The following is a 227,174-nucleotide window of genomic DNA, read 5'->3' as shown; positions in this document are numbered from 1 at the left end:
ATCGGTCTACCTCCGGTTCATCTGCTTCGGATCGAGCGCATCGCGCAGCCCGTCGCCGAGAAGGTTGAAAGCGAGACTGACCGAAAGAATGGCGACACCCGGGAAAGTGACGAGCCACCAGCTGTCCAGCATGTACTTGCGACCTGTCGCGATCATCGCGCCCCATTCCGGCAGCGGCGGCTGGGCGCCGAGCCCCAGGAAACCGAGACCGGCAGCCGTCAGGATAACCGTCGCCATGTTCAGTGTGAGGCGAATGAGCACCGAGGGCAGGCACATGGGCATGATCGACTTGACGATGATGCGTGTGGCCGATGCACCCTGGAGCCTGGCTGCGGAGATGTAGTCCGCCTTGCGAAAGGTCATTGCCTCTGCGCGCGCGAGGCGTGCGATCGGCGGCCACGACGTCAGCGCAATCGCAATGATGGCGTTGTTCAGGCTCGGGCCGAGCGCCGCAACGAAAGCGAGCGAGAGAATGAGGCTCGGGAAAGACAGGAAGATGTCCGTGATGCGCATCATCACGGTATCGACCTTGCCGCCGAGATAGCCGGCAGTCGTGCCGATGACGAGCCCGATTGGGCCAACGACTATCGAGACGAGGAAGATGATCGTAAGCGTGATACGCGAGCCCCAGACCAGGCGGCTGAAGATGTCGCGACCAAGCTCATCCGTGCCGAACAGATGTCCATTTCCGGGCGCCTGCAGCGTGTTTGCGAGGTTCTGGGCATAGGGATCATGGGTGGCAATCAGCGGCGCGAAGGTCGCGACAAGGACGAGCAGGACCAGGACCGCAAGACCGAAGGTCGAGGTCGGACTTTTCAAAAGGAAGCGCACGATGTTCTTGAGTGCGGCAAGCGGAGCCGGCAAGCGGAACGCAGTTTCAGCTTGGGTGGTCATCAGCGTGTCCTCGGGTCGAAGATGCGGTAAAGAACGTCGGACAGAAGATTGAGGGCGATAAAGATGATCCCGACGATCAGGACGCAGGTCATGACGGCGTTCATGTCGCCGGTGATGAGGTTATTGGTGAGATATTGGCCAAAGCCCGGCCACGCGAAGACCGTCTCAATCAGCACGGCGCCTTCGAGCAGCGAGCCATAGGCAAGTGCAATGATGGTGACCAGTTGCACCCGAATATTGATGAAGGCGTGCTGCCAGATCGTCTGGCTGCGAGAAAGGCCTTTGACACGCGCCGTTGTGACATATTCCTGACCGAGCTGATCCAGCATGAAGCTGCGGGTCATGCGCGTAATATAGGCGGACGAGGAGTAGCCAAGCAGCGACGCCGGCAGGATGATGTGGTTGACGGCTGACCAAAACACATCCATTTCGCCGGCGATCAGGCTATCGATCAGCAGGAATCCGGTGCGCTCCTCGACAAGGCCAATGTAGAACTGGTCCATGCGTCCGCTGCCGCCGACGAGGCCGAGATAAGCATAAAACACGATCAGCGCGATCATGCCGGTCCAGAAGATCGGCATGGAGTGCCCGAACAGGCTGAAGACGCGCACGACATGGTCGGGCCAGCGATCCTTGTTGACGGCAGCAAGCACCCCAAGCGGTACGCCGAGGCCGGCTCCGATGAGGATTGCGAAGGTCGCAAGCTCGATCGTTGCCGGCATCACATGCAGGATGTCCTGGATGACCGGCTGGCCGGTGCGGATGGAGGTTCCGAAGTTGCCGGTGAAAACGTCGCCGAGGTAGTAGGCGAATTGTTCCCAAAGTGGTCGATCAAGCCCGAGCGAACGATAGACCTGCTCGTAGGTCTCACGCGTCGCGTCCTCCCCAACGATGGCGCGGACTGGATCGGCAGGCATGAGGCGGCCGATGAAGAACGTCAGGAGCAGAAGGCCGAGCAACGTGACCGCAATGGTCCCGACCTGCCCGGCCACGCCGTGGAATCGTAGGCGACGAATTGACATGGTTCCTCCGTTTGTCAGTCGCCTTCGGTGAGGCGTTACAGGCTCCAATCCTGTATGACAACTTTCATTGAACCTGTCACAGGTTATATCGAGTGTCAAGCAGAGCCGACGGAGAGGAAGTCATCTCTGCGGGGCGTGAAGCAGTCGATAAGCTCTCCTGCCTCCAGGCATTCGCAGCCATGTTCCGTGTTTCCGGGGATTACGAGGCTGTCGCCAGCTTTCAGTTCGTAAGCCTGGCCGTTGCGAAAGAAGCGAAATTTACCGCGCGCCACATAGGTGGATTGCACGTGCGGGTGGCGGTGGAGCTTGCCTTTCGCACCGTTTTCGAACCGGAAGGAGACAACCATCAGCTCGGGCGATTGCGAAAGGACCTGGCGGGTAACGCCGGCGTCGGTCGAAACAGTGGGAAAAGTGGGAAGAGACATGCGGACCTCATTGGCGATGTATGACAACATCACCATACATGTCTTATCCTGTATGACAACTATTCGCGTTTGTTAAATTGCGTCGGGGGTCATGGTGCGGGAACGCAAAAGCGCGTTGTACCGATCAAGGCTTCCTCGCAAGTGGGCGCGCATGCGTTCGCGCGCCGCTTCAGCATTGCCTTCGATGATTGCCTCAACGATCTGGCCGTGCTCCTCCTGAAGGTGGAGGTTATAGTCCTTCGGGCGCGACCCCGGCGCGGATCCCTGCAACTCTCCGCGTGGAATGATTCCAGTCCGGATCAGTTGGAGAAATTCCGGAAAGCGCCGGTTTTGCGTGGCTTCCGCAATCGCCAGGTGAAGCTCAAAATCCGCATCGCGCGTCGGGTTGCCAGTTGCAAGGCACTCGCCTACCCGATGATGGGCCTCCAGGATGGTCTCGATCTGGGCGGGTGAACGGCGCGCGGCCGCCAGGCCTGCCGATTCCACCTCGAAAACCGTGCGAAGTTCGAGAAGCTCGATGACCGAGGAAATCCGCTCGGTCTTCAAATCCTTGAAGGGCTGGTTTTTTTCCGGCTGTGTCTCAAGGGCAAATATGCCGGCGCCCTTGCGCGCTTCGACCAGCCCGTCGGCGCGAAGGATGGCAATCGCTTCACGCACGACTGTACGGCTGACGGAATATTCGCGCGTCAGAGCGCTTTCGCTCGGAAGCCGGTCGCCAGGGCGAAACACGCCTTCCGCCAGATCGCGACGCAGCGCGGCGCTGATTTTTGCCGCAAGCGACGTGCCACGCTCGATAGTGTTTACGGCTTCCATTTTCGTCCCAACATGCCTAAACCTGTCTGGCATGTTAGTCGTTATCTGTTCGAATGCAAGTGCGACCCTCTCAACCAGTGCTAGCGCAAGGTGCGCAGCATGGAGCGATATCGCGTCTGGCTGTTCTTTAGGTGATCGCGCATGGCCGCGCGAGCCTGTTCCTCATCTCCGCTTTGGATCGCGTCGAGTATCGCCTCGTGTTCATCGAAGAGCCGCCGCATCTCGACGGAGGGAAGGGCGGCTTCTCGCTTCATCTCTGGATACGCCAAAGTTGGCGGACGAGGCAATTGCTCCTCAATCCGGTCGCAAATCGGCAGGCAAAAGCCCGTCTGGTACATTCTGATAGGATACCGGCCTAAGAAACCTGCGGATCGACATTGTCCCGACGGAGGTGGCGCCGAAATTCGTGGAGGCCGGATAAGGCCCGCCATGAACCATGGCGTCGCAGACCTCGACGCCTGTCGGAAAGCCGTTGACAAGAAGACGGCCGGCCTTGCGTTCCAGGATCGGCATAAGTTGGCGCGCAAGATCCGTGTCCCCGTCGTTGAGATGAAGGGTTGCGGTCAACTGGCCATCGAAACGCCTGGCGACGGCGATCAGTTCTTCAATGCTTTCGACCGTGACGATGAGGCCGAGCGGGCCGAACACTTCTTCTGAAAGCGTGTGATTGGCGAGCCAGTCCCGTGCCGAAACGAGGAAGAGATTGGGCGTGGCGTTGCGCCGATCGCAGCTGGACGTGAAGACGTCGCGAACACCATTGCCTGAGGCGATACGATCGCGCCCATTGCGATACGCGTTGGCAATTCCATCCGACAGCATTACTTGCGCGCCGATCTGTGAAAGCGCCGCACGCGCGCTTTCCGCAAACGCTGGCGCTTCCCTTGCTGCGATCACGGCAATGCCCGGATTGGTGCAGAATTGTCCGGCGCCCATTGCCAGCGAGCTTGCCCAGCCCCTGGCGATTTCCTCACAGCGGGCCGTGCCGGCCTCGGGCAGGATGAACATCGGGTTGACCGAACCCAGTTCGCCAAAGAAGGGGACCGGTTCCGGGCGCTGGGCACACAGGTCGAAAAGCGCGCGGCCACCCGCAAGGGAGCCGGTGAAGCCGACGGCCTTGATCAGGGGATGTGTAACGAGGCCGGTGCCGACGTCCCGGCGGCCGCCCTGGATGAGGGAGAATATGCCGGGGTGAAGCCCTTGCGTCCTGATCGCTGCATCGGCAGCCTCTGCAACCACCTCGCTCGTCCCTGGATGGGCGGAATGGCCCTTCACGACGACCGGGCATCCGGCCGCAAGGGCCGACGCGGTATCGCCGCCCATCGTCGAGAAGGCCAAGGGAAAATTGGAGGCGCCGAACACCGCAACGGGACCGACTGGTCGCTGAACCAGTTGGATGTCGGGGCGCGGCAGGGGCCTTCTTTCTGGAAGCGCCTCATCGTGGCGCCTATCGAGATAGTCGCCCTGTCGGACATGGGCTGCAAATAGCCGGAGCTGGCCGGTGGTGCGTGCACGTTCTCCTTCCAGCCGGGCGGCCGGCAGACCGGTTTCTGCGCTGCCGATCTCGGTAATCGCCGCCCCGCGGCTTTCGATCTCATCGGCAATGGCTTCGAGAAAGGCTGCGCGCTCTTTCCGGCTGGAATAGCCATAGGACCAGAAGGCCTCCTCGGCCGCTTTCGCAGCCCTGTCGACCAGATCCGGCGTGCCGACGGAAAACTCGAACGCGGCGCCATGGGCCGGTTCGCTTCTGAAGGTCTGCTCGGTCGCGATCCACTCGCCCGCAACCAGGTGTTTGCCGTGAGGGGTGAAGGTCATTGTCACTCCTTGAAGATGGGATTGTCGGTAAAGGCACCGCCTTGAAAGCGCGCCATTGATTTATCGGGGGTTGGTTTCGCCACGTTCGTTTCGATTTTCTTGCGCCAGGTCTCGGCGTTGTCTTTCGCCCTCCAGCCGAGCCAAGCCAGATGCGAATTGTCCCACCAGCAGGCATCGTTTGCCGACACGCCCCAAATGACCGGGCAGCCAAGCACTGGTGCGCGGAAGGCGGCTTCGATCAGCGATGCGAAGTCGCCATGGGAAAACCAGGTCGACAGCATCCGGTGGTCCATCGGTTCAGCTGTACAGGAACCAATGCGCACGAGTGCGGTCTCCTGTCCGAACTTGTCGAAGTACAGGCGGGCGAGCGATTCACCGAAGCATTTGGAGACACCATAGAGCCCGTCGGGCCGATAAGGGGCATCGGGCCCAAGTCGATCCGTCTGCGGATAGTAGCCGACCGTGTGGTTTGAGCTTGCAAAGACGATGCGGGGCAAGCCATGGGCGCGAGCGGCCTCGTAGAGATTGTAGAGGCCGACAATATTGCCGGTGACTATCTCGTCGAACGGGCGTTCGACGGAGATCCCGCCGAGGTGCACGATACCGTCGCAGCCCGCGACCATCGCATCGACCGCCCCCGGTTCTGCGAGATCGCAGTGCATCCATTCCTCATTGGGGCCGGTGGCCTGCGCTGGCGCGATGTCGGCAAGGCGGATCGTTTCGGCAAGCGACGCCAGTCGCGTTCGCAAGGCGCGACCAAGCGCGCCAGCCGCACCCGTGATCAGGAGGCGTTTCATTCGGGTCTTGACCTTGAACAAGTTATCATACAATACGGACTAACATGTATTATCTCTTGTCTGCAATACCCCAAAGGAGGGCCGAATGCTGACCGTCGAAACCAGGCAGGCCGTTAATCCGGACTACGCGCGAGCACTCGACACGGAGGGCCTGCGTAAGCATTTCCTGGCGCAGGATATGTTCCGTCCCGGTGAGATCCGGCTGATCTACACGCATTACGATCGCTTCGTTATGGGAGGTGCCGTTCCAGACGGCGCCACGTTGACGCTCGATCGGGTTGAGGAAACGAAGACGACGTCCTTCCTCGACCGGCGCGAAATGGGCATCGTGAACATCGGTGAGGCCGGTACGGTGACGGCCGGTGATGAGATATACGCACTCAACCGCGGCGACGTGCTCTATCTCGGAGCCGGTTCCGGTGCGGTGACGTTTGCCGGGCGCGGGCGTTTCTACATCGTCTCCTGCCCGGCGCACCGCACCCTGCCGGCGCGGCTTGTGACGCTCGGTGAAAGCAAGGAGGTCAAGCTTGGCGCGACGGAAACCTCCAACAAGCGGACCATCAATCAGTTCATCCACCCGCTCGTGATGGAAAGCTGCCAGCTCGTGCTCGGCTACACAACGCTCGAAGACGGCTCCGTTTGGAACACGATCCCTTCCCACGTGCATGACCGCCGCATGGAGGCCTATCTCTATTTCGGCATGGACGAAAAATCCCGCGTGCTCCATTTGATGGGTGAGCCGCAGCAGACGAGGCATCTGTTTATCGCCAACGAGGAAGGTGCGATCTCGCCGCCATGGTCGATCCACTCGGGCGCGGGCATCGGCTCTTATACCTTCATCTGGGCGATGGCCGGCGATAATGTCGATTACACGGACATGGATTTCATTCAACCGGCGGATCTGCGATGAAAAATCTCTTTTCTCTTGAAGGACATAAGGCTCTCGTCACGGGGGCGAACACCGGTCTTGGTCAAGCGATTGCTGTTGGCCTGGCTCAGGCGGGCGCTGAGGTCGTCTGTGCCGCGCGCAGGGCGCCCGACGAGACCCTGGCACTCATCGACAGGGCCGGGGGAAAGGCGACTGCCCTTGCGCTTGATTTCGCCAATCCGATGGCAGCAGCCGGAATCTTTGCCGGTGCGGGATTCGACATTCTCGTCAACAACGCCGGCATCATCCGTCGCGCGGACGCGGTCGACTTTACCGAAGCCGATTGGGATGCAGTTATGGATGTGAACCTCAAGGCACTGTTCTTCACGACGCAGGCTTTTGCCAGGGAGCTGCTCGCGAAGGGCATGCCCGGCAAGGTGGTCAACATCGCTTCGCTGCTTTCCTTCCAGGGCGGAATTCGCGTGCCGTCCTACACCGCCGCCAAGCATGGTGTCGTGGGCGTCACGAAGCTCCTCGCCAACGAATGGGCGTCAAAAGGCATCAACGTCAATGCGGTTGCGCCCGGCTACATCGAGACGAACAACACCGAGGCCTTGAGGGCAGACCCCGACCGCAACAAGGCAATACTCGAACGGATTCCGGCAGGCCGCTGGGGCCGCGCCGAAGACATTGCCGGCGCGACGGTGTTCCTGTCGTCGGCGGCTGCAAACTACGTCCATGGTGCGGTTTTGAATGTTGATGGCGGCTGGCTGGCACGTTAGCCGTCAACTTGTATGATGACTTGTATGATGACTGTTGACATTAGTGTGATGAGCCGGCTATTTGGAGTCATCAACCAAAGAGGAAACCAACGTTATGACCCCTGAGCAAATCAAGGCCGCACTTGGATCGGGCCTGCTTTCGTTCCCGGTGACGCATTTCGATGCGGAGGGTCGTTTTGCGCCCGACAGCTACCGGGCGCATGTCGAGTGGCTGGCCGGCTACAAGGCGCCGGTGCTGTTTGCCGCCGGCGGCACCGGCGAGTTCTTCTCGCTGAAGCCGGAGGAAATCCCCGGCATCGTCCGGGCGGCCAAGGATGTTGCCGGCGACACGGCGATCGTATCGGGCTGCGGCTATGGCACCGAGATGGCGATCGACATCGCCCGCTCGGTCGAGCGCGTGGGCGCCGACGGCATCCTGCTTCTGCCGCACTATCTGATCGATGCGCCGCAGGAAGGGCTTTATGCCCATGTGAAGACGATCTGCCAGTCGGTCGGCATCGGCGTCATGGTCTATAACCGCGACAACGCGGTGTTGCAGGCCGACACGCTGGCGCGGCTCTGCGACGAATGCCCGAACCTGATCGGCTTCAAGGATGGCACCGGCGATATCGGGTTGGTGCGCCAGGTCACCGCCAAGATGGGCGACCGGCTGATGTATCTCGGCGGCATGCCGACGGCGGAACTGTTTGCCGAGGCCTATCTCGGGGCCGGCTTCACCACCTATTCCTCGGCCGTCTTCAACTTCGTGCCGGGCCTTGCCAATGAATTCTATGCCGCCCTTCGCGCCGGCGAGCGCGCCACCTGCGAGCGCATCCTCAACGCGTTCTTTTATCCGTTCATGGCGATCCGCAACCGCGCCAAGGGCTATGCCGTCTCGGCGATCAAGGCCGGCGTGCGGCTGCAGGGTTTTGATGCCGGTCCGGTGCGTGCGCCGCTGAAAGACTTGACCGAGGAGGAGGTCGCCATGCTCGACGCACTGATCGGTGCGAACAAGCGTCGGAAATGAGCGTATTGCGAGGATAGCCCATGAAGATCGTCGCCGTCCGCACCCATCTTCTCGAACATCGGCTGGCCGTGCCGTTCGAAAGCGCCTCCATGCGTTTTGACCGTCGCGCCCATGTGCTGGTCGAGATCGAATGCGACGACGGCACGATCGGCTGGGGCGAGTGCCTCGGCCCGGCGCGGCCCAATGCGGCGGTGGTTGCCGCCTATACGCCCTGGCTGATCGGCCAGGATCCGCGCCAGACCGAAAAGCTCTGGGCGATCCTCTACAATGCGCTGCGCGATCAAGGCCAGCGCGGACTTGCGATCACCGCGCTTTCCGGCATCGACATCGCGCTCTGGGACATCAAGGGCAAACACTACGGCGCCTCCGTCTCCATGCTGCTCGGCGGCCGCTGGCGCGACAGCGTCCGTGCCTATGCCACCGGCAGCTTCAAGCGCGATGGCGTCGACCGCGTTTCCGACAATGCGCTGGAGATGGCGGAACGCCGGGCGCAAGGCTTCCACGCCTGCAAGATCAAGATCGGCTTCGGCATCGAGGAAGACCTGCGGGTCATCCGGGCGGTGCGCGAGGCGATCGGCGACGACATGCGGCTGATGATCGACGCCAACCACGGCTATACCGTCACCGAGGCGATCCGGCTTGGCAAGGGGGCGGCCGACTACGACATCGACTGGTTCGAGGAACCGGTCGTGCCGGAGCAGCTTTCCGCCTATCGCGAAGTGCGTGCCGGGCAGCCGATCCCGGTTGCCGGTGGTGAGACCTGGCATAGCCGCTACGGCATGTGGCCGGCAATCGAGAGCCGCGCGGTCGATATCCTGCAGCCGGATCTTTGCGGCTGCGGCGGGTTCTCGGAGATCGCGAAGATCATGAGCCTTGCGACGATTCATGGCGTTCGCATCGTGCCGCATGTCTGGGGCACCGGCGTGCACATCGCCGCCGCACTGCAGTTCATGGCGGCGATGACGCCCGATCCGGTCCGCGTCAATCCGATCGAGCCGATCCTGGAGTTCGACCGGACGGAAAACCCGTTCCGCCAGGCGGTGCTGAAGACGCCGATCGAGGCGGAGGGCGGTGTCGTTGCCATCCCCGATGCGCCCGGCCTTGGCATCGAGATCGACCGCGACGCACTCGCCCAGTTCAAGATGCCCGGAACGTGAGAGCCAGGTGGACGTGCGTGCCGCATGGGGCCCTGTCCGAACTTACCGGGTCCGAACTTGCCGGGCATGTTCTCCGGCTCGTGGCGAGACACATGGGTGCGTGTCGGTCCGGCTTAGCGCCAAACAAACTCCCAGCTAGTCGCTGGCAAGCCCGTCGGCAAGCATAAGGGCCTGTTCGTGTTCGTCGAGGTGCATGAGGCCACCGTCTCGGCTTTGTCGAACCCTTCTCATGTGATCGCGTGGACTGAGGCCCAGAGTTCGCTTGAACATTCGTGAGAAGTAGTAGGGGTCGGGGTAGCCGACTTCCGCGGCTGCAGAGGAAACCGAAAGCCCTGCTTCGAGAAAGTGCATTGCCCGCTCCATGCGTTTCAGCTCCTGGTATTTGCGCGGTGTACGCGCTACGCGTTTCTGGAACTCCCGCAGGAAGTAATCGCGATTGTAGGGAGATGCTTCGACCGCCTTTGTCGCAATATCCGGGTCGAGCGGATTGGCGGAGATCATCGTTGCCGCCTTCATGACAGCGAGATCGATCGCATCTGCTCCCTCGGGCTGGTAGGTGGCATGGTCTCGCCAGCCGATGAACGCATCTTCGATGAAGGCGATCAGCAGAACCATGAACAGGTGGTGCTGACCAAGCGTCACGGAAGAGGGCGGCGCGCTTTGACGATAGTGGCGCGCCAGCGGCTCAAGCAACCCCCACCGCGCCAGCCTCAGCTTCGGCACCAAATCCATCTGCTCGATCAGGTTGTGACGGCCGTAAATATCAAGTGTGAAATGCTGGGCGAGGCCGAGATATGTTTCCGGTCCCTCGCTCCATCCGATGAAGCGCTGCCCGCGGGAAATCAGCATGGCATCGCCCGGCTCCATCACATGTGGCTCTCCATCGACCAGATAGTGACCGCGCCCTTCAAGGCAGATGACGAGGTCGTCGACCGGGTTCGACTTGTCGATGCGCCAAGTCTGCGAATGCTCCATGCGGATAGCCGCTCGGGTCAGATTAAGCGTCAGCGCCGCCGGCGGAATAGCAGAGAGAATTCCACCTTCAATTTCGTCCATCTTTTTCCTCGCCTTTGTGAATTCATTCTGTGACAAAAATGCGTGAGTGTCATCGCAGAAATGCATGCACGCGCCGCATCGAACTGGGAGGAGATCGGTCAGCGGACAGGGAGGAGGCTACAGCCTTCGCCTGTCTGCACCGTTCCGGGAGCGTAATTTGTACGAAACCGTATCTAAAATGGCCGCTCTTCAGCGCCGTCCGGGAGGGCCGGCATGAAAGGGCAGCGTCTTTTGGGGCTTGGCTATCTGGCGCCCTACATTATCGGCCTGTTGATCTTCACGGCCATTCCGTTCATCGGCTCATTCTATCTGAGCTTCACGAGCTATGACCTGATGAGCGAACCGCGCTGGACAGGTGTCGCCAACTATGAGCGGCTCTTTACCCGCGACCGCACCTTCATCAAGTCGCTCAACGTAACGCTTCTTTACGTCTTCATCACCGTGCCTCTGAAGCTCGCCTTTGCGCTCTTCATCGCGGCCATTCTAAATCATAGGTTGAAGTTCATCGGCTTGTTCCGAACGGCATTCTACGTGCCTTCGATCCTTGGAGGCTCGATCGCGATCGCCGTTCTGTGGCGCTATGTCTTCGCCTCGGAGGGTCTTGCGAACATGGCGCTCGCGACCCTCGGCCTCGCGCCGGTCGATTGGTTCGGCGATCCCGTGAACGCGCTCTTCACGATCACGCTGCTGCGCTGCTGGCAGTTCGGCTCCGCCATGGTGATCTTTCTTGCCGCCCTACAGTCGATCGACAAATCGCTCTATGAAGCGGCCGCGATCGATGGCGCCGGCAAGGTGCGCACCTTCTTCTGGATCACCCTGCCTCTGCTGACGCCCGTCATTTTCTTCAACCTGATCATGCAGATGGTTCAGGCGTTTCAGGAGTTTAACGGTCCTTACATCATCACCCAGGGCGGTCCACTGAAGGCGACCTATCTGCTTCCGCTTTATATCTATGACGAGGCCTTCAAGAAGTTCAACATGGGCTACGCCTCGTCCATCGCCTGGGTGCTCTTCACCATCATTACCGTGCTGACCCTCGTCGCCTTCTGGTCTTCGAAGAAGTGGGTCTATTACGCCGGCGACAAGAGGAGTTGACGAGATGACCGATCTTCAAGTTCTCAACGATCGCCTGGTCGCCCGCAGGGCAAGGCTCCGCCTGATCTCCACGACGGTTCGCTATGTGCTGCTGTTTTCCGTTGGCTTCGTCATGCTCTACCCGCTGATCTGGCTGGTTGGCGCGAGTTTCAAGACGAATTCGGAGATCTTTTCCGGCGCCGGCTTCATGCCGACAAGTCCGACCGCTGACGGCTATGTAAAGGGCTGGCAGACGTCGACGCCCTATACCTTCGGTCGGTTCTTCTGGAATTCCTTCCTGATTATCCTGCCGAAGGTGGTCGGCACGGCGATCTCCTGCACGATGGCGGCCTATGCTTTCGCACGGTTCGACTTTCCGCTGAAGAAGATCCTCTTCGGTTCCGTCATCGCCATCCTGCTCCTGCCAAATGTCGTAACACGCATTCCGCAGTACATTCTTTTCCGCGATCTCGGCTGGCTTGACACGTTTCTACCGCTCTGGGTGCCCTCGGCCTTCGCAGGCGATGCCTTCTTCGTCTTCATGCTGGTGCAGTTCCTGCGCTCGCTTCCGACGGATATGGAAGAGGCGGCTCGTGTCGATGGTGCCAACAGTCTCCAGACTTTGATCTACATCGTCGTTCCCATGCTCGCGCCGGCGCTGATTTCAGTCTGTCTGTTTCAGTTCATGTGGACCATGAACGATTTCCTCGGGCCGCTGATCTACCTGTCTTCGGTCGACAAATATCCCGTGAGCCTCGCGCTCAAACTTTCCATCGACACCACCGAAGCCTTCGAATGGAACCGCATTCTCGCAATGTCGGTGCTGACGATCACACCCGCCTTGGTCGTCTTCTTCGCTGCGCAAAGGTACTTCATTGAAGGGATCTCCTCCGGGGGAGTCAAAGGCTGAACATGGCTAAGGTCCAACTGAAGAATCTCGAGAAGGTCTATGGCAACGCCTTCAAGGCCGTGCACGGCATCAACCTCGATATCGAGGATGGTGAGTTCATGGTCTTCGTCGGCCCCTCCGGCTGCGCCAAATCCACCACGCTGCGCATGGTCGCCGGGCTCGAGGAGATATCGGGAGGCGAGGTCGTGATCGGCGACCAGCGGGTCAACGACTTGCCGCCCGGCAAACGCTCCATCGCTATGGTGTTCCAGAACTACGCGCTCTACCCGCACATGAAGGTGCGCGGTAATCTGGCTTTCGGTCTGAAGATTGCCGGCAAGCCAAGGGCGGAAATCGACGCAGCCATCGATCACGTGGCCAAAATCCTTGAAATCGAGCCGTTGCTCGATCGATTGCCGAAGCAGCTTTCCGGCGGCCAGGCTCAGCGCGTGGCGCTTGGGCGTGCATTGATCAAGAAGCCCGGGGTCTTCCTGTTCGATGAGCCGCTTTCCAATCTCGACGCCAAGCTGCGCGCTTCGATGCGTGTCCGCATCACCGACCTGCACCGCCAGCTCAAGGCCGAAGGCTTATCCTCGACCGTAATTTACGTGACACACGACCAGACCGAGGCGATGACGATGGGCGATCGTATCTGCGTCATGCAGTCGGGTCGCATCATGCAGGTGGCGACGCCGAAGGAACTCTACAATCGCCCGGCGAACCTTTTCGTTGCCGGCTTCATTGGTAGCCCGGAGATGAACCTCATCGATGCAAGGCTCGACGGTGGGGACGTCTCGATCGGCAGCCAGCGTCTGCCACTTGGCCCCAACCTCGAGACGCGGCTTTCGTCGAGGCCCGCTGAGGCCGTGCTCGGCATACGCCCGCAACATCTCTCCCTTGCCGCCGATGGCGCGGCATTTGCGGCGAAGCTGACCAATGCCGAGTTCATGGGGCATGAAGTCTACCTCCACGCCGATCTCGAGGGCCGAAAGTTCGTGAGCGTGGTGGGGGCTGCCGAATTCGAGGCTCTGGGACGCTCGGATGTGATCCGCCTGCGACCGGACCCTGTCCAACTGCATGTTTTCGACAAGACCGATGGCCGCAACGTGTCGCTTTGAGGAGGCGCCGCGTCGTTCAATTCCAAGGAGGAGAAGGCAATGAGAATGACAGCAAAGATCGCCGCGCTTGCCGGCGTCGCATATGGCGCTCTTGCGCTCGCCACGGCAGCGCACGCGGCTGAATTGCGTATGGCGTGGTGGGGTGGCGAGAGCCGCCACGTTGCCACCCAGAAGGCGATCGCGGCGTGCGGTGAAAAATATGGCCATACAGTCAAAGGCGAGTTCACCGGTTTTGACGGCTACCTCGAAAAGCTGACGACCCAAATGGCCGGCAAGACCGAGGCGGACATCGTGCAGGTCAATTGGCCGTGGCTGCCGCTGTTTTCAAGAAATGGCGACGGGTTTGCCGATTTGCGCACACTCAAGGCGATCGACCTTTCCAACTGGAGCGACGCCGATCTCGCGGCAGGCTCCATGAACGGGGTCCTGCAGGGGCTTTCCGTCTCGACCACCGGCCGCGTCTTCTTCTTCAACGCCACGACCTTCGAGAAGGCCGGGGTGCCCATCCCGAAAACCTGGGACGAGTTCTTTGCCGCAACGGCCACGATCAAGGAAAAGCTCGGCAAGGACTACTACACCTTCAACGCCGTCAAGGAGACCGCACAACTTCTAACGACGCTGGCCGTCGTCCAAAAGACCGGCAAGGACCTCGTCGATCCCGAGACCAATCGTGTCGCCTGGACACCGGAGGAACTGGCCGAAGGCATTTCCTTCCTCGGCAAGCTGGTCGAGACCGGCGCCATCCGTTCCCAGAAGGAAGAGGCAGCCGACGGTAACGTCAATCTGTTCGAGAAGCCCGCCTGGGCCGAGGGTAAGGTCGCCGGTTCCTATGAATGGGACTCAACCTATTCCAAGTATGCCGATCCGTTGAAGGACGGTCAGGTGCTGACGCCGGTGCCGATGCTCAAGCTCGCTGACGCGGTAACGGAAGGCGTCTACCGCAAGCCGTCCATGGTGTTCTCGATCTCGAAGAATTCGAAGGACCCGGCGGCGGCGGCTCAAATCGTCAACTGCCTTTTGAACGAACCGGAAGGCATCGATGCGCTCGGCACCTCTCGCGGTCTGCCGGCGTCGAAGGCCGCTGCGGCCCGCCTTGGCGAAAAGGGCGAGCCCGAGGTCCGTGCCGCCAACGCCATCGTGCTCGCCGCAGGCGGTCCGACGGTTTCGCCGTTCAATGAACACCCGGAGATTCGCGCCGCCTTCATCGATACGCTCGAGGAATACGCCTATGGGCAGCTCGATGCCAAGGAGGCGGCAGAACAGATCATCGATACGGTGAACGACGTTCTCGCCAAGTTTGACTGATCGATAAGACTGCCCGCCGCGGCTTGTCGCGGCGGGCGTCACTGCGCCCTGCGGGGAGCCTACACGAGAAGAGATCATGACCCGACCATCCATCATCGCGCTGTCGGCGCGAACGGCGGCGCTTTGCCTGCCGGCACGCGGAGCGCTCTATCGCCTGCCGGCGGCAGCGAAGTGGCGCCTTTCCTCGTCCGACGCGGACGAACAGGTGCGGCAGGGAGAGACCTCTCTTGCTGTGCCGCTTTTGTACGAGCTTCAACCTCGCGCACGTTATCGCTTCGAAGCGGAAGGGTTTGAAGCTGTCGAATTTGACACCCCGTCCTGCGCGGGGCTCGTCGATGCAGGTGATTTCGGTCTCGTTCGCGATATCCATCTTGACGATATCGAGGGCGCACGCCGCAACGCCGCTGCCCTTCGAGAGGCTGTTGCTGCGGTTCCCGAGGGCGGTACGCTCAGGCTGCCGGCCGGGGTGTGGACGGCATTTCCCCTCGCACTCAAGAGCGGCATGACCTTCCATCTTTCCCAAGGGTCAGTCTTGCGGGCGCCTTCGGGTCGGGCCGGATGGCCCGTCCTCGCCGCCCGTGACACGTCCGGCGAGATGTTGGGGAGCTGGGAAGGCCTTCCGGCTGACTGTTTCGCAGCTCCGCTCCATGCCGTTGGCGTGACAGCGCTGACAATCGAGGGGCAAGGGACGCTCGACGGATCCGGCGACAGCGGGGACTGGTGGACCTGGCCGAAAGAAACGCGCGGCGGTGCACGGCGCCCGCGGGGCCTTCATCTCGTCTCCTGCTCCGATGTGACGCTTCTTGGTTTCACCATCCGCAATGCACCGTCCTGGACGATTCATCCGCAGGGCTGCAGACGATTGACGGCGGCAGGGCTTTTCATCTCCGCTCCGGCCGACAGCCCGAACACCGATGGCTTCAATCCCGAAAGCTGCCAGGACGTGACGATCGCAGGCGTGCGCTTTTCCGTCGGGGATGATTGCATTGCCGTTAAAGCCGGCAAGCGCGGCCAGAACGGCGAGGGCGAGCATCTCAGCGAAACGCGGGACGTGCGCGTGAGCCATTGCCTGATGGAGCGCGGTCACGGCGGTCTCGTTATCGGCTCGGAAATGTCCGGCGGCGTGCATGAAGTCGCCGTCGAGAATTGCGCGATGGTCGGTACGGATCGTGGGCTGCGTATCAAGACGAGGCGTGGGCGCGGCGGCGCGATTACCGGTATCACGATGCGCCACGTTCTTATGGATGGCGTCGAGACTGCGCTCTCCGCCAACGCCCACTACCATTGCGATCCGGATGGTCACGACACCTGCGTGCAATCGCGTCGGCCGGCTCCGGTGGATGCGGGTACGCCCATCATCGATGGCGTCACGATCGAGGATGTCGAGATTCGGGATCTAGCCCATGCTGCCGGCGCCTTCCTCGGCTTGCCGGAGGCCCCAATCCGCAACATCAAAATTCGCCGCCTCAAAATTGCGTCCTTCGATCCGAAGGCGGCGGCCGCCCCTCCCATCATGGCTGACCATGTCCGTCCGATGCGCCACGAAACCATCGTCTCGGAACAGGCGGAGGTCGATTGCGACGACCTGGCGCTCCTGAGCGCGGCCGCAATATCAACGTCCTTCGAGTGAGACCTCCCATGAACCCGACCGACTATTTTGACCAGTTTGCGCAGCGCTACCGGCCCTATAAGGGTGGAAGCTGGTGCTACGAGGATGGCTGCCTCTACCGAGGTCTGCAGCTTCTTTTTCAGGCAACGGGCGAGAAGCGTTGGATGGACCATCTGCACCGGCTGGCCGATCGGCAAATTGGGGCGGATGGTACGCTCCTCGGCTACGATCCGGCGGAATACAACATCGACCACATCTTGGCGGGCCGACCGCTCTTCGCCTTGGCCAGGGATACGGGCGACAGCCGGTACCTCGCGGCGGCAGAACAACTGGCCGGCCAACTCGAAGGCCATCCGCGGATTCCTCAAGGCAACTACTGGCACAAGCAGCGTTATCCCCATCAGGTCTGGCTTGACGGGCTCTACATGGGCTTGCCGTTTCAAATCGAATATGCGCTCGCCACTGACAAGCCGTGGTTGATTGCTGACGCTCTCCGGCAATTTTCGACGGCGCTTTCGCTAACGGCGACCCCGGCCGGCCTTTATGTCCATGGCTACGACGACAGCCGAAAACAGCGGTGGTCCGATCCGGAGACAGGCAAATCGCCTGCCGTCTGGGCACGCGCTGTTGGCTGGCTGGCCATGGCACTCGTGGATGCGCTGGCGCTTCTCCCTGACGACGAAATCTCCCGCCCTCATCGGTTGCGGGCACGCCAGCTTTTGGGGGAGCTCATGGCGCGGCAGACATCGTCTGGTCTGTGGATGCAGGTGCTCGACGCACCGAACCTTAAAGGCAACTACGAGGAAAGCTCTGCCTCCGCCATGTTTGCCTATGCGTTGATCCGCGCTGCACGTCTTGGCCTCGTCGAACCCGATCGGGTGCTAGAGACCATCGCGGCCGGGCGCCGCGCCCTCGGCGCTTTGCTCTCCATGCGGCTCGTTGCCGACACCGAGGGCATAACCAGGATGACGACGATCGTCTGCGTTGCAGGTCTCGGGGGCTTCGAAGGCACGTACAGGGACGGTACGCCCCGCTACTACCTCGCAGAACGGGTGGTGTCCGACGATCCCAAGGGTGTCGGTCCGCTGATGATGGCCTTCGCCGAAAGTGTCATCGATCAGTCGCTCTCACCTGGCATGAGCGTCACCGGCCAGCGCAGCCGCGCAGATCTCTCCGGGTAATTGTCGGGGAAGCCGGCATCGTACACCAAGCAGGGAGACGGCACGTGCTGTGCCAAGTCGCGTAGGACAGGCTGAAAGCCATCAATCGGGGCGGCAGCCATGTTTTTACCCAAAGGACATATAGCGCCCGGCTCACAATGGTGTGTGGCCATCGCCGTTGGCTCGTCGAGCGCCTATGCATTTCCCACATGGGAGCGCTGAGTTTTGAGCGCTGCAACTTACGGAAAGCCTGAGCTATAAGGTGTTCATCGAAGTGAACGAGGCGCCACGGACTGGCAGCCAGGCTTCGAAAGCCCATTGAAAGGGGGATCAAATGAACATCGCACGCTCCATCAACAACTGGCGCAAGTACCGTCAGACGGTCACCGAACTGGGCCGCATGTCGAACCGCGAACTTCGCGACCTCGGCATCGAACGGGCCGACATCGACCGCGTTGCACGCACGGCCTTCGCCCGCTAAGGCGAACCACATAGACTGAAGAATTGCCAAGCGCCTGCATCTCCTGCGGGCGCTTTTGCTTTTTGAGGTCATGGCGTTTGACTGGCGAGAGGAACGGCAGACGTTTCAGGCTGGTTCGCCCACAAAATCGTCCAAAAGAAAACCCCGCCGGGGAAGGCGGGGCAAGGCTCGCGCCCAGTTGGCTCTGGGACGCGGGGAAGAAACTCCATCAAAAGACAGACACGCGCACATAGCGAAGAATGAAGCGCCACGGGAAGGTCACTTTCCGCGAATCCGGTACGTTGTCGCTAATATATCAATCGCTTAACTGTGGGCCTGACTCAATGAGAAGTCAGGGCCATATCGCCCATGTAGGAAATCGAAGTTTGCCATAATCCAATCCGATGCGCGTTCAAGGCAACGTCTAGCCCATTAAACTTGAATGCAAACCACCACTTTTTAACGCGGTTGCGGTATCTTGTCAGCCGGCGTTGGTTGACGTAGTCGAGGCGTATAACCACCTCAGCCAGCAAAGCTGTTCAACGAACGGCATTGGACGGCACATACCTCTAAACGTTGAGATAGCGATGACCCTTTACCTCGATTACCTGGCTGAGATCAAAAGCAGAGAAAGTCAAAAGCTCGCTCCCAAACCGATCGATGACGGCGGGCTCGTGGCCGAAATCATTGCGCTGATCGAGGACGCTGGCAACGGGCACCGGGCGGATGCCCTGAAATTCTTCATCTACAATACGCTGCCGGGCACGACGAGTGCGGCTGGCGTCAAGGCCGCGTTCCTGAAGAAGATCATCCTTGGCGAAACGGTAGTTTCCGAGATTTCCCCGGCATTCGCTCTGGAGCTGCTCTCGCACATGAAGGGTGGTCCCTCGGTCGAAGTGCTCTTGGACATTGCCCTTGGCGATGACGCCGCAATAGCCAGGCAGGCCGGTGAAGTGCTAAAAACGCAGGTCTTCCTCTACGATGCCGACATGTTCCGGCTGCGTGACGCCTTCAAGGCGGGCAATGCGATCGCAAAGGGCGTTCTGGAGAGCTACGCCAAAGCCGAGTTCTTCACAAAGCTCCCGGAGGTCGAGGACGAGATCAAGGTCGTGACCTTTATCGCTGCCGAAGGCGATATCTCTACCGACCTTCTGTCTCCCGGCAATCAAGCGCACTCGCGCTCGGACCGCGAACTGCACGGCCAGTGCATGATCACGCCCGAGGCGCAGCAGGAAATCGTGGCGTTGCAAAAGCAGCATCCGGACAAGCGGGTGATGATGATCGCCGAAAAGGGCACCATGGGCGTGGGCTCGTCGCGCATGTCGGGCGTCAACAACGTGGCGCTCTGGACGGGTAAGCAGGCCAGCCCCTACGTGCCCTTCGTCAACTACGCCCCGGTCGTTGCAGGCACCAACGGTATCTCGCCGATCTTCGCGACAACCGTCGACGTAACCGGCGGCATCGGTATCAACCTGAAGAACTGGGTCAAAAAGACAGGTGAAGACGGCAAGCCGATCCTCAACAATGACGGCAATCCGATCCTGGAACAGAAGTTCTCCGTCGAGACCGGCACCGTTCTTTCGTTGGACGTGAAGAACAAGAAACTCCGCGACGAGGCCGGCCAGGAACTGGTCGACGTCGCTTCCGCCTTTACGCCGCAGAAGATGGAGTTCATGAAGGCGGGCAGCTCCTATGCCATCGTCTTCGGCAAGAAGCTTCAGACCTTTGCCGCCCAGACCCTTGGCGTCGAGGCGACCCCGGTCTTTGCCCCGAACAAGGAAATCACCGTCGAAGGTCAGGGCCTGACCGCGGTCGAGAAGATCTTCAATCGCAACGCCGTCGGCGTGACGCCGGGCAAGACGCTTCATGCGGGCTCCGACGTGCGGGTGAAGGTGAACATCGTCGGCTCGCAGGACACGACCGGTCTGATGACCGCGCAGGAACTGGAGGCGATGGCGGCCACCGTCATCTCGCCGCTCGTGGACGGCGCCTATCAGTCGGGCTGCCACACGGCCTCGGTCTGGGACAAGAAGGCGCAGGCAAACATCCCGAAGCTCATGAGCTTCATGAACAATTTCGGCCTGATCACCGCCCGTGACCCGAAGGGCGTCTACCATTCGATGACGGACGTGATCCACAAGGTATTGAACGACATCACCGTGGATGACTGGGCGATCATCATCGGCGGCGACAGCCACACCCGCATGTCCAAGGGCGTCGCATTCGGCGCGGACTCCGGCACTGTGGCGCTGGCGCTTGCCACCGGCGAAGCGACCATGCCGATCCCGCAATCGGTCAAGGTGACCTTCAAGGGCACCATGCAGCCTTACATGGACTTCCGCGACGTAGTGCACGCGACCCAGGCGCAGATGCTCAAGCAGTGTGGCGACAACGTCTTCCAGGGTCGCATCATCGAAGTCCACATCGGCACGTTGCTCGCCGACCAGGCCTTCACCTTCACCGACTGGACGGCCGAGATGAAGGCCAAGGCCTCGATCTGCATCTCGCAGGACGAGACGCTGATCGAGTCGCTCGAAATCGCCAAGTCGCGCATCCAGATCATGATCGACAAGGGCATGGAAAACGCCGCCGGTACGCTGAAGGGCCTTATCGCCAAGGCCGATGCGCGCATCGCCGAGATCCGCTCGGGCGAGAAGCCGGCGCTGGCTCCCGATGCCAACGCGAAGTACTTCGCCGAAGTCGTTGTCGACCTGGACGTGATCGACGAGCCGATGATCGCCGACCCCGATGTCAACAACGCCGACGTGTCCAAGCGCTACACCCACGACACGATCCGTCCGGTTTCTTACTACGGCGGCGCCAAGAAGGTGGACCTCGGCTTCGTCGGCTCGTGCATGGTGCACAAGGGCGACATGAAGATCGTCGCGCAGATGCTGAAGAACATCGAGAAGCTGGAAGGTAAGGTGGAGTTCAAGGCGCCGCTCGTCGTCGCTGCGCCGACCTACAACATCATCGACGAGCTGAAGGCCGAAGGCGATTGGGACATCCTGCAGAAGTATTCGGGCTTCGAATTCGACGACCTGAAGCCGAAGACTGCGAACCGGACCGAATACGAGAACATCCTCTATCTCGAACGTCCGGGCTGCAACCTGTGCATGGGCAACCAGGAAAAGGCGGAGAAGGGCGATACGGTTCTGGCAACCTCCACCCGTCTGTTCCAGGGGCGGGTCGTTGAAGATACGGCCGAGAAGAAGGGTGAATCGCTGCTGGCCTCGACCCCGGTCGTGGTGCTGTCAGCGATCCTTGGCCGCACGCCGAGCATGGATGAGTACCGAACCGCTGTTGACGGGATTGACCTGACGAAGTTCGCTCCGCCGAAAGCGACGCCAATCGATTCCTTGTCGGTCCATTATTAAGGCTTTGAGGGCCTGAGTGGCATTGTTGACGCCGACTAGCCTCATAGCGGGGATACTCCCCGCTGTGAGGCGCGGGATGCGAAGTCATTGGCGTGCGCTCGATGCCGTGTAGGAAGCGGTCGCCCACCACTTCCTACAACTGCCGCAGCCCTCGGAAGTCCTCAGCCTTGACCGTCGACGATGCCTTGACTTCGATGCCCACCGGGAATTGTCGTCGCAGGCCTATGGCTAAGACAGCGCCCAGGGATGTGGACCTTTGTAAGGCGCCGCCTGTAACCAAGTCCACGCTGGGCGCGGCCTGCCGTTGAACGCCGGCGAGCACTGCCCTAGCGAAGGCCAGGCGGCTGTTCTTGCTGGCGACGCGCCTCGATCCATTCTCCGATCACGGTTTCAAGGCGGCCAGGAGGGCTTTTGCCGTTTCGCCAGACGAGGCGGGATTCTGGCCGGTGATGAGCCGGCCATCGACGACTGCGTGAACGCCCCAGTCCTTCACCTTCGAGAAAACGGCGCCGAGATCGAGCAACTCGTCTTCCACCAGGAAGGGCACGACCTCTGTCAGGCCGACGGCCGCTTCCTCGGAATTGGTAAAACCGGTGACCCTTCGACCGTTTACGAAAGGTGTGCCGTCCGAGTTCTTGACGCGGTGCAGAACGCCGGGGGCGTGGCATACGAGGGCAATCGTCTTGCCCGCCGCAATGAAGGCTTCGAGCAGCCTGATCGAGTTTCCGTCCTCGGCGAGATCCCACATCGGACCGTGACCACCGGGATAGAAGACGGTGTCGAAGTCCTTGTGGTTGACGCTGTCGAGGCGAACCGTCTCGGCGAGCTGGGCCTTGGCTTCCCGGTCAGCCTTGAAGCGACGAGTGAGATCGGTCTCGAACATCAGTTCATCGCTCTTCGGGTCGAGTGGCGGTTGGCCGCCCTTGGGCGATGCAAGGGTGATTTCGGCCCCGGCATCCTTAAAGACGTAATAGGGAGCCGCCAGCTCTTCGAGCCAGAACCCTGTCTTCTTGCCGGTGTTGCCGAGGGTGTCGTGCGAAGTGAGGACCATTAGGACCTTCATGGATCATATCCTTTGCACTGGAGGAGTAGATTTGAAGTCCGACCAGCCGCGTCGGCTTCTCGATGCACTGACATTGGCGTCGCAATGACATCTGGGAGATCTAGGTCGCAGAAACCAGCAATCCATCTTGATGATGGATAAAGAATCGAGATCTTCAGATCGCTCACGGGTGGCGATCAATCGCCGCCCAAATGACCGAAAAGGCCGGTGCGCTCTTCAGGTCTGACCGTTGCGGGCGTCGACCGACAGGCTGGCTGCGGTGCCATCTGCGCGCGCCAGGACGAAATTGTCGAAGTTGGCGATCGAGGCGCAGGAATGGTTGGGGAATACGCGCACGCGGCTGCCGAGCGGCAAGGGGCGCCCGGAATAGGGGACGAACCCGTGTTCCTCGGACAGTCGCTCGAGCGTCCACAGGCCGGTTTCGCCATCGCCTTCGGCGCTGACGATCGTGCCAAACCCTGCGCCACCCATGCCATGTGCGCCGCGATCGGAGCTCATGGATTTCGAACCGGCGTCGATGATGAAGTGCGTGTCGTTGGAGGCAACGACGCGGGCGACGACTGAAAGCGCGAGGTCGTCGGCGGTGCAGATGCCAAGCCGAAGGGCGGTGCCGTCCAGAAAGACATAGTTTCCGGGACGGATGTAGTCGACTTCCTGCGGCAGCGGTGCACCGAGGCAAGTCGGCGTTGCGCCGACGGAAATGCAATCGACTGCGATTCCGCGTTGCCGAAGTCGGTCGGCGAGGCCGGCGAGGGCCTCCGCCTCGTCGCGGGCGATCGTGGCAAGAGCATGCGGCTCCGGAGCGGCGTAGGCATGTCCGGCATGCGAAAGCAGTCCCGCAAATCGCAAACCGGGGGTGCCGGCGATCCTTGCGCACAGTTCAGGCGCTGCCGGGTCATCGGGTTTGAGGCCGACGCGGCCGAGGCCAACGTCGACTTTGAGGAACACGCCGATCTCGACGCCGTGCCGGCTGGCGGCCTCCGACAGCGCATCGACACCTGTTTCGCTTGCCGTAATCGTGCGCAGTTCCACGCCCCGCGCCTTGACCGCAGGCAGTAGGTGATCGAGCGACGCCGCGCGGACGATGGGATAGGCCAGAATGATCGACGGAATCCCGGCTTCGGCAAAGACCAGCGCTTCGCTGGGCTTGGAGGCGGTGATACCGCGCGCACCTGCGGCCAGCTGTTGCCGGGCGATGTGGAGGCTCTTGTGCGTCTTCACATGCGGAAACATTGCCACGCCGGCTGCATCGGCGCGCTGCTGCATGGCCTTGATATTGCGGGTGAGTCGTTTCTCGTCGACCTCGATATAGGGTGTCGGTCGCTCGGCGGCCGCTGGACGCAGGAACCCTGTGGCCTTGGTCCCGCTTGCGCTGTCGCTGATATCTGTCGCCGCTAGGCCGGCAGCGCTGGCAGCCGGTTGCGTCACTTCGAAAGTGCTCATGATGGGATACTCTGATCTGGAATGGCGTATCGCGGCTACTGTCAGCCGGTTGCGACCTGGCGCACGTAGTGGGTCGATGAGATTTGCCGCATCGGCAGTTCGCGCGGCACGAAGTCCGGCGCACGCACCGCACTTGGGATTTCGTCGGACATCGGCTGGCGCCCTTCCGGACGGCGCGTCGGATCGGCAATTGGCACGGTCGATAGCAGCTTGCGGGTATAGGGGTGCTGCGGATTGCCGAAGACCGAGCGGCGATCGCCAATCTCGACGATTTCGCCGAGATACATGACCGCAACGCGGTGAGCGATACGCTCGACCACTGCCATATCGTGGCTGATGAACAGAAGGGCGATCTGCATCTCGCGCTGCAGGTCCATGAGCAGGTTGATCACCTGCGCCTGGATCGTCACGTCGAGCGAAGCGACCGCTTCGTCGGCGACGATGAGGCGCGGCTTGAGGGCAAGCGCCCGGGCGATACAGATGCGCTGGCGCTGCCCGCCGGAAAACGCATGCGGATAGCGCTCGAGATGCTCAGGTGAAAGCTCTACCTTTGCCAGAAGTTCGGCGGCGCGCGCGCGCATGTCCCCGGTCGAGCCCAGCTTGTGGACCCGCATCGGATCCGTCAGCGATTGCTCGATCGTCATGCGCGGGTTGAGCGAAGAAAACGGATCCTGGAAGACCATCTGCGCTTCGCGCCGAAATCGCGCGAGGACAGCGCGCGGCGCGCCGATCAGTTCTGTTCCATCAAAGCGGATGGAGCCAGATCGCGGTCGATCGAGCTGCATGAGCGAGCGGGCGACGGTCGACTTGCCGCAGCCGGATTCACCGACCAGCGCCAGGGTCTCACCGGGAAAAATATCGAAGGAGACGTTCTCCACTGCGTGCACCCGGCCGGAGACGTGGCCGAACAGCCCGGCCTTGAGATCGAAGCGCGTCACCAGGTTTCGCACCTCGACGAGTGGGCGAGGGGCTGGCGTCATATGAGCCGGTGCGTTCATTGTGTCGCCTCCGCGGGCTGCCGCTCCGGTTCAAACACCAGCAGCGGAAATTTCTCCGGCGCATCCTTGTCGGCCATGCTGCCGAGGCGCGGCACGGCGGAAATCAGGGCGCGTGTATAGGCATGCTTCGGCTTGGCGAAGATGTCATAAACCGAACCCGTCTCGACGATTTCACCCTTGAGCATCACGCAGACCCGGTCGGCGACTTCCGCAACGACGCCCATGTCGTGGGTAATGAACAGCACCGACATGCCGATTTCGCGCTGGAGGGCGCGAACCAGATCGAGGATCTGCGCCTGAATGGTCACGTCGAGCGCGGTCGTCGGCTCGTCGAGGATCATCAGCGATGGGCGGCAGGCAAGCGCAATGGCGATCATGACGCGCTGGCGCATGCCGCCGGAGAGCTGGTGAGGATACTGGTCGAGCCTGCGCTCCGCATCGGGCACCCGCACGAGCTTCAGGGTGTTGAGTGCGATCTGGCGCGCTTCTTCGGGTTTCTTGTTCTGGTGATGGATCACCGCTTCGGCAATCTGGTCGCCGACGGTAAAGACCGGGTTCAGGCTGGACATCGGGTCCTGGAACACGATCGAGATGTCCGCGCCGCGAAGGGCTTCGACCCGCTTTTCCGACAATGTCGCGAGATCGGCGACCTTGCCGTCCTTCAAGCGCATCAGCACCCGTCCGCCGGTGATCGCCGCGCCGTCATATTCCGTCAGCCGCATGATCGTCATGGCAGTCACCGATTTGCCGGATCCGGACTCGCCGACCAGCGCGACGGTCTCGCCGCGCGCGATGCGGAAGGAGACGCCTCGCACCGCGCGCAGCTGGGAGCGGGTGCCGGCCGCGAAGGAAACCTCAAGGTCTTCCACGGATAGGATGACATCCTCGGGCAGTTCAGGGGGCGCGGATTTTTGCAGGAACATCAGCACATAGACCCGATTTCGAGGGGACGTTGCCCTGTCAGGTCTCGCAACGGGGTTGCATCCTGTCAATATGCCCGGATTGCGGAGAATGCCCTGGGAGGTTGGCCGTCAGTGCCCGGGCGGCATCCGAGCGGCTTCCGGCCGTGCCACAAAACCGAGTGAAATCAATGTGTCGCGAATCTGGCAATCGAAACTATGCGCTTTCTGCATCGTGTCGCCTGTCTTCGCATATGGTCTCGGTCGGGCGATTTCGGTCATGACGGTGCCTCAGGCGGCGTCGATGCCGGCATCGAATCCGTTCTTGTACTGTGGCAGTGCCGCACACTGCTTGAGATGCTGCCACAACGCATCGCTGTCGGCGCTACCAGGGCCGGCGCGCCTGAAGATGCGGATCTCCATTTCGAGCGACATTTGTGGCCCGCCGATCTGGACGAGGCGGCCTTGGCGCAGGGCTTCCGCCACACAGATCTGCGGCAGCCAGGCGACGCCCCGCCCGGCGACGGCCATGTGCTTCAGGCCGTCGGCAAGGCCCGACTGGTAGACCGTGCTGAGGTTGAGCGGGCGCCGCCAGCGGGATTGGATGAGCGTTGCCAGCTTGCCGATGTAACCGTCGCTCCAGGAATAGGCGAGGTAGGGAATTTCCGTGGTTTCAGGCCCGTCGATGTCGAATAGCGGCCGGCCGCTGTCATCCGTTCCAGAGACGAGAATGAGCCGATCCTTGCCGATCTGCAGGGATTCGAATGGACCGCCTTCCAGCACCGGCGGGCCATCGGGATGCACATAGGTGATGGCGAAATCGCACTGGCCCGAACATAGGTGATCTATGCTTTCAAGGAAGTCGGCGGCATGCATGCTGGTGCGAAGCGGCATCCGCGAGATGAGCGGCGAGCCGATCCATCTCGGGAAAAAATACATCGCCAGCGTATGCAGCGAGGTAAATGTCAGCATGGCCGAGCTTTCGCCCGCGACATTGCGGCAATCGGTGCGCAGCCGGTAGGCCTCGCGCACGAGACGCTGGCAACCCGGAAGGAACATCGTTCCCGCCCGTGTCAGTTGAACAGGATAGGTGCTGCGGTCGATCAGGTCCGCGCCGATCCAGTTCTCAAGCGATTTGATGCGGCGACTGAAGGCAGGCTGCGAAATGTTGCGTGCCGTCGCCGCCGTCGAGAAATTCCGCGTGGCGGCAATTTCGAGAAAATCTTCAAGCCATTGCAGTTCCATGCCGGCCCTCATGCGTGTTTTGCATAGTCTATCCTAATTACACATTGGACAGACCTGCAAGGGCTCTTCTAGCCTCCCCTATAACGAGAAGAAAAACTTCCGCCTCCACCAAATGGGAACAACGATGAAACGCACCTTAGCCCTAGCTCTCTGCTTGGGGCTCGGCATCGCGGCTGCGCCCGCTATGGCCGAGACCAAGAACCCCGGCACCTTCGTCTTCATGTGGACTGACGACATCCAGTCGTTCGATCCGGCCTATATCGCCAACACGCCGAGCTCCTACGGCTCGCTCAACATCTACAGCCGGTTGCTGAACTTCAACGGCTCGAAGATTTCCGAGTTCGTGCCGTCGCTCTCGACCGAAGTGCCGTCGCTCGAGAACGGCCTCATCAAGCAGGCGGCCGATGGCTCCGTCAGCTACACCTTCCCGATCCGCAAAGGCGTTCTTGCTCACAAGGTCGGGATCAAGGGCGCTGACGGCAAAGTCACCTGGGAGTACTACGACAAGCTGACTGACGCCCAAAAGGCGACGATCGAGCCGGGCTACGGCCAGATCACGCCGGAAGACGTGCGCTACTCGCTGCTGCGCGCCATTCTCCAGGGCCAGTCGTGGATGTCGAATGCGATCACCGAAGTGATCACCGCCGGCAAATACACCGACATCGCCAAGTGGGTGGAGACCGAAGGCGAGGTCAAATCCATCAATGACGCCACCCCCGAGGTTTTGCGCAAGGTCTATGACGAGCTCGCCTCGCAGATCGTCGTCGACGGTGATAATGTCACGCTGAAACTGCCCAAGTCGTTTCCGGCGACGCTCGGCGTAATCGCGCTGCCCTTCGGCACCTCGATCGTCGACAAGGAATGGGTTGCATCTGTCGGCGGCTGGGATGGTTCCGGCGACACTTGGAAGGCCCATTACCGGCCGGAGCTTGGCGCCAATCCGCTGTTTGCCGAAGAAAACGGCACCGGGCCATTCATGCTCGAGGAATGGGACCGGACCGACCGGCGCATTACCCTGAAGCGCTTCGATAATTACTTCATGGGCCCCGCCAAGCTTGAGCGCGTGGTCATGCGCACCGTGCCGGAATGGACGACGCGGCGCCTGCAGCTTCTGTCCGGTGACGCCGATTTCGTCACCGCCCCGGTCGAATTCATCGACGAACTCAGCAAGACCGAAGGCGTGAAAGTCATTGACGGCCTGCAGAAGGTATTTTCGCGCGGCGCCTTCTTTGCCTGGCCGCTCGACGACAACGACAATCCGGCAATCGGCAGCGGCAAGCTGGACGGTGCCGGCATTCCCCCGGACTTCTTTGCCGATATCGACGTGCGCAAGGGCTTCAACTACGCCCAGAACTACGATGCGCTGCTGACCCAGGTGTTGCTCAACAAGACCGTGCAGTCGCGCGGCCCGACCGTGCGCGGCATCATGGGCTACCGCCCGGATTCACCTGTCTACAGCTATGATCCCGCCAAGGCCGAAGAACACTTCAAGAAGGCGTTTGGCGGTAAGCTCTGGGACACAGGCTTTGCCTTCACCGCCTATGTGACCGAAGGCAATCCGCAGCTGACCGCAGCACTTTCGGCGCTGCAGCAGGGCCTGTCGCGCATCAATCCGAAGTTCAAGATGCAGATCCAGGCGCTGCCCTGGGCCTCCGTTTCGGACAAGCTCAACAACCGCGAAAAGCCGGCAGCACCCTTGACGGTGATGGGTTGGGGGCCTGACTATTCAGACCCGGGTGGTCCGCTCGGCGCCGCCAGCTACTACCTCTCGCCCACGGGTCTCGTCGGCGGCATGGTCGGCCAGGGCTACCGCGACCTGATGGCGGAGAAGTTCAAACCGCTCTTGGACGAAGCCTGGGCCTCGGTCGACCCCGCCGTGCGCGAGCCGATCTACGCCAAGCTGCAGGAAATGTCTTACGAATACGCCACCACCCAGTTCCTCTGGGAAGACTTCGGCTACGTCGTCACCCGCAGCAATATCGATGGTTATGTCGACAACATGATCCTCTACGGTGCGTGGGACTTCTACCCGGTCACCAAGGCCAACGACTGATTGGCCAGGGCTGCCGGGTGGCGATCCCGCCCGGTAGCCCTTGTTTCATTTTCCCTGAAATCGGAATGTGTGAGCCGTGCTGAACTATGCACTCAGACGATTGATGATGCTGCCGATCGTCCTCTTCGCGCTGTCGTTGATGATCTTCGCACTGCAGATGTCGCTTTCGCCGACACAGAGACTGGCGGCCTACGCACCGTCGCCCGATTATCTCAAGGGCGGTCAGGAAAGCATTCGCCGGATGATCGAGCAGTACGGGCTGAACGATCCCTTCTACCTCCAGTACGGCCGCTGGATCGGCGGTGTTCTCAGCGGCAATCTCGGCTGGTCCGAGACCGCCCGCCAGCCGGTGTCGACGGCGCTGATGTCGCTGTTTCCGGCGACGCTGGAGCTGGTCGTCCTGGCCTTCGTGCCCTGTCTGCTGCTCGCCGTCTACCTCGGCTCACGCGCCGGCATCTATCTCAACCGCTGGCCGGACCATGTCATCCGCATCTTCACCATTCTTGGCTGGTCTTTTCCGGTCTACGTCTTCGGCCTGCTGATGCTCCTGATCTTCTATTCGGCGCTTGACTGGTTCCCGCCCGGCCGGCTCAGCCAGTGGGCCCAGACCATCGTCAGTTCCGGCGACTTCGTGCGCTACACCGGCGCCAACACCGTCGATGCCCTCTTGAACGGTAACCTGGCGATCTTCGGCGATGCACTTCGTCACCTTGCCGCACCCGTCATCACGCTGACCTATGTCAACGTCGCCAGCATGACGCGGGTGATGCGCACCTCGATGCTGGAAACGCTGCGCCAGGACTACGTGCGCACCGCCCGCGCCAAGGGACTGCCGCGCCGCGTCGTCGAATTGCATCACGCCAGACGCAACGCGCTTCTGCCACTCGCAACCATCGCCGGCATGGAACTCGCCGTGATGATGGGCGGCGTGGTCATCACCGAGACCATCTTCGACTATGCCGGGCTCGGTCAGTTTGCCGCCAAGACCGCCGCCAATCTCGACTTTCCTGCAGTTCTCGGCTTCGGCCTCTATTTCGCAGTCGTCCTGGTGCTGATGAACCTGGTCGTCGATCTCATCTATCCGTTGCTTGACCCGAGGGTGAAGACGCAATGAAGTTTCTTCGTTACCTCGCACGCAATCCGGTGTCGCTGTTTGGCGTCGTGATCCTGCTCGCTTTCGTGCTGATCGCCGTCTTCGCCCCCGTCTTGGCACCGCCACAGAGCTTCCAGCTTTCGCCCTACGACACGCCGCGCGCGGGTTTTTTGGCGACGCCGCAACCGCCTTCGCCGGAGGCCGTGTTTGGCACGACCCAGGGCCAGTACGACATCTTCTATGGCGTCGTCTGGGGTACGCGCACGGCCTTCAAGATCGGGCTCGGGGTCGTGGCGATCTCCGTGCTGATCGGCACGGTCGTCGGCGCTGTCGCGGCCTATTACGGCGGCGTCGTTGAAGAAGTGCTGATGCGCATAGTCGACGTGTTCATGGCCGTACCCTTCCTGATCGCCGCCATGGTGCTGACGGCGTTGCTCGGCAAAGGCATCGTGCCCATCACGATCGCGCTCACGACATTCGGCTGGATGAGTTATGCCCGTATCGTTCGAAGCGAGATCCTGAGGATCCGCGAGATGGATTACATCCACGCAGCCAGGAGCTATGGCGCCAGCGATCTCCGGCTGATCGTGCTGCATATCCTGCCGAACGCCATGTTCCCGGTGCTGGTGCTCGCGACGATGGCGACCGGTTCCATGGTGCTGTCCGCCTCGGCGCTCAGCTTCCTCGGCGTCGGCACCGAAGAGGGGTATGCCGACTGGGGCCAGTTCATCGCCTATTCGCGCAACTGGATCGTCGGTCAGCCCGGCAATCCGTTCCAGTTCTGGTACACGCTGGCCTTCCCCGGTGCGGCCGTCTTCCTGTTCGTGCTGTCGTGGAACCTGGTCGGCGATGCGCTGCGCGACATGCTCGACCCACGCCACGCCCATTGAGACCCAATCCCTTTACGACCCAAGGAGCATTTTCCATGTCCCCTCTGTCTGCTGCTTCCATCGAGCTATTCGAGGATCTGATCCGGTACGAGGTCGAGGATAAGGCGATCCCGTCGATCTCCTACGCCCTCGTCGACCGAGACGGCGTGCTTGCCGAAGGCCATGTCCAGCGCCACGACCGCCATTTCCACATGGGCAAGGACACGTGCTTCCGCATCGGCTCGATCACCAAGACCTTCACGTCGCTCGCGATCATGCAACTGGTCGAAAAGGGCCTCGTCGATATCGACGTCGACGTCTCGACCTATCTGCCCGGCTTCAAGCCGGAGAACCCGTTCGTCGGTGCCGAGGGCGGGCCCTACGGCACGGTCATCAGCCTGCGCAAGCTGATGACGCATACGGCGGGTATCGTGCGCGAGCCCAAGAGCGGCCATTATCTCGACGCCACCCGCCCGCCGCTAGAAGACACGGTCAACGAGCTGGCAACCTCCGTCCTGAAGCAGGATCCGAGCCTTGGCGTGATGCACTATTCCAACGCCGGCATCGCCGTCGTCGGCCGGGTGATCGAGATGGTGACCGGCCAGAGCTATTCCGACTATGTTGCCGCCAACATCCTGAAACCGCTTCACATGGGCGGTTCGTCCTGCGGCATGGCGCCGGGCATTCGCGAGCGGCTGGCACCTGCCGACATGTGGACGCTCGACGGCGATACGCCGGCGCCGGTCTTCAGCCTCGGCGGGTCGCCGGCCGGCAACATCTTCTCAACCACCGGCGACATGGCGCGCTACGCCCAATGCCTGCTGCGCGGAGGCTTCGATGCCGAGGGCAATTCCATCATCTCGCCGGCGTCGCTGCGTGAAATGTGGACGCCGTTCGGCAAGCGCCCGGGCGGCGACAGGACGCTCGCCGGTTATGGCCTGTGCTTTGGCGCCGGCGAAGTTGACGGCTGGACTTCCGTCGGCCACGGCGGCGCGGTTTACGGCTACGCCTCGCAGATGATGCTGCTGCCGTCAGCCGGCGTCGGCGTGCTGATCTTCGCGACCCTCGATTTCGCCAACCAGGTCGCCTCGCGGCTCGGTGTCGAAGGTGTGCGCATTGTCCTTGCCGAACGCAAGATGGGCAAGATGCCGGAGCGGACACAGCGTCCGCCGGAAATTACGGAAGCGCAGTTCGAGACGCTTCCGGGCTACTACCGGGACGATGCGACGCAAGAGATTGTCGAGGTCAAGTCCAAGGGCGGCAAGATCTACTTGATGGGCGAGGGCGTGCCGCACCGGATCCGTCCGGTGGCCGGCAACGATTTCGTCATCGACGGTCGCATCTACGGGCGCGGTGCGGACTATGCCCACATGAACCTTTCCTTCCCGGCAGCCGGCAAGCTCGTCTGGCGGGATACAAGCTGGACACGCATAGAGACGCCTGAGGACGAGACTGTGCCCGATGCCATTGCGCCGCATCTCGGCGAATACGGGCCGGACTTCAACATCACCTACCTGACCTACAGCCATGGCGGCCTGAAGTGCCTGATCGAGTATTTCTGCACCCACACATGCGAGCTGGTCGAAGAGGGCCGCTTCCGCATGCACGGGCGGCTTTATGAAGACGAGATCCTCGAACTCGACGCCGTCGACGACAACGGCAAGCGCGGCATCCGCGTCGGGCCGATGTTCCTGGAGCGACGCAGCCCTTCTCAAGCCGAAGCTGCGTGACCCAATCATGACCGCTCCAATCAAGATGGAGTCACCTCTTGGCGCCCGCATGTTCATCGGCGGGCGCGAGGTCGACTATTATTGCGGCACGTCGTACTTCTGCCTGCATGGCCACTCCGAGGTGATCGAGGCGGCCTGTGAAGCGACGAGGCGCTACGGCATGGGTCCGGGGACACTTGCCCATATGCAGGTCTATGCCGATTTGCAGGAGCGGCTGCGCGACTGGTTCGGCACGGAGGAGGTCGTCTACATGATCTCCGGCTACACCAGCCCCATGGTGTTGCTGCAGGGGCTGCGCGATGAATTCGATGTCATCCTCATGGATTCGGCAACGCATTACAGTACCCGTGACGCGATCCCGACGCTCGGCAAGCGGGTTCATGAGTTTCGACATGCCGATCCGGAGGATCTTGCTGCGCAACTGTCGCTGCATGTGAAGGCGGGCGAGCGCCCGGCGGTGCTGACCGACGGCGTCTTTCCGTCGTCCGGGCGGTTGGCGCCGCTTGGGGATTACCGGCAGGCCATGGCCCCTTATGATGGGGCGCTGCTCTGCATCGACGATTCCCACGGCGTCGGCGTCCTTGGTGAGACCGGCCGCGGATCGCTGCAGCACGCGGGTCTCGAAGGCGAGGGCAACTATCTCGCCGGCACCATGAGCAAGGCGTTCGGCGCGCTTGGCGGCATCGTTCCCGGCAGTGCGGATCTGGCCGCCAAGATCGCGGGCAATGCCATGATCATGCGTGGGGCCTCGCCGGCGCCACCGGGTCTTGCAGCCGCTGCCGCGGCATCGTTGCGCGTTCTACAGGCGACACCGCAAAAGCGCGCCAATCTCGTTTGCAACGTCAAGCATGTGCGCAGCGGGTTGCGGACCCTTGGGTTCGACGTTGCCGACACGCCGGTGCCGATCGTCACCATCAAGGGCGTCACCGACCTCGAACAGCTGCGCGATCGTCTTGCGGAGCGCGATATCATTGTCAGGGTGCAACAGCCTGGTGGCTATTCCGACGCGTCCGATGTCGCGACCATGCGGCTTGCGGTGTTTTCCGAGCACACGACCGCTCAGATCGATCGGCTCCTGCAATCGATGGGCGAGCTTCTCTAGACCTGCGAGTGGCGATGCCGCCGACGTTGGCGTCGGCGGCATCGCGCTACCGATCGTGCATGCCCGTCTGTTCCTGAGAGGGTATCCATAACGAATTGAAATTTCAGGGGTTAGGCGATTTTTGCATGGAGCTTTGCGCAAATTGAATTGGCCTGTGGTGGGGAGCTTGACCAATGTTCCGTCCCAACGACATGCAAATCGCCGGTCACCAGTCACGCGTGCCTCGCCGATAACAAGTCTGCCCAAGTGGCCGCTGAAGCCCTGCGGTTGCCGGGCGCCGAGCGCGGTGTTGGCCTTCGTGATGCCTGCCTGAAACGACCGCATCTATCCCGCTCTTCCCGATTGACCGATAGAGGAACCTACCCATGAAAGTCTTCATTTCCGCTGACATCGAAGGCACCGCAGGCATTGCGCAGTGGGACGAAGCCGAGCGCACCCATGCCGACTGGACCGAATTTCGCGCCCTGATGACCGCCGAGGTGGTCGCCGCCTGCGAGGGCGCGCGTGCCGCCGGTGCGACCGAAGTGGTGGTGAAAGACGCCCATGACAGCGGACGCAACCTCATTCTCGATTGCCTGCCGGACTACGTCCGCATCGTGCGCGGCTGGTCCGGCCATCCGGATGCGATGATGTTCGGCCTCGATGCCGGCTTCGCGGCCGCGATCTATACGGGCTACCACTCCAAGGCCGGCAGCGAGGCAAATCCGCTCGCCCATACCTCCACCATGCGCATCTCGCGCCTGCTTCTGAACGGCGAGGTCGCCTCGGAATTCACCGTCAACGCGCTCTGTGCCGCCGGTTACGGCGTACCGTCGGTCTTCCTGGCCGGCGATGCCGGTATTTGCTCCGACGCCCGGGCGATGGTGCCGGGGCTGAAGTCGGCGGAAACACTGGAGGGTAGAGGTCGGTCAACGACGTCGATCTCGCCTGCTTGGTCGCGCCGGCTCATTCGTGAAGGCGTAGCAGAAGCGCTGTCCGGCGATTTTTCTCAGGTGCTGCCGTCCAGGGCCGAGCGCTACGAAGTGGTGATCGAGTTCAACAATCCGACAGATGCCTATCGTGCCGGTTGGTATCCCGGAGCCTATGCGCACGGTCCTCGCGCCGTCGCCTTCAAGCATGCGGATTTTGCCGAGATCTTGCGCGCGCTGGTTTTCCTGAAAGCTTGATCAGGTCGCGTTCCAGCTGCAGCTTTTCCGTGCGCCAGAGGCCTTTGACCCTCCGCTCTTGCCATAGAGCTTGCAACTGAGAAGCGCTGATCCGCGCGATGTCGCCCAACGTGCGGCGATCTGGGGCGCAACGTCGGCGCGGCCAAATTGGCTGCGACGACAACGCTCGACACGCCATTTTCGTGCTAGAGCGGTATATGTATCGACAGCAATGCTCGCCGACGTGAAAATCTCGCGTCAATCGGGCGCATTTTTCGTATGGCCGACGCAAGCGCTCGCAATAACGTACGAATTTTCTGACTATTGTTGGACTAAATGTCTCCGGCCTGTCACAAGCCCTTGAGGACGCGATCGCCGTTATCTTTAGAACGGGGTCGGGCGACCGATTGACGTCACGTTGCTGCCGCGAGATCACGCTGGCCGTCCTGCAATTTACTCCCGCCCGAAATCGGTCGACACCGAGGTGGGAGTTTGCGCCGCGCTTTCCACGGCTGGACTGCCCATCATGACGGAACAGATGCCCGTCGCCGGATCGCGTTCGAAGTTCACCCTTGGCCAGTTAACCAGTGAAACGCACTCGCAGGAATGCTTGCCCGTCGTCTGTGATCAGCGGACCGCGGGCTATGATCACACCTTTCGTAGGCCACGCCAGAATATGTCGGAGAGCTTCACGCGCGGCGCCGGCTGCGTCCCACATCGACCGCTTGTCGCCGCCGAGCGGCCTCGCTCGGCGGGCGTTCAAATCGGTGGCCGTGCTATCGTCTAATGATGCGTGGGCTGCAGACAGTCATGAGCGTCATCAAGCAGCTTCTGCAGGGCTTGCCAGTCCCGCAGATCGCGCGCGTTGATCCGCTCGTCGATCGCAGCGAGCAACCAGCCGATGGAGGCGGCCTCGTTTGCCTCGCTTGCAGCCCGATACCACGCAAGGCAGGTTCGGATACCCGGGCGGGCATCATCGCCCGTCAGGGCGAGATGGGCCGAAAGCATAAGACCAGATCGATAGGTGTTCCTGATCCGAAGGCGTGTTTGATCGTCACTTTCGGCAATCACCGAAAGGCTTGAGAGGAGCGTTTGCGTCAGCTCGGTGGTTTCGTCGCGCTCCATGTTGCCGCCCATTGGTGTTCCGTTCGCGCAAATCATGCCGAAACACATCGCAGATGTGGTGGGCGCGAAGCTTGCGGCATTTCATGGTGCCGAATATTTTCTATCCGGACGATTGCGCATCCCCGCGTGGAGTTCGATGCCCTATAGCTTGGCGACTGGCCAGTGGCCCGCCTGGGCGTCGACCTGCAGTCATGGCACCGAAGAGGCTTTCCGCTTTCCCAACGGCGTGTTAGTCGTGCCGTTAAGGGATAACCGAAGCTTTGCCTCGAAACCCGACACGTCTTTCCGTGTCGGGCCGGCTATTCGCCACCCAACATGGGTCGTCATGTTTGGAGGGTGAAACGCATGAATCCCGTCGTCATCTTGCTGGCCTTCGCAACCTTTGTGACGGGGACGGCGGAGAACATCATTGTCGGGATCCTTCCCGACGTAGCGGGCGGCCTCGGCGTGTCGTTGGCGCTTGCGGGTCAACTGACCGCCGTCTTTTCCATAGTCTTTGCGGTCACGGCGCCCCTTGCGCTCGTCCTGACGAAACGGATCGATCGCAGACGCTTGTTCCTTGCAGCGCTCGGACTCTTCATCCTGAGCACCTTTGCCGCGGCCGCGAGCCCGAATTTCGCGATCATGCTTCTTACTCGTATCGGGATGGCTGCGGCGAGCGCGACCGTGTGCCTGCTGGCAACGATGCTTGCGACGGAACTCGTCGATGAGAGCATGCAGGGGCGGGCGATCGGGATTATGTTCATGGGGATCAGCGGGTCGTTGGTGCTCGGCGTTCCGGCAGGCATCTTGATAGCGGACGTTGCCGGTTGGCGAGGCGTCTTTCTTGCGCTCGCCGCGCTTGCTTTCACCGTGTGGCTGGTGAGCTGGCGCTGCATTCCCGCCTCCGGCCTCCGCGGGGGCGCGCTGCCTGGATATCTCAAGCATTTGAGATCGGCCCCTCTCGTCGCCGGGCAGTTGGTCTCCATCTTGATGATTGGCGGGCACTTCGTTCTCTTTGCCTTTCTCGCGCCCTATCTCGTCGAGGTTGCCGGCATCGCGGACGGGAATGTCGCTCTTGGCTTTGCCGCGTTGGGAATAGCAGGCGTAAGCGGTGGATATTTCGGGGGGTGGCTTGCAGACAGGTTGTCACCGCGCGCAGCCCTCCTGTTGACGCCGTCGGCCTATCTCGCGGCGCTTGCAGGGCTCCCGTTGCTCAAAGGCAGCCCCGGGCCGTTGTTCGCCGTCATGGTGGTTTGGGCCTGCATCAGCTGGATGATTTCGCCCGTCGTGCAGCGCTTTCTGATTTCGACCGGACCGGAAACAGCCGAAGCCGGCATCAGCCTGAATTTTTCGGCAATGCATGTCGGCGTCGGACTGGGAACGATCGTCGGCGGTTTCCTTGTCCGCTACGACATCGCCGCATTGCCGGTGGGCGCAGCGGTGATCGCGACACTCGCGCTGATGACGGCCGCCGTGGCATTTAGAGCGGCCGGCGCCGTACACACCCGCACGTCTTCCGGGACAAGTGACGAGCATCGAACGCTTGCAAAAGCCAACCGCGTTGCGTGACGTCGTTGAGCCGGTCAGCAAAGCACTATTCGTCTATATCAACGGATGTCCATTTGTGGCGCAACCGCGACGGGCGTTGTCCGGATGGCGCAGAGTACCACCTCTTGCTTGGTCATGCCGTTGGCTTGCGAACCGTTCGATGCGATCGGCCAGATGCCGCGGGACTTATCCAGCGCTTGCCTTGGCGGCTTCGCGCGTGCGGGCATTGCACAAGTCGTATCCAAGCGCGTGCAGGGGGGCGCTGCAGCGATGAGCGCGGCGCTGGAGTTTGCCGGCAAATCATCGGGTAGGTCCGCGAGCGGCCCTGGGGAGCCTTTGGTCGTCGTGCGTATCACGCCTTTTGGGCCGCGGAGTTCGACGTCACAACCGGGTCTTTCGTGAACTTTGAGGGGCCGGGGGCTGCTCCCTCCGCCTCTTCACGCACCTGCCGCCCGGCTTCCTTCACTTCATTGACGTTTCGCTCCGTGCGGCCGGTCCCTCGCGCAGGCGCTTTCACCTCAATCCCCGTTGGTCAGCGCGAGCTTGCGAAGCAGGAGGCAAGGCCTCCCGTTTCGCGAGATCAAGGCAAAGCGTACGGGCGGCGATTTCGGGGCTGAGGCACGGTCGCAGTCTCGGCCTATCAGGGCCCGCGCCTTTGCGCACGCCATGCAAGGATATCCGGTGCGCTCGCCTTGCCGCCGCGCGGGCCATGGATCGTAACGGAGCGCGACGCGGCGGCGATGGAAAAATCCAGCGCCTCTGCAAAGGATTGGCCCTCGCTCAAACACCAGGTCAATGCTCCGCCGAACGTATCTCCGGCGCCCGTCACGTCGACGACGTCGACCGGGTAGCCGGTTGCCTCTAGGCGCGTCTTTCCGTCGTGTGCCTCCGCACCGTCGGCGGCCAGGGTGCGCACCACCCAGCCGATCTCGTGATCCCGTATCCAGTCAGCAATGCGGGAGATGTCGTCATGGCCGAAGGCGGCGCGGAAGCCGACCTGGTTGAAGATGACGACGGCCGCGCCCTTGAGATAGGGCAGGTCTTCGGATGCGCAGCCGCCGACATCGAGATCGAAGATCGCGCGGCGGTCGTGGCGCCTGAGATCGGCTACGAGATCGGCCTGCTTCAGCACGCCCCCGTCGGTCTCTGCGTGGAGCCGACGCACCCGGTAGAGCGTCGTGTAGAGGAAGCCTGGTTGGCGCAGCGCGGCAAGCGTTGCCGGCGGGAGCCACATAGGCTGCTCGCCCATCTCGACTGTCAAAACGACATGCTCGCCGTCGACGAGGAAGATGAGATTGCGCGATTCCGCAACTGCGCGATCGGTCAGCATATGATCGGCAGCGACGCCGTTCTGTCCGAGGTCGTCGATCAGGCGGCACGACAGCGGACTGTCATTGAGCAGCGAAATGAACTGGGTATCGCCCCCGAGCGCCGCGTGCACGACGGCCGCGTTGGCAATCGAACCGCCGATTTCGGCCGGCAATTCGCGGACCATGCCCTTGTCTGCGCGGCCGGGCCAGCGGTCGGCCGTGTAGTATTCGTCGAGCGCGACATCGCCGATGAAAAAGGCTGTCATGCGGTTTGTCCCTGCATGACCTCGATCTGGCGCGGTCCTCCCTCGACCGGCACCCATGGACTTTCGCCGAGGCCGCAGACCGCCATCCAATAATAGGGCGTCGGGCCGGATGCACCCCGGCAGGCGTCATGCCAGACACCCCGATGCATCACCACTGCCCGACCCGGCGTGATGATGAAGGCCTCGATATCGGCGGCAACGGGAGCATCGGCCGTCGATGCAGGGGCCACCGCAAGGACGACCGGTTCGCCGGCGCAGAAAATCGCCTCCTCGGTCAGCAGATGCCGCTCCATCGCGGCGCACGACCATGGCGCTCCCGGCGCACGCGTGATGCCGAGGCGGGGCGAGCCTTCTACCAGCGGGATACGGGTGAACCCATCATGCCATCCATCGCCCGTCGTCCAGATCACCTGCGCGTCGAGATCGTCGACGAGGTCATAGACCTTGCCGAAGCGGGCGAAATTCTCAGGCGTCACCGGGCGCGCCGCAACGGTGTGCGTGCTCATGCTGCGCTCCGTGCGGTGCGCACGACGCGCATCAGCCGCGCCACATGGCCGGCCTCGACCAGGCCGGTATCCTTATGGTCGTGCTTGAACCAGCTTCCGACAACGGCGCCGTCGGCGTGCGCGAGCTGCTCGACCGCATTGGCCTCCGTGAGGCCGGCGCCGATGAGGAGCGGCACGGTGCCGCCGGTTGCCGCGCGGAAGCGCGCCACCTTCTCCATGTCCGTCGGCTGGCCTGTGGCATCCGACGTCACCACGAGGCCGTCACAGCGGGCTGCCCCCAGGCGGACGTCGTCTTCTTCAGACCGTCCCGAAAGAACCGGCTGGTACTTGAACCGCACGCCGCCGAGAAGCAAGGCCGGTACGCCGGCCCGCCGGGCGGCAAGGTCAGCCGCAAACGTGACGTCGCTTTCCGGCGGCAGGTGGCCGGCAACGGAATCCACCTGAATGAAGGAGACGGGAAAGCGTGCGGCAAGCGCAAACGCCCGCGCATCGTCGCGCAGCACGTTGACGCCGATCCGCGCGCCGAGGTTAAGGGTGCACAACCGTTCGAGGACGCGCTCGACATCGTCGGCATCGCCAAAATAGTTCTCGACCACCAGCCCGTCGACCCCTTCGCCGGCCATGATGCGGGCCTCTTCTTCGGCCTGGGCGCATTTTGCGGCGGGTCCATCGCCGGTCAGGTGCAGCATGCCGAGGATGGGTTTCGGGGTTGTGAAAGTCTCGCCAAAACGGCTCATGTCAGTTCTCCTGGGTCGCACCGCCTTCATGCGGGCGCGGTATCGCGCCCCCAGCGCGTTGCGAATTTCATCTGGACGGCCGGCGAGTAGACGATCGACGTGCGTTCAACCAATTGGTCGTCGGCATCGAGCACGTCTCCGCTGGCGCAAAGATAGCCCGGCACTGAAGGCGCCGGGGCAAAGACCTCCCGAAGACGATCGGACGGCGGCACGACGGTGAGCAGCAGTTCCGAGCGAAGGGGATGGCGATCGTAATCGCGGCGCAGCACCTCGTAGAGGGATTGCGCGCCGAAGTCGTAGGCATCGATGCCGGGGTAGAGGGAAAGGTCGAGGTGCGACGTGTCGACGTTCAGCCAGCTGATCGTCTCGCCGTTCGCAAGGCCCCGGGCGCGCACCAGGAGGAGTTCGCCGTTTTCCACCTTGTGCTCCAGCACCCGGGTCACCGGGCGCTGGCCCTGGCGTCGGGCCAGTTCGGTAAAACTGCCGAAGTTCCAAATGTTGTGGCTGATCGGCCGGTGCGAGACGATGGTGCCCCGACCGCGCACCTGCTGAACCAATCCTTCCGACACCAGCAGCGCCATCGCGTTGCGCACGGTGGTCCTGGCAATGCCGAACTGGTCGCGCAACTGGTTCTCCGAGGGGATGGCTTCCCCTTCGGAGAAGTCACCGCTCAGAATGGCGGCACGCAAGGCCCGGTATAGCTGCCGGTAGAGCTGCTCGCTCGAAAAGGAATCGAGGCGAAAGCGCGACAGCCGGTCATCCGGGCTTTCGCTCGTTGCGTTGGCGTCTGGCGTGGAAGGATGGGTCAAGGCAGGCTCCGGCAAGGGGTTACTTTGTCGCTCCGTTTATCTTGAACTCCTCGACGCCAGCCTCTTTCAAGCCGTGGCGGTCGAGGATCTGTGCATAAGTACCGTCTGCCTTCAGCGCGTTGAGCGTTGCATGCACCGCATCGCGCAACGCGTCGTTCGCCTTGGCGAAGGCGATGCCGTAGTGGTTGATTTCTCCGACATCGCCGATCTGGTAGAACTTGCCCGGCTCCTGCTTGATGAGATCGAGAAGCCCCTCGAGCCCGATGACCGAGGCCTGGGCACGGCCCTGGCGGATCTGCATGATGTGCTCGGCCTGGGTCGGGATCTGGATGACGGTGATCAGCTTGTCGGCCGGGCAGATCGACTTCCCAAGCTCTTCCGCCCAGGTGACCCAGCTCGTGCCGGTGGCCACGGCCACCGTCTTTCCGCAAAGGTCGGCCTCGGTCTTGATCTCGCTCTGATGATCGAGCGTCGTATAGAAGACGTTGCCGGTCTTGAAATAGTCAATGAAGTCGAGCTGGCCCTGGCGCTCCACCTTGTCGGAGAAGGCGGTGATGATCATGTCCGAGCGGCCGGTGACGACCTGCGGAATGAGCTGCGGAAACTCGACATTCTGGAATTCCGCCGTCAGGCCGAGGCGTTCGGCGATCGCCTTGGCAAGGTCGATGTCGAAACCCTTGAGTTCGGTCGAACCGGCGTCGCTGTATTCCATCGGTGGATAGGCGAGGCTGATGGTGAAGTTCAGCTTGCCGGCCGAGCGAACCGCTTCCGGCAGGGCGGCTGCTAGCTTTTCGTCGGCGGCATGGGCGGCCACGCCGGATGCGAGGCTGATGAATGTGGCTGAGGCGAGCCCGAGGACCGTCGGCAGCAATTGTTTCATTTCCGTTCTCCCTTTTTTGAACTTTGTTGGTCAGGCCAGCACGCGGCTGAGGAAACTGCGCACGCGCGGGTCGCCGGGGGCGCTCAGAACCTGCTGCGGCGCACCGTTTTCGCGGATTTCGCCGTCGATCATCACCACGACGCGGTCGGCGACCTCGCGGGCAAAGCCGATCTCGTGCGTGACGACGATCATGGTCGTGCCGCCGCGTGCCAGATTGCGCATCACTTCCAGCACCTCGCCGACGAGTTCCGGATCCAGCGCGCTGGTCGGTTCGTCGAACAGCATGACGCGCGGTTCCATCGCCAGTGCTCTTGCAATCGCGACCCGTTGCTTCTGGCCGCCGGAAAGTTGCGAGGGGTAGCTGGACGCCTTGGCGGCCATGCCGACCTGCTCGAGCAGGGCCATGGCGCGGGCTTCGGCCTCGCTACGGCTGAGACCGCGCACAACCATCGGCCCCTCGATGACGTTTCCGAGCACCGTTCGATGCGCGAACAAGTTGAAATGCTGGAATACCATGCCGAGCTGGCTCTGCTGGGCGCGCAACCGCTTGACCGGCAATTCCTGAAGCGCGCCGCGGTCAAGCTCATAGCCCATGATCGAACCATCGACCCAGACATAGCCGCCATCGGGTGTTTCCAGGTGGTTGATGCAGCGCAGGAATGTGCTCTTGCCGCTGCCGGATGGCCCGAGAATGCAAAGCACCTCGCCATAGGCGACGTCGAGATCCAGGCCCTTGAGGACCTCGTGGCTGCCAAAACTCTTGCGGATACCGACCGCCTTGACTGCGAGGCTCATGCTTCCCCCCTTGCGGCCGGCCGGCGCGCCCAGGCCCAGAACCCGCGGCGATCGTTGGTGGCGGTTGCGGCATCGCGGCCGAAGTGACGTTCGAGATAATATTGGCCGATGGAAAGGACGGTGGTCCCGGCCAGGTACCAGACAGCGCAGACGAACAGGAGCTCGATCACGGCGCCGTTGATGAAGTAGATGCGTTGGGCGGCGTTCAGCATTTCGCCCATGGCGATCGTGGCGGCCAGCGACGAGAATTTCAGCATGCCGATGGCGCTGTTGCCGAGCACCGGCAGGATCAGGCGCACCGTCTGGGGCAGGATGATGCGTCGCATGGTCTGGCCCGGCGTCATGCCGAGCGTGTGGGCCGCTTCCTTCTGGCCGCGATCGACGGAGCCGATACCACCGCGCACCACCTCGGTGAGATAGGAACCTTCATTGACGCCGAGCCCGAGGACAGCTGCCACGAACGGCGTGACGACGTCGACCATGCGCTCGTCGACGAGGCCCGGAATATAGAGGCGAGGGAAGACCAGCGCGATGTTGAACCAGATGAGCAACTGCAGGAGTACCGGCGTGCCGCGGAATATCCAGACATAGAGCCACGCGGCAAAGCGCAGGATCGGGTTTTCCGAGAGCCGCATGATGCCGAAAGCGAAGCCGAGGGCAACGCCGAGCGCCAGTGCGCAGGCCGAAATCAGCAGCGTCCAGCCAAAGCCGGTGACGATGACGCCGGCAGTCAGGAACTGTCCGACCACGGTCCACTGGATCTGCCCGACGGCGAAGGCCCGGCCGATGACGGCGAGCAGCAGCAGAACAAGGCCCCCGCTGATCCAGCGGCCGGGGTGCCGCAGGCGACGTACGGTCACATCCGGGCCGGGCAGATCGGTCAGCTGCAGGGCTGCGGGTGAAGAGTGAGGCAAATGAGGCATGAAATCCACTTGTAGGGTTAGGCCTACAACTTACTATGGACGCTTTCGCCTGGTGTCAAGCCGCTTTGTCAGCACTTGCTCAAAGAAGGGTGCGACGTTCCAGGATCGAGAAACAAGGAGCTCTGGACATCAACGCGGCCTGCGCCTGCTTTCGGTGATGGCCTGCGCCAGCGTTTCGGCAGCACGGGAAGGCTTGTTGCGGGGATAGGCGATGTGAAAAATATCCTCGAAGGTCAGGCGCTTAGGAGCGAGGACCCGTAAGCGGCCGGTGCGGACCCATTCGTCGGCATAGTGATCCGGCAGGAAGCCGATATAGGCGCCGGACAGGAGGAGCAGGAGCGTGCCCTCCATGTGGGGCGTTGCGGCGGCCCATTTGAAATTCACGCCGCAGATCGTTTCGTTGAGCATATAGGTCCGGCCGGCGAAGGATTGGGATTCGAGTTCGTCGTCGGTCAACTCCGCGTCCGGCCGGGCAAAGAGCGGATGGCCGACGGCGCAGTAGAGTTTCTGCACCTCGGAAAAGATCGCCTGGCTGCGGAAATGCGCAGCGACGTTGCCGACAGACGGCATCAGGACGATCTGATAGGAACCGTTCAACAGGCCCTGGTGCAGCACTTGCGGCGCGGCGACGTCGATTTCCAGATGCACGCGCGGCGCCTTGGCGTGGAAGGCCGCAAGCGCGCCCTGGAGGTCGAGGTCGCGATTGGTGATCATTGCATCGACGGTACCGAAGCTCAGGCTGCCGGTCAGTTCTCCTTGCGCCTCGCCGATGCGGCTTTGAAACTTTTCCAGCGAGCCGAACAGTTCGAGCGTGGCGTCATAGACGAGCCGTCCTTCGTCGGTGAGTTCGAAGCCGCTGCGCCCGCGACTGCAGAGACGAAGACCCAGCCGTTCCTCGAGATGGCGCATATGGGTGGAGATCGTCGCCTGCGTCATGCCGAGAGCGGATTGCGCGGCGGAGAAACCGCCATGCTGGACCACGGAGGCGAAGACGCGCAACAGCCTGAGCTCGGCATCGGCAAGCGACAGATTGAGGACGCGGTGTCGAACCTTGTTGATCATTCATTGATAAATGCACAAGTGAACATGTAATCATAGATACTTTTAAATGTTTCGGCCTTTGGCACACTCCTTCTCACCTTTGGAGGAGGGGACATGACCAGCAATTCCTATGAAACCGGGCGCCTGAACCTGCCGTTTGTCGGCATCTGCACCTTCGGCAAGTATCCCTACCAACCGGACTGGGATGCGATCGACGCCGACGTGGCAATCCTCGGCGCCCCCTTCGACTGCGGCACCCAGTGGCGCGCCGGCACTCGCTTCGGGCCGCGCTCGATCCGCGAAGCCTCCACCCTCTTTTCCTTCGGCCATGGCGGCGCCTATGACCACGAGGACGACGTCACCTATCTGCCGAGCGGCGAGGTCTCCATCGTCGACATCGGCGATGCCGACATCGTCCACACCGACACGATGAAGAGCCATGCGAACATCGAGTTCGGCGTGCGCAAGATCCTTCAGGCCGGCGCATTGCCGGTCGTGCTGGGCGGCGACCATTCGATCAACATCCCCTGCGTCAACGCCTTTGCCGAGGATTGCGAAAAGAACGGCCCGATCCATATCGTGCAGATCGACGCCCATCTCGATTTCGTCGACGAGCGCCATGGCGTGCGCTACGGCCACGGCAACCCGATGCGGCGCGCAGCGGAAAAGCCCTATGTCAGCGGCCTGTCGCAGCTCGGCATCCGCAATGTCTCCTCCACGGCCAAGGAAGGCTATGAGGATGCGCGCAAGATGGGTTCCGACATTCTGTCGGTGCGCCAGATCCGGGCGCTGGGCACAGAAGGCGTGGTCGCGCGCGTTCCGGCTGGTGCCCGCTACTATGTCACCATCGACATCGACGGCTTCGATCCGTCGATCGCGCCGGGCACCGGAACGCCGTCGCATGGAGGCTTCATCTACTACGAGGTGCTCGAGATCCTGGCAGCGCTCGCCAAGCGCGGGACCATCGTCGGCATTGATCTGGTCGAGGTCGCCCCCGACTACGACCACACCGGCGGCACCTCCATTCTGGCCGCGCAGGTTCTCATGAACCTCATCGGCCGCGTCATCCAGGCAAGAGCCGAAAATCGCTGATCGAAGACCCGGTGAGGGCCGGCATGCCCACGGCTGCCGACGAGGAGGAAAAGACATGGACGAAAATGTCCGCAATTATCTGGATCACTATGGCGTCAGTGATGCGACGCGGCGTTTTTTGGCCAAGCCGCAGAAGATGTTCATCGGCGGCGCCTGGGTCGACAGCGGCAATGGGGCGACCTTCGATATTTTCGAGCCTTCGACCGCCGGCCTGATCACCCGCGCGCCGTCCGGCACCACCGACGATCTCGACCGGGCCGTGCGCGCCGCCCGCGCCCAGTTCGATGGCGGCGCGTGGCGCCTGTTGAAGCCGCTCGAGCGCGAACGGCTGCTGCATCGCCTTGCCGACCTTATCGAAACCCATGCCGACGAACTGGCGGAGATCGAAGCCATCGACATGGGCAAGTCGGTGACTTTTGCCAGGGAGATCGACATTCAGGGCACGGTCGATACCTTCCGCTATTTCGCCGGCTGGCCGACGAAGCTGCATGGCCGCACCGTCGAGCCGTCCATTCCCGGCAATTACCTCGCCTATACGCGCAAAGAGCCGCTCGGCGTCGTCGCCGCGATCGTTCCGTGGAATTTTCCGCTGCAGACCATGGCGTGGAAGCTCGCGGCCGCTCTTGCTGTCGGCTGCACCGTCATCGTCAAACCGGCCGAGCTGACCTCGCTCTCCACCTTGCGTTTTGCCGAGCTGGTGCAGGAGGCCGGCATTCCAGATGGCGTGGTCAATATCGTCACCGGTCGTGGCAGCGTCATCGGTGCAGCGATGTCGACCCATCCGGGCATCGACAAGGTTACTTTCACCGGCTCGACCCCGGTCGGGCAGGAGGTCGGCCGCGCGGCCGTCGGCAATCTCAAGCACGTCACGTTGGAACTCGGCGGAAAATCGCCGGTGCTGGTGCTCGACGATGCCGACCTTGAGAGCGCTGCCCGCGCGGTGGCAAACGGCGTGTTCTTCAACTCGGGCCAGGTCTGCGATGCGGGCACCCGCGTCTACGTCCAGCGCTCGGTCCATGACGCGTTTCTCGAAGAGCTGGTCAAGGTGACCCGCACCCTGAAGCTCGCGCCTGGTCTAGACCGCGATTGCTACATCGGCCCGATGGTCTCGGCGCAACAGAAGAAGGTCGTGACCGACTATATCGAAGCCGGCCGTCGCGAAGGCGCCGAGTTGATCCACGGCGGAGGCAGTCTGGACCGGCCGGGTCATTTCGTCGAACCGGCGATCTTTGCTCATTGCAGGCCGGAAATGACCATCGTGCGCGAAGAGATCTTCGGGCCGGTGCTGGTCACGAGCCCCTTCGAGACGCTCGATGATGCGGTTTCGCTGGCGAACGACACGCCGTTCGGCCTGGCGGCCGCAATCTACTCCAACGACCTCTCGCGCGTGCACACGCTCATCCCGCGCCTGCATGCGGGCTCCGTCTACGTCAACGCGCACAGCACGATCGATCCGTCCATGCCCTTCGGCGGTTTCAAGGCTTCGGGCTTCGGCAAGGACCTCGGCCCCGAACAGCTCGACTACCTGATGGAGACGAAGGCCGTGTGGATCACGCTGCCTTAAGCACGGGCGGTTCCGGAAAATTCTCCGGGTCGCCGCCCATGGGCGGCCCGGTTCACGACACCGGCGGCTGATGGAACCGCATTTGTTCGCGGAAAGACGCCAAGAGGCGCGACGCGACAGGGGAACGACCAATGGAAAACGATGGTGCCTGGCAGAACGAACTGGGACGCCGCGCCCGCATCTATGAAGACATCGAGGCGGGTCACCGCTTCGAGGGCACGATGAGCAAGCTCGACTATGCCGGCATGACCGTGCTGACGCTCGTGCTGGTCCTCGGCTTCTGGTTCTGGGGGGCGTGAGATGACCGATCACGTTGCCGGCGGTGGGCTTGCCGCCGCAGAAATCCAACGCCAGGAAGCGTCCGAAAATCGTGCCGCGGCCGAACGCGGCGACGCGCCGCTTCTACCTTCGGAACGGCTCTGGGGCTTCTGGGAATTCACCTACGCCAATTCCGCGCTTGCGATTGCCACCTGGGCGTTCCTGATCGGCGGTTCCGTCGGTCTTTTCGTCGGGCCGAAGGAGGGCATTGCCGCCATCATCATCGGCAATATCGTCGGGGTCATGCTGACGGCGCTGGCTACCACGCCACTTTCCGGCCGCTATGGCATCGAGCAGTTCGTCGCGCTGCGTAGCCAGTTCGGCTACAACGGCAGCCGCATCGTTTATGTCCTGGCGGTGGTTGTGCTGACCATGGGATGGCTCGCGGTGCTGGCTATGATGTTCGGCCGCTCCATCGACGGGTTGACAGCGCTCAGTTCCGGCGACGCCGCCAATCCCACAGGCGTCAAGATGATCGTCGCCGCCGTGGGCGCCATCCTCGTCACCTGGTTCATCGTCGCCAAGGGGCCGACCTCGATCAAGTTCTTCAACATGGTCGTCTCGCCGGCGCTGGTGATCCTGATGATCGTGATGCTCTACCTCATCCTTCAGCATCGTTCCTTCGGCGAACTGCTGGTGATGCCGGCGCTGTCGCCCCCCTTCGAGGACAACACGCTCAATTTCATGATCGCCGTCGAGGTGAACCTCGCCGCCGGATTCTCGTGGTGGCCCTATATCGGCAACCTCGCTCGCTTAACGAAGAACGAGCGCACAGCGTTCTGGCCGAACATCCTGGGCATCTTCGGTGCCGCAGCCCTCGGCGAAATCGTTGGTCTTCTCGCCGCCGTTGCGCTGGGAGACAGCGACCCGACGATCTGGATGACCAAGATCGCAGGCCCGATCATCGGCATCATCGCACTTCTGTTCGTGGCTTTCGCCAACATGACCTCGATGGCAAACATCCTCTACACGTCCATCGTCGGCCTTCGCCAGGTGGGAACCGCCACCATTCGAGCCATCTCGTGGGGCGCGATCCTCTTTCTCTTCTGCGTCATCCCGCTCGGCCTGGTGGTGTTCTATCCGCAGATGTACGACGGTTTCTTCATTTTCCTGGTCTGGACCTCGGCCCTCAATTCCGCGCTCGCCGGCATCGGCATCGCCGACTACTTCTTCCTGCGCGGCCAGAAGCTGGACATGCGCAGCCTGCATGGACCGCAGGAGAAGGGTCCCTATCGCTACTGGGGCGGCTTCAATCCCATCGGCCTTTTTGCCCTGGCGGTCGGCTTCGGCGTCTATGTGCTGGTGTTCAATCCGCAGACGCTCGAAAGCCTGCCGGCCTTCAAGTACCTCACCGCCTCCGTGCCATCCTGCCTTGCGGCCGGCGCGGTCCACTATGTCCTGACCCGGCTTTTCGCCCGCGGGCGCGGTTGGGGCCTCTATCCGTAATATCGGGATTTAAGCCATGAGCGAGACCTACGACTACATCATCATCGGCGCCGGATCGGCCGGCTGTGTGCTTGCCAACCGCCTTTCGGAAGATCCCGAAGTCAAGGTGCTGGTGCTCGAATATGGCGGCAGCGACAAGTCGATCTTCATCCAGATGCCGACGGCGCTGTCCATTCCGATGAACGGCACCAAGTACAACTGGAAATACATGACCCTGCCGGAGCCTGGCCTTGACGGCCGGCAGGTTCATTGCCCACGCGGAAAGGTTCTGGGCGGTTCCTCCTCGATCAACGGACTGGTCTACATGCGCGGCCATGCCCGGGATTTCGACGAGTGGGAGGAACTGGGCGCGCGCGGCTGGCGCTATGCCAATTGCCTGCCCTATTTCCAGCGCGCCGAAAGCTGGCAGGACGGGGGTGACGCCTATCGCGGCGCGTCCGGCCCGCTTGCGACCAATGCCGGCAACAAGATGAAGAACCCGCTTTACCGGGCCTTCGTCGATGCCGGGCGTGAGGCCGGCTACATCACCACGGAGGATCCGAACGGCCATATGCAGGAGGGTTTCGGCCCCATGCACATGACCGTCAAGGACGGCGTGCGTTGGTCGACGGCCAATGCCTATCTGAAACCGGCGATGAGCCGGCCCAACCTCACCGTCATCACCCATGCAATGACGCGGCGCGTGCTGTTGGAGGGCAAGCGCGCGGTTGGCGTCGAGTACGAACAGGGCGGCGGGGAGCGGGTCATGGTGAAGGCGAGCCGCGAGGTGCTGATTTCCTCCGGCCCGATCGGGTCGCCGCACCTGCTGCAACGTTCCGGCATCGGCCCGGCGGCTGTGCTGCAAAAGGCGGGTGTCGAGGTGCTGCACGACCTGCCGGGCGTCGGCGAGAACCTGCAGGACCACTCCGAGGTCTATATCCAGTACGCCTGCAAGGAGCCGATCACCCTCAATGGCAAGATGGGCCTTCTGAGCAAAGCCCTGATCGGTGCGCAATGGCTGCTTTTCAAGAAGGGCCTTTCGGTCTCCAACCATTTCGAGAGCGGCGGCTTCATTCGCTCCGACGCCTCCCTCCAGTGGCCGGACATCCAGTTCCACTTCCTCCCGGCGGCGATGCGCTACGACGGCAAGAAGCCGCTCGACGGGCATGGCTTCATGGTTCTGACGGGACCGAACAAGCCGAAGAGCCGTGGCTACGTTCGGCTCCGCTCGCCCGAAGCCCACGAGCAGCCGGACATTCTCTTCAACTACCTCGATCGCGAGGAGGACCGCGAAGGGTTCCGCCGCTGCCTGCGGCTGACGCGCGAGATCCTCGCCCAGCCGGCCTTTGACCGTTTCCGTGGCGAAGAAATCGCCCCGGGGACGAATGTTCGCACCGATGACGAGATCGACGCCTGGGTGCGCGAGACCATGGAGAGCACCTACCATCCCTGTGGCTCCTGCCGCATGGGCGAGGATGAGATGGCCGTCGTCGATAGCGAACTCAAAGTGCGCGGCATCGCCGGTCTGCGGGTCATCGACAGCTCCGTCTTTCCGGCCGAGCCGAATGCCAACCTCAACGCGCCGACGATCATGCTCGCCGAGCGTGGCTCGGACCTGGTGCGCGGCAGGCCATTGCTTGCCGCCTCCAATGCGCAGGTCGGCACGGCGCCCGGCGTCGGCGTCACACAGCGCAGCGGCAGGCCGCTGCGTGCCCTCCGGCAGTAGGCGGCCCCGCGATGTTGCGCGGCATCGGCTACATGGTCGCCCGGCGGGATCCCGATGAGCCGAAGGAGCCGCGCAATTGCGCGCTTTTGATCGAGGCAGTCTTGCGCGGCATGCTCGCCCGCCTTGCGGGAGGCGGACGACTTTTGCCGCGTCGTCGCCGGCCTCAGGGCCGGGACAGCGCCTCGGCGAAGCGGCCGAGATAGGACCTTATGCGCTCGACCGGCACGCCGGCATAGCCGAGGATGAGCGCTGCTGGCCTTTGGGTCGCAATGGCATAGTCGGAGAGCGGGTAGCACTGCAGGCCTGCCTCCAGCACATCGCGCTGGACGGCGCGGTCGTCGCGCCCGTTCGCAAGCCAGGTCAGCGCGTTGAGGCCGCTTTCGGAACAGTCGATCCGGGCGAGCCCCGCAAGGGCTGTCTCTCCCGCCTCGATGAAGGCGCTGCGCCGCTCGCCATAAAGGCCGCGCATCCGCCGCAGGTGGCTGGCGAAATGCCCGCCACCGATAAATTCAGCAAGGGCAAGCTGCGTTTCGACCGGCACGCTGCGGTGGATCAGGGCCGAAAGCGTGCGGAACGTCTCGACGAGTTGCAGCGGCAGCACGAGATAGCCGACACGGATGCCGGGATACAGCGCCTTGCTGAAGCTGCCTGCATAGATCACCCGCCCATGGCTGTCGATCGAGCGTATCGAGGGCAAGGGCGCACCGTCGTAGCGAAACTCGCTGTCATAGTCGTCCTCGATGATCCAGCTGTCGTTGGCGCGTGCCCATTCGAGAAGGGCAAGCCGGCGCGGCAGGGAGAGCGTGACGCCGAGCGGGTGATGGCGTGACGGCATGACGAAGGCGAGCCGCGCACCGGGATGGCGTGTAATCGCGCCGACGACGTCCATTCCGTCGGCATCGACATCGGCGAGGCAGAGATTGAGGCCGAGCGTGCGGAACAGGTTGGAGGTGGTGACCGGGCCTGGATCTTCGAACCAGACACCGTCGCCCGGATCGGCCAGCGCCAATGCGGCAAGCGTGAAGGCGGCATGTCCGCCCGGTGTGATGACGATCTGTTCGGGATCGCAGGGGTCTCGCCGGTGCAAGGCGAGGTATTCTGCGATCCGCTGACGCAGAACCAGCTCCCCTGCGACATCGCCATAGCCCATGCCGGCCCTGCCGCCGCGGGCGGCCGCATTCCAGCATTTGCGCCAGATGGCGAACGGAAACTGGTCAAACGCCGGCTGGTTCGGCAGGAAAGGCTTGGGGGCCACGCGGCCGATTTCCGCCGAAACCCCGCGCGTCAGGGCGCCGATCCGTGACAGCCTGGGCGATGCATCGCCATCTGCCTGCGGCGATCGCGCTGGTTTCGGCCGAAGCGGCAGGGCGGCCGAAACGAAGGTGCCCGCTCCCTGCCGCGCTTCCAGATAGCCCTCCGCTTTCAGGTTTTCCAGCACCCGCACGAGCGTCTGGCGCGACAGGCCCAGCTCTTGGGCAAGGATGCGGCTTGCCGGCAAGCGCGTGCCGGCGCGCAAGTGTCCCTGCAGGATCGCCATGCGCAGCTGGTCCTGCACCTGTCGGAATTTCGGCAAGGCGACGCCAGCGTCCAGGCGAAGGAAGGGCAGGATGGCCCCCTCGAGCTGCTTGGCCATGGCCAACCTCCAAAATTGGTACAGTCGATTGCATGATAATGGACGTTTGATTGTTGTCCAATTGTTACATGCTCCGCCTACACGAAACGCACCGATGCCGCCCCGAAGGATGCAGACAGAGTGCGGGGGAACCGGAATGCAGCGAACCCGATCGCGGCCAACTGCCGACTAACGACTGCAAGCCAACGCTCAATGGCCGTCACCGACGGCAAACAGGAGGACTTCATGAAGACGCGCCTATCTCATGCCGCCCGCTCGGCTTTCGTTTCCACGCTCACCATCGCTGCCGCGCTGCCGGGCGTGGCGCGCGCGGAAGCGCCGCAGGCCCTCGTCGATGCCGCCACGAAGGAAGGGATGCTCACCGTCATTGCCCTTCCGCATGACTGGTGCAATTACGGCGAAGTGATTGAGAGCTTCAAGGCGAAGTACCCCGGGATCACCGTCAACGAGCTTAATCCGGATGCCGGTACGGCCGACGAACTGGAGGCCATCCGTTCCAACAAGGGCAATACGGGTTCGCAGGCGCCTGACGTCGTCGATCTTGGCCTTGCCTTTGCGCCCGCGGCCAAGAAGGAAGGCCTGCTGCAGCCCTACAAGGTGGCGACCTGGGGCGAGATCCCGGACAATATCAAGGATGCGGACGGCTACTGGTATGGCGACTACTACGGTGTCATGGCCTTCGGCATCAACAAGGACCTGATCCAGACCCCGCCGGCCGACTGGTCCGACCTGAGCAAGGCGGAATACGCCGGTTCCGTTGCGCTCACGGGCGATCCGCGCTCATCGGCCCAGGCGATCCTGGCGCTGATGTCGGCGGGCATTTCGCGCGGTGCCGAGCCGGGAGCCCAATCCGGCGCCAAGGGCCTGGAACTCTTCGCGGAACTGAACAAGGCCGGCAATTTCGTGCCGGTGCTCGGCAAGGCCGGCACGATCGCGCAGGGCCAGACCCCGATCATCGCCGCCTGGGACTACAACCTGCTCGCCTGGCGCGATGCGCTCAACGGTAACCCGCCGATGGATGTCATCGTGCCGGCGACCGGCGTCGTTGCCGGCGTCTATGTCCAGGCGATTTCCGCCTATGCCCCACACCCGAACGCCGCAAAGCTCTGGATGGAATATCTCTATTCCGACGAGGGCCAGACCGGCTGGCTGAAGGGCTACTGCCATCCCGCGCGCTTCAACGCGATGCTGAAGGCCGGAAAGTTCCCGCAGGACCTGCTCGACAAGCTGCCGCCGGCTGAAGCCTACGAAAAGGCGATCTTCCCGACCGTCGAAGCGCTGGATGCCAACAAGGGCGCCATTGTCGAAGGTTGGGACAAGGTGGTCGGCGCCAACGTGAAGTAAGCCCATCCGTCCGCAGGCCTCTAGCCTCGCGCGAGGCCTGCGGACACAACGCACCCAGGAAACAATCCGATGACGACAAGCGCCGCTCTGCTGCCGGCGGCCTTGCGGCCGCGGCAGTTCCTCAACTGGCTTGGGGTCGCACCATTCTTCCTCTTTGCCACGCTGTTCCTGATCTTGCCGACACTCAATATCGTCATCGGCGCCTTCCGCAATCCGCAGGGGCAAGTGACGCTGGACAATCTGGGCAAGCTCCTGTCGCCGTCCATCCGGTCCGCCTTCTGGATCTCGATCGAGCTCAGCCTGCTGACGGCGGCGCTCGGTTGTTTCTTTGGCTTCCTTATCGCCGCCGCAATCACGCTTGGCGACCTGCCGCGCTGGCTTCGCAACGGCATCCTCACCTTTTCGGGCGTCGCCTCGAATTTCGCCGGCGTCCCACTCGCCTTCGCCTTTATCGCCACCCTCGGCCGGCTCGGCTTCGTCACGATGCTGCTGCGCAACTGGTTTGGCATCAATCTCTATGGTTCCGGCTTCAGCATCGTCTCCTTTCTGGGACTGGCACTGACCTACCTCTATTTCCAGATCCCGCTGATGGTGCTGATCATCACGCCTGCGCTGGAGGGCCTGCGCCGCGAATGGCGGGAGGCGGCCGAAAGTCTCGGCGCCAGCGGGACGCAATATTGGCGAATGGTGGCGCTGCCGGTCCTGTGGCCCTCGCTGCTCGGCACGCTTGCGCTGCTCTTTGCCAACGCCTTTGGAGCGGTTGCCACCGCGATCGCGCTCACCGGCTCCTCGCTCTCCATCGCGCCGATCGTGCTGTTCGCGCAGATCCGTGGCGACGTGCTCAACGATCCGCATCTCGGCTATGCCATCGCCTTCGGCATGATCCTTCTGACCGCGATCGCCAACGGCATCTATATCCTGTTGCGCATGCGCGCCGAACGGTGGGTCAAATGACGGCAAAACGCCTCTGGTCCTGGTCTGCCGTCGCGCTCGGCGGCCTCTATTTCCTGCTACCGCTCGCCGGCATGGTCGACTTCTCGATGCGCATGAAGCGGGGCGAATACAGCTTCGAGGCCTACCGGATCGTGCTCGCCGACCCGCAGTTCCAGCAGACCTTCGGCTATTCGGTGATGCTCGCCCTGTTGACCATCGTGCTCGGCATCCTGCTTGTCGTGCCGACGGCCTATTTCGTGCGGCTCAGGCTTCCCGGACTGCGCCCGATCATCGAATTCATTACGCTTCTGCCGCTGGTCATTCCGCCCATCGTCATCGTCTTTGGTTACATCCGCATCTACAACACCTCCTCGGTCCTGCCGCTGACGGGGACCTGGTGGGGAACCAATCTCCTTTTGTTGTTCGGCTATGCGACACTGGCACTGCCCTACATGTATCGCTCCGTGGATACGGGCCTGCGCACCATCGATATCGCCAGCCTCACCGAGGCAGCGCAGTCGCTCGGTGCTGGCTGGGCGCGTATCCTTGCCGTCGTCATCCTGCCGAATGTCTTCGTCTCGGTGCTGTCGGGCGCGTTCCTGACGCTTGCGATCGTTATTGGCGAATACGTCTTCGCCGCCCTGTTGAACGTCAATTCCTTCGGCCCCTACATGGTCTGGATGGGTGGCAACCGGGCCTATGAGCCCTCGGCGCTTGCCGTCGTCGCCTTCGCCATCACCTGGGCCTGCATGGGGCTGATCCAGATCGTCACCCGCTTTTCCAGATTTTCCACCGTGAGACGCTGACCATGGCCTTTCTCGATATTCACCGCCTGCAAAAATCCTTCGGCGCACATCACGTCGTGAAAGACTTCACCCTCGGCATCGAAAAAGGCGAATTCGTCTCGTTTCTCGGCCCCTCCGGTTGCGGCAAGACGACGGTACTGCGAATGGTGGCCGGCTTCGAGACGCCGACATCGGGCGCGATCCGCATCGGCGGCTGCGACGTGACTGGTCTTCCCGCCAATCGGCGCAAGATCGGCATGGTCTTCCAGGCCTATGCGCTTTTCCCCAACCTGACGGTGGCGGAAAACATCGGCTTCGGCCTCAAGGTGGCTGGTGAAGGCAAGGCTGCGATCGCCGGGCGCGTTGGGGAAATGCTGGAGCTGATCGGCCTGACGCAGCTTGGCAGCCGCTACCCCTTCCAGCTCTCCGGCGGTCAGCAGCAGCGCGTGGCGCTCGCCCGGGCGCTTGCGCCGCGCCCTGAAGTCTTGCTGCTCGACGAACCGCTTTCGGCGCTTGATGCAAAGATCCGCGTCAGCCTGCGCGAGGAGATCCGCCGCATCCAGCAGGAACTCGGCATCACCACCATCTTTGTCACCCATGACCAGGAAGAGGCACTGTCGATATCGGATCGCATCGTGGTCATGCATCAAGGCGTTGCCGACCAGGTCGGCACGCCTTTCGAAATCTACAATCGCCCGGCGACGCGTTTCGTCGCGGAATTCGTCGGCACGCTCAATCTCGTGGATGCCGACGTGGTCGAGGCGATGACCGGCCGGGTGCAGGTGGGGGAGGTTGACGTTGCGCTGAACCGCCCCTTGGTCGCCGGCGCCGGCGAGCGCATCAGCCTGGCGTTGCGACCGGAAACGGTGGCACTCGGGCGGTCCGAAGGGCGCGATGTCGTTCTTTCCGGTCACATCGCCGAGGTGCATTTCCTCGGCTCGGTGATCCGCATCCGCGTCGCGGTCGGCGGGCAGATGCTGTCCCTCGACACGTTCAACCAGCCCGACCGGCCACCGCCGGCCGTCGGCGCAGCCGTCGAGGTCAGTATCGCGCATCGCGACCTTCTCGTGCTTGCCGCCTGATGGTCAGCACATCGGCAATCTTCAAGGAGGAGCCAGCATCTTGACGGACATGCGATGGGGGCATGGATCGCCCCCCGACTGGCGGAAAAGAATAGCGGCGTGCTCTTCGGTGAAGCGCGGCCAGCTCGTCGCGCGGGCGCGCTCCGCACAGCTGTTTGCGCATGCCTATGCCTTTCATCTCAACATGCGTTTCGGGGGTATGGCACCGCTCGACCTTGCCGAGTTCGCTGCGGCGCAGGGTCTGTCCGGCCTCAAGCTGCATGTCGACGATGGGGAAAAGGCCAGCCTTGGCCGGATGGGCGACGATGCGCTTGCCGCATTCGCCACACAAGTGAAGGTGCTGGGGCTCGAACTTCATGTCGAAACCAGCACCACCGGGGAAGCCGGTCTTTCCGACGCGGTGCGCATTGCGCTTGCCGCAGGAGCGACCTCCCTGCGCTGCTATCCGCGCTACGAGGGCCGGGTGTCACAGATCATCGCGTGGACGATCGCCGATCTCAGGCGCCTCGCCGATTTCGACCCGCAGGGTCGGTTGCGTTACACGCTGGAACAGCACGAAGACCTGAAATCCGAGGAGCTCGTCCGTATCATCGAGGCCGTCGACAATCCGCGCCTCAGCCTGCTGTTCGACTTCGGCAATATGATCAACGCCTGTGAACTGCCCATGCCGGCCCTTGCGGCCCAGGCTCCGCATATCACCGAAGCGCATGTCAAGGATTGCCTGGTGCAGCCGGATCGCGGTGGTTGGGCTCATCTCGCCTGCCTGTCCGGTGAAGGGCAACTGCCGCTCGAGGCGATGTTGGTGGAACTGCTGCTGCTCGGCGATGACCGGCCGCAGGTCGTCTCCTTCGGGCTCGAGGAGGAGGAGGGCTATTTCGCGCCCGCCCTGCGGTTTCCGGGGGAGGCGGCCGATCCTTTCATCGCCGCCCGCTCCGCGAGTTTCACCGATTTGGGAGGCGGCGATCTCGCTGCGCGCCTGCGGCAGGAGGCCGAGGCCGCGCATCAGCAGGTCCAAACCATCAGGGCGATGCTCGAGAAGATCGCCACCGAAGCCGAAAGTGTAAACCGATGACCGAAGCAGATGCCTGTCCTCCAGCCTTTCTCGCTCTTGCCCATGCCATGGCGGATGCCGCCGCCGAAGCGATCCGTCCCTGGTTCCGCAAGCGCATTCCTATTGACGCGAAGGCCGACGCCAGCCCGGTGACCGTCGCCGACCGTGATGCCGAAACGGTCATGCGCCGGATGATCGAGTGTGCGTTTCCAGAGCACGGCATCCGGGGTGAGGAGTTCGGCGCATGCCGCACAGATGCCGAGTGGGTCTGGGTGCTCGACCCTATCGACGGAACGAAGTCTTTCCTCTCAGGTTCGCTCGCCTTCGGCACGCAGATCGCGTTGCTTCATCACGGCAAGCCCGTTCTCGGCCTCATCAACCAGCCGGTCACTGACGAGCGCTGGCTCGGCAGGGGCAGCATAGCCACGCTCAACGAAGAGCCAATCCGCACCAGCGAGAGAACCCGGCTGGATGAAACCATCCTCTACACCTCTGCCCTCGAACAGTTCGACGACGCTCATCGAAGCCGCTTCGCTTCACTCGCGGCAAACGTCCGCTTCACGCGCTTCTCGCACGATTGCTACGCCGCCGGCCTCCTTGCCCTCGGGAGCATTGATCTCCTGCTCGAAAGCAACGTGTTCGATTATGATATCCTTCCGCAACTCCCCATCATCGAAGCCGCTGGGGGGATCGTCACTGACTGGGATGGGCGTCGGCTTGTCGATGCATCGCGCTACGACGCCGTTCTCATGGCCGCGAATGAGGAACTTCATCGGGCAGCGTTGGAAGTGCTGCGTCGAGATTGAATGCCAGGCCGTTAAGCTCGCAATCTGTCGTTCACCGCTTGCGGCAGCAGACGGGCCGCCATAGCAATCATCTGGATGCCGAAGAGCTGGCCCCGGCGCCGTCCGAAAAGCACAGCGCCCAACGGAGATGCAAGACCTATGCCCACAAAGAAGGAGGATCGTTCGTCTGTTGCGCTGGAAAAGCGCAGCGCAACTGCTGACAAGCGCATGTTCTCGCCTTCCGTTGCGCGAAATTCGGCGCCCATCCTCGCGGTCCTGAAACGCGTCCTTCCAGCACATGGGGCCATACTGGAGATTGGTTGCGGGACCGGCGAGCACGCCGTGTGTTTTGCGGGAGCAATGCCGAACCTCACCTGGCAGCCGAGCGATCCGGATGCCGACGCACGCGCGAGCACGTCCAGCTGGGTCAAATTCGCAGGGCAGGAGAATGTGCTGCCACCGCTGGATATTGATGTGTGCTCAGGACAATGGGGTGTCGAGAAAGCGGGGCATTTTGACGCCATCGTGTCGATCAATATGATCCATATCGCGCCATGGGCGGCAAGCTTGGGATTGTTTGCAGGGGCTGGCCGTTTGCTTCGTGCGGGTGGGCTTCTTGTTCTCTACGGCCCCTACATGCGCGATGGCGCACACAACGCCCCTTCGAACGCTACCTTCGACGCCGCTCTAAGGGAGCGAAACCCATCCTGGGGTGTGCGTGATATCGTTGAGCTTGAGCAAGCGGCTGAGGCCGCTGGACTAAATCTCCGCGAGACGATCGAGATGCCTGCCAACAATATGTTGCTGGTCTTCGCCAGGTAGTAGTTGAACAGCAATCGTCCCAGGTTCCGGTCGTTTCACCGTTGGCGATCCTTGTTGGATTAGCATCGTGACCTGGTTGAACGGCCGAGGCTTTGGTCTTTCCGCGGCAGGACCGCGCAGTCTCTAACTTCTCGCTCAGAAATTGTAGCGACTTATCTCAACCATTAGAAGGTATAATCTTCGATATCAGGCGCTATAGCAGCGATATGCGCGACCAACCAGAAAGAGGTAAACCACAAATTATTATAAAAAATTCTGCAACCTAAAAGGGAATATTCAGAGTTTCTTGAAATTACGTTGTATCCTCAACATAGATTATCGGTTCAATAACCAATTTATTCTAGGGGATACTTGTTTCGGGCAATGCAGTCCGGTCTACCTGCTTTCATGTGAGGTATGGCCTCTGGCGAAGAAATGAATTCGGCGCGCCAGCAGCGATATCCGCATCAGGAATCGTCGTCATGAGAATTAAGAGCCAATTCATCGTTCTGGCATCGGTCACCGGTATGACCATGGCTGGCCTCGTCGCCAGCCTTTGGGGCTACGCGGGTGCCGCAGCCGATGTTACGCGTGCATACGACCAGAAATATCGTTCCTACATGTTGGCTGACAACTTCCGGCAATCGTCGGATGATTTGACCCGGCTTGTGCGTACCTACGCGGAGACCGGGGACCGTTCCTTCAAGGACCAATACAATGCGGTCGTTGAAATCCGCAATGGAACGCGGCCTCGGCCTGAAGACTATCACCGCATCTATTGGGATTTCGTCGCCGGCGGGGACGCAAAGCCGCGTCCTGACGGGGCGGCCGTGTCCATGCAGGACCTGATGAAGCAGGCCGGTTTCACCAAGGAGGAATTCGCCCTTCTCGACGAGGCGGGAAAGCGCTCCGATGCGCTGATCAAGCTTGAAACCGAGGCGATGGAGCTCGTTGACAACGCCGCCACACTTGGGCCCGAAGCCAAGGGCAAAGCGACGAAAATGCTCAACTCGCCGGACTACCACCGGTTCAAGGCTGAGATCATGAAGCCGGTGGATGCTTTCTACGTGAAATTGGAGCATCGCACGCAAGCCGCGGTCGACGAAGCCAATGTCGAGGCATCGTTCTACTGGACCCTTATCACCATCGCCATGTCCGCTTTGGCGCTCATGCTTGTCATCGTCGGATTTGTCACCTTCAAACGCATTATCGGAGGCATGTACAGGCTTGGGACTTCGATGGGCCTCGTTGCCGAGGGGCAGCTGGACGCCCAGATCGAACTTGCGCGCAATTCCGATGAAATCGGTGACATGGGCAAGGCGCTTGAAGTCTTCCGCCAGGGCGCCATCACGAACCGGCGGCTCGAACAGGACGCCGCAGAAAGCCGCAAACGCGCCGAGTTCGAGCGCATTGCCATGCAGGAAAAGGCTGAAGCCGATGCCACCGAACGATTGCGCGTCGCAACGTCGGGCCTGGCAGCTGGCCTGAAGAGGCTGGCATCCGGCGATCTGGCCTTCCAGCTCAATAATGCCTTCGCGCAGGATTTCGAAGCGCTTCGCCACGATTTCAATCAGTCAGTCGCCCAACTTGGCACGACCCTTGTGCAGATTTCAGGATCGATTTCGACCCTTGATACCGGCACGCGCGAGATCGCCGTCGGAACGGACGATCTTTCAAAGCGAACGGAGCAGCAGGCAGCCTCACTTGAGGAGACCGCCGCGGCGCTCGACGAGATTACCGTCAACGTCGCCAATTCCTCCAAACGAACCGAGGAGGCCAAGGCGGTGGCAAGCCGCGCCAACCATTCGGCCGCTGAATCCGCCCAGGTCGTGTCCCACGCCGAAGAGGCCATGCGAAAGATCGAGGAAAGTTCGCAGCAGATTTCCAACATTATCGGCGTTATCGACGAGATTGCGTTTCAGACGAACCTTCTTGCCCTCAACGCCGGGGTAGAGGCGGCCCGGGCGGGCGAAGCCGGCAAGGGCTTTGCGGTTGTTGCCCAGGAAGTTCGAGAGCTGGCGCAGCGTTCGGCGCAGGCAGCCAAGGAAATCAAAGGTCTCATTCACAACTCCTCCGCAGAGGTGGAGAACGGTGTGAAGCTCGTCCGGGACGCAGGCTCCGCGTTGAAGACGATCAGTGGCTTTATTGTCGAAATCAACGTCCATATGGAGTCAATCGCGACGTCGGCTAAAGAGCAGTCCGTCGGGCTTGCCGAAGTCAACACCGCCGTCAACGCGATGGATCAGACGACGCAGCAGAATGCGGCAATGGTGGAGCAGTCCAATGCGGCATCCAACACGCTTGCCAATGAGGCCGTGCGCCTAAGGGAGCTTGTCAGCCAATTCAAGCTTCAGGGCATAGCGGAGACGTCTCTCGCGAACGCTCGCACCCCCACAAGGACCGACAGCACTCAGCCGCTCCGGTCGACACGTAGGACGGCAGCTTACCACGGGAGCGCAGCACTCGATGTCAGCAGCGATTGGCAGGAATTCTGAACCGCCAGGGGCGATTAGCAAATTGGCCAAGCGAGTTGGTCCAGATTTGCTGGTGCTTTGACCGCGCCCGCTCCGCGGTTTCAAGGGGTGACGTTGACCATCAGGCGTAATGGTCAACGTCATTCAGTCTGAACTCTGCTCGACGCCAAGCTCGTGCGCCGCGTCGAGCAGAGGGTTGCCTGGCCCAAGACGTGGGAATCTCGCGCATCGGCACAGCGTTCATTCCTCACTTGCCCCCTCAGTGAGCTTTTCGATCGGCGACTAGTCGCCAGCCTGAGCGGCCCTCACCGTCATCTCATCCCAAAGTGATGATGCTGTCCGTGCGAACGCGTTGTAACCGGCTTCAAACGGATGGCCGTCTCGTTCAGGATAAAGGCGTTGCCCGGCAAGGATCGCATCCTGCAGGGCATCGGCGGTTGCGGCCAGCGCGCTGTGATACGGCAAACCGAGCTCCTCTGCGGTCTGGCGAATCTTGTCCTCAAGGGCAATTTGGCGTTCAACGCTGAGTACAAACTCCGGCGCGGCTGACGCCAGCCGGTCATGGCGACGCAGCCATTCGAAAATCACGCGCTCTTTTGACGGAATGAGCAGAATGCCGACCCGCCCCGGCCGCTGCTGTGCCCAATCGGCCGCAAACCGCTGGAAGTCGCCAAACATTGCTGCGGTTTCGGGCGACGCCAGATCCGCCATCCGGCCGTGGTCGTCGACATAGCGCTTCAGGACCGAAGGGCACCCGTCCGGAAATGTATAGTATTCGGATGTTTCCCCATCGCCTGGCTTGAACAGTCTGGCGTAAAGACTCTTCAGTCGTTCCGCTATCTCATGGTGATAGGCACTCAGGATCGCGACATTCTCGACAAGCTTCGTCTTGATGCTCTCGGATTGCTCCTCGGCGCACATCGAATAGCCTCGCGCGTCACCAAACAGGGCCTGCAGATGAAGCCGCTTCTGCTCTGAGAGCCAGAAGTCGGAACGAGCCTTCATGATATCACAGGCGGAAAAGACGACCGCGAAGTCGTTGGCAGGGAAAACGGCGACAATGTTGCCTTTCGCGCCCGCGGCCAAAGCATCGTGCACGATGGCGTGATAAGTGTAGATACCGTAGCTTCCAACACCGAAGTTGTACGTGCGCTCGCCCGTCATTGCCGCAAAAGCCGCCGGCCAGGAATGCGCGCTGTCAACGTTGTTGCCATAGGTCATCGAATCGCCGATCGCCGCGACCTGGAAGTCATCGCCTACTCCAGGAGGATCCCGAAAGCCGTCCTTGTCGACGTCGCCCAGCGCCGGATCGAGGCGATAGCCATATTTCTCGTCGATGCTCTTGTGTGTCCGTGTGCCGATCGGAAACGGCGTAAACATGCGCAGCATTGCTTCCCCGACACCGAGCGCCACGGTGAGCGAGATCAACAACAGCATCATATTTTTCAGCATGTCCCCTCCCACTCGTACGCAATGCGAGATCAACCCGGCGCAGTTGCCGGTCGCACCCCGCCCAGCCCCCCATAAGCCTGCCGCGCGGCGGTCCGAGCGATCCCGTTGCGTTCTGCCTCGGCTTCCCGCGAATGTTGGAGACGAGACGAAAGTCGGCCGGAAGTATCTTCCACCGGCAGCTGCGCAAGGAATGCGAACTATGTCGCGCCCAAAACAAGCACCCGTATATTCGCAATTAGTAATATAAAACTATCATGCGTTTGGCCGTGCCGCCATTAGCCCGGATGGAGGATGAACCAAGCGAGCCGTCTACGGCGAGAAAAGAACAAGGCTCGCGCTCACCTCACCCGAGCGGCCAATGACAGGATCCCTCGGTGCACGGACGACATCATCGACATCGCCCGGTCGCTGACGTGGCCGGGCAGATGAGGTGAGGGGGCATTTCACGCTGAGGGGCAGCGCGGTCTCTGATCGCCGCCACTCCGCCGCACGCGTCTTTGAAATGCACGAATTGCATCGCTCAATGATGTTGTGTTCGACTGTCCGTCGAGTAGAGAGATGACAATCTGGGGATCACCCTTAAACTTTGCATCGATCAGACCTTGGGCCGCACGGCTCCCTACGCCGATAGGGTCATCTCGTTCTTCAACCAGCCGACAAACGCTTCGATCGCTGAACGTTTTTTCGAGAGCGGGTCGAAGGCTGCCCAGTACGCTGCTTTCTGTGAGCTCAAGGTTGCTGAGAAAGGCCTGATGAGCCGCTCGGCCCGAACATGCTCACGAACAAGGAGACCGCGTCCCATGGCGACGCCCTGACCATCAAGAGCAGCTTGCAATACGATGTTGTAGTCAGTCAGGCGGGTCTGCTTGGCCTTCTCAAGCGGAAATCCGGCTGCCTGCGACCAAAGCTGCCACTCGAGGCCGCTCTTGGCCTGCAATATCTCGTGGTTGAGAAGGTCGAAGGGGGATTGGAACCGGGATCCGTCTCCATAAAGAGCCGGGCTCAGCACCGGAGACAAATCTTCGTTTGCCAGGTGCAGGCAGGACTGTTTGCTCGCGCCAAAATCGCCGAATCGGATCGCGATATCGGCTTCTCCGCGCCCGACATCGACAATTCGCAGCGTCGGATCCAATTCGAGTTCGATCGCTGGATGGCTCTTGAGGAAACCGCCAAGTCTGTTGACCAGCCAGTTCGCGGCGAAAGAGGGGAGCAGGCTCACACGCAAGCTGGTCTGCCCGGAACGCGAGCGCACCTTCGCGGTGCCCTCCGATAGCACAGCGAAAGCCTCGTCAACGGTGGCAAGAAACATCGTGCCTGCCTCGGTCAGCTCTATGCTTTTGCTCATCCGACGAAAGAGCGGAGTGCCCAGAGCACTCTCGAGCTGCTTGATGTGGTGGCTCACCGCGCTTTGGGTAATGAGCAGTTCCTCGCCGGCCAATCGGAAGCTCCCTCGTTTTGCGACCACCTGAAAGACCCTGGCCGCGGAAAGAGGTGGGAGGGATGGGGAACTTCGCAACGTGCCGATGCCTCGCGGATGATTGACAGCTGACATTAACAAATTCGATCGCAGGGCGCAAAGCTTTGAATTGGCGGGCTCCTCGGATTTCTTCCATGAAGCAAGAAAGAAAAGGAGAAAGCGATGACGATTTCGATCCGTGACCAACTGGCTACCCTTGGCTTGGAACTGCCCGCGCCGAGCTCTCCGGCTGCGAACTACATTTCGGTGGTCCGAACGGGCGACCTCCTGTTCATCTCCGGTCAGATCAGCAGGGCGCCGAATGGTGAGATCGTCGCGGGCACCTTGGGTGCGGACATCTCGCAGGAGCAGGGGGTACACGCGGCGCGTATCGCCGCCCTCAACGTTTTGGGGCAGATCGCCGCCAAAACGGACGGTTCGCTTTCGTCTGTCCGTCGTATTGTCAAGCTCGGCGTGTTCGTTGCGGCAACGAGCGCGTTCAAAGATCAGTCGAAGATCGCAAACGGTGCCTCCGACCTGATGGTCGCTGTGTTCGGCGAAGCCGGACAGCACACGCGGGCCGCCATTGGTGTCAGTTCGCTTCCCGCTGGGGCAGCCGTCGAGATCGACGCGGTCGTGGAACTGGAGGCGGCCAGGTGCTGAGCGACGCAAGAATCGACTGCCTGCGTAGCGACACACCCGGCTGCGCCGCGCGCAGGCACTTCAATCACGCCGGAGCTTCGCTGCCGCCAAGGCGCGTCACCGAAGCCATTGTCGGTCACCTGATGCTGGAATCCACGCGAGGTCCGATGGAAGCTGCCGCGCTAGTTACGGACGAGCTCGCGATGCTCCGTACCAACGCTTCCAGATTCATCGGCGCCGAAGAAGGCGAGGTTGCGTTCGGTGGATCGGGGTCTGCCCTTTGGGGAAACGTGTTTGCCGCTTTGCCACCGCTGAGGTCGGGCGACCGCATTCTCATCGGCCGACAGGAATGGGGCGGCAACGTCGCATCGATGCAGCGTGCGGCAAGCCATGCCGGCGCAAGCATCGAGATCATTCCCTGCCTGGACGACGGCAGTGTCGATGCGAACGCTCTTTCTGCAATGCTCGACGACAAGGTGCGTCTGATCTCGCTGACATGGCTTCCTGCCAACGGCGGACTGATAAACGATGCCGAAGCCATCGGGCAGGTAGCCAACGCCGCGGGCGTCCCATACTTCGTGGATGCCGGACAAGCGCTTGGTCAGCTCCCGATCGACGTGTCGAAGATAGGTTGCGATGTCCTCAAGGCGGCTGGCAGGAAATACGTTAGAGGGCCGCGCGGAACGGCTCTCGTCTACATTCGCTCCAAGTTCCTTGAGACGCTCAATCCCGGTTTCGTCGACGTAAGCTCCTGCCCTCTCGTGGAAGGAAAAGTCGAACTGAGGAAAGACGCTCGTCTATTCGAAACATCCGAAGCGCCGATATCGCTGCTTCTCGGGCTCGGCGAGGCGATCGCGCTGGCTTCGGAATTGGGCGTCGAGGCGATCCAAGCCCGCATTGCCTTCCTGGCAACCCAGCTTCGGGAAGGGTTGGCGTGCATTCCGGGAGTGACGGTGCGCGACCTTGGCACGAAACAGTCAGGCCTCGTCTCTTTCACCGTGGAGGGAATTTCCGCATCGGTTGTGCGAAGCAAGCTGGCCGAGAAAAGTATCTCGATTGGGGCAAACGGCGTACCCTACACGCCGTTCGACATGACAGCGCGCGGACTACAGGAAATAGCCCGGGCCTCGGTCAGTTACTACAACACTGTGGGAGAGGTTGAGGACCTCGTCGATGCGGTTGAAAAAATCGCAAAAGATGCAATCCGATAGAAGGACGGAACCACGATGGATCTGGGAATAAGGGGCAAGCGCGCGATCGTCTGTGCGAGTTCAAAAGGGCTGGGCAGAGGCGTGGCGCAGAAGCTCGCAGAGGCGGGCGTGATCGTTACCCTCAATGGTCGGAGCCATGAAACGCTGGAGGCCACCGCAAGGGAGCTTCGCGCGCTGACAAGTGGCGAAGTCTATGCCGTGGTAGCCGACGTGACGACCGTAGAAGGGAGGCAACAGCTTCTCGAAGCAGAACCGAAAGCCGACATCCTCGTGACCAATGCAGGAGGACCGCCGCCGGGGCTGTGGTCCGATTGGGAAGCGAACGATTGGTTGAACGCCTTGAACGCCAACATGCTGACCCCGATCCTGCTGATGAAGGCGGTTCTGCCCGGCATGATCGACAGGGGCTGGGGGCGTGTGATCAACATCACCTCCGCGTCAGTAAAGTCACCGATCGCGGAGTTGGGCCTGTCCAACGCCTCGCGCAGCGGGTTGACCGGTTTCGTGGCCGGCACTGCAAGGCAAGTCGCGAAACATGGGGTAACGATCAACAACCTCCTGCCGGGCTCGCATGAGACTGATCGTGTAGCCGCGCTTCTCCAGCGAAGGGCTGAAATGCAGGGTATCTCACTTGAACAGGCGCGGCAGCAGGCGCATGCGGAGAATCCGACCGGTCGCTTCGGCACGATTGACGAGTTCGGCGCGACCGCGGCATTTCTTTGCAGCCAGCACGCAGGCTACATCGTCGGCCAGAACATCCTGCTCGACGGTGGCGCTTTCAGGTCAACGCTTGCGTGAGATCCAGCGTGACGCGGCATCCATGCTTCCGCGACGCCAACTGCAGTCATGCTCGCAAACAGCAGACGTAGGAGCGAATGGGGCGTGGTTGCCGAGACGCGCTTGCGCCTCATTTCCGCCGAACCCGCGACGACAAAATCAGCGACAACACGCAGAAGCCGATGCCGCTGTCGCGGGTGATTCAATGCCGTCGCGCCAGGTCTTTAATCACGCAGGACGCGGCATTTCCACGTCGTGATGCAGCGGCCGGGCGCTAGAAGTCTCACCACCCAACTCCATTTCCCTCGGGGAGGTTACGGATCGACGGAGCCTTCCAGCTGGGCCAACCAATCAACGCCGATCTTGTAGCGCCGCAGAACGGCAGCGGGGTCCTCGGCATCGAGACGAGAGCAGATCCGATAGACCTCGAGCGTTTCAGCATCCATCAGGCCGTGCTGGTAGAAGAACATGGCCGCCGCATAACGCGCGCGGCCGGACCACTCGGTTCCGGCCGGCAACCTGATCATCTCCCAGTGCCGCTTTTCCTCGTCGTCCATGCCATCAGCCTCAGAAGCGTCCGGGTGGATTGGCCGAGCGGCGATCGAGCTTGACGAAGGGCCGCGCGACGACGCGGGCCCGTTTCATCAGCTTCTGGTATTGCAGCTCCCGCAGCGCATAGATCTCGACCCAGAGATCGTCGACGACCCTGCTGCCGTAAGGACGCGAAAGCGTGGCGATGGCGATGTTGCGTTTCGTAAGCGGCGACCAGATGGCGGCCGTGACCAGGCCGACCTCCTTCTTGCCGCGGTGATAGACGATTGCGCCTTCGGCCGGGATGTTGCCCTCGATCTCGAGGCCGACAAGGATGTGCTTCAGCGCGTTCTTTTCCCGTGCCCGGAAAATCGCGTCGCGCCCGTTGAAGTAGGGCTTTTCCGCGTCCACCAGCCAGTCGAGGCCGATTTCGTCGGGCAAACGCTCGCGGTCCGCACGAAGCGCGGCCTCGGCGGTGATGAAATCGGCGTTGGCGACGATGAAGCCGGCTTCTACGCGGGCGCGGTTGAGCGCGTCGTAGCCGATCGCCTTCAGGCCAAAACCGGTGCCGGCCGCCCACAGCCGGTCCCAGAGGCTGAGTGCCTGCCTGGCATCGACGAAGAGTTCGTAGCCGAGGTCGCCGGTAAAGCCGGTGCGCGAGACGGTGACCGTTCCGTCAAGGTGCGGGAAGGCGGCGAGCTGAAAGGGTTTCAGGGCTTCGATGCCGGCAAAGCCCGCGGCCTCAAGCACGGCAAAGGACGTTGGGCCCTGCAGGGCGACCGCCGCGATCTCGCTGGTCTCTTCTGCGATTTCGACGGCAAAGCCGGCCGCGCTGTCGAGCAGCCAGGGCAGGTGCCGTTCCTGGCAGCAGAGGCGGAAGTCGGCTGGTCCCAAGCGAAAGAGCGTGCCGTCGTCGAGCACATGACCGTGGTCGTCGCACCAGGCGGTGTAGTGCACCCGGCCGACGCCGAGCTTTTCGACATTGCGCAGCGTCAGCCGGTTGAGATAGCGCTGGGCATCCGTGCCGCGGATGCGGTATTTCACCATCGGCGAGATGTCGAACAGCGCCGCGGTCGAGCGGATCGCGAAATATTCGAGCTCCGTGTCGAAGATCGAGTGCGGCGCCTTGTAGCCCGCCCAGCTGTACCAGTCGTTGGTTTCGCTGAGCGCTGCAAGCCGCGCGTGGAACGGCGTTTCCAGCCGCGGCGTCTGGATATGGCCCTGGGCTGCGCGGCGAAGGGCGGTCGGATGCATCGTCATCAGCGTTTCTCCGAAAGAACCTGGCGTGCCGCGAGCAGGCCGGGCAGGCCGGAGATGCCGCCTCCCGGATGCGAGCCGGCGCTTGCGAGATAGAGGCCACGCAGCGGCGTTGCGTAACCGGACGCCGCGTTGACCGGGCGGTTGACGAGCAACTGGTCGGCCTGGAGTTCGCCGTGGTGCCAGTGCCCGCCCGGCAGGTTGTAGCGTTCTTCGATATCGGTGGGCGTCAGCAGGCTGGCCGCGACGATGCTTTCGCCAAGGCCGGGCGCGTAGCGTTCCAGCGTGTCGAGCACGATCTTCTGGAAGACAGGCTTGCCCTTGTCCCAGCCCTCGGCGAGCCCATAGGGCGCAAACTCGATCAGCGCCGAGAGCGTGCAACCGCCAGGAGGCGCCAGCGACGGATCGCCGAGGCTCGGCAGCGTGATCTCCATCACCGGATCCTCCGAGAACCGGCGGTATTTCGCCGGATTGAACGCCTCCTCGACATGATCGACCGAACGGGCTATCACCAGCCGGCCGTGGAGATCGGCGGCGGCAACGCCGGGAAACGCCGGCACGCGCTCAAGGGCCAGATCGAGCTTGGCGACATTGCCCTTCGAGCGGATGTTGCTGATGGCGCGGCGAAAGCCGGTGCCGATCTCGGCGGCATCGACGAGATTTGTGAGCGTCGCCTTCGGGTGGATCGCCGAGACGATGGCCGCAGCCTCGATCGTTTCGCCGGAGGAAAGCACGATGGCGCTGGCGCGGCCCCGGTCCGCAACGATGCGCTCGACCCGCGTGCCGGTCCGAACGGTCACGCCCGCCCTGATCGCCGCTGTCTCAAAGGCTGCGATCGTCGAACGCCCGCCGCTGCCGGCGATCTGCTGGGCGCCGGTCACCCCCTGCATCTCGCCGGTCAGGCGATAATAGAGGCCGAGCAGCGAGGTCGGCGACCGGGGGCCGAGGTGGATGCCGAGCGTCGCGTCGAAGGCAATGAGTGCTTTCAATCGGTCGTCGGTCAGATACTCGTCGGCGATATCGGCGACATTCATCAACAGCATGCGCAGGAAGTCGCGGCTCTCCTCGCGCCCCTTGCGCAAGAGCCCGAGCCCGGCGCCGGCCAGCGCGGCGAGGTCGGTCAGCGCCATCTCGCCGATCTCGGGCGGGCGCCGCCTGAGGAACCGTTTGAGAATGCCGGCCTGAAAGATCAGCTTGCCGCGCATCTCCTGGAAGCGCCTGGCTTCGTCCGGCGATACGCCGTCGATGGTCTCGCCATAGCCGCCGCGCAGCACCGCGTGACGCCCGCTCGGGGCCAGGACGACGGTCGGCGCCGGCCTATCGCGGCTGCTGTCGAGCGCAATGGCGTCCGCCACTTCGGGATCAAGCCGGTTAACGATATGGGCAAGCCCCGGGCTCGAAAAGCCCGGGTGGAAGGAATAGCCGCGTGCGGCCCCTCCGAGCGTGTCGCTGGCCTCCACGAGCAAGACTTTGCGGCTGGAGCGGGCGAGGAAGGTGGCGGCAGTCAGGCCATTGTGCCCGCCGCCGATGACGATGGCATCAAATGACGTCATGGGCCGGGCTCATCCTGTCAGAGGGGTTGTGGCGAAGGTCGCGCAGGATCTCGGCGGCGGCGTTGCGGCCGGGTGCGCCCATGACGCCACCGCCCGGGTGGGTCGAGGAGCCGCAGATGTAGAGGCCGCGCACAGGGCTGCGATATTGCGCATAACCCGGAACCGGGCGGTTGAAGAGCAACTGGTCGAAGGTGAGCTCGCCCTGGAAGATGTTGCCTTCCGTCAGCCCGACTTCCTGCTCGATCTCGCGCGGCGTGCGCACCTCCATGTGCAGGATGCGGTCGCGAAAGCCCGGCGAATAGTCGCTGATCTGCTTGACCACCGTCTCGGCGAAGGCGTCCCGGTCGGCATCGGTCCAGTCCCGGCCTTCCACCTTCGGCGGACAGTACTGCACGAAGCAGGAGACGAAGTGTTTTCCCGGCGGCGCCATCGTCGGGTCGAGCGTCGTCGGGATCATCATGTCGACGAAGGGGTCGGCCGACCAGCGCCCGGCCTTCCAGTCGTCATAGGCCCGCTCCATGCGCTCGACGCTGTCGGTGAAATGCAGGTCGCCGCGGATGCAGGAGGAACCGGCAGGCAGCGCGGGGAATTCCGGCAGGCTGTCGAGCGCGATGTTGAGCTTGCCGGAGGATCCGCGCATCTTGAAATGTCTGACGCGGTGGACGAAGCGCTCCGGCAGGGAGTCCTCGTCGACGAGTTTCAAAAATGTGCGCTTGACGTCGGCATTGGAGACGACGAGGCGGCCGTGAACCTCTTCGCCGTCGGCAAGCACGGCGCCTTGGGCACGTCCGCCGCGGGTCAGGACCTTGGCGACGTCGGCGCCGGTTCGGATCGTGCCGCCCGCGGCCTGGAACGAGGAGGCAAGCGCCTTGGTGACGGCACCCATGCCGCCGCGGGCATAACCCCAGGCGCCGACCGAACCGTCGACCTCGCCCATATAGTGGTGCAGGAGCACATAGGCCGTGCCCGGCGACATCGGCCCAAGCGCCGTGCCGATGATGCCCGAGAGCGCCAGATAGGCCTTGATCACGTCGGTCTCGAAGTACTCGTCGAGGAAATCGGCGATCGACATGGTCCAGAAGCGCAAGGTCGCCGCCATTTCGGCCGCCGAGAACTCACCGAACTTCTTGGCGAGATAGATCAGTTCGGAGATGTCGCGCGGCTTGAAGCTGAGCGGGTCGGGGGCGGTGCGCATCAGAAGCGGCTGGATGAAGCGGCACTGCCGGGTAACGTCGCGGGCGTAGCGCTCATAGGCTTCGGCATCGCGCTTGGAGTAGCGGGCGAATTCGCGGCGGTGGGAATCGTGGTCGCGATAGGAGGCGAGATAGTCGCCGTCGCGGGTCAGGACCGCGCCACCCTCGTAGGAGATCACCTGCAGCCCATGTTTCGGCAGTTCGAGGTCGCGCATGATTTCCGGGCGGAAGAGCGAGCAGACATAGGAACAGTTCGAATAAAGAAAGCCGGGCGTCAGCTCGCGGCTGGTGGCAGCACCCCCAACCCAGTCGTTCTTTTCAAGGACGACGACATTCAGCCCCGCCCGCTGCAGATAGCAGGCGGCGACCAGGCCGTTATGTCCTCCTCCGATCATCACCACGTCATATTTTTTCATGTGGCTCCCCTTGTCGTTGATCAAAAAATGACACGGAAAGCAGAATGTTGTCCATCCATTTTGAATGAGCGTTCAGCAAATATGTTGCAATCCTCTGATAATGCGGTAGGATTTTTAGCAAGGGTTGATATGGCAAGGAGACGGGATGTCGTCGGTCGATCAAGAAGCGGAGCACGCCGTCGAATACGACGATACGGCGATCCGTTTTCTTCAGGTGCTGTGGGGGGAAGGCTATCTTTCGCCCGGCGGGCCCGAAGAGGTCGAGCGCGCGCTCGCAGGCGTCGAGATCGGTGGAAAGCGCGTCCTTGATCTCGGCTGCGGCGCCGGAGGCGTGACGCTGCACATCGCCCGAACCCACCATCCTCTTGCCATCACGGGCTTCGACGTCGAGGCGCCAGTGATCTTTCATGCGCGGCAGGCTGCCGACCGTGCCGGTCTTGCCGGTGTCTCCTTCATCCAGGCTCCGCCCGGCCGGTTGCCCTTCGTCGACGGCAGTTTCGACATGGTGTTTTCCAAGGATGCGCTGGTTCACGTGCCGGACAAGCGGGAGATGTTTTCCGACATCTTTCGCGTGCTTTCGCCGGGCGGCACCTTTGCCGCTTCCGACTGGCTGATCGCCCATGACGACGAACCCTCCGAGGACATGCGGGCCTATCTCAAGGCCGAAGGCTTGAGCTTCGGCATGGCGTCCGCCGCGACCTATCTCGCAGCCATGAAGGGAGCCGGATTCGTGGAAACGCGTGCCGAAAGCCGCAATGAATGGTATCGCGACGTTGCGCGACAGGAGCTTTCACGCCTTGAGGGACCACTGCATTCGGCGGCGGTCGCGGCCGTCGGTGAGGCCTATGTGGCCAAGAATATCCGGACCTGGACGGCCATGCAGAAGGTGCTTGACAGTGGTGAGCATTGTCCCACTCATCTGCGGGGCATCAAGCCGATGCGGCGGGATGCATGACATGCACCTGCGCCTGAAGAAGAACGAGACGGCGGTACGGATGAAACTCACCCCTGAAGTGCGTGAAGCGGCGGACACGGAAAAGCGTGGGCGCAAGGCGTCGAAGGAAACGCGGCGGCAGCAGCTGATCGAGGCGACGATCGATTCGCTTGCCAAGCGCGGCTACTCGGAAACGACGCTGGCAGACGTCGCCGATGGCGCCGGCCTGTCGCGCGGCATCGTCAACTTCCATTTCGAGAGCAAGGAAAAGCTGCTGATCGCCACGCTGCAGTTCATGGCGGACGAGTATGCTGCCAATTGGGGTGCAGCACTTGAGAAAGCCGGCGACAAGGCGGCCGCCCAACTCTGGGCGCTCGTTGCCTGCGACTTTGATCGCAAGATCTGCACCAAGCGCAAACTGGCGGCCTGGTGCGCCTTCTGGGGCGAGGCAAAGTCGCGGCCGACCTATCAGGCGCTCTGCGGCGCGCGCGACGTCAAGTATCAGGATATTTTCCTGGCGCTTTGCCAGACGCTGAAGAACGAAGGCGGCTATGCCTATGACCCTGATGGCATGACGCTGGCGCTTTGTGCATCGATGGAAGGGCTGTGGCTGCGGCTGATGATGGGCGACGGGCTGACGCGCGAAAAGGCGTTCGCGGCGGCTGTCGAATATCTGCTCGTCGCCTTCCCGAAGCATTTCACCCGGGAAGGGCCGAAATAGGGAACGATAACGCCGGAATGGCCGGATAGAGGAGGTTGGCAATGACATTGGTGAACGCGCGCAGGCACATCTTGGGAGGCGCCTTCATCGCCTCGCTTGTCTCAACCACCGCCCTGCCGGCGCTTGCCGCCGAGAACCTCACGATCTTCGACTGGTCCGGCTACGAGGACCCGGCCTTCCATCCGTCCTACACCGCAAAGCACGGCGACGAACCCGACTTCAGTTTCTTCGGCGACGAGGAGGAGGCCTTCCAGAAGCTGCGCTCCGGTTTCAAGGCCGACCTCGCCCATCCCTGTTCGCAGAGTGTGGCGAAATGGCGCGAGGCCGGGCTGATAGAGCCGCTCGACACCTCGAAGCTGACCTACTGGAACGATATCGATCCCGCCATCGCCGCCATGAAGGGGCTGGTGACGACGCCGGACGGCAAGGCCTGGCTGCTGCCCTTCGAGTGGGGCAATACGGTGCTGACCTACCGCAGCGACACGGTGAAGGAGGACGAGGTCAAGTCGCTGAAGGCCTTTGCCGACCCGAAGTTCAAGGACCGGGTCTCGATCGGCGACAATGTCGACGACGCCTATGCGCTGGCGAGCCTCGCCATCGGCGTCAAGGACTGGACAACGATGACCGACGAGCAGTTCAAGCAGGCCTCCGATTTCCTGCGAGAGGTGCACAAGAACGTCCGCCTCTACTGGACCGACAACACCGATTTGAGCCAGGCGATCGCCAGCGGCGAGGTCGATCTTGCCTGGGCCTGGAACGAGACGGCGACGACGCTTCAGGCCGACGGCGTTCCGGCGGCGATCAAGAAGGATACGGCTGAGGGGCTTTCGACCTGGGTCTGTGGTTATGTCCGGCTCAAGGGGTCGACGGCCCCCGTCGATGAGCAGTATGATTTCCTCAACTCGATCTCCGACCCTGCGATCACGTCCTATATGGTCGATGCCTGGGGCTACGGACATGCCAATGCCCGCGGCATGGCGCAGGTCGATCCGAAAATCCTTGCCGACAAGGGGTACGCGGATGTCTCGAAGTTCCTTGCCAACACGCTATTCCAGTCACCGATGCCGATCGAGCTGCGCCAGCGCATGATCGCGGAATTCGAGAAGATCAAGTCCGGTTATTGAGTGGAGACAGCGGCGAGCCGTGCGACACGGCTCGCCGCATTGTTGTCAGTCCGCTACCGCAACCAGCGCATCCGGGTCGTAGGCCAGCCGTACCGTATCGCCGACCGGAATGTCGTCGGCGCCGAAATTGTTGGTTTCCGAAACCGAGAGCGGCTGTTCGAGACCCGGGATATCGACGATGAGGTGGGTGATTTCGCCGAAATAGTGCCGGTCGACCACCTTGCCCGCGACCTCGAAGTCGGAGCGGGCATCGTCCCAGAGAACGCGCAACCGCTCCGGCCGGATACCGACCGTCGCTGCACCGTTGCGGGCGACGAAGCCGAGCGGCTTGTCGACGGTGACGCCGCCGAAGCGCGGGGTCTCGACGGAAATGCGTGTCGCCGTCTCATTGGTCACCCGCGCCTTCATGAAATTCATGCCGCCGAGGAAATCGGCGACCTGGCGCGTGTTGGGCCGCTGGTAGATTTCCTTCGGCGTCGCGACTTGCGCGATCCGGCCGCCGAACATCACAGCGATCCGGTCGGACAGCGCCAGCGCCTCGTATTGATCGTGGGTGACGAGGATGAAGGTGATGCCGACAGCGCGCTGCAGCGTGCGCAGCTCCACCTGCATCTCCTCGCGCAGCTTCTTGTCGAGCGCCGACAGCGGCTCGTCGAGAAGCAGCACCTTCGGGCGCATGACCAGGGCGCGCGCCAGTGCCACCCGCTGGCGCTGCCCGCCCGACAGTTCGTGCGCCCGTCGCTTGCCGAGATGGCCGAGCCGCACCTGCTCAAGCGCGGCGGCGACGCGGCGGCGCTCCTCGGAGGCTTCGAGCTTCAGCCGCTTCAGGCCGTAGGCGACATTCTCCTCGACATTGAGATGCGGGAAAATCGCGTAGTTTTGGAAGACCATGTTGGTCGGGCGGTGGTTGGGCGGAACGCCTATGACCGACTGCCCGTCGATGCGGATATCGCCTTCGGTCGGGGTGTCGAAGCCGGCGATCGAGCGCAGCAGTGTGGTCTTGCCGCAGCCCGACGGGCCAAGCAGCGAGAAGAACTCCCCGGCGGCGATGTCCAGCGAGACGTTATCGAGCGCCTTGTAGATGCCGTAGAACTTGTTGACGCCTTCGATCGCGATCATCGGTTTATCAGGCATGCTGCGCTCCCTGTGCCCTGAGCCGGTGTTCGGCGCGGCGGCGTATGATTTCAGAAACGGTGAGAAGCAAGATCGAGAGCAGGAGCATCAGGCTGCCAAGCGCCAGCACGCCGGGAAGCTTGGCGGCGAAGCGCAGCTGGCCCCAGATATAGACCGGCAGCGTCGGCTCGGTTCCCGAGAGGAAGAAGGCAAGGATGAACTCGTCGAGCGACACGGTGAAGGAGACGAGCAGGCTTGAGACGATCGCCGGCGCAACCACGGGAAGCGTTACGCGCCCGAAGGTGCCGATCGCCGTTTCGCCGAGATCGAGCGAGGCTTCCTCCAGCGACCGGTCGAAGCCGTCGAAGCCGGAAATCAGGACCGACATCGCATAGGGCAGGCAGAAGATCACCTGGCCGAGGATGACGGTTATGAGCGACAGTTCAAGCCCGAGCTGCAACAGCACCATCAGCAGCGATACCGCCACGATGATCTCAGGCAGAAACAGGGGCGCCATGATGAGGCCGGTCGCCGGCTTTTTGCCGCGGAAGCGATAGCGGGTCAGCGCGCGCGCCGCGCAGATGCCGAGGAGAGTGCTGAGAATCGCAACTGAAATGCCGACGATCAGGCTGTTGCGGGCCGCTTCCAGCATGGCCGAATTGCCCCAGAGCGAGGCGTACCATTTGGTGGTGAAGCCTGCGAGCGGGAAGGTCGTGGTCGAGGCGTTGTTGAACGAGAAGATCGGCAGAAGCAGGATCGGGAAATAGAGAAAGAGCAGGTAGAGGCCAACATAGGCCGGCAACCAGCGAGACTTCGGAATGCCGTGACGACCGCTCATTTGGTTACCCTCATCAAGAGCTTGAGCAGGAGGACGACGAGGCCCGCCATCGCCGAGACGACGACCATGGTGGTCACCGAAAGGGCGGCGCCGAGCGGCCAATTGGCACCCTTGCCGAATTGCGCCTGGATCGCGGTCGCAATCATCACCCCGTCCTTGCCGCCGACGAGTTTTGGCGTGACGTAGTCGCCGACCGTCGGGATCATGACGATGAGAAAGGCGGAAATGACGCCCGGAAGCGAGAGCGGCAGGGTGACGCGCAGGAAGCTCATCAGCTTGTTGTCGCCGAGATCGTGCGCCGCTTCGATAAGCGAGCGATCGACCTTTTCGAGCGACACGTAGATCGGCAGGATCGCGAAGGCGGCCCAGCTGTGGACGAGCGTGATGACCACCGCATTGGAATTGTAAAGCAGCGTCGTCAGCGGCTTGTCGATGAGGCCGATGGACAGAAGGCCGGTGTTCATGACGCCGCCGTAGCCGAGGATGACCTTCCAGGACATCACGCGCAGCAGATAGCTCGTCCAGCAAGGAACGGTGATCAGGAACAGCCAGAGGTTCTTGTGCACCCCGCCATGGAAGGAGATGAACCAGGCGATCGGGTAGGAAACGGTGACGGTCACCACGCTCACGACCAGCGAAATGACCAGCGAGCGGACGAGCAGGTCCTGGTAGATCGGCTCGCCGAGCGCGGTGCGGTAGTTTTCAAGGGTAAAGGTGCGGTCGATCGTCAGGTATTCCTGGGTCCAGAAACTGTAGGCGATGACAATCAGGACGGGCAGGAAGAGCAGGGCAAGCGCGTAAAGCAGTGTCGGCGAGATGAGGGCGAGGCCGCTGGCCTCTTCGCTGGCGATCCAGCGCATTCGGCTTTTCGGCGGGGCTGAGGGCCGGTGTTCCACTTCGATGCCCGGCAATACCGCCATCAGCGTGCCCTCGCACAATGCATCGAGCCTGGACACTGGAAATGCAGCGATCGCGTCATTCAATCCATCCCGTGGCGGTATCCGCCTTCTCGTGTTCCCTTGATTAGCAAAACGCAAATCGGGATTGAACGCAAGCGGAATTTCTGTAATATTGATTGAACAGCCATTCAATAAAATGAGAATTTATCGATTAATATCATGTGATTGATTGGCTTTTGTCGTCAGATAATAGGGGAGATTTCGTGATGGCTGCGAAGCGCGATCTGGCAGATATGCACAATGAAGGGGCCGACGAAATCTCTGAACGCGCCGCGCGGCATCTGGTCCAGCCCTGGCCGGTGGCCGGCAGCATCGGCGCCGAGCATCGCGGCGCGATCGAGAGCGGCGAGGGGATCTATGTGACGGACGGCGAAGGGCGCCGGCTGATCGACGGCCCGGCCGGCATGTGGTGCGTCAATGTCGGCCACCGCCGGACGGAACTCGCCGAGGTGCTGCACGACCAGGCGCTGGCGCTCTCCTACAATTCGCCCTGGTACACGACGAGCACGCCCTCGGTCGCGCTTGCCGAAAGGCTCGCCGGCCACGCGCCCGGCGATCTCGGTCACGTGTTCTATACGACCGGCGGCTCCTCGGCGGTCGAGACCGCGCTACGTTTTATGCAGTTCATGAACAATGTGCGCGGCCGCCCGGACAAGAAGCTGATCGTCTCGCGTCAGGGCGGCTATCACGGCTCGACCTATCTTTCGGCCTCGCTGAACGGCCGCCCGCGTGATCACGACTGGATGGACAGCGCTTCGGATCAGGTGATCAAGCTCACCTGTCCCAACCCCTTCCGTCGCCCGGCGGGCCAGTCCGAGGCGGAGTTCTGCGATTTCCTCGTGGAAGAGTTCCGCGCGGTGATTGAGGCGCGCGGGGCGGAAAAAATCGGCGCCTTCATCGCCGAGCCGGTCATGGCGTCGGGCGGCGTGATCGTGCCACCGGCCGGCTATCTCCAGCGCATGCGGGCGCTCTGCACGGAGAACGATATCCTCTTCATTGCCGACGAGGTCGTGACGGCCTTTGGTCGGCTCGGCGAGGTCTTCGCCTCAAAAGCCGTGTTTTCGATCGAACCGGACATGATCACCTTCGCCAAGGGGGTGACGTCAGGCTATTTCCCGCTCGGGGGCGTGATGATCTCGTCGCGGCTTCTCGAAACGTTGCGCCAGTCGAACCATTCCGACGCGATGTTTGCCCACGGGCTCACCTATTCCAGCCACCCGATCGGCTGCGCGGTGGCGCTCAAAAATCTCGACATTCTGGAAGGCGGGCTGCTCGATCATGCGCGCGCCATCACCGGTCATTTCCAGGGCGCGCTGAAACGGCTTGAAGGGCTGCCACTTGTCGGCGAGGTGCGCGGGGTGGGGCTGATGGCCTGCGTCGAATGCGTGGCCGACCGGGTGAGCAACAATCCGCTGACGCTCGATCTGGAAGTGGGAAAACGCATCGACCGGCACTGCCAGGAACTCGGGCTGCTCGTCCGGCCGCTGATCAACATGTGCGTGATGTCGCCGCCGCTGACGATCACCACCGGCCAGATCGACGACATGGCCGATATCCTCGACGTCAGCATTCGCCGGACCATGGACGAGCTTGTGCGCGAGGGGCTCTGGAAGGGCTGAAGACGGCTTGAAATGCCTCGGCCCTGCCAGCATTCCCCGGCAGGGCCGATTTCAGGGGCCGGATGATCTCCGGCCCTTCTTTTTTGTTCGGCTAACGCGTCGCCATCGTCGCGTTGACGGCGGCGATCTCGTCCTCGCGCGGCGCCTGTTCGAGCGTCATGACCGGCAGCACGGCGCGCAGGTGGTCGTGGTGGGTGCGCACGCCATATTCGAGGTCGGAGAGATAGAAACCGCCGAAGGCTTTCGACGTCATCGATTCGTTTGACCAGACCGTCAGCTGCACGTCCTCGGACTGGGTGTCGCGGTCGATACGGAAGGCGAGGTAGCGGGCGAGCCGCTGTTGACGCGTCTCGTTCGGGTAGCGATAGATGGCGCCGCGCAAGAGCGTCTTGCCGGTCGAAAGCGGAAATTCCTGGTAGAACTGCACGCTCTCCGGCGTCACGGCGATGACGGCATTCGGAAACAGGCCGAAATAGATCCAGGCCTTGCGCAGCCGCTCGGGCAGATGGGTCGCCTCCGGCGCGACCTTCACATACTGCCTGACGCTCCAGCGCCGGCCGGCATGCGGATTGTAGGTGGCAAAGGAACGGCAAAGGCCGTTGACGAAGGGTTCGTCATAATAGGTCGAGCCGTAGAGGTCCTGCAGCGCCGGATGGGCCATGGCGACGTGATAGCCTTCGTTGTCGACGTCGCGCACGGACTTCCAGTTGACCGGACTGTCCTGCGTCCAGATGCCGTGGGTCGGCACCATCGCCTCGGTGCCGTACTGCCCGAGTTCTTCGGCAAAGGGTCGCATCAGCTCGGCGACGGACGGCTGCGGCCCGGGACGAAAGCGGATGAAGACGAAGCCCATCCAGACCTCGAGTTCGAGCGGGATCAGCCCGAAGGCCTGCTTGTCGAGCGGCGGGAAGGAGCGGGGGCGCGCAGCCCCTCGCAGCGTTCCGTCGAGATTGTAGACCCAGCCGTGAAACGGACAGACGAGCGCATTGCGGCAGGTGCCCTTGTCGTCGGCGACGACCCGCGAGCCGCGGTGCCGGCAGATGTTGTGGAAGCCGCGGATCGCGCCATCCAGGCCGCGTAGGATCAGCGCCCGCTCACCGACGACATCCATGGTGATGTAGTTACCCGGCTCGGGAACGTCGGACACATGACAGGCGATCTGCCAATGCTGGCGGAAAACGTGTTCCTTCTCCAGTTCGAGCAGGGCATCGCTATGATAGCACCATCCGGGCAGCCCGCGGCGATCCCAGTCGTTTGGAACGGAAATGTCGCGGGCCAGTTCGTTCACCACAGTCTCCATTTTTGCTGAACGTTCATTCAATATAGCCGGGTTTTGCGACGAAGGGAAGACCTGCAGGTCGCGACGGGCATGGGCGCCGTTGTTGGACAATTCGTTGGGCCGTCACGAAGCTTGGTCAGCTCGACGATTGACCGTGCGGACAGTTAGGCCAACCGCCTGCTCCATCTTCGTTGCATGCGGGTGATCAGCGCCGCTGTTCGATATCGTCAGCTCCCAACAGCGGTATTGCCGGTCACGTTGTGATCGAGATTCCGCTAATGTCGGCCCCACTTCTGCCCAATGGGGCGGCAACGATCCTGGCTTCCGTGTTTGGAGAACAGAACCATGCCGACCCGGCGCAATTTCCTTATCAGCTTCGTCGCTACGCCGATTGTGCTGCCGGGCCTGAGCCAGGCAGCTGGCATTCCGGTGGAGTTGCCGCTTACGGCTAGTTGCGGTGATGACCATGAGCTGACGCCAGACCAGACCGAAGGCCCGTATTTTACGCCGCAGAGCCCTGAAAAACAGGACTTTGCGAAGGATGCACCGGGCGGAGAAAGGCTGACGCTTGCTGGTCTTGTACTCACCAAGAACTGCCAGCCGGTAGCGAGAGCGTTGATCGAGCTATGGCACGCGGATGAGAACGGCACCTACGACAACAGCGGATACAAACTCCGCGGACATCAATTCACAGATGCGGATGGCAAATGGTGGTTCGAGACGATCGTGCCAGGGCTCTATCCCGGTCGCACCCGGCACTACCATGTGAAAGTCCAGCGGCCCGGTGGGGACGTGCTGACGACGCAACTTTATTTTGCCAATGAACCAGGCAACGAACGTGACCGCATATTCAACGCAGCCTTGGTACTCGATATCAGCGCGACGAGCGACGGAAAATTTGGTCGCTACGATTTCATCGTGGCGTAACTGGCGTGTCGCATCGGCTAAATGTTCGGCTCGTTCACTCGCTGCCTCGGATCTGCCGAATCCCAACTCCGAGCTCAGACCCGCGCTTGGCGTTGACCTGAAGATCGGGCACGGTGTCGCGTCGAACGAGGAGGATCCAATCGCGTCCGCGCTGGTGAGGAAGGGCGGGGTTTCTCCTCTCGCTGTCGGCGCGCGGCCAGACACCGCCGGGCGTCGTATCTAATCGGCACAGCGCTCGACGAGCGCCTCATAAGCAGCGCCGACCGCAGAGTAGGGCTGCCGGCTGTCACCCACACGGGATCGCTCGCAACGACGGCTTTGCGCGCACCGTTCTTAGAAACTGCCTCGAATCTTAGAAACTGCCTCGAAAATTGCGCATGCGCGCTTGCCCGTTCGGCTGAACGCGGTTCCGAACATCCCTTCCGGCGGGCCGGCCTGACCGGCGACAACATACGCTCGAAAGCGACGCTTATCACTGCAGCCTTCAATCTCACAGCCGCTTCGGCGGCAAACGCCCGTTGTGGGATCTGTGACAAGCTGATCGCCCCACAGGAGCAGACCTGCGAAAATCCCGCTGAATGCTCTTGCTCGAGGCACTCGGTTGCATGCCCACGGCGCTTCTCCTTTGGACAATCACAAGGGAGGTTGCTTTCCAAGCAAAAGTAGAACGCCGGCCGTACGGTGACCTTTCGCAACCCTTACGGCTTTGTAAGGTTCGGCTTGCGGCTCAAATACATGCCCGCCGCCGTCCGAAAGAGGCGATGCGCGGCAATCAACACTTTGAAATGCCGCCTTGAAATGGGGGCGGAGAAGCCGCTGCTAATACCAGGAAAACGAGAACCGAGACACCGCAAAGCTGTCCAATCGGTATGCTGGCGAACACGTTCGTGACACCGTTGAAATCGAAAGTGCGTGTGAAAGCAGTCGCAGTTCGGAAGGACCAAGGCGAAGAACATGAAAAAGCTCCTCATGACAGCATGCGTCACCGCAGCCACCATCATTGCTTCATCGGCAATGGCAGCCAATGTCTCTGGGGTAGTGCAGAGCATTGATAAGTCACGAGACGCGATCCGGCTGAGAGACGGTATGGTGCTCAGGCTAAGCGAGGGCACCGAAGCCGAGAACTTCAAGCCCGGCACGAAAGTCAGGGTCACTTACACGAAGAGGCATGGAGAAAACGTCGCGTCGTCGGTCGAGCGCGTCAAATAGCGCAGCAGCTACCGTCAGCGATGATCCGCGCGCGGTTGCGCCACTGCCGCCCCGCCCCTTGATGCACTCGATGGAGTTCGATCTCGATGAAATCGAAGGAACTGGCGATTACAGTCTGTTGCCCGGCCACGATGGGGTGCTCGGCCGGCGGCCCGATTAGAGCGGGAGGCACCGATGAGATGCCTTCTCGTTGAGGACAACGAGATGTTGGGAGATGCGCTTCGCGACCATCTCGCCGCTATGGGGCACGCCGCAGACTGGTACCTTACCCTTGGTGAGGCGAATATCGCAGTCCAGGCGGGGCGTTTCGATCTGGTGCTCCTCGACCTCAACCTCCCTGATGGAAATGGCTTGTCGTTGCTGCGAAGCCTGCGAGCGGCCAATGACGCAACGCCGGTGATCGTCATAACAGCGAATGATCAGATATCTGACCGGATGAACGCCGTCAGTTCCGGCGCCACCGATTACCTCGTCAAGCCGTTTGATCTTTCGACACTTACCAATGCAATTTGCGCTGTTCGCTCACAGGCAATGGCACCTTTTTAAGTCGTGATCAGATGGTGCCCGCAGACCTGTTTCACGCCACCAAACCGGAGCCTTCCTGAGTTGCGATGCGATGCGTAGTCACCATCGTCGCCGGCGTTCAGCTTGCTGTCAGCTAATGATGCCATTCGCGTAGTCCTGACAGCGCGAAAGCTCGACATGAAGAAACAATGGAAATGGGCGGGTTACTCCGTCGCCGCGGCCGCCCTCGGGCTGGGAGCGTACCTCTTGGGCATTCAGCTGGCGGGAAACTTCGCCATTGTCGTGCCGGGCGAAATCTACCGATCCAATCAACCTTCGGCCGCGGAACTTACCGACTATAGCAAGCGCTATGGCATCAAGGCGGTCCTCAACCTGCGCGGTGCCGCCAAAGGCTCAACCTGGTACAAGGAGGAAATCGCTGCCGCTGGCTCGCTAGGACTGGTCCACATCGATTTCGGCATGAACGCCGGCAAGGAATTGAGTGTCGAGGAGATGCAAAAGCTGGCGGCCATCCTCCGGGACGCTCCCAAGCCACTGTTGATTCATTGTCGCTCCGGCTCTGATCGAACTGGCCTAGCCTCGGTGATCTATCTGAACAAGGTCGCGAACGTAGACGAGGAGGAGGCGGAACAGCAACTTTCGATCCGATTCGGTCATGTCGGCCTACCACTGCTTTCCGCGACATACGCCATGGACGCAAGCTGGGAAAAGTTCGAGCAACCGCCAGGGCAGGCGCACCCACCAAGCTCGGGGCGGTCCTAAGTTCTGAAGACGGCTGCGTCGGATGGGCCCATCAGGCTCATCGTTCAGCTCCGGCAACAAGTGCCGCCTTCAGGCGCTTGCCGCTGATCGTCGACAGCGCACGTAATTGCCCAAGGAACAGATCGCGATGCTCGTCAGCGCCGCTCTTTTCGGCTGTGGCATTGTCACTCTTTCGTCGCGCGAATGGCGTAGCGATGCTGCGATCGTCTCGCCAAGCCCTTGAAGAGATTCCAGTTTGCGGCCTGGGTGCGATGAATCTCGTGAAGGTCCCTGTCGATCATGATGTCGACGAAGCCGGCTCCGCGCAACAGTTCGACGACGGCTTCGGCCCGGGCGCCCTCGGAGAAATGCACGCGCGAGAGGATGCTGCGGTGGGTCGCCATCATTTGCGCTGAACCGGTCGGCGTCTCCGTCTTGAAAAGCCCGAGGCGCTGCCCCCAGGTGCTGAGCTTGGAAAACAGCCGCTCGAGCGCGGTGGTATTGACGAAGTCACCATCGACGATCAGCAACCTGCCGCCGGGCTTCAGGACCCGCAGCCATTCGGCAAAGGCTGCGGCTGGATCGACAAGCGTCCAGACCAGATGCCGGTTGACGATCACATCGTAGTGGTTGTCGGGCTCCATGGTGTTTTCTGCGTCGCCGAGGGCAAAACGGATCGCTCGCCCGCGTTTGCGCGCCTTTTCCCGGGCGCGTTGAAGCATCGGCTCGGCCCAGTCGAGGCCCTGCACCTTGAAGTCGAGTTCATCGAGAAGATGCGAGATGACGCCCGTGCCGCTGGCGAGATCCAGCGCGGCGCGCCCTGCGCCCGGTCCGAGATGACGGAGAAACAGCTGATGCCACGCCACCCGTTCTTCCTCCGAGAAGATTTCGTGGCCCGGCGACAGATCGAAGGTTGCCGCGCGTTCCGACCAATAGGCCTTGATTTCATCGCGCAGGTTGTAATTCTGCCGCTCCGTCACATCGCTCATGCCGACACTGCGTCCCTGTTTGGAGGCGTTCTAAAAGATAAATGTTGACTAATAAAGTCATGAAACATTAGATCGCGTCGATTTTCCAGCGGAGCAGAAAACAATGCGGTTTTTCAACAGGGTGGCTGCGGCCGCCACGGGTTTTTGCGTGCTTTTTTCTACGGCAGCCTTCGCTGATGTCGTCACGCTGAAAGATGTCACCGGACGTGACGTCGAGGTCAACGTCCCGGTCGAGCACGTGATCCTCGGCGAAGGACGCCAGATCTATTTCCTCGGCGCGCTTGACCGCGACGAGCCATTCAAGCGTGTCGTCGGATGGCGCGACGATCTGGCGAAGGCGGACCCTGAAAGCTACGCCGCCTATCTCGCAAAGTACCCTGACATTGCCAAGCTGCCGACCTTCGGCGGCATGAAGGATGGGACCTTCGATATCGAGCAGGCGGTGGCCCTGAAACCAGATGTCGTTCTGATGAACGTCGATGCCAAGACGGCTACGGAAGAGGCCGGCTACATCGAGAAGCTCGCCAAAGTCGGTATCCCGCTCGTCTACGTCGATTTCCGCGAAAAGCCGATGGAAAACACCGAGCCGAGCATGCGCGTGATGGGCAAGCTTTTGGGAAAGGAAGAGAAGGCCGAAGAGTTCATCAAGTTTCGCGCCGAGAGCATCGCCAAGGTGACCGACGTTTTGGCGAAGGCCAATCCGAAGAAGCCGCTCGTTTTTGTCGAACGCGCCGGTGGTTACTCCGACGATTGCTGCATGTCTTTCGGTAACGAGAATTTCGGCAAGATGGTCGAGTTCGCCGGCGGTGTGAACATGGCGAAAGACATCATTCCCGGCACTTTCGGCGTGGTCAATCCGGAGCAGATCATCGCTGCCAATCCCGACCAGATCATCATCACCGGCGGCAACTGGCAGGGATACGCGCCGGGCGGCGCCTGGGTCGGTGTCGGCTATGGTGCAGACGAGAAGGAAGCGGCCCGCAAGCTCGAGAACCTGACCAAGCGCCCGGCCTTCACCGGTGTTGCGGCGGTCAAGGACGGTCAGGTCCATGCGATCTGGCACCAGTTCTACAACAACCCTTACCAGTTCGTCGCCATCCAGCAGATCGCCAAGTGGCTGCATCCGGATCTCTTCGCCGATCTCGATCCGGAAGCGACGTTCAAGGAGTTGCATGAGCGCTTCCTGCCGCTTCCCTATAAGAGCGGCTACTTCGTTTCGCTGACGGCAGCCAAATAAGCGCATCGACAACCGGAGAGGGGAGGTCTCCGGCGTCGCGTTCGCAAGGAGTGAGAATGTCCATCTTCAGGAAAATCGCGTCGTCGATGATCGCAGCCTTCGTTTTGGCGGTTCTGCCCGCAAGTGCGGCTGAAATTGTCGACGTTACCGGCCGCCGGGTCGAAATCGCGCTGCCTGCCAAGCGCGTGCTTTTGGGCGAAGCGCGGCAGATCCATGTGGCGGCCGCGTTGAAAGGCGAGCATGTCTTCGACACGATTGTCGGCTGGCGCGATGATCTCCTGAAAAAGGATCCGGATTCCTATGCCGCTTATGTGGAGCGCTTCCCCGAAATCGAGAAGCTGCCGCGTTTCGGCTACATTCCTTCAGGCGATTTCAGCCTTGAGGCAGCCATTGCGCTCAAGCCGGACGTGCTGACGCTCAATCTCGAAGCGCAGCAGGCCGTCGAGGAGTCGGGCTTCATCGAAAAGGCTGCTGCCGCCGGCATCGCCGTCGTCTATCTCGATTTCCGCGTCGATCCGGCCGCCAACAGCGAGAAGTCGGTCGAAATCCTGGGCCAGCTCTTCGGTGCCGAAGCGAGGGCCCGCGAATTCATCGACTATCGCAATGCCCAAATTGCACTGGTGACGGATCGCCTCAGGAAGGCTGGAGAAATTGCGCGCCCGAAAGTCTTCATCGAGCGCTCTCCCGGCATTACCGGCGACGTCGTCTGCTGCCGGACCTTCGGCCCGGCCAATTTCGGCAAGATGGTGGAAGAGGCTGGCGGCCACAATATCGGTTCTGACGTCATCAAGGGCACCTTCGGCGACCTCAATCCCGAGCAGTTGATCGTCAGCGATCCCGATCACGTCATCATCACCGGCAGCAACTGGTCGGCCGAATCCGATCTCAACCAGTTTGTCAGCGTCGGGCGCGGCGCCGATAAGGCGGCGGCAGAAGATCGCCTGCGCGGCCTGATGCAGCGCCCGGGCTTTCCTGGCCTTAAGGCGGTGAAGGAGGGCAATGTGCACGCTGTCTGGCACCAGTTCTACGGTGCCCCTTACGAGTTCATTCCGATCCAGCAGTTTGCCAAGTGGTTCCATCCGGAGCTCTTTGCCGACATCGACCCGGACCGGACTTTCCGCGAGTTCCATGAGAAGTTCCTGCCGGTGACCTACCGCCCTGGCTACTTCGCCTCGCTTCCCAAGAGTGGTGATTGATGGTTGCCGTGACCGAACAAATATCCGGGGTCGAAAGCCGAGCGCGCTACCGCTCCCTCGTTTTGCGCCGCCTGGTGTTGATCTCCTGCCTCGTTGGCGCGCTCTTTGCGTCGGTTGCTGTCGACATGGCGCTTGGGCCTGCGAACTATCCGCTCGCCGACGTGCTGACCGCGCTCTTTCGCCCTGAAACGGTAAGCGACCAGCTCCGGGTGGTGATCTGGGACATTCGCATGCCGATCGCCCTGATGGCCGTGACGGTGGGGGCATCCCTGTCGGTCGCCGGCGCGCAAATGCAGACGATCCTTGCCAATCCGCTTGCAAGCCCGTTCACGCTCGGCATTTCAGCCGCTGCCGGCTTCGGTGCGGCCCTCGGTCTCGTTGCCGGCGTGGCGGTCTTTCCCGTCGCCGTCCAATACATGGTGCCGATCAACGCCTTCCTGATGGCGATGCTGGCGGCACTCTTCATCCACTTCGCCTCCACCATGCGTGGCGTTACGGTCGAAACAATCGTTCTGCTCGGCATTGCGCTCGTCTTTACCTTCAATGCCGCGTTGTCTTTGCTCGAGTATCTCGCCTCCGAGCAGGCGCTGGCCGCCGTCGTCTTCTGGACGATGGGCAGTCTCACCAAGGCAACCTGGCCGAAGGTCTGGATCACCGGCGCCGTGTTGCTGTTCGCCTTGCCGCTTTTCGCCCGGCACGCCTGGGCTTTGACCGCGCTTCGGCTTGGTGACGACAAGGCAGCAAGCTTTGGCATCAACGTCCGCAGGCTGCGGCTCGAGGCAATGATGACCGTCAGCCTGCTTGCGGCGATCCCGGTCTCCTTCGTCGGAACGATCGGTTTTGTCGGTCTCGTCGGACCGCACATCGCCCGAATGCTGGTTGGTGAGGATCAGCGCTTCTTCCTGCCAGCTTCTGTGCTGTGTGGCGCACTCCTGCTTTCGGTCACTTCGGTCGTCAGCAAGATGATCATTCCCGGCGCCGTGCTCCCGATCGGAGTCATCACCGCGCTCGTCGGCGTGCCCTTCTTCTTCGTGCTGATTTTCACCAACAGGAGGCGCGCATGGTAAGCCTGACGCTGGAAAAAGTCGGCGCGAACTACGGCCGCCACACGGTGCTCTCGGACGTCAACACGGGCGTGCTTCGTGGTGGCGGTCTGACGGCGGTGATCGGTCCCAATGCCGCCGGTAAATCGACGCTGTTCAAGCGAATCGCAGGCCTGACGTCCGGGCCCGGCACTGTTCATCTGTCCGATGCGGCGAAGGGCCCGCATGGCATCTGTTACATGCCGCAGGATACCGGCGCCAATGCCGTGCTCACGGTCTACGAGTCGGTGCTGCTATCGTCCAAGCAAGGTTCCGGCTGGAAGGTGAAGGACGCCGAACTCGCCGAGATCGACCGGGTGTTGGGCGAACTCCGGATCGCCGATCTCGCCTTTCGCGGCCTTGGTGAGCTTTCAGGCGGCCAGCGTCAACTCGTCTCCATTGCTCAAGCGCTCGTGCGTAAACCCGAAGTGCTATTGATGGATGAACCGACCTCGGCGCTCGATCTCTTTCGCCAGATCGAGGTCCTTGGCTTCATGAAGCGTTTGTCGGCGCAGTCGGGCATGGCGGTGTTGATCGCGCTGCACGACCTGAACCATGCGCTGCGCTATTGCGAGGACACGATCGTCATCAGTGGTGGATCGGTGCTGGCGAGCGGCCCCACCCACGACGTTATCACCGCGGATATGCTGCGCTCGGTTTATCGAGTCGAGGCGCGGGTAGAAGCCTGCTCTCTGGGGCGCCCCGTCGTCATCGTCGACGAATCTCTTTGAGATATTGCGAACCGCTCGGCGCGCTTGGCCAGCTCGAAGAGCTGCCTTCCAGCATTGGCGATTGGAATGGATCGGGAAACGCTCCCCGGTAGAATTGTCCCGGCTGGAGCGGTAGGCGCAAACCTGGCGAGGGGGCTAGAGTATCTCGGTCAACTCGAACAGCGGCAGAGCCAAGCAGACCGACAGGATGTGCCAGGGCTCGCCCTCGACCGTGGCTCCGTCACTCATTTCGCTCAATGTCAGGTTCGGAGCGACGTCGGCGCATGCCTGCTCGAGCAGGGTGATTGCTTCTTTTGATGTCAGTCCGTCTGGATACCGGACAGCGTATTTTCGGCGAGGATCTGCTTCGTTTAGGGTCATCTTTGCAAGGCTGTCCGCTGAGGTGAAGGCGAAGGATCAGACCTACATCGCGCGGACTGTGGGTGGTTTCGATAGCCCTTCGTTGGTAGCGACCGCAGTCAAAAAGGATAGGGATGTCTCGGCGCCGCGTTTATGCTTGCAAATCTATGCCGGCTTCCGCCAGTCCGCGATAAAGGTTGCCTTGATTGGCTCGACCGTACTCAAAGTGGAACGGATCCGCTCGGTGGTTGTCACTCTTACGCGTTCGCGCCAAGTTTTACCTTGCCACTGGACATGTAGCGCCCAGTTCTCACGATGGTTTGTGGCCGTCGCTGTTGGCTCGTCGAGCGCCTATGCATTTCCCACATGGGAGCGCTGAGTTTTGAGCGCTGCAACTTACGGAAAGCCTGAGCTATAAGGTGTTCATCGAAGTGAAACGAGGCGCCACGGACTGGCAGCCAGGCTTCGAAAGCCCATTGAAAGGGGGATCAAATGAACATCGCACGCTCCATCAACAACTGGCGCAAGTACCGTCAGACGGTCACCGAACTGGGCCGCATGTCGAACCGCGAACTTCGCGACCTCGGCATCGAACGCGCCGACATCGACCGCGTTGCACGCACGGCCTTCGCCCGCTAAGGCGACCCACATAGACTGAAGAATTGCCAAGCGCCTGCATCTCCTGCGGGCGCTTTTGCTTTTTGAGGTCATGGCGTTTGACTGGCGAGAGGAACGGCAGACGTTCCAGGCTGGTTCGCCCACAAAATCGTCCAAAAGAAAACCCCGCCGGGGAAGGCGGGGCAAGGCTCGCGTCACCGGCATGACGGGCCGGACGCAACCCGTGCGCGCCGAGTGGAGCCGTCTAGGTTGCGGCAACAACTCAAACCACCCTGTCGCAGCGCAAGTGATCTGAAGCAGGGAAGGCGAGCGTTTCAAGCCGACGCTGTTTGGAACTTGTGGCGCCGCACGCTCATTGAGCCACGGTAGGTCATGCGCCGCTCACTCTCGCCGCATCAGCACAAACAAAACCGCTGAAGCGACCGGGTGGATTAGCCGTCGCAAAATCTAAATGTACAGCCGAAGCCTGCATGACTTGGCCGTCAACATTTATGTGCCGAACCGCAGCGTCGAGCTCAAGGTCGAGCTCAAGCCGGTGCGGTGCGTCGATCTGAAGATCGGGCTTGGGGGGAGACATCACCGAGATTGCCCGGTCGCTCGCGCGGCCGGGCAGGCGAGGGAATGCAATGAAGCGAATTCCCGCGGTGTGGGATGCGATGTTCAGGCTGACCTGACGTTTTCAGCCTTCGATTTTCCAGTCTTGCGGTCCTGGCCGAGTTCGTAGCTGACCTTTTGTCCGTCGCGCAGTGAGGTTGCGCCTTCCAGCGCCGACACGTGGACGAAGACGTCAGGTCCGCCGCTGTCGGGCGTGATGAAACCAAAACCCTTGTCCTGGTTGAAAAACTTAACGGTACCGGTTGCCATGTCATCCTCGTCAACTGAGTGTTCTGCGTTTTGCCGCAGGACCTTATACAGCACTTACCCTGGCGGCAATCGCGCATGCGGGCAAAATCCACCTTCTCGCGCCAGAACCGTACTTTTCAACGAAGCAAGACAAGACCGACGGCGTTACGGGACACATCATCGAGATTGCCCGGTCGACGGCGCGGACGGGCAGGTGAGGGAAGAAGGCCCCCTGATCGCGAAGGTTGGCATCCCTCATCCAAACCATCAAGCCGCCCCCGAGCAGGCGCCCATCAGGTGTCGGAATCGGCACGGGAACAGTCATGCCTTCACGGTCAAGGTGTTGGAGCAGACTGGCTTCCCATGCGAGATCGGCATCAGGCCTCGAGCCAAGGCGGCCGACCGCGATCTGCCCGTCGATGCGAACGCTCCAGACTTCGTTTGCAACTCCGCCCGTGAGCGGTTCGATGCGGTTCGCATTTCCTCCCCATTGCCTGAGTGTTTCCCATCCCATGCGCTATATCGCTAGGATATGGGGTTCTCTGCCCCTTCCTCCGTCTGGAGGTAGCTGATCACGGCGTCGGCGATCATTCGGCGATGGCGGCCGATTGTGGCCGATTCGGAGAGATCCCTGCGAAAGATGGTTCCGAATGTATATCGGTTCGAAACCCTGAAGAAGCAGAAGGCACTGATCAGCATATGCACATCGATCGGGTCGGCCTTTCGCTTGAAAGCACCCTCGGCGGTACCGCGTTCCAGAATGCCCGCGATCGTTTCGATGACCGAGACATTCAGATCGCGTATCGCTTCCGACCGCAGCATATGGGCTGCGTGGTGGATATTTTCGATGCTGACCAATCGCACGAAATCGGGATTGGCCTCATCGTGGTCGAATGTGCTGGATATTAGCGTACGCAACGCCTCTTCCGGGGCAAGGCTTGCGAGCTTGAGGTCCTCCTCGAGCGTGCGGATCTTGCGATAGGCTCGCTCGAGCACGGAGAGGTATAGCCCCTCCTTGCCCCCGAAATAGTAGTAGATCATTCGCTTGGAGGTTCGCGTCCGTTCTGCGATCGCGTCAACGCGTCCACCCGCAAGGCCGTGCGTCGAGAACTCCTCGGTGGCAACGACAAGGATGTCTTCCTTGGTGCGCTCCGGATCGTTCTTCCGACTTGCCTCAACCCGCCGCGCCATTCTTTTTTCGTTACTCCCCGGCACGCGCCGAATTTTCCAATGAAACCAGATCGAAACGGGCAAGCCCGAAGGCTCTCTGCATCGCCTCCTCGAAATTCATATTGAGGTTACGGGGGTCTTTCAAGAGAGTCTACTTGACATACGTACTAGTTCGTACATTTTGAAATGGCGAAGACCGCTTGAGGAGGATGTGTTCGCACCGGTGCCTGACGCCGCCACGTGGCGCTAATGTGCTGCGCGGGCGCCAAGACGGCACTCCGCTTTGGGAGGAGCGCATGATCCGTATTATCGATTTCTATTTCTTCGCGCTGAAGGTGGCGATTGCCTTGCTGCTTGCCGGCATGGTCGTCCTCGTCTTCGGCAATGTCGTTTTGCGGTATGCGTTCAATCAAGGCATCACGGCCTCTGAGGAAATATCACGCATCTTCTTCGTCTGGCTAACGTTTCTTGGCGCCGTGGTTGCCTTGCGCGAACACGGGCATCTCGGCGTTGATACGCTCATCAAACGCCTGCCGCCGGTCGCCGCAAAGGTCGCGGTGCTGCTTGGTCATATGATGATGCTCTATGTGACCTGGCTGATGATTAGCGGCAGCTGGACGCAGACGCTCATCAACCTGCATGTCAGTGCGCCTGCGACTGGGCTTTCCATGGGCTTCTTCTACGGGGCCGGTCTCGCCTTTGGGGTACCCGCATTCCTCATCCTGCTTGCCGATGCTTTCGCCATCGCGACCGGACGCATCGACGTGACGACGGCGGAACTGGTTCGCGACAGCGAAGACGAAGCAGCGCTCGACCCGCCCCCCACCGCCACGCTCGGGCCGCTGCCCGTCAAACACTGAGGACGAGCCGATGACGGTCACCATCTTCCTTGGCGCGCTTCTCGGTCCCATGGCGCTCGGCGTGCCGATTGCATTTGCGTTGATCATCAGCGGTGTCGCCTTGATGCTCTTTCTCGGGCTCTTCGATGCACAGATCGTCGCCCAAAACGTCTTGAACGGCGCCGACAGCTTTCCGTTGATGGCCGTGCCCTTTTTCCTGCTTGCAGGGGAGGTTATGAACACCGGCGGGCTTTCCCGCCGCATCGTCGCCTTGGCAATGGCGATGGTCGGTCATATTCGCGGCGGCCTCGGCTTCGTGGCGATCTTTGCCGCCTGCATTCTTTCCAGCCTCTCTGGCTCAGCGGTCGCCGACGCCGCTGCCCTCGGCGCGCTGCTTCTGCCGATGATGCTGAAGAGCGGTCATGATCCGGCGCGCGCCGGGGGGCTGCTTGCCTCTGCATCGATCATCGGGCCTATCATTCCACCGTCAATCGGTTTCATCCTCTACGGTGTGGTTGGCGGCGTCTCGATCACCAAGCTCTTCCTTGCGGGCATTTTCCCGGGTTTGATGATCGCCGCGGCCCTTTGCATCACTTGGCTCATTGTCGCGCGCAAGGAGCAGTTCGAGCTCCCGCCAAGACAAAGCGCTCGCGTGCGGCTTGGAGCGCTGCTCGACAGTGTGTGGGCGCTCCTTTTGCCGGTGATCATCATCGTTGGTCTGAAGTTTGGCGTGTTCACGCCAACCGAAGCCGGCGTTGTTGCGGCGGTCTACGCCCTGTTCGTTTCGATGGTCATCTACCGGGAGCTCACGCCGGGCCAGCTCTTCCATGTCTTCGTAGCGGCCGCGAAAATTACATCCGTTGTGATGTTCCTGGTTGCCTGCGCTGCCGTTTCCGCCTGGCTGATTACGGTTGCCGACGTGCCCGGTGCGCTTGCCGCACTGGTCGAACCTCTGATGGACAATCAGACCCTTCTGCTCATCGCAATCATGGTCCTGATCGTTGTCGTCGGCACAGCAATGGACATGACGCCGACGATCCTCGTCATGACGCCGGTTCTGATGCCGATCATCAAACAGGCGGGGATCGACCCGGTCTATTTCGGCGTGCTGTTCATCATCAACAATTCGATCGGCCTGATCACCCCGCCAGTGGGCACGGTCCTCAACGTTATCTGCGGCGTCTCGAAACTGTCGATGGAGGACCTGATGAAGGGCGTGTGGCCCTTCCTCATTGCTGAACTGGTCGTCCTTTTCCTGCTCGTTTTGTTCCCCGAACTGGTGACCGTACCGGTCTCCTGGTTCGGGCACTGACGGCAACTTTCTATTGCGCTTCAACAGGCCGGCAGGATTACCGGTCCAATCTGGGAGGATAAGATGGTGTTGAACCGATTGACAAAAATGGCCCTGGGCGTCGCCCTGCCGATCGTTTTGTTTGCAGCAGGGCCCACGCTTGCAGAGATACGCGACCAGACTATCAAGTTCGCGTCAGCCAACAACAAGGGGCACCCCCAAGTGACGGGCATGGAGAAGTTTGCCGAGCTCGTGAATGAAAAGAGTGGCGGCAAGATCGAGGTGAAGCTGTTTCCCGGCGGCACACTTGGCGGTGACGTCCAGACTGTCTCCGCTCTCCAGGGCGGTGTTATCGAGATGACCGTGTTGAACGCCGGTATTCTTGCCAACAACGTCAAGCAATTCGGCGCCGTCGACCTTCCGTTCCTCTTCGACAGTGGCGAAGAGGCGGACAAGGTGATGGATGGCCCCTTCGGGGAAAGCCTCAGCAAGCTCTTGCCCGATACCGGCCTAGTCGGACTTGGGTACTGGGAACTCGGCTTCCGCAATCTGACGAACAATCGCCATGCAGTGGCCAAGCTTGAAGATATCAAGGGTCTGAAGATCCGCACGATCCAGTCTCCGATCCCGATCGAGCTCTTCAACACGCTCGGCGCCAACGCTGTTCCGCTGCCTTATACGGAACTCTACACCGCGCTTGAGACTGGGACGGTCGATGGGCAGGAGAACCCGGCGGCAAACATCCTGAATGCCAAATTCTACGAAGTGCAGAAATACATGACGCTGACCCGTCACCAGTACAATCCGCAGATCGTGCTCGTCAGCAAGAAGTTCTGGGATGGGCTGAATGACGAGGAAAAGGGCGTGCTGCAAGCGGCCGCGACGGAGGCCCGCGATTATCAGCGCAAGGTCTCGCGCGAGGCGGATGCCACAGCCCTTGAGGAAATCCGCAAGACAGGCATGGAGGTCAGCGAATTCAGCCCCGAAGAAACGCAGAAGCTGCGTGACGCCGTCAAGCCGGTGATCGAGAAGTTTAGCGCCGAGATCGGCGCCGATACGGTGCAGTTGCTGTTCAAGGAGATAGGTGCCGCGCGGGGCCAGTGACCGCGCGAATACTTCGGCCCGCCCGCGAAGTCGCGGCGGGCCGCAGGCTGGCTGCCCTTTGCAACGGGCTCGGAAGATGGAAACACAAACAATGTCCGAAACGCTTGTAAGACCCTTGAAGGCGGGCCTGATCGGTGCTGGCATCCAGGCCTCGTTGACGCCTGCCATGCACGTGGCTGAAGGTGCAGCTCAGGGGCTCCGCTATGCCTACGAGCTGATCGATCTTTTCGAGATCGGGGCGACGGAAAATGATCTGCAGCGGCTGCTCGCCGACGCTGAGACGCAGGGGTTTTCCGGTCTCAACATCACACATCCGTGCAAGCAGGCGGTCATTGCCCATCTCGATGAACTGTCGCCGGACGCCCAGCGGCTCGGTGCCGTCAACACGGTCGTGCTCAAGGGGGGGCGAAGATATGGCCACAACACCGATTGGTGGGGCTTTGCCGAAGGCTTCAGGCGAGGATTGCCCGATGCAGACCTGTCCACGGCCGTGCAGCTGGGAGCAGGCGGTGCGGGCGTCGCAACAGCCTATGCCGCGCTTTCGTTCGGTCTAAAGCGTCTCATCGTTTTCGATCGCGAGCCGGAACGGGCGCGATTGCTTGCCGCGATGTTGACCGCACTGTTTCCAGACGCGGATATTACCGCCGGCACGGACCTTTTTGTTGCCATGCGCTCGGCATCCGGGTTGATCCATGCCACGCCGACCGGCATGGCCAACTATCCCGGGGTGCCACTTGACGTCGAGCTTCTCGATCCGCGCCACTGGGTCGCCGAGATCGTCTATTTCCCGCTCGAGACGTCGCTGCTTTCAGAAGCAAGGCGACGCGGATGCCGCACGCTCGACGGTGGAGGAATGGCGGTATTCCAGGCAGTTGGCGCATTTCGCCTGTTTACAGGTCTTGAGCCCGACACAACGCGGATGCTTGCCCATTTCAAGGCACTGACCGGCTGAACCCCGAAGAATTCAGCGAGGAGCGAGTGATGAAGACCTCGATAGCAACGGTTTCGCTCAGTGGCGACCTCAAGGACAAACTGCGTGCGATCGCCAAGGCGGGCTTTGCCGGTGTGGAAATCTTCGAGAACGATTTCCTGGCTTTTGATGAAAGCCCGCGTCAGGTCGGCCGCATGGTGCGAGATTTCGGCTTGGAGATCAGTCTGTTCCAGCCGTTCCGGGATTTTGAGGGCATGCCGGAGCCGTTAAGAGCCCGAACGTTCGACCGTGCCGAGCGCAAGTTCGACTTGATGCAGGAGCTTGGCACCGACCTCCTCCTTGTCTGTTCCAATGTCTCGCCTGCTGCCGTTGGTGGCATTGACAGGGCAGCAGCGGACTTCAGCGAACTCGGCGAAAGGGCCGCAAAACGGGGCCTGCGCGTGGGTTACGAGGCGCTCGCCTGGGGGCGCCATATCAGCGATCATCGCGACGCCTGGGAGATCGTCCGGCGCGCCGATCACCCGAGTATCGGATTGATCCTCGACAGCTTTCATACGCTGTCGCGCAAGATCGAGATCAACTCGATCCGCTCGATCCCAAAGGAGAAGATCTTCATCGTCCAGTTGGCCGATGCCCCACTGATCGACATGGATCTGCTGTATTGGAGCCGGCATTTCCGCAACATGCCGGGCGAGGGCGACTTGCCGGTCACCGACTTTACCCGCGCAGTGGCGGCGACCGGTTATGACGGCTACTTGTCGCTCGAAATCTTCAACGACCAATTTCGTGGCGGCAACCCCAGTGCGATCGCTGTCGACGGATATCGTTCGCTGATCTATCTCGGGGATCAGGTCAAGCGCGCCGAACCGGATACTCGTTTGCCGGTCCCCACAATGCCTCCTCGCGTCGACGTGAGAGATGTAGCGTTCGTGGAGTTCAGTGCCTCGGCAGAGGAAGCAGGCGAACTCGAAGCGTTGCTCGTTTCAATCGGCTTCGCGAAAACAGCACAGCATCGGACGAAACAGGTGGTGGTTTATCGCCAGGGTGCCATCAATCTGGTGGTCAACACCGAGCGCGAAGGCTTTGCCAGCGCTTCCTATCTTGTCCACGGCACGTCCGCCTATGCCTTCGGCCTCATGGTGGACGATGCTGCGGCCACGGTAGAAAGGGCGCGGGTGCTTGGAGCAGAACCGTTCGAGCAGCCGGTTGGCCCAGGCGAGCTCGTGGTTCCGGCGATCCACGGCGTGGGCGGAGGGCTCGTCTATTTCCTGGACGACAAATCCGAGCTCTCCAAGATCTGGGAGATCGAGTTCGAGCCAGTGCGAGACGGCGGCTCGGTCGTCGCTGCCGGACTACGCTCCGTGGATCACATCGCTCAGACCGTCAAATATGAGGAAATGCTGACCTGGCTGCTCTTCTACACATCGCTACTCGATGCTCATAAGACGCCGATGATCGACATCGTCGATCCGGCAGGCATCGTTCGCAGCCAGGTCGTGGAAAATGACGCTGGCACGTTGCGTCTGACACTGAATGGCGCGGAAAACCGCAACACGCTGGCCGGTCGGTTCATCGCCGAAACCTTCGGTTCCGGCGTCCAGCATCTGGCCTTTGCCACCGACGACATTTTTTCGACCGCGCAGGCCTTGCGCGCCAATGGGTTCAAGGCGCTACCGATTTCGCCAAATTACTACGATGACGTCGAAGCGCGTTTCGGTCTCGACGTTCAACTCATTGAGAGGCTGAAGTCCGAAAACATCCTCTATGACCGTGACGAGGACGGCGAGTACTTCCAGCTCTACAGCCCGACCTTTGGTGAAGGGTTTTTCTTCGAGATCGTCGAAAGGCGCGGCTATCGCGGCTACGGAGCCGCTAATGCGATCTTTCGCATTGCAGCGCTACGAAAGTACCTGAGACCCGATGGATTGCCAAAAAACTGACGATCCGACGATCGTAAAACCAACAGCGGGTGGGGTAGCGGCAAATGGCTGAAGGCGGCCGCCGGTTTTGTCGGACGGGCAGGGCTCAACCAGCCGCATCGTACGATCGAGATCAAGGCGGAACCGCTGCAGTCGGACCATCGGCGGGTCGAGCAGACACTATTTCGACTTTTGGGCTGGCCGTTTTCATCTGCGCTCATATCTAGCCGGGCACTTACACCGTTCAAGGAGGCGCGAGTGAACGACTGGCTGATATCGATGGGCGTGGAACTGGACATCCTTCCGCATCTCGTTGCCTTGATGGTGGCTTACGTCCTCGCGCTACCGATCGGTTGGGATCGTGAACAAAACGAGCGGAGCGCTGGCCTTCGCACCTTCCCGCTGGTCGCCATCGCCTCATGCGGTTTTATCCAGTCAGCAGAAACGATCACACTCGGCAATGCGGAGGCCACGGCCCGCGTGGTGGAAGGCCTGATTAACGGTGTCGGTTTCATCGGAGGCGGCGCGATCCTCGTTGGAAAACTCGGCACTCGCGGGACCGCCACAGCTGCGAGCATTTGGGCAACCGGCGCAATCGGCGTTGCTGTCGGGCTTGGGTCCTACGATACCGCCATCGTGCTTTCGATCGTCACGTTCGCGACACTCCGATTTATGACGAATTTCAAGTCGTCCAAAAATGAGGTCCTGGCACCGGGGGACACCCACCAGGTCAATACCAGTCCAATATCTGCGTCGCAGCCCGAGGCGTCACGGGTCGAAGAGCCCGGCGTTCGCGTGTGACTGCCCCTTGAAACCCGTCTAGCCTTGACGTTCCAGAGTCTCGCCCCTTGCAGCTATCCCTCGAAAATTGAAGGCAATTCCCTTGTCGCAGTCATGGTGATGCCCTAGTTCCTGATGCGATTTTTGGTTTTTCGCACGTGCTGCGAAACAGGCAGTATCTTAGGACTGGGCGGAGGGTGCATGCGCGGCAATGAACGCGTTGAATTGAGGAGCAGGACGCGGGAAGCGCATCAGCGGGTAGACGCTGCGGTCGGCACGCTTAGCACCCTTGAGGATTATCGTCGCTACGTGGCGCACGTTTTGCCGTTTCGTGTGACAATGGATGAAGCGCTGCGGAACGTCTCCTGGCCTGAAGGCTGGAATTGGCAGCCGTCCGCGGTTGCAGAGTTGCTCGCTCAGGATGCCCGCGATCTCGGCGTGCCGCCGGTCCGCCATGAGCAGCCTGATTTCGATCTTTCCGATCCAAGCGCACTGCTCGGTGCTCTCTATGTGGTGGAAGGGTCGTCTCTCGGTGCGCGGGTGTTGCGTCAAAGGGCGTTGAAGCTTGGGCTCGATGAAACCTTTGGTGCGAGGCACCTTGTTTCGATGGCAAGTGACACGACCCGGTGGCCATCGTTCCTTTCCCTCCTGGAGGGAACACCCAATTATGATGTCGGGCGGTCCGTGGTCGCGGCAAATGCCGTGTTCGCGCTCGCCCTCAGTTGCTTTGAAAGTACGTCCCTTGCCGCCAGCTGAACCCGTAAACCTTGAGACTTGCGACAGGGAGCCCATTCATATTCCCGGCAGCATCCAGCCGCACGGCTGTCTTGTGGCCTGCGACATCGGTTTCACGAGGATCGAGCGGATGTCGGCCAACGCTGCCGAAATGCTCGCCTGGGACGGCGATCTGCTCGGGCGCCAGCTTGCCGACGTGCTCGGTCCGAAACTGTTGCATGATCTGCGCAATGCGCTTGCGGCCGCGGGAGCGGCTTCACGCCCGGCCCTCATGCTCGACGTCGCATTCGGCGACCGCGTGTTCGACATTGCCGTCCATCTGCACAAGTCGGCCGTCATCATCGAATTCGAGCCGGCCCCGTCTATCGGTCAACCCTTGCATATTGCGCGCGAGATGATCGGCCGCATCAAGGACCTTACCGACGTTGACCGTCTCGTGCAGCGCGCGTGCCGGATCGTTGCCGGTACGATTGGCTATGACCGCGTGATGATCTACCGCTTCGAGCAGGACGGATCCGGCAAGGTGGTCAGCGAGGCGAAACGGGCCGACCTTGAAAGTTTTCTCGGCCAGTATTTTCCAGCAAGCGACATCCCGCAGCAGGCGCGTGCGCTCTATCTCAAGAACACCATTCGCGTCATCTCGGACGCAAGCGGCGCCCGCGTCCCCGTCGAGCCGGTCCTGGACGGATCGGGCGAGCCGTTGGACCTCAGTTTCGCGCATCTTCGCAGCGTCTCGCCCATCCATTGCGAATACTTGCGCAATATGGGCGTCGCTGCGTCGATGTCGATTTCGGTTGTCCTGGACGGCCAGCTCTGGGGGTTGATCGCCTGCCATCATTATTCGCCGCGCGCACTGCCGATGGCCCAGCGCGTCGCTCTCGAAGTGTTCGGCGAATTTTTCTCGCTACACCTGAAATCTCTGAAGGAACGGCGTCGTGTGGCGGCCGTCGCCGGCACACGCGAAGCGCTCGACCGCTTTCTCATTCTGTCGTCCCATCACGAGGATGTCGGCGAACTGCTGCGTCAGAGTCTGCGTGAATTCTCACAGCTGCTGGCAAACGACGGTATCGGCGTCATGGTCGACGGCAAATGGGCGGGGATCGGCACCGCTCCGCCGGACGAAGAAAGAGCCGCCCTTCTGGACTTCATCCGCACCGTCAGCGAAGGCCGCGTCTGGGCGACGCACGCCCTGTCTCAGAAATTCCCGGAGGCTTCGGCCTACAGCGAGCGGCTTTCAGGCGTTCTGGCCATTCCCCTTTCGCAGACCGGCTCGGATTGCCTGCTGTTCTTTCGCAAGGAGTTGGTCCAGACCCTCAACTGGGCCGGAAACCCTGAAAAAACCTATGAAGCAGGTCCTCTCGGCGACCGCCTGACGCCGCGCAAGAGCTTTGCGATCTGGAAGGAAACGGTCAAGGCGCAGGCGCAGCCATGGTCGGAGGCCGAACGCGAAATCGCCGAGATCGTCCGGGTCGCAATTGTCGAGGTGGTGCTGCGGCACAACGAGCTGATGGCGGGTGAGCGGCGCAAGTCCGAAGTTCGGCAGCGGATGCTGAACCAGGAGCTGAGCCATCGCGTCAAGAACATCCTCGCTGTCATCAAGTCGCTGGTGACGAGCCCGCAGCAGCACAAGAATTCGCTCGAAGAGTATGTCTCGACCCTGCAAGGTCGCATCGAGGCGCTCGCCGTCGCGCATGACCAGGTGGTGCGCGGCGATGGTGGCGGCATACTCGCTGACCTGCTTGAGGCAGAGCTTCAGCCTTACCGGACAAAGCTGTCGACAATCACGCTCGAAGGTCCTGCCGTCTGGCTCGACAGCCGTGCCTTTTCGGTAATGGCGCTGGTGTTTCACGAGCTGGCGACCAATGCCGCCAAATACGGCGCGCTTTCGGTGACGGCTGGCGAGGTGGAGGTGCGCTGGACGATGACCGGCCAGGATTGCGACGTCTCCTGGCGCGAGCGAAACGGTCCTCTTGTCACTCTCCCGTCGCGCAGAGGCTTCGGCAGCGCGCTCATCGAGCGCAGCGTTCCCTACGATCTTCATGGACGCAGCTCCGTCCGCTTCGTACCATCAGGGCTTGAGGCAGAGTTCAGCATCCCGTCCCCACACGTCAAACTCACCGGGTCAGGTCCGACAATGGCAACATACATGGTCGGCACCGCCGCCCCAGAACAGAGCGGCCTTGTCCGTGCAAACCCCAAGATCATGATCGTCGAGGATCAGATGCTCATCGCGCTTGATCTCGAGGCAATGTTGTCGGACGAGGGGTTCTCGGAGGTCTCGACCGCGAGCTCCGTCCAGCAGGCCATGGCACATATCGAAAGAGCTGCTCCGGAGCTGGCGATCCTCGATATCAATCTCGGTCAGACCAATTCGTTCGGGATCGCCGCCGAGCTCATGCGCAGGGGCATCCCATTCGTGTTTGCGACGGGCTATGGTGAGGGGGCGGATCTGCCGCCGGAACTTGTTGGCGTGTCGATCGTGCGCAAGCCATACAGTCGAAGCGCCATGGTCGGGGCACTTTCACTGCTGTGGGACGAGACCCATCGGGATCCGCGCAAAGCGCAGTGACGCGAGTGAGAAAGACTAAAATCGATGTCCGACATCCAATCGTTGTCTCGCGAGCAACTCGAAGAAGAGATCCTGGGGTTGAGAGCCTTGCTGCAGGACGGTGTCAGCGAGAAGAGGGCTGACGCCGGCGATGATGCGCGCGAGGCACGCTACCGTGCGCTGTTCGAGGCAATTGACGACGGTTTCTGTATTATCGGCTTCATCGACGGACCGCATGGCCCGCTCAGCGACTACGTGCACCTCGAAGCCAATTCCGGCTATGGGCGACACACAGGCATCTCGAACATCGTCGGCAAGCGGCTTCGCGAAATCGAGCCCGATAACGCCGATGTCTGGCTGGATATCTACGGCAGCGTGTTGCGCACTGGCGAACCAGTGCGCTTCGAGCAGGAGTTCCAGTCGGTCGCCAGGCACATCGAGGTTTCTGCCACGCGCATTGAGCCGGAGGGCTTGCGTCAGGTTGCGGTGCTGTTTCGCGACGTGACGCAAAGAAAGAAAGCCGAAGCGGCGTTGCGCGAGAGCGAAAGCTACGCGCGAGACAACGTCCAGCGCGTGCAGATGGCGATGGCGGCAGGTGCGATTATCGGCACGTGGCTCTGGGACGTGCCTTCCGACCGCTTCACCGTCGACGAAGCATTCGCGGCTGCATTTGGGTTCGATCCGGGGCAGGGGCGTTCGGGGCTCAGCCTTGCCGATATCGTCGGCGCCGTTCACCCCGACGACCAGGAACGGGTCACCGCCTCCGTCAAAAACGCCCTGGCAAAAGGCGGAGCCTATGCCCAACAATACCGGACCCGCCGCGAGGACGGGACATATCGCTGGCTCGAGGCGAACGGCCGCGTGGAATGCAGCAGCGACGGTGTTGCGCTCAAATTTCCCGGCGTCCTTATCGATATCGAGGAGCGGCGCGCCGTCGAGGCCGAACGTGACGATGCCCTTGCGGCCCTGCGTACGCTCAACGAGACGCTGGAACAACGGGTAGAGGAACGCACCGCGGCACTGGTTCAGGCTGAAGACGCCCTGCGCCAGGCGCAAAAGATGGAGGCCGTCGGACAACTGACCGGTGGGCTGGCGCACGACTTCAACAACATCCTCGCCGGTATCAGCGGCAGCCTCGACCTGATGAAAACGCGGTTGGCCCAGGGCCGCGTGAGTGAAATCGATCGCTACGTGACGGGCGCACAAGGAGCGGTGAAACGGGCCGCCGGCCTAACCCAACGCCTCCTTGCTTTTTCCCGCAGGCAGACGCTCGATCCCAAGCCGTCGGACATCAATCGCATCGTTGCGGGCATGCAGGACTTGATCAGTCGCAGCGTCGGCCCTGGGGTAGCGGTCGAAACGGTCGGAGCCGGAGGACTGTGGACGGCCTTCGTCGATGTCGGCCAGCTCGAGAACGCTCTGCTCAATCTTTGCATCAATGCCCGCGACGCGATGCCGGATGGTGGACGCTTGACGATCGAGACCGGCAATCGGTGGCTCGACGAACGCGCGGCGGCCCAACGGGGATTGCCGCCGGGGCAATATGTTTCCCTGTGCGTCAGCGACACCGGAACGGGCATGTCGCCCGATGTGGTCGCCCGCGCCTTTGATCCGTTCTTCACGACGAAGCCGATCGGCCAGGGTACAGGGCTCGGCCTTTCCATGGTCTACGGATTTGCCGGCCAGTCCGGTGGTGCCGTGCGCATCTATTCCGAGGTGGGCAAGGGCACGATGATCTGCATCTATTTGCCCCGCCACGCGGCCGAAGACCATAGCTCCGACATGCCAGTCGAAGCGGGGCCCGCGCCTGCGGCGTCCGGCGTGCACACCATCCTGGTCGTGGACGACGAGCCCCTGGTCAGGATGGTCGCGGTCGAAATCCTCGAAGAGCTGGGATACGAGGTGCTGGAGGCGAGCGACGGTCCTTCCGCCCTCAAGATACTGGACGCACGCCCCACCATCGATCTTCTGGTTACCGACGTCGGGCTGCCGAATGGCATGAACGGACGGCAGCTTGCCGATGCGGTGCGCGCCCAGCGTCCCGGTCTTAACGTGCTCTTCGTCACAGGGTACGCGGAGAACGCAGTGCTCAACCACGGGCACCTCGACCATGGTATGGAAGTGGTCACGAAACCCTTCACTGCTGATGTGCTGGCGCGGCGGGTTGAAAGCTTGATCCGCCAATAAAAGCGGACCTGGCGCGCCAGGGGTCCTTGCATTTCACCGGTGGACCGCCGACTGCGCGCAGTTGGCTGACGAGGCCGCCTTGCAATCGCCAAGTCCGCGCTTCTCGGGCTTTCAAAGCGCTCGATCAGCCCCATTCTGGTCAAGCTGCGCCCTTGGTCTGAATTTCATCCGACGAACGACGGAAGCGGGAACAAAAAATCAGCCTCGGCATTTAGCTGTCGGCGACCACGGTCGCCGCGGCATGGCGTTTTCGTTGGAAATTCAATCGCTTTTCCGATTTTGCGCCAATACCAACAGGCATTCCCAATGGCGGACGGAGGGGCAAGACCATGAAAGCGATCGGATCGCTGGCATTTGGCATCGCGTTGTCGGTTTGCGCCAGCGCCGGGGCTGCATCGGTGGCCTCACTCGTGCTGGCGGAGCCCACCGAACGTCCTCTGCTCAAGGCGGCTTCCGCTCCAGACCTTTGGACTGCAACGCCGGTGCGGATCGATCGGAGCCAGCAGAGCTACGAGCGTTTGCCGCCCGCCTATTCCAGCTACGTTACGAACCCTGTTTCAGTGAAGCTGACGTCGCGGCGTCTGGGAACCACCGCTCCAATATGGGCGGCCTCTCGTGCCGGCCTCTCGACCGCCCACCTCGATTGGTGCTCGAGCCGCTACAAGTCCTATGACCCAGAAACCAACGCGTACCGTGCGTATGGCGGGCAAACGCGAGCGTGCCGGTCACCCTACGCGGCCGGCCATCCGACGAGCGAAAGCCGGACGGCGCAAATCAATCGGCGGTTTGTGGGCTACGCGACGGCCGATCTGCGCATAGCATCGTGCGCCCGCTATCAGTCGTATCGCGCCGCTGACAACTCCTACCAGCCATACAGCGGTCCTCGCAGGCCTTGCCTGCATCCATCCCAAGATGCGCTTCTCGAAGCGAGCAACGGCGTATGGTCCGTGTCGGGGAGATGAGCGGCCCGCGCTGTTATCTGCGGCACGAACCCTTGTCGGCGGGGCTCCTCTCTTCCGGGCGTCGCGACGCCTGCGGCATGCAAGGGATCCGGAAATGTACCAGGCCCAAAGCGGAATGAGGCGCATTCGTCCGGCTATCCGCCATCTAACGGAACATGGAGACGCCCCAGTTGGAGAAGATCACACGAAAGCGCAAACTGCGGGCCAACCGGCCACTGTGGTCCAACACGCCTCATATCAAGGTTGCCGCGCAAAGTCGGATCTGCGCTGACAACGTCGATGTGCTGATCGTCGGCGCGGGCATCGGTGGCGCGCTCATGGCGTTGGCCCTTGCCAAGCGAAACATGAAAATACTCGTCGTCGACCGTCGCGGGCCGGCGAAGGGCAGTACCTTGGCAAGCACCGCGATGATCCAGCACGAGATCGATGTGCCGCTCCACCGGCTCACCACGATGATTGGACAGGGCAAGGCGCGGCGGGCTTGGCAACGCTCGGCAAAGGCGGTGGAAACACTGATCACGCTTGTCGACACTCTCGGGATCGACTGTCGCCTTGAAAGGAAGAAGTCTCTCTATTTGTCCGGCAATGCCTATGGTGCCCGAGCGCTTCGCCTAGAAGCCGACGCGCGGCAGACCGCCGGCATTTCAGCAAGGTTTCTCAAGTCCGCTTGCTTGCGCGACGAGTTCGGTCTCAGTCGGACCGCGGCAATCGAGTCCGATGTTTCTGCGGCCGCCAATCCGGCGCAATTGACAGCCGGATTGTGGCATAAAGTGCAGGATGACGGCGTCTCGCTCGTTGCCGATACCGAAATCACGGATGTTCGCAGCGTTGGCGAATGGAACGCTGTCGCGACCTCGAACGGTGAAATCATACAGGCCAGGCACGTTGTGTTTTGCACCGGCTACGAGTTTCTCGACGCCGTGGCCGACCAAGGCCACCGCATGGTATCCACCTGGGCTCTTGCGACCAAGCCGCATCACCCGCGGCCTGACTGGCTCAAGAACCATGTCGTTTGGGAGGCATCCGATCCCTACCTCTATTTTCGCTCGACGATGGATGGTCGTCTGATTGTTGGCGGGGAGGACGAAGAAAGTGACACGGCCTTTGCCGACCCTTCAAAGCTTAAGTCGAAATCCAAGACCTTGTGCGCAAAGCTGTCGGCTCTCCTGGACGTCGAAATTGGCGAACCGGACTACCTTTGGGCTGCGCCCTTTGGCACGACCGCTGACGGCTTGCCGATCATCGGAGCCGTTCCAGGTTTCAACAATGTCTATGCTGTGATGGGTTACGGGGGAAATGGCATCACCTACAGCCAGATCGCTGCCGAGATCGTGTCGTCAGCTATTCTGGGCCACCGCGATCCGGACAGCGAACTGTTCGCTTTTCGCTGAGTTCGACGCCGGACCCCAAATCAAAAAGGCCGCCGGAATGGCGACCTTTGAAAGCTAAAGCAAGAGCGCATCTTGGCTCAATGGAAACGCTGGTTTGAATACCAGTCGTCGATGTCTTTCTTTGCCTGATCCTTGGCATATCCATAGCGCTCCTGGATCTTGCCTTCGAGCTGCTCACGCTTGCCGTTGATCTGGTCGAGGTCGTCGTCGGTCAGTTTTCCCCACTGCTCCTTGACCTTGCCCTTGATCTGCTTCCAGTTTCCTTCGACACGGTTCCAATCCATCGAGGACACTCCATTGTTGTTTCAGGTACATTTCTGGAACGAGTGAACCTCGCACTTGTTCCGTTTTTTTGTCGAAGTTGTCGTGGCAAAGCGGTGGATTCGGTCGACGAGGCCCGATCGGCGAGATGGTTGATAAAATGCTGCGGCCAGGCCGCAGATGCTGCGCGCAAACACGGCATCTGGGGCGGGGATTCGTGCCTGGGTGGTGCTCGATCTTTATCACGGGGAGTAAATCGGGAGAGGGGGCCCGAGGAAGAACAAAGTGCCTTCGGCCGACAAAGTTATCCGTTGCCAGCGGACCATGCTGGCAACGGAGGAGTTTAACACACCGAGAAGATATCCAGAAAAAGGCGTCAGAGCCTGTAGCGGCGGCGTTCTTCTTCGACCTCGTCGGCCGTGTAGGGGGCGAGCGTCGGGTCAAAGCGGCGCCAGCCTTGTTCGGCATAGGACGCTCGGCGCTGCACCGGGTCGACCCAGCTACCGCGCCGCAGGATCGCTTCCGCATCCGCCTGGAGCGCGTCGTCGACCCGTGCCGTGACGACGGCGCCACCGCGGCGTACGCCCTCGGCATAGACATGGGCGTGTTCTTCCGAAACGCCCGAATCCGTCATCGCACCGATGATGCCGCCGGCGGCACCACCGGCAACCGCGCCGGCGGCCGCACCGGCTGCCGTCGCGGCAAGCCAACCAGCTGCGACCACCGGCCCGACACCCGGAATGGCCATGACCCCGAGACCGGTCAACAGGCCACCAATGCCCCCGACCGCAGCGCCGACACCGGCGCCCGTGCCGGCGCCTTCGGCAGCATTGCTGTCTTTTTCGCTGCCATAGCGATCGCCGACGTTGTTGGAAACAATGCTGATGTCGTCGGAGGGAATGCCGCGATCTTCAAGCGCCGACACAGCGGCGCGGGCGTCGGCATAGTCGTCAAAAAGTCCACTAACGGTTTTCATTGGGATTTCCTCGCTTTTGGAATTAGTTGGCTACAATGTTGCCCTGGTAGTCGAGGGCGAGTTGCACGGACTTGCCGTCCTTCGATGCGGTCGCGCGCCAGACGCCCTTGTCGTCGAGCTTGAGCTCCGTCACATCGCTGTAGCCGGCCTTTGTGAGCCGTTCCTTTGCCTGCGCTTCGGTAAAGCTGTTGGCGCCGGCGACGGGAGCCGTCGGGTTGGTCGTGTCGGGCGTGGCAACCGCAGGCGTATCGCCATTCGCGGTGGCGGGAGGCGTTGCAGTCTGCGCGAACGCGCCAACCGTCGATGCGCCGAGGAAGACCGCGGCGAGCAGCAATTTTTTCATGATCTGGTTCCTTGTTCGTGGCCTTCCCGGCCAAGGCGTCTCGATTTGCGGGGACTTAAGGTCCGAGGGGCAAAACCGATTGCGCCCGAATTCATTTCGACTGGCGGTCGGCGGGACCACTGCGCCTTGGCGCAGTGAGAACCCGTCCGATCGGAATGCTACATGGCGTCCATGCCCTTGATGGCATTGTCGAGATGCGACGTGCACTTCTCCATGTCGTTCGCCATCATGGCATCCCTCGCCATGGTCAATTCCTTCGTGGACTCGATCTTCTTAGCCCCGTCGGAAATCTGTGCGACCTGTTGTTCAGCCTTGGCGATCGAGGCTTCGTCGCAGACGACCTTCTGCTGTGCGAGGACCGGGCTGGCGAACGCCGCGACGAGGGCGAGAGTAACAATCGGTTTCAGCATTGTGATCTTCTCCATGGGCCGATACGACACCGGCCTTCACGGCGATTGAACGGCAGAACGAGCCGATCTGTTCCCTCTTCGGGGCGCCGAAAAACGAAGTTTTTTCAAGGAACTTCCACGCGTTTTCGGCGTTTAATGCGCGCGCAGCTGTTTTGCCCGATCGATGGAAGAACGTCTGCCAGATGGGCGCCTCTGGACGATGCGCGCCGCCACGATGGCCTTTATCGACGCCTTGGGCGGCGCGAGTGGACGTGAGATATGGGCCTCTACCTGCCAACTGGCAAGACAGCTTTATTTCCGCCTACGCAAGCAGTGATCCATTTGAAGAAATTGCAAAAAGCCCGGCGCACTTGTTTCACATCGTCGACGCGGCAATTGGTCCTTGGGTTCCGGTGGATCTCGCTTCCAACGCCCTCCTAGGACCATGGGCAAGCGCGCTCCGTTCGTCCTGTTGTCGCCGGTCGTCGTGAAGTTGGACTTTATCGATCGGCTGATTGCTCAGGCGCGCGGGGCCGGCATTGCCGGGTCGTGGTCGTTGTGGCGCGGGTATCGATTTCGCACCCGGCGATCGATCTGCCTAAGGGCCATCTGGCCGGACATCGATGTTGCCCGCCTCTTCGCCGTCCCAATAGCTGATTTTCGAGGCGTGAACCTTGATCATCAAAAGGCCTGGCGTGTCGACGCCCTGTGGAAACCACCTCTCAAGTTCGGATATCCAATGCTCGGTGAATGTCGTCTTGTCGTCCACGAGCGATGCGCGACCTTCGATGGCAATGAAAATGCCGGGCTTGCCGAGCAGGCTCGGGCGAGCGGTGTACGTCAGTCCAACGTTCGGGTCGGACATGATTTCCGTGATCTTGCGCGATTGCGCGTCGCAGAAGAACCATGTGTCGCCCGCATACTCCACGTCGCCGTTGTTGCTCATAGGACGGCTGGCGATCGTTCCGTCCGCCTTTTTTGTCGACAGCATCCCGAAGTCGATGTTTTTCAGCTGATCTGAGATGTCGTTTAGCGTCAAAGTCATTGCCTTGCTCCCATTGGCTGATTCCAGGTTCTAACTGCCACGGCACAAACAGGTTCCTTGATGCCAAGCCGACGCGCTCCGATCGCTATGGTTCGCTGAAGCCGGTTGCGAAAAGACGGGACCTGCCCGCCGGGTCGTTGCGAAAGATCAGCCCGCCTCGCGCCGTCGATCGCGCCGGCACATAGTCGAGTGTGGTTTCGACGGTCTCTATGATGGTGTTTTGATCCGTGATTTCGCCGCGCACGACGACGGCGGCCGCCGTTCGGTCGGCTGCATTGTTCACATCGAACATGACCAGATATCTGCCAGCACGCCCCGCGCTGTTGACGATGGTCACCGAGAGATCCGGAGGGCTGTCATCCTGTGTTGCTGCCTGATATGCGATCCAGCCAACAAGCGTCATGACCAGGATCGCGGACACCGCACCGGTCGCCCATTCGATCCAATGCGCCTTGCGATTTTCAACGGAGCCTGGTTTGGGGGACTTCGCCATCACATCACCTAGAGGATGAGCCGCGCGGCCGCCGCGCCGATTGCGCTCGGGAAGGCGAGAACCGTCGTGGCGACAATCGCCTGGGTTTGCTCAAGGCCGTCGAGCCGATGAAACGTCCACAGGCAATAGAGGCTGATCGCAAACGCGATGACGTAGCCCGGCATTGTGAAGCGGATAAGCGCATGCCAGCCCGGCGTGGTCTCATCGAGTTCATGGCCGCCTATGAAGGACAAGGCGTAGACGAAGCCATGCATCAGCAGGATCGACGCCAATATTGCGGCAATGGCGTGCCACAGTGACATCTTGAAGGATATCAGGATCATTTCTTCGGTTGGGGCGACGTTGAGACCGAGAAACAGAGCCCCGACGACCATCATGAAAAGTTCGCCGCCGTAGCCATCCCCCCGGGTTTCGCCGATCGGATCCTTCTCGTCCTCGCTGCCTTCGGTTCGTGTCCCCAGTTCGCTGCGGCCAAGCAAGGCGCCGATGCTGGCCGGGACCGCCTGGATAGTGATCATTCCAAGCACTTCCGGCAGTGCCTGGCCGATCTTTAGAACGCCAATGATGAAAAGAACAAAGGCACTCGCCCCGACACCAAGGCAGTATGCAATGCTCGCGTCTCGCAGCGCTTCGCCCCACGTCGATACATTTTCAAAGCCGATCCGACGCGCAAGGAGGACGAGCAGCGGAATGTTGGCCAGAAGCAGGACCAGCAGCCGGCCGCGGTCGATGTAGAGCCCGAGTTCCCACATTTCCATCGTCAGGAACATGGGCAGCGCAAAAAGCAGCGCGCCGGCAAAGCCCCGTGCCAGGCCTTTCGCGAAGCGGCCATGGTCAAAATCGGCCCGCGTCCTGCCCTTTGTCATCTTTCCCTCTCAAGGCTGCTGTCGGCCTCGCAAGAACGCTGCAGCATTTCCTGTTGGCAGAGGTAACGTCGAGAGCCAGCGCCAAGTTCCTGATGCGCCGGCTTGCTCATGCACCCCCGGATACCGGCGGTTCCCTGCGTGCATCGATCAACTGCACCGCGATCGAGCCGAGCCGTCCGCACTGGGCATTGGAACAATAACAACGTCCACGTCTTTCCACCGGGTTGGTAGCCCTTTGAAAAGGGAATGTTCGTGAAGTTGGAGCAGTAAGCGATGCCCTTGGGTTCTTTCGACAAGGAGGGGAGTGAAGATATCTTGCGGGCGAGGCTTGCAGCCATTGTGGAGTCGTCCTTCGACGCCATCGTCAGCAAGGATCTCGATGGTACTGTGCGAACCTGGAACGGCGCTGCTGAGCGCATGTTCGGTTATCCGGCCGAGGAAATGGTCGGGCAATCAATCCTGACGATCATCCCCTCTCATCTTCACGGTGAAGAGAGAGAGTTGCTGCAGCGCCTGCGCAAGGGTGAGCGGATTGAACCGTTCGAGACCGTCAGGCAACGCAAGGACGGCAGCTACATAACCGTTTCGCTGACGATCTCCCCGATCCGCAACGCCAAAGGCCGCATCATCGGAGCCTCCAAGGTTGCCCGTGACATCACGGCGGCAAAGGACCGCGAAAGGCGAATTCGCCTGCTCCTGCGGGAGGTCAATCACCGAGTCAAGAACCACTATGCCATCATTCTTTCGATGATCAGGCAAAGCAGGAGCGAAGACACGGAACCTGCGGTCTTCCAGAAGGACCTTGAGAACCGCATCTGGGCCCTTTCGGCATCCCACGACCTGATCGCATCGGCGGATTGGCAAGCAACGGATCTGAGAGGCCTGGTCGAAAAGCAGATCGCGGCGTTTCATGCCGAAGCGTTCTGTCGGATCTCTGGCCCAGGGATAGCACTTGCGCCGGCTGCAATCGAAAATCTTGGGATGGCGATCCACGAGTTGGCCTTGCACTCATCAAAGGGTGGCGTGTTGCGGATCGGCGACGGCACGATTTCGATCACCTGGGCGCTGGCAACGTCTCCAGCGGGCCTTGCCTTCTCAATGATTTGGGATGAGCACCTTGGCTCGAAAGGTCGCGACTACCAGTTGCCGCACTCAGGGTTTGGCGCGGTCGTGCTGAAGAGGACCGTACCGCAAGCCCTAAACGCAAAGGTAGAGTCCGCCCACGGAGATGGATTTGCCCGCTGGCGATTGGTCGGGCCCGCGGAACGCTTCCTGGAGGTGCCACGCGTTTCTTTGTGAAGCCGCTGCGGTGACAGCCGTGAGGTGTCACCAAAATGTGACATGTGACGCCTGCGGACAATAACGTGGTGGCCCGGAGATGGAAAAAGAATGAGGGAGCCATAGTTAGAGCTCGCAAGTCCCGCATTGCGCGGTTTCAAGGGGGAGGTTTCTGGGCAGATGGGTGAACAAACGGCCTTTTGTTTCAAAAGTTTGTACGCATCGGTGGGCAGTCCTGATATTGCAATATAGAAGCGGTGCGAACCCGTATGGACTGGTTGGATTCGGGCTTCGGCAGGAACCGCCACTGCACGGATGGTCTTTCAATCAGCAATGCAACGTCCGCAAACGGCCGCTGTTCCCCTCAGCAATTGCTTTTTCCCCGGAGTCTGAATGTCCGCGACCGCAACCAGAAGACCGAGCTTGAGTTCGCGCTCATTCCGCGCGCTTTTGGGCCTGGAACCGGGCGTGGCCCTCGGCCTGGCAGGCACCCTCATCTTTTTTGTCGCAAGTAGCGTCGTTGCCTATCTCAACCTGGAGGCGCTGCAGCGAGGCAACGAGAGGATCGTGCAAACGCACGTGGCCATTGTCTCTCTCGACGAACTGCTGTCGCTTGTTCAGGATGCCGAGACGGGACAGCGTGGCTTTTTGTTGACGAATAGCGGCGGCTATCTTGCTCCCTACAACGCCGCAGTTCGCGCCATCCGGCCGAAGCTCGATCAGATCGGCCAGTTGACGGCCGCCAATCCGGGTCAGAGCCAGCGGCTCGTCGCCCTCCGGCAACATGTGGACGCCAAACTTGCAGAACTTGGCGAAACCATTGACGTCAGACGGGCCAAAGGTCTGGACGCAGCGATCGCGATGGTGAATTCCGATCGCGGTAAGATCGAAATGGATGCCGTGCGCGCGCAAGTCGCGGCAATATCGGGCGCAGAGCTGGAAGTGCGCCTTGATCGGCTGGCTGAAATGGAAAGCGCGCAGAAGACGGCGCGCCTCAGCACTCTGCTTTCTGCTCTTCTCGGAATTGCCTTGACCGCAGCAATCGCCCTCCTCATTCGCAAGGCCACGATCGCCCGGCGCAGGGATGAGTGGCTTCAGGCCGGTCAGGTTGGGTTGGCATCGGCGATGATGGGTGATCAGTCGATCGAGCAGCTGGGCAACAGTATTCTCGACTTCCTGGCGCCGTATGCCGGCGCCATTGCCGGAGCGCTCTTTACTCGCGGTGATGGTTCGTTCCGGCGGGCTTGTGTCCGTGGCGTTCCGCCCGAGGCGAACCTGCCGATGACGGTTCGGCCCCGCGAAGGTCTCCTGGGTCAAGCGGTTGCGGAAGGGGGCTCAATCGTGGTCGACGATGTCCCGGATGGTTACCTGGCCTTCGGTTCTGGGCTTGGGATGGACAAACCACGCCATCTCGCGATCCAGACGGGAAAGGTCGACGGTTCAGTAAATTCGGTGATCGAGCTCGGCTTTCTTGCGCCGATCGACGAGACCATCGTCACCCTTCTTGATCGCGCGTCGGAGGCAATCGCGATTGCCGTGAAGTCAGCGGCCTATCGCGGCCAGCTCCACAATCTGCTGGAGGAAACGCAACGGCAGTCCGAGGAACTGCAGACGCAAAGCGAGGAGCTGCGCGTTTCCAACGAGGAGCTCGAGGAACAGGGGCGGGCGCTGAAGGAATCTCAGGCGCACCTTGAGCAGCAGCAGATTGAACTTGAGCAGAACAATGCTCAGCTGGAAACACAAGCCCAGCGGCTTGAGGTTCAGCGCGACGAGCTGGAGCGCGCGAACGTATCGATATCGGCCAAGGCGAAGGAACTAGAGCAGGCAAGCCGATACAAATCCGACTTCCTTGCCAATATGTCCCATGAGTTGCGCACGCCACTCAACTCTTCTTTGATATTGGCCAAGCTGCTTGCGGACAATCCAGACGAAAACCTGACCCAGGAGCAGGTGAAGTTCGCCAAGACGATCCAATCCTCGGGCAATGATCTCTTGAACCTGATCAACGATATTCTCGATCTCTCCAAGATCGAGGCCGGGCATGTGGAAATCCGGCCGGAAACCGTGTCGCTCGAGCGATTAGCCGGCAACCTGCGCCAGGTGTTTCTGCCGTTGGCGACCGAGAAGAAACTCGGGTTCTCCGTTGAACTTGCTGAGGAATGCCCCGTCAGCATCGAAACCGATCCGTTGCGGCTCGAACAGATCCTCAAGAATTTGATTTCAAACGCGATCAAGTTCACCGAGGCAGGCAAGGTCACCTTGTCGATCGGGCCTGCGGGCGACGGCAAGATCAGCTTCCGCGTCAGCGACACCGGGATCGGGATTGCGCAGGAACACCAGAATGCGATCTTTGACGCGTTTCATCAGGCCGATGGCACGATCAGTCGCAAGTATGGCGGCACCGGCCTCGGCCTTTCCATATCTCGGCAATTGGCGCGGCTGTTGGGAGGAGCGATCACGCTTGATAGCCAGGTGGGCAAGGGTAGCATCTTCGCCTTCTCGATCGCTGAGCGATACGAGCCAGCCAAGCAAACGCCTCTTGAACCACGCACGCTTTCGCTCCCGACGGTGGGCACCGCCTCAAAGGTGCCTGCAGCAACGCCAGTGCCGATCCGCCGGATCGATGACGACCGCGACGTTCTGAGCGATACCAGACGTGTGTTGCTGGTCATCGAAGATGACGACACTTTTGCTGCTATCGTTCGCGACCTGTCGAGGGAAATGGGGTTCCAGGCAATTGTTGCTGCAACGGCCGAAGAGGCACTCTCACTTGCCAAGGAGTTCATGCCAAGCGCCATCGTGCTCGATATCGGGCTGCCGGACCAATCGGGCCTGGCCGTGCTTGACCGGTTGAAGCATGATGTCTTGACCCGTCATATCCCCATCCATGTCGTGTCGGGCAGCGATCATGCCGAGAGTGCCTACTCTCTCGGGGCCGCCGGCTATGCCATCAAGCCCGTCAATCGAGAGGAACTGCTGAAAGTTCTGCAGAAACTCGAGGCGCGGTTTACGAAACAGATGCATCGCGTCCTGGTCGTCGAGGACGATCCGGTTCAGCGCGAAGCGGTGGCAAAACTGATTGGCACCCAGGACGTCGAGACGGTGACCGCCAGCACCGCCGCCGAATGCCTTGACCTCCTGAAGCACCAGACTTTCGACTGCATGGTGCTTGACCTGTCGTTGCCTGACGCGTCCGGCTATTCGTTGCTGGAGACGTTGAGTTCGCAGAGCGCCTATGCCTTCCCGCCTGTCATCGTTTACACCGGACGCGAACTCTCGGCGGATGATGAACAGAAGTTGAGGCGATACTCGAAGTCAATCATCATCAAGGGGGCGAAATCCCCCGAGCGGCTGCTCGATGAAGTGAGCCTGTTCCTGCATCAGGTGATATCGGAACTGCCGGACGAGCAGCAAAAGATGATCCGCAAGGCGCGAAACCGCGATGCGCTGCTGGAGGGCCGTCGCATCCTCGTGGTGGAAGACGATATCCGAAACGTCTACGCGCTGACCAACATTCTTGAACCGCGCGGCGCGATCGTCGAGATCGCGCGCAACGGGCGCGAGGCGCTGGACGCCCTCGAAAAAGCGTCATCTGACCCAGGGCGCCCCATCGAACTCGTGTTGATGGACGTCATGATGCCCGTTATGGATGGGTTGGTCGCAACCGCCGAGATTCGAAGGAACCCGGCTTGGAGGAAGTTGCCGATCATTGCGCTGACAGCCAAGGCGATGCCGGACGATCAGGAGCGCTGCATCGAAGCTGGCGCGAATGATTACATGGCCAAGCCGCTGGACGTCGACAGACTGCTGTCGCTGGTGCGCGTATGGATGCCCAAATGACCGAAGCCGCCGCGGTTGAAAAGGTGGAAGACATCGAAATCCGGCTGCTGCTGGAAGCGCTGTTTCTCAAATACCACTACGACTTTCGCAACTATGCGTTGGCGTCGATCAAGCGACGGCTGAAGAAGGCCCGCGAACAACTGGGGTTCGAAACTTTCTCGGCGATGCAGGAGGCACTTCTGCACGATCAGGCAATGCTGCCGCAATTGCTGCGCTTTCTGACGGTTCAGGTAAGCGAGATGTTTCGTGACCCCAGTTACTTCCAGGCGATCCGGGAAAAGGTCGTTCCCCATTTGAAGACCTACCCTTCCTTGAAGGTGTGGATTGCTGGCTGCAGCAGCGGCGAGGAGCTTTACTCGCTGGTTATCCTGTTTCGGGAAGAAGGCCTCGAAGATCGAACGATCTTTTATGCCACTGACATCAGTCATGAAGCGCTGGAGGCGGCCGAGGCGGGCGTCTATGCGCTCGATAGGATACAGCTTTTCACCGAGAACCATCGAAAATCCGGCGGAAAGTCATCGTTGTCGGACTATTATCAGGCGGCGTACGGCAAGGCGCTGTTCGATAAGACCTTGCGCCGCAACGTCGTGTTTTCGGACCACAGCCTGGTGACCGACGCTGTTTTTGCAGAAATGCACCTCATATCGTGCCGCAACGTCATGATCTACTTCGACCGCGCGCTCCAGGACCGAGCCGTGGGTCTTTTCAAGGACTCGCTCGCCCGCAAAGGTTTCCTTGGGCTCGGCGCCAAAGAGAACCTGCGATTTTCGCTTCATGCCGATGCGTTCACGGATTTCGTGCGTGAGGAGAAAATCTACCAAAGGCGTGCCGAATGACGCCCGCAAGAGCCCAAGCGGTGATCATTGGCGCTTCGGCCGGGGCCGTCGAAGCGCTTTCGGCCATCCTGCCGGCGCTGCCGCGCAGCTTCGCGCTGCCCGTGATCGTGGTCGTTCACATTCCATCGGACAGACCGAGCCTTATGGTCGACCTGTTCCGTGCAAAGTGCCTGTTGCCTGTCGAAGAGGCCGAGGACAAGCAGTCGCTCGAGGCCGGCACGATCTATTTTGCGCCGCCGGACTATCATCTGCTCGTGGAAACGGACGGCAACCTGTCCCTCTCTTCGGATGAGCCTGTCCTCTTTTCCCGCCCGTCGATCGACATACTTTTCGAAAGTGCTGCCGATGCATTCGGGCCGGCTCTCGTCGCGATTGTCCTGACCGGTGCCAATCGTGATGGGGCGGATGGCCTGGCGGCAGTCTATGAAGCAGGCGGGACGGCGATCGTGCAAAACCCTGAAGGCGCTCACGCTCGCGCCATGCCGGAAGCCGCAATCCAGTCTTGCCCGAGCGCTCTTATCCTGACGCTCGATGCCATTGCCGAATACTTGAAAGAGGTCTGAGAATAATTATGGAGCCCGTCCCGTTTCTACTGGTCGATGACCTCGAGGAAAACCTCCTGTCGCTGGAGGCACTGCTTCGCCGCGACGATCGCCTCCTCATGAAAGCGCGGTCCGGTGATCAGGCGCTTGAGATCCTGCTTCGACAAGACGTAGCGCTCGCGCTCGTCGATGTTCAGATGCCGGGTCTCGACGGTTTCGAACTTGCCGAGCTGATGCGCGGCAACGAACGCACGCGGCACATTCCCATCATTTTCGTGACGGCCGGTATCGCAGACGGCCAACGCCGATTTCGCGGCTACGAAGCTGGCGCGGTGGACTTCATTCAAAAGCCGATTGAACCGGACGTCCTGGCCAGCAAAGTCAACGTGTTCTTCGAACTCTACCGGCAGCGGCAGCAACTTGCCGCCCAACGAGATGAACTCGCTGCCCAGGCGCAGGCGCTCAAACAGGCAGCGGAGCACAAGGATATTCTGCTGCGGGAAATCAATCACCGGATCAAGAACCTGTTCAGCCTCACCGCCGGGTTGATCTCGGTCAGTGCCAGGCAAGCCGAAACCGTCTCCGATCTCGAGGCTGATCTACGGTCGCGGCTGCACGCGCTGTCTCGCGCTCACGAGCTTACACTGCCCGAGCTTGTTCGGGAGGACAATCGTGCAGAGATTGCGACGACGGTTGTAGCCCTGTTGAAGGCAATCGTCGCACCACACGACCACGCTCACGGCTCTCGCGTCATGATATCGGGATCGGACGCTCCGCTCGGCGACAAGGCACTGACGTCCCTTGCGCTCCTTCTGCACGAGCTGACCACCAACGCTGTCAAATATGGCGCCCTTTCCGTCCCCACGGGGCAACTGACCATCGACGTTTCGACCATCGACGAGGAACTTCACGTCAAGTGGAGTGAACACGGCTCACATCCGTTGTCCGAGAGTTCCGAAAGGACGGGATTTGGCACGACGCTGGAGAAAGCGGCCGTTCTAGGGCTGAACGGATCGCTGGTGCGAAATTGGCGGGCCGACGGACTTTGTCTGGCGCTTCGCATACCGCTGACAAACCTCAACAACTGAGATCTGCATCGCCTCGTTGCCGGGCTGCGTATGCCTTTCGGAAAGTCGCGACCGGCGAGGGGCAGCAACGCGTTGTCGTTTCGACTGGGATCGAGTAGCGTCGCGTTCAACCGCAGGAGAGAAGGCCTATGATTGCCGTCGAGTTGTTCCCAAAATCGTTGGCCGCAGCGGTGCGTGCGTTGATGTCGTCGGTTCGGCATAGTTAAACGCGCTCACTGTTCGGCTTTGGACACCTGACAGATCAGAAAGCCGAAAAATGCTCATCGAAGCAATTGATGATGATTTCATCGCGATGCCTGGAGGCGTCGTGCGCGAAGGCCTGTACCTTGCCGCAGATACTGTGATCGCTCCGCCAGAGGTGATGGAAATGCTGCGCAACCTCGCTTTCGAAACAAGGCGAAGTTTTGCCCCGTCGGCCTGGTGGATCGTGCATGATGGCGAGATCGTTGGTCTTTGCTCTGTGATACGGGTTTCGCCCGAAGGCGATCTCCATGTCGGTTACGGGGTCGCGCCAAGTTGCCAAGGCCGCGGTTTTGCGACCAAGGGTGTGCGCCAGTTGCTTGAATGGGCGTTGCATGATCCGCGGGTCACGCACGTCTCGGCAGAAACGGGCACGGAAAACGTGGCCTCTCAGCGCGTACTTGAAAGCAATGGCTTCCTGCGTACGGGGGAGCGCATTGATGCCGATGATGGTCGCGTGATCTGCTGGCAAATCCAGGTAGCTTGAGGCAAACGGGTGACGCTCCAGGGGAATCTCCTGGAGCGTCACGCCCGATAAGGTCTCAGCGTTTGTTCTCGCTACCGCCAGTTCGAAGTGCTGCGTTCAGGGGCATTCGTGTTCTGATTTCCGCCGGCTGGAACATTCACAGAACTTTACTCTGTCGCAACGCCTGTAAGCGGCCTATAAGACACAAATGGTTCAGCGAGCTGGAAGTGCAGATCTCCCTCTTCATGGCGGCAGGGTTCCTCCTTGGCTCGGAGACCGCATGACGAAGCTCGGGACGATCATCGCCGAAGCCATCGTCATCGAATATGGCCGTGACGAGTTTCTGCGCCGGCTGGCCCATCCTTTCTGGTTCCAGTCCTTCGGCTGCGTCATAGGCATGGATTGGCACTCTTCCGGCATCACGACCAGCGTGATCGGCGCTCTCAAGCGTGGCCTGGCTTCTCGTTCCAGGGATCTCGGGATAAGCGTCTGCGGTGGCCGCGGGCGGCATTCGCGGCAGACGCCTGACGAACTGATTGCCATCGGCAACCGCGTCGGCTTCGATGGTGCCGGGCTTGCTGCCACCAGCCGGCTTGTTGCAAAAGTCGACAGTGCGGCTGTCCAGGATGGCTTCGATCTCTACCTGCACGGCTTCATCGTTGCCGATGACGGCAAATGGGTGGTGGTGCAGCAGGGCATGAACGGCGATAAACGCCAGGCCCGGCGCTATCACTGGTTCTCCGAGGGCGTTTCGAGTTTCGTCGACTCTCCCCATGCCGCGATCGAAGGAAAAGGGCAGGGGGAAATCGTCAATCTCGCAGACAAGCGGGCCGCCGCCTCGCGCAATGGGCAGCTTGACCTTTTGGCGTCGCTTGGGCCGGACCGAATTGTCCGGGAAGTCGTTGCTCTGGATCCAAAGGGAAGGTCGACAAAGGTTGATCAGCCTTTGCTCCCACATCTCGTGATGCCGGCGCACCACGATGTGCGGGAGGAAAACGTCAACATGCGACGGCTGCATGCGACACTTTCTGCGGCCGCCGATCGCGGTCCCGAAGATTTCGAGCAGCTGCTGATGGTTCCGGGCGTCGGTGCCCGCACGGTCAACGCGCTCGCGATGGTGGCGGAGGTCGTCCACGGCGCCCCTTGCCGTTTCGCCGACCCGGCGCGGTTTTCGCTTGCCCATGGCGGCAAGGATCGCCATCCGTTTCCCGTGCCGCTCAAGGTCTATGACCACACGATTGCGGTCATGCGATCGGCAGTGACGAAGGCGCGGCTGGGACTTGGCGAGGAGCTGGAGGCTCTGAGGCGTTTGGACGACCAGGCACGGCAGCTCGAGAGATACGCCACTGGCCCGGACCTTAAGGAAATCGTTGCGGGAGAGTTTCACCGTTCGCCCGAATGGGGCGGCCGCAGCGTGTTTGGATTTGAGAAAACAGAGGGACCGGCGAGCGAGCCGAAGCAACTGGATCCGACATACCGGCGAGATGGCCGCCGTCAAACACGCTGAACGTCGCTTTGCCGGCATCGACAATTTCGTCGGCGTTTCCAAAATCGATTGGCGCGCGTGTCCTTTCGACTTCGGAGTCGATGGATGATGCCACGCGAGCGCTGGTCTTGGGCGCGGCTAGGCCAGCCGGGTGGCCCGCCTCATTTGCGCACATGTTCCACCATCGCATACATTCGCAGCAGTTACCGTACGCGGCTTCGCCGCTCGATGTCGGCGGTCACCGCGGCCGCTTCTCGGCCGATTTCCCGGAGCAGGCCGGTGACTGGATTGTGGAAGCCGACGAGATAGAGGCCGAGTTCGGCGGACTGCCGCGTGACGCCGCTTTTTCCGGGGTGAAGGTTCGCAGGCAGAAATTTCTCGAAACTTGGCCGGTAGCCGGTGGCAAGGATGACGCTGTCGAACTCTGCCTGTCTGCCAGAAACAAAGATGGCGCCGCGCTCGGTGAAACGCGTGATGGCAGGTGCCACCTTGATGCTGCCGGACTTGATCGCTGCAACAGTGCCGACATCGATGACCGGGATGTGTCCGGCAGCGACCTGCTCAAGGATGCCATGCTTGGGCCTGATGATGCCGAATTCTTCAGGCTTTCCCAGCGCAAAGTCGAGAATGATCGGGAAAAACGCGTCGTTCACCGCTCGCGGCAGCAACCGGGTGGCCATTGCAACCATCTGGATCGGTACGCCGAAGAGCTGTCGCGGCACAATGTGGACGCCGTTGCGTACCGACAGGGTCGGCCGGGCGCCGAGCTCGGCAAGGTCGAGCGCAATCTCGGCGCCGGTGTTGCCCATGCCGATCACCAGTACCGATTGGCCAATGAAGGGGGTGGCATCGGCATAGTCAGCGCTATGCAACAGGCTGCCGGCGAAGGTCCCCATTTCGGGCAGATTGGGAACTATGGGCTCGGCATTGTTGCCGCTGGCGATGACGACGTGGCGAGCGGACACGGTTTTCGTGCCGGTCTCGACCAGATAGTTACCGTTCTCGCGGCGGATGGAATTGACCGTCTCGCCGAAGTGCGGCCGGAGCTCGAAACGCGCGGCGTAGGCGTCGAGATACTCGACCATCTTTTCGCGCGGCACGTAGCGCGGATAGTTCTCCGGGAATGGCATGTGCGGCAACGAGGAGAACGCCTTGACCGTATGCAGGTGGAGGCGCCGATAATGACGTCGCCAGGCCGGCGCGATCTCGCGCGCCTTCTCAAGGATAATGAAATCGAGACCCGCCCGTGTCAGGCAGGCGCCGACCGCGAGGCCCGCGGGCCCGGCGCCGACGATCACAACATTGGTGTTCACGCGAAGGCCACTCCCACCAACGAAGATTATTTCGGCAAAGGCTGGAGAACAAGTGGCAGGTCGCCGCCTTTAGGAGCTTTCGGTCGATGCGCCCTGATCGCGAGCCGTCAACTGTGACGGGGCGCATCACAGGATGGCATCATAGACATTGCCAGTCGCGGACGCAGCCGGGCAGGTAAGGGGAGGAGGCCCTGATCACTCGCCCTCATGTCTCGATTGGCCACCGGCTAGCTCGCATTCGCTACGCGTCGCGGTGGCTATTGCATGTGGGCCGGATGACCTTGATCACTGCGCCATGCTGTTGGGCGCCCGCGCCGGCATCCTGGGCCTGCTGAAAGATGTCGGTCGCCAGCCGTGGAAACGCGTTGCTGATCCCGGTACGCTCGGCATATTCGGCGAGCCAGCGGAGGTCGGCGGAAATCGTCTTGATGGTAGCCTCGGCGCTGTCGAAGCGGTTTTCGGTCATGGCCTTGCCCATCCTCAGCATGTCGTCAGCAAACATTGGCGCGATCTCAGCCATCATGTCGCCAAACACGGCCGGATCGATGCCTTCTGCTTCGCATACAGCGGCACCGTGGGCAAAGCCGAGCCAGTGTCCGGCAAAGTACGCGAGGCCCGCATTGGCCAGCGTCGCCGGGTGGCCAATGTTCGTACCTGCATAGTTGATGTTGCCGGCCAGTGTCCTGAGCAAGGGCTCAGCGGCGGCAAACGCTTTCTCGGAACCGGCGACTGTGATTGCGGCCTCCGGACCGCCGATCTGGCGTGGCCAGGCAGCGATGGCGCCGTCGACATAACGCGCGCCGTGATCTCTGATCCAGCCATCGAACGAGCGGGCATGGTCAGGTGTGCCGGAGCTGAGCTGGATCACCAATTTTCCCTCGAGCGCTTCCCGGGCTACGGGTTCGTCGAGGAGCGACAGTGTTGCCGCATAATCCGAGAGGCAGATCACGGTCACCGGACTGGCTTCTAATGCCTCGGCGACTGTGTCGGCAGCCGTCGCGCCGAGTGCAACCAGCGGAGGAGCCTTCGACATGTTGCGGTTCCAGATCGTTACGCCCTTGCCGGCACCGACCAGGGCCCGCGCCAACGCGCTGCCCATTTCTCCGAGCCCCACTACGCTGACATCGCTCATCACGCATTCCTTCCTTGATTTTAGTTCCTACAAAATGTAACTTACAAAATGTAGAAAACATGTGGGGCGAGAATGGCAAAGATGCCCAAGGATCAGCGGCGTGAGCAGTTGATCGATTTGGCGATGGAGATCGTCCGGGACAGGGGTGCGGACGAACTGACCCTTGCGACACTGGCTGCGCGCGCCGGCGTCAGCCGTCCCGTCACCTATGAGCATTTTGCCACGCGGCCGGGTTTGTTGCTGGCCCTGTTCCAGCGCCTCGAAGACAATTACGCTGAAAAACTGCGACAGGCTCTTGCCGCGGCTCCCGGGGATTTGCAGGCGTTGGCCGACGTGATGAGCCGCGCATATTTCAACTGTCTCGCCGATGTCGGTGCCGAGGCACCAGCCATCTCGGCGGCACTCAAAGGCACCGACGAGATGGCGGCGCAACAACGAGCCATGATCGATGAATACGTGCAAATCATGTGCGGAGCGCTGCGCGTTCACTCCAGCCTCACAGATGAGCAGCTTAGCCTGCGCTGTGTCGGTATCTTGGGCGCAGCCGAAGCGATGGCAGGCGAAGCCCGAACGGTGCAGACACTGGCAGATGAAGCGGTTTCCGCATTGAGTGCGATGATCGTTGGAAGCGTCGTTTAGTGCACGTCGTCGGGCATTCGGCCCAGTCTCGGCCCTACGAGGCAAGCCAGCGCAAGATTTCGCGCCTGCTGTGGCGCCCCTTATCGGGCGGAAGCGTCAAACACGCGGACGCGCTCCGAGACGCTTGCGCTTCGCGCGTCGGTAGGCTAAAACTGAACTGAATGGTTCAGTATATAGGTTCCCCTCTCGATCTTTCGTTCGCGGCGCTATCCGACGCGACCCGCCGCGGGATCATCGATCAGCTTGGGCGAGGGGAGGCGTCGATCACCAGTCTCGCGGACCAGTTCCACATGACGCTGACCGGCATGAAGAAGCACGTCCAGGTTCTCGAGCGGGCCGGCCTCGTCGTCACGCAAAAGGTCGGGCGGGTGAGAACCTGCAAGCTTGGGAAGGACGGTCTTCAGGCGGAGGCCGAGTGGATCGAGGCGCACCGCAAGCTCTTTGAGGCTCGCTTCGAGGCACTGGACGAAATCATCGACGAACTGAAACGGGAGGTAGGCGATGAATGAGCAAGTTAACGACGCAGCTGGCGCGCAGAACCGTACGTCGGTCGAGCGCAAAGGGGACCGTGAACTCGTCGTAACGCGGACATTTGATGCGTCACCGAGCACGGTTTTCAGGGCATGGAGCCAGCCTGAATTGTTCCAGCGCTGGTGGGTGCCGAAGTCGGCACCCGGCATCTTGCTCGTCTCGTGCGAAATGGACGTGCGTACCGGCGGCAAATATCGACTGGAATTCGGCGCCGGCGGTTCGGGCACCATGGCCTTCTACGGCAAGTATCTCGAGGTGGTGCCGAACGAGCGCATCGTCTGGACCAACGATGAGGGCGAAGAAGGTGCGGTCACAACCGTAACCTTTAAGGGTCAGGGCGAGAAAACGCTGCTGACATTCCACGAGATCTATCCTTCGAAGGAAGCGCTCGAGGAAGCTTTACAGGGCTCGGCGACCGCATTGCCGGAGCAGATGGAGCAGCTCGACGCATTGCTTTCTGAACGAGGAGAGTAGCACAGGTCCATTCGCCTCGGTGGAGGATTGCTGGACGGCCTCAATCAGCCTTTAACGCCGGCGCGGAGGCACAAGCCCCGTCCAAGGATAAAGAAATGGCGGTCTGCTTCGTATCTGAGGGGCGGTCATCCACGCATGCCCGCCAATCTAACCGATCGTCGAAACGGGGCCGCTCGTGGGGAAGTGTAATTCCAATCAGCTAGATACACTTCTATCGGGCGAGTTGCGCTCATTTGGCGCCATTGTAACCTGAAATCGTGCGATTGCGGCAGGCGACGACCCCTGTTGCGGCAGCATGTAGTCCAACTGGAGCCTCTTCGTTATCAGAAGAGGCCCCTTTTTGGAGCGCGTGGCGGAGTTCAGTCAACTTAGGGGGCGCGGCGACGATCCGCGGCGTCTTGATGGGTGACCGAGCGGAACGAATTCGTATGCGACAGCAAGCATAGGCTCTGGCGCGATGACGGCTCACCCAAGCGCGTCGGAGGGGCTGGCCCGGCGGCGCCATTGCGCTGGTGGTGAGCGGAGGTTTCTTCGATCCGTTGCAAGCCGTTGCGGATTGAAAACGATGTCGCCAGCCTCCGGTCTGCGCCACTTCATGGGCTCCCGGTCTGATCACCAAAGCTCGCGGATGCTGGCGGCGGTGGACTGCGACGGAAACGGGCACCCTTCAGCCACAGCTTGAGCGCTTCCCAATGGATACCGGCAATGACCTTCAGCGTCATGAAGGGAAAGCGTACGAGAGCGCGAACGAGATTGGCGTCGGAGACGCAAGCCGCGTTGCCATTGAACGTTGCGGCCAGAACAGGCGTGTTTCCCGCGGTCTCGTGGATGCGCAGCCGCACGGTTTTTCCCGGAGGCAATACCCGGAAATGGTAGCGCAGGCCCATGTCCATGAAGGGTGAAACATGGAAGATCTTCGTGCGGCTCTGGCGAATGCCGGCCGCGCTCTCTTCGCCGGGCAACACCGGGGCGACATAGCTGTGCCGTTCGCCGAAGGTGTTGCGCACAGCATAGACGATGGCAATCAGCTTTCCTTGCGCGTCATAGGCGAAATAGGTGGAAAGCGGATTGAACGCGTAGCCAAACATCCGCGGGAACGCGAGGAGCAAGATGCGCTCTGCCGGCGTTGCAATCCCCGCCTTGGCCAACAGGCGATCGGCGAACGCCCGCACGGTTTCTCTCTCCTGCTCGACGTGATCCCGCGTGTGAAAGGACAGGACGCCGGGCCGGTCGACGGAGAGCAGGGTCGTCATGCGGCCGAGCTCTTCCAGTCGATCGATGTCGACGAGCAGGGAGAAGACGGAATAGCTGAAGCGGTGGCCGAAGGGGCTCAGCCGCTGATGCATGACCTTTCCGCAGTAGAGGGTTCCTGCCGCTTCGGAAGGCGGCCCGTTTTCCGTCATGCAAGAAATCCTCTGATGGGTCATTTGAGCCTGCCTGCGGCGGTCACTGTGCGGGCGCCCAATGCACGTCCCGGCAAAGGATGCCGCCGAGAATGCATCCGCGCGTCACCAGTGATTTGTCCAAGACGACCACGGTTATCGAGTAGGTCCTGTTGCGTTTGGGATCGTAGGCCGTTCCGGCGAGCGTATCGGCCGTTTTCTGCGTGAGCGACATCACGAGACGATCACCGGCCTCCTCGCCTTTGCTCGTATCGCCTATCCAAAGGTTGGTGGCGCAGATGTTCGTGCCGCATGGCGCGATGCGTACGCGGGCATTGCCGTCGTCGCGCATCCAGACACCGCTTGGATCGGCCGGTTGCTGGGCGGCCGCAGATGCGGCGAGTGTCGAGAAGGCAAGGGCTGTCAGAAGAGGGATTTTCATCGCGTATCCTCCATCTCTTTCATACGCGACAGAGAGGCGAATGGTTCACTCTGAGGTGATCCGAAAAGGCGGAGAAGGCGTAAAAGCCGAAAGATCCCACCGGAGTTTCGGCATGAAGACCGCAGTGATCGCCTATTTTGCCGTCGGCATCGCGTTCCTTGTCGTTGATGCCATTTGGCTGACGACCATGGCCGACACGCTTTACCGACCTTTGCTGGGCGACAGGCTCGAACCGGCGTTCAAGCTCGCGCCTGCCATTCTTTTCTATCTCATCTATGTGGCGGGTATCGTCTTCTTCGCGGTCCTGCCGGCGCTTCAGGGCGGCGGAATGGGAAAGGCGGCCCTCAACGGTGCAGTGCTCGGGATTGTCGCCTATTCCACTTACGATCTGACGAACCAGGCGACCCTGCGCGATTGGCCGCTGGCGGTAACGCTCGCTGACATTCCCTGGGGCGCCTTCGTGACGGCGGTCGGCGCGTCAACCGGATTTCTGGTCGCCAACCGCTTCGGCTGATCGTTCGGCCTCGGCGAGGCGGTTCGAAAAAACAAGCGCGACAAACCCCGTCAGCATCGCAGCACTGATCGCGTTCAGCCGTGCAAGCGCCGCATATTCTTGTGCCGTATAGTCGATCATCGGCGCTCCATAGACCTCGTGGAGGAACAGGAACGCTACAAGAGCCAACCCCGCCAAGGTAAAGGCGACGGCGCGCTCGGAGGGGCGAAACAGGAGAAGCGCGATAACCGAGCAAGGAATCAGGAAGATTTCCACGGCCGAGGCTACGCCAAACAGCCAGGCGCTGAGAACTGTATTTGCGATGCCCGTAAGTGGCAGCAAGACCCGCCCCGCGACACCGCTGCGACGTGAGAGCGCCGGTACCGCGAGAAAGAACGGCGTGGAGAAAAAAGTGAACCAGACCGGCGTGATATCCTGCCTCACCGCCCACAGGACGTAGAGCGGATAGAACGGCTGGTTGGACGCGACGAGCAGCGCGATGGTGTTTGCGCAAGCGACGCGCGGATCCGGATGATCGGCATAGCGCCGCGCTGTTGCAACAACGTTTCTGAGGACCGCGGTCATCTCCGTTCAGCCGGACGGAGCAGATAGTGACTGACGCCCCACTCCATCCCGTCTGCATGGCCGAACAGTCCCGCCGTAGCCAGGAAGAACAACCGCCAGCGCCGCAGCCAAAGCGATGCGTCGCGACCGTAGGTCGTCTCAAAGATCGCCCGGACCTCTTCACGCTTGCTATCCATGTTTCGCAACCAATCGAGCGCGGTGCGGGCATAGTGCTTGCCGTTCCAGCGCCATTCCCTTTCGACGGTGAAACTCTCGCCGAATTCCCGCATCAGACCATGGCTCGGCATGACGCCGCCGGTGAAGAAATGCTGGGCGATCCAGTCCTCCTTGTCGGTATGGTCGAAGCGGTAGGCGCAATTCCGATGGGAGAAAACATGCACAAACAGCTTCCCATCCGGCTTCATCCAGGCGCGTGCCCGTGCCAAAAGGTCCTTCCAGTTCGACATGTGCTCGAACATTTCGACCGAGACGATCCGGTCGAAATGCTGGGCCGACGCAAGGGTACCCACATCGGCGGTGACGACTGCGAGGTTTTCAAGCCCGCGGCGCCGGATTTCCGCCTCGATATGAAGGCGTTGCGACACGGAGTTCGACACTGAGAGGATGCGCGACAACGGATAGCGCTCGGCCATGAAGAGAGACAGAGAGCCCCAACCGCATCCAAGCTCCAGCACGTCCTGCCCGTCGGCGAGTTCGGCATGGAGGCACGTCTGCTCCAGTGCCGCTATCTCGGCGTCGGCAAGCTTGGTGTTTGGCGTGTCGTAGAGGCAGCAGGAGTATTTCTTGCGGGCTCCGAGGGTAAGCGCGAAGAATTCGGGCGGTAGTTCGTAGTGCTGCGCATTGGCTGTCGCCGTATGGACGGCGATCGGCCATCCCGCCATGGCCGCTGCGAAATCCGGGTCGGTCGAAAACCTGTCTTGCAATCGGCGACGGGTTCGACTGACAAGGCGTTCGATGCCGAAGCGAAGGGCGCGGTCGGGGAGCGGCAGTCGTTCGGCGGCGGCAATGGCGGCGACGGCAAGTTTCAACGCGATACCTCCTTGGTTTGCGGCCCCGGCCAAAACGCGTTGACGCGCTCTACATAGGCGGCAAAGGCCGGGCCGCGTGTGCGCCACATATGCGCTTCCAGCGGCGGAATGCCGGAAACGTGGACAAGCAGCCAGTACATGAAGACAGGCCCGGCAAGCGCCGCCCAGCCCAAGGGCCACCCACCCACGGGGCCGATGGCGATCACCGCGTAACCGGTCCAGCCAAGCCACTGGAAGAAATAGTTCGGATGGCGCGAGAAGCCCCACAAGCCGACATCGCAAACCTGATCCTTGTGTGCGGGATCGCTGCGGAACCGCGCCAGTTGCGCGTCCGCAATCCCCTCGCCAACGATCGCGACCGATAGGATGAGGAAGCCGCCGACGTCGGTCCACTGTAGACCTGGGGCCGGGTTGCGGGCCGCGAGAAAAATCGTGCCGGCGAGCAGCAAGGCGGCGCCCGCCTGGATCTCAAGGAAGACGAGCAGGCGAAAGCGCCAGCGTGCGCCCCATTCCTCCCGCAGCTTCGCGTATCGCGGGTCCTCACCACCGCCAAGCGTGCGGCGGGCGATGTGCAAACCAAGCCTTGACGACGAGACGCCGGCGGCGACCGCAACGGCAAGCCGCCTTGCAAACTCACCCTCCCAGCCGGAAAGCGGCGTCAATGCCGCGACAAGTCCGGCCGCTCCGAGGAGAAAGGACCAGGTCGCATCGACCCAGCCGGATTTGGAGCCGGCCAGCACGGACAGCCATGCAAGCATCATCGCAAGGGAAAGGGCGGCAGCGAGCAGGAGGAAGAAGGCTGCCGGTGCCATGGCTCAGATCCCGAAGATTGGCTGCAGCATCCGTCCGATCATCCCCTTGAAGCGCATCTTTCCTTCCATGGCGGCAAGACAAACGCATTCATCGTCCTGGTCGACGATCGGTTGGTGCTCCACGTCCTCGTCCATTTCGGCAAGATCGCCGGGTCGAAAGGTTCCGAACCGGTCTGTGTAGGAGCCCGAGACGATGAATGTGAACTCGGTACCGACATGCCCGTGATCGGGCAGGGCCCGGCCGGGCCCAACCTTCAGGAGAATGAGATTGGCGTCGGGATCGTGCGGCACTTCGACCCGGCTCATCTTCATGCCCGGGCCGATCCAGCGCCAGCGTCCGATATCGCAACCGCGCAGTGCCTCCGGAAGCACAACGCCGTCGATCTCAAGCGGGGCGAGGGGACGCGTTGCGGGCGCATCGACCACTTCCTCCGCTTCGATGAGCGCAAGGACGTCGCTCAGTGCGGTCGCCGAAAGAGAGGTCGGAGGCGTATCTTCGAGGAGTGCGCCACCCAATGCCTGATATTCACCGACGCGCGCACGACAGGCGGTGCATTGCGCCAGATGGGCTTCAACAACGATTGCCGGTCCCGCAGCGAGTGTGCCGGCTGCAAAGCGCATCAGGGTCTCGTCCGTTGCGTGGTGATTGGCGGTCATGTCTGGTCTTCCAAAAGCGTGCGGAGGCGGTTGATCGCCAGGCGTGTTCGCGATTTCACGGTGCCGAGCGGAATGCCCAGTTCCGCGGCTATGTCGCTCTGTGATTTCTCGCTGAAATAGGAAAGGCGGATTATCGTCTGCTGCTCGGCCGAGAGTTCCGCGAGCGCGCGACGGACCCGCTCATCGCGCTCGGCGCCAAGGACGTGTTCTTCGACGGAAGCAGGCATCTCCTCCGGATCGGGTGGCAGCTTTGACGGATCGCGCTGGCGGCGCAGATGATCGATGCGAATGTTGCGGGCGATCGTAAAGATCCATGTCGCAACGCCGGCGCGCGCGGGGTCGAAGTAGGAGGACTTGCGCCAGACGTTCAGCATCGTCTCCTGCACGAGATCCTCTGCCAGACCCGATGAAACGGTCAGCCGTAGGAAGTATGTCTTCAATCGCGGTCCAAAGTGCTGAAAGACCAGCGCAAAGGCCTGGCGGTCCCGGTCGCGCGAGACGGCCTTGATAAGGTCGATCAGCTCTTCGGGGGTCGGCGCCTGCCGGTTTTCAATGAGGCTCACGATGGCATACCGCTTTGGCGGCGTGCCATTTCCAGCCTTTTCGTCGATGTCGGTCGAGCTACCATACATGCGCCTTTTTACGCGGCGGTTGCTTCTGCGGATCACCGGCTCGGAATTATTGAACGACGGTGATCCGGACGGGCTGCGCACTCGTAGAATTACAGAAACTACGAGACAAATCGACAGCGGCAGGAAGGTTCCCAATGCGCCATATTTCGCGGTCCGACCGGCCCCTCAAAGTCGCCGTGGTGGGCACGGGTATCGCTGGTCTTTCCGCTGCCTGGCTGCTGTCTCAGCGTCATGAGGTGACGGTGTTTGAGGCAGACGATCGCATCGGCGGACACTGCCACACGGTGGACGCGGATGGCGCGGCGGTCGATACCGGCTTTATCGTCTATAACGAACTGACCTATCCGAACCTGACGGCACTGTTTCGCCACCTTGAAGTGCCGACGAAGGCCTCGGACATGTCCTTTGCCGTCTCTATGGATGACGGCCTTCTCGAATACTCGGGAACCAGCCTCGCCGGTCTTTTCGCGCAGCGCAGCAATCTTGCAAGTCCGCGCTTCTGGTCGATGCTGCGCGATCTGGTGCGTTTCTACAGGGAGGCGCCGGAGGGCGTGCGGGACCTCGATCCCTCGGCGAGCCTCGACGACTACCTCAATGGGGCGGGGTTTGGGACAGCCTTCCGCGAGGATCATCTCTATCCGATGGCAGCCGCGATCTGGTCGACGCCAGCGCTCGAGATCGGCAACTATCCCGCGGTTTCCTTCGTCCGGTTTTGTGAAAACCACGGTCTCCTGAAGTTCTTTCGCCGCCCCGTCTGGCGGACCGTTGATGGTGGCAGCCGCGCCTATGTCGAACGGCTTACCGCTTCCTTTCGCGATCTCATCCGTTTGAAAGCGCCCGTGACGGCGATCCGACGGCTGAACGGCGCGGTAGAGATAACGGTGCCAGGCGCGGAACCGGAATGGTACGACCACGTCGTGATCGGCGCCCATGCCGACCATGCGCTCGGGCTTCTGGTCGACCGTTCAAAACGAGAGGCCGAGACCTTAGGTGCCTTTTCCTATGGGGTGAACGAAACAATTCTTCATAGCGACGAGAGCCTGATGCCGCAGCGAAATCGTGTCTGGGCGAGCTGGAACTACCTGGCGCGCTCGGGTCGCGAGGGCGGCGAGCGGCGCAAGCCCTGCGTGACCTACTGGATGAACAGGCTTCAAGGCATTGAGAGCCGGCGCCCGCTCTTCGTGACGCTCAGCCCGCTGCATCCGCCGGAAGAGCACAAGGTGTTCTGGCGCGGCTTCTATCAGCATCCGCTCTTTAACGCGGCCACCCTTGCGGCACAGAAGCAGCTTTGGTCGCTGCAAGGGCAGTCCAATACCTGGTTCTGCGGCTCGTATTTCGGTTCAGGTTTCCACGAGGATGCCATCCAGGCAGGGCTCGCTGTGGGCGAAGCCCTCGGCGTCGTCCAACGACCTTGGACGGCGTCCGGACATTCGGACCGAATTTTCCGGAGTGCGCAACCTGTCTTCGACGTGACGTTGGCGGGGCATGCGGCGGAGTGCCAAGGCGGCGCGGCTCCTACAGCCAGCCCGACCTCTTGAACCGCCAGTAGAGGATTGAGCAAAGCGTCGCAATGACACCGAGGACGGCAAAGTAGCCATAGCGGGTCGCAAGTTCCGGCATGTGCTCGAAATTCATCCCATAGATGCCGGCAATGGCGGTCGGCACGGCAAGGATTGCCGCCCAGGCTGCAAGCTGCCGTGTGATGGTGCCTTGGCGCTGCTGCTCCAGGAGATTGGAGGCTTCGAACACGGATGTCATGATCTCGCGAAGGCCGCCGACCAGGCCTTCCACACGTCTCACATGGTCAAGAACATCTTTGAAGAAGGGCTTGGCATTGTCGTCGATGCAGGGCAGCTCGAAATGGGTGAGCTTCCCCGCCACCTCTCCCATCGGCCCGAGCACCCGCTGAAAGCGGATGACGTGGCGGCGCATGCGGAAGATGCGCCTGATCTGTTCGGGCTGCAGGAAGGACACAAGGACGTGTTTCTCGAGTTCCAGAACCTTGTCCTCGAGCGTCTCGACGACCGGCAAATAGCCGTCAACGACAAAGTCGATAATGCCGTGCAGGACGTAGTCCGGGCCGTGCTCAAGGAACTTCGGTGACTGTTCCAGCTGTTGGCGCAACTCCTTATGAGAGCGGGCAGACCCATGGCGAACAGAAATCAGGTGGTGTTTGCCCACGAAAATGCAGGTTTCGCCATAGGTGATTTTGTCACCTTCAAGGTGGGCGGTTTTGACGATGACGAACAACTGATCGCCGTAGATGTCCACCTTCGGCACCTGATTGCCGCTGAGGGCGTCTTCGACCGCGAGCGGATGAAGAGCGAACATGGCCTGAAGATCGGCCATCTCCTCCTTTGTCGGCTCAGTCAACCCGATCCAGGCGAAGTCGCCACCTGATGCTTCGAATGGCTTGGCGGCAAGCGGGATTTCTTCGGCGCGCTTGCCCGAACGATACATGTAGGAGGCGACGACTGGCATGTCAGTGTTCCGGAGTTGCTTTAGGCCTGTGCGGCGGATCTGTCGTGATCTGAGCGCGGCGAGATCGGTGAGGGGCTATCTGTATCCAACCGGGTCATGGTTTGCGCAAGGGGCATAGTCGGGATGATTCCAGATTTAGACGCGCTTCTTCTGCCGCTCGACCGCTCGGTGTCTGACCATGCTCGACGACTGGGCCAGCGCCTGACGGCCAGCGGCGGCGTCATTGGGCAGGACGGTCGGTCAGGCAGGCCGCCTCTTCATTTGTTCCCGCTTTGGGATGGGGCGAGCGGAACCGGCGATCGAGGTTGAAGTCGGCCATGGCAGCTGCACTCTTCGAAGACCTTCTGCCCGGGCGCTGTCAGTTCAAACTTGCGGCTGCCTCGTAGCGCCAACTGGCACCCCAGTTGCTCTTCCAGCCTTTGGAGTGCCTCGCTGACCGTGGTGGAAACGCGGCCTTGTGTCGTGTCGATCGGCCGGCGCGTTCAGCATTAAGAAACCGCGCGCATGTCTCGGAGGTTGCCCCCTCAGTTTGCGTCCGGGCTACGCTGTCGAAGCCGAGGCACCGCGCAATGCCAGATACTCCCAGATGGCAACGACAAAGAGGATGGTCGTCGCCAGAAACTGCAGGTGATAATTGGCGGCAACCGCAAAAAGCATGCCCGCGGCGGCGAGGCCGGCGAGCCCGACAACGTGTGAAATCGGGAACTGGCGCGCCGCGGCCAGCTTTATCCAGATGTTGCCGGCCAAAAATAGCGCCGGACCGCCGAGCACTGCCAAGGCAGTTTTCATCGTGCTTTCTTCTTCGGCGTGAGACAGGCTGAAGTCCTCGCCGACCGCCGTCAGAATGACGCCGGAGACGATTGGCAAGTGGCCATACGTAAACAGATTGAGGGACAGTGCCTCCGGTTTCGACGTCGCTTCCGCCTTGTCGGCGGCTTTCTCCTGCCCGTGGTGGAAGTAGATCCACCACATGAAGCCGGTGCTTAGGAACGCGCTGCAGAAGACGGCAAAGGTCATGTCGTCCGTCATGTGCTCTGCGGCGTTGCGCCCGGTCGTCAGGATTGTTTCGCCCAGGCAAATAATCACAAACAGGGCGCAGCGTTCCGCCATGTGCTTGCCGGAAACGTCCAGCGTCTCGGGTGCCGATCTCCCAAGGCCTGGAAGATAGTACCTTAGGGCCGGAGCCAGGTATTCGACGAGGAGAGCGACACTCCACAACGCAATTCGCGCCGTCGTCTCCATTTGCGAGCCCACCAGCCAGAACAGGCTCGCAAGGACCAGCCACAAGGTAATGCGCAGGAAGGTCCGGAAGGATGCGGCGTCGACACGACGATAGGCCAGGAGCATGAACACGGACCGCCCTATCTGCATGCAGCAGTAGATCATCGCAAAGGCAAAACCATGGTCTGCAAACGCGCCCGGCAAGGCGATTGCCAGAAGAATGCCGCCGAACATCAAGAGAAAGAGCATCAGCCGCACCGGATCCTGCTCGGTGTCGAGCAGATTTGTGACCCACGTCGTGTGGATCCAGACCCACCAGATCGCCAGGATGAGAAGAGCAGCCTCGGCAAGGGCAGTCGGGCCAAAATCAGTGGCGAGCGTCTTTGCGAGCTGGACAAGGGCGAAGACAAAAACGAGATCGAAGAAGAGTTCGGGAAAGCTTGCTCTCGTCTGGTCGGCGTCGGCCTTCCTGATCCAGTGATGCCCTCTTCCCGCCCGCTTGGCCGCTGCCGGCTCTGTTTTCCCGGCCGGAGCGGATGCCGCTCGAGGTCTCGCCGTTACAGACATCTTTGTTCCTCCGCCAAGAGATGGAGAACAAGTAGAGCGCGCTGGAGTTCCAGCAATGTCCCCAACGATGAAGGACGGCCCCTCCTTTATCCGAGGAGGGGGACTGCTTGATGAACCTTAATCGCCAAGGGTCATGGGCCCTTCATCCTTGCGGATGCTGCAGCGCCAGCGGCCAAGGGCAGGACAGGACGGCTTGCGGACTTCCTCTGCTCAAAGACCAGAGGCGGACGCTCTAGCGCCAGGCACCAATCGCCGCGCCTGCGCTATCGAACAGCGACGACCGGTTCTCATCGATCCGGATCCCGACGGCTTCGCCGACCTGGAAAGGCGTGTCGGCCGGTGCACTGACGTTGATCAGGCCGAGCCGGCCGGCGCGAACGAAGACGCTCAAATTGCCGCCGAGATATTCGCTCGCCTCGACGACGCCGCGGCAGTGACCGCTCTCCGGCGCAACCAGCGCCAGGTGCTCGGGTCGCGCGCCCAATTGCTCGGGTTCAGACTTCCCCGACATGGGAAGCGTCAGATTGCCTTCGCCGCTCAGGTCGAGACGATCGCCCCGGTCGCGCCGGCAGGGCAGGAGGTTCATCTTCGGGCTCCCGATGAACTGCGCCACGAAAAGGTTCGCCGGTTTTTCGTAGAGGTCTCTCGGGCGACCCTGCTGCATGATCCGCCCGTCCTTCATCACCACGATCCTGTCGGCGAGCGTCATCGCCTCCACCTGGTCGTGGGTCACATAGATCATGGTGGCGCCGAGGGTGCGATGCAGCTTGGCGATCTCAAGCCGCATATCGACGCGCAGCGCCGCATCAAGGTTTGAAAGCGGCTCGTCGAAGAGGAAGCCGACCGGCTCGCGCACGATCGCCCGGCCGATGGCGACGCGCTGGCGCTGACCGCCCGAGAGCTCCCTGGGGTAGCGGTCGAGCAGGGGCGTGAGCTTGAGCGTTTCTGCCGCGGCCTCGATCTTGGCCTTGGCGGTTGCCGCCGGCACCTTGGCAAGCCGCAGTCCGAAGCCCATGTTCTGCCGCACGGTCATATGCGGATAGAGCGCATAGGACTGGAAAACCATGGCAAGCTGGCGATCGACCGGCGAAGCGGACGTCACGTCGCGGCCATCGATCAGGATCTGGCCCGCGGTCGTCGCCTCGAGGCCTGCGATCATGCGCAGCAGCGTGGATTTACCGCAGCCGGAGGGCCCGACGATGACGACGAATTCCCCGTCGGCGATCTCGAGGTCGAGCTCCCGGATGATCTCCACCGCGCCGTAGCGCTTGCCGGCTTTCTTGAGCGAAATCGTACCCATGCGTGTCTCCTGGACTATCAACCCTTGACCGCGCCGGCGGTCATCGATCCGCTGATCTGGCGGTACATGACAAGGCCGAGCAGCATTGGTGGAAGAGCGCCGACGATCATCACGGCCGAGGCGACACCCCATTGCACGCCACCGCCGCTTGCGGCGAAAAAGAAGGATGCGCCGACCGTGACCGGAACAGCCTTGGAGGTCGTCAGCATCAGGCCGAAGAGGAACTCGTTCCAGGCGGTGATGAAGCCGAAGATCAGGCTGGTGACGATCGCCGGCCGGCAGAGCGGCGTCACGACCTTGATGAGGATCTGCGTGCGGTTCGCACCATCCATGAGGGCAGCCTCGTCGAGTTCTGAAGGCAGGTCCCGGATGGCATTGACGAGAATGACGAGTGCGAGCGGCAGATTGACGATCGTCAGGATCAGCCCGAGCCCCAGGCGCGTATCGAGCAGCCCCAGCCACTGGAACATCATGTAGAGCGGGATCGCAAAGATGATCAGCGGTACGGCGCGCAGATTGACGATGAAGGGCAGAAGCGTGCGTTCGCCGATCCTGCCGCGGGCGATCGCGTAGGCCGCCGGAAGCGCCAGCGCCACGGCAAGCACCGTGCCCATCAGCGCCACCGCGAGGCTGTTGAACAGATAGAGGAAGATGTTCAGCCGGTCGGAGACCTCAAAGACGGTGCGGTAGTTCTCGAATGTCGGGGCCTGTACCCAGAGCCCGGGATTGCCGGAGAGCTCGCGCGCGCTCTTGAACGAGGTGGAAAGCGTCACCAGCACCGGGAAATTCAAGGCGATGGCGGCGACGGCGAAAACGAACCAACGGAGCGCAGAGATCATCGCTTGGCGCCTTTCCGCCGGCTGGCGAGAGCGTTGAGGCCGTAGAGCACGGCGAATGAGGCGACGAACAGGACGACAGAGGCGGCAACCGCCTTGCCGATGGCGCCCTGCTTGAAGAAAGCTTCGTAGATGTAGATCGACAATGATGCCGTCGATCCGCCCGGACCGCTGCCGGTCAGCACATAGACATTGTCGAAGACCCGGAAGCCGTCGATGAAGCGAATGAGCAGGGCGGCGGCGATCGTCGGCCCCATCATCGGCAGTTCGATGAACCACAGGCGCTGCAGGCCTCGTGCCCCATCCATGGCGGATGCTTCGGCAATCTCGGAGGGGATCGCCTGATAGGCCATGTAGAAAAGCAGCAGCGTGAACGGTGTCCACTGCAGCGTCTCGACGACGACCAGGGTCCAGAAGGCCGAGCCAGGCCCAAGGAACGAGATGCTGGCGCCGAAATAGGTCCAGAGATAGTAGGGCACCGGGCCGACGAACTCGTGCAGGACAAGGCGGTACATGAGGCCGACCAGCGCCGGCGCGACCATCAGCGGCAACATCAGGATCGCCATCAGCCAGCTCCGCTTTTCGATCAGCGGCGACAAGAATATCGCCAGAAACAGGCCGAAAAGACATTCGAGAATGGCGGTCAGCAAGCCGAAGCGCAGCGAGAACCAGCTCGCCTGCCAGAAGGCCGCATCGTTCCAGACCGAGAGGAAATTCTTGAAGCCCGTAAATGCGGGTTCACGCAGCGTTTCGAAAGAAACCTCGGAGACCGAATAGATCAGATTGACGAGGGCCGGGAAGCCCAGAAACACGAGCAGGAAGAGGACGAGCGGCGTGGCGAGCAGCCGGAATTCAGGGGCATTGGATTGCGGTCTGGCTATCGTCATGGCACCGATCTGTGTCTGTTGTCGGACGGGCAAGGGGACGCAAGGTGTTTCCTCGGTCCTCTTTTTCGCGCCTGTTGCGGGAGCTCTTGCCAGCCCACATCCTTGAGAGCGGAGGAGCTTGCCCAGTACCGGCTTGTCGTGGAGGGCTGCGGCGTCCTGGCGGACACCGCAGCCTGTCACTTACTTCAGCAGGTCTGCCATGCCCTTTTCGGTATTGGCGAGCGCGTCGTCGATCGACTGCTGGCCGGACCAGTAGCCGGTGAACTCCTTGGCCTGCAGCTCGTAGACCGAAAGCGCCTTGGCCGACGTAGCGCCGTTCATGACGTAACCGTACTTGCCGGCGAATTCGCCCAGCTTGACGAGATCAGGCCGGGATTCAGCAACTTCTGCAACCACCTCAGGTGTCAGGGCCGGCGCGCCGTTGTTCTTGGCGTAGGTCAGTGCGGCTTCCTTGGAAGACAGCCACTTCAGGAACTTGGCCGCCCCCTCCTTGTTTTCGGCATTCTTGTTGAGGCCGAAACCGAGGCCGTGGATGTGGGTGAAGCGCCCTTCGGGACCTGCAGGGGGCGCAACCGTTTCGGTCACGTCGGCAACGGCAGGCGATTTTTCCTTGCTCGTCAGGTCGCCGGCGGCCGCATTCCATTGCAGCATAGCGGCCACCTGGCCGGAGGCAAAGGCGGCATTCGCTTCGGCAAACTCGTAGGACAGCGAGTCCTTCGGGGTCGCGCCATTGTCGTAGAGCAGCTTGTAGATCTCGAGGCCCTTGCGATAGGCATCGGAGTTGACGGTGATCTTGCCGCTGTCGTCCATCCAGTTGGCACCATAGGCGCGCGGTACCGACTGCCAGACCATGATGTTGAACAGCAGGTTCTTGAGCTGCAGCACCGTGCCGTAGCGGGTCGGGCTGTCCGGGTTGACGGCCTGGGTGAAATAGAGCGCGGTGGCGGCGTAATCGTCCCAGGTCCATTCGTCCGGGGTCTTCGGCACCAGCTTCTTGCCAAGGTACTTCTCGGAGATCTCGGCATATTTCGCCTTGCCGGCGTCATCCTTCAGCAGGGCCTCGATCAGATCCTTGCGGAAATACATGAAATGGAGCGAGAGATCGGTCGGCACGCCATATTGCTTGCCCTGGTACTGCATGGTCGACAGAACGGAATCGCCATAGACAGCCTTCGCTTCGCTCGAGAGCTCAACCGGCTCCATGAACGGCGCATAGCGGCCGATCGAATAGGTGGCAAGCAGATTGAGATCGAAGGCTTTCGAACCGGCGGCGAGGTCGGCCTGCAGCTTGTCCCAGAAGCCGTCGCGGTTGAAGAACAGAAGTTCGACCTTGTCGTTTTCGGCGACATCGGACTTGGCGTTGTATGCATCGGCAGCGGCACGCAGCGCTGTCTCTTCCGGGCCGCCCGGCCAGCCGAGAACGGTCACTTCCGCAAGGGCTGGCGTTGCCGCCAGCAGCCCGGCAATCCCCGCGGCGGCAAGCAGTGCATGTCTTTTCGTGGTCGCAAATGTCATCTTTGGTTCTCCCTCAAGTTTTGTTGACGCTCTGCAAGATCAGCGATGCCGATCACCCCTGCATTCTCCCCAAGGGCGGCGGCGTATAGCGATGGTCGAAGGCGTGCTGGCACTGGTTCCAGTGCGCGGTCGACGGCGGCGAGATAGCCTTCGGCCAGACCGATGCTGCCGCCGATGACGATGCGCTTCGGGTCCAGCGAAAGCTGGATGTTGCGGCAGAGCAAAGCGGTTCGCTCTGCGGATGTTGCTATGATGCGCCTCGCGAAGTCGTGTCCGTCGCGAGCGGCGGAAAAGACGTCGCGGGCGGTTGCGCCCGATTGGTGGGGGGCTGCCTGCCTGGCGATCCAGTGGCCGGAAATGTGGTCTTCAAGCGCGTCATCTGGCCATTCGGCGCTGCGCGACTGGCCGAAGTGTCCGGCAAGCCCTCCGAGCAGGCGCCCGTTCAGGACGACGCCCCCGCCGATGCCGGTCGAGATCGTCAGGAAAACCATGTCTTCGTGGTTGCCTGCGCCGAAGGTGTATTCGCCCCAGGCGGCCGCGTGGGCGTCGTTTGCAGCCAGCACCGGCACACCTGCGAGCCGCTCGATCGTTTCCGTCAGAGCAAAGCCGTCGGGGATGTCGAGGGTCTTGCGATTGAGCGCCGACCATTGGCCGTTATCGACAATACCGGTAACCGCGGCGCCGACCGAGCCATAGGCACCGCGCCAGGACGCGATTGCCCCGAAGAGGGCGGTTAGCCATTGCGCCGGGTCGCCTTCGCGGGGCGTCGGCATCCGGTGCGTGTCGACGATTTCTGTTCCCCGGACAAGGGCAGCGAGCATCTTCGTGCCGCCGACATCGATCGAAAGAACGGTCCGGGGCTTGCTCATGGTCGAGCCTCGCTTCCGACAAGCGTTTCGTCGAGCGCCTGCCGGAACCACGCCGTCACGTGCTCGGGACGCGTGATCGCGGAGCCGACGACGACGGTGAAGGCGCCTGCCTGAAGCGCCTGAGCGGCCTGTTCGGGCGTGCGCACACAGCCTTCGGCAACCACGTGAGGGGTCAGCCTGCGCATGGCGGCGATGAGGGCGAAGTCCGGTTCCGTCGGTTCGACCGGTCCCGTGTACCCGGCAAGTGTGGAACCGACGATATGCGCGCCTTCGACAAGCGCGCGCTGGGCGTCGGCAATGACCGAGCAATCGGCCATGGCGATCTTGCCGGCGGTGTGGATGCGCTCGACGAGCGTCTTGGTCGCAACCGGCCGCTCACGGGACGTGGCATCATAGGCGATGATATCGGCGCCGGCTGCCGCCAGAGCGTCGACGTCCTCGATGAAGGGGGTGATACGGACCGGTGACGTGTCCAGGTCGCGCTTGACGAGGCCAATAATCGGGCGATCGGTCGCCTGCCGCACGGCGCGAACATAGTCCGCGGACTCGATGCGAAGGGCGGTTGCGCCGCCGTCGAGCGCGGCCAACGCGAAACCGACAACCATGGCGGCATTGTCCATGACGCCGCCCTTGACCGGTTGGCAGGAAACGATCAGGCCGTGCTTGAGGCTATGGATGTCGAAGGTCACGCAGGCTCTCCCAATGGAGGCCTAACGGTAGCAGTGTAAGACCAGATTGCAACAGGAATTATACTGGTATTATCTCATCAATTCGATGACGAAGTCGTAGACGTCGCCCCGATACTTGGTCTGGGTGAACTCGACGATCTGCCCGTCGGCCAGGAAACAGCGCCGCTCCATGACGAGCAGGCTCGTACCTTCGGGCGTTTCGAGCAGGCGCCGCTCCTCCTCGCTGGCGGGCTTGGCCTGCATGCGCTGCAGTGCCCGGACGGGTAGCGCGCCGTGGGTGGCGAGGTACTCGTACAGGGATGCGCCGATTGCACCGGGATCCGGCACGAAGCGGGCAGGAAGCGATGCCGTTTCGATCGCGATCGGGGTGTCGTTGGCGGTTCTCAGGCGTCGGAGGCGCACGATTTTTTCGCCCGCCGGAATCCCGAGCGCCATCATTTCGGCCGGTGACGGGCGACTGATTTCGCGGGAGATCCAGGTGCAGCCGGGTTCGAGCCCGCGCGAGCGCATGTCTTCGGAAAAGCTCGTCATCGTCGCCAGCGACTTCTCGACGCGTGAGGAAACCACGGTCTTTGCGCCTTGACGGCGGTCGAGCAGGCCATCGGCAACCAGGCCCTCGATCGCCTTGCGCACCGTTACGCGCGAGATCGAAAGGCCCTCGCTCAAGTCCCGCTCGCTGGGGATGACGGCGCCACGGCGGAGTGTCGATGCGTTTATGGCCTGCTTGATCGCCTCTTCAAGACGGCGATAGAGCGGCTCGCTGCTGTCGCCTGACATTTGGTTGGCAAGAAACGCGAGCGCTGTCTGATCGTTCATGGGAGATCACCTTTCCGGATGACCCCTTATGCAAAATTTTTCCTAGGTTTTAAACTGGTATTGTTCCGATTGGTCTCAATGACCCATGTCGGAACCAAATGAGCCGACGATCCGTCGTGGCGAACTGTGTCCGACACGAGTGAGGCTTCGGGTAGTTGTCGATGTCCTCAGGGATGGTAGCGGGCGGACCCCGGCAAGATCGGTTCGCGGTGCCGGTGGCCGTACCTCATAATGGTCGCGTCGCGGAGTGAAGCAGTATGCGGGCATCCGCGCGCATGTCGGGCCACAGCGCTCTTGGCTTGAGCCTTGCTCAGAGGGTATCACGCGAAACCAGCGAAGAGGGGCGCAGGATCAGCCCTGGTGGCGGCAGGTCCGCTGGTTCGATGTTCACCTGCTCCAATCGCGCCAGGAGCAGGTCGACTGCGGCGGCGGCCACCTCGCCAAGGTGCAGATCAACTGCTGTCAGTGGAGGGGTGGCGAGCTTGGCCCGCATGCCATCGTAGCGGGTCGCGATCCGTAGATCGCGTGGGATCTGGCGCCCGGTGGCGTGGGCCGCATTGACAACGCCTGTCGCAAAGGCGTCGATCGGCACGCAAAGAGCCGAGATGGAGGGATTGGCACGCAGCAAGCTTTCAGCGGCGATGGTTGCCGCCTGTTCGCCCCCCTGTTCGTCGATGCGAATGGCGAGTGGCAGAAAGCCGCTTTCGGCCATGCGCTGCGCGTAGACAGCCTCCATCTCGATATAGGAATTGCGCCTTTGTTCACCCGTGATCAAACCGATCTGGCCGTCGCCCGCAAACAGGTGATCGAGCAGCAGATGCGCGGTGGCCGTGCTCTGCAAATCCACGAACGGAAGATCGTGACGGCCGGGCGCGCGTCCGATGCACACGACCTCGGTCCCGCGGGAGGAAAAGAAATCCAGCACCGGGTCGTCCCGTTCCGGCTCGACGACGATGGCCCCGTCTACCTCAAGCGCGTCGAGGCGGTCGCGAGGCCCGAGCGGAGGGACGAGGCAAAGGGAAATGCCCCTGGCAAAAGCCGTTACCGCGGCGGCGGCGGCAATTTCCATAAGGAAACCCAGCCTCGACGGGCCGGCGGCCACCGCAAAGGGCATCGATGAAACCAGCGCAATCGATCCGGCTCTGCCGGTGCGCAAACGCTGTGCACGGTGATTGGGACGATAGCCCATCTCTTGCGCCAGCGTCTCGATGCGTTTGCGCGTTTCCGGCTCGACGTAACGCCGGCCGCTGAATGCGTGCGAAACAGTTGTGACCGACACTCCGGCCGCCTTGGCAAGGTCGGCGATAGTAGGTTTGCCCATCAGTCCTCCGATCAACCTCTCCTATCACGCCGATCGTACCGAAGCAAAACGATTTGCAAAGCTGCGATTGTGTGTTAGTGGATGCGCATGCAAAACGATTTGCATAACGGCTTGAGGAGGCCGGGAGGAGGAAAACATGCAGAGTGAATTGAATGGAGTGGTCGAACCGGTCGATGAGGGGCTGCCGCTGCGCAGCCTGTTCCTGTTCGGTCTTCAACACGTGCTGGTGATGGCCGCGTCTCCCATCACCGCCGTCTTTCTTGTCAGCAAGGCCCTTGGGTTTTCGGACGCGGTGACGGTCTCGCTCATCAGCGCCACGTTTTTCGTCTGTGGCCTCGGCTCGATGCTGCAGAGCTTCGGGCCAAAGGGGTTTGGCGCACGCCTGCCCTTCGTGATGGTGCCGGGCGGCGCGCCGATTGCGATCTTTCTGGCGATCGCCCAGCAGACGGATGTTCAGACCGCCGTGGGCTCCGTCATCGTAACGGCTCTCTTTTACTTTCTGGCATTGCCGGTCTTCCGCAGGTTGCTGCGTTATTTTCCGCCGATCGTCGTTGGAACGATGCTGTTGCTGGTCTCGGTCAATCTCGTGCGCATCTATGGCGTGACCATCACCGGAAAGCCTGGTAGCGAAGGTTTCGCAGCACCCGTCGAGGTCGGACTGGCGCTGATCACGATCATCCTGACGGTCGCTGCGGCGCGGGTCTTTTCCGGAACGCTCCAGCGGCTCGCCGTCATGCTCGGGCTGGTCGGGGGTGCGCTCGTCGCGCTCGTCATCGGCCACATGGATCTGTCCGGCGTGTTTGACGGGCCGGTCATCGCCGTTCCGCAATTATTCCCCTTCGGCATGCCGAAGTTCGACCTCGTCGCAGCCATCCCGCTGATCGTGTTCTCGATCATTTCCATGGCGGAGGCGACCGGTCAGACGATCGCGACGGCTGAAATCGTCGGCCGCCGGGGAGATGCCCATGCAATCGTGCCTGCGACCATCCGCGGCGATGCACTGATGTCGCTTGTCGGTGGCCTGTTCGGCACATCGCTGATCATCACCAGCGGCGAGAACGTCGGGATCGTGCGCGCGACCGGCGTCAGGTCCCGTTATGTGACGGCAATGGCGGGCGCCATCCTTGTTCTCATCGCTCTCTTCGCGCCGATCGGCCGGATGGCCACGGCATTGCCTGAAGCCGTCGTCGGCGGCACGGCCGTCATCGTCTTTTCGATTATCGGCGTCATCGGGATCGACCTCCTGCGTCGTGTCGATCTGCGTGTGCATGGCTCCATGTTCACGCTCGCTTCTGCCCTGTCGATGGGGCTCCTGCCGATCCTTGTGCCCGGTGTCTACAGTCAGTTCCCGCAATGGACGCAGATGATCCTCGGCAACGGACTTGCCGCAGGCACGATCACCGCCGTCGTCGTCAACGCCATTTTTTCGCATTGGGGCCAAGCGGGACGATCCGCGATCGCGACGGCGCCTCTACAATCCACCACTCAAGGAGCAAGCGAGTGAGCGCAATCCGCCAACAACTGTCGACATCAGGCGACCTCGTGCTGCGCCCCGGGCAAGTTCTTCTGCCCGAAGGCCCGCGAAGCGGAAAAGCCATTGTCGTGCGCGACGGTATCTTCCACCGGATCGACACGGTGGAAGCAATCGCCCAGGACTTTCCCGAAATTGTCCCGATCGACCTGCCCGACCATCTGCTGATGCCTGGCTTCATCGATGCCCATACGCACCTGACCCAGTCGCTCGGCAAGGCCCTCGTCTTTGGAGAACCGTCGGAAATCTTCCGGCGGGTCTGGGTGCCGCTGGAAGGCAGCCTCAATGAGCGCATGGTCTATCTCTCGGCAAAGCTTGCCGCATGGGAAGCGTTGCGCGGCGGATTTACCACCGCCGTTGACGCCGGTACCCGCTCAAAGGGCCATGTCGGCGCGCTGGTGCGGGCTGCAGGGGAGGTGGGGCTTCGAAGCGTCGTCGGCTTTATCTGCAACGATCTTTCCGGAAGTGCTGAGATCGCCGAACCCGCCGCCATCCTGCGTCTGGCCGAAGAGCACGTGTCCGCCTACAGACGAAACCCTCTGATCCACCCCTCGCTGGCGATTTCTATCCCGGAGGCCGCCACGGACGGAATGCTTAGAGCGGTTTCCGAAATGGCAGCCGCGTCCGGGGCGGTGTTCCAGACCCATGTCAACGAACACCTCGTTGCCGTTGAACGCTCGTTGGCAGCAAGAGGACGGCGACCGATCGAGCACCTGGCGCATCTGGGTGTTCTTGGGCCCCAGGTCCTGCTGGCACACTCGACGCTCGTCACGCCGCATGAACTCAATCTCTTGGGCGAGACTGGCACCGCCGTCGCTTACAATCCTGTTGCCACCTTATGGAAGGGGAATGCCGTCGCACCAGCCCTGCAGATGGCAGCGCTCGGCATCAGGTTCGGGCTTGGAACGGACGGAACGCGCGCCGACGCGTTCCGTCTGATGGATGCGGCCGAAGGCCTTCAGCGCGCGGGCTTCGGACTTGCAACCGGGGATTCTTCCTGCGGCGGCGGCTGGCTCTGGCTCGATCGGGCAACGTCCGGCGCCGCAGACGCTGCGGGCCTTTCCGGTGTGACCGGATCGATCACCGAGGGGCTTGCGGCCGATTTCCTGCTCGTCGATCTCGACCGGCCTGAATTTACGCCCTCACACGATCTGACGTGGGAGCTTGTCCGCTACGGCAATCGCGATCAGATCGACGCGGTGTTTACCAACGGCCAGCTTCGGCTGTGGCAAGGCTGGCCGATCGACTGGGATGCCCGGGCGCTTCTCGAAGAGGTGCGCGGCGAGACGGCAACCGCCATTGCCGAGGCGCCGATCCAGCGCATTCACCCGCTGTCGGAAGCGCACCGTCGTCTTGGGCAATACCAATGAGTTTTGGTCTTCTTGCCGTTCTCTCCGCCGTGACGTTCGTCTCGGCCTTCATTCAAGGGTCGATCGGCATCGGCTTTGCCCTGATCGTCGCGCCGATCGTCGGGATGCTGAAGCCCGATCTGCTGCCGGTGACCCTGCTTTTGCTGATGCTGCCGCTCAATCTGCACGTGGCGGCGCGAGAGCGTGCCCATGTCGACTGGTCGGGTGCGACCTGGATCACGATCGGTCGCTTCGCGGGAACCTTCGGTGGCCTGTGGTTGCTGGCAGCGCTTTCGATCGAACAACTGGATCTTGCCGTCGGTGTGTTTACGGTGGTTGCAGCCGTTGCCGCTCTCGTCGCCCCGCCGTTCACGCCGAACAGGCCGAGCGCACTCGGGGTGGGATTGTTCACCGGCGTCACCGAAACCGCCACGGGCATCGGTGGCCCGCCGCTTGCGCTGCTCTACCAGCACGCCAAGGCGCCGGTCCTAAGGGCAACGGTCGCCCTTTGCTTCTTCGTCGGCGAGGTCATGTCCCTCGCCGTGCTGGCCATATCCGGACGCGTTGGGTCAGAGCAACTGCTCGTCGCCCTTTATCTGACGCCGGCGGTACTGCTCGGAAGTGCGGTTTCAAGACACGTCCATGGCCGCATCGGCGGCCGCGGCCTGCGCATCGCCGTCCTCGGCTTTGCCATCGTCAGTGGGGTGTTCCTGATCGTCCGGTGAACGGGGCCCTCGCGACCGCAGGCATGGACAGATCACCGGAGCTATGGACGTCCATAGGCTCCGCCGGCTCCGCTGATGGCGGTGAGGAAGCTGGCAAGCCCGGCGGAGCGAAGCGGCAGATACTGTTTTTGCTGCTCGCGGCAAAGGCGTTTGACCAGGCCCACTGCGGCGTGACTGATGTGATCGACCGGAAAGAGGATCGTCGCTGCCTGCCCGACGAGGGCAGGCAGGAGCGTCGTGCTGTCTTCCATGCCTCCATCGTGGAGGAGAAGGTCGATGCCGCGTATTCTTGCGTAGGCGCGAAGGTGATCAAACAGATTGCGGCGGCCGCCGACATAGAGCACGGGGCCGGTAAGCTGCGCGGGCGGCGTGTTGCTGTCGTCCCTGATTTGCGCTGTTATTGCCGCCTCGAGGGCTTCGTTCTCGCGTAGGACCGCATAACGCAGGTCCTGCATTTGCTCCAGTTCCCGCTGCAGAGCAGCGGATTTCTCCTCGGATGCGGCAAGGCGCTCGGCGAAGGCCTCGCTGCGGATGTCGTCCGTTTCCTTGGCCTCAGACAGACCCCTCGCGCTTCTTGCAATGCGCGCCGAGGGGGCGAAAGCCGCGGCGATCGCTTCGGCGTGGATAGCTCTCTCTTCCAATTGCCGCAGGCGCTGTTGCAAGGCGATACGCTCATTGGCCGCCGCCTTCAGACGTGTCTCCTGCCGGGCGGTTCTTTCGCGTTCCTGTTCGAGTTCCTTTTCCAACTGGGTCAGTCGTGCGATGTCGAGACGACTTGCGCTGCCGACCAGGTGCGACAGCATATGCACTTCCCCGAAGATCTCGCGCATCAATTCGGGCGATGTTCCCGGATGGCTCATCAGCGCCCAGTACGGGCCAGCGATGTCGCCGCGCTCGAAGGAACTGCGCCAGATGTTGCGGAGTTCGTCTTGATCGGCCTGCCGGGGAATGCGCTTGATGCTGCTCTCGTGGCGTTTGTCGAGCGCCTTGTTGAGCAACTTTGCCGCCTGATCCCGCTGACCAGCAAGCCACACGCCCCGGCCGTGCAAGGTATGGTCGGTCGCGGCGCGCGCATCATCCTGGCCGGCTCTGATCAGAACCTGGCGCAATTCTCCTGACGTCAAGCAGGTGCCGATGATCGAGCAATGAAAGGTCGAGGCAATGTCCCAGGTCCGCAAGCGATGGGCACTGATCCTGGGCGTGTGACCATCCGGACGTGCAGCGAAGGACAAGGCCGCAGCAGGCAGAGGGACACCGTGGGATTTGAGACGGGGCAAGGTGGGCATGGGCGTTCCGGAGCTAGGGCAGTTGCTGGCACTTCGAGATACGGCCGCGCGCTTGGCACATCCGCGAACGGGTCTCGTCATCACAGGTAAGCCTACCCATCGTTATATTTCAAGAAATATAACGATGGTCGAAAACGCCCGCCATAACGGGAAGCTCAGAATTCCCGCCCGGTTTTCGTCGCTGCTTCGTTCCGCAAACAGAAGTGCAGGTCTGAAATGGAGCGCTGCCAAAAGGTTTTCTGGCAGCAATTGGCGTGAATTCACCTGTCTGGGAATACGAGAAAGGCGCCTGGAAGGCGCCATGCAGCTATGGACGGCCGGCCGTTACTCCAGGTCCCTCAGACCTGTTTCGCAACGCTGGCGATGAAGGCCGCTTTCAGATGCTCGGCGGCGGGCGAAAGGCTGTGGTGGCGCCGCTGAAGCAGCGAGACGTCGCGCATGACGATGGGGTCGATGAGATCGACCGTGGTGACCCCGACGGCGGAGGCGAGCAGTCCGGAGTTTTCCGGTAGCACCGAAACGCCCATGCCCGCGGCAATCATGCTGATCGCCGTCGTCGAAAAGCGGACTTCGTATTTCGGCCGATAGTTCGGCACGACGCGAATGAGGTTGTGCTCGACGATGTTGCGCAGCGGGTTGGAGGCGGCAAGGGTGATAAGCGTCTCGTCCTTGAGTTCGGCCCAGCGCACGGATTTGCGTTTCGCAAACCGGTGATCCTCGCGGCAGACGAGCATCAGCTTGTCGCGCAAAAGCGGAGTGGCGGCGATTTCCGGGTCTTCCTCCGAAAGGGTGCCGACGGCGATATCGACTTCGTGGCGCTTGAGCGCCGGCGTGATCTGCTCTTCAGGCATGTCACGGATGTTGACGGAGATTTCCGGATACTTTTTCAGAAACCTGGCGATGATCGGCGGCACCACTGTGGCGGCCAGCACGATCGCGGCGGCGATCGTCACCTGGCCGCGCTTCAGGGAAGCGTTGTCGCGCACGTCGCCGACGGCAAGCTCGAGGTCCTTCAGGATCTTGCGCGCTTGCGGCAGGAATTCCTGGCCGACCAGGGTCAGCGAGACCATGCGCGTGTGCCGGTCAAAGAGGCGCGCACCGATCTCCTGTTCCAGATCCCGGATGAGGATGCTGACCGCAGACTGGGTGAGATGAAGGGTGCGTGCGGCGATGTTGAACTGCCCGAGTTCCGCCACCGCGATGAAGGCCCTGAGTTGCCGCAGGGTAATGTTCATGTACGCGCGGCCTCCCGTTATCTCATTCCCATAAAAGCCCGCCAGGCCTTGGCTTGTCTACCCCGCTAGTGCCGGTTGATCCTTGTTGCCGGCCATCAGCAGGCCGAGTTCGTCGAGACGCGTGCGGTCCGGCGGCAATTCCCCAAGGATCTCGCCATGGAACATCACGAGGATGCGGTCGCAGATCGCAAACAGCTCCTCGAGTTCCGTGGAGATCAGCAGGATGGCCCGGCCGCTGTCGCGCTGGCGCAGCATTTCCTCCATCACGAACTCCATCGCGCCGATGTCGATGCCGCGCGCAAGCTGATTGACGAGGATGAAATCGGGGTCGCGCGCCAGTTCCCGCGCAACGACGAGCTTTTGCTGGTTCCCCCCTGAAAGTGCTGCGATCGGCTGGTTCTCGTCCCGGCACTTGACGCGAAACCGCTTGATCAGGTCGCGGGTGTGTTCGCCAATGACCCTGCGGTTGAGCATGCCGCCCGTCGCGAACGGCTTTTGGTCGTAGCGTTGGAGAATGGTGTTTTCACTCAGCGACAGCGGCAGCGCGATGCCGTGTTTGTGGCGGTCTTCCGGAATGTGGGAAAAGCGCCGGGCATTGATTTCGGCCGGGTCGAGCCCGGTTATGTCGTTTCCGTTGAGAACGACGCGCCCGGCATCGACCGGCAGCAGGCCGGAGAGCGCCAGCGACAGTTCCGTCTGGCCATTGCCGGATACGCCGGCAATGCCAACGATTTCGCCGGCGCGCACGTTGAGGCTCACACCGCGCACGGCCGGAAGGCCGGTCTCGGCGCGGCAGGTGAGGTTTTCCACTGAAAGCACGATACGGCCGGCAGGCTTGGGGCTGCGCGGCAGCTCCATGCGCACGTCACGGCCGACCATCATGCGCGCGAGCTCACGCGCATTCGTCTCCCCGACCTTAACCGTGTTGACGACGCGCCCGTCACGCATGACGCTGATGCGATTGCTGACCCGCATCACCTCGTCCAGCTTGTGCGAAATGAAGACGACGGTCTTTCCGTCCTTCACGAGATCGCCCATCAGGGAAAGCAGACGGTCGGTCTCCTGCGGCGTGAGAACAGCGGTCGGCTCGTCGAGGATGAGCAGGTCGATACCGTGAAACAGCACCTTCAAGATTTCCACTCGCTGCTGCTCGCCGACCGAGAGGTCTTCGACGATTGCGTCGGGACATACGTCGAGGGCGTAGCGCTCGGAAAGGGCGCGGATCTTTCGGTGGACCTTGTCGATATCGGATATGACGCTGAACGCTGAACCCTGGCCGAGGATGTAGTTTTCCGCGACCGTCAGGTTCGGCACCAGCATGAAGTGCTGGTGGACCATGCCGATGCGCTGGCGGATCGCGTCGCGCGGGCTTGCGAACCGCACCGATTGCCCCTTGTAGATGATCTCGCCCTCATCCGGCCGCACCATGCCGCATATCATGCTCATCAGCACGCTCTTGCCGGCACCGTTTTCGCCGAGCAGCGAATGGATCTCGCCTTCCTCGACTTCGAGCGAAACACCATCGCTGGCGACGATCGGGCCGAAACGTTTGCGGATATTGTCGATGCGCAGGAACGGTTTTTTCGACATGTCGATCACCTCATCTCGTAGGGCTGGCCAAGCTTGCTGGGTGCGGCGCCCTTGCCGCGGAAGGCGACCAGCGTGACGATCGTCATGATGTAGGGAAGCGCCTGGAGCACCTGGTAGGGCACGACGACGGATGCCTGTGCCTGGAGCATGAGCTGCAGCGCGTAGAACAGGCCGAAGAGCAACGAAACGAAGAAGGCACCGATCGGCGACCAGCGGGCAAAGACCACGACGGCGAGGGCGATGAAGCCGCGGCCGGAGGTGATGCCTTCGACGAACTGGTTGGAATGGCCGAGCGTCAGGAACGCGCCTCCGAGCCCCGCAAGCCCTGTGCCAACGAGCACGGCGCCATAGCGGTAGCCAACGACGCTGCGACCGGCGACGTCGACGGCCTTCGGGTGCTCGCCGACGGCGCGAAGCGTCAGGCCGAAGGAGGTACGGTAAAGTACCAGGGTGGCGAGGATGGCGACCAGCACAGTGGAATAGACGATGAGGTTTTGGCGGAAGAACGCCTCGCCGAGAAAGGGCAGGTCGCTCAGCCAGGGAATGTGGACCGGCTGGGCGATCTCGATGCCTTTGCCGGTCGAAACGTAATAGGTGCGGAAGAGAAAAGCCGTCAGGCCCATACCAAGCAGGTTGAGCGCCGCGCCAACGACGATCTGGTCCGCCTTAATGGTGATCGTGAAGAAGGCGAAGACGAGCCCGAACAGCATGCCGCCGGCAACGCCGGCCAGTAGCCCGAGCGGAATATTGCCGGTGGCTGCGGCCGCAGCGAAGCCTGAGAACGCGCCGACCAGCATCGTGCCTTCAAGCCCGATGTTGAGCACGCCGGCGCGCTCGGAAAAGACCTCGCCGATCGAGGCGAATATCAGGGGCGTGGCAAGCCTCCACGCGGCCCCGACGAGCGTCGCGAGAAAGGTGAGAGAAATCATGTCGTCCATGGGGCCGATCCTCCAGGAATGTCGCCAAAGTTTTGTTTTCCCGCGGGCGGTTTACAGCCACGTGGGAGTTTCCATGCTTTCAAGCCACTGTCCTGAGGATGTCGCGCAGCTTTGCGAAGGCGACGACCGAGAGGATGACGATGCCCTGAATGACCAGCACCAGGACCTGCGGGACCTGTGAGGTGATCTGGAGGACTTCCGAGCCGGAGCGAAGCGTCGCAAAAAGCCCGCCAGACAGGATCGCCGCCAAGGGATTGTTGCCCGCCAGGAGCGCCACAGCGATGCCCTCGAAACCATAGCCCGGCGAAATATTCTGGTAGAGCCGACGTGTGACGCCCGCCACCTCGAAGGCGCCGGCAAGACCCGCCATCGCGCCGCTGATGCACATCGCGATCATTATGTTTCGGGCGACGTTCATGCCGGCATAGCGGGCGGCATTGGGGTTGAGACCAACGACGCGTAGCGCAAAGCCGCGGCTGCTTCTCCGCAGGAAAATGTAGAGCGCAACCGCCAGAACCACCGCGACGAGGATGCCGATGTGAAGCCTGAGGTCGGTCACCAGGCGTGGCGTCCAGGCTTCGCGCACCAGCCTTGCCGATTGCGGATAGGCGGCACTCGCGTCGCGCATCGGGCCGGTGACGAGATAGCTCGTCAAGATGAGCGCGATATAGTTGAGCATGATCGTGGTGACGATCTCGCTCGCCTGAAAGCGCACCTTCAGATAGCCGGCGATCCCGGCCCAGGCAGCGCCCGCCAATGCGCCCGCCAACATCACCAGCGGCGCGTGCACCCAGACGGAAAGACCGTCGATGCTGGTGCCCACGAGTGTTGCGGCGATCGCGCCGACATAGAGCTGGCCTTCGGCGCCGATGTTCCAGATCGAACAGCGGAACGCGACGCAGAGCCCCGCGCCGATCAGGATCAGCGGCGTGGCCTTCAGGAGAATTTCTCCGACCGAGCGCATGTCCTGGAACGAGCCGAAGACCATGACGGTGACGACGTCGCTGCCGTTGAAGCCGTTCAGCCAGAGGAGGAGCGCGCCGAAGGCGAGCGCGACCAGAACCGCCGCGATGGGTGTCAGGGCGCTGATCGCAGCCTGCGAGAGTGTCCTGTAGAAAGCTTGGGCTGCTTGAGAATTCACGGTCTCACGCACTCCCTGGTTTATCTCAGCCATGGGTGTGTCCGGATATTGGTGTGACGCGGGAAGGGCTGCGGCCGGATCTCCTGCCGCAGCATGGAGGCAGCTATTGGCCGCCGGTGTTGATCTCGCCAGAGGCGATCTTGGCGCTGATCGCCTTGACCTCGGCGCGGATATCCTCCGGCACGGAGACCGGGCCGTCGTCGCGGAAGGTGAACGAGATGACCTTCGGATCCTTCAGGCCGAAAACGACGTTCTGCGCTGGCGGGTTGCCGTCCTTGATCGCGCGGACGACTTCGACCACGCCTTGTGCATAGTCGGCGACGTAGAGCCCCAGGATGTTGTTGGGCGCAACCTCGGTAAAGTCGCTGAAGATCGAGAAGGAGCGCACGTCCGGGCCGGATTCGGCAATCGCCTGGTAGCCGCCGACGGTTGCGCCCGAAGCGTTCGGCACGACGAAGTCAGCACCTTGCGAAATCATGCTGAGCGCCGCTTCCTTGGCGGCCGTCGTATCGGTGAAGTTGCCGATATAGGCTTCGCTGATCGGGAAGTCCGGATTGACGCTCTTGGCGCCGTTCTTGAAGCCGGTGAAAGCCTGCTGGATCGGTGGGATTTCCATACCGCCGACAAGACCCGCCTTGCCGCCCATTTTCGCAGCGATTACGCCCATCAGGTAGAAGGGCTGGCTGGTATCGGTGTTGAGCCCGATGACGTTGCCTTCATGGATCGCGCTCGACGAAATCAGGAAATAGGTGTCCGGATAATCGACTGCGACGTCCCGTGCGGCGTCCTGGAACTCGAAGCCGTGCCCGAGGATGACCTTGTAGCCCTGGCTGGCATAGTCGCGAAACGCCTTCTCGAACGAGGCTGGATTCTGCTGCAGTTCGACATAGCTGATCTTGGCGCCAAGCTGCTCTTCCACGCCCTTGAGCGCGTTGTAGCCGATCCGGTTCCATCCCTCCTCGGAAACGCTACCGGGCACCAGCAGGCCCATCTTGAAGTCTTCGGCTCGTGCGTGGTCCAGCCAAAGCGTTCCGGCAAGGGCCAGTCCGAGTGTGGACGCAAGCAGTGAACGACGCGAAATATCGATAATCATTTCATTCCTCCCATTAGATTGAAGTCCCAATCCCCCCGGAGCAGCCGTTCCCTTTTATGCGTCCTCCTTCAGGCGGATGTTTTCTGTGGCGCTGTGCGAGACAAGGCGCCCATTCGAGAAGACGAAAGCCCGATCCGGCCCGCCGGCAACCAGCGTGTCGGTATCGATGCAGTCGGTAATGACGAAGTCGGCGCGCGCGCCGGGTCTGAAACCGTAGTCCTTGCCAAACCCCATCAGCCGGGCAGGGGCCGCGGTGATCATGTTGTGCGCGGCGGCGAGCTCGTCTCCGCGCAGATGGCCGGCAAGCAGTGTCCAGCGGGCGATTTCCAGCATGTCGCCCGAACCGGTCGGGACGAACGGATCCTGGATGTTGTCCGACGCTGTGGCGATGGTGATGCCGGCGCGGTAGAGTTCGGCGACACGCGTCAGTCCGCGCGGCGGCAGAACGTCGTAGTCGCGGCCCTGCAGATAGAGGTTTGCCGCCGGCAGCGTCACGACGCCGACGTCCAGTTTCTTCAGGCGCTCGGCTATTCGAAGGAAATCGCGGCGCGGCAGGGCGCTCAGCACCGAGACGTGGCTGAAGACGCAGCGCCCCTGCATGCCGAAGCGCTCGACGCGATCGAGTGCGGCATCGAGAAGATGAACGCCGGCATTGAGGTGTTCGTCGAGGTGCAGGTCGATCGGCTTGCCGGATTTCACAGCGGCGGAAAACAGGATGTCGAGGTAGCGCGGCGGGTCCTCGGAAACCGCGGGCGTTCCGCCGACGGCATCGGCGAGCGCAACGGCGCCGTCGATGTTGTTGCCGAGCCAATCGAAATCCTGGCCCGGATGCGGCGTCATGAAGGCGACGAGCTGAAGCGTTATGCGGTGCTTTTCGGCATCGCGAATGGCGGCCAGCGTCTCGATGCCATGGAAACCGGCATCCTTGTCGACGTTGATGTGGCTGCGGATCGCGGTCGTGCCGCGGGAAAGACATCGCCCGATCGTGCGCGTCGCGCGCTTGTGAATGTCGTCGGGGCCGGCGGTGCGGGCGTATTTCGCAAAGGCTTCGCGGGCGCCCTGGAGCGTGCCGGAGGGATTTGGCGTAAACCGCAGCACCCCCGTCTTGTCGAGATGCTGGTGCGCGTCGACGAAGCCAGGCGAAACGAGCATGCCTGTTATGTCGATGCAGGCGCCGCAGGAACCGGTGTCGAGAAAGGGCTCGACGACTGTGATCCGCCCGTCGGCGCCGACGATGATGTCGCTTGCCGACTGCGTGCCGTCATCGTTTATGACGGTTCCGCCCTTAAGAGCAAAGGACTGACCGGGGATCAGTCTCGCGAGCAACGCAGCTGGATTTTCTCGTGCCATGTCGTCCCCCCACCTTGTTGTTATGGCGGAAAACTAAGCACGCGCTTTTAATTCAAACAAATTCATTATTTCAATTGTTTGATAAATGGATCGTAATAATTGCCGGCGGCAAGGCAACGCTCGAGCATGGCCAACCTCACGGAAAGAGGCGCCTGATCAACTGGTTGACCGACGATCTGGCACGGGCCGATGCGATCGGCTTTGGCATCGGCCCGGTTCGCAGTCAGTGCCTGTATTGCGGTTCCTCGGCATCGAGTTGCCGGCGAATGGCGGCAAGATGGGCCCGTGCCGACTCGGGATCGCCTTCGCGCATCTGCCGATACGCGGCCTCGGCGATCTCAGGGTCGACCGGCAGGACGTCGCGGCCGGTGGACATTGCAAGCACCTGCACTTCGGCGGCGCGCTCCAGATAGTAGAGATCGTCCCAGGCTTCGGCGATGTTCGGCGCCAGGACCAGCACGCCGTGGTGTTTCAGGAAGACGATATCGGCGTCGCCTGCTGCGGCGGCAATGCGGGCGCCTTCGCGATGATCGAGGGCAAGGCCGTTGTAGTTTTCATCGACCGCGGTGCGGCCGTAGAATTTCAGCGCCGTCTGGCCGGCCCAGATCAAGGGCGCGCCCTCGGTCATGGACAAGGCGGTCGCATAGGGCATGTGCGTGTGGAACGCGACCTTGGCGCGCGGCAGCCGCCGGTGGATTTCGGCATGGATGTAAAAAGCCGTCGCCTCCGGCTCACCTTCACCGTCGATGACGGTGCCGTTGAAATCGCACACCAGCAGTCTTGATGCCGTCAGCTCGCGAAAGGCATAGCCGTAGGGGTTGACGATGAAGAGGTCGTCATGGCCCGGCACGACAGCGGAAAAATGGTTGCAGATGCCCTCCTCGAAACCGTTGCGCGCCGCCATGCGGAAGCAGGCAGCCAGATCTTCCTTGGTGCTGCGGATCGCGTCCGTGGAAAGATCGGGCCGGTTGGACCTTGCCGTTTCGCTATTGCTCTTCAGGGAATGGGCCATAAGTGCTCCTGGTTTGGCTTGAGCTGGGAGCGGCGGCTGGCGGAAGGCCTGCCGCGCGCAGCGAATGCTGCGCCCTGCCTGCCCGCGGTTTCGCGGTCCAGCAGCGCGCCCAGATAACGCCGGAAAATGCGCGTGGTCAAACAGCGTGGCGTCGCGCCTGCGGGCAAGGCGCCCGGTTTCTTCGCAGATGACTAGTGTACTGATTTCAGCAGGAAGTCGCGAAACCGTCGGGCAGCCGGAGACAGCGAGCGTGTCCGCTTCTGGATCAGGCTGACCTCACGCTTGATATGCGGCTCGGTCGGCGTTCGCACGACGAGGCCCATGGAGGTCGCGAGCCTTGTGACTGCCGATGTCATGATCGCGACGCCCAGCCCGCCCTCGACCATGCCGATAATGGTCAACGGCAAGGCCACCTCCTGCATCGCCTTGTCGAACGGCAGCACGATACCGTTGCGCGCCAGTTCGCCTTCGAGGCGGTCCCTGATCGGGTTGCCGCGGTGCGGACCGATCAGCTTGCGGTCGACCAGATCGGTCCACCGAACTTCACGCTGCCTGACGAGCGGGTCCTCCGGATGAAGGACGATGAGGAATTCGTCGGTTGTCAGCCGGGTACCCATCAATTCGGTGTCGTCCTCCGGCACGGTTCCGATGCCGAGGTCCACCGAACTGTTGGTCACCTGTTCCAAGACGGCGATCTCCGCCACGTCATGGAGCGCGACGGCGATGTCGGGATAGAGCCGGGTGAAGGCGTTGACGAGCTGGGGCAGCATCAATGCCGCCTGCACGGTGCCGGCAGCAATCGAAACCTTGCCACGTCTCAACGCGTTCAGTTCGCGTGAGCTTTCGACCATGCCGTCGATGTCGGCGACGGCACGGGCGGCAACCGGCAGGATGTCCATGCCTGCCTGCGTCAGCCGCAGCAGACGCGTATGCCTGTCGAAGAGACGCAGCTTCAAGTTCTGCTCCAGCTGCCGCACCAGCGTGCTCACTGCCGACTGCGAGGAGCCGAGTCTATCGGCAGCCAGGGTGAACTGCCCCAGATTGGCGACGGTGACGAAGGCGCGAAGCTGCTTGAGCGTAATGTCCATGCCAATCCATTCATTCAATTACTATATGAATAAATATGATTGTGCCGATTGTTTGCTGATTTGGCCAGCCGCATGATCCGCGTTGTACGGCGTGCGGTGACCAGATCATGAGGCCGAAGTTGCCCTCCCACCGCGCCGGAAGCTGTTCGCTGGGAGGAAAGCGAATGCATAAATCCGATACGACCGATCCTGTCGAAAAAACCTACCCTATTCCGAGTTTGATGGCCCTTGGCCTGCAACACGTTCTCGTCATGTATGCCGGAGCGGTCGCCGTGCCGCTCATTGTCGGCAGCGCACTTCAATTGCCCAAGGAACAGATCGCGATGCTCGTCAGCGCGGATCTCTTCTGTTGCGGCATCGTCACCCTCATCCAGGCGCTCGGCATCTGGAACATCGGCATTCGCCTGCCGATCATGATGGGGATTTCGTTTACTGCCGTGCCCTCGATCATCGCAACGGGCACCAATCCCGATCTCGGCATGCCGGGCGTCATCGGTGCCGTCATCGGTTCCGGGGTGTTCACCATCCTGGTCGCCCCGTTCTTCGGCCGCTGGGTGCGGTTTTTCCCACCCGTTGTCACCGGCACGGTCATGCTGGTCATCGGCCTTTCGCTGATGCGCGTCGGGGTCAACTGGGCGGCGGGCGGTCAGCCGATGATCAAGGGCCCCGATGGCATGATGCCGAACCCTGCCTATGGCGCGCCCTTCGCGCTCGCGGTGGCCGCCATCGTGCTCATGTCGATCCTGCTCCTGACCCGTGTTCTCAAGGGCTTCATGGCCAATCTTGCTGTTCTGCTCGGGATCGGGATCGGCTTCGTGGTCGCAATCGCTGCCGGCAAGGTGGATTTCCACGGTGTTGCGCAAGCCGACTGGGTGCGCATCATTCACCCGCTCGCATTCGGATGGCCGATCTTCGAGTTCTGGTCGATCCTGTCTCTCTGTGCGGTCATGACGGTCATGATGATCGAGTCGACCGGCCAGTTCCTGGCCGTCGGCGACATGGCCGGACGCAAGATCACCGAGGCCGAGCTCACCCGGGGTTTGAGAACCGACGGTGTCGGCAACATCATCGGCGGCCTGCTCAACACCTTCACCTATACGACCTACGCGCAGAATGTCGGGCTGCTGCAGATCACCGGTGTGCTCAGCCGTTTCGTGGTGGCCGCCGGCGGCGCCATCCTGATCCTGCTCGGTTCGCTTCCAAAGGTTGCTTTCGTCAGCGCATCGATCCCGAGCTACGTCGTCGGCGGTGCGGCCATCGTGATGTTCGGCATGGTGTCGGCCACGGGGGTGAAGATCCTGTCGAAGGTGGATTTCGTCGCCAACAGGCGCAACCTCTACATCGTCGCCGTCAGCGTCGGCCTCGCCATGGTGCCGGTCGTTGCCGAGAACATCTTCGACCAGCTGCCGGCAGCGCTCGAGAAATTCCTGCACAGCGGCGTGCTCGTCGGCACCTTTGCGGCAGCATTGCTCAACATCCTCTTCAACGGTGTCCCAGCCAGGGAGCCGGTCGAGGCCGAACTCGCCGAGGGTGCGCCCGCAGCCGACCCGGCCTAGAGGGCCGCATCAAATAATCCGGCGACGCACTTCCGCCGCCGGAGCCCCAAACCCCAAGAGGAAACCATGAGACGCTTCGACTATCATCGGGCGGAAACGCTGGAGCATGCCTCCCGTCTTCTCACCGAGCTCGGCGACGACACGTTTCTGTTCAACGGAGGCACCGACCTTCTGGTCGAGATCCGCGAACGGCTGCGCCGCGTGCGCAACGTCGTCGACATCAAGCAGATCCCCGGTCTCTCCGATATCACCTATGACGAGACGCGCGGGCTCACCTTCGGGGCGCTGGTGACGGTTGGACGCCTGGAACGCCTGCCGCTGGTCGGCCAACGCTACCCGAACCTGAGGGCCGCCTTCGCTTCCCTCGGCTCCATCCAGGTGCGCAACCGCGCAACGGTGGTGGGCAATATCTGTCGCGCCTCGCCGTCGGCCGATACCATCCCGCCGCTGGTCGCGGACGGCGCCTTCGTGCACATCTACAGCCGCACCAACATGCGCATCGTGCCGATCGCTGAGTTCTTCACCGGACCCGGCAGGACCGTGCTTGCCAAGGGCGAGATCGTCACCGGCATCACCGTGCCGCCGGCAGGCGACACGACCGGCAAGGCCTACATCAAGCATGGCCGCCGCAAGGCGATGGAACTGTCCACCGTCGGCGTCGCCGTCAGCCTTTCCATGGAAGAGGGCATCTGCAGCGACATCCGCATCGCGCTTGGAGCGGTCGGCGCCACCGTGCTGCGCGCGCCGCAAGCCGAAGCCATGCTGCGCGGCACTTCGCTCGACGCGGGAACGGTTAGGGACGCCGCGAGCAAGGCGATGGAGGAATGCACGCCGATCAGCAACGTGCGCGCCAGCGCCGATTACCGCCGCGACATGGTCGGCGTGCTGACCGGCCGCGCCATCAACCAGGCATTGGAGACTTTCGCATGAAACGGATTGTCGAATTCACCGTGAACGGCGAGGCGCGCGAGATGGCGGTCGATGGCTGCCGCTCCCTGCTCGACGCGCTGCGCGACGATGTCGGTCTCACCGGCACCAAGAAGGGCTGCGACGTCGGCGACTGCGGCGCCTGCACCGTGGTCATCGACGGCGAGCCGGTCAACGCCTGCCTGGTGCTCGCCGTGGAGGCCGAGGGCCGCTTCGTCGAGACGGTCGAGGGGCTGCAACCGGGCGTCGATACGCTCCATCCGCTGCAGGATGCCTTCATGCGGCACGGCGCCTCGCAATGCGGCTTCTGCACGCCCGGCATCCTGATGATGGCCAAGAAGCTGCTCGACGACAATCCGCGCCCAACCGACGAGGACATCCGCTTCGGGCTCTCCGGCAACATCTGCCGCTGCACCGGCTACACCAAGATATTCGATGCGATCAGATCCGCCGCGCGCGAGATGGAGGCAGCAAGATCATGAACATGACCACTCCCATCGAGCAGCGCGAGTTCAAGATCGTCGGCAAGAGCGTCAAGCGCGACGACGTGCTTGAGAAGGTGACGGGCGAGGCGCAGTATACCGGCGACATCAAGCTCCCCGGCATGCTGCACGGCAAGATCAAGCGTGCGGCGATTGCCCATGCGCGCATCAAGTCGATCGACGTCAGCAAGGCGCTCGCCTATCCCGGCGTCAAGGCGGTGCTGACACACGAGACCGTGCCGCGCGTGCTGCACTACGGCTCGCCGCATCCCCGTTCGGCCTCCTGCACCAAGGACCAGTACATTCTCGACGACAAGGTGCGGTTCTGGGGCGAGGGCGTCGCCGCCGTCGCCGCGATCAGCGAGGAGATCGCCGACGAGGCGCTCGACCTGATCGAGGTGGAATACGAACCTTTGCCGGCCGTCTTTGAACCGGAGGACGCCGCCCAGCCCGGCGCGCCGCTGATCCATGAGGTCGGGCCGGGCGGCAATCTGGTGCTCGAGCCGGTTCGCGTCAATCGCGGCGACGTCGACAAGGGCTTTGCCGAGGCGGACTTCGTGCTCGAGGGCACTTTCGCAGGCGGGCGGCCGCATCCGGCCTATATGGAGCCGAACGTCTGCGTCGCCGACTGGGACGGCTCCAACAAGCTGACCTTCTGGACCTCGACTCAGACCTCCTTCATGGTGCGCGGCATCCTTGCCGAAGTGCTCGGCCTGCCACTCACCAAGGTGCGCGTGCTCGTCGATCATATGGGCGGCGGCTTCGGCGCCAAGCAGGACCTTTTCCAGCACGAGTTTCTCTGCGCGCTTCTGGCCAAGGAAACCCGCCGGCCGGTGAAAATGGAGTTCACCCGTCACGAGACTTTCGTCGCTGGTCGCTCGCGCCACCCTTGCAAGATCTGGCTGAAGCAGGGCTTCAAGAACGACGGCACGCTCGTCGCCCGCGACATGAAGCTGGTCTATGATTCAGGCGCCTACGGTTCCCATGGTCCAGGCGTGACCATCGTCGGAACCACCGCCGCCACCTCGCTCTATCGCTGCGAGAACGTGCGGCTGGAGGGGCGCTGCGTCTACACCAATACCCCGATCAACGGCGCCTTCCGCGGTTACGGGGTGGTGCAGAGCTACTATGCGCTCGACATCCAGATGGACGAAGCGGCCGAACGGCTCGGCATGGATCCGGCGGAGCTCAAGCTGAAGAATGTGGTGCGTGCGGGCGACATCGCGCCATCCGGCCATCCGATCCTCGGTCACGGGCTTGAAATCTGCCTTCAGCACGGCATTGACGTGCTCGACTGGAAGACGCTGAGGGGCCGGGATCGCACGCCCGATCCGAAGCGCCCGCATATCCGCAAGGGCTGGGGCATCGGCTGCGAGATGCACGGCTCGTCTGCCTATCCCGGCATCAAGGAACAGGGCAACGCCACGGTCAAGGTCAACGAGGACGGCACGGTGACGCTGCTGACTGGCGCTGCCGGACTTGGCACCGGAGCCCATACGGCGCTGGCGCAAATCGTTGCCGAAGAGCTCGGAGTCCGCTTCGAGGATGTCGGCGTCATCCATGGCGACACGGACGTGGTTCCATGGGACATTGGGGCCTTTGCCAGCCACACGACCTACCTGGTCGGCACGGCCGCCAAGATGGCGGCCGGCAACGTCCGCGCCGCCGTGCTCGCCAGAGCGGCGATGAAACTGCAGGTCTCGCCGGAAGAGCTTGATCTTTCCGAAGGCAAGGTCTTCCTCATTGCCGAGCCCGATCGCTGCATGACCGTGTCGGAGGCCATGGGGCCTTCGCGCGGCATCCCCGCCGCCAATATCGTCGCCAACGGCACCTATGAGCCGACGAAATCCTATTCCTTCGCCGCGCACTTCACCGAGGTCGACGTCGACATGGAAACGGGCATCGTCGAGGTCAAGCGCGTCGTGCCCGTGCACGATGTCGGCCGCGTCATCCACCCGATCGCCGCGCAAGGACAGATCGAGGGCGGCATCCAGCAGGGTATCGGCCACACGCTGACCGAGGACTACGTCATCGACAAGAAGACCGGGCGCTCGCTCAATGCGGGCCTCGTCGACTACAAGATGCCGCTGTCGATGGACATGCCCGACATCGAGACGATCATCCTCGAGGCAGCACCCGACCCCGGCGGTCCCTGGGGCGCCAAGGGCGTCGGCGAAGATCCAATCATCGCCATCGGCCCCTCCATCGCCAATGCCATCCACGACGCCATCGGCGTTCGCTTCCACCACTATCCGATCACGCCGGAAGACATCCTGAAAGCCTTGAGGGAGAAGGGCGCATGAACATGCATATCGAGCCTGCGAGCCAGCAGAAACTCCCGATCACGATCCTCACCGGGTTTCTTGGATCCGGAAAGACGACGCTGCTCAACTACATTCTCACCGAGCGTCACGGTCACCGCATCGCGGTGATCGAGAACGAATACGGCGAGGTGGACGTCGACAGCGACCTGGTGCTCGCCTCGGACGAAGAAATCTTCCAGATGCAGAACGGCTGCATCTGCTGCTTCGTCGACGTGCGCAACGATCTGATCGACGTGATGAAGAAACTCCTGAGCCACAAGGACAAGTTCGACCACATCATCGTCGAGACCTCGGGGCTTGCCGATCCGACGCCGGTCGCCACAGCCTTCTTCGTCGACCGCAGTGTCGCCGACGAAGTGGAACTCGATGCGGTCGTGACGCTGGTGGACGCGATGCATATCGACCAGCACCTCTATGATCCGGTGCTTGACGGCAGCGACAACCAGGCGGTCAACCAGATCGTCGCTGCCGACCGCATCCTCGTCAACAAGATCGACCTTGCAGAGGAGGAAGCGCTCGGCTCGCTGGAAAGCTCGTTGCGCAGGCTCAACCAGACAGCTCCCATCCTCCGCTCCAGCTACGGCAAGGTGGACCTTTCCAACATCCTCGGGGTCAAGGGATTCCGGCCGTCCTATGTGCGCGAGCGGGCGGAAATCCTCGACATCGACATGGATGACGATCACGACGCCGATCATCATCACCACGATTGCAAGGAGCCATGTTGCGATCATGCCCATCACGACCATGGGCACCACCACCATCATGACCATGGACGTGCGCCCGCGCCCCCCCTTCGGCCGCACCAGCACGATGCGACGGTGAAGTCGCACTCGTTCGTCTATCCCGAAGCCTTCGACGGTGAGAGGCTCGCGGGCTTCCTGAAGGACTATCTCGGTGCGCACGGGGGCGACATTTTTCGCACGAAGGGCATCGTTTCCGTTGCCGGCGACGACCGCTTCTTCGTGCTTCAGGCCGTGCACAAGCTCGTCGATTTCCGCCCCGACCATGCCTGGGGCAAAGACAAGCGGAAGTCGAAGTTCGTGTTCATCGGCCGCAATCTCGACCGCGAAAGTATCGACAGAAACTTGCGTGCATGCCTGGTGCCTTAGCAGCGAGTCTCCAACGCCGGACGGCGCTTGCGTAAGCATTTCTGTCTGAGCCGCCCGCGCTCCTCCAGCGCGGGCGGTTGCTGCTGTTTTCTTAAAAATAATATTTAAAAACAATAACTTAGATATATTTTTGTGTTGACAGAAATCACGCGCAGTGGTTCTCTTGAAGGCGAGTAGAAGCACCGACAATTGCTCACCGTCTGTTGGAAGATGAGGCTGCGATGTCGATGCTGATCACAAAAGGAACGCCCGGTTGCCCCGCCCTGGGAGCTTACGCGCCGGCCCGTTTTCTCCGTCTTCGGCATTTCCTGAGATCGCGGATCCACGCCCGGCTCCGGCCGGCATGGCGTTCATCGCGCGGCCCCGCATCGACCGGACCCTCTACGACAGGAGAAACCTATGATTATTGACCTGAGCTGCTATCCCACCGACCTGGTGGACCTGGCTTGGCGACACGACGGACCGCCGTTCACCGGCGACAAGCTGCTGAAGATGATGGATGGCCCATACTATGTGAACGGCAAGCCGCGCCGGATCGACAAGGCCTTCATCCAGCCGCCGCAAGGCAACACCATCTACACGCATGAGGTGATGGATCTCGAAGGCAAGGCCGCCATTCGCCAGTACATGGCCTACACGGAAAAGATGGTCACCGAGCATCCCGACCGGTTCCTCGGCTGCTTCGTCTACAATCCGCGCTACGGCACCCAGAACGGCGCCGAAGAGATCGAACGCTACGCCAAGGAATTCGATTTCAAGATGGTGCAGCTGCAGGCGAACATGCACGCCTACCGCCCGGACCGCGCGCTCGACTGGCTGCGACCGGCACTGAAGAAGTGCGCGGATCTCGGCCTGATGGTGAAGGTCCATACCGGCGACGGTCCGTACTCGATCCCGACGGAGTTCTACCCGATCATCCGCGAGTTCCCGGAAGTCAACTTCATCCTGGCGCATTTCGGCGTTCAGACCGGTGGCGTCTACGTCTTCGAGCCGATGCAGATGGCGCTCGACACGCCGAGTGTCTACGTGGAATCCGGCTGGTGCCTGCAGTCGCGCATCGTCGAATTCGCCAAGGTTCTGCCCAAGCACAAGATCCTCTTCGGCACCGACACCCCGCCGAATGAGCCGGGCATGTGGATCAATCTGCTCGAAGTCCTCTGCCACGAGCCGCCGCAGGGCCTGAACCTCGATGAGGATACGCTCGAAGACTACCTCGGCAACAACGTCGCCCGGATGATCGGGCTGGAAGCGACCAAGCCGCCGGCCACCGTCGAGGAAGCCGAGGCGTATCTGCGCCAGCACGGCGTCGCCCTTGCCGCGTAAACTTGAACGGAGTGAACAATGATCATCGATACCCATCTTCACCCGACCAACCTCGTCGACGAGGCGTGGCGTCACACGGGCGAGCCCTTCACCGGCGAGCGCATGCTCAAGCTGATGGACGGTCCCTACATGATCAACGGCAAGCCGCGCCGGATCGACATGGGCTTCATCCAGCCGCCGCCGGGCAACACCGGCTACCGTGACGGCAACCGCAAGGGTCGCGACGGCATTCGCGACTACATGGCCTATTGTGCCGAGCTTTGCCAGAAGTACCCGGACCGCTTCATCGGCAACTTCAACTACAACCCGCGCTGGGGACCTGAAAACGGCGCGGCGGAGCTGGAATTCCACGTTAAGGAATACGGCTTCAAGATGCTGAAGCTGCACGCCAACATGCACGGCTACCGGCCCGACCGCGCGCTCGACTGGCTGCGTCCGGCGATGAAGAAGTGCGCCGAACTCGGCGTCGTGGTGCTCATCCACACCGGCGACGGACCTTACACCATCCCGACGATGTTCTACCCGATCATCCGCGAGTTTCCGATGGTCAACTTCATCATCGGCCACTTCGGCATCCAGACCGGCGGCAACTACTCGTTCGAGTCCTTCTGGATGGCGATGGATACGCCGAACGTTTACTGCGAGTCCGGCTGGTGCTTCCAGTCGCGCATCGTGGAGTTCGCCCAGCAGCTGCCGAAGAACAAGATCGTCTTCGGCACGGACAGCCCGCCGAACGATCCGGGCATGTGGCTGCGCGAGCTTGAAGTGCTCTGCAAGGATCCGCCGCACGGCATCAACCTCTCCGAGGACGATCTCGAAGGCTATCTCGGCAACAACATCGCCAAGCTCGTCGGCATCGATCCGTCGCCGCCGCCGCGCGACCTGAGGGACGCGCAGGCGCGCCTGAAGGACAGCTACGCCGGTGTCGACCGGGCCACGGGCAAGCACAAGGAATTTGCCTGAGTAAAGACGACGGCGCCCATCCGGGCGCCGTCACCCTCCAGTCGCGTCGAGGCCAAGATATGACCCAGTACCATAAGCAAGATGTCCGCAGCTTCCTCGCCGACTACCGGGCGGAGCACCCCGAAGATGTCATCACCGTCGACCAGCCGGTCTCGGACGATCAGGATGCGACGGCGCTGATCTGGAATCTGGCCGAGCGGGGGCAACACCCGATGTTGCACCTGAAGAACGTCAGCGGCGTCAGTAGCGAAGTGCTCTGCAACATCTTTGCCTCGCGCGACCGTATCGCCCGTCTGCTCGGTTCGACCGCCGACAGGCTGCACGAGGCCTACCAGGCGCGCGCCAACCGGCCGTTCACACCGGAGGTCTTGAAAGAAGGTCCGATCACCGAGGAGATCATCTCGGGCGATGCCGTCGATCTCGACGCGCTGCCGATGCTCAAGCACTTCGACACCGATCGGGCGAAATACATCACCAGCGGCATCATCATCGGCGAGCATCCGGAAACCGGCGCCGGCAATCTCAGCTACCACCGCGCGATGATCCATTCGAAGAATTCGCTCGCAACATCGCTGCATTCGCGCGGCCATCTCTGGCGGCTGATGAACATGGCCAAGGAGAAGGGCAGGCCGATGCCGGTTGCGATGGTCATCGGCGGGCATCCGCTCTTCATGATCGCGGCCTCTGCCCGCCTTGCCTTCGGCGAAGACGAACGCGATGTCGCCGGCGGCCTGATGGGCGAACCGCTCCAGGTGGTGCGGACGCCGAAATACGGTATCCGTGTTCCCGCCCATGCCGAGATCGTGCTCGAAGGCGTGCTGGATCCCGAGGCGCATGTGGAGGAGGGGCCGTTCGGTGAGTTCACCGGCTATTCCTCCGACCGCTCGACCAACAACCTCTTCACCGTCGAAACCGTGATGCGCCGGCGCGACGCGATCCTCGTCAGCGTCGCCGGCGGCAATTCGGCCGAACACCTCAATCTCGGCCGCGTGCCACGCGAGGCGGAGGTGGTGGAGAAACTGAAGGCGCGGTTTCCCTCGATCACCGCCGTGCACTACCCCTCGTCCGGCACGCATTTTCACGCCTACATCGCCATGAACCAGACGCGTGAGGGGGAAGCCCGGCAGGTCATGCTCGGTCTTCTCGGCTGGGACCAGTATCTGAAGACCGTCGTCGTGGTGGACGCGGATGTCGATATTACCCGCGACAGCGAGGTGCTCTGGGCGCTTGCCACCCATTTCCAGCCGCACAAGGACGTCGTCATCATCGAGGGCCTGCCGGGCAACGCGCTCGACCCCTCGGCCAGTGGCATCGGTACGACTTCGCGGATGGGGCTCGATGCGACGCGCGGCCCGAATTTCCATGGCGTGCGCGCCCGCATCAGCGACGAGGCAAGCGCACGCGCCATGACCCTCCTCAAAAGCGTGGGATAGGCGATGACCCATCCAAGACGCATGATCGTCGGCATTTCGGGCGCCTCAGGCGTGGTCTACGGCAAGCGCCTGCTCGAACTGCTGCGTGATCTCGAGATCGAGACGCATCTGATCATGTCCCGTGCGGCCTGCATTACGCTTGCGGCGGAGGCGACGTTCTCCAGGCAGGACTTGGAAGCGCTGGCGACGACCACCCATTCCAACAAGGATATCGGCGCCGTCTGCTCCTCCGGTTCCTACAAAACTCTGGGCATGATCGTCGCCCCCTGTTCGGTAAAGACGCTGGCCGAGATCGCCACGGGCACGACGGACAATCTCATTTCCCGCGCAGCCGACGTGGTGCTGAAGGAGCGCCGGCGCCTCGTGCTGATGCTGAGAGAAACACCGCTCCATCTCGGTCATATCCGCAACATGGCGCAGGTGACCGAAATGGGCGCCATCATCTATCCGCCTGTCCCGGCCTTTTATGCGAAACCCCAGAGCATCGAAGACATGGTCGACCACACCGTCGGCCGCGTGCTCGATCTCTTTGATCTCGACCCGGGTATCGTGCGCCGCTGGCGGGGAACGCAGGGAGTGGAGTGAGATGACGATCCGCATAGCCGCCGATCCGGAAACGCTTGCGCCAGAACCGCGCGCGGCCTTCCTGTCCGACGATGCGATCGAGATATTGTCCTTTGCTGCTCGATCGCTCGAAGATAGCCAGCCGACGGCCCTCATCACGCTCGTCGACATTCGCGGCGGTGCGGCGCGCGCCCTTGGTGCGCAAATGGTCGTGCGCGGCGATGGTCTCTATTGCGGTTTCGTCTCCGGCGGTTGCACCGAAGCGGCCGTCGCCGCAGACGCAATGTCTGCCCTGAACAAGGGCATGGATCGTCTTCTTCGACTTGGCGAAGGGTCCCCGTTTTTCGATATTGTCCTGCCCTGTGGCGGCGGCATTACCCTTGCGATCCATGTATTGGAGGACGCAGCCGTCTTGAGCCAGGCGCTATCCGCGCTTCAACGTCGCTCGCCGGTGGGACTGCGCTATCACCCTGGCAAGCGCACGCTTTCATTGCAGCGCGGTGAGGAGGCAAGCGGTTGGTATGGCGATTGCTTTGTGCGCGCCTACCGACCAAGGCCGCGGGTCGTGATCGCCGGCACGCCGCTGGAGATCGACACGGTTAGGCGCATTGCCGTTGCGGCCGGTTATGAGACCGTCACGCTCGAGCGCGGCCAGATACCGTCGCCAGACGAACTCGACGCCGATACCGCTGTCGCGCTCCTATTCCACGACATCGATCGCGAGCTGCCGCTGCTCAACGCAGCGCTGGCGTCGCGTGCGTTCTACATCGGCGCCCTCGGCAGCCGCCGGACCCACGCGAAACGCTGCCAGCTCCTGCGCGATTGCGGGGGAGATGAGCGCCTGCTTTCTCGGATCAAGGCGCCGATCGGCCTTTTCGACAAGGCAAGGGATGCACGTTCACTCGCAGTATCGGTCGTGGCCGATATCGCACATGCGCGCCTGCGGCTCGATTGAATGTAGGCCTCGCAATCCGACAATAGAGGCCCTCAATCCAGCGTCGATCGCCAACGGTGCCTGTTGCCACGCCGATTGCTTGCATTGGCGCCCGGAGCTCTTGATGAGCGGTATTGGACACGACTGGCTTGATGGTTTTGGAAGCGAGGCCAGAAAACATACGTCCGCGCTTTCGTCATGTTTCAAACGCACCGCGAGGCAATGCTTCTCCACGCCTTGTGCCACTGAAACCGCATGATGCATCGGCGGGAACGCTTTAGCCGCGTTCTCCGCCGCTATGGCCATCTGGGCGGGGCGGACGAACACTCCACACACGCGCTCGAGACGAATGCAATGGCGTCGATGGTGCCGCTCGGCTCGGGCGCAGCACCATCGACGGTCATCTGGCGTCAGAACTGCTTTCCGGCCTTCACTTTGCCGCCAACGGCTTTTTCGCCGTCGCCTTCGATGTCGAAGAGCATATCGGCCGAAAGCATCCAGAGGTCGGCCGTTTCAAGCGAGAGGCCGGCCGTGAGCGAAACGCGCAGCACCAAAAAAATCCGGCCTGAGATTCTGGTCGCAAGGCCGCGCGGTTCTATTTGATCATGCGAGTGCTGAAATGGCCTGAAGACAACCACTGATCGTATGAGGCCGACCTGACGTTCGCTGCCGCTCGAAAATGGAGGTCCCCTTGCCGTTGTTCATTGTGCATCATCACCGCTCGCACGAAGCCTTCCTGGCGGGTGATCCGGTCAAGGGCGCGACGCTCCTGAACCATTTGAGCCGGCCAAACGCTGCTCGCCACGGTGTGTTGATCAAGGGGGAAGCGGTCGCGCAGGGCTCACATTTGCTGGTGCTCATTGCAGAGGCAGCGGATGAAGCGATCCTTCAGGCTTTTTTGGCACCCCTGCGTGAAGCCGGGGATGTCGATGTGATGCCAGCGGTGACGTTCGCCGCGATGGTGTCGAGCGGTGGATGCGCGGAACATCCAGTGGATGTCTCGGCAGATACACTTGATCTGGCAGAGGCCTGCCAGGATGCAGCCGAGGCCGGTCTTCTCATCCACAGCGTCAATCCGTTGAATGGCGAGACCTCGGTGCCGGACCTTGCAGGCGGAGCCGTGATGCCAAACGGTCGGTTCTACCTGCGCAACCACTTCGACATTCCGGCCCTTGGCGGCGACACTTACCGGCTTTCGATCGGCGGACTGGTCGAAAGGCCGTTGGAACTGAGCATGAGGGAGCTTCATAATCTTCATGCCGAAACCCGGGTGGTGACGCTTGAATGCGCTGGCAATGGCCGCAGCCTCTTCGATCCGGCCGTGCCCGGCGAAGCCTGGGGGCTAGGCGCCGTCAGCACCGCAGAGTGGACCGGTGTTCGCCTGATGGACGTGCTTGAGCGGGCGGGACTGCGAGCCGGCGCGAGCGAGTTCACCTTTCGCGGCGCCGACAGCGGGGTCGTTGACGGGCATGATGCGCCGGTCCGTTTTGAACGCGGCCTCAGCCTGGAGCAGGTCCGGGAAACGGATGCGATTCTTGCCTATGACATGAACGGCGAACCGCTGTCGCCGCTTCACGGCTATCCGTTGCGGCTGATTGTGCCCGGCTGGTATGCGGTGGCGTCCGTCAAGTGGCTGACCGAGATTAGCGTTACCGACAAAGCCTGCGATGCGTACTACCAGGCGGAGAAGTACTGGTACGAGTGGACGCGAAATGGGCACGATGAACGCGCGCAGGTGAAGCTGATGAACGTGCGAGCGTTGATATCGTCGCCTGGAGAGGGGGAGAGCCTTTCGCGCGGCGACACCGCGATCCGTGGGGTCGCGTGGTCGGGCACTGGGGCCATTTCCAGGGTCGATGTCAGCCTAAACGGCGGCCCGTGGCGCGAGGCGCGGCTCGTTGGCGAACGACGACACTCTGCCTGGCAATGGTGGGAGTTGATCACTCGACTTGAGGAGATCGGTCCACTCACCGTGCGCGCACGCGCCACCGACATGACAGGCCACACGCAACCCGAGCGCGCCGAATGGAACCGTCTCGGCTACGGCAATAACTCGATCCACTCCGTCGCAGCGCGGGTGCTCTGAGGAACGGGGGGCGGGCGTTTCAGGCCGCGTTGTTTCACGGTTGTGACGCCGCACCCAATAGGCCTTCCCGGATTAGCCGCGCCATGCTCGCTTCCACGATGACGAGCGGCGCGACGCACACAACTCACCGCCTCGATGACCCCAAGGCCCAATCGGAATTCAGCGCATGGGCTCTCGCTTTACTTCAGCGTCTCGATAATCGCGTCGACGTCCCTGCAATCCTGTTCAGAGGGGTTCGATCCAGTTCTCGCCTCGATAGCCATCGTCGCATCATGCGCCGCCTTGACCCGTGCAATCATCGTTGGAGACTGGTCCTTCATGAGCAGGTTGGAGGTCAACTCCACAACCTCGACAGTGCGGCGGTTGAATTCGAGCTCGCTGCATGCTCCGGCGACCGAAGCGTCATCGGTGTCGGCTCCTGCGGCATCAGCGCCTGAACTTGCGTCAGAAGCAAGCAGGCTCACCGTCGAAACGGCAAGCTCGCAGGCGGGGGCGAATTGCTCAGCCTTGTCTTCTTGATAGACGCATTCGAAATTGTAGGCCTTGCCGTCGCGTACGGTGAAAACGTAGCGATTGATGGCGACGGTTTTGAACCTCTTTTTGGTGAAGACCATATCGACAGCCGGCTGGCCGAGCATGGTTGTCATGGTCGACGACCTGAATTTGATGGCCGGCAGGACCGCGATAGCCTTCGTAAAGTCGTCGACGATGGTCTGACGGTTCTTCTCGGTCGCATCCGCGATATCGCCGGGATCGCGCGGCCCGAGGAAGGTAATGAGCACATCGCCGTTGTTCGCGCTGGAGGCGGTAACTCCGGTGGCGTCGCCGCTCCCGTCGGCAAACATATAGCTCACTGTGAAGCCATGCGGATACTGGAACCTGTACGATCCATCGGCGGGTTCAAAGGTTTGTGTGTCCTGCGCGAGGCTTCCCGTGGGTATTGCGAGGGCGAGCGCTATCAGCGCGGTACGAGCGACGAAAGACATGGGACTCCAAATGAAAAGCAGCCTGTGAGCTTCAAGCCAAATTGACCAGGACCAATCCGCACTTAGCTCAGGCTACGCCGAAATTGGCGTTTGTCCGCGAGCGCAAAGTACGGGAAAATGCAACTTCTAGTCCAGAGAGGACTGAATGTCGACTGCTCCTGGCGACGCAGGAGATGTGCAGCCCCAGCCTGGGCTCCCCGGATCGGCACAGGACAGTACGGGTCACTCCGCTCCGAACGAACTGGACCGAACGCCCGGCAGATGAAAGCTCTGCTGGAAATAGGAACGAAGCGCCGTCATGGCCGGCGTGAACTCCGCGCCTCGGCGCCAGGCAAGCCCGACATCCATCGCCGGAACTGCGTCGCGCACGTCGATCGTTTCGATGCGGCGCCCTTCCAGTGACCAGGGACGGTGAACCATATCGGAGAGGATCGCCACGCCCTGGCTGTTGGCTACCAGAGACCGAACCGCCTCGACCGACGAGGTCCGAAGGATGACGCGCGGTTGATAGGTCGATGCGCTCCAGTATTTGAGCGAGGTATGAGCGGCCTCATCGACCGTCAGCATGATATAGGGTTCCTGGGCGATCTCGCGAAAGCCGACATTGTCGCGCGCAAGCAGCGGATGCTGGGCGGGAACCCAGAGACGCCGCGTCGAACTCATGAGTTTTTCGGTCTGAAGCGCGGGATTGAGGATATTGGAGGTGAGCAGGACGGCCATATCGTAGCGGTTCGTCAGCAACCCCTCCTCGATCGACTCACGATTGAGTTCGTACAACTGAACCTCGAGCTTCGGGAATAGCCGCCGAAGCCGCTCTATATGTTGCGGCAGGAAGTAGCCGATCACCGTATAGGTGGCGGCTATAGCCAGCGTACCCTCCACCGAACTGCTCACCACGTTGAGATGCGTTGCCTCATCGACCTTCTTCAGGATCTCGTAGGCATGCGATAGAAACTGACGGCCTGCCATGGTCAGATCCATGCCGCTCGGCGTGCGCAGGAAGAGGCTGGCGCCCACGATGCGCTCCAACTCCTTGATCGCGGTGGTAATCGCTGACTGCGAAATGGAGAGATCGACGGCAGCCTGCGAGATCTGCCCGAGTTCGGCGGTGGCGACGAAATAGCGAAGCTGGCGAAGGCTGATCGACATCCACTTCTCTTCTGATTTTTCGATAGCGCAGGCTGGAAAATCAGAAAGCCTGCCCGCTCCTTGTGCAGATACTTGACTGCGTTTCGTGCAGACCCGCGTAAACGGCCGTATTAACGGTATTTTCTCATAGGCGATTTTGCAACTGCGAATTCTGAAAAACAGATATAGGGCATATGAAAATAGAATTTTTCAAATGCAATAAATGCTCATAGCGTTTCCCTATTGAAGGTTTGGCCGGCTTTCGAGGCGGCCCTGATCGAAGGGAATGGTCTTGCTCGACGTCGTCGACATCAACTGTGACATGGGAGAAGCCTTCGGTCGCTGGCACATAGGCGACACGGACGATGCGACGCTCATGGCGCTGATCAGCTCCGCCAACATTGCCGCGGGCTTCCACGCCGGGGATCCCAATCTGATGGACGAGACCGTGCGGCTTGCCGCCGAGCATGGCGTCGGCATTGGGGCGCACCCAGGTTACCGTGACTTGCAGGGCTTCGGCCGTCGCAAGATCGCCGGCACCGCACGCGAACTGGTCAACGATATCGTCTACCAGGTGGGCGCCATCCGCGAATTTGCAAGACGGCACGGCACCAGCCTGCAGCATGTGAAGCCGCACGGCGCGCTTTACATGGAGATGGCGGTCAACCGCGAACTCTCCCAGATCTTCCTGCAATATATGCGCACGGTGGCACCGACCGCCTTTGTCTTCTGCATGGCCGGTTCGGAGACGGACATCGCCGCACGCGAAGTCGGGCAGCCAGTCATTCGCGAGTTCTATGCCGATCGCGACTACGACGACAGTGGCTCGATCGTCTTTACCCGCGATGCCGGGCGTCCCGACCCGGCCGCGATCGCACGCAAGGTGGTGCGCGCCTGCAAGGAAGGGCGCGTGCGCACCGTGACCGGCAGCGACATCGAGATCGCGTTCGAATCCATCTGTTTCCATTCCGACACGCTCGGCGCACTCGATATCGTGCGCCGCATGCGGGAAGCGCTTGCGGCGGAGGGTATCCGCATCGCTCCTGTTTCACAGCTTAAAGTGGGGTGAGGAAAGGTGTGGGCGGCACTTCGCCCGCATTCTGCCCCAACCAATGAGAACCGATCACGTTTATGGCTTTGGTCGCTCCGACCGGTTGCATCGTGATCCAGGCAACAAATGACAAGCGGAGGCAACCATGAGCAAGCACGAAATCCGATCGCCCCTTCCAGGAACCTTCTATCGGTCGTCTGCTCCGGATGTGCCACCGTTCAAATCGGACGGCGATGCGGTGGCCTCCAATGAGGCGATCGGTCTGATCGAAGTGATGAAGACCTTCCAGGAGATCCAGGCGGGCGTCACCGGCGGAAGCATCCGGTTTCTCGTCGACAATGAGGAGCCCGTCATGGCCGGCCAGGTGATCGCTGAGGTGGAGCAATGACGATCCGCTCTGTCCTGATTGCCAATCGCGGCGAGATCGCCGTGCGCATTATCCGGGCGGCAAAGGCGCTCGGCGTTCGCACGGTTCAGGTCTATAGCGCCGCGGATGCGGATATGCTGGCCGTGAAGCTCGCGGATGAAGCCGTCGAAATCGGTCCACCGGCGCCGAAGAAATCCTATCTCGACATTGCCGCCGTGATCGCTGCGGCCAAGCGTGCCGGGGTCGATGCCGTGCATCCGGGCTACGGTTTCCTGTCGGAAAATGGCGATTTCGCCGATGCGGTGGTTGCAGCCGGCATGATCTTCATCGGCCCTTCCGGTGACGCCATCCGGCTGCTCGGCGACAAGGTACAGGCCCGTGCCGTCGCCGAAAAGGCAGGTGTGCCGACGGTACCCGGCAGCAACGGCCGGATTTCGAGCGTAGAAGAGGCGCATGCGGTAACGGCTGAGACCGGCTTCCCGGTCATGATCAAGGCGGCGGCCGGCGGCGGCGGGCGCGGCATCCGCATAGTCAACGATCCGGCGGAACTCGACAAGCAGTTCCCCCAGGCGTCGGCCGAGGCGCTCGCCTCCTTCGGCGACGGCGGCCTCTACCTCGAGAAAGTCATCACCCGCGCGCGTCACGTTGAGGTGCAGATCCTCGGTGACGGCGAGAACTTCGTGCATTGCTTCGAGCGGGAGTGCTCGCTGCAGCGCCGCCGTCAGAAGGTCTGGGAAGAGGCGCCTTCGTTCCTCCTGCCTGCAGATGTCCGACAGAAGCTCTGCGACAGCGCGGTCGCGCTCGCCCGGACCGTCGGCTATCGCGGCGCCGGCACCGTCGAATACCTCTATGACGATGAAACGCGGGATTTCTATTTTATCGAGGTCAACACCCGCATTCAGGTCGAGCATCCCGTCACCGAGATGATCACCGGCATCGACCTCGTGCAGGAGATGTTCCGTGTCGCCGGCGGCGCGTCGCTCTCCGTGCGCCAATCGGACATCGCCGTGCGCGGCCACGCGATCGAGTGCCGGATCAATGCCGAGGACCCGGCACGCGGCTTCATGCCGGCGCCCGGCAAGATTTCTCGTTTGAGTGTTCCGGAAGGCGAGGACGTTCGTTTCGATACGATGCTCTACGAGGGCTACACGATACCGCCTTTCTACGACTCCCTGCTTGGCAAGCTGATCGTCTGGGGCGAGGACAGGGCAGCGTGTCTCGCCAGACTCTCTCGCGCGCTTGCCGATTTGAAGATCGAAGGCGTGCCGACGACGATCGCACTGCATCAGGCGCTGGCCGCCGACGCCCAAGTTGCGGCCGGCGCGTTCCACACCCGCTTTCTCGAAACTTGGCTGGAAACCGAATTTGCCGCTTCGGGCGGCCGCACCGCGGAGGTCGCGTGATGCCGACACGTTACACGTTTGGAGGCGACGAGCATCTGTTCGTCGAATGCAGCGACGAGATGTCCCTTGAAGCCTTCTTCAAGAGCCTTTCCATGGCGAAGGGCGTGCGGGAGAGCCGCATCCGCGGCGTCACCGAAATCTGCCCGGCGAACGCTTCCTTCCAGATCAAGTTCGATCCTGACGTCACCAAGCCGGATGACGTTCTGAAGGAAGTTCGCGCCATCGAAGGGGCAGCGGAGCGGGCTGAGCCGGTCATCCGTACGCGTATCGTCGAGATCCCGGTCTTTTACAACGACCCCTGGACGCACGAAACGCTGATGCGCTTCCGTGAACGGCACCAGGACCCCGGCGGTACCGACCTCGACTATGCGGCGCGCATCAATGGCTACGACGCGGTGACCGACTTCGTAGCCGCCCACTCAGGCTCGCCCTGGTTCGTCTCAATGGTCGGTTTCGTTGCGGGCCTGCCCTTCATGTATCAGATGGTCGAGCGGCAACGGCAGATCGAGGTGCCGAAGTATCTCAGGCCGCGGACCGATACGCCGAAGCTGACGGTTGGCCATGGCGGTTGTTTCGGCTGCATCTATTCGGTGCGGGGTGCTGGCGGCTACCAGATGTTCGGCATCACGCCGATGCCGATCTTCGATCCGACGCAGACGACCAGTTATTTGCGCGATTTCATGGTGTTCTTCCGCCCCGGTGACATCGTCAAGTTCAAGCCGATCGATCGCGAAGCCTATGACCAGGCGGTCGAGGATGTCGACAAGGGGCGCTTCGCGCCACCGATCCGCGACGTCAGCTTCGATCTGCGCGAGTTTCAGAAGGATATCGCCGGATACAACACCAAGCTGGAGGGTGTGCTCAATGGCCATTAACGTGCTGCATCATGGTCTAGCGACCACCATCCAGGACCTTGGCCGCCCCGGCTACTTCCATCTCGGTATTCCGCTCGGTGGCGCAATGGATCGCTACGCGATGCGTGCCGCCAACCTGCTTGTCGGCAACGATGAAGGCGCTGCCGGGCTGGAGGCGGTCTTCCTCGGGCCCAAACTCGAATTCACTGAAGATGCGCTTGTTGCCGTCACCGGCGCCGACATGCCGGTCAAGGTCGACGACGTGCTGCAGCCCGGCTGGACGGCCTTTCGGGTGAGGGCCGGCCAAACCCTGAGCTTCGACTTCCTGAAATCCGGCGCGCGTATCTATATCGCCGTCTCGGGCGGTATCGACGTGCCGGAGGCGCTCGGCAGTCGCTCGACCTATCCGATCGGCGCGCTTGGTGGGTACAAGGGACGCGCGCTTGCAGCCGGTGACGTGCTGCCGGTTGGGCAAACGGGCGCCGGCCGCGAGGGCCTGACGGTTGACGAAAGCCTGCGCCGTAGACCCGCGGCACCTGCCGCACTACGGGTGCTGCCCGGGCTCTACTGGGACCGCCTGACGGACGAGGCAAAGCAGAGCTTCTTTGCCGACGAGTGGAAGGTAGCGCCGGAAGCCGACCGCATGGGCTATCGCTTCCGTGGTGGCCGCAAGCTCAGCTTCGTCGATCGCGACCAGCCATTCGGCGCCGGTTCCGATCCCTCGAACATCGTCGACAGTTGCTATCCCTACGGCTCGATCCAGGTGCCGGGCGGAACGGAGCCGATCATCCTGCATCGCGACGCCGTATCGGGTGGCGGCTACTTCATGGTCGGGACTGTGATCTCGGCGGACATGGACCTCATCGGTCAGTTGCAGCCGCATACGCCCACCCGTTTCGTCGAGGTGACGATGGAGGAAGCGTTGGCGGCTCGCGCCGAAGAGGGCAGGCGGCTCGAAGCCCTGCGGGCGGCGATTGCCGGAAAGGCGTGACACTATCGGCCGCCGGCCGCGTGAGCGGCCGTTGGGCCTCAACATGAACAGTTCGATTGCAGCCGGCGACTAGCCGCTTGGCGCGGGAGGGCGAATGATGAGGAGGGCGGACCTGATTTTGCGATCGTCATCGTCCGGATCAGTCGGAAGCGCCCGTCTCGGACCTTTGCCCCCTCTATTCGACGACCCGGGTCAGATAGGCCGCGGTAAAGCTGGGGCCGGGAATGATGGCGACGATCTTCATTTGTGCGATCGTCCGGTTCAGCGAAGCGTCGATATGGCTTTCAAGCATCGACGCTGCCGCCGCATTGGCGCCGCGCGTCATCAGTTCGACAATGAGCTTCAGTTCGGCAATGACGGTCGGATCGCCCGGCAGCCCCAACTGCCGAAGCAGTCTTTCGGTGGCGGTCACCGGCAGGAGGTTGTTGCGGATCAGCTCGCGCAGGCGCTCGTTCGGCATCGCAAGCACGCAGGCTTCGGTAAATTCCACGAGAATGTCTTCAAGGCCCAGCCAGCCGTCCCCGTCCTGCGTCTGGCCGAACTCGACCAGCCGGTTGAAAAGGGCTGTCAGCCGGTCGCGGTCGACATGCGCCGCGCCGAGCGCCAGTGCCTGCGGCTCCAGCAGCCGGCGCAACATGAAATGGTCCTTCACCGTCTGCGCCGTCAACGGCCCGGCGATCCAGTGCGAACTCTGGTTCTTGCGCACGAGCCCACGCTCGCGCAGGCGGGTCAGCACGTCGCGCACAACCGTGCGACTGACGTTGAAATGGTTGGCGAGTTCGTTTTCGATGATGCGGTACTGGCCGAAGATCACGCAGCCGGCCACGTCGTTCTCGATCTCATCGTAGATGCGCTCCCAGGACGAGCGGCTTTGCAGGGCCTCGTCGGCGTGTTGGGGAACGATGAGGCCGAGCGTCTTGATGTCGGTGCGGTTCGGTTCGATTGCCCGGCCGGGAGGACCGACCAGATAGCCGCGCCCTTTGAAGCGGTGCACGAGCCCGTCGCTTTCGAGCTGCAGCAGAGCACGCTGCACCGGTGCGCGCGAGATCTGCAGGATGTCGGCGATCGGTCCTTCGAGCAGCACGAGGCCGGGCGGCAGCGTGCCTTCGGCAATGTTCGTTCGCAGCACATCCTCGGCAATTTCGTATCGGCGCTGCGGATTTTGGCCGAGGCGTGGCTCGTTCATGCGGTCTGGCATCTTCCGTTTGGCTGGCAAAGTCGTCTCCTTTCTTTACGCCACTTGCCGGCAATCGTGACAGCGCAAAATAAATGCATATTGAATACCCATGTGCATTTTTTCTGCGCGTTTGTCCATTGTGTTGTCATGGGAAGGCATTTCGGATCTGTGGGAGGCCGAGATCTGCGAAGCCGCCAGGGACCGCCAGTCAAATTGATGATCCGTCGTGGTTGCGCCCGGCGGATCCCGCAATTGCATAGTGTTTTTGTATGATTTGAGGCGCGCTGTCTTGCGGCAGGAGGGAGGCGTCCCTTCCTTGGACTGAGGTGCGGCATTGCCGTTAATCTGCATCTGACAAAACCGAATAAAAGTCTATTGCATACAAAAATCATTCATGTCATGGTTCGTGACATGCAAGCGCTCTGAAGAAGCGCGCAGGTGGAACTAACTTTTTAAATCGTAGAGGACCGTGATTTCAGCCGCGCATGTGAACCATGCGTGATCGCTATCGCATGTGCGTTCGGATGCCTGATCGGCGCCGACGAGGGCGAAGCATTGGCTGATGGCCGGTCGGCGATAACGGGCAGGAAAACGATGTCGACAGTCCTACAGCTCAAAAACGTCACCAAGGCTTTTGGCGAGATGCGTGCGCTCGATGGTATCGACCTCGCGCTGCCGGGCGACGCCTATATCTCGCTTCTCGGCCCAAGCGGCTCCGGCAAGACCACCTTGCTGCGCGTCATCGCAGGCTTTGAGGATCCGGACGGCGGCAGCATCCTGTTCGACGGCAAGCGCATCGACACCGTGGCGCCGCATCAGCGCGGCATCGGCTTCGTGTTCCAGAACTTCGCCCTGTTCCCGCATCTTTCGGTCGCCCAGAACATCGCCTTCGGTCTCGAAAACCGCGAGATCGATGCGGTGACGGACCGCCGGGTGGTCGAAAGGCGGGTCAAGGACATCATTGCTCTCGTCGGCCTGACTGGTCTCGAAGGTCGCGCCGTCACTCAGATTTCCGGCGGTCAACGGCAGCGCGTCGCGCTGGCCCGCACGCTCGTCACCGAACCGCGTATGGTTCTGCTCGACGAGCCGCTCGGTGCGCTCGACGCCAACCTGCGCGCCCGCATGCGCACCGAGCTTCGCGCCATCCGGGAGCGCTGCGGCGTAACTTTCCTACACGTAACGGGAAGTGAGACCGAGGCGCTGGCCATGGGTGACACGGTCCTGGTGCTCGATCGCGGCCGCATCGCGCAATCGGCCGATTCCGATACGATCTACAACCGTCCGGCATCACCGGCCGTCGCCCGCTTCCTCAATTGCTACAACCTCTTTCCCGGACGTCTGGAGGGTGGCGCCTTCGTCGGCAGTGCCGGGCGCTTTTCGCTGGGCAATCGCCCGGCAACCCGCGCGGCGCAACCGGCCTATGCGATCCGCTACGACCGTGTTGCCGTGCGCCCGCGCGAAGCGGCGATCGGGAACGACGAGGTCCGCGTCGAGGGCAATTTCGTTGCCAGCGAATATTCCGGCGCCGCAGTCAATTCCTTCTTCACCCTGGATGATGGTCGGGTCTTCGAAGTGGAGACCCATCTCAGCCATGCCGCCCCCGAAGCCTATGAGGATCAGGGCCGCTATGCGCTCGTCTGGAAGCGGGAGGACGCCCTTGTCTACGCTTGAAACGCCTCACGCGCCCGAAACTGAAACTGCCAGAGCCAATGCCTCGATGCTGCGCTGGTCCCCGGAGATTGAGAGATGAGCATGATGGCCGTTGCGGAACAGACGGAAGCAGAATCCGTCGCTGAAAGGAAACCCACCGGAAAGGCGCTCTGGCTGCTCGCCCCCGGCGTCGTCTGGATGGTCTTGTTCCTCGTCTTGCCGATGCTGATGATGGTCTACGTATCCTTCTGGACGCAGACCACCTTCAAGATCGAGCCGACACTGACCCTGAAGAGCTGGGTCACGTTTTTCACCAGCGATACCTATCTCGGCGCGCTTTGGACGACGGTGCGCATCTGGCTGATCGTTCTCGTCGCGACCGTTCTCGTCGGATATCCGGCCGCTCTCTATGTCGGGCTGTTCGTCAAGAACAAGGCGCTGCAGACGGTTCTGCTGGTCCTTTGCGTCATTCCCTTCTGGACCTCGTTCCTCATTCGCGTTCTCGCGTGGCGCCCCATGCTCGGCAAGGAAGGCGCGATCAACATGATCCTCATGAACGTCGGCATCATTGATACACCGATCGAGGTCCTCCTGTTTTCGGAACTCTCGGTGATCATCGGCATGACGCAGATCTATTGCGTCTTCATGGTCGGGCCGATCGCCTTCATGCTCGGCCGTATCGATCACTCCATCATCGAGGCGGCGCAGGATCTGGGGGCCGGCTTCTGGCGGATCTTCCGTACGATCATCCTGCCGCTTTCCATGCCGGGCGTGGTGGTCGGCGCGATCTTCGTCTCCGTGATGGTGCTTGGGGAGTTTGCCACTTCCGCAGCACTCTCCGGCCGCAAGGTCAACCTGCTCGGCAACATCATCGTCACCCAGGTCGGCTCTTTGAAATGGGCGTTTGCCGCGGTTGCCGGCGTCGTCCTCACCATCCTGATGGGCGCCGTCATCGCCGCTCTGCTCAGGGTCGTCGATCTCAGGAAGGAACTTTGATCATGAACGCCAGCGGCATGAAACTCGGCCTCGGCGCCTATACCGCGCTCTTCCTGGTCTTCCTCTATGGACCGCTTGCGGTGCTTGCGATCCTCTCGTTCCAGACCGGACCGGAAGGCGGGCCGCAGTTCCCGATCATCGAATGGTCGACCTATTGGTACCAGCATCTCTTCGGCCTGACGCCGCCGTCGCGTATTGCGCCGCTGCCGATCGAACAGGCACTGGTGCGCTCGCTCGGTCTTGCCGTCATGACGATGATCGTCTCGACCGTTCTGGGCGTTACCGCAGCGCAGGCCTTCCGCCGCAAGTTCCGCGGTTCCGGCGTGGTCTTTTATCTCATCGTGCTCGGCATGATGGTACCCGGCGTGCTCGTCGGCCTCGGCATGGCGCTCGTTGCCAATACGCTCGGCATCGATCGCCACTGGTGGGGCACGGCTTTCGTGCTGCACGTGGTCTATACGTTCCCCTTCGCCTTCCTGGTGATGCTTGCGATCTTCAACCGCTTCGACCCCAGCATGGAAGAGGCGTCCTGGTCGCTTGGGGTCACCCCGGCGCGCACCTTCCGCAAAGTTACGTTCCCGCTGATCTTTCCCGGCGTGCTCTCGGCGATGCTCTTTGCTTTCACGCTTTCCTATGACGAGTTCTCGCGCACGCTCTTTGCCTCGGGCCGTGATCTGACCCTGCCGCTGGCGATCTACGGCACCTTCTCGGTTGAAGTGCATCCGAACGTCTTCGCCTTCGGCGTGCTGACGACGCTGTTCTCTTTCGCGCTGCTTGGTACCTACGCGGCCTTGATGACGCTTTCGGTACGCCGCGCCAAGCGCGTCGCGATCCAGGAGGAGGCGTAATGGCAGACGCTTCCTCTAACGCAGCAATCGTCACCGGCGCCGGCTCCGGCATCGGACGCGCCATCGCCTTGAGGCTCGCAACTGACGGATATGCCGTGCTGGTCAACGATCTCTCTGCCGAGCGCAGCCAGGTCGTCGCCGCCGAGATCGTTGCGGCAGGCGGCAGGGCGACTGCTGTGGCCGGTGATGTTTCCAGCGAGGCCGATGTTAGCGGGATCGTGGAGGCCGGCGAGCGCGCCCATGGCACGACGACGCTCCTCGTCAACAACGCCGGCATCGCTCATCAGGCGCTGTTCGAGAACCTCGAGGTCGGCGACTTCGACCGGATGTTTGCCGTTCACGTGCGCGGTACGTTCCTGATGACCCGGGCGGTGCTGCGCCCGATGCTTGAGCGCGGCGAGGGGGTGATCGTCAATATCGCCTCGCAACTCGGTCAGATCGGTGGTGTCGAACTTGTCCACTATTCCGGTGCCAAGGCCGCGATCATCGGCATGACCAAGGCGCTGGCCCGCGAAGTGTCGAGCCGCGGCGTTCGCGTCAATGCCGTCGCGCCCGGGCCGGTCAATACGCCGCTCGTCATGGAGCTCTCGGACGACTGGCGCGCAGCCAAAAAACAGCAATTGCCGCTTGGCCGCTTCGGCGAGCCGGAAGAGGTCGCAGCCACGGTGTCCTTTCTGGCATCGCCGGCAGCCAGCCTCTTCGTTGGCCAGACGCTCGGTCCGAACTCCGGCGACGTGATGCTTTGACAGGAAAGATGGAAATGACACACCCTCCCAAGACGTCCCGCATTGTCATCGTCACCGGTGCCGGCATCGGCATCGGCCAGGCAACCGCCAAGGCCTTTGCGGCGGCCGGCGACCATGTGATCGTGACCGATATTCTCGAGCGTGAGGGTGCCGCCACCGTCGAGGCGATCCGTGCAGCCGGTGGTTCGGCCGAGTTTGCCTATTACGACGTGCGCTCGACCCCGGCGACTGACGCGCTGGTGGCCGACATCGAAAGTCGCCACGGCCATATCGACGTTATCGTCGCCAATGCGGGCATTGCCCACCGCACGCCGCTTGGCGAGCTGACCGACGACCGGTGGGATCTGACCTTCGACATCGACTTGAAGGGCATCTTCCGGCTCGCGCGGGCGGCAAGCCCCGGCATGCGCCGCCGCGGCAAGGGCAGCATCGTCGCGCTCTCGTCGATCATGGGCGTCGCCTATGGCTGGGACGAGCACGTTCATTACTCCGCGGCCAAGTCCGGCGTGGTTGGCCTCGTGCGCGCATTGGCGGTCGAGCTTGCCGCTGACGGCGTGCGCGTCAACGGCGTTGCGCCGGGCTACATCCGCACGGCGCAACTGCTGTCTGAAGAAAACTCTCTTGGTCCGGTCGGCGCTGAAGCGGCAGCGGCGTTCATCCCGATGCAGCGGCTCGGCACGCCTGAGGACATCGCTGACGTGATCGCGTTCCTGGCGTCCGACGCCGCTCGCTACATGACCGGGCAGGTCCTGGTCGTCGACGGCGGCCTGCTGGTCGGGCGCTACTGACGTTTCTGAAATCGTGCGGCGGCCGCTTAGGGAGCGACAGAGCTCCAGGCCACCGGACTGAGTGCCGCGACGGCGGTGAATGATGAAAGGAGGCCGGCAAACGGCCTTCGGGGAACAACGAAAACTGGAGAAGAGACAATGCCTAGTATGGAACTCAATCGCCGCTCGCTCCTCAAACGCTCCGCCGGAGTGATGGCGCTCGCGATCGGAGGCGGAACACCGTTCCTCTCCTCGCGCGCAGCCTTCGCGCAAGCGAGCGATCTCGCCAGTCAGCAGCTCCGCACCATCGGCCTTTCGGTCACTGTGCAGGAGCGCATCCTCGAGCAGTTCAAGGCGGCAGCCGGCGTCGGCGGCACGTCGGGAACGGCAGCCACCTTCCCGGACGCGCAGACGAAAATCCTTTCCGGCTCCAAGGACTATGACTGCTGGGAAATCATCGCCGAACGTCTGCCTTCGATCGTCATGACCAACAATGTCGAACCGATCCCGGCTTCGGCGCTGAAGAACTGGGCGAATATTCGCGATACCTTCACCACCCCCAGCGACAAGTGGGATCGCGCCGCGCAGATCGTCGGGCAGATCTGGACCGACGACAGCCAGGCCTCGCTCAACATGGTACCGGCCGTCTACAACTATGACTCCATCGGCTACAATCCCGACGTGCTCTCGGCCGAAGAGGCCAACAGCTGGGCGGCGATCTTTGATCCCAAATGGAAGGGCAAGTCCGGCATCAACACCGACCCGCTGATCGCGATCGGCCAGGCGATGATGGCGATGAACTCGCTCGGACTCTCCGACGTCAAGAACCCCGGCAATGCGACGGCTGCCGAGATCGACGAAGCTGCGAAGTTCTTGATCTCCAAGAAGAAGGAAGGCCAGTTCCGGGCGCTCTGGGGCGATTTCGGCGAACTCGTCAACCTCATGGCATCGGGCGAAATGGTGGTCTGCGACGCCTGGCAGCCGGCCGTCATGGCGGTCAAGGCGCAGGGCAAGCCATGCCGCTATGCCGTGCCGAAGGAAGGGTATCGCGGCTGGGCGATCGGACCTGCGATGATCGCCGGCACGACGAACAAGGAAGCCGTCATCGCCTATGCCGACTATTGGCTCTCTGGCGAACCGGGCATCACCGTTTCGGAACAGGGCTACTATTCGCCATCGACCAACATCAAGAGCGTCATGGCGCCGGAGAAATATGCCTTCTGGTACGAGGGCAAGCCCTGGGTTGGTGCTCCCGAGCGCGGTATCAAGGAAGGGGACCTGCGCGACGGCGGCTCGCTCGAAGAGCGCGCCAAGAACGTCGCCTACTGGCACCAGTGGCCGGACGAATACGATCACCTGATCCAGAAGTGGGACGAGTTCCTGAACGCCTGATCGAACAGGCCGGGCGGCCGTGCCGCCCGGTTCTTGAGACATGGTGCATGGCCCCGAGCGACCACCCGGTCGGCTCACATACCAACCGGTCGGGACGGCCGGGGCCATGCGCCCGATAGCCGTGATTTCAGACAAGCTCCGGAGAGCCACGATGATCTTCGACCTCGAACTCAACAATGTCGGCAAGGTCTATGACAACGGCACGCCTGCCGTGATCGACTTCAACCTGTCCGTCGCCAAGGGCGAGTTCATCGCGTTCCTCGGCCCTTCCGGCTGCGGCAAGACAACGACGCTCAGGATGATCGCCGGTTTCGAGGCGATCTCCTCCGGCGACATGCTGATCAAGGGCAAGCGGATGAACGACGTCAGGCCAGAGCATCGGCCGACCTCGATGATTTTTCAGAGCTACGCGCTCTTTCCGCACATGACCGTGCGCCGCAATGTCGGCTACGGTCTGGAGGTGAAGGGCATGGCCAAGCCGGAGCGCGACGCGAAGGTCGATCGCATCCTGGCAACACTTGGCCTGGAAGACATTGCCGACAAGAAGCCCGACCGGCTCTCCGGCGGTCAGCGGCAACGCATCGCGCTGGCACGTGGCCTGGTGGTCGAGCCTGATATTCTGCTGCTCGACGAACCGCTGGGCGCACTCGACGCCAATTTGCGCAAGGCGATCCAGAACGAGCTCAAGCTGCTGCAAAAGACGCTCGGTGTGACCTTCATCTTCGTCACGCACGCCCAATCCGAAGCGCTTGCCCTGTCGGATCGTATCGTTGTCATGAACCAGGGGCGGGTCGAGCAGATCAGCCCGCCACATCAGCTCTATACGCGGCCGAACACGGCCTTCGTCGCCCAGTTCATCGGCAACAACACCATCTTTCATGGCGAGGTCGACGACGCCTCCGGCGAGCGGGCTCTGGTATCGACTGCCGTCGGCCAATTGTCCGGGCGCGTCAACGGCGCCTTCGCCGGACGGTCACGCGTCAACGTCGTCATTCCGGCAGAGGCGATCGAGGTTCACGCAGCCGCGCGCGTCGACCGTGACCGGATCGCTGCCAACTACGGCGGCAACGTCGTCGGCGCCAATGTGAGCCGCTTCGACGTCGTCGGCCATGTCTCGCATTTGACGGCAGCCCTTCCGGACGGTCGCACCGTCTCGCTGGAGGCCCACGTCGACAAATACCAGCCCGACGCCTTCCCCGTCGGCGCCGACATTCTTTTGAGCTGGCAACCCGGCGAAGCAACCGTGATCCCAGCCTGACCTTTTGAACGAAAACACGAAGGAGACACACATCATGGCCAAGGAAATCCTCTGCAGCTTCGGCATCGACGTCGATGCGGTCGCCGGCTGGCTCGGATCCTACGGGGGCGAGGATTCGCCGGACGATATCTCGCGCGGTCTTTTTGCCGGCGAGGTCGGCAGCCCGCGATTGCTGAAGCTCTTCGAGCGCTTCGGCATCAAGACCACCTGGTTCATTCCCGGCCACTCGATAGAGACCTTCCCGGAGCAGATGCAGGCGGTTGCCGATGCCGGCCACGAGATCGGCATTCACGGCTACACCCACGAAAACCCGATCGCCATGACGCGCGAGCAGGAAACCGAAGTGCTCGACAAGTGCATCGAGCTCGTCACCAAGCTCTCGGGCAAGCGACCCACCGGCTATGTGGCCCCCTGGTGGGAATTCTCCAATGTCACCAACGAGCTGCTGCTCGAACGAGGCATCAAGTATGACCACTCGCTGATGCACAATGACTTCACGCCCTATTATGTGCGTGTCGGCGACAAATGGACCAAGATCGATTATTCGAAGAAGCCGTCGGACTGGATGGTGCCGCTCACGCGCGGCAAGGAAACCGATCTGATCGAAATCCCGGCCTCCTGGTATCTCGACGATCTGCCGCCGATGATGTTCATCAAGAAGTCCCCGAACAGCCACGGCTTCGTCAATCCGCACGATATCGAACAGATCTGGCGCGACCAGTTCGACTGGGTCTATCGCGAGATGGACTATGCGGTGTTTCCGATTACCATCCATCCGGATGTCGCCGGACGCCCGCAGGTTCTGATGATGCTCGAGCGGCTCTATGCCCATATGATCAAGCATCCGGGCGTGAAGTTCGTGACGATGAACGAGATCGCCGACGATTTTGCCAAGCGCTTCCCGCGCAAGAAATAACCAACCCGGGGGCGGCCTGCCGCCCCCTTTAGAACTTTTGAACGGACAGCATCATGTGTTCCCTTTGCGGCATCCTCGGCGGCAACGAACATTGGGCGGACGCCGTGGCGCGCCCCGGTGTCTTCACCCGCAATGTCGAGCGGATCGATCGCCGGCGTGAACGGGCGAACCGTGTGCGCATCGCCAACGCAATGCTTGCCCGATTCGGCCTGACGCTTGCCGATTGGCAAGGCGCATCCTTCGTGTTGTCGACGCGGACGGGCAAGAGCGAGATCATCGAGGATCTCGGCCATTTGTGGCCGGCGGCCGAACGGCTCTGTGGCCGGCTCTGCGATCCGCTCGATCCTGCCTTTATTGCCGGGGCGGAGGAAGCGTGATGGTCGAGGAGATACCGCGGCTCACGCCCATCAACCTTTTGACCGGCTTCCTCGGATCGGGCAAGACGACGCTGCTGTCGCGCCTGCTTGCCGACCCGGCGCTCAGCGACGCCGCGGTGCTCATCAACGAATTCGGCGAAGTCGGTCTCGACCACCATCTGGTCGAGCGTATCGACGACACCATGGTGCTTCTGCAGTCCGGTTGCCTCTGCTGCACCGTGCGCGGTGAACTTGCCGATGCCATCAAGGACCTGCATTCCAAACGTGAGCGTGGGCTCGTACCCCCGTTTCGGCGCATTGTCGTCGAAAGCACCGGGCTTGCCGATCCCTTTCCGGTGCTGTCAACGATCAAGGCGGATCCGGTATTGCGCCATCATTTCCGGCCGGGGAACGTCATTACCACGGTCGACGCGGTCAACGGCCTGACGCAACTCGAGACCTACGTCGAATCCAACCGCCAGGCGGCCGTCGCCGATCGCCTGGTCGTCACCAAGTCTGATCTGAGCGATGCCGGCACTGTCGTGGCGCTGTCGGACAAACTGCGGATCATCAATCCGGATGCGCCACTGGTGCTGGCTGGCGAACCGGACATCGAACTTGCCGCGCTGATCGACGAAGGGCCCACGTTGCGCGCGGGCGGCCTGCAGTCGGCGAGCGGTTTCTACTGCGATGCGCCCACGGTTCTGACGACGGCTGACGGCACCGCGCATGCTGCCGCGGTGACCTCATTCGTCATGACGGTGGAAAGGGCGGTGGACTGGACCGCTTTCGGCCTCTGGCTGACGATGCTCCTCAATCGCCACGGTGAACGGGTTCTGCGGGTCAAGGGTATCCTTAATATCGCCGGGGAAGAGCGCCCTGTCGCCATCCACGGCGTTCAGCATCTGGTGCATACGCCTGTCCATATGGAGCGCTGGCCGGATGAGGACCGCCGCTCGCGCATCGTCTTTATCGTTGACGGTCTCGATGTCGGACTGCTCAAACGGTCATTCGAGGCATTCGCGCTCGATCGGACGCCCGTGCTCACCTCGGATGTTGCCGAAGAACCGGAATTACAGGAACGGCTTTCGTCCCAATGAGCAAGCAGCAGCCTGATCAAACAACAGTTCCCACTCCTGCCCTGCATCTGGTCGGCCGGCCGAAGCTCCGGGTGCTCGGCACGGCGATTTCTCTGCTTGAGGAACTTCGGGTGCGCGCCGAAGAGGACCTCGGCATTGAGGTGGTGTTTGACAACAACGACTTCCTGACGACCCAGCACAAGGCGGCGCAGGAACCGGACAGCTACGACATCTATGACCAGTGCTTTCATAACCTGGACATCGTCTGGTACTGGCGGGCGATCCAGCCGATCAGCATCGGGCGCATTGCGCTATGGGACGAAATCAACGATCTGACGAAGACCGGGCATATCGGTCCAAATGCACGGTTGGGGCAGGGGGACGCGCCCGTCAAGAAGCTCTTCGTCCAGCCCAATCTCGAATTGGGCGATACGCCGTCGACGTCTGTTTCCATGTTGCCGACGACCCATAACTTCGACAGTTTTGCCTATCGCACGGATGTGGCGCCGAACGCGGTTGCGATGAACAGTTGGGCGGCGTTGCTCGACGAGCGTTGGGCTGGCCGCGCCGCGCTGGTCGACGAGCCGGCAATTGGCATCTTCGATGCAGCGCTCGCGGCTCAAGCTGCCGGCCTCATGAGCTTCGATAACATCGGCAGCATGAGCGTCGATGAGATCGATCGCCTGATCGGGCTGTTGGAAGAGCGTAAGAAAGACGGATACTTCCGCGCCTTCTGGCGAACGGCCGAAGATGCTGCTCGCCTGATGTTGCGCGGCGAAACTGATATTCAGAGCATGTGGTCGACCGGCATCAACATCCTCAACGGCCAGGGGGTTCCCGTCGAGCAGGCCGTCCCTGCAGAAGGCTATCGCGCGTGGCATGGGGGATTGTGTCTTGCACGCCATCTCTCGGGTCGCATGCTCGACGTCGCCTACGAGTATCTCAATTGGTGGATTTCCGGTTGGCCGGGTGCGGTCGTCGCCCGCCAGGGCTATTACATTTCCACCCCCGAACGGTCCCGCGCCTTCATGTCGGTGGCGGAGTGGGATTATTGGTATGGCGGGTTGCCGGCGGCAACCGATCTGCCGGGTCCCGACGGCACGATCCGTATCAAGGCGGGCTCTGTGCGCAGCGGCGGCTCCTACTGGCAGCGGGCCAACTGCATTGCAGTCTGGAATACCACGATGGACGAGCACAACTATCTGGTCCGCCGCTGGATGCAGCTCGTCGAACGCTAAAGGAAGTCTATGATGCAGGATCTTGGCGGGCGCTCGATTGCACAGCTCTCGGTGTTGTTGCAATCCGGGGCACTCGACCCCCGCGCGCTCACGGAGTGGACGCTTGGACGTGTCAGGGATCATGCCGACCAGGCGATCTTTACGGTCGTTACGCCGGAACGGGCGATGCGCGAGGCCGAGGCATCGCACATGCGGCTTTCGTCTGGCCGTCCGCTCGGCCTTCTCGACGGTATCCCTGTCGCCTGGAAGGATCTCTTCGCGATCAAGGGGCTGCCAACCACCGCCGGCTCGATCGTGTTGAAGAATGATCCGGCGGCCACAGAGGACGCGGCCGTCGTGACTGCGCTCGCCAATGCCGGCATGGTCAGTGTCGGTCGGGTCAATATGAGCGAGTTCGCCTTCTCCGGCCTCGGGCTCAATCCGCACTACGGCACGCCGCACAACCCATGCTCAAAGGACGTCGGGCGCATTCCCGGCGGTTCGTCTTCCGGGTCCGGTGTTGCGGTCGCCGCAGGTCTCGTGCCGGTCTCGATCGGCACCGACACCGGAGGGTCGATCCGCATTCCGGCGGCGCTGAACGGCATCGTCGGTTACAAGGCGACGCGCGGTCGCTATTCGATGCGCGGGGTCTTCCCCCTGGCAAAAAGCCTCGATTCCCTTGGCCCTCTTTGCCGCACGGTACAGGATGCCGTCTGGGTTGATGCCGCGATGCGTGGTCTTCCAGCATCGGAAGTGCGCAGGGGTAGCCTGGAGGGACTTTCGATCGTCGTGCCGACCGATGTCGTTTTCGATGGAGCTGAAGACGGTGTGGTCTTTGCCTTCGAAGAGGCGCTGTCGCGGCTTGAACGGGCGGGCGCAAGGGTCAGGCGTCAGGCGTTTCCCGCTTTCAAACGCATCTTCGAGATCACGGCCGCTCATGGTCCCCTCGTAACGGCTGAGGCATACGCCTTGCATCGCTTCAGGCTCGAAGGCGCGGATGCCGCATCGATGGACAGGCGCGTCGTGTCTCGGGCTCGGCTTGGGGAGAAGATCGCACTCTCCGACTACATCGCAATCCTTGACGCCCGCGATCGGTTGGTCGCCGAGGTTTCGACGTTGGTCGGCCCAAGCGAGATCATCGCCTATCCGACTGTCGCGCACGTCGCGCCCCCAACGGTGCCGCTCGAAGCGGATGATGCCCTGTTCGTGGAGACGAATGGCCGGACGCTTCGCAACACATTGATCGGCAATTTCCTGGATTGGTGCGGCGTGTCGCTGCCCTGTGGCATTGGAGAAGCGGGTATGCCGGTCGGTCTTCTGCTGTCCGCTCTGCCGCATCACGATACGCATCTTCTTTCCGTGGCGCTGGCTGCGGAAGACGTGGTCCGTGTGGGCTGATACCGTGGAATTGCAGGCTATGGCACTACGCCCACCGACAAGAGCGAACGCACTTTGCGACTAGCCGGGCCGCAAGAGCCGTAGTTTACTGACCCTACAGCGCCCTGCGTCTTATGAAATGCGCAACGGATGCTGAAGCACTTCGCAGGAGATCCTCCGCGAAAGCCTCAAGCGCAAGACACGAAAGATGTCGCGAAACGAAGGCCGGTGGGATCACAGAATGACCGAGATCGGCAGCGCTTGGCACAAAGGGAACAGCCGGGCGAGGGGCCGTCGGACTTGATGGGAGCTTCGCATGGACGTGAGTTATTCCACGGCAGGCACAGCTGCGTTCGAGCGCAAGCGCTATTGGGACGAGGCCGTGTCGAGCACTTATTTTCCGCTCGATCTGCGCTTCCAGAACGCGCAGGAGTTTTCCGGCGAACTCAACGTCTGGGATCTTGGCGCCGTCTCGCTGTCACGGTTGGAATCTGACGGCCTGCTTTACCGCCGGCAGAAACGGCATCTGTTGCATGAGCGCGAGGAGAGCTACCTGATCACTGTGCCGGAGAAGGCCGAGATCAGCTTCGAGCAGAGCGGCAAGGAAGTGACCTGCAAGCCCGGCGCTTTCCTGGTCGAACGCAGCCATCTGCCCTATGAATTCAGCTATAGTGCGAAGAACACCCTTTGGGTGCTGAAAGTGCCGATCGTCGCGTTACGGCCCCGTGTCGGACTGCCTGAGCGGATCGCCTCGCTGAGCTTCGATTCCACCCGCGGCACCGGTGCCCTCTTCGTCGACATGATCCGCCTGATCGCGCCGCGGCTCGTGGAAATGGATGCATCCGCCCGCGACATGACGGGCAAGCACCTCATCGACATCCTGGCGATGTCGCTGACATCGGACGAGCGCATGCTGATGTCGGATGCGACATCGGTTCAACTCGGCCACTTGCACCGGGTCGAGAGCTTCGTACGGGCCAATCTCGCCAGAAGCGATCTCGGTCCGCAGACAATTGCCGAGGCCTGCGGCATCTCGGTGCGCTATCTGCACCAAATCATGAAGCAGCAAGGCACGTCGACGTGCCAGTGGATCCGGCTGCAGCGGTTGCTACGCTGCGATGAAATGCTTCGGGATCCCGTCTGCCGCAAGCTGGTTTCGGAGATCGCCTATGCCTTGGGTTTTGGCGACCACGCCCAGCTCAGCCGCCATTACAAGGCGCATTTCGGCCTCAGCCCGACCGAAGCGCGCGAGCGATACCTGAAGGAGCGTGTGCCCGCATCGGGCTGATCGTTCAGCGACCATCCTACCGTGACGCTTGCCTGCGGTCCTTTCGGCCGACGGCGAAGCCTTGCCCAATTTCTACTTTCGAGACAGGAGACGGAACTTGCAGAACCTTCGCGTAGCGGTCGATGTCGGCGGCACTTTCACCGACATCTGCATCATGGACGAGACGACTGGCCTCATCCGCGTCGAAAAGACGTCATCCTCTGTCGATCCGATCGATGGCATCATGTCGGGCGTGGAAAAGGCCGGCATCGATCTCGAAAAGGTGGCGCTGTTTTCGCACGGCACCACCGTTGCCACCAACGCCCTCATCACCCGGCGCCTGCCGCGCACGGCGATGGTCTCGACGAAAGGCTTCCGCGACGTCATCGAAATCCGGCGCGCCAACAAGGAAGACCTCTGGGATACCTACAAGGATGTCGTGCCGCCCTACGTGCCAAGACGCGACCGGCTCGTCGTTTCGGAGCGCGTCGACGCCCAGGGCGAAGTGGTGACGCCGCTCGACGAGAAAGAAGCCCGCGACGTCGCCCGTATCCTCAAGCGCCGCAACGTCGCCGCCGTCGCGGTCTGCTTCATGAACGCCTTCATGAATGGCGAGAACGAGCGGCGGATGAAAGAGATCCTGATGGAGGTGATGCCCGGCGTGCCGGTCTCGACCTCGTCGGAAGTGCTGCCGGAGATCTTCGAACACGAGCGGTTTTCGACCACGGTGGCCAATGCGGCACTGAGCCCGGTCGTCGTCGACTATACCTCGAGGCTCGGCAAGCGCCTTGCCGCTGATGGCTATCAGCGCGACCTGCTGTTGCTTCATACCGGCGGTGGGGTGATGACGCCGAAGAGCGTGGAGGACTTTGCCGCCCGGCTTGCCGGTTCCGGTATCGCCGCCGGCGCGATCGCCAGCAAATACATCGCCGAACTTTGTGGCTTCAAAAACTCGATCGGCCTCGACATGGGCGGCACCTCGACCGACGTGTCGCTTGCCTATGACGGGCAATCGCGGGTGACCAAAGACTGGTTCATCGAATTCGGATACCCGATCCGCTTCTCTTCGATCGAGGTGCTGACGATCGGTGCCGGTGGCGGATCGCTTGCCTGGACGGATGAGGCGGGCTCGTTGCGCAACGGCCCACAATCGGCCGGCGCCAATCCGGGCCCGGCTTGTTACGGCAAAGGCAACAAACAGCCGACCAACACCGACGCCAATGTCGTCCTCGGTCGCCTGGGCACCAGTCTGGCCGGCGGCAAGATCACGCTTGATGCGGGACTGGCAGAAGTTGCGGTCAAGGACGGCGTCGCAGCACCCTTCGATCTCGGCCTGCACGAGGCTGCCGACGCCATCATCCGTGTCGCCAACGCCAACATGTCCGATGCCGTCCGTTTGATCTCCATCAGCCGCGGCTATGACCCGCGTGACTTTGCGCTCGTCGCCTTCGGCGGTGCCGGCGCGCTCCACGGCGCGGCGATTGCACGCGAGCTTTCGATCCCGGCTGTGATCGTGCCACCCAATCCCGGCGTGACCTCGGCGCTCGGCTGCCTGCTTGTCGACATGCAGCACGACTTCTCGGAAAGCTACCTCAAGGCGGCAGCCGATGCCGACCCCGCAGCGATCGAGGCAGCCTTCCTCCGCCTCGAAAAAGAGGCGCTGGAACGGCTTGCCCACGAGGGTGTCGCCGAAAAGGACGTGGTGCTCCAGCGCAGCATCGACATGATGTATCTCGGCCAATGGCGCTCGCTCGCGGTTTCGGCCCCTTCGGCCATGACCGAGATCGGCCCGCTCGTCGAAGCCTTCCACCGCGAACACGAGCGCGAATACAATTTCCGCCGCGACGAAACGCCGGTGAGCCTCTTCCGCATCAACCTGAAGGCGATCGGCGTGGTGCCGAAGGCGACCTTGGCGCGCCATGAGCCGACGGGCATCGTGCCCGAGCCGAAGACGCGGCGCATCGTCTGGTTCGATGGAGAACGAGGCCTCGATACGCCGGTCTACGAGCGCGAAACCCTGCCGGCCGGGCTCGTTCTTTCCGGGCCCGCCATCGTCGAACAGCTCGATTCCACGGTCGTCATTCCACCGGACACACGCGCCGAAGTCGACCAGTTCCTCAACATCATCATCCGCATCGAAGGTGAGAAGAATGTCTGAACAGCAGAGCCTTGATCCCGTAACCTTCGAGGTGCTGAAGAATTCCTTCATCACCAGCGTCGACCAGATGGCAGAGCAGATCTTGAGGACCTGCTATTCCTTCGTCATCTACAACCGCGATTTTTCCAGCGCGCTGCACGATGCAGACGGCAATTCGGCCGCTCAAGGAAACCAGGACATCGCGGTGCATGTCGGCACCCTGCATTTCACCTGCAAGGACGTCATCCGCGCTTTCGACGGCGACATGCATCCGGGCGACGTCTATGCCATCAACGATCCCTATGCCGGCGGCACCCATTTCAACGATGTGCGTCTGATCCGCCCGATTTTCGTCGACGGCCGGATCATCGCCTTCAGTCAGTCCAACGGCCACTGGTCGGACCTCGGCGGCAGCGTGCCGGGCTCGTTCGACGTAGCTGCGAAGGAGATGTTCAAGGAGGGCATGCGCATCACGCCGATCCGGCTCTTCGACCGCGGCCGGTTCTGCAAGGACGTCGCCAACCTGATCGCTTCGAACACGCGTGATCCAGCCTCGATCATTGGCGACATCCACGCCCAGGCGCAGGCCACCCAGGTCTGCGAGCGCGAAATCCTTCGGCTCGTCGGCAAATACGGCGAAGGCACCGTGAAGCAGGGCCTCGGTGCCGTGCAGGACTATGTGGAACGCGCCATGCGCCAGCGCATCGCAGCGCTGCCGGACGGTATCTGGGAAACGCAGGATTTCATCGACCGCGATCCGGCCGGCAGCGAGGGCATGATCCCGATCAAGGTCAAGCTGACGATCAAGGGTGACCGGGTAATCTACGATTTCACCGGTAGCCACCCGACGATCGGGTCGATCTACAACTCGGCATTCGGCGCCACCTTCTCGGCGGTCGCCGCCGGTATGAAAACCTTCTTCCCGGACCTTCCGCTCAACAGCGGCTTTTACCGCGTCTTCGAGATCATCGCCCCGGAAGGTTCCATCGTCGATGCGAAATGGCCGGTGGCGGTCACCGGCTTCCTGATGCCCTTCGAGAAGATCATGAATGCGATCTATGAGATCTGGTCGAAGATCATTCCGGAGCGGGCGATCGCCTGCGCCTTCAACCTCGAATATCTCCTGACCGGTGGGCGCGACGCCCGGGCGAAAGAAAAGCCGATCTTCATGTTTTATGACTGGTTGCCTGGGGGCTGGGGCGGGCGCAACGGGAAAGACGGCTGCAATGTCACCACCGCCTGCTTCGGCACTGGATTGATGGCGCAGCCGGTCGAGGGGCAGGAGCGCGCAAATCCGATCCTGACGACCGAGTTCGAGGTGCTCAAGGATTCTGCCGGACCAGGCAAGTGGCGCGGGGGTGCCGGTGTCATGAAGACCTCGCGCATGCTTGAGGCGGAGAGCACGGTCATTTCCTATATCTGCGACCGCGAGCGGGCGATCGTCTGGGGTATCGAGGGCGGCCTGCCGTCGATACCGCACGGGCTGACGCTGACGCGCGCGGCGACCGGGCAAAAGGAGTGGCTCGGCGCAACCTTCTCGGACGTCGCGATCGAAGCAGGCGACGTCTTCTCCCGTCCGACCGCCGGCGGTGGTGGTTTCGGTGATCCGCTGGAGCGCGATCCGAAGCGGGTGCTGGAGGATGTCATCGACGACTATGTCTCGGTCGAACGCGCTGCCAAGGACTATGGCGTCGTCATTCAACCGATCGATCCGGAAATCTGCGCCTATGAGATCGACAAGGATGCGACCGTTGCCTTGCGCCGGCGGATCCGGGCGGAACGCAACGATTGGCTGGCGGCTGATCCGGAGGATGTCTCCAGGCGGTTCAAGGCCGGCGAGATCGATGCCTTGGACGCCGTGCGTCGCTATGCGGTCATCCTCGACTGGGACAGCGGCGATCTGCTGCCGGTCTCCACGGCCCAGTTCCGGGAGATGTATCGCAAGCGTTCGGCGGCCGCCTGGCAATAGCGTCAAAAATGCCTGGAGGGTGGGTGGTTGGCCCACCCGGGGTCGGGGGGTAACAATGGGTGATATCACGATCGTCGCCGTAGCTGAGGGCGACAGGTCCGCGTGGAACGAACTGCATGCGGGGTTTGCCAGCTATTACGGCGTCGAACAGACCGACGAAATGCGCGATCGGGTGTGGGGCTGGATCAAGGACGGCCGGCTCGAATGCCGCCTTGCGCTCGACGGCGCTGGCCGCGCGATCGGCCTGACGCACTTTCGCGAATACATCCGGCCGTTGTTCGCGGCGCGCGGCGGCTTTCTCGACGATCTGTTCGTTGCACCCGAGGCGCGCGGGAGCGGCGCTGCCGCCACGCTGATCCGTGCGGTCGCCGACATCGGGCGCGAACGCGGTTGGAACTCGATCCGTTGGATCACGCGCGACAACAATTATCGTGCACGAACGCTCTATGACCGGGTCGCGTCGCGTACCGATTGGATTACCTATGATATCACGCTTTGAAATTGCAGCAGGGAGACGCCGATGACCGCACAGCCAAATTCCACCGAAGCGCGGGACATGGCGTACCACCTCCATTCCTATACCAATCCCCGACGTCTGGAGCGTGAAGGGCCGATGGTGATCGAACGCGGGGAGGGCATCCACGTTTTCGACAATGGCGGCAAGCGCTATATCGAGGGCATGGCGGGTCTCTGGAGCGTCGCCGTCGGCTTCGGCGAGAAGCGGCTCGTCGAGGCCGCGCGCAAGCAACTGAGCCAATTGCCCTACTACCACACCTTCTCGCAGAAATCGCACGGGCCCGTTGCCGATCTCGCGGAGAAGCTGGTGTCTCTTGCGCCAGTGCCGATGTCCAAGGTCTATTTTGCCAATTCCGGTTCGGAGGCGAACGACACAGCGATCAAGCTCGTGTGGTACCGCTCGAACGCGCTCGGCAAACCCAAGAAGAAGAAGATCATCTCACGGATCAAGGGCTATCACGGCGTGACGGCGCTGAGTGCGAGCCTGACCGGCCTGCCCAACAATCATCGTTCCTTTGATCTGCCGTTTCCCAACATCCTGCACACGACCTGCCCGCACTATCGCACGGGTGCGGAACCGGGGCAGGACGAGCTTGCCTTCTCGCGTTGCTGCGCCGAGGAACTGGAGGCCATGATCCTGGAGGAGGGGCCGGAAACGATTGCCGCCTTCATCGGCGAGCCGGTGATGGGGGCGGGCGGCGTCATCGTACCGCCGGAAGGCTACTGGGCGGCCATCCAGGAAGTGCTCGACCGCTACGATATTCTGCTCATCGCCGACGAGGTGATCTGCGGGTTCGGCCGCACCGGCAACATGTTCGGCTCGGAAACCTATGGGCTGCGTCCCGATCTCATGACGGTCTCCAAGCAGCTCTCCTCGTCCTATCAGCCGATCTCGGCGCTGATGATCAACGCGCGCGTCTACGAGCCTATTGCATCCGAGGCAGACCGGATCGGCACGCTCGGCCATGGTTACACCGCAAGCGGCCATCCCGTCGCCGCCGCGGTTTCGCTGGAGAATCTGGCGATCATCGAGGAGCGCGATCTCGTCGGAAACGTGCGCCGGCTGGCGCCACATTTTCTCGAGCGCCTCAACGCACTGGAGCGGCACCCCCTCGCAGTCGAAGCGCGCGGTGTCGGGCTGATCGGGGCCCTGGAGCTGGAGGCCGCCGACGGCGCGCCGACGGGGACGATGGGCGCTCGGGCCGCAGCTCTGTTGCAGAAGAACGGATTGATCTCCCGCAACATCGGCGACGCGATCGCCTTCTGCCCGCCCATGATCATCACCAAGGCGCAGGTCGACGAGATGTTCGATATCGTCGAGAAAAGCCTCAAGGAGCTATCGGGACTGTAGCGCGCCGGCGCCACGACTGAGGCGTTATCTCGGCCCAGTTCCGGCTGGGGCGGGATGACACTCTAGTTGGAAACCTGGACCCCGACGGCATCGAACCGCTCCGCGACGAGATCCCTTCTGCTCATCGTCAGGACGATCGTGTCGCCGTCGCCGAACATCCAGCCCATCAGGTTCACGGCGCGACAAAATTGCCCATTGATGTGCTGGAAAGAAAGGGCGATGTGAAGGATATGCATACGGAAACTTTCATCAGGATATCGCGGCTCATCGATCAAGCACGCTCCCTTACCCGGAGCCGGCTGCCCTGATCCTGTAACGCCGCCACAGCCCCCGCCGCTCCGGGAATCCACTGACCAACAGTGCGGTTCATGATTGACGGAGTGTACCCGTGTCCGCGTCTCCAACTCGCCCCGTTTGCATCGTTTGCAACCGGCATCTTCCCCTTTCTGCTCGCCGTTGCCCGTGGTGCAAGACGCATTGCGCTGCCGCCCGCCGCAACGCGTGCGCCGCGCGCGAACGGAGCGCGTATCCGCCGGCTCCCTGCGCGTTTGGCAAAGGGAGCGGAAAATGACGAACACCAGGAACATTTGCGCCGCTGCGGAGGCTGCACCGGAAGAGATGCAGCAGGTCGGAGCTCTTCCCTGGCGCATCGCCAGGAATGGCGAAGCAAGGATATTGCTCGTCACGTCGCGCAGGAGCGGGCGGTGGATCGTGCCCAAGGGATGGCCAATGAAGGGCCTTGCGCCCCGTCAGACCGCATCGCGGGAAGCATTGGAAGAGGGCGGTGTCATCGGTGTCCTCTCTAAGGCGCCGGTGACGACCTATCGCTACATGAAACAACTGGATAACGGCGCAAACGTTGTCTGCCGCGTGGCGGTGTTCGGATTGAACGTGCGCGGGACGCTGGTTGATTGGCGGGAAAAAGCACAAAGGCAGCGGCGGTGGTTTTCGCTCGCGGCGGCGGCGGACACGCTTGATGACCGCGAGCTTTCGGAGTTCGTGCGCACCCTGGATGCCGCGTCTGAATGTTTGGAAGCACCGACCGGCGCCACCGGGAAGAAATCCTCGCTCGACGAGATCCTCATGTTGAGGCGGTAGGCCCGTGTCGACGTTCCCGTACCTCGAAAAGTGGCGGCGACCAGTCAAGGCCGTCTGCAGCCATAGGGTCAGTCGCGCACGCTAATCGCCTGGCGCCACTACCTGCGACGGCAAGAGCGGCGCCAGGACCCTCCTCAGCATTGATCCTTCAAAGGCCGACCTATCCGGCCAATTCCGCATAGAGAGAGAATAAGCGATGAGCTTCAGATACAGTCATACTTTGCCGATCAGCGGCGCAAACAAGCTACCCCGATTCAAACAGTGGGCCGCCGAGAACATCCCAAGGATCGCCTTGTCCCTTCCCCCGCAGGTTCCGGTCAAGAGCACCGCCTTGACGGTACGCCTCAGGTCAGTTGAGGATCGCGCTATGCTGGTGGCGAAGCTCGAAGGCGTGGATCTCGACAGGAAGACCAGCTAGTCCCCCTGTCGTTCACCGCGCGCCCGGTGAGGCGGTTGAACCGGCGATCGAGACACTGGTCGCCGGTTCTTTTCCTCGCATGAAAGCGCTTGCGGTGGGCGGTCGCCCAAAAAGCCGAAGAAGGAATCTTCGGTCCCCTTCACGTCACCGCCAGGAGACGACCTCATCGATATGGCCCAGTCGCAGGCGATGCCGGGCGGCTGAGAGGCGCAGACCAGAAGCACGGTGTTGGGGGCAAGTTGAGGCGCACGTCTTGTCGGTCGTGCGCCTCGGGTACCGTTTGATCCTGTCGGTGTCTTTGCTTGCGACAAGCCGCAAGGGCTATTCAGCACCAGGGCGGTCGGTGGCACGTTAAGCAGCGCGCCGAAGCCCCACGCGCGCCGCCAGGCGCCTGGCGTGCTCCAGGGACGCCGGCTGCTGATCGGCAAAGCGCTCGGCGCCAATTTCCATGATCAGCGTCGTATCCGGAAGGAAGGTCAGCTCAGAGAAGATCTCATCCCAGGCAATGTCGCCCCAGCCGATCGGCAGATGCAGGTCACCGATGCCGAGCGCAGTCGCTTCTGCCGGATGATAAAAGCGGTTCATGCTATAGGGCAGGCCGAAGCTGTCGTGCACATGCAGGTGACCGGTCACCGGGGCCATGGCCTTGAGTTCGTCGCGGAAATCGAGCCCGCGATGCGTGGCCTCGATATAGGCATGCGAGAAGTCGATGAGCGCGACGACGTTGTCGGAACCAATCGCCCGCACCGTTTCGGCAACCTGGCTCGGCGTCTGCCGGTATTGGCCGCTTTCCGTGGTGAAGATGTTCTCAAGTGCGATGCGAACGCCGTAACCTTTTGCGACGTCCGCCATCTCCGCAAGAGCGTCGCGTTCCATCTTGTCGAGGTCCGCGGCGTTCTCGCCGGCGGCAAGCTGTGCTGCGCCGGAGTGGTGGACGAGGATCCCCGCGCCAAGCCGGTCGCAGAGTTCAAGCATCGCCCTCACGACCTTCTTCTGCAGATGGTGGTGCTGGCGATCCATGAAGTTGGAGACGATCTGGCCGTGCAGCGAAAGCTTGTCGAACGTGTACTTCTTGGTGATCTCGGCGACGCGCTGGACACGGTCTTCGATGATGCGGCCGCCGCTGACGATCTCTTCGCCATAGATCCCGATCTCGCAGGCGTCGGCGCCCGTTTCGGCAACTTCACGGAGCGAGGCGTCAAGGCTCGAAAGATCGCCCTTGCCTGTCCGGTTGCAGAATCCCACGGCGGAAATGATGTCGTTCATTACGGTTCTCCTGATCTATGGAAGTGTTCAGACTGCTTGGAGTGTCGGTTGGCTGGCGGAACTGCTCACGGCGCGCGGCTCCAGATCGATCTCGATCCGGCGACCGGTTTCCTTGTCGAAGAGGTGGAGGTGTGCGAGCGGCAGCTTCAGGGTAACGCGATCGCCCGGCCGCACGCGCAGATGCTCGTCGACGGCGGCGGCGAAAGGATAGCCGTTCAGGTCCGAGTGAATGACGCGACCGGAGCCGAGCTCCTCGATGAAATCCACCTTGATCGAGACGCCGTCCGGCGCAACGACGCATTGTTCCGGGCGAATGCCGACGGTGATCTGTCTTGCGCCCAGTCGCGTGGCAAGGCCCTTGTTGATCGGCATCTTCGTGCCGCCGAATGTGAGGTACGCATTTTCAACATCGACGGTGGCTTCGAACAGGTTCATCGCCGGTGAGCCGATGAAGGATGCGACGAAGACGCTTGCCGGCCGGTGATAGATGTCGAGCGGCTGGCCCACCTGCTCGACCACGCCCTTGTTCATCACCACCAGCTTGTCGGCCAGCGTCATTGCTTCCACCTGGTCGTGCGTGACGAAGACAGACGTTGCTGCCAGACGCTGATGCAGCTTGCGGATTTCAGCCCGCATGGTGACGCGGAGCTTGGCATCCAGGTTCGACAGCGGCTCGTCGAACAGGAACACGTTCGGCTCGCGAATGATCGCGCGCGCCATGGCGACGCGCTGCCGCTGACCGCCGGAAAGGGCGGCCGGCTTGCGATCGAGATAGTCGGAAAGCCCGACGATCTTTGCCGTTTCCTCGATTCGGCGGAGCCGCTCGGCCTTTGCGACGCCCGCCACCTTCAGCGCGTAGCCGATGTTTCCCGCAACGGTCATGTGCGGGTAGAGGGCGTAGTTCTGGAACACCATGGCGCAGCCGCGTTCGCGCGGTTCGAGCTTGTTCACAACTTTTCCGTTGATCGCGATCTCACCCGCGGTGATCTCCTCAAGCCCCGCGATCATCCGCAGAAGCGTCGATTTCCCGCAGCCGGACGGGCCGAGGATCACGACGAATTCTCCGGATGCGAAAGCGAGGTCGATGCCGTGCAGGGTGGGGTTCTTGCCGTAGGATTTACGCACGGCGCGAATTGCGATGTCAGCCATGAGCGCGGACCTCTCTGTCTGTTCTGATTGGGGAAAGCGGGGTCATTTTTCCGTGGCCACGAGGCCGCGCACGAACCACCGCTGTAAGACGGCGACGACGACGAGCGGTGGCAGCATGATGATCAGCGAACCGGCGAGCGTCACATTCCAGTCCGGCGTGCCGTTGTCGGCGGGCAGGAGCGCTACCAGCGACATCATCGTGGTCTTGTATTGCGGGTCCGTCACCATCAGGAGCGGCCAGAGATACTGGTTCCAGCCGTAGACAAACATAATGGTCGTCAGTGCCAGCATGTTGGTGCGCGAGAGCGGAAGCAGCATATCGATGAAGAAGCGGATCGCGCCCGACCCGTCCATGCGCGCAGCCTCCGCCAGTTCGTCCGGCAGGGTCAGGTAGAACTGGCGATAAAGGAAGGTTCCGGTCGCCGTGGCGATCAGCGGCAAAGTGAGGCCGGCATAGGAATTGAGAAGGTTCCAGTCGACGGAGACCTCGAAGCCGGTGACGGCGGAAATCAGCAAGCGGATCGGCTGGAACAGGTCGGCGGCGACGGCATAGGTCGGCACCACGCGTACTTCGAGCGGCAGCATCAGGGTGATGAACACCATCCAGAAGAAGAAGCCTTTCAAGGGTGTTCGGAAGAACACGATGGCAAAGGCCGTCAGTGCCGACAGCGCCACTTTGCCGACCGTGACGAGGCTCGCCATCACGAAGCTGTTCAGCATCGCCGTTCCGAGACTGGCGCGCGACCAGGCCGCACCCATGTTCTCCAACAGGCGATCCTGCGGCACAAAGCTGAAGGGTATGGCGTTGACCTGCTGGAAAGTCTGGCTGGCGCCCGACACGATGACGATGAAGGGGCCGATCAAGAGCAGGAAGCCGAAAATCATCACGCCATAGGTCAGGGCGTTGGCAAAGGGTGTCCGCTGGATCATGGGAGCCTCACTTGTAATGGACCTGGCGCTCGATGAAGCGGAACTGGATGAAGGTGAAAATCATGATGAGGCCGATGAGCACGAGGCTCTGGGCGGACGCACCGGAGTAGTTCAGGCCGCGGAACGCCTCCTCGACGATGCGGTAGACCATCACGTCGGTGCCGTGGTTCGGGCCGCCATCGGTCGTGCGGGCGACGATGCCGTATGTGTCGGCACCGACGAAACCCTCGGTCATCATGATGACCAGCAGGAAGAAGAGCGTTGGCGCCAACAACGGGATCTGGATATCGACCGCGCGGCGGATCGGGCCGCAGCCGTCCATCGCGGCCGCCTCGATCAGCGAACGCGGAACCGACTGCAGGCCGGCAAGCAGGAAAATGAACGTGTAGCCCGCCCATTTCCAGGCAAAGACGACGATGACGAGGATGAGGGCATGGCTGCCGTATTTGGCCGGGTTCCAGAAGTCCGGAAAGGCGGCGTTGACCGATGCCATCAGCCCGCGCTCCGGCGACAGGATGAAGCGGAAGGCCATGCCGGCTGCCGGTCCCGCAATCGCATAGGGCAGAATGTAGAGGAACCGGAACGGCGCGGAACCCGGCAGTTGCCGGTCGACCGCAAGGGCAAGGACAAGGCCGATGAAAATGGTGGCAAGCGTGCCGCAAAGGGCAAATGCCAGGCTGACGCCGACCGAGTTCCAGTAGAGCGGGTCGGCAAACACTTCCTGGAAGTTTGCCAAGCCGACGAACTCTGCCGCCCCGCCGAACGGCGGCTCCAGCGTGAAGGCCCATCGCAACACGGCGACCGCTGGCCAGTAGAAAAAGAGCAGGATCAAAATGATCTGCGGCAGGGCGAAGAGGCTGGGCAGCCACCAGCTGCGAAAGGCCGCGCGCTTGTCCATATGTCGAAATTCCAATGCGCAAGAAGAGCGATCGGAGCCCGCCGGTATCGCGGCAGGCTCCAGGCGGATCGGATCTTAGTTCAGCGTCTGTCCGGCGTAGGTCTTCTCGAAGCGGCGCAGAACGGCGTTGCCGCGTTCGACCGTCTTGTCGAGCTCGGCCTGTACGTCTGCGTTCTGCATGAAGATCGCTTCGAGGGCGGTTGCGAATTCCTTGCGGATCTGCGTGAAGCCGCCGAGGCGAATGCCGCGGGTGTTTTCCGAGGTCGGGGTGAAGGACAGGCTCTGGATGGCGAGTTCGCGGCCCTTGTAGGGAGCCTTGTCATAGAAGCCATTGGCCTTCATGGCGTCGAAACCGGTCTTGGTCACCGGGATGTAGCCGGTTACTGTCGACCACCACTCGGCCATTTCCGGCGTCGCAAGGTAGTTGAGGAAGGCGGCCGCGCCCTTGTATTCGGCTTCCGGACGACCGGCGAGCACCCAAAGCGAGGCGCCGCCGACGAGCGAGTTCTGCCGCTCGGTGCCCTTCCAGACGGGCAACATGGCGACTTCCCACTTCACACCCTCAGGCAGGGTCTTGCCGATGGTGCCGTGGTCGGCGACCGAGGTCTGGATCATCTGGCAGGTCTGGGAGGTGAAGGCCGGGACGATGTCCATGCCGAGCTGCTTGGTCTTGACGACGAAGAGCTTCTCGTCGGCCATTTTCTTGAAGAACTTCACATGATCGACGAACTTGGTCTTGTTGACGACAAGCTCGGCGTTGAGGCCATTGTAACCATTCGCCTGGGTGGCGATCGGCTGGTTATGGATGGCCGAGAACTGCTCCATCAGCGGCCAGGTGTCGAAGTTGAACGCCAGCGGGCATTCGAAACCGGCCGCCTTCAGCTTGCGGGCCGCTTCCTCGACCTCTTCCCAGGTGTCCGGCTTGAAGTCGATGCCGGCTTTCTGGAAGGCGTCGACGTTGTAGTAGAACATCGCGGTGGAGGAGTTGAACGGGAAGGAGTTCAGTTCGCCCTTTGCGGTGGCGTAGTAATTGGCGATGCCGCCGAAATAGTTGTTCCAGTCGATCGTATAGCCGTTGTCGGCCATCAGCGTCTTGGCGGGCACGAAGGCGCCGGACAGCATCATGTCGAGCGTGCCGGCATCATAGATCTGGGTGATCGCCGGCTGCTTCTTGGCGCGGTAGGCGGCAATCGTGTTCTGCAGGGTCGTGTCGTAACCGTTTTGCGAGGTGCAGACGATCTCGAACTCCGACTGGCTGTCGTTGAACTTCTTGCAGGCATCCTGGACGCGTTCGCCGAGGTCGCCCGAAAGGCCGTACCAGAATTCGAATTTCGTCTTTTCGGCGGCCGCGGCCGACGCGCCGAACGCGACGCTCGCCATCAGGCCGAGGAATACGGAGGTAGTGACGGAGACTCTCATTTGCAAAACGCTCCTTGCAGGATGGCGGACACCAGGATCGGTGGCACGATGAAGCCGGGGCGCTTGCTAACAGTTGCGTGTGACAGTCCGTGACAATCTGCATGATGATAAAATGAAAGTTTCGTAACGCTGGCGCGAGACAGGCAGGCCAACCAATCTCCCTTGGCCCTGGCCGATCGGAAGGCCTGAAAACCAGCTTGGTTCTCAATAGGACTAAGTGGGGCGGGAAAAGAGGCGCGGCCTCAGTCGACCTTCGCTCCTACCTCCGACAGGTATGCGTCGTAGCCGAACAACAGGTCTTGGCTCAGGTCCTTGCCGTCGAACCGCGCAATAAAGTCTTCAAGGTCGGCCTGACGTGAGAAGCCCATGGCCACGGCGGACATGCTCTCGATGTCGCCCTCTTCGTCCTCGTAAGTCGCGCTCATCTCAAGGGCGCCCAACCGATCGAAGTTCGCTTGCATGTGGAATGAAAGCCAGACCAGATATTCAAGCGGATAGCCGGGGTTCCTGCCGTATGTCACCACAAAGGGATAGGCTGAACGGAACCGGCTGGCCAGAGCTTCGCCATCGGTCGCAAAGACGAGCAGATCGCTATCCTCATCGAGGTCGTGAATTTCGATGGTCAAATCATGTTTGCGCAACGCGACGTAGCCGCCAAGTCGGTCCCACGGCAAGGACGTCAAGATGATCTCGCGCCATCGCGTGACGGCGACATCGAGATCGGTGCGGACCAAAAACATGAAGGATCCCTGCAGCGTCGTGGCACAATCAAGAGCTTTCAGCTTTGCACAGTGCACGCTGTAGTCAATGGATATTAGCGTCACCTAAATTCATGGTAAGGAGGAAGTTATCGTGATTTGAGAGGCGCCGGCGAAACATCAGCCTCGCCGGCTGGCCGGTTTATCGCCAGTATCCCCGCCCGGTATCGACCGATGATCGTCCCACGACGTAGCCGATGGTAAAGGCGAGGGCGCCGATCAGCAAGCTGAGGGTGGTCGCGGTGTGAGGATGTTGTGCCGCGGCGGTCGCGACGGCGGTCGTTTCCCTCTTTACTGCTTCGCTGGCTGTCTGTGCAGCTTTGCGCATACCGGCAAGGGGTTCTTCGGGTGTGCCTGTGAAGCCCGCTTTCAGATCGTCGTCTTTGGCCATCGCTTTCATCTCCTTTCGCGTATGAAGGAGAAACCGAGCACGGCGCCATCGGTTCCGAAGCCCCGGGTACGATTTTGGTCAAGGCAGCCACCCGGTCGCGACTCCCTCCGGGGGAGTCGCAGTTAGTCGCCGGCAAAACAGGCCGTCAATTGTGCTTTGGGGTGGATCGTGCGCCCAGAATTCTTCGGCAAAGTCCTAGTGGGTCGACAGGATACGGTTGCTCAACGATCCGCCGTAGGTCTTCCTGGTCGCAACTTTGTTTTCCAGCGAGGCAAGGATGTCTTCGCAGAAGTCGACGTCGTAGAGTTCACGAATGGTCTGGAGACCGCCGGGCGTGAACACGTTTATCTCGAGCAGCTTGTCGCCGACGATATCGAGGCCGACCAGAAACATGCCATCTTCGACAAGCTTGGGGCGCAGGGTCTCGGCGATCGCCAGCATTTCCTTTGTGACCTGCGCCCGTTTTGGGGTCCCGCGCGCGTGGATGTTGGAACGCACGTCGCCCTTCGCGGGGACGCGCCTGAATGCAGCGTATACGTCGCCACGCTGCAAGGGGCGTCCGTTCATGAGAAACAATCGGGTATCACCTTCCGACGCTTTTGGAAGGTAACACTGCGCAATGAGATAGCCGACCTCACCGACGGCATCGATGATTTGATTGAGATTGGATTCGGTGCTGCTTCCAACCCGAAAAACGTTCTTTCCGCCGGATCCTTGCAGCGGTTTGATGATCACACCGTCCGAATGGTCGTCGATAAACGTTCTGATCTCCTCTATGTCCTTGGAAATCAAAGTGGTCGGACGAACGATGGCCGGGAAATCCTGGAAGTAGAGTTTGTCCTGCGCCAGGGCCAGACCGCAGGGGTCGTTGACGACGATCGTGCCTCGCTCAGCGGCAAGCCGACCGAAATTCGCGCCGGCATGCGCTGCCCAGGGGCGACTATCGGCATCCAGCGAGGGATCGTTCCGTAAGAACAGGACATCCACCTCCTCGACATTGACAAGGGCTCTTGGCTGTTCGGGCGCGATCAGAGCACGCAGCAGTGTTTCGGACTTCTTGGGGCGCGCGTCGCCAAGATTTGCTGCGCGGATCATCAATGCGTCGTCGGGGCCAAGGATGAAATCACCCGGCGTTACATAGAGCACGTCGTGGCCGCGAGCGAGCGCGGCAAGCGCCAACGACGTTGTGGTATATGAAGGCTTTTCGGTCTCGATCGCGTTGACAAGGAAGGCGATGCGCATAGGGGCTCCTACCTGGAAGGGGGTGCCGCCGACCACGCCTGGCAGCAAGAATTTGCCCTGAAGGCGTTGGAGCCAGCGACGACCGTCGTCGATGCGCAGGAGAAACGGAAGCACAGTGCGATCGGTTCCGAAGCGACCGACGCTCCTCACCGTCGATGTTCTGGTGCCCAGGACGCGCGCCTCTTTTTCCGGTCAGCCGCAAGCGAACGGGCTTTCGCCATTCCTTTTACGTTCGGTCGTTCCGAGGTCGAGATGAGGAGGTCGGCTTGCCCAAACCGCGCGCAGATTGCTGCCTGATCAAGCCTTATCGTCCAGCGCCATCTCGACCATCGTCGGACGAAAGCCTGCGGTTGCGAACAGCCTTTGCGCTGCCTCGTTCCTGTGCGCCGTGGAAAGCACGACCAGGCCAGCCCCTCGCTTCCGCAACTCTGCAACGGCCGCGTCGAGCAACATGCGGCCGATGCCCTGGCTGCGACGTTCGGGATCCACGAAAAGGTCGTGAATGACGCCGGCCGGTCCTCGGAGTGCCATGTAGTCGTATCCCTCGCGAGAGGCATAGGCATATCCGACGATTGCATTTTCCTGCTCGGCTGTGAGGACCACGACATCCGGCTCTTCAAGCTGACTGTGCAACCATCGGCCATAGGAAGCCTTCGTGCCGGCTCCCGCCGCGATGAAGCGCGTGGGGTCCCATTGATGATGGAGTGCCGTCAGTTGCGTGCCAAACGCGCCAAGCGCGGGCATGTCATCCTGTCGGGCAGCTCTAATCGTAATTGGTGACGGCATGTCGCGGCATGATCCAGCTGTCGGTCGCGCCGTGACGTCGATCAGTCCGGCCCGCCGACCTTCTATCTTAAATGATGGGCGCCGTGGCTCAACTGTGCAGATGCGATGAAGGAGCCCTATCTTTCCCGCCGAGTCTTCTTTGTTCCATATCGCGCGTGATCAGCCCGTCGAGGAGGCGTGGTCCGGCGCGTCAGGTCGAGCGTTTGATTTTGGCAGGGCCGTCGTCGCGCTCAGCCCCCGTTTCATGCGGCGTAGCGCCCTATGCCACCACAATCGGGACTTTGATCGGTGACGCCTTGACCCGGTTGTACAAATCGACGACGTCCTGGTTCATCATGCGCACGCAACCGGAAGACGCCTGCGTGCCGATGGTCCACCATTCCGGTGAGCCGTGCACGCGATAGCCGGTGTCCTGACCGTCCTTGAAGATGTAATGTGCCCGGGCTCCGAGCGGGTTATCGAGGCCACCCGGCTGGCCGCTCGTCCATTTCACCAGTTCAGGCTTGCGCGCGATCATCTCCTTGGGCGGCGTCCAGGTCGGCCACACCTTCGTGTACTGGATCTCCGCACGGCCGCTCCACTCGAAGCCGGCCTTGCCGATGCCGACACCGTAGCGGACCGCTTCGCCGCCTTCCTGCACCCAATAGAGATGCCGCTCATTGAGCCGCACCACGATTGTGCCCGGCGCCTCACCGGTGGGATCGCGCACGATCTGACGACGGAATTCCGGTTTGACCTTCTGGAACGGAATGGCCGGGATGACGAAGCCGTTGTCGGCCAGCGACGCATACATCGTGCTGTTGTCGGTGATGTTGCTGTCGACGCTGATCGGTGGAATTGCCCCTGTCGACATGGTGTCAACACCCATAGGCGACATACGACCGGACGGCTCGAGCGATGGGAGTTCGAGGGCCTGCGAGCACCCGGACGCACCCAGCAGCGTCATGATACCGAGGTTCGAAAGCAGGGCGCGGCGGGAGACGACGTAGCCGGGCTCCGAAATGGTCGCACCGGAGGACAGCTTCTGATCTTGCGGCTTACGCATGCACTTTTACCCCAGACGAACGTCGGCATCATGCCTCCGGATGGGCGCAGTTTCACGAGTCATGGTTAAAAAGACGTGAAAGCGCTGCCGGTCGCGCGCCATCTTGGGACAATCGACGAAGCTCTCGCGGGCATGCTGGGAGTGCTCTGAATGATTTCAGGAGGAGCGCTTCCGAGGCGACGCCACCCCTAAAAATCTACAGAGCGCTGGACATGTGCCTATAACTTGACTAGCACACTCATGAAAACGAACTTGGCCCGGACCTGCCGGCCTTTCGATGGAGCGTTTCATGTCAAGCCGCCTCAAGACATTCACTGCACTCGCACTCTTCCTATCGGCGCTTCTGCCGGGAGCGGCGTCGGCCGAAACGGCCTTCCTCGATCATCGCGGCAAGACGATTACATTCGCAAAACCGCCGGAACGCGTCGTGACGATCGTCCGTTCGGCGCCGATCATCTATCGTGCCGTGGACGAAAAGGCCGATCGTATCGTCGGCATGAACAAGGATTCGCTGGTGAGATACTTTACCAGCGGCATCTATGCCGAGATGCTCCCGGAAATGGCCAAGATCAATGCCAGCGCAGCCCAGGACGGCTTCGTGCCGAATGTAGAGGCGATCCTTGCTGAGAAACCCGATGCGGTGATCCAGTGGACCCATGACGAAAAGCTCATCGAGCCGCTGGAACGGGTGGGGCTCACTGTCGTTGGCTGGCAATGCTGCTCCGAGCAGGACCGGCTCGACTATGTCACGCTCAGCGGTTACATGACCGGCCGTAACGACCGCGCGCAGGCGATCCTGAAAGCCCAGTCCGAGACTTTGAAGGCCCTTGATGAAAAGGTAGCCAAGCTCGACAAGTCGGCGCTTCCGTCTGTCCTCCACATCGACAAGGTCGCCGATCAGATCCAGGTCATCGCCAACGGCTCGCAGGATCTTTCCCTCAGCGGTGTCACCAATCCGGCGGCAGACAATACCGGCGAATGGTGGCGCACCGTCGATTTCGAACAGTTGCTCGTCTGGAACCCTGATATCATCATCATTCCCGCCTATGCGACCGACCTCAACCCGAAGGATTTCTTCGATAACCCGGTGCTAGCCAGTCTCAAGGCTGTGAAGGAAAAGCGCGTCTATAAGCAGCCGGTCTTTGCCCGCACCCCCGATGCGCCGGAAATCTTCCTGACATCGGAATGGTTGGCGGCGATCGCCCATGGGGCCGATTTTGCTCCCACCTTCAAGAAGCAGATCCTCGACAGCTACAAGCTCATTTACGGCGCCGAACTGAAAGACGGCCAGGTCGCTGCGATCCTCGAAACTGAAAGCAATGCGCCTGCGAGCAAATATGCCGAGCTCTTCCAGTAAGGCATCGACGAGCGTGCCTGCCGGATTGGGGCGGAAAAGCGCTTCCGTCTCCGTCCTGGCTGTCCTCCTGGGGCTCCTGGTGGCCGTCGTCCTCTATTCGGTGACGATCGGGCGCTACGACCTCTCCGTGCCGGACGTGGGTTACATTCTGATCGACAACGTTCACCCCTTGATCGTTCCTTACTGGGATCCGGTCCAGGAGGTGGTGGTCGAGCAGGTTCGGCTGCCGCGCATCATGGCGGCGGTCGTCATCGGTTTCGGCCTGTCCATGTCGGGGGCCGCTCTGCAGGGCCTTTTCCGCAATCCGCTGGTGGATCCGGGGATCATCGGCGTCACCTCCGGCGCCGGTTTTGGCGGGACGCTCGCGATCCTTCTCGGATGGCAGGGCTACGCGCTGCTGACCTTGGCGTTCCTGTTCGGCATCGGCAGCGTCTTCCTCGTCAAGCTGTTGTCGACCGTGCGCGGACGCACCAGCATGCTGACGCTGGTCCTGGCGGGCGTTGTCATTTCCGCTTTCTTTTCGGCAGCGATTTCCATTGCCAAGCTGCTGGCCGATCCCTTTCAGAAGCTGCCCGCCATCACCTACTGGCTCATGGGAAGCATCGCTTCGACCAATTATCTGGATGTTTTGCTGCTCGCGGTCGCCGTGGTTCCCTCCGCCATCGCGATCTATCTGCTGCGCTTCCAGATCAACATCCTGTCGCTCGGCGAGGAGAAAGCCCGCGCGCTCGGTACAAAAGTGGTCTTGGTGCAGTGGATCATCCTCATTGCCTCCGCATTGATTTCGGCTGGTGTGGTGGCAACCTCCGGCATCATCGGCTGGGTCGGTCTCGTCGTTCCGCACATCGCACGCGCGCTCGTCGGCGCCGATCATCGGCGCCTCCTGCCGGTGGCGGGCGTGATTGGCGCGATCTACCTGCTTTTGGTCGACGATCTGGCCCGAACGGTCACGACGGCGGAAATCCCGCTCGGCATCATCACCGCCCTGATCGGCGTTCCCGTCTTTGCCGTCATCCTTCGCCGCCTGCATGCAAAGGGAGGCTGGAGCAGTGATTGAGGCACGAGATCTGACCATCGAGCGCGGGGGCAGGACCATTCTGGCCAATTACAGCCTTCGCCTCGAGCGTGGGCATGTGCTTGCTGTGCTTGGGGCCAACGGTGTTGGCAAGACGACGCTCATCAACACGCTGATCGGTGTCATCAAGCCGAAATCCGGCCGGCTTTCCGTCAGCGGGCAGGTGGGTTATGTGCCGCAGCTGTTCGAGGCGCCGTTTTCCTATTCCGCCTTCGACATCGCACTCATGGGACGGGCGCGCCATCTTGGTCTCTTCGGTGCGCCGGGCAAGAAAGACTACGAGATCGTCCGGCATTATTTCCACCTGCTTGGCATCGAACATCTCGAGGGGCAATCGTTCAATTCGTTGAGCGGCGGCCAGCGCCAGCTGGTGATGATCGCTCAGGCACTTTCGTCGGAATGTGACCTTCTGGTGCTCGACGAGCCCTGTGCGGCGCTTGACTACAAGAACCAGGACAAGGTCCTCAGCCTGCTCGAACACCTCAAGGACGAGCACGGTATGACGATCGTGTTTTCGACCCACATGCCGCAGCACGCAGTCGAGATCGCCAGCGATGTGCTTTTGATGACAAGCGGCAGCAAGTATGTCTCAGGGCCGATGGCCGAGGCGCTGAGCGCCGAGAACCTGACGGCGCTCTACGACCTGCCGATTGCGCGCGCCGATTTCGATGGGCTGCCGAAGCATACCTATGCCCCTGTCTTTCGACATGATGGAGCTCGTTTTGATGGCTGACGTGATGCCCAACGCCGCAAAGCGGATCGCCTATATCCACTGGGGCAACAGTTGGCAGCTGCGAAGCTTCCAGGACTTCAACCACTATATCGACGACCTCATCTATATCCACGACCTACCTCGGTTCGACCTTTCGACCTACGCCGCGGTCATCATGCCGGATGCGATGGATGCGGCCGCGCCGATCCCGCACCGACAGCAGCTGAATGCCTATCTGAAGGGTGGCGGCTTTCTCGTCGTCAGTCTGCAGGGGCATGCCGACTGGCTCGAGATTCCTGGCCTTGAATGGACGCCGGGAAACTGCCGCGACTGGCTGTGGTGGACCAAAGGGGAAAGGCTGGAGGTGAGCTTCACACAGCCGCTTCATCCGATCACCGACAGTATTCCGCTTTCGCATATGAGCTGGCATTGGGGCGGATCCTATAGCGTGCCGGAAGGCGCGCGCTCGATACTTGAGATCGATGGTGGCCGCGGCAGCCTGTTTCTCGATTTTCCGTCGCTGCCGGGCGGCGGGCGGCTGCTGCTTTCGACGCTCGATCCCCATTCGCACAACGGTCAGCGCTTCATGCCGGCGACCACGCGGTTCCTTCAGTCCTTCTATCCCTGGCTCAACCGTGAACTCGGCATCAAGCGCCCGTCGAACAATCGCTTCACCTACCTGCAGTGCTCGCATGTGCCCTCGGAGTGGCATCCCGCCTGGATCGAGGAAAGTCTCGAACGTGCCGGTTTTGAGACCTCGTTTTCGCCGCTTTACGAACTCGGGCCCGAACTCCTGGAAAAGACGGACACGCTCTATGTTCCGAGCAGCCACGACGAATTCTTCCTGAAGAGCCGGGCTGACGATCTCCTTGCGTTCCTCTCCCGTGGCGGAAACCTCGTCATCTGCGCCGAGCCGTGCCAGCCATGGCTGCCGTTCATGGCCCCCTTCCATGCGGTCTCGCCACGCCCGTTCACCAACATCAAGGTACGGGTGCGCAACGACCGGTTCGGCATCTTTGCCGATCTCGGTGGCGACTTCGATGGCTGGGAAGGCATATTCGGGCAATATGCGAGAGGCTGGAGCGATCCGCCCCCCGGAGCGATCTGGCTGACAGATGTCGGACCGGAGGGCGACCCGAAGCCTGCGGACTGGCTGTGGCAGTATCCGACGACGACGGGGCGTGGAGGCTATGTCTTCATGCACAATGGCGACAACATGACCCGCTACCCGGATCGTGGCCCCAAAAAGGAGGCGCTGGTCGCCAATGTCTGCCTGGCGCTTCGCAGGCTCTCCATGGGCGAGTTGCTGTTCTAACGCCTACCGGGAGAAGACGCCGTCCATCCAGAAAGGCAACTCGACCGTTGCCTCCGTGTCCGACGAAATGATCAGGTTCTCGCGCGAAACGCCGATGTCGGAAACGGCACACCAGCCATCGGGCAGGCGGATGGCGCCGAATGCAAAGCCGATGGCGACTTCCCCGTCCGGCACAAGCTCGATTGCCGTCGGGTAACCCCGCTCGCTCAGCCAGTTCGGTCGGCTGCTTGCCTCGCGACCGTAGCCGAAGAAGGTGCATCCTTCCTCCAGTCCCAGAACGCCCCGATGTCGGCCCGAGAAGGGCTCGTAGTGACGTCCCCCGTTGCTCATCCAAAGCATCGAGAATGGCAAGACCCGCGGGTCTCTGACAGAGAAAAACAAGAATCCGTCATCACGCGCCGACACTGCGGTCCATCCCATGGTCGAGTTCGGCTCCTCCGCGAGGATCAGGAAGTCCTCGGAATCGGGCGGACCCGGCTGAACGCTCAGGTCCACCGCGCCGCCTCCCTTCAGTCGCACGCTGGTCAAATCGACAAACTCTTGAGGGTACATAAGTGCCGAGTTTCCGCGTTGCGGGTCGGTTTCCACGGGATGCTCGGGCGTTGCCCCGAAAGCTTTCGGCGAGAAGCTCAGCGATGCTTCTCCCGTTATCCGGACCATTGGATGGTGTGCGACGGGAAGCATGCCGAAGCCCCCGACGAAACGATGACGCTGATAGACAATCGGCTGGTCGGGCTTGAGCGTCAGCTCCTTGAATACAGCGGCGCCAGCAACTTGTCCGTCGAGCCGGAAGATCGCTGTAACCGTACCGTCGGCATCTGTCCGGAAGCTCTCCTCCAGCCAGACCCCGTTGGCGGTCAAGCCGTGTTCGACGGTACCGCTGACGTCATCGTGCCCGAACGGCGCGCAGAAGAAATCACCGGAAAGACTGGCAAGGCTTTGGCCCATGGCTGCGGGTACACGCTCCGGCCGGCCCCCATTGTCCTCGCCTGTGCGCCAGGGTGCACGGTGCATCGGTCGTATCCGGTCGGCCCCGCTCCCAAAGGCGACCTCCTCCAGATGACCGCCCTGCGGATTGAACGTTACCTTCGCGCTGTTGGTTTCGATGACATGCATTATCCGCTCCATTGGCCGGGAGTTGGTCTTCGGCGACCATATCGAGCGCATAATAATAAAACAATTGTTTTTCTTTATTGACGAAGCGTCGGTTTTTTGACACTCCTTGCGCTCAAGGGGAGGGCAAGGCATGCGCTCAATCGACCAAACTGAACTGCGACAGATGTTTCCCGCGCCCGAGGCGTTGGTTGTCAGCAAACAACTCACCCGGCTCGACAAACACTGTCTTCAATTTCTCTCGCTGTCTCCGTTCGCTCTGATCGGCACGCGAAGCCAGGCGGGTGGAGACGTATCGCCACGCGGGGATCCAAGGGGGTTTGTCCACGTGCTGGATGAAAACACGTTCCTTATCCCCGACCGCCCTGGCAACAACCGGCTCGACACCATGGAAAACATCCTGGCTGATCCCGTGGTCGGATGCCTGTTTCTTGTGCCTGGCCTGGGCGAGATCCTTCGCGTCAACGGTGTTGCCGACATCGTGGTCGGCGACGCGCTCGAAGCCCTTGCCATTCAGGGCAGGGCGCCGCGCGTGGCGATCCGGGTGCATGTCAGGGAAGTGTTCTTTCACTGCTCCAAGGCGGTCATCCGCTCGAAACTCTGGAATCCGGCAACCTTTGCAACGCGCGAAGATTTTCCGCCACTCGGTGCGATCCTTGCCGATCAGATTGCCGGTCTCGACAAGGACGAGATGGTGGAAAAGATCCGCGTCGGCGATCAACGAACACTCTACTGAGGCGCCAATGATCGAAGTGAAATTCATCCAATCGAACGGTGAGCAATGCGTCGTGCTGACCGAGCCCGTGGGCAGCCTCATGCAATTGGCGCTGGCCAACAACGTCGGGAGCATCCTTGGCGACTGTGGTGGAACATGCGGTTGCGGGACGTGCCAGGTCCACGTCGACGAGCACTGGATGGCAAGACTTCCATCGATCGCCGACGATGAAGCCGACATGCTGTCATTGTCGGAAAACCTCACGCCGCAAAGCCGACTTGCCTGCCAGATCAAGTTGAAGCCCGAGCTCGACGGGCTGACCGTGCGCGTCCCCGAAGTGCAGGGATAACCAGGAATGATCGTCGAGCTTTTGGCTCAGAAGGGATGGCAGAACCGTGAGTGCGATAGTGATAGTGGGTGGCGGCCAGGCTGCCGTTGCTGCTGCTTCCAGGTTGAGGGCGCTCAAGGTCGAGCGGCCGATCACGATCATTGCCGACGAAGCAGTGCTGCCTTACCAAAGACCGCCGCTCTCGAAGAGCTACCTGCTGGGCGGTGCCTCACTCGCCGACATCTTGCTCAGGCCGGAGAGCTGGTACGCCGACCTCGGCATCGAAATCTTGACCGGGACACGGGTCGACAACATCGATCGCAACCGGCAACGTGTCACGTGCGATACCGGTGAAGAGCGCGCCTACGGGACGCTCGTTCTGGCAACGGGCGGATCTCCACGGACCTGGCCGACGACCCTCGGGGGAACCCTGGGCGGCGTCTATGTGGCGCGGAACAAGGCGGATGCCGATCGGCTCATGCCTGAAATGATACCTGGAAAGACCATGCTCGTCGTCGGTGGCGGCTATGTTGGCCTGGAAGCTGCCGCCGTCGGCGCTGAACTCGGCCTGAACGTGACGGTGATCGAGGCGGAGGCCCGGATTCTCAACCGTGTTGCATCATCGGCGACATCAGACTTTTTAAGAGAACTTCACGTGCGCCATGGGGTCTCCATCAAGGAGAGCACTGGCCTTGTTCGCTTCGTCGGCAACAACGGCCGTGTCGCCGAAGCCGAAATGAGCGACGGCTCCATCCTGCCCGTCGATTTCGCAATCGTTGGAATTGGGATCACCCCGAACATCGACCTGGCGGAAGGGTGCGGGCTCGCCGTGATGAACGGTATCCTGGTCGACGCCTTCGGCAAAACCTCGGATCCAAACGTCTACGCAGTCGGAGATTGCGCCGCTTTTCCGTACGGTCAAGGCATGGTCCGATTGGAGTGCGTACAGAACGCGATTGACCTCGCCGAAGCTGCTGCAGCATCGATTGCAGGTTCCCCGAAACCCTATGTACCAGTGCCCTGGTTCTGGTCCGATCAATATGATGCGAAGCTGCAGATCGCCGGACTGAACACGGGCTACACCGACGTCCTTTCGCGCGTTGGAAAGACTGCCGACGCGCGCTCGCTCTGGTACTTCGACAAGGAACGGTTTCTCGCCGTCGACGCCATCAACGATGGCAAATCGTTTGTGATGGGGAAGAAGCTTCTCGCACGCGGCATTTCTCCTTCCAGGGACATCCTGGCAGATCCAGACGTCGACGTGGTTGGTTATGTCCAATCCCTGTTACGCTGATTTTCAGCGCTGACATATCCGGGAGCCGGCTGAAACAATGTGATCGCGTCGGTTGGCAACGGCGCCACTTGCCTACCGCATCCCCTCGAGCGATTGCTTCGTCAGCAGATCCGGGTGCGGCGTCATCAGGGTCAAGAGAGGAAGAGCGGATGCGCCCAAAAGCGCGCTCGTGGTGCCCAGCCTGCTAATCTCGACCCTTTGATGAGCCTCGTCCGTGCAAGTCGACGGCAGGATTTCCTGAACGCCCGCGAGGAGCAACTCCAGCAACCAGCCGGGCGCCGTTCCGCCCAGAATGATCCGATCGGGGTCGAATGCGTTTTCCAACGTCACGATAGCGCGCGTGAGGGGAGGGACCGCCCTTGCAAGCCAGGCTTTGATTTCGCCGTCGTCGGAACCCAGGCGATCGATCCGATCGCCGAATTCGGCCAGCGACAAATAGGTGTGCAGGCAGCCCCTGTTGCCGCAGTGGCATTGAGGGCCGTTCGGGTCCACGAGGATGTGACCGAATTCGCCGGCGTTCCCGCGATAGCCGCGCTGCAGCTTGCTGTCGCGCACGATCGCGCCACCGACGCCGGCGCCAATGAAGATGTAAAGGAAGTCGCTTCGTTCCTTGGCCGTACCCGAGAGATTTTCCGCCATCGCGGCTGCATTCGCGTCATTCTCGATCCACGTGTCCGGGCCGAAGAAATGCTGGATCGTGCGGACTTGCTCGAGATAATCCGAATGCGGCTCGCGGTGCCGTGGCATGGCAAGCGGGGCCGAGACCGCGATCCCGACGCCAAGCCGCGCCCTGTCTTGCATGCTTTGCGAACAGGCCGCTTCTATTTGTTCCAGGGACCGGCGTATTTCCGCCGCGTCCGACGCGAGCTTGAAGGCGCCGCCCTCGAACACGACGTCTCCGACCAGATTGGTGCCCAGGTACCGGCACTCGGACCCGGTCACGTGAAAGCCGAGCGAATAGCCGCGGTCGGGATTAATGGCGACCTCGATCTGCGGCTGACCCCGAAGCCCCTTGCGCCTGCCGATCTGTTTGACGAAGCCTTCGGCCAACAGGTCTTCGACAATGTTCCTTACGGCTTGTGGCGTCAGGCCGCTCAACCTTGCAAGCTCGACCCGCGATAGACTTTCCGTCCGCCGAAGCGCGTCGAGGATTACAGCCCGATTGTAGGTCCTTGTAAGGGCTGCGGAATTTCCAAACTTTACCACATCCGCCTCAATATTCGTTGGTTGCACACCTAGCAAAACCGCCGCAAATCGGCAACCGCGCCGGATCCGGACGACCGCGCACCCGACACTGCCTGAGGCTCACGGCCAGGCCGCGTAGTTCGTGTTGACGTCGCTCCTCTTCAAGGCGGCGCCGGCGCGATGGGCGCGGGGCGACACGCCCGCGATGCGCTTGAAGAACCGGCTGAAATAAGCGGCGTCCTTGAAGCCGAGTGCTTCTGCCACTTCCGAAACCTGCAGGCCGGAATTGTCGAGCAGGATCGAGGCTTCCGTCATCAGCCGCTCGTGAATGAGTTCCATCGGGGTTCGCCCGGTCGCTCGCCGGGTCGCAGTATTCAGCCGGTCGGCGGTCACGCCGAGCGCCTCGGCATAGGCGCCGATCGACCAGTGGTCGCGAATGTGCAATTCCACGAGATGGACGAAGCTGCGCACGATCGCCCGCGGCGACGGTTGCGGCCGGTCGTGACCGGGGTTTGCCAGCCGCCAGATGGAGATCAGCACCAGCGCCAGTTGATGGCGGATGACTTCCTGTGCGCCGGGCTCGTTGGCGCTGAGTTCCTGTTCTATGGCTTGCAACGCCTGGGACAACTGGCGGGCAGCCGCGACCGGGATACGGGCGCCAAGGATCGGGCGAGCGATCGCTTCGCGCACCTGGGCAAAGACGGCGCCCGTCGGCATCGCCGAACCGAGCACGAGATCGGGAATAGCCAGCGACGCCCCCTCGGCGCCCGCGTCGAACAGGACGGATCCTGTCTCGCCTGCCGGCGCCCACACGATCGCCGGGCCGGATAGCGGAACGTCATGCCGACCGAGGCGGATATGGCCACCGCCCGAAAGCACAACGAAGATCCGGTTACGGGTCCCGCGGAACGTCCACTCCGACTGCGACAGGGCCGCCTTGAACACCCGTGCCTCGGTGGGGCCGGCGGGGCGTGCACTTGCGGTTGGCTGGTTCGTTGCAGAGGTGCTGGAAGCTGGCGTCACATCGTGATCCCGGTTTCCGTGAAAAGTACAAGTATCTCTTGTAAAAGTCTATTCCGTAGCGACAGTGCCGGTATTAGCCTGAGAGGGTCGAATACAGCTTCTGGATGCCGGAGGAGAACGGGCACCAGGCGAGCATGACGACGGGGCTCGCACCACGCGGGCAAATGGGAGGAGAATCATGAAAACCTTTCGACGCAGGCAAGTCCTGCGAACGACGGCGCTCGCCGTGATCATGCTCGCCAGCGGCGTCGCCAGCACGGCGATGGCTGAGGACCGCAAGTCCGTGAAGATCGGTTATGCGATCTCGAAGACCGGGCCGAACGCGGGCGGTGCCGGCATTACCACGCTGCCGAACTACGAGCTTTGGGTAAAGGACGTGAACGACGCCGGCGGCCTCGAACTGCCCGACGGTTCCAAGCTGCCGATCGAAGTCATCGAGTATGACGACCGCTCCTCGTCCGAAGAGGTCGTGCGAGCGGTCGAGCGCCTGGCGACCCAGGACGAGGTGGATTTCATGCTCGTGCCCTGGGGCACGGGCTTCAACCTGGCCGTCGCACCGCTGTTTGACCGCTACGGCTATCCGCAGCTCGCCGTATCCGCCGTCACTGACAAGGCGCCGCAATTCGTGCAGCGCTGGAAGAAAAGCTTCTGGATGCTGGGCGGCGGCCACGACTATGCGCGGGCTCTCGCCGCGATCCTTGCCGAAACCAGCAAGGCCGGCACGATCAACACCAAGGTAGCGATGGTCTCGGTTGCCGACGGCTTCGGCATCGATCTGGTCACGGCCGCCCGTCCGGCATTCGAGGAAGCCGGCATCGAGGTCGTCTACGACAAGACCTATCCTGTCGGCACCTCCGACTTCTCGCCGATGATCAATGAGGCGAAGGCAAGCGGCGCCGATACCTTCGTTGCCTTCTCCTATCCGCCGGATACTTTCGCGCTGACGCAGCAGGCACAGGTGGCGAGCTTCAATCCCAAGGTGCTCTATCTCGGGGTTGGCACCGGCTTTCCGGTCTACGGCAAGAACAACGGCGACAATGCCACAGGCATCATGAGCCTGGGTGGCATCGACCCGAACAACGCGGCCAATGCCGACTATCGCAAGCGCCACGAAGCGGTCACCGGCGTCGCGCCTGATTACTGGGGCAGCGTCATCACCTATGCCAGCCTGCAGATGCTGCAGGAGGCGATCAAGCGCAAGGGCCTCGACCGGGAGGCGGTGTCTGCCGAACTTTCGAGCGGCACGTTCGAAACCGTCATCGGCGAAACCCGGTTCGAGGACAACCAGTTGCGCAAGCTCTGGTGGACGGGACAATGGCAGAACGGCCAGTTTGTCGGCGTAGCGCCAGGCGACCGGGAGGGCGCGAGCAAACCCGTCCTGCCGCGCCAGGCCTGGAAGTAGCCCTGAGACCTCGTCGGCCTGCAAACTGCGCAGGGTAGAGCCGAGCAGAAGGCCGCCGCGGCGCGCCGTGCCGGCGTCCTGGTCAACCAAGCGAGCCAAGCCCCATCCCCATCGCGGGGAGGGGCGATCCTAAGGGGGCAGGCGCGCGATCGCGACGGTCCCAAAGAATGCAATAGAGGAGGAGGCCGATGTTCGCCACGGCCCTTTTGTCCGGGCTCGTGCTCGGCGGAACCTATGCGCTTGTCGCGATGGGGCTGACGCTCCAATACGGCATCGCGCGGATCATGAATCTCGCCTATGGCGAAATCATCATCGCTGCGGCCTTCCTGGCCTATAGCCTGTTCAATTTCTGGGGACTTAATCCGGTGCTCGGCCTGTTGGTCGCTGCACCCGCCGGCTTTGCCCTCGGCTATCTGATCTATGCCGTGATGATGCGGCCGCTGGTGGCGAGGGCGAAAGACAAGGCGAGCCTCGAGATCGATTCCATCCTGGCGACCTTCGGCCTGCTCTTCGTCGTCCAGGGCGTGCTGCTCGTCGCCTTCGGCGCCAACTTCACCAGCTACAGCTATCTCAATATCGCCGTCGATGTGTTCGGAACCACGATCGCTGCCAACCGGCTGCTCGCCTTCGTGCTGGCCACCGTCTTTGCAGGTGCTCTCTATCTGGTCCTCACGCGCACGCTCTGGGGAACGGCGCTGCGCGCCGTCTCGGTCGCACCTGGTTCGGCGCCGCTCGTCGGCATCGATGTCGACCGTGCGGCCCGCCTGGCCTTTGCGCTCGGCGGCGCGCTTGCCGCGGCCGGTGGCGTGGTGATTTCCATGTACCAGACGTTTACCGCCACCTCCGGCGTCGTCTTCACCATGAAGGCGCTGATCGTCGTCATCATGGGCGGTGTCGGCAACGTTCCCGGTGCACTGTCGGCCGGCCTCATCCTCGGCGTCGTCGAGACCTTCGTCGCCACCTATCTCGATCCTGGCCTGACGCTGGCCTCAACCTATGCCATCTTCCTCGTGGTGCTGCTGTGGCGTCCCGCCGGCCTGTTCGGGAGGGCTGCGCGATGAGCCGCATTCCACGTTTGCCAGCCCTGTTTTTCGCCTTGGTGATCGGCAGTCTGGCCTTCGTTCCCTACCTCGTCGGTCCTTACGGCGTAACGCTGATGATCGGCATGCTCGGCTACGTGACGCTTGCGTCCGCCTGGGCGATGTTCTCCGGCCCGACGCGCTATGTGTCGCTTGCAACCGTCGCTTTCTTCGGCATCGGCGCCTACACGGTCGCCGTCTTCAGCGAAAGCCTCAGCTATCCGCTGCTGCTTCTCGTTGCCGCAGCGATCGGCCTTGTCGTTGCGGTCGTCGTCGGTCTGTCGACGTTGCGACTTGCCGGGGTCTATTTCGTCATCTTCACCTTCGGTCTTGCCGAACTGGTCCGCCAGCTGGTCACCTGGTACGAGGTCAATATGACGGGAACGCTCGGCCGCTACATCTTCCTGCCGGTGACGCCGGAGGGCATCTATTGGCAGTTGCTCGCCCTTGCCACCGTCACCTTCCTCTTGTCCTCTGCGATCGGTCGCAGCCGCTTCGGGCTGGCGCTGAAGGTCATCGGCGACGACGAAGTCGTGGCGCGCCATTGCGGCATCGATATTGCCCGGCTGAAGCTTGCGCTCTTTGCATTGAGCTCGGTGATCATCACGCTGGTTGGCGCGATCCAGGCGCCGCGATGGACCTATGTCGAACCGTCCATCGCGTTCAACCCGACGGTGTCGTTCCTGACGCTGATCATGGCCCTGCTCGGTGGCGCCAACCGGCTCTATGGCCCGATCTTCGGGGCGGTGCCGCTCTTCCTCTTGTTCGAGTGGCTCTCGGCCAATTTCCCGAACCACTATTCGATCATCCTCGGCCTTCTCTTTATCGCCATCGTCTTCGTTCTGCCGCGCGGTGTGCTCGCCTTTGCCGAAGAACATTGGAGCCGCTGGCGCCGACCGGCCATCAAGCCGGCTGCAGGAGGGGCGCAATGAGCGAGATCCTGACCATTTCCGGCCTGACGAAGCGTTTTGGCGGACTGACCGCGGTCAACGCCGCGTCGTTCTCCCTGTCCAAAGGCGAAATCGTCGGGCTGCTTGGCCCGAATGGCTCCGGCAAGACCACCGTGCTCAACATGATTTCGGGGCACCTCGCGCCGTCTGACGGAACGATAACGCTCAACGGCAACACCATTTCCGGTCTGGCGCCCAACCGGATCGCCTTGAAGGGGGTTGCCCGGACTTTCCAACTGGTTCGTGGACTTCCGTCGCTGACCGTCGCCGAGAACGTCATCGCCGCGCTCGCCTTCGGCCGGCGGAAGCTTTGGGGGGATGAGGCCCGCAGCGAGGCGCTTGCCCGGCTTGCCGAGGTCGGCCTTGCGCAAAGGGCCGACCAGAGCGCGCAGGAATTGACCTACATCGACCAGAAGCGCATGGAGCTTGCCCGCGCGCTGGCGGCCGAGCCCGAACTGTTGCTGCTCGACGAATGGCTCGCAGGCCTCAACCCGACGGAGCTTCGCACCGGCATCGACCTGATCCAGGGACTTGCCGATCGCGGCATCACCATCTTGCTCGTCGAGCACGTGATGGATGCCATCCGGGCCCTTTGCGGCCGTTGCGTCGTCATGAATGCCGGGCGAAAGATCGCCGATGGGCCGACGGCCGAGACGCTGACCGATCCCGAGGTCGTCAAAGCCTACCTTGGAGATGGCCATGCTTGAAGTCAGCAATCTCTGCCTGCACTACGGACGCCACGTTGCGCTTCGCGACCTGTCGCTCCAGGTCGGCCGACGCGAAACGGTCGTCATCCTCGGCGCCAACGGCGCCGGCAAATCGTCCTTGCTCAAGGCAATTGCCGGCCTGGTACGGCCGGACGCCGTTGCCTGCATCACCTTTGACGGCCGCAATATTACCGGTACCCCAGCGCATGATGTGGTAGACGCCGGCATCGCACTGGTACCGGAGGGGCGCGGCGTTTTTGGCGATCTCACGGTCGAGGAGAACCTCGTCCTTGGCGCCTATGCAAGGCGGGCAAGAGACGGCGCGCGCGACCGTCAGGCCTTTGTCTATGAGTTGTTCCCGAAACTGCGCGACCGAAGGCGCCAATACGTCAACACCATGTCTGGCGGCGAGCAACAGATGGTGGCAATCGGCCGCGCGCTGATGTCGAAGCCGGACCTTCTGATGTTGGACGAACCGAGCCTGGGGCTCGCACCGGTCGTCGTCGGCGAGCTCTTCGCCAGTCTCGGACGGATCCGCGAGGCGGGGCTTGCGCTGCTGATCGTCGAGCAGAACGTCAAGATGAGCCTATCGATCGCCGATCGCGGCTACCTCGCCGAAGCCGGGCGCATCACCGGCGAAGGCACCGCACAGGCGCTGATGAACGATGCCGCTGTCCAGCGCGCGTTCCTCGGCGCCGCCGTCTGAAATTTCGACAAGGAGAAACCCATGAACATGCTGGGATTGAAGATCAACAACGCCGAGATCGAGGCTGCGGACGGGCGCTTCTTCGAGCGACTGAACCCCATCTCGGGCGAGGTGGCCTCGAAGGTGGCGGCCGCCAGCATCGACGATGCGCGGCTCGCGGTGAACGCCGCGGCGAAGGCTTTCCCGGCCTGGGCGGCAACCGGTCCCCGAGAGCGCCGCAAGCTGTTGCTTGCCGCCGCAGACCGCCTGCAGGCAAAGGCAGAGGAATTCGTCGCTGCGATGGCCGCCGAAACCGGCGCAACGGCGGGTTGGGCGATGTTCAATGTCGGCCTTGCCGCAGACATGCTGCGCGAAGCCGCTTCGATGACGACGCAGATTTCCGGCGAGGTCATCCCCTCCAACCGGCCGGGCAGCCTTGCCATGGCGGTCCGCCAGCCGGCCGGCGTGGTGCTCTCGATCGCGCCGTGGAATGCGCCGGTCATTCTCGGCGTGCGCTCCATCGCCATGCCGCTTGCCTGCGGCAACACCGTCGTGATGAAGACATCGGAAATCTGCCCCAGAACCCACCGTTTGATTGTTGACGCGCTGCACGAGGCGGGCCTGCCCGATGGCGTGCTCAATGCCGTGTCGAACGCA

General features: G+C 61.8%; 211 protein-coding genes and 3 pseudogenes (2 of these 214 cut by a window edge). 123 read left to right on the top strand and 91 right to left on the bottom strand.

The features are described from left to right. The 8 genes from OKW20_RS22125 to OKW20_RS22090 all read right to left on the bottom strand — a co-directional run. Positions 1 to 2 carry a 2-nt sliver of an ABC transporter ATP-binding protein gene (locus OKW20_RS22125; RefSeq protein ID WP_429175352.1) on the bottom strand. Its footprint begins 835 nt before the window's first position, so only 2 of the gene's 837 nt are visible here; its start codon straddles the left edge of the window (only 2 of its three bases are visible, at positions 1 to 2); its stop codon lies beyond the left edge, outside the window. A 4-nt stretch (positions 3 to 6) separates the two neighbouring features. Then, entirely contained in the window at positions 7 to 894 is an 888-nt protein-coding gene (locus OKW20_RS22120; RefSeq protein WP_429175348.1) for an ABC transporter permease, read from the bottom strand. Then, positions 894 to 1,916, bottom strand: coding sequence for an ABC transporter permease (locus tag OKW20_RS22115; protein ID WP_043619645.1), 1,023 nt, complete (start codon positions 1,914 to 1,916; stop codon positions 894 to 896). Before OKW20_RS22115 ends, OKW20_RS22120 begins: the two co-directional genes overlap by 1 nt. A 95-nt stretch (positions 1,917 to 2,011) precedes the next feature. Next, the gene (locus tag OKW20_RS22110) at positions 2,012 to 2,377 is read right to left on the bottom strand and encodes a cupin domain-containing protein (RefSeq protein WP_429175345.1); all 366 of its coding nucleotides are present in this window, start codon (positions 2,375 to 2,377) and stop codon (positions 2,012 to 2,014) included. Between the two features lie 36 nt (positions 2,378 to 2,413). Then, on the bottom strand, positions 2,414 to 3,154 hold the full coding sequence (locus OKW20_RS22105) for a FadR/GntR family transcriptional regulator (RefSeq protein WP_429175817.1): 741 nt from the start codon (positions 3,152 to 3,154) through the stop codon (positions 2,414 to 2,416). Positions 3,155 to 3,234: 80 nt separating this feature from the next. Continuing rightward, positions 3,235 to 3,408, bottom strand: coding sequence for an FCD domain-containing protein (locus OKW20_RS22100; RefSeq protein WP_429175815.1), 174 nt, complete (start codon positions 3,406 to 3,408; stop codon positions 3,235 to 3,237). Positions 3,409 to 3,448: 40 nt separating this feature from the next. Next, positions 3,449 to 4,966, bottom strand: coding sequence for an aldehyde dehydrogenase (NADP(+)) (locus tag OKW20_RS22095; RefSeq protein WP_429175341.1), 1,518 nt, complete (start codon positions 4,964 to 4,966; stop codon positions 3,449 to 3,451). A gap of 2 nt (positions 4,967 to 4,968) precedes the next feature. Next, entirely contained in the window at positions 4,969 to 5,763 is a 795-nt protein-coding gene (locus OKW20_RS22090) for an NAD-dependent epimerase/dehydratase family protein (protein WP_429175338.1), read from the bottom strand. Between the two features lie 85 nt (positions 5,764 to 5,848). Between OKW20_RS22090 and kduI the strand changes: the two genes are divergently transcribed. The 4 genes from kduI (at position 5,849) to OKW20_RS22070 (ending at position 9,576) form a co-directional block, all read left to right on the top strand. After that, entirely contained in the window at positions 5,849 to 6,673 is an 825-nt protein-coding gene (gene kduI / locus OKW20_RS22085) for a 5-dehydro-4-deoxy-D-glucuronate isomerase (RefSeq protein WP_429175336.1), read from the top strand. Beyond that, complete coding sequence (kduD, locus tag OKW20_RS22080; protein ID WP_429175334.1) at positions 6,670 to 7,413, top strand: 2-dehydro-3-deoxy-D-gluconate 5-dehydrogenase KduD; 744 nt, start codon at positions 6,670 to 6,672, stop codon at positions 7,411 to 7,413. The genes kduI and kduD overlap by 4 nt, the downstream gene beginning before the upstream one ends. Positions 7,414 to 7,507: 94 nt before the next feature. Continuing rightward, positions 7,508 to 8,419, top strand: coding sequence for a 5-dehydro-4-deoxyglucarate dehydratase (gene kdgD / locus OKW20_RS22075; RefSeq protein WP_429175331.1), 912 nt, complete (start codon positions 7,508 to 7,510; stop codon positions 8,417 to 8,419). Between the two features lie 20 nt (positions 8,420 to 8,439). Next, positions 8,440 to 9,576 carry a mandelate racemase/muconate lactonizing enzyme family protein gene (locus OKW20_RS22070; protein WP_429175328.1) on the top strand — a complete coding sequence of 379 codons (1,137 nt, stop codon included), beginning with the start codon at positions 8,440 to 8,442 and terminating at the stop codon, positions 9,574 to 9,576. 135 nt (positions 9,577 to 9,711) lie between these two features. Here OKW20_RS22070 and OKW20_RS22065 read toward each other — a convergent pair whose 3' ends face one another. Beyond that, a complete protein-coding gene (locus OKW20_RS22065) occupies positions 9,712 to 10,632 on the bottom strand; it encodes a helix-turn-helix domain-containing protein (RefSeq protein WP_043626224.1) in 921 nt (306 codons plus the stop codon). 213 nt (positions 10,633 to 10,845) lie between these two features. On the opposite strand from OKW20_RS22065, the gene OKW20_RS22060 reads away from it, so the two are divergent. From OKW20_RS22060 to OKW20_RS22025, 8 genes are all read left to right on the top strand, one after another. Next, positions 10,846 to 11,727, top strand: coding sequence for a carbohydrate ABC transporter permease (locus OKW20_RS22060; protein ID WP_429175324.1), 882 nt, complete (start codon positions 10,846 to 10,848; stop codon positions 11,725 to 11,727). Between the two features lie 4 nt (positions 11,728 to 11,731). After that, positions 11,732 to 12,616, top strand: a complete 885-nt coding sequence (locus tag OKW20_RS22055; protein WP_043626214.1) for a carbohydrate ABC transporter permease — start codon at positions 11,732 to 11,734, stop codon at positions 12,614 to 12,616. 2 nt (positions 12,617 to 12,618) lie between these two features. After that, on the top strand, positions 12,619 to 13,713 hold the full coding sequence (locus tag OKW20_RS22050; RefSeq protein WP_043626211.1) for an ABC transporter ATP-binding protein: 1,095 nt from the start codon (positions 12,619 to 12,621) through the stop codon (positions 13,711 to 13,713). 39 nt (positions 13,714 to 13,752) lie between these two features. After that, a complete protein-coding gene (locus OKW20_RS22045) occupies positions 13,753 to 15,018 on the top strand; it encodes an ABC transporter substrate-binding protein (RefSeq protein ID WP_429175319.1) in 1,266 nt (421 codons plus the stop codon). 76 nt (positions 15,019 to 15,094) lie between these two features. Next, positions 15,095 to 16,648, top strand: a complete 1,554-nt coding sequence (locus OKW20_RS22040) for a glycoside hydrolase family 28 protein (RefSeq protein ID WP_429175316.1) — start codon at positions 15,095 to 15,097, stop codon at positions 16,646 to 16,648. 8 nt (positions 16,649 to 16,656) lie between these two features. Then, the gene (locus OKW20_RS22035; protein ID WP_429175312.1) at positions 16,657 to 17,808 is read left to right on the top strand and encodes a glycoside hydrolase family 88/105 protein; all 1,152 of its coding nucleotides are present in this window, start codon (positions 16,657 to 16,659) and stop codon (positions 17,806 to 17,808) included. Between the two features lie 313 nt (positions 17,809 to 18,121). Then, positions 18,122 to 18,268: a DUF1127 domain-containing protein gene (locus OKW20_RS22030; protein ID WP_064817045.1), complete on the top strand. Its 147-nt coding sequence runs from the start codon at positions 18,122 to 18,124 to the stop codon at positions 18,266 to 18,268. Positions 18,269 to 18,834: 566 nt separating this feature from the next. Further along, a complete protein-coding gene (locus tag OKW20_RS22025; RefSeq protein WP_429175309.1) occupies positions 18,835 to 21,624 on the top strand; it encodes a bifunctional aconitate hydratase 2/2-methylisocitrate dehydratase in 2,790 nt (929 codons plus the stop codon). A gap of 382 nt (positions 21,625 to 22,006) precedes the next feature. Here OKW20_RS22025 and OKW20_RS22020 read toward each other — a convergent pair whose 3' ends face one another. The 4 genes and pseudogenes from OKW20_RS22020 to OKW20_RS22005 all read right to left on the bottom strand — a co-directional run bounded on the left by OKW20_RS22020 (position 22,007) and on the right by OKW20_RS22005 (position 27,272). Next, positions 22,007 to 22,687 (bottom strand): type 1 glutamine amidotransferase domain-containing protein, encoded by a 681-nt coding sequence (locus OKW20_RS22020; RefSeq protein WP_429175307.1) that lies wholly within the window; start codon positions 22,685 to 22,687, stop codon positions 22,007 to 22,009. A 216-nt stretch (positions 22,688 to 22,903) separates the two neighbouring features. After that, entirely contained in the window at positions 22,904 to 24,130 is a 1,227-nt protein-coding gene (locus tag OKW20_RS22015; RefSeq protein ID WP_429175302.1) for an alanine racemase, read from the bottom strand. Between the two features lie 41 nt (positions 24,131 to 24,171). After that, positions 24,172 to 26,051: pseudogene (locus OKW20_RS22010) on the bottom strand (ABC transporter ATP-binding protein). Between the two features lie 267 nt (positions 26,052 to 26,318). After that, positions 26,319 to 27,272: a LysR family transcriptional regulator gene (locus OKW20_RS22005; protein ID WP_043610583.1), complete on the bottom strand. Its 954-nt coding sequence runs from the start codon at positions 27,270 to 27,272 to the stop codon at positions 26,319 to 26,321. Positions 27,273 to 27,396: 124 nt separating this feature from the next. Here OKW20_RS22005 and OKW20_RS22000 point away from each other — a divergent pair, with 124 nt between their 5' ends. The 6 genes from OKW20_RS22000 to OKW20_RS21975 all read left to right on the top strand — a co-directional run bounded on the left by OKW20_RS22000 (position 27,397) and on the right by OKW20_RS21975 (position 35,285). Continuing rightward, entirely contained in the window at positions 27,397 to 29,325 is a 1,929-nt protein-coding gene (locus OKW20_RS22000) for an ABC transporter substrate-binding protein (RefSeq protein ID WP_429175298.1), read from the top strand. A 76-nt stretch (positions 29,326 to 29,401) separates the two neighbouring features. Continuing rightward, the gene (locus OKW20_RS21995) at positions 29,402 to 30,439 is read left to right on the top strand and encodes an ABC transporter permease (protein ID WP_244546825.1); all 1,038 of its coding nucleotides are present in this window, start codon (positions 29,402 to 29,404) and stop codon (positions 30,437 to 30,439) included. Further along, positions 30,436 to 31,308, top strand: a complete 873-nt coding sequence (locus tag OKW20_RS21990; protein ID WP_029742577.1) for an ABC transporter permease — start codon at positions 30,436 to 30,438, stop codon at positions 31,306 to 31,308. The genes OKW20_RS21995 and OKW20_RS21990 overlap by 4 nt, the downstream gene beginning before the upstream one ends. Before the next feature lie 35 nt (positions 31,309 to 31,343). Beyond that, positions 31,344 to 33,017 carry a serine hydrolase domain-containing protein gene (locus OKW20_RS21985; protein ID WP_429175293.1) on the top strand — a complete coding sequence of 558 codons (1,674 nt, stop codon included), beginning with the start codon at positions 31,344 to 31,346 and terminating at the stop codon, positions 33,015 to 33,017. A 7-nt stretch (positions 33,018 to 33,024) separates the two neighbouring features. Further along, a complete protein-coding gene (locus OKW20_RS21980; protein WP_429175291.1) occupies positions 33,025 to 34,119 on the top strand; it encodes an aminotransferase class I/II-fold pyridoxal phosphate-dependent enzyme in 1,095 nt (364 codons plus the stop codon). Positions 34,120 to 34,484: 365 nt separating this feature from the next. Beyond that, positions 34,485 to 35,285, top strand: coding sequence for a M55 family metallopeptidase (locus OKW20_RS21975; protein ID WP_429175288.1), 801 nt, complete (start codon positions 34,485 to 34,487; stop codon positions 35,283 to 35,285). A 762-nt stretch (positions 35,286 to 36,047) separates the two neighbouring features. On the opposite strand, the gene OKW20_RS21970 is transcribed toward OKW20_RS21975, so the two are convergent. Then, entirely contained in the window at positions 36,048 to 36,401 is a 354-nt protein-coding gene (locus OKW20_RS21970) for a hypothetical protein (RefSeq protein WP_052202102.1), read from the bottom strand. A 333-nt stretch (positions 36,402 to 36,734) separates the two neighbouring features. Between OKW20_RS21970 and OKW20_RS21965 the strand changes: the two genes are divergently transcribed. Beyond that, positions 36,735 to 37,940 carry an MFS transporter gene (locus tag OKW20_RS21965; RefSeq protein ID WP_429175285.1) on the top strand — a complete coding sequence of 402 codons (1,206 nt, stop codon included), beginning with the start codon at positions 36,735 to 36,737 and terminating at the stop codon, positions 37,938 to 37,940. Between the two features lie 619 nt (positions 37,941 to 38,559). Here the strand turns inward: OKW20_RS21965 and OKW20_RS21960 are convergent. The 8 genes from OKW20_RS21960 to OKW20_RS21925 all read right to left on the bottom strand — a co-directional run bounded on the left by OKW20_RS21960 (position 38,560) and on the right by OKW20_RS21925 (position 45,207). After that, positions 38,560 to 39,495 (bottom strand): carbohydrate kinase family protein, encoded by a 936-nt coding sequence (locus OKW20_RS21960; RefSeq protein ID WP_429175282.1) that lies wholly within the window; start codon positions 39,493 to 39,495, stop codon positions 38,560 to 38,562. Beyond that, on the bottom strand, positions 39,492 to 40,001 hold the full coding sequence (locus tag OKW20_RS21955) for an ureidoglycolate lyase (protein ID WP_043625313.1): 510 nt from the start codon (positions 39,999 to 40,001) through the stop codon (positions 39,492 to 39,494). The genes OKW20_RS21960 and OKW20_RS21955 overlap by 4 nt, the downstream gene beginning before the upstream one ends. Then, positions 39,998 to 40,738, bottom strand: a complete 741-nt coding sequence (locus tag OKW20_RS21950) for a BtpA/SgcQ family protein (RefSeq protein ID WP_429175278.1) — start codon at positions 40,736 to 40,738, stop codon at positions 39,998 to 40,000. The genes OKW20_RS21955 and OKW20_RS21950 overlap by 4 nt, the downstream gene beginning before the upstream one ends. 26 nt (positions 40,739 to 40,764) lie before the next feature. Beyond that, on the bottom strand, positions 40,765 to 41,547 hold the full coding sequence (locus tag OKW20_RS21945; protein ID WP_052202101.1) for a GntR family transcriptional regulator: 783 nt from the start codon (positions 41,545 to 41,547) through the stop codon (positions 40,765 to 40,767). Between the two features lie 19 nt (positions 41,548 to 41,566). Then, on the bottom strand, positions 41,567 to 42,427 hold the full coding sequence (locus OKW20_RS21940; protein ID WP_429175274.1) for an ABC transporter substrate-binding protein: 861 nt from the start codon (positions 42,425 to 42,427) through the stop codon (positions 41,567 to 41,569). Positions 42,428 to 42,457: 30 nt separating this feature from the next. Continuing rightward, positions 42,458 to 43,222 (bottom strand): amino acid ABC transporter ATP-binding protein, encoded by a 765-nt coding sequence (locus OKW20_RS21935; protein ID WP_429175271.1) that lies wholly within the window; start codon positions 43,220 to 43,222, stop codon positions 42,458 to 42,460. Beyond that, entirely contained in the window at positions 43,219 to 44,145 is a 927-nt protein-coding gene (locus OKW20_RS21930; protein WP_429175268.1) for an amino acid ABC transporter permease, read from the bottom strand. Before OKW20_RS21930 ends, OKW20_RS21935 begins: the two co-directional genes overlap by 4 nt. Positions 44,146 to 44,274: 129 nt before the next feature. Continuing rightward, positions 44,275 to 45,207, bottom strand: a complete 933-nt coding sequence (locus tag OKW20_RS21925) for a LysR family transcriptional regulator (RefSeq protein WP_429175265.1) — start codon at positions 45,205 to 45,207, stop codon at positions 44,275 to 44,277. Positions 45,208 to 45,300: 93 nt separating this feature from the next. Between OKW20_RS21925 and speB the strand changes: the two genes are divergently transcribed. The 5 genes from speB (at position 45,301) to betA (ending at position 51,311) form a co-directional block, all read left to right on the top strand. Continuing rightward, positions 45,301 to 46,278: an agmatinase gene (speB, locus tag OKW20_RS21920; RefSeq protein ID WP_429175262.1), complete on the top strand. Its 978-nt coding sequence runs from the start codon at positions 45,301 to 45,303 to the stop codon at positions 46,276 to 46,278. Between the two features lie 55 nt (positions 46,279 to 46,333). After that, positions 46,334 to 47,842 carry an aldehyde dehydrogenase family protein gene (locus tag OKW20_RS21915; RefSeq protein WP_429175259.1) on the top strand — a complete coding sequence of 503 codons (1,509 nt, stop codon included), beginning with the start codon at positions 46,334 to 46,336 and terminating at the stop codon, positions 47,840 to 47,842. A gap of 131 nt (positions 47,843 to 47,973) precedes the next feature. Next, entirely contained in the window at positions 47,974 to 48,141 is a 168-nt protein-coding gene (locus OKW20_RS21910; protein ID WP_156134286.1) for a hypothetical protein, read from the top strand. A gap of 1 nt (position 48,142) precedes the next feature. Further along, positions 48,143 to 49,606: a cytosine permease gene (locus OKW20_RS21905; RefSeq protein WP_043625300.1), complete on the top strand. Its 1,464-nt coding sequence runs from the start codon at positions 48,143 to 48,145 to the stop codon at positions 49,604 to 49,606. Between the two features lie 16 nt (positions 49,607 to 49,622). Continuing rightward, entirely contained in the window at positions 49,623 to 51,311 is a 1,689-nt protein-coding gene (gene betA / locus OKW20_RS21900; protein ID WP_429175251.1) for a choline dehydrogenase, read from the top strand. A 163-nt stretch (positions 51,312 to 51,474) separates the two neighbouring features. Here the strand turns inward: betA and OKW20_RS21895 are convergent, their stop codons facing one another. Beyond that, a complete protein-coding gene (locus tag OKW20_RS21895; RefSeq protein ID WP_429175248.1) occupies positions 51,475 to 52,944 on the bottom strand; it encodes a PLP-dependent aminotransferase family protein in 1,470 nt (489 codons plus the stop codon). A gap of 225 nt (positions 52,945 to 53,169) precedes the next feature. On the opposite strand from OKW20_RS21895, the gene OKW20_RS21890 reads away from it, so the two are divergent. From OKW20_RS21890 to OKW20_RS21855, 8 genes are all read left to right on the top strand, one after another. Next, the gene (locus tag OKW20_RS21890; protein WP_043625353.1) at positions 53,170 to 54,288 is read left to right on the top strand and encodes an ABC transporter substrate-binding protein; all 1,119 of its coding nucleotides are present in this window, start codon (positions 53,170 to 53,172) and stop codon (positions 54,286 to 54,288) included. Positions 54,289 to 54,357: 69 nt separating this feature from the next. Further along, positions 54,358 to 55,242, top strand: a complete 885-nt coding sequence (locus OKW20_RS21885; RefSeq protein ID WP_429175245.1) for an ABC transporter permease — start codon at positions 54,358 to 54,360, stop codon at positions 55,240 to 55,242. After that, on the top strand, positions 55,239 to 56,027 hold the full coding sequence (locus OKW20_RS21880) for an ABC transporter permease (RefSeq protein WP_429175242.1): 789 nt from the start codon (positions 55,239 to 55,241) through the stop codon (positions 56,025 to 56,027). The genes OKW20_RS21885 and OKW20_RS21880 overlap by 4 nt, the downstream gene beginning before the upstream one ends. A 2-nt stretch (positions 56,028 to 56,029) precedes the next feature. Further along, positions 56,030 to 57,088 carry an ABC transporter ATP-binding protein gene (locus OKW20_RS21875; protein WP_429175239.1) on the top strand — a complete coding sequence of 353 codons (1,059 nt, stop codon included), beginning with the start codon at positions 56,030 to 56,032 and terminating at the stop codon, positions 57,086 to 57,088. 199 nt (positions 57,089 to 57,287) lie between these two features. Then, entirely contained in the window at positions 57,288 to 58,160 is an 873-nt protein-coding gene (locus tag OKW20_RS21870; RefSeq protein ID WP_429175237.1) for a sugar phosphate isomerase/epimerase family protein, read from the top strand. Further along, positions 58,157 to 58,945: an inositol monophosphatase family protein gene (locus OKW20_RS21865; protein ID WP_429175234.1), complete on the top strand. Its 789-nt coding sequence runs from the start codon at positions 58,157 to 58,159 to the stop codon at positions 58,943 to 58,945. Before OKW20_RS21870 ends, OKW20_RS21865 begins: the two co-directional genes overlap by 4 nt. A 138-nt stretch (positions 58,946 to 59,083) precedes the next feature. Beyond that, positions 59,084 to 59,746 (top strand): DUF938 domain-containing protein, encoded by a 663-nt coding sequence (locus OKW20_RS21860; RefSeq protein WP_429175231.1) that lies wholly within the window; start codon positions 59,084 to 59,086, stop codon positions 59,744 to 59,746. 512 nt (positions 59,747 to 60,258) lie between these two features. After that, entirely contained in the window at positions 60,259 to 62,220 is a 1,962-nt protein-coding gene (locus OKW20_RS21855) for a methyl-accepting chemotaxis protein (RefSeq protein ID WP_429175228.1), read from the top strand. Positions 62,221 to 62,481: 261 nt separating this feature from the next. Here OKW20_RS21855 and OKW20_RS21850 read toward each other — a convergent pair whose 3' ends face one another. Together OKW20_RS21850 and OKW20_RS21845 are read right to left on the bottom strand one after the other, a co-directional pair. Then, a complete protein-coding gene (locus tag OKW20_RS21850) occupies positions 62,482 to 63,651 on the bottom strand; it encodes a hypothetical protein (RefSeq protein WP_429175226.1) in 1,170 nt (389 codons plus the stop codon). Between the two features lie 619 nt (positions 63,652 to 64,270). Then, positions 64,271 to 65,203 (bottom strand): LysR substrate-binding domain-containing protein, encoded by a 933-nt coding sequence (locus OKW20_RS21845; RefSeq protein WP_429175224.1) that lies wholly within the window; start codon positions 65,201 to 65,203, stop codon positions 64,271 to 64,273. A gap of 87 nt (positions 65,204 to 65,290) precedes the next feature. Between OKW20_RS21845 and OKW20_RS21840 the strand changes: the two genes are divergently transcribed. From OKW20_RS21840 to OKW20_RS21830, 3 genes are read left to right on the top strand one after another with little or no spacing between them, the layout of a single operon-like run. Then, positions 65,291 to 65,770 (top strand): RidA family protein, encoded by a 480-nt coding sequence (locus OKW20_RS21840; RefSeq protein ID WP_429175221.1) that lies wholly within the window; start codon positions 65,291 to 65,293, stop codon positions 65,768 to 65,770. Beyond that, the gene (locus tag OKW20_RS21835) at positions 65,764 to 66,960 is read left to right on the top strand and encodes an aminotransferase class V-fold PLP-dependent enzyme (protein ID WP_429175218.1); all 1,197 of its coding nucleotides are present in this window, start codon (positions 65,764 to 65,766) and stop codon (positions 66,958 to 66,960) included. Before OKW20_RS21840 ends, OKW20_RS21835 begins: the two co-directional genes overlap by 7 nt. A gap of 15 nt (positions 66,961 to 66,975) precedes the next feature. Continuing rightward, positions 66,976 to 67,758, top strand: a complete 783-nt coding sequence (locus tag OKW20_RS21830; protein WP_429175215.1) for an SDR family oxidoreductase — start codon at positions 66,976 to 66,978, stop codon at positions 67,756 to 67,758. A 293-nt stretch (positions 67,759 to 68,051) separates the two neighbouring features. On the opposite strand, the gene OKW20_RS21825 is transcribed toward OKW20_RS21830, so the two are convergent. Genes OKW20_RS21825 through OKW20_RS21810 form a run of 4 tightly spaced genes read right to left on the bottom strand, consistent with a single transcriptional unit; the run spans position 68,052 to position 72,687 of the window. Beyond that, entirely contained in the window at positions 68,052 to 68,294 is a 243-nt protein-coding gene (locus tag OKW20_RS21825) for a hypothetical protein (RefSeq protein ID WP_429175212.1), read from the bottom strand. A 10-nt stretch (positions 68,295 to 68,304) separates the two neighbouring features. Further along, positions 68,305 to 69,528, bottom strand: coding sequence for an aminomethyltransferase family protein (locus OKW20_RS21820; protein WP_429175210.1), 1,224 nt, complete (start codon positions 69,526 to 69,528; stop codon positions 68,305 to 68,307). Next, the gene (locus OKW20_RS21815; protein WP_429175207.1) at positions 69,528 to 71,078 is read right to left on the bottom strand and encodes a phytoene desaturase family protein; all 1,551 of its coding nucleotides are present in this window, start codon (positions 71,076 to 71,078) and stop codon (positions 69,528 to 69,530) included. Before OKW20_RS21815 ends, OKW20_RS21820 begins: the two co-directional genes overlap by 1 nt. After that, complete coding sequence (locus OKW20_RS21810) at positions 71,065 to 72,687, bottom strand: phytoene desaturase family protein (RefSeq protein WP_429175205.1); 1,623 nt, start codon at positions 72,685 to 72,687, stop codon at positions 71,065 to 71,067. The genes OKW20_RS21815 and OKW20_RS21810 overlap by 14 nt, the downstream gene beginning before the upstream one ends. Before the next feature lie 145 nt (positions 72,688 to 72,832). On the opposite strand from OKW20_RS21810, the gene OKW20_RS21805 reads away from it, so the two are divergent. From OKW20_RS21805 to OKW20_RS21795, 3 genes are read left to right on the top strand one after another with little or no spacing between them, the layout of a single operon-like run. Further along, on the top strand, positions 72,833 to 73,642 hold the full coding sequence (locus OKW20_RS21805) for a class I SAM-dependent methyltransferase (protein WP_429175201.1): 810 nt from the start codon (positions 72,833 to 72,835) through the stop codon (positions 73,640 to 73,642). Positions 73,643 to 73,682: 40 nt separating this feature from the next. Beyond that, positions 73,683 to 74,342, top strand: coding sequence for a TetR family transcriptional regulator C-terminal domain-containing protein (locus tag OKW20_RS21800; RefSeq protein WP_429175811.1), 660 nt, complete (start codon positions 73,683 to 73,685; stop codon positions 74,340 to 74,342). 41 nt (positions 74,343 to 74,383) lie between these two features. Then, positions 74,384 to 75,466: an extracellular solute-binding protein gene (locus OKW20_RS21795; RefSeq protein ID WP_429175199.1), complete on the top strand. Its 1,083-nt coding sequence runs from the start codon at positions 74,384 to 74,386 to the stop codon at positions 75,464 to 75,466. 45 nt (positions 75,467 to 75,511) lie between these two features. On the opposite strand, the gene OKW20_RS21790 is transcribed toward OKW20_RS21795, so the two are convergent. The 3 genes from OKW20_RS21790 to OKW20_RS21780 are packed head-to-tail and all read right to left on the bottom strand — an operon-like array spanning position 75,512 to position 78,277. Next, positions 75,512 to 76,585 carry an ABC transporter ATP-binding protein gene (locus OKW20_RS21790; RefSeq protein ID WP_043625258.1) on the bottom strand — a complete coding sequence of 358 codons (1,074 nt, stop codon included), beginning with the start codon at positions 76,583 to 76,585 and terminating at the stop codon, positions 75,512 to 75,514. A 7-nt stretch (positions 76,586 to 76,592) separates the two neighbouring features. Next, positions 76,593 to 77,417, bottom strand: coding sequence for an ABC transporter permease (locus OKW20_RS21785; RefSeq protein WP_043625255.1), 825 nt, complete (start codon positions 77,415 to 77,417; stop codon positions 76,593 to 76,595). Next, complete coding sequence (locus OKW20_RS21780; RefSeq protein WP_156134287.1) at positions 77,414 to 78,277, bottom strand: ABC transporter permease; 864 nt, start codon at positions 78,275 to 78,277, stop codon at positions 77,414 to 77,416. Before OKW20_RS21780 ends, OKW20_RS21785 begins: the two co-directional genes overlap by 4 nt. Before the next feature lie 305 nt (positions 78,278 to 78,582). On the opposite strand from OKW20_RS21780, the gene OKW20_RS21775 reads away from it, so the two are divergent. After that, positions 78,583 to 79,995, top strand: coding sequence for an aminotransferase (locus tag OKW20_RS21775; protein ID WP_429175196.1), 1,413 nt, complete (start codon positions 78,583 to 78,585; stop codon positions 79,993 to 79,995). A 91-nt stretch (positions 79,996 to 80,086) separates the two neighbouring features. Here the strand turns inward: OKW20_RS21775 and OKW20_RS21770 are convergent, their stop codons facing one another. Continuing rightward, positions 80,087 to 81,283 carry an aromatic ring-hydroxylating oxygenase subunit alpha gene (locus OKW20_RS21770; protein ID WP_429175194.1) on the bottom strand — a complete coding sequence of 399 codons (1,197 nt, stop codon included), beginning with the start codon at positions 81,281 to 81,283 and terminating at the stop codon, positions 80,087 to 80,089. A gap of 336 nt (positions 81,284 to 81,619) precedes the next feature. Here OKW20_RS21770 and OKW20_RS21765 point away from each other — a divergent pair, with 336 nt between their 5' ends. The 4 genes from OKW20_RS21765 to OKW20_RS21750 all read left to right on the top strand — a co-directional run bounded on the left by OKW20_RS21765 (position 81,620) and on the right by OKW20_RS21750 (position 84,697). Further along, positions 81,620 to 82,201, top strand: a complete 582-nt coding sequence (locus OKW20_RS21765) for an intradiol ring-cleavage dioxygenase (protein WP_429175190.1) — start codon at positions 81,620 to 81,622, stop codon at positions 82,199 to 82,201. Positions 82,202 to 83,155: 954 nt separating this feature from the next. After that, entirely contained in the window at positions 83,156 to 83,410 is a 255-nt protein-coding gene (locus OKW20_RS21760; protein WP_043625246.1) for a DUF1344 domain-containing protein, read from the top strand. 174 nt (positions 83,411 to 83,584) lie between these two features. Further along, complete coding sequence (locus OKW20_RS21755; protein WP_429175188.1) at positions 83,585 to 83,956, top strand: response regulator; 372 nt, start codon at positions 83,585 to 83,587, stop codon at positions 83,954 to 83,956. A 156-nt stretch (positions 83,957 to 84,112) separates the two neighbouring features. Continuing rightward, positions 84,113 to 84,697 (top strand): dual specificity protein phosphatase family protein, encoded by a 585-nt coding sequence (locus OKW20_RS21750; RefSeq protein WP_429175185.1) that lies wholly within the window; start codon positions 84,113 to 84,115, stop codon positions 84,695 to 84,697. Between the two features lie 164 nt (positions 84,698 to 84,861). Here the strand turns inward: OKW20_RS21750 and OKW20_RS21745 are convergent, their stop codons facing one another. After that, entirely contained in the window at positions 84,862 to 85,665 is an 804-nt protein-coding gene (locus OKW20_RS21745; RefSeq protein ID WP_429175182.1) for a class I SAM-dependent methyltransferase, read from the bottom strand. Positions 85,666 to 85,768: 103 nt separating this feature from the next. Between OKW20_RS21745 and OKW20_RS21740 the strand changes: the two genes are divergently transcribed. From OKW20_RS21740 to OKW20_RS21725, 4 genes are read left to right on the top strand one after another with little or no spacing between them, the layout of a single operon-like run. Continuing rightward, positions 85,769 to 86,902, top strand: coding sequence for an ABC transporter substrate-binding protein (locus OKW20_RS21740; RefSeq protein WP_429175179.1), 1,134 nt, complete (start codon positions 85,769 to 85,771; stop codon positions 86,900 to 86,902). A gap of 56 nt (positions 86,903 to 86,958) precedes the next feature. Beyond that, a complete protein-coding gene (locus OKW20_RS21735; RefSeq protein ID WP_156134284.1) occupies positions 86,959 to 88,098 on the top strand; it encodes an ABC transporter substrate-binding protein in 1,140 nt (379 codons plus the stop codon). Continuing rightward, the gene (locus tag OKW20_RS21730) at positions 88,098 to 89,165 is read left to right on the top strand and encodes a FecCD family ABC transporter permease (protein ID WP_043625235.1); all 1,068 of its coding nucleotides are present in this window, start codon (positions 88,098 to 88,100) and stop codon (positions 89,163 to 89,165) included. The genes OKW20_RS21735 and OKW20_RS21730 overlap by 1 nt, the downstream gene beginning before the upstream one ends. Beyond that, positions 89,159 to 89,911 carry an ABC transporter ATP-binding protein gene (locus tag OKW20_RS21725; RefSeq protein ID WP_429175175.1) on the top strand — a complete coding sequence of 251 codons (753 nt, stop codon included), beginning with the start codon at positions 89,159 to 89,161 and terminating at the stop codon, positions 89,909 to 89,911. The genes OKW20_RS21730 and OKW20_RS21725 overlap by 7 nt, the downstream gene beginning before the upstream one ends. A 135-nt stretch (positions 89,912 to 90,046) precedes the next feature. On the opposite strand, the gene OKW20_RS21720 is transcribed toward OKW20_RS21725, so the two are convergent. Then, on the bottom strand, positions 90,047 to 90,271 hold the full coding sequence (locus OKW20_RS21720; RefSeq protein ID WP_429175173.1) for a hypothetical protein: 225 nt from the start codon (positions 90,269 to 90,271) through the stop codon (positions 90,047 to 90,049). 471 nt (positions 90,272 to 90,742) lie between these two features. Between OKW20_RS21720 and OKW20_RS21715 the strand changes: the two genes are divergently transcribed. Beyond that, on the top strand, positions 90,743 to 90,889 hold the full coding sequence (locus OKW20_RS21715; protein ID WP_064817045.1) for a DUF1127 domain-containing protein: 147 nt from the start codon (positions 90,743 to 90,745) through the stop codon (positions 90,887 to 90,889). 639 nt (positions 90,890 to 91,528) lie between these two features. Here the strand turns inward: OKW20_RS21715 and OKW20_RS21710 are convergent. From OKW20_RS21710 to OKW20_RS21700, 3 genes and pseudogenes are all read right to left on the bottom strand, one after another. After that, entirely contained in the window at positions 91,529 to 91,732 is a 204-nt protein-coding gene (locus OKW20_RS21710) for a cold-shock protein (protein WP_043621551.1), read from the bottom strand. A gap of 241 nt (positions 91,733 to 91,973) precedes the next feature. Continuing rightward, positions 91,974 to 92,225, bottom strand: a pseudogene (locus OKW20_RS21705) (aminoglycoside phosphotransferase); the annotation flags it as partial. Between the two features lie 11 nt (positions 92,226 to 92,236). Continuing rightward, positions 92,237 to 92,902, bottom strand: a complete 666-nt coding sequence (locus tag OKW20_RS21700) for a TetR/AcrR family transcriptional regulator (RefSeq protein WP_043621554.1) — start codon at positions 92,900 to 92,902, stop codon at positions 92,237 to 92,239. A gap of 275 nt (positions 92,903 to 93,177) precedes the next feature. Here OKW20_RS21700 and OKW20_RS21695 point away from each other — a divergent pair, with 275 nt between their 5' ends. From OKW20_RS21695 to OKW20_RS21645, 11 genes are all read left to right on the top strand, one after another. Next, complete coding sequence (locus OKW20_RS21695; RefSeq protein WP_429175169.1) at positions 93,178 to 93,741, top strand: TRAP transporter small permease; 564 nt, start codon at positions 93,178 to 93,180, stop codon at positions 93,739 to 93,741. Between the two features lie 10 nt (positions 93,742 to 93,751). Continuing rightward, positions 93,752 to 95,032, top strand: coding sequence for a TRAP transporter large permease subunit (locus OKW20_RS21690; RefSeq protein WP_043621557.1), 1,281 nt, complete (start codon positions 93,752 to 93,754; stop codon positions 95,030 to 95,032). 66 nt (positions 95,033 to 95,098) lie between these two features. After that, the gene (locus OKW20_RS21685; RefSeq protein ID WP_429175805.1) at positions 95,099 to 96,115 is read left to right on the top strand and encodes a TRAP transporter substrate-binding protein; all 1,017 of its coding nucleotides are present in this window, start codon (positions 95,099 to 95,101) and stop codon (positions 96,113 to 96,115) included. A gap of 91 nt (positions 96,116 to 96,206) precedes the next feature. Continuing rightward, a complete protein-coding gene (locus OKW20_RS21680; RefSeq protein WP_429175803.1) occupies positions 96,207 to 97,067 on the top strand; it encodes a shikimate dehydrogenase in 861 nt (286 codons plus the stop codon). 29 nt (positions 97,068 to 97,096) lie between these two features. Next, positions 97,097 to 98,986 (top strand): bifunctional sugar phosphate isomerase/epimerase/4-hydroxyphenylpyruvate dioxygenase family protein, encoded by a 1,890-nt coding sequence (locus OKW20_RS21675; protein ID WP_429175165.1) that lies wholly within the window; start codon positions 97,097 to 97,099, stop codon positions 98,984 to 98,986. Positions 98,987 to 99,244: 258 nt separating this feature from the next. Then, positions 99,245 to 99,766: an MgtC/SapB family protein gene (locus tag OKW20_RS21670; protein ID WP_429175800.1), complete on the top strand. Its 522-nt coding sequence runs from the start codon at positions 99,245 to 99,247 to the stop codon at positions 99,764 to 99,766. Positions 99,767 to 99,946: 180 nt separating this feature from the next. Further along, positions 99,947 to 100,501 carry a biliverdin-producing heme oxygenase gene (locus OKW20_RS21665; RefSeq protein ID WP_429175162.1) on the top strand — a complete coding sequence of 185 codons (555 nt, stop codon included), beginning with the start codon at positions 99,947 to 99,949 and terminating at the stop codon, positions 100,499 to 100,501. Beyond that, entirely contained in the window at positions 100,443 to 103,049 is a 2,607-nt protein-coding gene (locus tag OKW20_RS21660; RefSeq protein ID WP_429175160.1) for an HWE histidine kinase domain-containing protein, read from the top strand. The genes OKW20_RS21665 and OKW20_RS21660 overlap by 59 nt, the downstream gene beginning before the upstream one ends. A 24-nt stretch (positions 103,050 to 103,073) precedes the next feature. Continuing rightward, positions 103,074 to 105,215, top strand: a complete 2,142-nt coding sequence (locus OKW20_RS21655; protein ID WP_429175157.1) for a response regulator — start codon at positions 103,074 to 103,076, stop codon at positions 105,213 to 105,215. A gap of 329 nt (positions 105,216 to 105,544) precedes the next feature. After that, entirely contained in the window at positions 105,545 to 106,177 is a 633-nt protein-coding gene (locus tag OKW20_RS21650; protein ID WP_429175155.1) for a BA14K family protein, read from the top strand. Between the two features lie 155 nt (positions 106,178 to 106,332). Then, positions 106,333 to 107,568, top strand: a complete 1,236-nt coding sequence (locus tag OKW20_RS21645) for an NAD(P)/FAD-dependent oxidoreductase (protein ID WP_429175152.1) — start codon at positions 106,333 to 106,335, stop codon at positions 107,566 to 107,568. Positions 107,569 to 107,645: 77 nt separating this feature from the next. Here OKW20_RS21645 and OKW20_RS21640 read toward each other — a convergent pair whose 3' ends face one another. The 4 genes from OKW20_RS21640 to OKW20_RS21625 form a co-directional block, all read right to left on the bottom strand. Then, complete coding sequence (locus OKW20_RS21640; protein WP_043621574.1) at positions 107,646 to 107,852, bottom strand: CsbD family protein; 207 nt, start codon at positions 107,850 to 107,852, stop codon at positions 107,646 to 107,648. 353 nt (positions 107,853 to 108,205) lie between these two features. Continuing rightward, complete coding sequence (locus OKW20_RS21635) at positions 108,206 to 108,805, bottom strand: general stress protein (protein WP_043621578.1); 600 nt, start codon at positions 108,803 to 108,805, stop codon at positions 108,206 to 108,208. Between the two features lie 22 nt (positions 108,806 to 108,827). After that, positions 108,828 to 109,148, bottom strand: coding sequence for a PepSY domain-containing protein (locus tag OKW20_RS21630; protein WP_429175148.1), 321 nt, complete (start codon positions 109,146 to 109,148; stop codon positions 108,828 to 108,830). Between the two features lie 158 nt (positions 109,149 to 109,306). Continuing rightward, positions 109,307 to 109,558 carry a hypothetical protein gene (locus OKW20_RS21625; RefSeq protein WP_043621874.1) on the bottom strand — a complete coding sequence of 84 codons (252 nt, stop codon included), beginning with the start codon at positions 109,556 to 109,558 and terminating at the stop codon, positions 109,307 to 109,309. A 182-nt stretch (positions 109,559 to 109,740) separates the two neighbouring features. Between OKW20_RS21625 and OKW20_RS21620 the strand changes: the two genes are divergently transcribed. After that, complete coding sequence (locus OKW20_RS21620; RefSeq protein WP_429175146.1) at positions 109,741 to 110,028, top strand: putative zinc-binding metallopeptidase; 288 nt, start codon at positions 109,741 to 109,743, stop codon at positions 110,026 to 110,028. A gap of 107 nt (positions 110,029 to 110,135) precedes the next feature. Here OKW20_RS21620 and OKW20_RS21615 read toward each other — a convergent pair whose 3' ends face one another. From OKW20_RS21615 to OKW20_RS21605, 3 genes are all read right to left on the bottom strand, one after another. After that, positions 110,136 to 110,582, bottom strand: a complete 447-nt coding sequence (locus OKW20_RS21615; RefSeq protein ID WP_429175143.1) for a pyridoxamine 5'-phosphate oxidase family protein — start codon at positions 110,580 to 110,582, stop codon at positions 110,136 to 110,138. An 85-nt stretch (positions 110,583 to 110,667) separates the two neighbouring features. Continuing rightward, on the bottom strand, positions 110,668 to 111,075 hold the full coding sequence (locus tag OKW20_RS21610; protein WP_429175140.1) for a TIGR02588 family protein: 408 nt from the start codon (positions 111,073 to 111,075) through the stop codon (positions 110,668 to 110,670). Positions 111,076 to 111,083: 8 nt separating this feature from the next. Next, positions 111,084 to 111,941: a TIGR02587 family membrane protein gene (locus OKW20_RS21605; protein WP_429175138.1), complete on the bottom strand. Its 858-nt coding sequence runs from the start codon at positions 111,939 to 111,941 to the stop codon at positions 111,084 to 111,086. Positions 111,942 to 112,214: 273 nt separating this feature from the next. Between OKW20_RS21605 and OKW20_RS21600 the strand changes: the two genes are divergently transcribed. From OKW20_RS21600 to OKW20_RS21570, 7 genes are all read left to right on the top strand, one after another. After that, positions 112,215 to 113,240 (top strand): PAS domain S-box protein, encoded by a 1,026-nt coding sequence (locus OKW20_RS21600; protein ID WP_429175136.1) that lies wholly within the window; start codon positions 112,215 to 112,217, stop codon positions 113,238 to 113,240. A gap of 372 nt (positions 113,241 to 113,612) precedes the next feature. After that, the gene (locus OKW20_RS21595; protein WP_429175134.1) at positions 113,613 to 117,059 is read left to right on the top strand and encodes a response regulator; all 3,447 of its coding nucleotides are present in this window, start codon (positions 113,613 to 113,615) and stop codon (positions 117,057 to 117,059) included. After that, a complete protein-coding gene (locus OKW20_RS21590; protein ID WP_043621593.1) occupies positions 117,056 to 117,895 on the top strand; it encodes a CheR family methyltransferase in 840 nt (279 codons plus the stop codon). The genes OKW20_RS21595 and OKW20_RS21590 overlap by 4 nt, the downstream gene beginning before the upstream one ends. Further along, entirely contained in the window at positions 117,892 to 118,458 is a 567-nt protein-coding gene (locus OKW20_RS21585) for a chemotaxis protein CheB (RefSeq protein ID WP_429175130.1), read from the top strand. The genes OKW20_RS21590 and OKW20_RS21585 overlap by 4 nt, the downstream gene beginning before the upstream one ends. 8 nt (positions 118,459 to 118,466) lie before the next feature. Next, complete coding sequence (locus OKW20_RS21580) at positions 118,467 to 119,525, top strand: response regulator (protein ID WP_429175127.1); 1,059 nt, start codon at positions 118,467 to 118,469, stop codon at positions 119,523 to 119,525. 256 nt (positions 119,526 to 119,781) lie between these two features. Beyond that, entirely contained in the window at positions 119,782 to 120,252 is a 471-nt protein-coding gene (locus tag OKW20_RS21575) for a GNAT family N-acetyltransferase (RefSeq protein WP_429175124.1), read from the top strand. Between the two features lie 187 nt (positions 120,253 to 120,439). Further along, positions 120,440 to 121,738 (top strand): DUF763 domain-containing protein, encoded by a 1,299-nt coding sequence (locus OKW20_RS21570; protein ID WP_429175121.1) that lies wholly within the window; start codon positions 120,440 to 120,442, stop codon positions 121,736 to 121,738. 182 nt (positions 121,739 to 121,920) lie between these two features. Here OKW20_RS21570 and OKW20_RS21565 read toward each other — a convergent pair whose 3' ends face one another. Both OKW20_RS21565 and OKW20_RS21560 read right to left on the bottom strand, forming a co-directional pair. After that, positions 121,921 to 123,030, bottom strand: coding sequence for a flavin-containing monooxygenase (locus tag OKW20_RS21565; RefSeq protein WP_429175118.1), 1,110 nt, complete (start codon positions 123,028 to 123,030; stop codon positions 121,921 to 121,923). Between the two features lie 241 nt (positions 123,031 to 123,271). Further along, the gene (locus OKW20_RS21560) at positions 123,272 to 124,162 is read right to left on the bottom strand and encodes an NAD(P)-dependent oxidoreductase (protein ID WP_429175115.1); all 891 of its coding nucleotides are present in this window, start codon (positions 124,160 to 124,162) and stop codon (positions 123,272 to 123,274) included. An 81-nt stretch (positions 124,163 to 124,243) separates the two neighbouring features. Between OKW20_RS21560 and OKW20_RS21555 the strand changes: the two genes are divergently transcribed. The 3 genes from OKW20_RS21555 (at position 124,244) to OKW20_RS21545 (ending at position 125,806) form a co-directional block, all read left to right on the top strand. Further along, positions 124,244 to 124,801 carry a TetR/AcrR family transcriptional regulator gene (locus OKW20_RS21555; RefSeq protein ID WP_429175112.1) on the top strand — a complete coding sequence of 186 codons (558 nt, stop codon included), beginning with the start codon at positions 124,244 to 124,246 and terminating at the stop codon, positions 124,799 to 124,801. A gap of 161 nt (positions 124,802 to 124,962) precedes the next feature. After that, positions 124,963 to 125,310, top strand: a complete 348-nt coding sequence (locus tag OKW20_RS21550) for an ArsR/SmtB family transcription factor (RefSeq protein WP_192449000.1) — start codon at positions 124,963 to 124,965, stop codon at positions 125,308 to 125,310. After that, entirely contained in the window at positions 125,303 to 125,806 is a 504-nt protein-coding gene (locus OKW20_RS21545; protein ID WP_429175108.1) for an SRPBCC family protein, read from the top strand. The genes OKW20_RS21550 and OKW20_RS21545 overlap by 8 nt, the downstream gene beginning before the upstream one ends. A gap of 593 nt (positions 125,807 to 126,399) precedes the next feature. Here OKW20_RS21545 and OKW20_RS21540 read toward each other — a convergent pair. Then, positions 126,400 to 127,209: a DUF1365 domain-containing protein gene (locus OKW20_RS21540; protein WP_429175106.1), complete on the bottom strand. Its 810-nt coding sequence runs from the start codon at positions 127,207 to 127,209 to the stop codon at positions 126,400 to 126,402. A 43-nt stretch (positions 127,210 to 127,252) separates the two neighbouring features. Further along, entirely contained in the window at positions 127,253 to 127,630 is a 378-nt protein-coding gene (locus OKW20_RS21535) for a DUF2147 domain-containing protein (RefSeq protein ID WP_043621610.1), read from the bottom strand. A 112-nt stretch (positions 127,631 to 127,742) separates the two neighbouring features. On the opposite strand from OKW20_RS21535, the gene OKW20_RS21530 reads away from it, so the two are divergent. Then, positions 127,743 to 128,144: a DUF2177 family protein gene (locus tag OKW20_RS21530; protein WP_429175102.1), complete on the top strand. Its 402-nt coding sequence runs from the start codon at positions 127,743 to 127,745 to the stop codon at positions 128,142 to 128,144. Here the strand turns inward: OKW20_RS21530 and OKW20_RS21525 are convergent. Genes OKW20_RS21525 through OKW20_RS21505 form a run of 5 tightly spaced genes read right to left on the bottom strand, consistent with a single transcriptional unit; the run spans position 128,109 to position 131,972 of the window. Next, positions 128,109 to 128,708, bottom strand: a complete 600-nt coding sequence (locus OKW20_RS21525; RefSeq protein ID WP_429175100.1) for a hypothetical protein — start codon at positions 128,706 to 128,708, stop codon at positions 128,109 to 128,111. The genes OKW20_RS21530 and OKW20_RS21525 overlap by 36 nt on opposite strands. Next, positions 128,705 to 129,736 carry an SAM-dependent methyltransferase gene (locus OKW20_RS21520; RefSeq protein WP_429175097.1) on the bottom strand — a complete coding sequence of 344 codons (1,032 nt, stop codon included), beginning with the start codon at positions 129,734 to 129,736 and terminating at the stop codon, positions 128,705 to 128,707. Before OKW20_RS21520 ends, OKW20_RS21525 begins: the two co-directional genes overlap by 4 nt. After that, positions 129,733 to 130,548 (bottom strand): DUF1295 domain-containing protein, encoded by an 816-nt coding sequence (locus OKW20_RS21515; protein ID WP_429175094.1) that lies wholly within the window; start codon positions 130,546 to 130,548, stop codon positions 129,733 to 129,735. Before OKW20_RS21515 ends, OKW20_RS21520 begins: the two co-directional genes overlap by 4 nt. Before the next feature lie 3 nt (positions 130,549 to 130,551). Beyond that, positions 130,552 to 131,205 carry a ChrR family anti-sigma-E factor gene (locus OKW20_RS21510; RefSeq protein WP_429175092.1) on the bottom strand — a complete coding sequence of 218 codons (654 nt, stop codon included), beginning with the start codon at positions 131,203 to 131,205 and terminating at the stop codon, positions 130,552 to 130,554. Continuing rightward, positions 131,202 to 131,972, bottom strand: a complete 771-nt coding sequence (locus OKW20_RS21505; protein ID WP_429175089.1) for a sigma-70 family RNA polymerase sigma factor — start codon at positions 131,970 to 131,972, stop codon at positions 131,202 to 131,204. Before OKW20_RS21505 ends, OKW20_RS21510 begins: the two co-directional genes overlap by 4 nt. On the opposite strand from OKW20_RS21505, the gene OKW20_RS21500 reads away from it, so the two are divergent. Next, the gene (locus OKW20_RS21500) at positions 131,972 to 133,375 is read left to right on the top strand and encodes an NAD(P)/FAD-dependent oxidoreductase (protein WP_429175085.1); all 1,404 of its coding nucleotides are present in this window, start codon (positions 131,972 to 131,974) and stop codon (positions 133,373 to 133,375) included. The genes OKW20_RS21505 and OKW20_RS21500 overlap by 1 nt on opposite strands. Here the strand turns inward: OKW20_RS21500 and OKW20_RS21495 are convergent. From OKW20_RS21495 to OKW20_RS21450, 10 genes and pseudogenes are all read right to left on the bottom strand, one after another. Next, positions 133,353 to 134,318 carry a magnesium and cobalt transport protein CorA gene (locus OKW20_RS21495; RefSeq protein ID WP_043621623.1) on the bottom strand — a complete coding sequence of 322 codons (966 nt, stop codon included), beginning with the start codon at positions 134,316 to 134,318 and terminating at the stop codon, positions 133,353 to 133,355. The two genes, OKW20_RS21500 and OKW20_RS21495, sit on opposite strands and share 23 nt — an antisense overlap. A gap of 257 nt (positions 134,319 to 134,575) precedes the next feature. Next, entirely contained in the window at positions 134,576 to 134,788 is a 213-nt protein-coding gene (locus OKW20_RS21490) for a LysR family transcriptional regulator (RefSeq protein WP_429175797.1), read from the bottom strand. Between the two features lie 70 nt (positions 134,789 to 134,858). Next, positions 134,859 to 136,106: a low temperature requirement protein A gene (locus tag OKW20_RS21485; protein WP_429175083.1), complete on the bottom strand. Its 1,248-nt coding sequence runs from the start codon at positions 136,104 to 136,106 to the stop codon at positions 134,859 to 134,861. Positions 136,107 to 136,338: 232 nt separating this feature from the next. Next, entirely contained in the window at positions 136,339 to 137,406 is a 1,068-nt protein-coding gene (locus tag OKW20_RS21480) for an ABC transporter ATP-binding protein (protein ID WP_429175081.1), read from the bottom strand. A gap of 17 nt (positions 137,407 to 137,423) precedes the next feature. Beyond that, complete coding sequence (locus OKW20_RS21475) at positions 137,424 to 138,245, bottom strand: carbohydrate ABC transporter permease (protein ID WP_429175078.1); 822 nt, start codon at positions 138,243 to 138,245, stop codon at positions 137,424 to 137,426. Continuing rightward, positions 138,242 to 139,129, bottom strand: coding sequence for a carbohydrate ABC transporter permease (locus OKW20_RS21470; protein ID WP_052201988.1), 888 nt, complete (start codon positions 139,127 to 139,129; stop codon positions 138,242 to 138,244). Before OKW20_RS21470 ends, OKW20_RS21475 begins: the two co-directional genes overlap by 4 nt. Positions 139,130 to 139,309: 180 nt before the next feature. Further along, a complete protein-coding gene (locus OKW20_RS21465; RefSeq protein ID WP_429175074.1) occupies positions 139,310 to 140,644 on the bottom strand; it encodes an extracellular solute-binding protein in 1,335 nt (444 codons plus the stop codon). Next, positions 140,641 to 142,133, bottom strand: a pseudogene (locus OKW20_RS21460) (putative N-acetylmannosamine-6-phosphate 2-epimerase). The gene OKW20_RS21465 and the pseudogene OKW20_RS21460 overlap by 4 nt, the downstream one beginning before the upstream one ends. A 138-nt stretch (positions 142,134 to 142,271) precedes the next feature. Then, positions 142,272 to 143,018: a GntR family transcriptional regulator gene (locus tag OKW20_RS21455; RefSeq protein ID WP_043621635.1), complete on the bottom strand. Its 747-nt coding sequence runs from the start codon at positions 143,016 to 143,018 to the stop codon at positions 142,272 to 142,274. 310 nt (positions 143,019 to 143,328) lie between these two features. After that, the gene (locus OKW20_RS21450; protein WP_429175071.1) at positions 143,329 to 144,339 is read right to left on the bottom strand and encodes a LacI family DNA-binding transcriptional regulator; all 1,011 of its coding nucleotides are present in this window, start codon (positions 144,337 to 144,339) and stop codon (positions 143,329 to 143,331) included. A gap of 136 nt (positions 144,340 to 144,475) precedes the next feature. Here OKW20_RS21450 and OKW20_RS21445 point away from each other — a divergent pair, with 136 nt between their 5' ends. Genes OKW20_RS21445 through OKW20_RS21435 form a run of 3 tightly spaced genes read left to right on the top strand, consistent with a single transcriptional unit; the run spans position 144,476 to position 147,944 of the window. Beyond that, entirely contained in the window at positions 144,476 to 145,843 is a 1,368-nt protein-coding gene (locus tag OKW20_RS21445) for a uracil-xanthine permease family protein (RefSeq protein ID WP_429175068.1), read from the top strand. Further along, entirely contained in the window at positions 145,840 to 147,240 is a 1,401-nt protein-coding gene (locus OKW20_RS21440; RefSeq protein WP_429175064.1) for an amidohydrolase family protein, read from the top strand. Before OKW20_RS21445 ends, OKW20_RS21440 begins: the two co-directional genes overlap by 4 nt. Beyond that, positions 147,237 to 147,944 (top strand): sulfite exporter TauE/SafE family protein, encoded by a 708-nt coding sequence (locus OKW20_RS21435; RefSeq protein WP_043621646.1) that lies wholly within the window; start codon positions 147,237 to 147,239, stop codon positions 147,942 to 147,944. Before OKW20_RS21440 ends, OKW20_RS21435 begins: the two co-directional genes overlap by 4 nt. Positions 147,945 to 147,985: 41 nt before the next feature. On the opposite strand, the gene OKW20_RS21430 is transcribed toward OKW20_RS21435, so the two are convergent. The 9 genes from OKW20_RS21430 to OKW20_RS21390 form a co-directional block, all read right to left on the bottom strand. Further along, on the bottom strand, positions 147,986 to 149,230 hold the full coding sequence (locus OKW20_RS21430; protein WP_429175061.1) for a DUF2325 domain-containing protein: 1,245 nt from the start codon (positions 149,228 to 149,230) through the stop codon (positions 147,986 to 147,988). 338 nt (positions 149,231 to 149,568) lie between these two features. After that, the gene (locus OKW20_RS21425; RefSeq protein ID WP_429175058.1) at positions 149,569 to 150,465 is read right to left on the bottom strand and encodes a LysR family transcriptional regulator; all 897 of its coding nucleotides are present in this window, start codon (positions 150,463 to 150,465) and stop codon (positions 149,569 to 149,571) included. A 57-nt stretch (positions 150,466 to 150,522) separates the two neighbouring features. Further along, positions 150,523 to 152,055 (bottom strand): ABC transporter ATP-binding protein, encoded by a 1,533-nt coding sequence (locus OKW20_RS21420; protein WP_429175055.1) that lies wholly within the window; start codon positions 152,053 to 152,055, stop codon positions 150,523 to 150,525. Between the two features lie 5 nt (positions 152,056 to 152,060). After that, a complete protein-coding gene (locus OKW20_RS21415; protein WP_043621653.1) occupies positions 152,061 to 152,993 on the bottom strand; it encodes an ABC transporter permease in 933 nt (310 codons plus the stop codon). Between the two features lie 79 nt (positions 152,994 to 153,072). After that, positions 153,073 to 154,167, bottom strand: coding sequence for an ABC transporter permease (locus tag OKW20_RS21410; RefSeq protein ID WP_429175051.1), 1,095 nt, complete (start codon positions 154,165 to 154,167; stop codon positions 153,073 to 153,075). Between the two features lie 70 nt (positions 154,168 to 154,237). Beyond that, the gene (locus OKW20_RS21405) at positions 154,238 to 155,227 is read right to left on the bottom strand and encodes a BMP family protein (protein ID WP_429175048.1); all 990 of its coding nucleotides are present in this window, start codon (positions 155,225 to 155,227) and stop codon (positions 154,238 to 154,240) included. 54 nt (positions 155,228 to 155,281) lie between these two features. Next, positions 155,282 to 156,577: an amidohydrolase family protein gene (locus tag OKW20_RS21400; RefSeq protein ID WP_429175045.1), complete on the bottom strand. Its 1,296-nt coding sequence runs from the start codon at positions 156,575 to 156,577 to the stop codon at positions 155,282 to 155,284. 223 nt (positions 156,578 to 156,800) lie between these two features. Next, entirely contained in the window at positions 156,801 to 157,589 is a 789-nt protein-coding gene (locus OKW20_RS21395) for an aldolase (protein WP_429175043.1), read from the bottom strand. Positions 157,590 to 157,780: 191 nt separating this feature from the next. Continuing rightward, complete coding sequence (locus OKW20_RS21390; protein WP_429175040.1) at positions 157,781 to 158,677, bottom strand: LysR substrate-binding domain-containing protein; 897 nt, start codon at positions 158,675 to 158,677, stop codon at positions 157,781 to 157,783. A 164-nt stretch (positions 158,678 to 158,841) separates the two neighbouring features. On the opposite strand from OKW20_RS21390, the gene OKW20_RS21385 reads away from it, so the two are divergent. The 10 genes from OKW20_RS21385 (at position 158,842) to OKW20_RS21340 (ending at position 170,313) form a co-directional block, all read left to right on the top strand. Continuing rightward, positions 158,842 to 160,233: a nucleobase:cation symporter-2 family protein gene (locus OKW20_RS21385; protein WP_429175037.1), complete on the top strand. Its 1,392-nt coding sequence runs from the start codon at positions 158,842 to 158,844 to the stop codon at positions 160,231 to 160,233. A gap of 66 nt (positions 160,234 to 160,299) precedes the next feature. Beyond that, a complete protein-coding gene (locus OKW20_RS21380) occupies positions 160,300 to 161,163 on the top strand; it encodes an FAD binding domain-containing protein (RefSeq protein ID WP_429175034.1) in 864 nt (287 codons plus the stop codon). Continuing rightward, a complete protein-coding gene (locus OKW20_RS21375) occupies positions 161,160 to 161,642 on the top strand; it encodes a (2Fe-2S)-binding protein (RefSeq protein WP_429175032.1) in 483 nt (160 codons plus the stop codon). The genes OKW20_RS21380 and OKW20_RS21375 overlap by 4 nt, the downstream gene beginning before the upstream one ends. Further along, positions 161,639 to 163,945, top strand: coding sequence for a xanthine dehydrogenase family protein molybdopterin-binding subunit (locus tag OKW20_RS21370; protein ID WP_429175029.1), 2,307 nt, complete (start codon positions 161,639 to 161,641; stop codon positions 163,943 to 163,945). Before OKW20_RS21375 ends, OKW20_RS21370 begins: the two co-directional genes overlap by 4 nt. A gap of 2 nt (positions 163,946 to 163,947) precedes the next feature. After that, positions 163,948 to 165,075: a CobW family GTP-binding protein gene (locus OKW20_RS21365; RefSeq protein WP_429175795.1), complete on the top strand. Its 1,128-nt coding sequence runs from the start codon at positions 163,948 to 163,950 to the stop codon at positions 165,073 to 165,075. Positions 165,076 to 165,474: 399 nt separating this feature from the next. Continuing rightward, positions 165,475 to 166,398, top strand: coding sequence for an amidohydrolase family protein (locus OKW20_RS21360; RefSeq protein ID WP_043621676.1), 924 nt, complete (start codon positions 165,475 to 165,477; stop codon positions 166,396 to 166,398). 18 nt (positions 166,399 to 166,416) lie between these two features. Then, positions 166,417 to 167,361 carry an amidohydrolase family protein gene (locus OKW20_RS21355; protein ID WP_034791749.1) on the top strand — a complete coding sequence of 315 codons (945 nt, stop codon included), beginning with the start codon at positions 166,417 to 166,419 and terminating at the stop codon, positions 167,359 to 167,361. Positions 167,362 to 167,420: 59 nt separating this feature from the next. Continuing rightward, positions 167,421 to 168,794, top strand: coding sequence for a UbiD family decarboxylase (locus OKW20_RS21350; RefSeq protein WP_429175026.1), 1,374 nt, complete (start codon positions 167,421 to 167,423; stop codon positions 168,792 to 168,794). Positions 168,795 to 168,797: 3 nt separating this feature from the next. Next, positions 168,798 to 169,379 (top strand): UbiX family flavin prenyltransferase, encoded by a 582-nt coding sequence (locus OKW20_RS21345; RefSeq protein ID WP_429175023.1) that lies wholly within the window; start codon positions 168,798 to 168,800, stop codon positions 169,377 to 169,379. A 1-nt stretch (position 169,380) separates the two neighbouring features. Continuing rightward, a complete protein-coding gene (locus tag OKW20_RS21340; RefSeq protein ID WP_429175021.1) occupies positions 169,381 to 170,313 on the top strand; it encodes an XdhC family protein in 933 nt (310 codons plus the stop codon). A gap of 389 nt (positions 170,314 to 170,702) precedes the next feature. Here the strand turns inward: OKW20_RS21340 and OKW20_RS21335 are convergent, their stop codons facing one another. Then, the gene (locus OKW20_RS21335; RefSeq protein WP_429175019.1) at positions 170,703 to 170,843 is read right to left on the bottom strand and encodes a hypothetical protein; all 141 of its coding nucleotides are present in this window, start codon (positions 170,841 to 170,843) and stop codon (positions 170,703 to 170,705) included. Between the two features lie 140 nt (positions 170,844 to 170,983). Between OKW20_RS21335 and OKW20_RS21330 the strand changes: the two genes are divergently transcribed. After that, positions 170,984 to 172,378, top strand: a complete 1,395-nt coding sequence (locus tag OKW20_RS21330; protein WP_429175016.1) for a molybdopterin-dependent oxidoreductase — start codon at positions 170,984 to 170,986, stop codon at positions 172,376 to 172,378. Positions 172,379 to 172,557: 179 nt separating this feature from the next. Here OKW20_RS21330 and OKW20_RS21325 read toward each other — a convergent pair whose 3' ends face one another. After that, entirely contained in the window at positions 172,558 to 173,364 is an 807-nt protein-coding gene (locus OKW20_RS21325; protein ID WP_429175013.1) for a hypothetical protein, read from the bottom strand. Positions 173,365 to 173,586: 222 nt separating this feature from the next. After that, positions 173,587 to 174,513 carry a LysR family transcriptional regulator gene (locus OKW20_RS21320; RefSeq protein ID WP_043621689.1) on the bottom strand — a complete coding sequence of 309 codons (927 nt, stop codon included), beginning with the start codon at positions 174,511 to 174,513 and terminating at the stop codon, positions 173,587 to 173,589. 271 nt (positions 174,514 to 174,784) lie between these two features. On the opposite strand from OKW20_RS21320, the gene OKW20_RS21315 reads away from it, so the two are divergent. The 5 genes from OKW20_RS21315 to OKW20_RS21295 all read left to right on the top strand — a co-directional run bounded on the left by OKW20_RS21315 (position 174,785) and on the right by OKW20_RS21295 (position 179,158). Continuing rightward, positions 174,785 to 175,561, top strand: coding sequence for a 5-oxoprolinase subunit PxpA (locus OKW20_RS21315; RefSeq protein ID WP_192449039.1), 777 nt, complete (start codon positions 174,785 to 174,787; stop codon positions 175,559 to 175,561). 127 nt (positions 175,562 to 175,688) lie between these two features. Next, positions 175,689 to 175,931 (top strand): acetyl-CoA carboxylase, encoded by a 243-nt coding sequence (locus OKW20_RS21310; protein WP_043621692.1) that lies wholly within the window; start codon positions 175,689 to 175,691, stop codon positions 175,929 to 175,931. Then, complete coding sequence (locus OKW20_RS21305; RefSeq protein ID WP_429175008.1) at positions 175,928 to 177,313, top strand: acetyl-CoA carboxylase biotin carboxylase subunit; 1,386 nt, start codon at positions 175,928 to 175,930, stop codon at positions 177,311 to 177,313. Before OKW20_RS21310 ends, OKW20_RS21305 begins: the two co-directional genes overlap by 4 nt. Continuing rightward, entirely contained in the window at positions 177,313 to 178,188 is an 876-nt protein-coding gene (locus tag OKW20_RS21300) for a 5-oxoprolinase subunit B family protein (protein WP_429175005.1), read from the top strand. Before OKW20_RS21305 ends, OKW20_RS21300 begins: the two co-directional genes overlap by 1 nt. Then, the gene (locus tag OKW20_RS21295; RefSeq protein WP_429175002.1) at positions 178,178 to 179,158 is read left to right on the top strand and encodes a biotin-dependent carboxyltransferase family protein; all 981 of its coding nucleotides are present in this window, start codon (positions 178,178 to 178,180) and stop codon (positions 179,156 to 179,158) included. The genes OKW20_RS21300 and OKW20_RS21295 overlap by 11 nt, the downstream gene beginning before the upstream one ends. A gap of 175 nt (positions 179,159 to 179,333) precedes the next feature. On the opposite strand, the gene OKW20_RS21290 is transcribed toward OKW20_RS21295, so the two are convergent. After that, the gene (locus tag OKW20_RS21290; RefSeq protein ID WP_429175000.1) at positions 179,334 to 180,344 is read right to left on the bottom strand and encodes a GntR family transcriptional regulator; all 1,011 of its coding nucleotides are present in this window, start codon (positions 180,342 to 180,344) and stop codon (positions 179,334 to 179,336) included. Between the two features lie 585 nt (positions 180,345 to 180,929). Between OKW20_RS21290 and OKW20_RS21285 the strand changes: the two genes are divergently transcribed. The 17 genes from OKW20_RS21285 to OKW20_RS21205 all read left to right on the top strand — a co-directional run bounded on the left by OKW20_RS21285 (position 180,930) and on the right by OKW20_RS21205 (position 200,177). Then, the gene (locus OKW20_RS21285) at positions 180,930 to 182,006 is read left to right on the top strand and encodes an ABC transporter ATP-binding protein (protein ID WP_429174996.1); all 1,077 of its coding nucleotides are present in this window, start codon (positions 180,930 to 180,932) and stop codon (positions 182,004 to 182,006) included. Between the two features lie 84 nt (positions 182,007 to 182,090). Further along, a complete protein-coding gene (locus OKW20_RS21280) occupies positions 182,091 to 182,981 on the top strand; it encodes an ABC transporter permease (protein WP_429175793.1) in 891 nt (296 codons plus the stop codon). 2 nt (positions 182,982 to 182,983) lie between these two features. Continuing rightward, positions 182,984 to 183,829 carry an ABC transporter permease gene (locus OKW20_RS21275; RefSeq protein ID WP_043621711.1) on the top strand — a complete coding sequence of 282 codons (846 nt, stop codon included), beginning with the start codon at positions 182,984 to 182,986 and terminating at the stop codon, positions 183,827 to 183,829. After that, on the top strand, positions 183,829 to 184,575 hold the full coding sequence (locus OKW20_RS21270) for an SDR family NAD(P)-dependent oxidoreductase (RefSeq protein WP_429174992.1): 747 nt from the start codon (positions 183,829 to 183,831) through the stop codon (positions 184,573 to 184,575). The genes OKW20_RS21275 and OKW20_RS21270 overlap by 1 nt, the downstream gene beginning before the upstream one ends. Positions 184,576 to 184,583: 8 nt before the next feature. Next, positions 184,584 to 185,363 (top strand): SDR family NAD(P)-dependent oxidoreductase, encoded by a 780-nt coding sequence (locus OKW20_RS21265; RefSeq protein WP_429174989.1) that lies wholly within the window; start codon positions 184,584 to 184,586, stop codon positions 185,361 to 185,363. Positions 185,364 to 185,501: 138 nt separating this feature from the next. Then, positions 185,502 to 186,734: an ABC transporter substrate-binding protein gene (locus OKW20_RS21260; RefSeq protein WP_429174986.1), complete on the top strand. Its 1,233-nt coding sequence runs from the start codon at positions 185,502 to 185,504 to the stop codon at positions 186,732 to 186,734. A 151-nt stretch (positions 186,735 to 186,885) separates the two neighbouring features. After that, positions 186,886 to 187,992 carry an ABC transporter ATP-binding protein gene (locus tag OKW20_RS21255; protein ID WP_192449049.1) on the top strand — a complete coding sequence of 369 codons (1,107 nt, stop codon included), beginning with the start codon at positions 186,886 to 186,888 and terminating at the stop codon, positions 187,990 to 187,992. A gap of 34 nt (positions 187,993 to 188,026) precedes the next feature. Beyond that, entirely contained in the window at positions 188,027 to 188,908 is an 882-nt protein-coding gene (locus tag OKW20_RS21250) for a polysaccharide deacetylase family protein (protein WP_043621926.1), read from the top strand. Positions 188,909 to 188,961: 53 nt separating this feature from the next. Beyond that, complete coding sequence (locus tag OKW20_RS21245) at positions 188,962 to 189,285, top strand: hypothetical protein (RefSeq protein ID WP_043621724.1); 324 nt, start codon at positions 188,962 to 188,964, stop codon at positions 189,283 to 189,285. Further along, the gene (locus OKW20_RS21240; RefSeq protein WP_429174980.1) at positions 189,285 to 190,364 is read left to right on the top strand and encodes a CobW family GTP-binding protein; all 1,080 of its coding nucleotides are present in this window, start codon (positions 189,285 to 189,287) and stop codon (positions 190,362 to 190,364) included. The genes OKW20_RS21245 and OKW20_RS21240 overlap by 1 nt, the downstream gene beginning before the upstream one ends. After that, complete coding sequence (locus OKW20_RS21235; protein ID WP_429174977.1) at positions 190,361 to 191,581, top strand: ABC transporter substrate-binding protein; 1,221 nt, start codon at positions 190,361 to 190,363, stop codon at positions 191,579 to 191,581. The genes OKW20_RS21240 and OKW20_RS21235 overlap by 4 nt, the downstream gene beginning before the upstream one ends. A gap of 9 nt (positions 191,582 to 191,590) precedes the next feature. Then, positions 191,591 to 192,958, top strand: a complete 1,368-nt coding sequence (locus tag OKW20_RS21230) for an amidase (protein WP_429174975.1) — start codon at positions 191,591 to 191,593, stop codon at positions 192,956 to 192,958. A gap of 295 nt (positions 192,959 to 193,253) precedes the next feature. After that, the gene (locus OKW20_RS21225) at positions 193,254 to 194,225 is read left to right on the top strand and encodes a helix-turn-helix domain-containing protein (RefSeq protein ID WP_429174973.1); all 972 of its coding nucleotides are present in this window, start codon (positions 193,254 to 193,256) and stop codon (positions 194,223 to 194,225) included. 97 nt (positions 194,226 to 194,322) lie between these two features. After that, a complete protein-coding gene (locus OKW20_RS21220) occupies positions 194,323 to 196,362 on the top strand; it encodes a hydantoinase/oxoprolinase family protein (protein WP_429174970.1) in 2,040 nt (679 codons plus the stop codon). Continuing rightward, on the top strand, positions 196,355 to 198,310 hold the full coding sequence (locus tag OKW20_RS21215) for a hydantoinase B/oxoprolinase family protein (RefSeq protein ID WP_429174968.1): 1,956 nt from the start codon (positions 196,355 to 196,357) through the stop codon (positions 198,308 to 198,310). The genes OKW20_RS21220 and OKW20_RS21215 overlap by 8 nt, the downstream gene beginning before the upstream one ends. Before the next feature lie 55 nt (positions 198,311 to 198,365). Beyond that, positions 198,366 to 198,809, top strand: a complete 444-nt coding sequence (locus OKW20_RS21210; protein ID WP_429174965.1) for an N-acetyltransferase family protein — start codon at positions 198,366 to 198,368, stop codon at positions 198,807 to 198,809. A 21-nt stretch (positions 198,810 to 198,830) separates the two neighbouring features. Continuing rightward, positions 198,831 to 200,177, top strand: coding sequence for an aspartate aminotransferase family protein (locus OKW20_RS21205; protein WP_429174963.1), 1,347 nt, complete (start codon positions 198,831 to 198,833; stop codon positions 200,175 to 200,177). A 62-nt stretch (positions 200,178 to 200,239) separates the two neighbouring features. On the opposite strand, the gene OKW20_RS21200 is transcribed toward OKW20_RS21205, so the two are convergent. Then, complete coding sequence (locus OKW20_RS21200) at positions 200,240 to 200,452, bottom strand: hypothetical protein (RefSeq protein WP_429174961.1); 213 nt, start codon at positions 200,450 to 200,452, stop codon at positions 200,240 to 200,242. Positions 200,453 to 200,744: 292 nt separating this feature from the next. Between OKW20_RS21200 and OKW20_RS21195 the strand changes: the two genes are divergently transcribed. Both OKW20_RS21195 and OKW20_RS21190 read left to right on the top strand, forming a co-directional pair. After that, positions 200,745 to 201,275 (top strand): NUDIX hydrolase, encoded by a 531-nt coding sequence (locus OKW20_RS21195; RefSeq protein WP_429174948.1) that lies wholly within the window; start codon positions 200,745 to 200,747, stop codon positions 201,273 to 201,275. A 196-nt stretch (positions 201,276 to 201,471) separates the two neighbouring features. Continuing rightward, positions 201,472 to 201,693, top strand: a complete 222-nt coding sequence (locus OKW20_RS21190; RefSeq protein WP_429174937.1) for a hypothetical protein — start codon at positions 201,472 to 201,474, stop codon at positions 201,691 to 201,693. 351 nt (positions 201,694 to 202,044) lie between these two features. Here OKW20_RS21190 and OKW20_RS21185 read toward each other — a convergent pair whose 3' ends face one another. The 10 genes from OKW20_RS21185 to OKW20_RS21140 all read right to left on the bottom strand — a co-directional run bounded on the left by OKW20_RS21185 (position 202,045) and on the right by OKW20_RS21140 (position 211,577). Beyond that, positions 202,045 to 202,959, bottom strand: a complete 915-nt coding sequence (locus tag OKW20_RS21185; protein WP_429174934.1) for a TIM barrel protein — start codon at positions 202,957 to 202,959, stop codon at positions 202,045 to 202,047. A 27-nt stretch (positions 202,960 to 202,986) separates the two neighbouring features. After that, entirely contained in the window at positions 202,987 to 204,108 is a 1,122-nt protein-coding gene (locus OKW20_RS21180) for a sn-glycerol-3-phosphate import ATP-binding protein UgpC (RefSeq protein ID WP_429174930.1), read from the bottom strand. A gap of 42 nt (positions 204,109 to 204,150) precedes the next feature. Beyond that, positions 204,151 to 205,038 (bottom strand): ABC transporter permease subunit, encoded by an 888-nt coding sequence (locus tag OKW20_RS21175; RefSeq protein ID WP_043621751.1) that lies wholly within the window; start codon positions 205,036 to 205,038, stop codon positions 204,151 to 204,153. A 7-nt stretch (positions 205,039 to 205,045) separates the two neighbouring features. Further along, on the bottom strand, positions 205,046 to 205,936 hold the full coding sequence (locus tag OKW20_RS21170) for a carbohydrate ABC transporter permease (RefSeq protein WP_060521199.1): 891 nt from the start codon (positions 205,934 to 205,936) through the stop codon (positions 205,046 to 205,048). 75 nt (positions 205,937 to 206,011) lie between these two features. Then, a complete protein-coding gene (locus OKW20_RS21165; protein ID WP_429174925.1) occupies positions 206,012 to 207,355 on the bottom strand; it encodes an extracellular solute-binding protein in 1,344 nt (447 codons plus the stop codon). Positions 207,356 to 207,597: 242 nt separating this feature from the next. Beyond that, positions 207,598 to 208,095: a hypothetical protein gene (locus OKW20_RS21160; protein WP_429174922.1), complete on the bottom strand. Its 498-nt coding sequence runs from the start codon at positions 208,093 to 208,095 to the stop codon at positions 207,598 to 207,600. Between the two features lie 160 nt (positions 208,096 to 208,255). Next, complete coding sequence (locus tag OKW20_RS21155; RefSeq protein WP_043621932.1) at positions 208,256 to 208,504, bottom strand: hypothetical protein; 249 nt, start codon at positions 208,502 to 208,504, stop codon at positions 208,256 to 208,258. Positions 208,505 to 208,699: 195 nt separating this feature from the next. Then, the gene (locus OKW20_RS21150) at positions 208,700 to 209,746 is read right to left on the bottom strand and encodes a glutathione synthetase (protein WP_429174920.1); all 1,047 of its coding nucleotides are present in this window, start codon (positions 209,744 to 209,746) and stop codon (positions 208,700 to 208,702) included. Between the two features lie 297 nt (positions 209,747 to 210,043). Beyond that, a complete protein-coding gene (locus OKW20_RS21145) occupies positions 210,044 to 210,490 on the bottom strand; it encodes an N-acetyltransferase family protein (protein ID WP_429174917.1) in 447 nt (148 codons plus the stop codon). Between the two features lie 301 nt (positions 210,491 to 210,791). Then, on the bottom strand, positions 210,792 to 211,577 hold the full coding sequence (locus tag OKW20_RS21140; protein WP_429174915.1) for a L,D-transpeptidase: 786 nt from the start codon (positions 211,575 to 211,577) through the stop codon (positions 210,792 to 210,794). A 289-nt stretch (positions 211,578 to 211,866) separates the two neighbouring features. Here OKW20_RS21140 and OKW20_RS21135 point away from each other — a divergent pair, with 289 nt between their 5' ends. From OKW20_RS21135 to OKW20_RS21120, 4 genes are all read left to right on the top strand, one after another. Further along, a complete protein-coding gene (locus tag OKW20_RS21135) occupies positions 211,867 to 212,934 on the top strand; it encodes an ABC transporter substrate-binding protein (protein ID WP_429174911.1) in 1,068 nt (355 codons plus the stop codon). Between the two features lie 79 nt (positions 212,935 to 213,013). Beyond that, positions 213,014 to 213,991 carry a FecCD family ABC transporter permease gene (locus tag OKW20_RS21130; protein WP_429174899.1) on the top strand — a complete coding sequence of 326 codons (978 nt, stop codon included), beginning with the start codon at positions 213,014 to 213,016 and terminating at the stop codon, positions 213,989 to 213,991. After that, entirely contained in the window at positions 213,984 to 214,742 is a 759-nt protein-coding gene (locus OKW20_RS21125) for an ABC transporter ATP-binding protein (protein WP_429174894.1), read from the top strand. The genes OKW20_RS21130 and OKW20_RS21125 overlap by 8 nt, the downstream gene beginning before the upstream one ends. After that, positions 214,735 to 216,036 (top strand): hypothetical protein, encoded by a 1,302-nt coding sequence (locus OKW20_RS21120; RefSeq protein WP_429174893.1) that lies wholly within the window; start codon positions 214,735 to 214,737, stop codon positions 216,034 to 216,036. Before OKW20_RS21125 ends, OKW20_RS21120 begins: the two co-directional genes overlap by 8 nt. A 3-nt stretch (positions 216,037 to 216,039) precedes the next feature. On the opposite strand, the gene OKW20_RS21115 is transcribed toward OKW20_RS21120, so the two are convergent. Beyond that, entirely contained in the window at positions 216,040 to 217,152 is a 1,113-nt protein-coding gene (locus OKW20_RS21115; RefSeq protein ID WP_429174891.1) for a hypothetical protein, read from the bottom strand. 130 nt (positions 217,153 to 217,282) lie between these two features. On the opposite strand from OKW20_RS21115, the gene OKW20_RS21110 reads away from it, so the two are divergent. Genes OKW20_RS21110 through OKW20_RS21100 form a run of 3 tightly spaced genes read left to right on the top strand, consistent with a single transcriptional unit; the run spans position 217,283 to position 219,486 of the window. Then, positions 217,283 to 217,885, top strand: coding sequence for an MSMEG_1061 family FMN-dependent PPOX-type flavoprotein (locus tag OKW20_RS21110; protein ID WP_043621771.1), 603 nt, complete (start codon positions 217,283 to 217,285; stop codon positions 217,883 to 217,885). A gap of 7 nt (positions 217,886 to 217,892) precedes the next feature. Further along, positions 217,893 to 218,213 carry a 2Fe-2S iron-sulfur cluster-binding protein gene (locus tag OKW20_RS21105; protein ID WP_429174889.1) on the top strand — a complete coding sequence of 107 codons (321 nt, stop codon included), beginning with the start codon at positions 217,893 to 217,895 and terminating at the stop codon, positions 218,211 to 218,213. 46 nt (positions 218,214 to 218,259) lie between these two features. Next, a complete protein-coding gene (locus OKW20_RS21100; protein WP_429174888.1) occupies positions 218,260 to 219,486 on the top strand; it encodes an NAD(P)/FAD-dependent oxidoreductase in 1,227 nt (408 codons plus the stop codon). A gap of 72 nt (positions 219,487 to 219,558) precedes the next feature. On the opposite strand, the gene OKW20_RS21095 is transcribed toward OKW20_RS21100, so the two are convergent. Together OKW20_RS21095 and OKW20_RS21090 are read right to left on the bottom strand one after the other, a co-directional pair. Next, the gene (locus tag OKW20_RS21095) at positions 219,559 to 220,692 is read right to left on the bottom strand and encodes an ROK family protein (protein WP_429174887.1); all 1,134 of its coding nucleotides are present in this window, start codon (positions 220,690 to 220,692) and stop codon (positions 219,559 to 219,561) included. A gap of 99 nt (positions 220,693 to 220,791) precedes the next feature. Beyond that, positions 220,792 to 221,694 carry a helix-turn-helix domain-containing protein gene (locus tag OKW20_RS21090; protein ID WP_192449075.1) on the bottom strand — a complete coding sequence of 301 codons (903 nt, stop codon included), beginning with the start codon at positions 221,692 to 221,694 and terminating at the stop codon, positions 220,792 to 220,794. Positions 221,695 to 221,872: 178 nt separating this feature from the next. Between OKW20_RS21090 and OKW20_RS21085 the strand changes: the two genes are divergently transcribed. From OKW20_RS21085 to OKW20_RS21060, 6 genes are all read left to right on the top strand, one after another. Further along, positions 221,873 to 223,096 carry an amino acid ABC transporter substrate-binding protein gene (locus OKW20_RS21085; RefSeq protein WP_429174885.1) on the top strand — a complete coding sequence of 408 codons (1,224 nt, stop codon included), beginning with the start codon at positions 221,873 to 221,875 and terminating at the stop codon, positions 223,094 to 223,096. Positions 223,097 to 223,284: 188 nt separating this feature from the next. Next, complete coding sequence (locus OKW20_RS21080; protein ID WP_429174883.1) at positions 223,285 to 224,157, top strand: branched-chain amino acid ABC transporter permease; 873 nt, start codon at positions 223,285 to 223,287, stop codon at positions 224,155 to 224,157. After that, entirely contained in the window at positions 224,154 to 225,107 is a 954-nt protein-coding gene (locus OKW20_RS21075) for a branched-chain amino acid ABC transporter permease (protein ID WP_429174881.1), read from the top strand. Before OKW20_RS21080 ends, OKW20_RS21075 begins: the two co-directional genes overlap by 4 nt. After that, a complete protein-coding gene (locus OKW20_RS21070; protein ID WP_429174879.1) occupies positions 225,104 to 225,832 on the top strand; it encodes an ABC transporter ATP-binding protein in 729 nt (242 codons plus the stop codon). Before OKW20_RS21075 ends, OKW20_RS21070 begins: the two co-directional genes overlap by 4 nt. Next, positions 225,825 to 226,538 (top strand): ABC transporter ATP-binding protein, encoded by a 714-nt coding sequence (locus OKW20_RS21065; protein ID WP_429174877.1) that lies wholly within the window; start codon positions 225,825 to 225,827, stop codon positions 226,536 to 226,538. The genes OKW20_RS21070 and OKW20_RS21065 overlap by 8 nt, the downstream gene beginning before the upstream one ends. 21 nt (positions 226,539 to 226,559) lie before the next feature. Beyond that, a protein-coding gene (locus tag OKW20_RS21060; RefSeq protein WP_429174875.1) for an aldehyde dehydrogenase crosses the window boundary here: on the top strand, positions 226,560 to 227,174 show its beginning. 837 nt of this gene lie beyond the right edge of the window; only the first 615 of its 1,452 coding nucleotides appear in the window; its start codon is at positions 226,560 to 226,562; the stop codon falls past the right edge of the window.

Origin of the sequence: Ensifer sp. LBL (assembly GCF_050435225.1) — a bacterium.
Classification (GTDB): domain Bacteria; phylum Pseudomonadota; class Alphaproteobacteria; order Rhizobiales; family Rhizobiaceae; genus Ensifer.
The sequence above is the reverse complement of the archived record's forward strand: the minus strand, read 5'-3'. Positions and strand labels throughout refer to the sequence as shown.

Excerpts from the sequence above, each read along its gene's own strand:
- OKW20_RS22120 (WP_429175348.1), bottom strand. The coding sequence starts at position 894 with ATGACCACCCAAGCTGAAACTGCGTTCCGCTTGCCGGCTCCGCTTGCC.
- OKW20_RS22115 (WP_043619645.1), bottom strand. The coding sequence starts at position 1,916 with ATGTCAATTCGTCGCCTACGATTCCACGGCGTGGCCGGGCAGGTCGGG.
- OKW20_RS22110 (WP_429175345.1), bottom strand. The coding sequence starts at position 2,377 with ATGGTGATGTTGTCATACATCGCCAATGAGGTCCGCATGTCTCTTCCC.
- OKW20_RS22105 (WP_429175817.1), bottom strand. The coding sequence starts at position 3,154 with ATGGAAGCCGTAAACACTATCGAGCGTGGCACGTCGCTTGCGGCAAAA.
- OKW20_RS22100 (WP_429175815.1), bottom strand. The coding sequence starts at position 3,408 with ATGAAGCGAGAAGCCGCCCTTCCCTCCGTCGAGATGCGGCGGCTCTTC.
- OKW20_RS22095 (WP_429175341.1), bottom strand. The coding sequence starts at position 4,966 with ATGACCTTCACCCCTCACGGCAAACACCTGGTTGCGGGCGAGTGGATC.
- OKW20_RS22090 (WP_429175338.1), bottom strand. The coding sequence starts at position 5,763 with ATGAAACGCCTCCTGATCACGGGTGCGGCTGGCGCGCTTGGTCGCGCC.
- kduI (WP_429175336.1), top strand. The coding sequence starts at position 5,849 with ATGCTGACCGTCGAAACCAGGCAGGCCGTTAATCCGGACTACGCGCGA.
- kduD (WP_429175334.1), top strand. The coding sequence starts at position 6,670 with ATGAAAAATCTCTTTTCTCTTGAAGGACATAAGGCTCTCGTCACGGGG.
- kdgD (WP_429175331.1), top strand. The coding sequence starts at position 7,508 with ATGACCCCTGAGCAAATCAAGGCCGCACTTGGATCGGGCCTGCTTTCG.
- OKW20_RS22070 (WP_429175328.1), top strand. The coding sequence starts at position 8,440 with ATGAAGATCGTCGCCGTCCGCACCCATCTTCTCGAACATCGGCTGGCC.
- OKW20_RS22065 (WP_043626224.1), bottom strand. The coding sequence starts at position 10,632 with ATGGACGAAATTGAAGGTGGAATTCTCTCTGCTATTCCGCCGGCGGCG.
- OKW20_RS22060 (WP_429175324.1), top strand. The coding sequence starts at position 10,846 with ATGAAAGGGCAGCGTCTTTTGGGGCTTGGCTATCTGGCGCCCTACATT.
- OKW20_RS22055 (WP_043626214.1), top strand. The coding sequence starts at position 11,732 with ATGACCGATCTTCAAGTTCTCAACGATCGCCTGGTCGCCCGCAGGGCA.
- OKW20_RS22050 (WP_043626211.1), top strand. The coding sequence starts at position 12,619 with ATGGCTAAGGTCCAACTGAAGAATCTCGAGAAGGTCTATGGCAACGCC.
- OKW20_RS22045 (WP_429175319.1), top strand. The coding sequence starts at position 13,753 with ATGAGAATGACAGCAAAGATCGCCGCGCTTGCCGGCGTCGCATATGGC.
- OKW20_RS22040 (WP_429175316.1), top strand. The coding sequence starts at position 15,095 with ATGACCCGACCATCCATCATCGCGCTGTCGGCGCGAACGGCGGCGCTT.
- OKW20_RS22035 (WP_429175312.1), top strand. The coding sequence starts at position 16,657 with ATGAACCCGACCGACTATTTTGACCAGTTTGCGCAGCGCTACCGGCCC.
- OKW20_RS22030 (WP_064817045.1), top strand. The coding sequence starts at position 18,122 with ATGAACATCGCACGCTCCATCAACAACTGGCGCAAGTACCGTCAGACG.
- OKW20_RS22025 (WP_429175309.1), top strand. The coding sequence starts at position 18,835 with ATGACCCTTTACCTCGATTACCTGGCTGAGATCAAAAGCAGAGAAAGT.
- OKW20_RS22020 (WP_429175307.1), bottom strand. The coding sequence starts at position 22,687 with ATGAAGGTCCTAATGGTCCTCACTTCGCACGACACCCTCGGCAACACC.
- OKW20_RS22015 (WP_429175302.1), bottom strand. The coding sequence starts at position 24,130 with ATGAGCACTTTCGAAGTGACGCAACCGGCTGCCAGCGCTGCCGGCCTA.
- OKW20_RS22005 (WP_043610583.1), bottom strand. The coding sequence starts at position 27,272 with ATGGAACTGCAATGGCTTGAAGATTTTCTCGAAATTGCCGCCACGCGG.
- OKW20_RS22000 (WP_429175298.1), top strand. The coding sequence starts at position 27,397 with ATGAAACGCACCTTAGCCCTAGCTCTCTGCTTGGGGCTCGGCATCGCG.
- OKW20_RS21990 (WP_029742577.1), top strand. The coding sequence starts at position 30,436 with ATGAAGTTTCTTCGTTACCTCGCACGCAATCCGGTGTCGCTGTTTGGC.
- OKW20_RS21985 (WP_429175293.1), top strand. The coding sequence starts at position 31,344 with ATGTCCCCTCTGTCTGCTGCTTCCATCGAGCTATTCGAGGATCTGATC.
- OKW20_RS21980 (WP_429175291.1), top strand. The coding sequence starts at position 33,025 with ATGACCGCTCCAATCAAGATGGAGTCACCTCTTGGCGCCCGCATGTTC.
- OKW20_RS21975 (WP_429175288.1), top strand. The coding sequence starts at position 34,485 with ATGAAAGTCTTCATTTCCGCTGACATCGAAGGCACCGCAGGCATTGCG.
- OKW20_RS21970 (WP_052202102.1), bottom strand. The coding sequence starts at position 36,401 with ATGGGCGGCAACATGGAGCGCGACGAAACCACCGAGCTGACGCAAACG.
- OKW20_RS21965 (WP_429175285.1), top strand. The coding sequence starts at position 36,735 with ATGAATCCCGTCGTCATCTTGCTGGCCTTCGCAACCTTTGTGACGGGG.
- OKW20_RS21960 (WP_429175282.1), bottom strand. The coding sequence starts at position 39,495 with ATGACAGCCTTTTTCATCGGCGATGTCGCGCTCGACGAATACTACACG.
- OKW20_RS21955 (WP_043625313.1), bottom strand. The coding sequence starts at position 40,001 with ATGAGCACGCACACCGTTGCGGCGCGCCCGGTGACGCCTGAGAATTTC.
- OKW20_RS21950 (WP_429175278.1), bottom strand. The coding sequence starts at position 40,738 with ATGAGCCGTTTTGGCGAGACTTTCACAACCCCGAAACCCATCCTCGGC.
- OKW20_RS21940 (WP_429175274.1), bottom strand. The coding sequence starts at position 42,427 with ATGAAACAATTGCTGCCGACGGTCCTCGGGCTCGCCTCAGCCACATTC.
- OKW20_RS21935 (WP_429175271.1), bottom strand. The coding sequence starts at position 43,222 with ATGAGCCTCGCAGTCAAGGCGGTCGGTATCCGCAAGAGTTTTGGCAGC.
- OKW20_RS21930 (WP_429175268.1), bottom strand. The coding sequence starts at position 44,145 with ATGCCTCATTTGCCTCACTCTTCACCCGCAGCCCTGCAGCTGACCGAT.
- OKW20_RS21925 (WP_429175265.1), bottom strand. The coding sequence starts at position 45,207 with ATGATCAACAAGGTTCGACACCGCGTCCTCAATCTGTCGCTTGCCGAT.
- speB (WP_429175262.1), top strand. The coding sequence starts at position 45,301 with ATGACCAGCAATTCCTATGAAACCGGGCGCCTGAACCTGCCGTTTGTC.
- OKW20_RS21915 (WP_429175259.1), top strand. The coding sequence starts at position 46,334 with ATGGACGAAAATGTCCGCAATTATCTGGATCACTATGGCGTCAGTGAT.
- OKW20_RS21910 (WP_156134286.1), top strand. The coding sequence starts at position 47,974 with ATGGAAAACGATGGTGCCTGGCAGAACGAACTGGGACGCCGCGCCCGC.
- OKW20_RS21905 (WP_043625300.1), top strand. The coding sequence starts at position 48,143 with ATGACCGATCACGTTGCCGGCGGTGGGCTTGCCGCCGCAGAAATCCAA.
- betA (WP_429175251.1), top strand. The coding sequence starts at position 49,623 with ATGAGCGAGACCTACGACTACATCATCATCGGCGCCGGATCGGCCGGC.
- OKW20_RS21895 (WP_429175248.1), bottom strand. The coding sequence starts at position 52,944 with ATGGCCAAGCAGCTCGAGGGGGCCATCCTGCCCTTCCTTCGCCTGGAC.
- OKW20_RS21890 (WP_043625353.1), top strand. The coding sequence starts at position 53,170 with ATGAAGACGCGCCTATCTCATGCCGCCCGCTCGGCTTTCGTTTCCACG.
- OKW20_RS21885 (WP_429175245.1), top strand. The coding sequence starts at position 54,358 with ATGACGACAAGCGCCGCTCTGCTGCCGGCGGCCTTGCGGCCGCGGCAG.
- OKW20_RS21880 (WP_429175242.1), top strand. The coding sequence starts at position 55,239 with ATGACGGCAAAACGCCTCTGGTCCTGGTCTGCCGTCGCGCTCGGCGGC.
- OKW20_RS21875 (WP_429175239.1), top strand. The coding sequence starts at position 56,030 with ATGGCCTTTCTCGATATTCACCGCCTGCAAAAATCCTTCGGCGCACAT.
- OKW20_RS21870 (WP_429175237.1), top strand. The coding sequence starts at position 57,288 with ATGGCACCGCTCGACCTTGCCGAGTTCGCTGCGGCGCAGGGTCTGTCC.
- OKW20_RS21865 (WP_429175234.1), top strand. The coding sequence starts at position 58,157 with ATGACCGAAGCAGATGCCTGTCCTCCAGCCTTTCTCGCTCTTGCCCAT.
- OKW20_RS21860 (WP_429175231.1), top strand. The coding sequence starts at position 59,084 with ATGCCCACAAAGAAGGAGGATCGTTCGTCTGTTGCGCTGGAAAAGCGC.
- OKW20_RS21855 (WP_429175228.1), top strand. The coding sequence starts at position 60,259 with ATGGCTGGCCTCGTCGCCAGCCTTTGGGGCTACGCGGGTGCCGCAGCC.
- OKW20_RS21850 (WP_429175226.1), bottom strand. The coding sequence starts at position 63,651 with ATGCTGAAAAATATGATGCTGTTGTTGATCTCGCTCACCGTGGCGCTC.
- OKW20_RS21845 (WP_429175224.1), bottom strand. The coding sequence starts at position 65,203 with ATGTCAGCTGTCAATCATCCGCGAGGCATCGGCACGTTGCGAAGTTCC.
- OKW20_RS21840 (WP_429175221.1), top strand. The coding sequence starts at position 65,291 with ATGACGATTTCGATCCGTGACCAACTGGCTACCCTTGGCTTGGAACTG.
- OKW20_RS21830 (WP_429175215.1), top strand. The coding sequence starts at position 66,976 with ATGGATCTGGGAATAAGGGGCAAGCGCGCGATCGTCTGTGCGAGTTCA.
- OKW20_RS21825 (WP_429175212.1), bottom strand. The coding sequence starts at position 68,294 with ATGGACGACGAGGAAAAGCGGCACTGGGAGATGATCAGGTTGCCGGCC.
- OKW20_RS21820 (WP_429175210.1), bottom strand. The coding sequence starts at position 69,528 with ATGACGATGCATCCGACCGCCCTTCGCCGCGCAGCCCAGGGCCATATC.
- OKW20_RS21815 (WP_429175207.1), bottom strand. The coding sequence starts at position 71,078 with ATGACGTCATTTGATGCCATCGTCATCGGCGGCGGGCACAATGGCCTG.
- OKW20_RS21810 (WP_429175205.1), bottom strand. The coding sequence starts at position 72,687 with ATGAAAAAATATGACGTGGTGATGATCGGAGGAGGACATAACGGCCTG.
- OKW20_RS21805 (WP_429175201.1), top strand. The coding sequence starts at position 72,833 with ATGTCGTCGGTCGATCAAGAAGCGGAGCACGCCGTCGAATACGACGAT.
- OKW20_RS21800 (WP_429175811.1), top strand. The coding sequence starts at position 73,683 with ATGAAACTCACCCCTGAAGTGCGTGAAGCGGCGGACACGGAAAAGCGT.
- OKW20_RS21795 (WP_429175199.1), top strand. The coding sequence starts at position 74,384 with ATGACATTGGTGAACGCGCGCAGGCACATCTTGGGAGGCGCCTTCATC.
- OKW20_RS21790 (WP_043625258.1), bottom strand. The coding sequence starts at position 76,585 with ATGATCGCGATCGAAGGCGTCAACAAGTTCTACGGCATCTACAAGGCG.
- OKW20_RS21785 (WP_043625255.1), bottom strand. The coding sequence starts at position 77,417 with ATGAGCGGTCGTCACGGCATTCCGAAGTCTCGCTGGTTGCCGGCCTAT.
- OKW20_RS21780 (WP_156134287.1), bottom strand. The coding sequence starts at position 78,277 with ATGCGCTGGATCGCCAGCGAAGAGGCCAGCGGCCTCGCCCTCATCTCG.
- OKW20_RS21775 (WP_429175196.1), top strand. The coding sequence starts at position 78,583 with ATGGCTGCGAAGCGCGATCTGGCAGATATGCACAATGAAGGGGCCGAC.
- OKW20_RS21765 (WP_429175190.1), top strand. The coding sequence starts at position 81,620 with ATGCCGACCCGGCGCAATTTCCTTATCAGCTTCGTCGCTACGCCGATT.
- OKW20_RS21760 (WP_043625246.1), top strand. The coding sequence starts at position 83,156 with ATGAAAAAGCTCCTCATGACAGCATGCGTCACCGCAGCCACCATCATT.
- OKW20_RS21755 (WP_429175188.1), top strand. The coding sequence starts at position 83,585 with ATGAGATGCCTTCTCGTTGAGGACAACGAGATGTTGGGAGATGCGCTT.
- OKW20_RS21750 (WP_429175185.1), top strand. The coding sequence starts at position 84,113 with ATGAAGAAACAATGGAAATGGGCGGGTTACTCCGTCGCCGCGGCCGCC.
- OKW20_RS21745 (WP_429175182.1), bottom strand. The coding sequence starts at position 85,665 with ATGAGCGATGTGACGGAGCGGCAGAATTACAACCTGCGCGATGAAATC.
- OKW20_RS21740 (WP_429175179.1), top strand. The coding sequence starts at position 85,769 with ATGCGGTTTTTCAACAGGGTGGCTGCGGCCGCCACGGGTTTTTGCGTG.
- OKW20_RS21735 (WP_156134284.1), top strand. The coding sequence starts at position 86,959 with ATGTCCATCTTCAGGAAAATCGCGTCGTCGATGATCGCAGCCTTCGTT.
- OKW20_RS21730 (WP_043625235.1), top strand. The coding sequence starts at position 88,098 with ATGGTTGCCGTGACCGAACAAATATCCGGGGTCGAAAGCCGAGCGCGC.
- OKW20_RS21725 (WP_429175175.1), top strand. The coding sequence starts at position 89,159 with ATGGTAAGCCTGACGCTGGAAAAAGTCGGCGCGAACTACGGCCGCCAC.
- OKW20_RS21720 (WP_429175173.1), bottom strand. The coding sequence starts at position 90,271 with ATGACCCTAAACGAAGCAGATCCTCGCCGAAAATACGCTGTCCGGTAT.
- OKW20_RS21715 (WP_064817045.1), top strand. The coding sequence starts at position 90,743 with ATGAACATCGCACGCTCCATCAACAACTGGCGCAAGTACCGTCAGACG.
- OKW20_RS21710 (WP_043621551.1), bottom strand. The coding sequence starts at position 91,732 with ATGGCAACCGGTACCGTTAAGTTTTTCAACCAGGACAAGGGTTTTGGT.
- OKW20_RS21700 (WP_043621554.1), bottom strand. The coding sequence starts at position 92,902 with ATGGCGCGGCGGGTTGAGGCAAGTCGGAAGAACGATCCGGAGCGCACC.
- OKW20_RS21695 (WP_429175169.1), top strand. The coding sequence starts at position 93,178 with ATGATCCGTATTATCGATTTCTATTTCTTCGCGCTGAAGGTGGCGATT.
- OKW20_RS21690 (WP_043621557.1), top strand. The coding sequence starts at position 93,752 with ATGACGGTCACCATCTTCCTTGGCGCGCTTCTCGGTCCCATGGCGCTC.
- OKW20_RS21680 (WP_429175803.1), top strand. The coding sequence starts at position 96,207 with ATGTCCGAAACGCTTGTAAGACCCTTGAAGGCGGGCCTGATCGGTGCT.
- OKW20_RS21675 (WP_429175165.1), top strand. The coding sequence starts at position 97,097 with ATGAAGACCTCGATAGCAACGGTTTCGCTCAGTGGCGACCTCAAGGAC.
- OKW20_RS21670 (WP_429175800.1), top strand. The coding sequence starts at position 99,245 with ATGGGCGTGGAACTGGACATCCTTCCGCATCTCGTTGCCTTGATGGTG.
- OKW20_RS21665 (WP_429175162.1), top strand. The coding sequence starts at position 99,947 with ATGCGCGGCAATGAACGCGTTGAATTGAGGAGCAGGACGCGGGAAGCG.
- OKW20_RS21660 (WP_429175160.1), top strand. The coding sequence starts at position 100,443 with ATGCCGTGTTCGCGCTCGCCCTCAGTTGCTTTGAAAGTACGTCCCTTG.
- OKW20_RS21655 (WP_429175157.1), top strand. The coding sequence starts at position 103,074 with ATGTCCGACATCCAATCGTTGTCTCGCGAGCAACTCGAAGAAGAGATC.
- OKW20_RS21650 (WP_429175155.1), top strand. The coding sequence starts at position 105,545 with ATGAAAGCGATCGGATCGCTGGCATTTGGCATCGCGTTGTCGGTTTGC.
- OKW20_RS21645 (WP_429175152.1), top strand. The coding sequence starts at position 106,333 with ATGGAGACGCCCCAGTTGGAGAAGATCACACGAAAGCGCAAACTGCGG.
- OKW20_RS21640 (WP_043621574.1), bottom strand. The coding sequence starts at position 107,852 with ATGGATTGGAACCGTGTCGAAGGAAACTGGAAGCAGATCAAGGGCAAG.
- OKW20_RS21635 (WP_043621578.1), bottom strand. The coding sequence starts at position 108,805 with ATGAAAACCGTTAGTGGACTTTTTGACGACTATGCCGACGCCCGCGCC.
- OKW20_RS21630 (WP_429175148.1), bottom strand. The coding sequence starts at position 109,148 with ATGAAAAAATTGCTGCTCGCCGCGGTCTTCCTCGGCGCATCGACGGTT.
- OKW20_RS21625 (WP_043621874.1), bottom strand. The coding sequence starts at position 109,558 with ATGCTGAAACCGATTGTTACTCTCGCCCTCGTCGCGGCGTTCGCCAGC.
- OKW20_RS21620 (WP_429175146.1), top strand. The coding sequence starts at position 109,741 with ATGGGCGCCTCTGGACGATGCGCGCCGCCACGATGGCCTTTATCGACG.
- OKW20_RS21615 (WP_429175143.1), bottom strand. The coding sequence starts at position 110,582 with ATGACTTTGACGCTAAACGACATCTCAGATCAGCTGAAAAACATCGAC.
- OKW20_RS21610 (WP_429175140.1), bottom strand. The coding sequence starts at position 111,075 with ATGGCGAAGTCCCCCAAACCAGGCTCCGTTGAAAATCGCAAGGCGCAT.
- OKW20_RS21605 (WP_429175138.1), bottom strand. The coding sequence starts at position 111,941 with ATGACAAAGGGCAGGACGCGGGCCGATTTTGACCATGGCCGCTTCGCG.
- OKW20_RS21600 (WP_429175136.1), top strand. The coding sequence starts at position 112,215 with ATGCCCTTGGGTTCTTTCGACAAGGAGGGGAGTGAAGATATCTTGCGG.
- OKW20_RS21595 (WP_429175134.1), top strand. The coding sequence starts at position 113,613 with ATGTCCGCGACCGCAACCAGAAGACCGAGCTTGAGTTCGCGCTCATTC.
- OKW20_RS21590 (WP_043621593.1), top strand. The coding sequence starts at position 117,056 with ATGACCGAAGCCGCCGCGGTTGAAAAGGTGGAAGACATCGAAATCCGG.
- OKW20_RS21585 (WP_429175130.1), top strand. The coding sequence starts at position 117,892 with ATGACGCCCGCAAGAGCCCAAGCGGTGATCATTGGCGCTTCGGCCGGG.
- OKW20_RS21580 (WP_429175127.1), top strand. The coding sequence starts at position 118,467 with ATGGAGCCCGTCCCGTTTCTACTGGTCGATGACCTCGAGGAAAACCTC.
- OKW20_RS21575 (WP_429175124.1), top strand. The coding sequence starts at position 119,782 with ATGCTCATCGAAGCAATTGATGATGATTTCATCGCGATGCCTGGAGGC.
- OKW20_RS21570 (WP_429175121.1), top strand. The coding sequence starts at position 120,440 with ATGGTTCAGCGAGCTGGAAGTGCAGATCTCCCTCTTCATGGCGGCAGG.
- OKW20_RS21560 (WP_429175115.1), bottom strand. The coding sequence starts at position 124,162 with ATGAGCGATGTCAGCGTAGTGGGGCTCGGAGAAATGGGCAGCGCGTTG.
- OKW20_RS21555 (WP_429175112.1), top strand. The coding sequence starts at position 124,244 with ATGCCCAAGGATCAGCGGCGTGAGCAGTTGATCGATTTGGCGATGGAG.
- OKW20_RS21550 (WP_192449000.1), top strand. The coding sequence starts at position 124,963 with ATGGTTCAGTATATAGGTTCCCCTCTCGATCTTTCGTTCGCGGCGCTA.
- OKW20_RS21545 (WP_429175108.1), top strand. The coding sequence starts at position 125,303 with ATGAATGAGCAAGTTAACGACGCAGCTGGCGCGCAGAACCGTACGTCG.
- OKW20_RS21540 (WP_429175106.1), bottom strand. The coding sequence starts at position 127,209 with ATGACGGAAAACGGGCCGCCTTCCGAAGCGGCAGGAACCCTCTACTGC.
- OKW20_RS21535 (WP_043621610.1), bottom strand. The coding sequence starts at position 127,630 with ATGAAAATCCCTCTTCTGACAGCCCTTGCCTTCTCGACACTCGCCGCA.
- OKW20_RS21530 (WP_429175102.1), top strand. The coding sequence starts at position 127,743 with ATGAAGACCGCAGTGATCGCCTATTTTGCCGTCGGCATCGCGTTCCTT.
- OKW20_RS21525 (WP_429175100.1), bottom strand. The coding sequence starts at position 128,708 with ATGACCGCGGTCCTCAGAAACGTTGTTGCAACAGCGCGGCGCTATGCC.
- OKW20_RS21515 (WP_429175094.1), bottom strand. The coding sequence starts at position 130,548 with ATGGCACCGGCAGCCTTCTTCCTCCTGCTCGCTGCCGCCCTTTCCCTT.
- OKW20_RS21510 (WP_429175092.1), bottom strand. The coding sequence starts at position 131,205 with ATGACCGCCAATCACCACGCAACGGACGAGACCCTGATGCGCTTTGCA.
- OKW20_RS21500 (WP_429175085.1), top strand. The coding sequence starts at position 131,972 with ATGCGCCATATTTCGCGGTCCGACCGGCCCCTCAAAGTCGCCGTGGTG.
- OKW20_RS21495 (WP_043621623.1), bottom strand. The coding sequence starts at position 134,318 with ATGCCAGTCGTCGCCTCCTACATGTATCGTTCGGGCAAGCGCGCCGAA.
- OKW20_RS21485 (WP_429175083.1), bottom strand. The coding sequence starts at position 136,106 with ATGTCTGTAACGGCGAGACCTCGAGCGGCATCCGCTCCGGCCGGGAAA.
- OKW20_RS21480 (WP_429175081.1), bottom strand. The coding sequence starts at position 137,406 with ATGGGTACGATTTCGCTCAAGAAAGCCGGCAAGCGCTACGGCGCGGTG.
- OKW20_RS21475 (WP_429175078.1), bottom strand. The coding sequence starts at position 138,245 with ATGATCTCTGCGCTCCGTTGGTTCGTTTTCGCCGTCGCCGCCATCGCC.
- OKW20_RS21470 (WP_052201988.1), bottom strand. The coding sequence starts at position 139,129 with ATGACGATAGCCAGACCGCAATCCAATGCCCCTGAATTCCGGCTGCTC.
- OKW20_RS21465 (WP_429175074.1), bottom strand. The coding sequence starts at position 140,644 with ATGACATTTGCGACCACGAAAAGACATGCACTGCTTGCCGCCGCGGGG.
- OKW20_RS21455 (WP_043621635.1), bottom strand. The coding sequence starts at position 143,018 with ATGAACGATCAGACAGCGCTCGCGTTTCTTGCCAACCAAATGTCAGGC.
- OKW20_RS21450 (WP_429175071.1), bottom strand. The coding sequence starts at position 144,339 with ATGGGCAAACCTACTATCGCCGACCTTGCCAAGGCGGCCGGAGTGTCG.
- OKW20_RS21445 (WP_429175068.1), top strand. The coding sequence starts at position 144,476 with ATGCAGAGTGAATTGAATGGAGTGGTCGAACCGGTCGATGAGGGGCTG.
- OKW20_RS21435 (WP_043621646.1), top strand. The coding sequence starts at position 147,237 with ATGAGTTTTGGTCTTCTTGCCGTTCTCTCCGCCGTGACGTTCGTCTCG.
- OKW20_RS21430 (WP_429175061.1), bottom strand. The coding sequence starts at position 149,230 with ATGCCCACCTTGCCCCGTCTCAAATCCCACGGTGTCCCTCTGCCTGCT.
- OKW20_RS21425 (WP_429175058.1), bottom strand. The coding sequence starts at position 150,465 with ATGAACATTACCCTGCGGCAACTCAGGGCCTTCATCGCGGTGGCGGAA.
- OKW20_RS21420 (WP_429175055.1), bottom strand. The coding sequence starts at position 152,055 with ATGTCGAAAAAACCGTTCCTGCGCATCGACAATATCCGCAAACGTTTC.
- OKW20_RS21415 (WP_043621653.1), bottom strand. The coding sequence starts at position 152,993 with ATGGACGACATGATTTCTCTCACCTTTCTCGCGACGCTCGTCGGGGCC.
- OKW20_RS21410 (WP_429175051.1), bottom strand. The coding sequence starts at position 154,167 with ATGGCTGAGATAAACCAGGGAGTGCGTGAGACCGTGAATTCTCAAGCA.
- OKW20_RS21405 (WP_429175048.1), bottom strand. The coding sequence starts at position 155,227 with ATGATTATCGATATTTCGCGTCGTTCACTGCTTGCGTCCACACTCGGA.
- OKW20_RS21400 (WP_429175045.1), bottom strand. The coding sequence starts at position 156,577 with ATGGCACGAGAAAATCCAGCTGCGTTGCTCGCGAGACTGATCCCCGGT.
- OKW20_RS21395 (WP_429175043.1), bottom strand. The coding sequence starts at position 157,589 with ATGGCCCATTCCCTGAAGAGCAATAGCGAAACGGCAAGGTCCAACCGG.
- OKW20_RS21390 (WP_429175040.1), bottom strand. The coding sequence starts at position 158,677 with ATGGACATTACGCTCAAGCAGCTTCGCGCCTTCGTCACCGTCGCCAAT.
- OKW20_RS21385 (WP_429175037.1), top strand. The coding sequence starts at position 158,842 with ATGCATAAATCCGATACGACCGATCCTGTCGAAAAAACCTACCCTATT.
- OKW20_RS21380 (WP_429175034.1), top strand. The coding sequence starts at position 160,300 with ATGAGACGCTTCGACTATCATCGGGCGGAAACGCTGGAGCATGCCTCC.
- OKW20_RS21375 (WP_429175032.1), top strand. The coding sequence starts at position 161,160 with ATGAAACGGATTGTCGAATTCACCGTGAACGGCGAGGCGCGCGAGATG.
- OKW20_RS21370 (WP_429175029.1), top strand. The coding sequence starts at position 161,639 with ATGAACATGACCACTCCCATCGAGCAGCGCGAGTTCAAGATCGTCGGC.
- OKW20_RS21365 (WP_429175795.1), top strand. The coding sequence starts at position 163,948 with ATGCATATCGAGCCTGCGAGCCAGCAGAAACTCCCGATCACGATCCTC.
- OKW20_RS21360 (WP_043621676.1), top strand. The coding sequence starts at position 165,475 with ATGATTATTGACCTGAGCTGCTATCCCACCGACCTGGTGGACCTGGCT.
- OKW20_RS21355 (WP_034791749.1), top strand. The coding sequence starts at position 166,417 with ATGATCATCGATACCCATCTTCACCCGACCAACCTCGTCGACGAGGCG.
- OKW20_RS21350 (WP_429175026.1), top strand. The coding sequence starts at position 167,421 with ATGACCCAGTACCATAAGCAAGATGTCCGCAGCTTCCTCGCCGACTAC.
- OKW20_RS21345 (WP_429175023.1), top strand. The coding sequence starts at position 168,798 with ATGACCCATCCAAGACGCATGATCGTCGGCATTTCGGGCGCCTCAGGC.
- OKW20_RS21340 (WP_429175021.1), top strand. The coding sequence starts at position 169,381 with ATGACGATCCGCATAGCCGCCGATCCGGAAACGCTTGCGCCAGAACCG.
- OKW20_RS21325 (WP_429175013.1), bottom strand. The coding sequence starts at position 173,364 with ATGTCTTTCGTCGCTCGTACCGCGCTGATAGCGCTCGCCCTCGCAATA.
- OKW20_RS21320 (WP_043621689.1), bottom strand. The coding sequence starts at position 174,513 with ATGTCGATCAGCCTTCGCCAGCTTCGCTATTTCGTCGCCACCGCCGAA.
- OKW20_RS21310 (WP_043621692.1), top strand. The coding sequence starts at position 175,689 with ATGAGCAAGCACGAAATCCGATCGCCCCTTCCAGGAACCTTCTATCGG.
- OKW20_RS21305 (WP_429175008.1), top strand. The coding sequence starts at position 175,928 with ATGACGATCCGCTCTGTCCTGATTGCCAATCGCGGCGAGATCGCCGTG.
- OKW20_RS21300 (WP_429175005.1), top strand. The coding sequence starts at position 177,313 with ATGCCGACACGTTACACGTTTGGAGGCGACGAGCATCTGTTCGTCGAA.
- OKW20_RS21295 (WP_429175002.1), top strand. The coding sequence starts at position 178,178 with ATGGCCATTAACGTGCTGCATCATGGTCTAGCGACCACCATCCAGGAC.
- OKW20_RS21290 (WP_429175000.1), bottom strand. The coding sequence starts at position 180,344 with ATGAACGAGCCACGCCTCGGCCAAAATCCGCAGCGCCGATACGAAATT.
- OKW20_RS21285 (WP_429174996.1), top strand. The coding sequence starts at position 180,930 with ATGTCGACAGTCCTACAGCTCAAAAACGTCACCAAGGCTTTTGGCGAG.
- OKW20_RS21280 (WP_429175793.1), top strand. The coding sequence starts at position 182,091 with ATGGCCGTTGCGGAACAGACGGAAGCAGAATCCGTCGCTGAAAGGAAA.
- OKW20_RS21275 (WP_043621711.1), top strand. The coding sequence starts at position 182,984 with ATGAACGCCAGCGGCATGAAACTCGGCCTCGGCGCCTATACCGCGCTC.
- OKW20_RS21270 (WP_429174992.1), top strand. The coding sequence starts at position 183,829 with ATGGCAGACGCTTCCTCTAACGCAGCAATCGTCACCGGCGCCGGCTCC.
- OKW20_RS21265 (WP_429174989.1), top strand. The coding sequence starts at position 184,584 with ATGGAAATGACACACCCTCCCAAGACGTCCCGCATTGTCATCGTCACC.
- OKW20_RS21260 (WP_429174986.1), top strand. The coding sequence starts at position 185,502 with ATGCCTAGTATGGAACTCAATCGCCGCTCGCTCCTCAAACGCTCCGCC.
- OKW20_RS21255 (WP_192449049.1), top strand. The coding sequence starts at position 186,886 with ATGATCTTCGACCTCGAACTCAACAATGTCGGCAAGGTCTATGACAAC.
- OKW20_RS21250 (WP_043621926.1), top strand. The coding sequence starts at position 188,027 with ATGGCCAAGGAAATCCTCTGCAGCTTCGGCATCGACGTCGATGCGGTC.
- OKW20_RS21245 (WP_043621724.1), top strand. The coding sequence starts at position 188,962 with ATGTGTTCCCTTTGCGGCATCCTCGGCGGCAACGAACATTGGGCGGAC.
- OKW20_RS21240 (WP_429174980.1), top strand. The coding sequence starts at position 189,285 with ATGGTCGAGGAGATACCGCGGCTCACGCCCATCAACCTTTTGACCGGC.
- OKW20_RS21235 (WP_429174977.1), top strand. The coding sequence starts at position 190,361 with ATGAGCAAGCAGCAGCCTGATCAAACAACAGTTCCCACTCCTGCCCTG.
- OKW20_RS21230 (WP_429174975.1), top strand. The coding sequence starts at position 191,591 with ATGATGCAGGATCTTGGCGGGCGCTCGATTGCACAGCTCTCGGTGTTG.
- OKW20_RS21225 (WP_429174973.1), top strand. The coding sequence starts at position 193,254 with ATGGACGTGAGTTATTCCACGGCAGGCACAGCTGCGTTCGAGCGCAAG.
- OKW20_RS21215 (WP_429174968.1), top strand. The coding sequence starts at position 196,355 with ATGTCTGAACAGCAGAGCCTTGATCCCGTAACCTTCGAGGTGCTGAAG.
- OKW20_RS21210 (WP_429174965.1), top strand. The coding sequence starts at position 198,366 with ATGGGTGATATCACGATCGTCGCCGTAGCTGAGGGCGACAGGTCCGCG.
- OKW20_RS21205 (WP_429174963.1), top strand. The coding sequence starts at position 198,831 with ATGACCGCACAGCCAAATTCCACCGAAGCGCGGGACATGGCGTACCAC.
- OKW20_RS21195 (WP_429174948.1), top strand. The coding sequence starts at position 200,745 with ATGACGAACACCAGGAACATTTGCGCCGCTGCGGAGGCTGCACCGGAA.
- OKW20_RS21190 (WP_429174937.1), top strand. The coding sequence starts at position 201,472 with ATGAGCTTCAGATACAGTCATACTTTGCCGATCAGCGGCGCAAACAAG.
- OKW20_RS21185 (WP_429174934.1), bottom strand. The coding sequence starts at position 202,959 with ATGAACGACATCATTTCCGCCGTGGGATTCTGCAACCGGACAGGCAAG.
- OKW20_RS21180 (WP_429174930.1), bottom strand. The coding sequence starts at position 204,108 with ATGGCTGACATCGCAATTCGCGCCGTGCGTAAATCCTACGGCAAGAAC.
- OKW20_RS21175 (WP_043621751.1), bottom strand. The coding sequence starts at position 205,038 with ATGATCCAGCGGACACCCTTTGCCAACGCCCTGACCTATGGCGTGATG.
- OKW20_RS21170 (WP_060521199.1), bottom strand. The coding sequence starts at position 205,936 with ATGGACAAGCGCGCGGCCTTTCGCAGCTGGTGGCTGCCCAGCCTCTTC.
- OKW20_RS21165 (WP_429174925.1), bottom strand. The coding sequence starts at position 207,355 with ATGAGAGTCTCCGTCACTACCTCCGTATTCCTCGGCCTGATGGCGAGC.
- OKW20_RS21160 (WP_429174922.1), bottom strand. The coding sequence starts at position 208,095 with ATGTTTTTGGTCCGCACCGATCTCGATGTCGCCGTCACGCGATGGCGC.
- OKW20_RS21155 (WP_043621932.1), bottom strand. The coding sequence starts at position 208,504 with ATGGCCAAAGACGACGATCTGAAAGCGGGCTTCACAGGCACACCCGAA.
- OKW20_RS21150 (WP_429174920.1), bottom strand. The coding sequence starts at position 209,746 with ATGCGCATCGCCTTCCTTGTCAACGCGATCGAGACCGAAAAGCCTTCA.
- OKW20_RS21145 (WP_429174917.1), bottom strand. The coding sequence starts at position 210,490 with ATGCCCGCGCTTGGCGCGTTTGGCACGCAACTGACGGCACTCCATCAT.
- OKW20_RS21140 (WP_429174915.1), bottom strand. The coding sequence starts at position 211,577 with ATGCGTAAGCCGCAAGATCAGAAGCTGTCCTCCGGTGCGACCATTTCG.
- OKW20_RS21135 (WP_429174911.1), top strand. The coding sequence starts at position 211,867 with ATGTCAAGCCGCCTCAAGACATTCACTGCACTCGCACTCTTCCTATCG.
- OKW20_RS21120 (WP_429174893.1), top strand. The coding sequence starts at position 214,735 with ATGGCTGACGTGATGCCCAACGCCGCAAAGCGGATCGCCTATATCCAC.
- OKW20_RS21115 (WP_429174891.1), bottom strand. The coding sequence starts at position 217,152 with ATGCATGTCATCGAAACCAACAGCGCGAAGGTAACGTTCAATCCGCAG.
- OKW20_RS21110 (WP_043621771.1), top strand. The coding sequence starts at position 217,283 with ATGCGCTCAATCGACCAAACTGAACTGCGACAGATGTTTCCCGCGCCC.
- OKW20_RS21105 (WP_429174889.1), top strand. The coding sequence starts at position 217,893 with ATGATCGAAGTGAAATTCATCCAATCGAACGGTGAGCAATGCGTCGTG.
- OKW20_RS21085 (WP_429174885.1), top strand. The coding sequence starts at position 221,873 with ATGAAAACCTTTCGACGCAGGCAAGTCCTGCGAACGACGGCGCTCGCC.
- OKW20_RS21080 (WP_429174883.1), top strand. The coding sequence starts at position 223,285 with ATGTTCGCCACGGCCCTTTTGTCCGGGCTCGTGCTCGGCGGAACCTAT.
- OKW20_RS21075 (WP_429174881.1), top strand. The coding sequence starts at position 224,154 with ATGAGCCGCATTCCACGTTTGCCAGCCCTGTTTTTCGCCTTGGTGATC.
- OKW20_RS21070 (WP_429174879.1), top strand. The coding sequence starts at position 225,104 with ATGAGCGAGATCCTGACCATTTCCGGCCTGACGAAGCGTTTTGGCGGA.
- OKW20_RS21065 (WP_429174877.1), top strand. The coding sequence starts at position 225,825 with ATGCTTGAAGTCAGCAATCTCTGCCTGCACTACGGACGCCACGTTGCG.